Annotated in this window: 204 protein-coding genes and 4 pseudogenes (1 of these 208 running past the window's edge); 124 read left to right on the top strand and 84 right to left on the bottom strand. The window is 68.2% G+C overall.

Going from position 1 to position 226,808, the window contains the following annotated elements:
- The 3 genes from AC0KUR_RS12450 to AC0KUR_RS12440 all read right to left on the bottom strand — a co-directional run.
- A protein-coding gene (locus AC0KUR_RS12450) for a DedA family protein/thiosulfate sulfurtransferase GlpE (protein WP_059559142.1) crosses the window boundary here: on the bottom strand, positions 1–723 show its 5' portion. 270 nt of this gene lie to the left of the window's left edge; the window shows 723 of its 993 coding nt (coding positions 1–723); its start codon is at positions 721–723; its stop codon lies beyond the left edge, outside the window.
- 154 nt (positions 724–877) lie between these two features.
- Positions 878–1,147: a hypothetical protein gene (locus tag AC0KUR_RS12445; protein WP_034187650.1), complete on the bottom strand. Its 270-nt coding sequence runs from the start codon at positions 1,145–1,147 to the stop codon at positions 878–880.
- 274 nt (positions 1,148–1,421) lie between these two features.
- Positions 1,422–3,731, bottom strand: a complete 2,310-nt coding sequence (locus AC0KUR_RS12440; protein ID WP_301741364.1) for a phosphocholine-specific phospholipase C — start codon at positions 3,729–3,731, stop codon at positions 1,422–1,424.
- A gap of 581 nt (positions 3,732–4,312) precedes the next feature.
- Here AC0KUR_RS12440 and AC0KUR_RS12435 point away from each other — a divergent pair.
- Positions 4,313–4,813, top strand: coding sequence for a GNAT family N-acetyltransferase (locus AC0KUR_RS12435; protein ID WP_034187652.1), 501 nt, complete (start codon positions 4,313–4,315; stop codon positions 4,811–4,813).
- Between the two features lie 260 nt (positions 4,814–5,073).
- Positions 5,074–6,675, top strand: coding sequence for a thioredoxin family protein (locus tag AC0KUR_RS12430; protein ID WP_059559137.1), 1,602 nt, complete (start codon positions 5,074–5,076; stop codon positions 6,673–6,675).
- A 39-nt stretch (positions 6,676–6,714) separates the two neighbouring features.
- Here the strand turns inward: AC0KUR_RS12430 and AC0KUR_RS12425 are convergent, their stop codons facing one another.
- Positions 6,715–6,969: a DUF4148 domain-containing protein gene (locus tag AC0KUR_RS12425; protein ID WP_034187851.1), complete on the bottom strand. Its 255-nt coding sequence runs from the start codon at positions 6,967–6,969 to the stop codon at positions 6,715–6,717.
- A 341-nt stretch (positions 6,970–7,310) separates the two neighbouring features.
- A complete protein-coding gene (locus AC0KUR_RS12420) occupies positions 7,311–8,714 on the bottom strand; it encodes a GntP family permease (RefSeq protein WP_034187654.1) in 1,404 nt (467 codons plus the stop codon).
- Between the two features lie 316 nt (positions 8,715–9,030).
- Between AC0KUR_RS12420 and AC0KUR_RS12415 the strand changes: the two genes are divergently transcribed.
- The 5 genes from AC0KUR_RS12415 (at position 9,031) to AC0KUR_RS12395 (ending at position 14,770) form a co-directional block, all read left to right on the top strand.
- The gene (locus tag AC0KUR_RS12415) at positions 9,031–10,518 is read left to right on the top strand and encodes a sigma-54 interaction domain-containing protein (protein ID WP_034187655.1); all 1,488 of its coding nucleotides are present in this window, start codon (positions 9,031–9,033) and stop codon (positions 10,516–10,518) included.
- Between the two features lie 54 nt (positions 10,519–10,572).
- A complete protein-coding gene (locus tag AC0KUR_RS12410; RefSeq protein WP_034187656.1) occupies positions 10,573–11,100 on the top strand; it encodes a BON domain-containing protein in 528 nt (175 codons plus the stop codon).
- A 61-nt stretch (positions 11,101–11,161) separates the two neighbouring features.
- Entirely contained in the window at positions 11,162–11,434 is a 273-nt protein-coding gene (locus tag AC0KUR_RS12405) for a hypothetical protein (protein ID WP_080287802.1), read from the top strand.
- A 103-nt stretch (positions 11,435–11,537) separates the two neighbouring features.
- Positions 11,538–11,840, top strand: coding sequence for an H-NS histone family protein (locus AC0KUR_RS12400; protein ID WP_034187657.1), 303 nt, complete (start codon positions 11,538–11,540; stop codon positions 11,838–11,840).
- Between the two features lie 572 nt (positions 11,841–12,412).
- Positions 12,413–14,770, top strand: coding sequence for a bifunctional acetate--CoA ligase family protein/GNAT family N-acetyltransferase (locus AC0KUR_RS12395; RefSeq protein WP_124670405.1), 2,358 nt, complete (start codon positions 12,413–12,415; stop codon positions 14,768–14,770).
- 639 nt (positions 14,771–15,409) lie between these two features.
- On the opposite strand, the gene AC0KUR_RS12390 is transcribed toward AC0KUR_RS12395, so the two are convergent.
- Positions 15,410–15,961, bottom strand: coding sequence for a hypothetical protein (locus AC0KUR_RS12390; protein WP_034187659.1), 552 nt, complete (start codon positions 15,959–15,961; stop codon positions 15,410–15,412).
- A 192-nt stretch (positions 15,962–16,153) separates the two neighbouring features.
- Positions 16,154–16,975 carry an IclR family transcriptional regulator gene (locus tag AC0KUR_RS12385; protein WP_034187660.1) on the bottom strand — a complete coding sequence of 274 codons (822 nt, stop codon included), beginning with the start codon at positions 16,973–16,975 and terminating at the stop codon, positions 16,154–16,156.
- Between the two features lie 661 nt (positions 16,976–17,636).
- Here AC0KUR_RS12385 and AC0KUR_RS12380 point away from each other — a divergent pair.
- Positions 17,637–18,485 (top strand): ureidoglycolate lyase, encoded by an 849-nt coding sequence (locus tag AC0KUR_RS12380; protein ID WP_034187661.1) that lies wholly within the window; start codon positions 17,637–17,639, stop codon positions 18,483–18,485.
- 92 nt (positions 18,486–18,577) lie between these two features.
- Here the strand turns inward: AC0KUR_RS12380 and AC0KUR_RS12375 are convergent, their stop codons facing one another.
- Entirely contained in the window at positions 18,578–18,961 is a 384-nt protein-coding gene (locus AC0KUR_RS12375) for a VOC family protein (RefSeq protein WP_034187662.1), read from the bottom strand.
- A gap of 249 nt (positions 18,962–19,210) precedes the next feature.
- Here AC0KUR_RS12375 and AC0KUR_RS12370 point away from each other — a divergent pair, with 249 nt between their 5' ends.
- Positions 19,211–19,855 carry a CGNR zinc finger domain-containing protein gene (locus AC0KUR_RS12370; RefSeq protein ID WP_124670404.1) on the top strand — a complete coding sequence of 215 codons (645 nt, stop codon included), beginning with the start codon at positions 19,211–19,213 and terminating at the stop codon, positions 19,853–19,855.
- 21 nt (positions 19,856–19,876) lie between these two features.
- Here AC0KUR_RS12370 and prpR read toward each other — a convergent pair whose 3' ends face one another.
- Positions 19,877–21,859 (bottom strand): propionate catabolism operon regulatory protein PrpR, encoded by a 1,983-nt coding sequence (gene prpR, locus AC0KUR_RS12365; protein WP_473375962.1) that lies wholly within the window; start codon positions 21,857–21,859, stop codon positions 19,877–19,879.
- Positions 21,860–22,029: 170 nt separating this feature from the next.
- Between prpR and prpB the strand changes: the two genes are divergently transcribed.
- From prpB to AC0KUR_RS12330, 7 genes are all read left to right on the top strand, one after another.
- Entirely contained in the window at positions 22,030–22,923 is an 894-nt protein-coding gene (gene prpB / locus AC0KUR_RS12360) for a methylisocitrate lyase (protein ID WP_059559132.1), read from the top strand.
- A 49-nt stretch (positions 22,924–22,972) separates the two neighbouring features.
- Positions 22,973–24,145, top strand: coding sequence for a bifunctional 2-methylcitrate synthase/citrate synthase (gene prpC, locus AC0KUR_RS12355; RefSeq protein WP_034187666.1), 1,173 nt, complete (start codon positions 22,973–22,975; stop codon positions 24,143–24,145).
- Positions 24,146–24,227: 82 nt separating this feature from the next.
- Positions 24,228–26,822, top strand: a complete 2,595-nt coding sequence (gene acnD, locus AC0KUR_RS12350; RefSeq protein ID WP_473375961.1) for a Fe/S-dependent 2-methylisocitrate dehydratase AcnD — start codon at positions 24,228–24,230, stop codon at positions 26,820–26,822.
- A 24-nt stretch (positions 26,823–26,846) separates the two neighbouring features.
- Entirely contained in the window at positions 26,847–28,037 is a 1,191-nt protein-coding gene (gene prpF / locus AC0KUR_RS12345; RefSeq protein ID WP_034187668.1) for a 2-methylaconitate cis-trans isomerase PrpF, read from the top strand.
- Between the two features lie 159 nt (positions 28,038–28,196).
- Positions 28,197–29,255 carry a CaiB/BaiF CoA transferase family protein gene (locus tag AC0KUR_RS12340; RefSeq protein WP_367188857.1) on the top strand — a complete coding sequence of 353 codons (1,059 nt, stop codon included), beginning with the start codon at positions 28,197–28,199 and terminating at the stop codon, positions 29,253–29,255.
- A gap of 137 nt (positions 29,256–29,392) precedes the next feature.
- On the top strand, positions 29,393–29,632 hold the full coding sequence (locus tag AC0KUR_RS12335; protein WP_059559126.1) for a type II toxin-antitoxin system Phd/YefM family antitoxin: 240 nt from the start codon (positions 29,393–29,395) through the stop codon (positions 29,630–29,632).
- The gene (locus AC0KUR_RS12330; protein WP_049034618.1) at positions 29,622–29,903 is read left to right on the top strand and encodes a type II toxin-antitoxin system RelE family toxin; all 282 of its coding nucleotides are present in this window, start codon (positions 29,622–29,624) and stop codon (positions 29,901–29,903) included. The genes AC0KUR_RS12335 and AC0KUR_RS12330 overlap by 11 nt, the downstream gene beginning before the upstream one ends.
- Positions 29,904–30,023: 120 nt before the next feature.
- On the opposite strand, the gene AC0KUR_RS12325 is transcribed toward AC0KUR_RS12330, so the two are convergent.
- Entirely contained in the window at positions 30,024–30,467 is a 444-nt protein-coding gene (locus tag AC0KUR_RS12325; RefSeq protein ID WP_034187670.1) for a PaaI family thioesterase, read from the bottom strand.
- A 271-nt stretch (positions 30,468–30,738) separates the two neighbouring features.
- Here AC0KUR_RS12325 and AC0KUR_RS12320 point away from each other — a divergent pair, with 271 nt between their 5' ends.
- On the top strand, positions 30,739–32,358 hold the full coding sequence (locus AC0KUR_RS12320; protein WP_034187671.1) for a methyl-accepting chemotaxis protein: 1,620 nt from the start codon (positions 30,739–30,741) through the stop codon (positions 32,356–32,358).
- Here AC0KUR_RS12320 and AC0KUR_RS12315 read toward each other — a convergent pair.
- Positions 32,331–33,440: an AGE family epimerase/isomerase gene (locus AC0KUR_RS12315; protein ID WP_124608512.1), complete on the bottom strand. Its 1,110-nt coding sequence runs from the start codon at positions 33,438–33,440 to the stop codon at positions 32,331–32,333. The two genes, AC0KUR_RS12320 and AC0KUR_RS12315, sit on opposite strands and share 28 nt — an antisense overlap.
- A gap of 115 nt (positions 33,441–33,555) precedes the next feature.
- Here AC0KUR_RS12315 and AC0KUR_RS12310 point away from each other — a divergent pair, with 115 nt between their 5' ends.
- The 3 genes and pseudogenes from AC0KUR_RS12310 (at position 33,556) to AC0KUR_RS12300 (ending at position 36,223) form a co-directional block, all read left to right on the top strand.
- The gene (locus tag AC0KUR_RS12310) at positions 33,556–34,254 is read left to right on the top strand and encodes an MgtC/SapB family protein (RefSeq protein ID WP_034187673.1); all 699 of its coding nucleotides are present in this window, start codon (positions 33,556–33,558) and stop codon (positions 34,252–34,254) included.
- Between the two features lie 494 nt (positions 34,255–34,748).
- Positions 34,749–34,887 (top strand): annotated as a pseudogene (locus AC0KUR_RS12305) (IS5/IS1182 family transposase); the annotation flags it as partial.
- Positions 34,888–35,230: 343 nt separating this feature from the next.
- Complete coding sequence (locus AC0KUR_RS12300; RefSeq protein ID WP_473375960.1) at positions 35,231–36,223, top strand: fimbrial protein; 993 nt, start codon at positions 35,231–35,233, stop codon at positions 36,221–36,223.
- Positions 36,224–36,569: 346 nt separating this feature from the next.
- On the opposite strand, the pseudogene AC0KUR_RS12295 reads toward AC0KUR_RS12300, so the two are convergent.
- Positions 36,570–37,458: pseudogene (locus tag AC0KUR_RS12295) on the bottom strand (IS3 family transposase).
- Between the two features lie 275 nt (positions 37,459–37,733).
- Between AC0KUR_RS12295 and AC0KUR_RS12290 the strand changes: the two are divergent.
- The 3 genes from AC0KUR_RS12290 (at position 37,734) to AC0KUR_RS12280 (ending at position 40,063) form a co-directional block, all read left to right on the top strand.
- On the top strand, positions 37,734–39,095 hold the full coding sequence (locus AC0KUR_RS12290) for a flagellar hook-length control protein FliK (RefSeq protein WP_473376047.1): 1,362 nt from the start codon (positions 37,734–37,736) through the stop codon (positions 39,093–39,095).
- Between the two features lie 173 nt (positions 39,096–39,268).
- Positions 39,269–39,424, top strand: coding sequence for a hypothetical protein (locus AC0KUR_RS12285; RefSeq protein ID WP_167361908.1), 156 nt, complete (start codon positions 39,269–39,271; stop codon positions 39,422–39,424).
- 159 nt (positions 39,425–39,583) lie between these two features.
- Positions 39,584–40,063, top strand: coding sequence for a GNAT family N-acetyltransferase (locus tag AC0KUR_RS12280; protein WP_124670397.1), 480 nt, complete (start codon positions 39,584–39,586; stop codon positions 40,061–40,063).
- 121 nt (positions 40,064–40,184) lie between these two features.
- Here the strand turns inward: AC0KUR_RS12280 and AC0KUR_RS12275 are convergent, their stop codons facing one another.
- Positions 40,185–43,244: a heavy metal translocating P-type ATPase gene (locus tag AC0KUR_RS12275; protein WP_473375959.1), complete on the bottom strand. Its 3,060-nt coding sequence runs from the start codon at positions 43,242–43,244 to the stop codon at positions 40,185–40,187.
- A gap of 343 nt (positions 43,245–43,587) precedes the next feature.
- Between AC0KUR_RS12275 and AC0KUR_RS12270 the strand changes: the two genes are divergently transcribed.
- Positions 43,588–45,024, top strand: a complete 1,437-nt coding sequence (locus AC0KUR_RS12270; RefSeq protein WP_124608516.1) for a DUF1254 domain-containing protein — start codon at positions 43,588–43,590, stop codon at positions 45,022–45,024.
- A gap of 151 nt (positions 45,025–45,175) precedes the next feature.
- Positions 45,176–48,991 (top strand): DUF748 domain-containing protein, encoded by a 3,816-nt coding sequence (locus AC0KUR_RS12265; RefSeq protein ID WP_473375958.1) that lies wholly within the window; start codon positions 45,176–45,178, stop codon positions 48,989–48,991.
- A 56-nt stretch (positions 48,992–49,047) separates the two neighbouring features.
- Here the strand turns inward: AC0KUR_RS12265 and AC0KUR_RS12260 are convergent, their stop codons facing one another.
- Positions 49,048–49,269, bottom strand: coding sequence for a hypothetical protein (locus AC0KUR_RS12260; RefSeq protein ID WP_034187681.1), 222 nt, complete (start codon positions 49,267–49,269; stop codon positions 49,048–49,050).
- Between the two features lie 252 nt (positions 49,270–49,521).
- On the opposite strand from AC0KUR_RS12260, the gene AC0KUR_RS12255 reads away from it, so the two are divergent.
- Positions 49,522–51,198 carry an alkaline phosphatase family protein gene (locus AC0KUR_RS12255; RefSeq protein WP_473375957.1) on the top strand — a complete coding sequence of 559 codons (1,677 nt, stop codon included), beginning with the start codon at positions 49,522–49,524 and terminating at the stop codon, positions 51,196–51,198.
- A 97-nt stretch (positions 51,199–51,295) separates the two neighbouring features.
- Here AC0KUR_RS12255 and AC0KUR_RS12250 read toward each other — a convergent pair whose 3' ends face one another.
- The gene (locus AC0KUR_RS12250) at positions 51,296–52,192 is read right to left on the bottom strand and encodes a LysR substrate-binding domain-containing protein (RefSeq protein ID WP_124670392.1); all 897 of its coding nucleotides are present in this window, start codon (positions 52,190–52,192) and stop codon (positions 51,296–51,298) included.
- Positions 52,193–52,354: 162 nt separating this feature from the next.
- Between AC0KUR_RS12250 and AC0KUR_RS12245 the strand changes: the two genes are divergently transcribed.
- The 6 genes from AC0KUR_RS12245 (at position 52,355) to AC0KUR_RS12220 (ending at position 57,037) form a co-directional block, all read left to right on the top strand.
- On the top strand, positions 52,355–53,206 hold the full coding sequence (locus AC0KUR_RS12245; RefSeq protein ID WP_059559093.1) for an ABC transporter permease: 852 nt from the start codon (positions 52,355–52,357) through the stop codon (positions 53,204–53,206).
- Between the two features lie 7 nt (positions 53,207–53,213).
- Entirely contained in the window at positions 53,214–54,257 is a 1,044-nt protein-coding gene (locus AC0KUR_RS12240; RefSeq protein WP_034187685.1) for an ABC transporter ATP-binding protein, read from the top strand.
- A gap of 26 nt (positions 54,258–54,283) precedes the next feature.
- Complete coding sequence (locus tag AC0KUR_RS12235) at positions 54,284–55,372, top strand: extracellular solute-binding protein (protein WP_034187686.1); 1,089 nt, start codon at positions 54,284–54,286, stop codon at positions 55,370–55,372.
- A 10-nt stretch (positions 55,373–55,382) separates the two neighbouring features.
- On the top strand, positions 55,383–56,213 hold the full coding sequence (locus AC0KUR_RS12230) for an ABC transporter permease (RefSeq protein WP_034187687.1): 831 nt from the start codon (positions 55,383–55,385) through the stop codon (positions 56,211–56,213).
- 76 nt (positions 56,214–56,289) lie between these two features.
- Positions 56,290–56,745, top strand: a complete 456-nt coding sequence (locus AC0KUR_RS12225) for a TIGR00725 family protein (protein ID WP_124608557.1) — start codon at positions 56,290–56,292, stop codon at positions 56,743–56,745.
- Positions 56,746–56,842: 97 nt separating this feature from the next.
- Positions 56,843–57,037, top strand: coding sequence for a YqaE/Pmp3 family membrane protein (locus tag AC0KUR_RS12220; protein ID WP_034187689.1), 195 nt, complete (start codon positions 56,843–56,845; stop codon positions 57,035–57,037).
- An 18-nt stretch (positions 57,038–57,055) separates the two neighbouring features.
- Here AC0KUR_RS12220 and AC0KUR_RS12215 read toward each other — a convergent pair whose 3' ends face one another.
- Positions 57,056–57,961, bottom strand: a complete 906-nt coding sequence (locus AC0KUR_RS12215; RefSeq protein ID WP_473375956.1) for a LysR substrate-binding domain-containing protein — start codon at positions 57,959–57,961, stop codon at positions 57,056–57,058.
- A 98-nt stretch (positions 57,962–58,059) separates the two neighbouring features.
- Here AC0KUR_RS12215 and AC0KUR_RS12210 point away from each other — a divergent pair, with 98 nt between their 5' ends.
- Positions 58,060–58,752: a hypothetical protein gene (locus tag AC0KUR_RS12210; protein WP_473375955.1), complete on the top strand. Its 693-nt coding sequence runs from the start codon at positions 58,060–58,062 to the stop codon at positions 58,750–58,752.
- Between the two features lie 79 nt (positions 58,753–58,831).
- Here the strand turns inward: AC0KUR_RS12210 and AC0KUR_RS12205 are convergent, their stop codons facing one another.
- From AC0KUR_RS12205 to AC0KUR_RS12195, 3 genes are read right to left on the bottom strand one after another with little or no spacing between them, the layout of a single operon-like run.
- On the bottom strand, positions 58,832–59,011 hold the full coding sequence (locus AC0KUR_RS12205; protein ID WP_034187692.1) for a hypothetical protein: 180 nt from the start codon (positions 59,009–59,011) through the stop codon (positions 58,832–58,834).
- Positions 58,983–59,990: a cytochrome d ubiquinol oxidase subunit II gene (gene cydB / locus AC0KUR_RS12200; RefSeq protein ID WP_034187693.1), complete on the bottom strand. Its 1,008-nt coding sequence runs from the start codon at positions 59,988–59,990 to the stop codon at positions 58,983–58,985. The genes AC0KUR_RS12205 and cydB overlap by 29 nt, the downstream gene beginning before the upstream one ends.
- A 29-nt stretch (positions 59,991–60,019) precedes the next feature.
- The gene (locus AC0KUR_RS12195) at positions 60,020–61,432 is read right to left on the bottom strand and encodes a cytochrome ubiquinol oxidase subunit I (RefSeq protein WP_473375954.1); all 1,413 of its coding nucleotides are present in this window, start codon (positions 61,430–61,432) and stop codon (positions 60,020–60,022) included.
- Between the two features lie 503 nt (positions 61,433–61,935).
- On the opposite strand from AC0KUR_RS12195, the gene AC0KUR_RS12190 reads away from it, so the two are divergent.
- The 3 genes from AC0KUR_RS12190 (at position 61,936) to ltaE (ending at position 63,963) form a co-directional block, all read left to right on the top strand.
- Positions 61,936–62,268 carry a hypothetical protein gene (locus AC0KUR_RS12190; RefSeq protein WP_049033456.1) on the top strand — a complete coding sequence of 111 codons (333 nt, stop codon included), beginning with the start codon at positions 61,936–61,938 and terminating at the stop codon, positions 62,266–62,268.
- A gap of 13 nt (positions 62,269–62,281) precedes the next feature.
- Positions 62,282–62,833 (top strand): YMGG-like glycine zipper-containing protein, encoded by a 552-nt coding sequence (locus tag AC0KUR_RS12185; protein WP_226252480.1) that lies wholly within the window; start codon positions 62,282–62,284, stop codon positions 62,831–62,833.
- A 116-nt stretch (positions 62,834–62,949) separates the two neighbouring features.
- A complete protein-coding gene (gene ltaE / locus AC0KUR_RS12180; protein WP_034187698.1) occupies positions 62,950–63,963 on the top strand; it encodes a low-specificity L-threonine aldolase in 1,014 nt (337 codons plus the stop codon).
- Between the two features lie 40 nt (positions 63,964–64,003).
- Here the strand turns inward: ltaE and AC0KUR_RS12175 are convergent, their stop codons facing one another.
- Complete coding sequence (locus tag AC0KUR_RS12175; RefSeq protein WP_069705697.1) at positions 64,004–64,912, bottom strand: HTH-type transcriptional regulator ArgP; 909 nt, start codon at positions 64,910–64,912, stop codon at positions 64,004–64,006.
- Positions 64,913–65,214: 302 nt separating this feature from the next.
- Between AC0KUR_RS12175 and AC0KUR_RS12170 the strand changes: the two genes are divergently transcribed.
- Both AC0KUR_RS12170 and AC0KUR_RS12165 read left to right on the top strand, forming a co-directional pair.
- Positions 65,215–66,285, top strand: coding sequence for an MBL fold metallo-hydrolase (locus AC0KUR_RS12170; RefSeq protein ID WP_473375953.1), 1,071 nt, complete (start codon positions 65,215–65,217; stop codon positions 66,283–66,285).
- Between the two features lie 121 nt (positions 66,286–66,406).
- Positions 66,407–67,067, top strand: a pseudogene (locus AC0KUR_RS12165) (glutathione S-transferase family protein).
- 103 nt (positions 67,068–67,170) lie between these two features.
- On the opposite strand, the gene AC0KUR_RS12160 reads toward AC0KUR_RS12165, so the two are convergent.
- On the bottom strand, positions 67,171–67,863 hold the full coding sequence (locus AC0KUR_RS12160) for a phosphatase PAP2 family protein (protein WP_034187701.1): 693 nt from the start codon (positions 67,861–67,863) through the stop codon (positions 67,171–67,173).
- A 429-nt stretch (positions 67,864–68,292) separates the two neighbouring features.
- Positions 68,293–69,525: an MFS transporter gene (locus AC0KUR_RS12155; protein WP_059559070.1), complete on the bottom strand. Its 1,233-nt coding sequence runs from the start codon at positions 69,523–69,525 to the stop codon at positions 68,293–68,295.
- A 101-nt stretch (positions 69,526–69,626) separates the two neighbouring features.
- Here AC0KUR_RS12155 and AC0KUR_RS12150 point away from each other — a divergent pair, with 101 nt between their 5' ends.
- Positions 69,627–70,610, top strand: a complete 984-nt coding sequence (locus AC0KUR_RS12150) for a LysR family transcriptional regulator (RefSeq protein WP_473375952.1) — start codon at positions 69,627–69,629, stop codon at positions 70,608–70,610.
- Positions 70,611–70,640: 30 nt separating this feature from the next.
- Here the strand turns inward: AC0KUR_RS12150 and AC0KUR_RS12145 are convergent, their stop codons facing one another.
- Both AC0KUR_RS12145 and AC0KUR_RS12140 read right to left on the bottom strand, forming a co-directional pair.
- Positions 70,641–71,279 carry a 2-hydroxychromene-2-carboxylate isomerase gene (locus tag AC0KUR_RS12145; RefSeq protein WP_034187704.1) on the bottom strand — a complete coding sequence of 213 codons (639 nt, stop codon included), beginning with the start codon at positions 71,277–71,279 and terminating at the stop codon, positions 70,641–70,643.
- Positions 71,280–71,421: 142 nt separating this feature from the next.
- Complete coding sequence (locus tag AC0KUR_RS12140) at positions 71,422–72,240, bottom strand: IclR family transcriptional regulator (protein ID WP_473375951.1); 819 nt, start codon at positions 72,238–72,240, stop codon at positions 71,422–71,424.
- A 172-nt stretch (positions 72,241–72,412) separates the two neighbouring features.
- On the opposite strand from AC0KUR_RS12140, the gene AC0KUR_RS12135 reads away from it, so the two are divergent.
- From AC0KUR_RS12135 to AC0KUR_RS12120, 4 genes are all read left to right on the top strand, one after another.
- Entirely contained in the window at positions 72,413–73,399 is a 987-nt protein-coding gene (locus AC0KUR_RS12135; RefSeq protein WP_473375950.1) for a hydroxymethylglutaryl-CoA lyase, read from the top strand.
- Positions 73,396–74,688, top strand: a complete 1,293-nt coding sequence (locus AC0KUR_RS12130) for a CaiB/BaiF CoA transferase family protein (protein ID WP_226252482.1) — start codon at positions 73,396–73,398, stop codon at positions 74,686–74,688. The genes AC0KUR_RS12135 and AC0KUR_RS12130 overlap by 4 nt, the downstream gene beginning before the upstream one ends.
- An 83-nt stretch (positions 74,689–74,771) precedes the next feature.
- Entirely contained in the window at positions 74,772–76,079 is a 1,308-nt protein-coding gene (locus AC0KUR_RS12125) for an MFS transporter (protein ID WP_034187708.1), read from the top strand.
- 1 nt (position 76,080) lies between these two features.
- On the top strand, positions 76,081–77,202 hold the full coding sequence (locus AC0KUR_RS12120; protein WP_124608526.1) for an amidohydrolase family protein: 1,122 nt from the start codon (positions 76,081–76,083) through the stop codon (positions 77,200–77,202).
- Positions 77,203–77,217: 15 nt separating this feature from the next.
- Here AC0KUR_RS12120 and AC0KUR_RS12115 read toward each other — a convergent pair whose 3' ends face one another.
- The 3 genes from AC0KUR_RS12115 to AC0KUR_RS12105 all read right to left on the bottom strand — a co-directional run bounded on the left by AC0KUR_RS12115 (position 77,218) and on the right by AC0KUR_RS12105 (position 78,644).
- Positions 77,218–77,694 carry an SRPBCC family protein gene (locus AC0KUR_RS12115; protein ID WP_226252483.1) on the bottom strand — a complete coding sequence of 159 codons (477 nt, stop codon included), beginning with the start codon at positions 77,692–77,694 and terminating at the stop codon, positions 77,218–77,220.
- A 127-nt stretch (positions 77,695–77,821) separates the two neighbouring features.
- Positions 77,822–78,307, bottom strand: a complete 486-nt coding sequence (locus tag AC0KUR_RS12110) for an SRPBCC family protein (protein WP_059559063.1) — start codon at positions 78,305–78,307, stop codon at positions 77,822–77,824.
- The gene (locus AC0KUR_RS12105; protein WP_226252503.1) at positions 78,279–78,644 is read right to left on the bottom strand and encodes an ArsR/SmtB family transcription factor; all 366 of its coding nucleotides are present in this window, start codon (positions 78,642–78,644) and stop codon (positions 78,279–78,281) included. Before AC0KUR_RS12105 ends, AC0KUR_RS12110 begins: the two co-directional genes overlap by 29 nt.
- Positions 78,645–78,849: 205 nt before the next feature.
- Between AC0KUR_RS12105 and AC0KUR_RS12100 the strand changes: the two genes are divergently transcribed.
- The 3 genes from AC0KUR_RS12100 to AC0KUR_RS12090 all read left to right on the top strand — a co-directional run bounded on the left by AC0KUR_RS12100 (position 78,850) and on the right by AC0KUR_RS12090 (position 80,920).
- Positions 78,850–79,380, top strand: coding sequence for a GNAT family N-acetyltransferase (locus AC0KUR_RS12100; protein ID WP_473375949.1), 531 nt, complete (start codon positions 78,850–78,852; stop codon positions 79,378–79,380).
- Positions 79,381–79,391: 11 nt separating this feature from the next.
- Positions 79,392–80,177, top strand: a complete 786-nt coding sequence (locus AC0KUR_RS12095; RefSeq protein WP_473375948.1) for a YhfC family intramembrane metalloprotease — start codon at positions 79,392–79,394, stop codon at positions 80,175–80,177.
- Between the two features lie 164 nt (positions 80,178–80,341).
- Positions 80,342–80,920 carry a hypothetical protein gene (locus tag AC0KUR_RS12090; RefSeq protein WP_175029032.1) on the top strand — a complete coding sequence of 193 codons (579 nt, stop codon included), beginning with the start codon at positions 80,342–80,344 and terminating at the stop codon, positions 80,918–80,920.
- Positions 80,921–80,935: 15 nt separating this feature from the next.
- On the opposite strand, the gene AC0KUR_RS12085 is transcribed toward AC0KUR_RS12090, so the two are convergent.
- On the bottom strand, positions 80,936–81,520 hold the full coding sequence (locus tag AC0KUR_RS12085) for a TetR/AcrR family transcriptional regulator (protein WP_034187715.1): 585 nt from the start codon (positions 81,518–81,520) through the stop codon (positions 80,936–80,938).
- Between the two features lie 338 nt (positions 81,521–81,858).
- On the opposite strand from AC0KUR_RS12085, the gene AC0KUR_RS12080 reads away from it, so the two are divergent.
- Positions 81,859–82,563: an SDR family oxidoreductase gene (locus AC0KUR_RS12080; protein WP_473375947.1), complete on the top strand. Its 705-nt coding sequence runs from the start codon at positions 81,859–81,861 to the stop codon at positions 82,561–82,563.
- Positions 82,564–82,621: 58 nt separating this feature from the next.
- Here AC0KUR_RS12080 and fabV read toward each other — a convergent pair whose 3' ends face one another.
- Positions 82,622–83,824, bottom strand: a complete 1,203-nt coding sequence (gene fabV / locus AC0KUR_RS12075) for an enoyl-ACP reductase FabV (RefSeq protein ID WP_473375946.1) — start codon at positions 83,822–83,824, stop codon at positions 82,622–82,624.
- Positions 83,825–83,989: 165 nt separating this feature from the next.
- On the opposite strand from fabV, the gene AC0KUR_RS12070 reads away from it, so the two are divergent.
- From AC0KUR_RS12070 to AC0KUR_RS12045, 6 genes are all read left to right on the top strand, one after another.
- On the top strand, positions 83,990–84,523 hold the full coding sequence (locus AC0KUR_RS12070) for a GbsR/MarR family transcriptional regulator (protein WP_034187718.1): 534 nt from the start codon (positions 83,990–83,992) through the stop codon (positions 84,521–84,523).
- 88 nt (positions 84,524–84,611) lie between these two features.
- A complete protein-coding gene (locus tag AC0KUR_RS12065) occupies positions 84,612–85,934 on the top strand; it encodes an SDR family oxidoreductase (RefSeq protein WP_473375945.1) in 1,323 nt (440 codons plus the stop codon).
- The gene (locus AC0KUR_RS12060) at positions 85,931–86,401 is read left to right on the top strand and encodes a DUF2269 family protein (protein ID WP_034187719.1); all 471 of its coding nucleotides are present in this window, start codon (positions 85,931–85,933) and stop codon (positions 86,399–86,401) included. Before AC0KUR_RS12065 ends, AC0KUR_RS12060 begins: the two co-directional genes overlap by 4 nt.
- A 93-nt stretch (positions 86,402–86,494) precedes the next feature.
- The gene (locus tag AC0KUR_RS12055) at positions 86,495–87,364 is read left to right on the top strand and encodes a thiol-disulfide oxidoreductase DCC family protein (protein WP_124608530.1); all 870 of its coding nucleotides are present in this window, start codon (positions 86,495–86,497) and stop codon (positions 87,362–87,364) included.
- Positions 87,361–88,860: a TIGR01777 family oxidoreductase gene (locus AC0KUR_RS12050; RefSeq protein WP_473375944.1), complete on the top strand. Its 1,500-nt coding sequence runs from the start codon at positions 87,361–87,363 to the stop codon at positions 88,858–88,860. Before AC0KUR_RS12055 ends, AC0KUR_RS12050 begins: the two co-directional genes overlap by 4 nt.
- A gap of 72 nt (positions 88,861–88,932) precedes the next feature.
- A complete protein-coding gene (locus AC0KUR_RS12045) occupies positions 88,933–89,556 on the top strand; it encodes a glutathione S-transferase family protein (protein WP_124608532.1) in 624 nt (207 codons plus the stop codon).
- Positions 89,557–89,637: 81 nt separating this feature from the next.
- Here AC0KUR_RS12045 and AC0KUR_RS12040 read toward each other — a convergent pair whose 3' ends face one another.
- Positions 89,638–91,050, bottom strand: coding sequence for a serine hydrolase domain-containing protein (locus AC0KUR_RS12040; RefSeq protein WP_473375943.1), 1,413 nt, complete (start codon positions 91,048–91,050; stop codon positions 89,638–89,640).
- 242 nt (positions 91,051–91,292) lie between these two features.
- On the opposite strand from AC0KUR_RS12040, the gene AC0KUR_RS12035 reads away from it, so the two are divergent.
- The 5 genes from AC0KUR_RS12035 to AC0KUR_RS12015 all read left to right on the top strand — a co-directional run bounded on the left by AC0KUR_RS12035 (position 91,293) and on the right by AC0KUR_RS12015 (position 95,387).
- Complete coding sequence (locus AC0KUR_RS12035; RefSeq protein WP_473375942.1) at positions 91,293–91,712, top strand: HIT family protein; 420 nt, start codon at positions 91,293–91,295, stop codon at positions 91,710–91,712.
- Positions 91,713–91,964: 252 nt separating this feature from the next.
- A complete protein-coding gene (locus AC0KUR_RS12030) occupies positions 91,965–92,129 on the top strand; it encodes a hypothetical protein (protein WP_167361907.1) in 165 nt (54 codons plus the stop codon).
- A gap of 155 nt (positions 92,130–92,284) precedes the next feature.
- On the top strand, positions 92,285–92,944 hold the full coding sequence (locus tag AC0KUR_RS12025; protein WP_069705710.1) for a methyltransferase family protein: 660 nt from the start codon (positions 92,285–92,287) through the stop codon (positions 92,942–92,944).
- A gap of 379 nt (positions 92,945–93,323) precedes the next feature.
- Positions 93,324–93,764 carry a hypothetical protein gene (locus tag AC0KUR_RS12020; protein ID WP_034187726.1) on the top strand — a complete coding sequence of 147 codons (441 nt, stop codon included), beginning with the start codon at positions 93,324–93,326 and terminating at the stop codon, positions 93,762–93,764.
- Between the two features lie 786 nt (positions 93,765–94,550).
- Complete coding sequence (locus AC0KUR_RS12015) at positions 94,551–95,387, top strand: bifunctional allantoicase/(S)-ureidoglycine aminohydrolase (RefSeq protein ID WP_069705711.1); 837 nt, start codon at positions 94,551–94,553, stop codon at positions 95,385–95,387.
- A 114-nt stretch (positions 95,388–95,501) separates the two neighbouring features.
- Here AC0KUR_RS12015 and AC0KUR_RS12010 read toward each other — a convergent pair whose 3' ends face one another.
- Entirely contained in the window at positions 95,502–96,437 is a 936-nt protein-coding gene (locus AC0KUR_RS12010; RefSeq protein WP_034187728.1) for a LysR family transcriptional regulator, read from the bottom strand.
- 377 nt (positions 96,438–96,814) lie between these two features.
- Between AC0KUR_RS12010 and AC0KUR_RS12005 the strand changes: the two genes are divergently transcribed.
- From AC0KUR_RS12005 to AC0KUR_RS11995, 3 genes are read left to right on the top strand one after another with little or no spacing between them, the layout of a single operon-like run.
- Entirely contained in the window at positions 96,815–98,251 is a 1,437-nt protein-coding gene (locus tag AC0KUR_RS12005; RefSeq protein WP_059559038.1) for an NAD-dependent succinate-semialdehyde dehydrogenase, read from the top strand.
- A gap of 12 nt (positions 98,252–98,263) precedes the next feature.
- On the top strand, positions 98,264–98,641 hold the full coding sequence (locus AC0KUR_RS12000) for a carboxymuconolactone decarboxylase family protein (protein WP_034187730.1): 378 nt from the start codon (positions 98,264–98,266) through the stop codon (positions 98,639–98,641).
- Positions 98,638–99,633, top strand: a complete 996-nt coding sequence (locus AC0KUR_RS11995) for an NAD(P)H-quinone oxidoreductase (protein WP_473375941.1) — start codon at positions 98,638–98,640, stop codon at positions 99,631–99,633. The genes AC0KUR_RS12000 and AC0KUR_RS11995 overlap by 4 nt, the downstream gene beginning before the upstream one ends.
- Positions 99,634–99,810: 177 nt before the next feature.
- Here AC0KUR_RS11995 and AC0KUR_RS11990 read toward each other — a convergent pair whose 3' ends face one another.
- Entirely contained in the window at positions 99,811–100,611 is an 801-nt protein-coding gene (locus AC0KUR_RS11990; RefSeq protein WP_473375940.1) for an aminoglycoside phosphotransferase family protein, read from the bottom strand.
- Positions 100,612–100,855: 244 nt separating this feature from the next.
- Here AC0KUR_RS11990 and AC0KUR_RS11985 point away from each other — a divergent pair, with 244 nt between their 5' ends.
- Together AC0KUR_RS11985 and AC0KUR_RS11980 are read left to right on the top strand one after the other, a co-directional pair.
- Positions 100,856–102,976, top strand: coding sequence for a penicillin-binding protein 1A (locus tag AC0KUR_RS11985; protein ID WP_473375939.1), 2,121 nt, complete (start codon positions 100,856–100,858; stop codon positions 102,974–102,976).
- Between the two features lie 8 nt (positions 102,977–102,984).
- Entirely contained in the window at positions 102,985–103,596 is a 612-nt protein-coding gene (locus tag AC0KUR_RS11980; protein ID WP_473375938.1) for a trimeric intracellular cation channel family protein, read from the top strand.
- Positions 103,597–103,627: 31 nt separating this feature from the next.
- Here AC0KUR_RS11980 and AC0KUR_RS11975 read toward each other — a convergent pair whose 3' ends face one another.
- From AC0KUR_RS11975 to AC0KUR_RS11930, 10 genes are all read right to left on the bottom strand, one after another.
- Positions 103,628–104,011, bottom strand: a complete 384-nt coding sequence (locus AC0KUR_RS11975; protein ID WP_049030740.1) for a VOC family protein — start codon at positions 104,009–104,011, stop codon at positions 103,628–103,630.
- Between the two features lie 83 nt (positions 104,012–104,094).
- Entirely contained in the window at positions 104,095–104,916 is an 822-nt protein-coding gene (locus AC0KUR_RS11970) for a heme ABC transporter ATP-binding protein (protein WP_473375937.1), read from the bottom strand.
- Positions 104,917–104,935: 19 nt separating this feature from the next.
- On the bottom strand, positions 104,936–106,024 hold the full coding sequence (locus tag AC0KUR_RS11965; RefSeq protein ID WP_473375936.1) for a FecCD family ABC transporter permease: 1,089 nt from the start codon (positions 106,022–106,024) through the stop codon (positions 104,936–104,938).
- Positions 106,025–106,039: 15 nt separating this feature from the next.
- A complete protein-coding gene (locus tag AC0KUR_RS11960; protein ID WP_301741392.1) occupies positions 106,040–106,957 on the bottom strand; it encodes a heme/hemin ABC transporter substrate-binding protein in 918 nt (305 codons plus the stop codon).
- Entirely contained in the window at positions 106,954–108,045 is a 1,092-nt protein-coding gene (locus tag AC0KUR_RS11955) for a hemin-degrading factor (RefSeq protein ID WP_034187859.1), read from the bottom strand. Before AC0KUR_RS11955 ends, AC0KUR_RS11960 begins: the two co-directional genes overlap by 4 nt.
- A gap of 49 nt (positions 108,046–108,094) precedes the next feature.
- The gene (locus AC0KUR_RS11950; RefSeq protein WP_473375935.1) at positions 108,095–110,365 is read right to left on the bottom strand and encodes a TonB-dependent hemoglobin/transferrin/lactoferrin family receptor; all 2,271 of its coding nucleotides are present in this window, start codon (positions 110,363–110,365) and stop codon (positions 108,095–108,097) included.
- 235 nt (positions 110,366–110,600) lie between these two features.
- Positions 110,601–110,828, bottom strand: coding sequence for a hypothetical protein (locus AC0KUR_RS11945; protein WP_473375934.1), 228 nt, complete (start codon positions 110,826–110,828; stop codon positions 110,601–110,603).
- Positions 110,829–111,024: 196 nt separating this feature from the next.
- The gene (locus AC0KUR_RS11940) at positions 111,025–111,408 is read right to left on the bottom strand and encodes a DUF6232 family protein (protein ID WP_473375933.1); all 384 of its coding nucleotides are present in this window, start codon (positions 111,406–111,408) and stop codon (positions 111,025–111,027) included.
- A 124-nt stretch (positions 111,409–111,532) separates the two neighbouring features.
- The gene (locus AC0KUR_RS11935) at positions 111,533–111,793 is read right to left on the bottom strand and encodes a DUF2866 domain-containing protein (protein WP_011548992.1); all 261 of its coding nucleotides are present in this window, start codon (positions 111,791–111,793) and stop codon (positions 111,533–111,535) included.
- A 206-nt stretch (positions 111,794–111,999) separates the two neighbouring features.
- A complete protein-coding gene (locus tag AC0KUR_RS11930) occupies positions 112,000–113,157 on the bottom strand; it encodes a porin (protein WP_473375932.1) in 1,158 nt (385 codons plus the stop codon).
- Between the two features lie 308 nt (positions 113,158–113,465).
- On the opposite strand from AC0KUR_RS11930, the gene AC0KUR_RS11925 reads away from it, so the two are divergent.
- A complete protein-coding gene (locus AC0KUR_RS11925) occupies positions 113,466–114,272 on the top strand; it encodes a MetQ/NlpA family ABC transporter substrate-binding protein (RefSeq protein WP_034187742.1) in 807 nt (268 codons plus the stop codon).
- Positions 114,273–114,407: 135 nt separating this feature from the next.
- Here AC0KUR_RS11925 and AC0KUR_RS11920 read toward each other — a convergent pair whose 3' ends face one another.
- The 4 genes from AC0KUR_RS11920 to AC0KUR_RS11905 form a co-directional block, all read right to left on the bottom strand.
- The gene (locus AC0KUR_RS11920) at positions 114,408–115,523 is read right to left on the bottom strand and encodes a succinylglutamate desuccinylase/aspartoacylase family protein (RefSeq protein WP_034187743.1); all 1,116 of its coding nucleotides are present in this window, start codon (positions 115,521–115,523) and stop codon (positions 114,408–114,410) included.
- Between the two features lie 225 nt (positions 115,524–115,748).
- Positions 115,749–116,531, bottom strand: a complete 783-nt coding sequence (locus AC0KUR_RS11915) for an ABC transporter substrate-binding protein (RefSeq protein ID WP_034187744.1) — start codon at positions 116,529–116,531, stop codon at positions 115,749–115,751.
- Positions 116,532–116,757: 226 nt separating this feature from the next.
- Positions 116,758–117,678, bottom strand: coding sequence for a LysR substrate-binding domain-containing protein (locus AC0KUR_RS11910; RefSeq protein WP_034187745.1), 921 nt, complete (start codon positions 117,676–117,678; stop codon positions 116,758–116,760).
- Between the two features lie 67 nt (positions 117,679–117,745).
- A complete protein-coding gene (locus tag AC0KUR_RS11905; protein WP_226254054.1) occupies positions 117,746–118,693 on the bottom strand; it encodes a GlxA family transcriptional regulator in 948 nt (315 codons plus the stop codon).
- Positions 118,694–118,803: 110 nt separating this feature from the next.
- Between AC0KUR_RS11905 and AC0KUR_RS11900 the strand changes: the two genes are divergently transcribed.
- Complete coding sequence (locus AC0KUR_RS11900; protein WP_049032938.1) at positions 118,804–119,112, top strand: DUF3817 domain-containing protein; 309 nt, start codon at positions 118,804–118,806, stop codon at positions 119,110–119,112.
- A complete protein-coding gene (locus AC0KUR_RS11895; RefSeq protein WP_034187860.1) occupies positions 119,109–119,510 on the top strand; it encodes a CopD family protein in 402 nt (133 codons plus the stop codon). Before AC0KUR_RS11900 ends, AC0KUR_RS11895 begins: the two co-directional genes overlap by 4 nt.
- A gap of 9 nt (positions 119,511–119,519) precedes the next feature.
- Here AC0KUR_RS11895 and AC0KUR_RS11890 read toward each other — a convergent pair whose 3' ends face one another.
- From AC0KUR_RS11890 to AC0KUR_RS11880, 3 genes are all read right to left on the bottom strand, one after another.
- Positions 119,520–120,113, bottom strand: coding sequence for a hypothetical protein (locus tag AC0KUR_RS11890; RefSeq protein ID WP_069707121.1), 594 nt, complete (start codon positions 120,111–120,113; stop codon positions 119,520–119,522).
- 224 nt (positions 120,114–120,337) lie between these two features.
- Entirely contained in the window at positions 120,338–121,726 is a 1,389-nt protein-coding gene (locus AC0KUR_RS11885) for an NCS2 family permease (protein WP_473375931.1), read from the bottom strand.
- A 549-nt stretch (positions 121,727–122,275) separates the two neighbouring features.
- Positions 122,276–122,953, bottom strand: a complete 678-nt coding sequence (locus tag AC0KUR_RS11880; RefSeq protein ID WP_175029024.1) for a TetR/AcrR family transcriptional regulator — start codon at positions 122,951–122,953, stop codon at positions 122,276–122,278.
- 48 nt (positions 122,954–123,001) lie between these two features.
- Between AC0KUR_RS11880 and AC0KUR_RS11875 the strand changes: the two genes are divergently transcribed.
- Positions 123,002–123,667 (top strand): O-methyltransferase, encoded by a 666-nt coding sequence (locus AC0KUR_RS11875; protein ID WP_069707123.1) that lies wholly within the window; start codon positions 123,002–123,004, stop codon positions 123,665–123,667.
- 122 nt (positions 123,668–123,789) lie between these two features.
- Here the strand turns inward: AC0KUR_RS11875 and AC0KUR_RS11870 are convergent, their stop codons facing one another.
- From AC0KUR_RS11870 to AC0KUR_RS11845, 6 genes are all read right to left on the bottom strand, one after another.
- Positions 123,790–124,308, bottom strand: coding sequence for a DUF3455 domain-containing protein (locus tag AC0KUR_RS11870; RefSeq protein WP_059559008.1), 519 nt, complete (start codon positions 124,306–124,308; stop codon positions 123,790–123,792).
- 186 nt (positions 124,309–124,494) lie between these two features.
- On the bottom strand, positions 124,495–125,610 hold the full coding sequence (locus AC0KUR_RS11865) for an alkene reductase (RefSeq protein WP_034187753.1): 1,116 nt from the start codon (positions 125,608–125,610) through the stop codon (positions 124,495–124,497).
- A 65-nt stretch (positions 125,611–125,675) separates the two neighbouring features.
- Complete coding sequence (gene dkgB / locus AC0KUR_RS11860; RefSeq protein ID WP_059559003.1) at positions 125,676–126,482, bottom strand: 2,5-didehydrogluconate reductase DkgB; 807 nt, start codon at positions 126,480–126,482, stop codon at positions 125,676–125,678.
- 150 nt (positions 126,483–126,632) lie between these two features.
- Positions 126,633–127,583 carry an LLM class oxidoreductase gene (locus tag AC0KUR_RS11855; RefSeq protein WP_034187755.1) on the bottom strand — a complete coding sequence of 317 codons (951 nt, stop codon included), beginning with the start codon at positions 127,581–127,583 and terminating at the stop codon, positions 126,633–126,635.
- A gap of 13 nt (positions 127,584–127,596) precedes the next feature.
- Entirely contained in the window at positions 127,597–127,920 is a 324-nt protein-coding gene (locus tag AC0KUR_RS11850; protein ID WP_034187756.1) for a MoaF-related domain-containing protein, read from the bottom strand.
- Between the two features lie 29 nt (positions 127,921–127,949).
- Positions 127,950–129,152, bottom strand: a complete 1,203-nt coding sequence (locus AC0KUR_RS11845) for an MFS transporter (RefSeq protein ID WP_059559000.1) — start codon at positions 129,150–129,152, stop codon at positions 127,950–127,952.
- Positions 129,153–129,252: 100 nt separating this feature from the next.
- Here AC0KUR_RS11845 and AC0KUR_RS11840 point away from each other — a divergent pair, with 100 nt between their 5' ends.
- On the top strand, positions 129,253–130,197 hold the full coding sequence (locus AC0KUR_RS11840; RefSeq protein ID WP_059558998.1) for a LysR family transcriptional regulator: 945 nt from the start codon (positions 129,253–129,255) through the stop codon (positions 130,195–130,197).
- Between the two features lie 83 nt (positions 130,198–130,280).
- Here the strand turns inward: AC0KUR_RS11840 and zwf are convergent, their stop codons facing one another.
- Complete coding sequence (zwf, locus tag AC0KUR_RS11835; RefSeq protein WP_034187759.1) at positions 130,281–131,756, bottom strand: glucose-6-phosphate dehydrogenase; 1,476 nt, start codon at positions 131,754–131,756, stop codon at positions 130,281–130,283.
- Positions 131,757–131,943: 187 nt separating this feature from the next.
- On the opposite strand from zwf, the gene AC0KUR_RS11830 reads away from it, so the two are divergent.
- Complete coding sequence (locus tag AC0KUR_RS11830) at positions 131,944–132,522, top strand: TetR/AcrR family transcriptional regulator (RefSeq protein ID WP_034187760.1); 579 nt, start codon at positions 131,944–131,946, stop codon at positions 132,520–132,522.
- A gap of 171 nt (positions 132,523–132,693) precedes the next feature.
- A complete protein-coding gene (locus tag AC0KUR_RS11825; RefSeq protein WP_034187761.1) occupies positions 132,694–133,569 on the top strand; it encodes an SDR family NAD(P)-dependent oxidoreductase in 876 nt (291 codons plus the stop codon).
- Between the two features lie 339 nt (positions 133,570–133,908).
- Here AC0KUR_RS11825 and AC0KUR_RS11820 read toward each other — a convergent pair whose 3' ends face one another.
- Positions 133,909–134,829, bottom strand: coding sequence for a LysR family transcriptional regulator (locus AC0KUR_RS11820; RefSeq protein WP_473376046.1), 921 nt, complete (start codon positions 134,827–134,829; stop codon positions 133,909–133,911).
- 109 nt (positions 134,830–134,938) lie between these two features.
- Here AC0KUR_RS11820 and AC0KUR_RS11815 point away from each other — a divergent pair, with 109 nt between their 5' ends.
- From AC0KUR_RS11815 to AC0KUR_RS11790, 6 genes are all read left to right on the top strand, one after another.
- A complete protein-coding gene (locus AC0KUR_RS11815) occupies positions 134,939–135,676 on the top strand; it encodes an SDR family oxidoreductase (protein WP_034187762.1) in 738 nt (245 codons plus the stop codon).
- A gap of 56 nt (positions 135,677–135,732) precedes the next feature.
- On the top strand, positions 135,733–136,815 hold the full coding sequence (locus AC0KUR_RS11810; RefSeq protein ID WP_034187763.1) for an alkene reductase: 1,083 nt from the start codon (positions 135,733–135,735) through the stop codon (positions 136,813–136,815).
- A 161-nt stretch (positions 136,816–136,976) separates the two neighbouring features.
- Positions 136,977–137,813: an alpha/beta fold hydrolase gene (locus tag AC0KUR_RS11805; RefSeq protein WP_034187862.1), complete on the top strand. Its 837-nt coding sequence runs from the start codon at positions 136,977–136,979 to the stop codon at positions 137,811–137,813.
- Positions 137,814–137,889: 76 nt separating this feature from the next.
- On the top strand, positions 137,890–138,279 hold the full coding sequence (locus tag AC0KUR_RS11800) for a limonene-1,2-epoxide hydrolase family protein (RefSeq protein WP_034187764.1): 390 nt from the start codon (positions 137,890–137,892) through the stop codon (positions 138,277–138,279).
- Between the two features lie 924 nt (positions 138,280–139,203).
- A complete protein-coding gene (locus tag AC0KUR_RS11795) occupies positions 139,204–140,394 on the top strand; it encodes a M20 aminoacylase family protein (protein ID WP_034187765.1) in 1,191 nt (396 codons plus the stop codon).
- Between the two features lie 53 nt (positions 140,395–140,447).
- Positions 140,448–141,779 (top strand): MFS transporter, encoded by a 1,332-nt coding sequence (locus AC0KUR_RS11790; RefSeq protein ID WP_069246018.1) that lies wholly within the window; start codon positions 140,448–140,450, stop codon positions 141,777–141,779.
- A 34-nt stretch (positions 141,780–141,813) separates the two neighbouring features.
- Here AC0KUR_RS11790 and AC0KUR_RS11785 read toward each other — a convergent pair whose 3' ends face one another.
- Entirely contained in the window at positions 141,814–142,734 is a 921-nt protein-coding gene (locus AC0KUR_RS11785; RefSeq protein ID WP_034187767.1) for a LysR family transcriptional regulator, read from the bottom strand.
- A gap of 136 nt (positions 142,735–142,870) precedes the next feature.
- On the opposite strand from AC0KUR_RS11785, the gene AC0KUR_RS11780 reads away from it, so the two are divergent.
- Both AC0KUR_RS11780 and AC0KUR_RS11775 read left to right on the top strand, forming a co-directional pair.
- Entirely contained in the window at positions 142,871–143,644 is a 774-nt protein-coding gene (locus AC0KUR_RS11780) for a transporter substrate-binding domain-containing protein (RefSeq protein WP_473375930.1), read from the top strand.
- Between the two features lie 65 nt (positions 143,645–143,709).
- Positions 143,710–144,825 (top strand): succinylglutamate desuccinylase/aspartoacylase family protein, encoded by a 1,116-nt coding sequence (locus tag AC0KUR_RS11775; protein ID WP_264167207.1) that lies wholly within the window; start codon positions 143,710–143,712, stop codon positions 144,823–144,825.
- 76 nt (positions 144,826–144,901) lie between these two features.
- Here the strand turns inward: AC0KUR_RS11775 and AC0KUR_RS11770 are convergent, their stop codons facing one another.
- Positions 144,902–145,888, bottom strand: a complete 987-nt coding sequence (locus AC0KUR_RS11770; RefSeq protein WP_034187770.1) for a LysR family transcriptional regulator — start codon at positions 145,886–145,888, stop codon at positions 144,902–144,904.
- A gap of 151 nt (positions 145,889–146,039) precedes the next feature.
- Here AC0KUR_RS11770 and AC0KUR_RS11765 point away from each other — a divergent pair.
- Positions 146,040–147,359, top strand: a pseudogene (locus tag AC0KUR_RS11765) (MFS transporter).
- A 101-nt stretch (positions 147,360–147,460) separates the two neighbouring features.
- Positions 147,461–148,972, top strand: coding sequence for a M81 family metallopeptidase (locus AC0KUR_RS11760; protein WP_069706903.1), 1,512 nt, complete (start codon positions 147,461–147,463; stop codon positions 148,970–148,972).
- 15 nt (positions 148,973–148,987) lie between these two features.
- Here the strand turns inward: AC0KUR_RS11760 and AC0KUR_RS11755 are convergent, their stop codons facing one another.
- The gene (locus AC0KUR_RS11755; RefSeq protein ID WP_049028801.1) at positions 148,988–149,776 is read right to left on the bottom strand and encodes an IclR family transcriptional regulator; all 789 of its coding nucleotides are present in this window, start codon (positions 149,774–149,776) and stop codon (positions 148,988–148,990) included.
- A 226-nt stretch (positions 149,777–150,002) separates the two neighbouring features.
- Between AC0KUR_RS11755 and pcaF the strand changes: the two genes are divergently transcribed.
- Positions 150,003–151,205, top strand: a complete 1,203-nt coding sequence (gene pcaF, locus AC0KUR_RS11750; protein WP_034187773.1) for a 3-oxoadipyl-CoA thiolase — start codon at positions 150,003–150,005, stop codon at positions 151,203–151,205.
- Between the two features lie 99 nt (positions 151,206–151,304).
- Here the strand turns inward: pcaF and AC0KUR_RS11745 are convergent, their stop codons facing one another.
- The 3 genes from AC0KUR_RS11745 to AC0KUR_RS11735 all read right to left on the bottom strand — a co-directional run bounded on the left by AC0KUR_RS11745 (position 151,305) and on the right by AC0KUR_RS11735 (position 153,327).
- Positions 151,305–151,826 (bottom strand): 2-thiouracil desulfurase family protein, encoded by a 522-nt coding sequence (locus AC0KUR_RS11745; RefSeq protein WP_069706904.1) that lies wholly within the window; start codon positions 151,824–151,826, stop codon positions 151,305–151,307.
- Between the two features lie 86 nt (positions 151,827–151,912).
- A complete protein-coding gene (locus AC0KUR_RS11740; RefSeq protein WP_473375929.1) occupies positions 151,913–152,473 on the bottom strand; it encodes a GNAT family N-acetyltransferase in 561 nt (186 codons plus the stop codon).
- On the bottom strand, positions 152,470–153,327 hold the full coding sequence (locus tag AC0KUR_RS11735) for a class I SAM-dependent methyltransferase (protein WP_473375928.1): 858 nt from the start codon (positions 153,325–153,327) through the stop codon (positions 152,470–152,472). Before AC0KUR_RS11735 ends, AC0KUR_RS11740 begins: the two co-directional genes overlap by 4 nt.
- A gap of 311 nt (positions 153,328–153,638) precedes the next feature.
- Here AC0KUR_RS11735 and AC0KUR_RS11730 point away from each other — a divergent pair, with 311 nt between their 5' ends.
- Positions 153,639–155,183, top strand: coding sequence for a methyl-accepting chemotaxis protein (locus AC0KUR_RS11730; protein ID WP_226254033.1), 1,545 nt, complete (start codon positions 153,639–153,641; stop codon positions 155,181–155,183).
- 411 nt (positions 155,184–155,594) lie between these two features.
- Positions 155,595–157,139 carry a methyl-accepting chemotaxis protein gene (locus AC0KUR_RS11725; RefSeq protein ID WP_473375927.1) on the top strand — a complete coding sequence of 515 codons (1,545 nt, stop codon included), beginning with the start codon at positions 155,595–155,597 and terminating at the stop codon, positions 157,137–157,139.
- A 114-nt stretch (positions 157,140–157,253) separates the two neighbouring features.
- Here AC0KUR_RS11725 and gabD read toward each other — a convergent pair whose 3' ends face one another.
- Together gabD and AC0KUR_RS11715 are read right to left on the bottom strand one after the other, a co-directional pair.
- Positions 157,254–158,723 (bottom strand): NADP-dependent succinate-semialdehyde dehydrogenase, encoded by a 1,470-nt coding sequence (gene gabD, locus AC0KUR_RS11720; protein WP_124670358.1) that lies wholly within the window; start codon positions 158,721–158,723, stop codon positions 157,254–157,256.
- A gap of 100 nt (positions 158,724–158,823) precedes the next feature.
- A complete protein-coding gene (locus tag AC0KUR_RS11715; RefSeq protein ID WP_473375926.1) occupies positions 158,824–160,113 on the bottom strand; it encodes a 4-aminobutyrate--2-oxoglutarate transaminase in 1,290 nt (429 codons plus the stop codon).
- A 120-nt stretch (positions 160,114–160,233) separates the two neighbouring features.
- Between AC0KUR_RS11715 and pdxR the strand changes: the two genes are divergently transcribed.
- Complete coding sequence (gene pdxR, locus AC0KUR_RS11710; RefSeq protein WP_473375925.1) at positions 160,234–161,742, top strand: MocR-like pyridoxine biosynthesis transcription factor PdxR; 1,509 nt, start codon at positions 160,234–160,236, stop codon at positions 161,740–161,742.
- A gap of 64 nt (positions 161,743–161,806) precedes the next feature.
- Here pdxR and AC0KUR_RS11705 read toward each other — a convergent pair whose 3' ends face one another.
- The gene (locus AC0KUR_RS11705; protein ID WP_069706909.1) at positions 161,807–162,643 is read right to left on the bottom strand and encodes a DMT family transporter; all 837 of its coding nucleotides are present in this window, start codon (positions 162,641–162,643) and stop codon (positions 161,807–161,809) included.
- A gap of 115 nt (positions 162,644–162,758) precedes the next feature.
- Here AC0KUR_RS11705 and selD point away from each other — a divergent pair, with 115 nt between their 5' ends.
- The 3 genes from selD (at position 162,759) to AC0KUR_RS11690 (ending at position 165,795) form a co-directional block, all read left to right on the top strand.
- A complete protein-coding gene (selD, locus tag AC0KUR_RS11700) occupies positions 162,759–163,823 on the top strand; it encodes a selenide, water dikinase SelD (protein ID WP_063851213.1) in 1,065 nt (354 codons plus the stop codon).
- A 72-nt stretch (positions 163,824–163,895) separates the two neighbouring features.
- Positions 163,896–164,486: a LysE family translocator gene (locus AC0KUR_RS11695; RefSeq protein WP_069706910.1), complete on the top strand. Its 591-nt coding sequence runs from the start codon at positions 163,896–163,898 to the stop codon at positions 164,484–164,486.
- 229 nt (positions 164,487–164,715) lie between these two features.
- A complete protein-coding gene (locus AC0KUR_RS11690; RefSeq protein WP_034187784.1) occupies positions 164,716–165,795 on the top strand; it encodes a purine-nucleoside phosphorylase in 1,080 nt (359 codons plus the stop codon).
- Positions 165,796–166,003: 208 nt separating this feature from the next.
- Here the strand turns inward: AC0KUR_RS11690 and AC0KUR_RS11685 are convergent, their stop codons facing one another.
- Positions 166,004–166,297 carry a DUF4148 domain-containing protein gene (locus tag AC0KUR_RS11685; protein ID WP_473375924.1) on the bottom strand — a complete coding sequence of 98 codons (294 nt, stop codon included), beginning with the start codon at positions 166,295–166,297 and terminating at the stop codon, positions 166,004–166,006.
- 441 nt (positions 166,298–166,738) lie between these two features.
- On the bottom strand, positions 166,739–167,743 hold the full coding sequence (ceoR, locus tag AC0KUR_RS11680; RefSeq protein WP_034187786.1) for a putative multidrug efflux transcriptional regulator CeoR: 1,005 nt from the start codon (positions 167,741–167,743) through the stop codon (positions 166,739–166,741).
- Positions 167,744–167,917: 174 nt separating this feature from the next.
- Between ceoR and AC0KUR_RS11675 the strand changes: the two genes are divergently transcribed.
- Genes AC0KUR_RS11675 through opcM form a run of 4 tightly spaced genes read left to right on the top strand, consistent with a single transcriptional unit; the run spans position 167,918 to position 174,820 of the window.
- A complete protein-coding gene (locus tag AC0KUR_RS11675) occupies positions 167,918–168,778 on the top strand; it encodes an alpha/beta hydrolase (RefSeq protein ID WP_034187787.1) in 861 nt (286 codons plus the stop codon).
- Between the two features lie 32 nt (positions 168,779–168,810).
- Positions 168,811–170,028, top strand: a complete 1,218-nt coding sequence (ceoA, locus tag AC0KUR_RS11670) for a multidrug efflux RND transporter periplasmic adaptor subunit CeoA (protein WP_034187788.1) — start codon at positions 168,811–168,813, stop codon at positions 170,026–170,028.
- 45 nt (positions 170,029–170,073) lie between these two features.
- Entirely contained in the window at positions 170,074–173,274 is a 3,201-nt protein-coding gene (gene ceoB / locus AC0KUR_RS11665) for a multidrug efflux RND transporter permease subunit CeoB (RefSeq protein ID WP_034187789.1), read from the top strand.
- A gap of 10 nt (positions 173,275–173,284) precedes the next feature.
- Positions 173,285–174,820 (top strand): multidrug efflux transporter outer membrane subunit OpcM, encoded by a 1,536-nt coding sequence (gene opcM / locus AC0KUR_RS11660; RefSeq protein WP_034187790.1) that lies wholly within the window; start codon positions 173,285–173,287, stop codon positions 174,818–174,820.
- 93 nt (positions 174,821–174,913) lie between these two features.
- On the opposite strand, the gene AC0KUR_RS11655 is transcribed toward opcM, so the two are convergent.
- On the bottom strand, positions 174,914–175,510 hold the full coding sequence (locus AC0KUR_RS11655) for a TetR/AcrR family transcriptional regulator (protein ID WP_034187791.1): 597 nt from the start codon (positions 175,508–175,510) through the stop codon (positions 174,914–174,916).
- A gap of 198 nt (positions 175,511–175,708) precedes the next feature.
- Between AC0KUR_RS11655 and AC0KUR_RS11650 the strand changes: the two genes are divergently transcribed.
- Positions 175,709–176,071 carry a Tautomerase enzyme gene (locus AC0KUR_RS11650; RefSeq protein WP_473375923.1) on the top strand — a complete coding sequence of 121 codons (363 nt, stop codon included), beginning with the start codon at positions 175,709–175,711 and terminating at the stop codon, positions 176,069–176,071.
- Between the two features lie 65 nt (positions 176,072–176,136).
- On the opposite strand, the gene AC0KUR_RS11645 is transcribed toward AC0KUR_RS11650, so the two are convergent.
- Entirely contained in the window at positions 176,137–177,027 is an 891-nt protein-coding gene (locus AC0KUR_RS11645; RefSeq protein WP_049029246.1) for a LysR family transcriptional regulator, read from the bottom strand.
- Between the two features lie 98 nt (positions 177,028–177,125).
- On the opposite strand from AC0KUR_RS11645, the gene AC0KUR_RS11640 reads away from it, so the two are divergent.
- The gene (locus tag AC0KUR_RS11640; RefSeq protein WP_034187865.1) at positions 177,126–177,566 is read left to right on the top strand and encodes a PACE efflux transporter; all 441 of its coding nucleotides are present in this window, start codon (positions 177,126–177,128) and stop codon (positions 177,564–177,566) included.
- A 102-nt stretch (positions 177,567–177,668) separates the two neighbouring features.
- On the opposite strand, the gene AC0KUR_RS11635 is transcribed toward AC0KUR_RS11640, so the two are convergent.
- The 5 genes from AC0KUR_RS11635 to AC0KUR_RS11615 all read right to left on the bottom strand — a co-directional run bounded on the left by AC0KUR_RS11635 (position 177,669) and on the right by AC0KUR_RS11615 (position 183,834).
- Complete coding sequence (locus AC0KUR_RS11635; protein ID WP_034187794.1) at positions 177,669–178,520, bottom strand: alpha/beta fold hydrolase; 852 nt, start codon at positions 178,518–178,520, stop codon at positions 177,669–177,671.
- Positions 178,521–178,759: 239 nt separating this feature from the next.
- The gene (locus AC0KUR_RS11630) at positions 178,760–179,089 is read right to left on the bottom strand and encodes a DUF3579 domain-containing protein (RefSeq protein WP_049029252.1); all 330 of its coding nucleotides are present in this window, start codon (positions 179,087–179,089) and stop codon (positions 178,760–178,762) included.
- 25 nt (positions 179,090–179,114) lie between these two features.
- Positions 179,115–180,476 carry a sigma-54-dependent transcriptional regulator gene (locus tag AC0KUR_RS11625; protein WP_059558955.1) on the bottom strand — a complete coding sequence of 454 codons (1,362 nt, stop codon included), beginning with the start codon at positions 180,474–180,476 and terminating at the stop codon, positions 179,115–179,117.
- A complete protein-coding gene (locus AC0KUR_RS11620; RefSeq protein ID WP_473375922.1) occupies positions 180,466–182,352 on the bottom strand; it encodes a sensor histidine kinase in 1,887 nt (628 codons plus the stop codon). Before AC0KUR_RS11620 ends, AC0KUR_RS11625 begins: the two co-directional genes overlap by 11 nt.
- Before the next feature lie 117 nt (positions 182,353–182,469).
- Positions 182,470–183,834, bottom strand: coding sequence for a 2-hydroxycarboxylate transporter family protein (locus AC0KUR_RS11615; RefSeq protein ID WP_049028681.1), 1,365 nt, complete (start codon positions 183,832–183,834; stop codon positions 182,470–182,472).
- A gap of 430 nt (positions 183,835–184,264) precedes the next feature.
- Between AC0KUR_RS11615 and AC0KUR_RS11610 the strand changes: the two genes are divergently transcribed.
- From AC0KUR_RS11610 to AC0KUR_RS11560, 11 genes are all read left to right on the top strand, one after another.
- Complete coding sequence (locus AC0KUR_RS11610) at positions 184,265–185,095, top strand: MetQ/NlpA family ABC transporter substrate-binding protein (protein WP_049028682.1); 831 nt, start codon at positions 184,265–184,267, stop codon at positions 185,093–185,095.
- 11 nt (positions 185,096–185,106) lie between these two features.
- A complete protein-coding gene (locus AC0KUR_RS11605; protein WP_034187799.1) occupies positions 185,107–186,525 on the top strand; it encodes an LLM class flavin-dependent oxidoreductase in 1,419 nt (472 codons plus the stop codon).
- An 18-nt stretch (positions 186,526–186,543) separates the two neighbouring features.
- Positions 186,544–187,719: a methionine ABC transporter ATP-binding protein gene (locus AC0KUR_RS11600; RefSeq protein ID WP_034187800.1), complete on the top strand. Its 1,176-nt coding sequence runs from the start codon at positions 186,544–186,546 to the stop codon at positions 187,717–187,719.
- Entirely contained in the window at positions 187,712–188,368 is a 657-nt protein-coding gene (locus tag AC0KUR_RS11595; RefSeq protein ID WP_034187801.1) for a methionine ABC transporter permease, read from the top strand. Before AC0KUR_RS11600 ends, AC0KUR_RS11595 begins: the two co-directional genes overlap by 8 nt.
- 53 nt (positions 188,369–188,421) lie before the next feature.
- On the top strand, positions 188,422–189,264 hold the full coding sequence (locus tag AC0KUR_RS11590; RefSeq protein ID WP_034187802.1) for a hypothetical protein: 843 nt from the start codon (positions 188,422–188,424) through the stop codon (positions 189,262–189,264).
- Entirely contained in the window at positions 189,261–190,472 is a 1,212-nt protein-coding gene (locus tag AC0KUR_RS11585; protein ID WP_473375921.1) for an acyl-CoA dehydrogenase family protein, read from the top strand. Before AC0KUR_RS11590 ends, AC0KUR_RS11585 begins: the two co-directional genes overlap by 4 nt.
- A 178-nt stretch (positions 190,473–190,650) precedes the next feature.
- On the top strand, positions 190,651–191,859 hold the full coding sequence (gene zigA / locus AC0KUR_RS11580) for a zinc metallochaperone GTPase ZigA (RefSeq protein WP_195761847.1): 1,209 nt from the start codon (positions 190,651–190,653) through the stop codon (positions 191,857–191,859).
- Positions 191,860–191,919: 60 nt separating this feature from the next.
- Complete coding sequence (gene folE2, locus AC0KUR_RS11575; RefSeq protein WP_195761848.1) at positions 191,920–192,840, top strand: GTP cyclohydrolase FolE2; 921 nt, start codon at positions 191,920–191,922, stop codon at positions 192,838–192,840.
- Complete coding sequence (locus tag AC0KUR_RS11570) at positions 192,834–193,415, top strand: 6-pyruvoyl trahydropterin synthase family protein (protein WP_473375920.1); 582 nt, start codon at positions 192,834–192,836, stop codon at positions 193,413–193,415. Before folE2 ends, AC0KUR_RS11570 begins: the two co-directional genes overlap by 7 nt.
- On the top strand, positions 193,412–193,972 hold the full coding sequence (locus tag AC0KUR_RS11565) for a gamma carbonic anhydrase family protein (RefSeq protein WP_034187807.1): 561 nt from the start codon (positions 193,412–193,414) through the stop codon (positions 193,970–193,972). Before AC0KUR_RS11570 ends, AC0KUR_RS11565 begins: the two co-directional genes overlap by 4 nt.
- Before the next feature lie 3 nt (positions 193,973–193,975).
- Positions 193,976–195,346 (top strand): dihydroorotase, encoded by a 1,371-nt coding sequence (locus tag AC0KUR_RS11560; protein WP_473375919.1) that lies wholly within the window; start codon positions 193,976–193,978, stop codon positions 195,344–195,346.
- Here the strand turns inward: AC0KUR_RS11560 and AC0KUR_RS11555 are convergent.
- The gene (locus AC0KUR_RS11555; RefSeq protein WP_034187809.1) at positions 195,343–195,807 is read right to left on the bottom strand and encodes an Lrp/AsnC family transcriptional regulator; all 465 of its coding nucleotides are present in this window, start codon (positions 195,805–195,807) and stop codon (positions 195,343–195,345) included. The genes AC0KUR_RS11560 and AC0KUR_RS11555 overlap by 4 nt on opposite strands.
- Before the next feature lie 155 nt (positions 195,808–195,962).
- Here AC0KUR_RS11555 and AC0KUR_RS11550 point away from each other — a divergent pair, with 155 nt between their 5' ends.
- Positions 195,963–196,595: a LysE family translocator gene (locus AC0KUR_RS11550; RefSeq protein WP_049032008.1), complete on the top strand. Its 633-nt coding sequence runs from the start codon at positions 195,963–195,965 to the stop codon at positions 196,593–196,595.
- Between the two features lie 6 nt (positions 196,596–196,601).
- Here AC0KUR_RS11550 and AC0KUR_RS11545 read toward each other — a convergent pair whose 3' ends face one another.
- Positions 196,602–197,450, bottom strand: a complete 849-nt coding sequence (locus AC0KUR_RS11545) for a helix-turn-helix domain-containing protein (RefSeq protein ID WP_473375918.1) — start codon at positions 197,448–197,450, stop codon at positions 196,602–196,604.
- A 200-nt stretch (positions 197,451–197,650) separates the two neighbouring features.
- Here AC0KUR_RS11545 and AC0KUR_RS11540 point away from each other — a divergent pair, with 200 nt between their 5' ends.
- Both AC0KUR_RS11540 and AC0KUR_RS11535 read left to right on the top strand, forming a co-directional pair.
- Entirely contained in the window at positions 197,651–198,604 is a 954-nt protein-coding gene (locus AC0KUR_RS11540) for a DUF2167 domain-containing protein (protein WP_473375917.1), read from the top strand.
- On the top strand, positions 198,601–199,326 hold the full coding sequence (locus AC0KUR_RS11535) for a site-2 protease family protein (protein WP_034187813.1): 726 nt from the start codon (positions 198,601–198,603) through the stop codon (positions 199,324–199,326). Before AC0KUR_RS11540 ends, AC0KUR_RS11535 begins: the two co-directional genes overlap by 4 nt.
- Before the next feature lie 54 nt (positions 199,327–199,380).
- Here AC0KUR_RS11535 and AC0KUR_RS11530 read toward each other — a convergent pair whose 3' ends face one another.
- Positions 199,381–200,775 (bottom strand): MFS transporter, encoded by a 1,395-nt coding sequence (locus tag AC0KUR_RS11530; RefSeq protein WP_069706924.1) that lies wholly within the window; start codon positions 200,773–200,775, stop codon positions 199,381–199,383.
- Between the two features lie 248 nt (positions 200,776–201,023).
- Here AC0KUR_RS11530 and AC0KUR_RS11525 point away from each other — a divergent pair, with 248 nt between their 5' ends.
- Together AC0KUR_RS11525 and AC0KUR_RS11520 are read left to right on the top strand one after the other, a co-directional pair.
- On the top strand, positions 201,024–202,601 hold the full coding sequence (locus tag AC0KUR_RS11525) for an aldehyde dehydrogenase (NADP(+)) (protein ID WP_473375916.1): 1,578 nt from the start codon (positions 201,024–201,026) through the stop codon (positions 202,599–202,601).
- Positions 202,602–202,794: 193 nt separating this feature from the next.
- Positions 202,795–203,346, top strand: a complete 552-nt coding sequence (locus AC0KUR_RS11520; protein ID WP_034187816.1) for a hypothetical protein — start codon at positions 202,795–202,797, stop codon at positions 203,344–203,346.
- Between the two features lie 140 nt (positions 203,347–203,486).
- Here the strand turns inward: AC0KUR_RS11520 and kdgD are convergent, their stop codons facing one another.
- Entirely contained in the window at positions 203,487–204,401 is a 915-nt protein-coding gene (gene kdgD, locus AC0KUR_RS11515; RefSeq protein WP_473375915.1) for a 5-dehydro-4-deoxyglucarate dehydratase, read from the bottom strand.
- A gap of 230 nt (positions 204,402–204,631) precedes the next feature.
- Here kdgD and garD point away from each other — a divergent pair, with 230 nt between their 5' ends.
- From garD to AC0KUR_RS11495, 4 genes are all read left to right on the top strand, one after another.
- The gene (gene garD, locus AC0KUR_RS11510; protein WP_049028983.1) at positions 204,632–206,185 is read left to right on the top strand and encodes a galactarate dehydratase; all 1,554 of its coding nucleotides are present in this window, start codon (positions 204,632–204,634) and stop codon (positions 206,183–206,185) included.
- A 204-nt stretch (positions 206,186–206,389) separates the two neighbouring features.
- On the top strand, positions 206,390–206,782 hold the full coding sequence (locus AC0KUR_RS11505) for a nuclear transport factor 2 family protein (RefSeq protein ID WP_034187819.1): 393 nt from the start codon (positions 206,390–206,392) through the stop codon (positions 206,780–206,782).
- A 79-nt stretch (positions 206,783–206,861) separates the two neighbouring features.
- Positions 206,862–207,317, top strand: a complete 456-nt coding sequence (locus tag AC0KUR_RS11500) for an RbsD/FucU family protein (RefSeq protein ID WP_034187820.1) — start codon at positions 206,862–206,864, stop codon at positions 207,315–207,317.
- A gap of 194 nt (positions 207,318–207,511) precedes the next feature.
- Positions 207,512–207,949, top strand: coding sequence for a DoxX family protein (locus AC0KUR_RS11495; RefSeq protein ID WP_049028982.1), 438 nt, complete (start codon positions 207,512–207,514; stop codon positions 207,947–207,949).
- A 118-nt stretch (positions 207,950–208,067) separates the two neighbouring features.
- Here AC0KUR_RS11495 and AC0KUR_RS11490 read toward each other — a convergent pair whose 3' ends face one another.
- Complete coding sequence (locus AC0KUR_RS11490; RefSeq protein WP_034187822.1) at positions 208,068–209,378, bottom strand: MFS transporter; 1,311 nt, start codon at positions 209,376–209,378, stop codon at positions 208,068–208,070.
- Positions 209,379–209,699: 321 nt separating this feature from the next.
- Complete coding sequence (locus AC0KUR_RS11485; RefSeq protein ID WP_059558927.1) at positions 209,700–210,878, bottom strand: branched-chain amino acid ABC transporter substrate-binding protein; 1,179 nt, start codon at positions 210,876–210,878, stop codon at positions 209,700–209,702.
- 574 nt (positions 210,879–211,452) lie between these two features.
- Here AC0KUR_RS11485 and AC0KUR_RS11480 point away from each other — a divergent pair.
- A complete protein-coding gene (locus AC0KUR_RS11480; RefSeq protein ID WP_049028981.1) occupies positions 211,453–212,247 on the top strand; it encodes an AraC family transcriptional regulator in 795 nt (264 codons plus the stop codon).
- Positions 212,248–212,447: 200 nt separating this feature from the next.
- Here the strand turns inward: AC0KUR_RS11480 and AC0KUR_RS11475 are convergent, their stop codons facing one another.
- Positions 212,448–212,711, bottom strand: a complete 264-nt coding sequence (locus AC0KUR_RS11475) for a hypothetical protein (RefSeq protein WP_006489463.1) — start codon at positions 212,709–212,711, stop codon at positions 212,448–212,450.
- Between the two features lie 287 nt (positions 212,712–212,998).
- Entirely contained in the window at positions 212,999–214,891 is a 1,893-nt protein-coding gene (locus tag AC0KUR_RS11470; protein ID WP_034187824.1) for a bifunctional sugar phosphate isomerase/epimerase/4-hydroxyphenylpyruvate dioxygenase family protein, read from the bottom strand.
- Positions 214,892–215,147: 256 nt separating this feature from the next.
- Here AC0KUR_RS11470 and aroQ point away from each other — a divergent pair, with 256 nt between their 5' ends.
- From aroQ to AC0KUR_RS11455, 3 genes are read left to right on the top strand one after another with little or no spacing between them, the layout of a single operon-like run.
- The gene (gene aroQ, locus AC0KUR_RS11465) at positions 215,148–215,603 is read left to right on the top strand and encodes a type II 3-dehydroquinate dehydratase (protein ID WP_034187825.1); all 456 of its coding nucleotides are present in this window, start codon (positions 215,148–215,150) and stop codon (positions 215,601–215,603) included.
- Complete coding sequence (locus AC0KUR_RS11460; RefSeq protein ID WP_473375914.1) at positions 215,600–216,469, top strand: shikimate dehydrogenase; 870 nt, start codon at positions 215,600–215,602, stop codon at positions 216,467–216,469. The genes aroQ and AC0KUR_RS11460 overlap by 4 nt, the downstream gene beginning before the upstream one ends.
- A gap of 32 nt (positions 216,470–216,501) precedes the next feature.
- A complete protein-coding gene (locus tag AC0KUR_RS11455) occupies positions 216,502–217,845 on the top strand; it encodes an MFS transporter (RefSeq protein ID WP_034187827.1) in 1,344 nt (447 codons plus the stop codon).
- Positions 217,846–217,947: 102 nt separating this feature from the next.
- Here the strand turns inward: AC0KUR_RS11455 and AC0KUR_RS11450 are convergent, their stop codons facing one another.
- On the bottom strand, positions 217,948–219,057 hold the full coding sequence (locus tag AC0KUR_RS11450; RefSeq protein WP_473375913.1) for a 2-aminoethylphosphonate--pyruvate transaminase: 1,110 nt from the start codon (positions 219,055–219,057) through the stop codon (positions 217,948–217,950).
- Positions 219,058–219,315: 258 nt separating this feature from the next.
- Between AC0KUR_RS11450 and phnS the strand changes: the two genes are divergently transcribed.
- Genes phnS through AC0KUR_RS11415 form a run of 7 tightly spaced genes read left to right on the top strand, consistent with a single transcriptional unit; the run spans position 219,316 to position 226,604 of the window.
- Positions 219,316–220,407, top strand: a complete 1,092-nt coding sequence (gene phnS, locus AC0KUR_RS11445) for a 2-aminoethylphosphonate ABC transporter substrate-binding protein (RefSeq protein WP_301741413.1) — start codon at positions 219,316–219,318, stop codon at positions 220,405–220,407.
- Positions 220,408–220,441: 34 nt separating this feature from the next.
- Complete coding sequence (phnT, locus tag AC0KUR_RS11440) at positions 220,442–221,545, top strand: 2-aminoethylphosphonate ABC transport system ATP-binding subunit PhnT (protein ID WP_473375912.1); 1,104 nt, start codon at positions 220,442–220,444, stop codon at positions 221,543–221,545.
- Positions 221,523–222,443 (top strand): 2-aminoethylphosphonate ABC transporter permease subunit, encoded by a 921-nt coding sequence (phnU, locus tag AC0KUR_RS11435; protein WP_034187831.1) that lies wholly within the window; start codon positions 221,523–221,525, stop codon positions 222,441–222,443. The genes phnT and phnU overlap by 23 nt, the downstream gene beginning before the upstream one ends.
- Positions 222,433–223,293 (top strand): 2-aminoethylphosphonate ABC transport system, membrane component PhnV, encoded by an 861-nt coding sequence (phnV, locus tag AC0KUR_RS11430; RefSeq protein ID WP_034187832.1) that lies wholly within the window; start codon positions 222,433–222,435, stop codon positions 223,291–223,293. Before phnU ends, phnV begins: the two co-directional genes overlap by 11 nt.
- Positions 223,290–224,597 (top strand): phosphonoacetate hydrolase, encoded by a 1,308-nt coding sequence (gene phnA, locus AC0KUR_RS11425; protein WP_059558909.1) that lies wholly within the window; start codon positions 223,290–223,292, stop codon positions 224,595–224,597. The genes phnV and phnA overlap by 4 nt, the downstream gene beginning before the upstream one ends.
- Positions 224,594–226,048 (top strand): phosphonoacetaldehyde dehydrogenase, encoded by a 1,455-nt coding sequence (gene phnY, locus AC0KUR_RS11420; protein ID WP_473375911.1) that lies wholly within the window; start codon positions 224,594–224,596, stop codon positions 226,046–226,048. Before phnA ends, phnY begins: the two co-directional genes overlap by 4 nt.
- 4 nt (positions 226,049–226,052) lie before the next feature.
- Positions 226,053–226,604 (top strand): phosphonate degradation HD-domain oxygenase, encoded by a 552-nt coding sequence (locus AC0KUR_RS11415; protein ID WP_473375910.1) that lies wholly within the window; start codon positions 226,053–226,055, stop codon positions 226,602–226,604.
- Positions 226,605–226,808: the final 204 nt, after the last annotated feature.

The raw sequence follows: 226,808 nt of genomic DNA, 5'->3' as shown, positions 1-226,808 counted from the left end.
AATCGAGAACGGGTCGAGCTTGCGGTGCTCGGGCGAGCGCACGTCGAGCACCACCGGCGCGGTGTCGTCGCGCAGCAGGGTGTCGAGTTCGTCGACGCCGATCCGCGCATGGGCGAGCTGGCGGATCAGCGCGCGGCGGCGCATCCAGCGCACGGCCGCATAGATTGCCAGCAGCGCGACGATGACCAGCAGCACCGCGCGGCCGAGACGGCTCGCGCCGGCGAACAGCCAGTCGATCTGCCGGTAGAACACGATGCCGGCCGCCAGCCCGACGATCGTCCACAGTGCGGCGCCGAGCGCGTCGTAACCGGCGAACGTGCGATAGCGCGTGCCGAGCGCACCGGCCATCGGCACCGACACGAGCGACAGCCCGGGAATGAAGCGGGCGACCGCGAGCACGCGCACGCCGTAACGGCCGAAGAAGCGTTCGGTCTTTCTCACGCAGGTATCGCGCGACAGCGACAGCCGGCAGATCGTCTTCAGCGTCGTGCCGCCGTAACGGCGCCCCGCGACGTACCACACGGTGTCGCCGATCAGCGCACCGAGCACCGACACCGCCACCACCGTCACGAGCTGCGAGCCGATCATGTCCGGGTGCATCCCGGCCATCGCACCGAACAGCACGAGCGTCGGCATCGCGGGCACCGGCAGGCCGATGGCTGCCGCGAGCACGTTGGCGAACACGAGAAGCGGCCCGTACTGGGCGACGAGGTCACGGAGCATGACGGCTGGCCGAAAAGGAAAGGCGTGGGCAGGAAACGCAGATGGGCCGATTATCGGCCTTTTTCAAGACAACGGCGGGAATGACGGAAAGCGCCTGACGACGGCAGGGGGATGTCGGTGAGCCGGCGCGCTGCGCGTGGCTCACCGACCGGAATCAGGAGAGGGTGCGCGCGAGCGAGGCGGCGCCATGGTTTTCGCCGGGCAGCTCGGCGCCGTGCGAGCGGATCGCCGCGATCAGTTCGGCCGGCGTGATCTCGTAGCGGACCTCGCGGTGGATGCCGGGCTTGCGTTCGTCGATCTCGATCAGCAGCACGCTTTTGCCGTCGCCCGTTGCTTCCAGCCGGAGCGAGCGCAGTTCGCGGCCGTCGGCCGGATCGTGTTCGGTGAGCAGGGTCATTGCCCCGGATGAGCCGGTAGTGCGCATCGAACCTATCCTCGTATCGTGTCGTGGATGCCGTGACGGCAAAGATGTCTTTGTTGACTACAGCTTGACGCAGTTTAACGCGAACGGGCCGCAAGACGGAGCATTTTCGTGCGGTGAAATGAGGGCTACACCACCCATCCTTCTGATGTTTGAGCCATGCGGGGCGGGCGTTTCAGCCGGATCGGCCGCCGCCGCGGCCGGCGCGCGACCGGTGTTCGCGGCCGCGCCGGCGCGGGCGGCGATACGCGGTGCGATGCGTGTCGCCGCGGTGCCGTCAGAAGCGGTCGGCGAGACCCATCGCAGGGTCGCTGACCGAGTGGCGGCCGGTTTCGACGCGGCCGGCCACGCGGCGCGAGAAGCTCGCGTCGCTGTCGGCCGTGACGATGAAGTCGTACCAATGGCCGGTCGAGTCGAGCGCCCAGTGCAGCTCGGCCTGGTCGCCGGCGCGTACCGCGACGGTCCATGTGGTACCGGTGCCGTGGCCGTGGCCGTGGTCGTCGTCTCCGCCGCGGCCGGACAGCGGCCCGTAGACCTGGTTCGACTTCACCGTGAAGCGCACCGTGCCGCCACCGTGGTTGCGCAGCCGCAGGTGCAGGTTGCCGCTCGCGCCCGCGTAGCCGACGCGCACTTCCGGATGCGGTGCGCGGGCGCCCGCCAGACGGCTCAGGTCGCCGGTGAAGCGGCGGTGATAGCCGTTCGGCCCGAGTACCCACAGGTCATATTTACCGCCATCGTCGGCGCGCGCGGCCCAGTCGCCGTGCAGCGTCTTGCCCGGCTCGACGACGTAGCGCTGCGGCAGGCGGTCGAGGTGGAGCTTGTCGTAGACGTGAAACACGGCGGCGGCGCGGCCCGTGTTCGCGAACTTCAGTGTGACCGTGCCGGCGCCGGCATCGGTGCGCGCGCTCGCATGCAGTTCGTACGGCAGCGCGCGCGACGGGCGCACGCCGGTGGCCTGCGCGGGCAGCACGGGCGCGGCGGGCGGCACGATCTTCGGGGCGGCCTGCTGCGCGGCGCTCAGCGCGTCGACCCGGCTTTTCGTCGTACGGCCCGCGAGCGTCGGCAGCGGTTCGTCGTTCGGCGTGCGGAAGTTGAACGCGCTCGTCAGATCGCCGCACACCGCGCGGCGGTACGCGCTGACTTGCGGCTCGGCGACGCCGAAGCGCTGCTCGAGGAAGCGCAGCGTCGACGTATGGTCGAACACCTGCGAGTTGACCCAGCCGCCGCGGCTCCACGGCGACACGACCCACATCGGCACGCGCGGGCCCGGGCCGTACGGACGGCCGTCGGTGGCCGGCTGGCTCGACGTGGCCGGCGTGAAGTCGTGGTATTCGACGGCGATGTCGGCGTCGCGCAGCGTATGGCCGCCCGCGAGCGTGCCGTCGGGGCGGCGCGACGGCACGGCCGGCGACGGCATGTGGTCGAAGAAGCCGTCGTTCTCGTCGTAGTTGACCAGCAGCACCGTCTTGCTCCACACCTCCGGGTTCGCCGTCAGCGCGTCGAGCACGGCCTGCACGTACCAGCCGCCCTGCGCCGGGCTCGACGGCCCCGGGTGTTCGCTGTACACGGACGGCGGGATGATCCACGACACTTCCGGCAACGTGCCGTTGCGAATGTCGTCGCGCAACGTTTCGAGAAAGCCGTACGGCATCGTGTTGCCGAAACCTTTCGCGAGCGGGCTCAGCGGATCGTCGATCGCCGGGTCGTAGAACGCGCCGGCAGCCGTCACCGGTTGCGTGATGTCCGTCGACGCCACGTACGCGGGCCGGCGCGCGGCCGGCATCTGCTCGATCGCCGCGCGCCAGTGGCGGAAGCTCATCATCTCGTTGCAGCCGAAGTTGTCGATCAGGCTCTGATAGACCTTCCAGCGCACGCCGGCCTGCTGCAGCCGGTCGGCATAGGTCGTCCAGGTCCAGCCCTGGCTCGACGGGCCGATGTCGTTGCCGCCGTTGAACTGGTTGTTCAGCGCGGCGATCTTCACGCGGCTGCCGTCGGCCGGGCTGATGCCGTTCGGGCCGTTGGTGCCGCTCCAGTAGAACAGGCGGTTCGCGATCGTGCCCGTATGCATTCCGCAGTGATAGTGGTCGCACAGCGTGAACGCATCGGCGAGCGCGCGCTGGAACGGTACTTCCGCGGCGTCGTAATAGCCCATCGACAGCGGCGTCTTCGCGTCGGGCCAGCGGTTCATCCGGCCGTGATCCCAGGCGGCCTGCGCATCGGCCCACGTGTGCGGCGTGCCGCCCGCCCGCTGCGCGTTGCCCTGGCTCGCGTCGAGGTGATACGGCGTCACGGTCGCGGCGGGCGTCGCCTTCGTGTACGACTGGTAGAACACGTCGCGGCCGTTCGGCGACGGCACCGCGAAGCGGTCGCCGTAGCCGCGCACGCCCTTGAACGTGCCGAAGTAGCTGTCGAACGCGCGGTTCTCCATCATCAGCAGCACGACGTGCTTGACGTCCTTGATGGTCCCCGTTTCATGAAACGCGGGAATGGCGAGCGCGCGGCGGATGCTCGGCGGAAACGCGGACAGCGCGGCGGCGGCGAGGCCGGAAGCGGCGGTCTGTTGAAGGAATGTGCGGCGTGACGTCATGGCGTTCGGATCCTGTGAGGGTGGGAGCGTTCGTGACTTCTTCTGGCGGTGCCCGTGCGTCGTCCCGCAAGGGACGATCCGCGATGCGTGTGCGTTCGGTGCGCCGGCCGCCTGCGGCTCAGGTGCGCGCATCGCGTTCGGCAGACGGTGTCGCACCGAGGCGGCGGCCGTCGTCGCGATCCCGCGCACCGCGCGCTCGTGATGCGCGGGGCAGGGTGTCGGCACACGCCGGCCCGGTGCATGCCGGGCTGGGCGGCGCCCAGTCTAGGGAGGCGACATGACGTCGACGTGATGAAGGCGTGACATCGCGTGTCGCGTTGATGACGTTGCGTGCACAACGATTGGTGCCGGCGCGATGCGTGATCGAAAAAGGTCAGGAATTACCGGTCGCCGCATGCGCGACCGGGCGGATTTTTCCGATTTCCGGGCGAGTCGCGGGATCACGTTCGTTGCGGATGCAACCCGGCGTGAGGCGACGTGACCCCCATGTTTCAAATGCATGAAATCGGATAAGCTCGACACGTTGCTGCGCATACGCGCAGTCCGCGCCTTCAGCGCGCCTTTCCGGAACCGGCCCACCCATGACCGACATCACGATCCGGCACAGCGAGACGCACGACGTCGACGCAATCCGGCAAATCGCCGCGCATCCCGCGGTGTACACGAACACGTTGCAATACCCGTTTCCGTCGCTCGAAAAATGGCAGAAGCGGATCGAGAACGTGCACGAGCGCGGCGTGAGCCTCGTGGCCGAAATCGACGGCACGGTGGTCGGCCATCTCGGCCTGCACTTCGAGCCGAATCCGCGCCGGCGCCATGCAGCGGGGCTCGGCATGATGGTCGACGCGGCCCGTCACGGGCACGGCATCGGCGGCCGCCTGCTCGCGGCGGCGATCGACCTCGCGGAAAACTGGCTGAACATCACGCGTCTCGAGCTGACCGTGTTCACCGACAACCGCGCGGCGATCTCGCTCTACGAGAAGCACGGTTTCCGGATCGAAGGCGAATCGCCGGGCTACGCGTTGCGCGACGGCGTGCACGCGCCCGTGTACCACATGGCGCGGCTCAAGGCGCGGCAGTGATGCGCCTGCTGACACGCATGTGACCGCGCGCGCGGCCACGATCCCGCGTGTCATATTCATTCGAGAATTCGTTCGTTTTCCACTGGCTTCACGCGTCGTATCGTCGAACGATTTGCCGGTCGCTTCGGCCGGCGTTCGCTGTTCCGATTCGATGCATGCGCGGCGTTGCACGCCGGCCGGCTTCATCGTCACGGCTTCCCGGCCCTCGTTTCGTGCGCCGCCCTTTCTCGCAACCGTCTCCTTCAACGGAACCTGCTTCGATGAAAACCGCTCTCCGGAATCTGACTGCCGCCTGCCTGTTCGCCGCCGCCGCGGGTGCGGCCTTTGCCGCCGCCACGCCCAGCGGTGCCCCGGTGGCGAGCGCATCGCCCGACGGTACCCATCTGCCGCCCGGCATCGCGTGGCAGCACGGCGACGTCGATGCCGCGTTCGCGCTCGCGAAGCGCACCGGCAAGCCGCTGCTGCTGTACTGGGGCGCCGTGTGGTGCCCGTCGTGCAACCAGGTGAAGTCGACGATCTTCAGCCAGCAGGCCTTCAAGACGCGCTCGTCGTTTTTCGTGCCCGTCTATCTCGACGGCGATACCGAAAGCGCGCAGAAGCTCGGCGAGCGTTTCAAGGTGCACGGCTATCCGACGATGATCCTGTTCCGCCCGGACGGCACCGAAGTGACGCGGCTCCCGGGCGAAGCCGATCTCGACCGCTACATGCAGGCGCTGTCGCTCGGGATGACGGCGGCGCACCCGGTGCGGCAGACGCTTGCCACGGCGCTGAAGAACGGCGCGTCGCTGACGCCCGACGAATGGCGCCTGCTGGCCGACTATTCGTGGGATACCGACGGCGCGCTGCCGGTGCCGGCCGATCGCGTCGCCGAGACGCTGCAGTCGCTCGCGCAGCGCGCGCGGGCGGCCGGCGCGAAGGCCGAAGCGGCGCGCTTCGCGTTGAAGTCGGCGGTGGTTGCCGCCTCGGGCGATCCGGCGCAGGCCGGTGCGCTCGACAAGGCGGCGCTCGCCGAATCGCTGCGCGGCGTGCTGCACGATCCGGCGCTGTCGCGCGCCGATTCGGACGTGCTGGTCGCGGCGCCCGCACGCGTGGTCGCATATCTCGGCGGCGGCGACGATGCGCCGCGCGCGAAGCTGCGCGGCGCGTACGACACGGCGCTCGCGCGCCTGTCGACCGACACGACGCTGTCGTCGATCGACCGGCTGATGGCATTGCACGGCCGCGTGCTGCTCGCGCGCGGCGACGCGCGCAAGGGCGCGCCGCTCGACGCGCCGGCGCTGGCCGACACCGCACGCAAGCAGATCGCCGCGTCGGTGCAGGGCGCCGCGAACGCGTACGAGCGGCAGGCGCTCGTCAGCGAAGGCGCGGACACGCTGACCGACGCGGGGCTGTACGACGAGTCGGATGCGCTGCTGAAAGCCGAGCTGCCGCGCTCGTCCACGCCGTACTACTTCATGTCCGGGCTGGCCGCGAATGCGAAGGCGCGCGGCGACAAGGCCGCCGCGCTCGACTGGTATCGCAAGGCGTACGACGCGGCGAGCGGGCCGGCGACGAAGCTGCGCTGGGGTGCCACCTACTTTGCGAATGCGGTCGAACTGGCGCCGGACGATTCGGCCCGTATCGAGGGCATTGCCGCGAACGTGCTCGCGCAGGCCGACAAGACCCGCGACGCGTTCTACGGAGCGAACCTGCGTGCGTTGACCAAGGTTGTCACGCAACTGAACCGCTGGCGCGGCAGCGGCGCACACGATGCGTCGGTCAGGTCGGTCGTGAAGCAGTTCGACGGCGTATGCGGGAAACTGCCGGCGGGCGATCCGCAGGCAACGGCATGCGCGAAGCTGATCCAGCCCGTGAAGGCGTAACGGCGCAGGGATGCATCGCCGGGCGGGCCGGACGCCGGATTACTGGCCCGACTCCGACGACGCGCCGCGATCGCTGCCGTACCCGGCGGCGTCGTGCTGGCGGGCAATCTTCGCTTCGGCGGAAACGATGCTGGCCGGGTAGAACCAGTCGCTCGACTGGAAGCCGGCCTGCTTCAGCGCCTTGACCTCGGCGCGGACCTGCGCGCGCGTCAGCGGCTGGTTCGACTGGGCTTGCGCGGCGAGCGGGGCCGAGATGGCAAGGGCAATGGCAACGGCTTGGATCAGGCGCTTCATGATCGGGACCTCCAGGATTCCGGTGAATCGCTGCACTTCGTTCGTCGAAGCGCCGCGCGACGTTGAACCCAGTGTAGGCCGGAGCACGCGTGCGAAAAATGCGATCGCGCCCAACGCAGTGTTTTGTTGCGGGTAACAATGGGTGTGCGGCGGCGCGCCGGATGGCGCGCCTGGGGGGCGGCGCAAACGCGCGGCGGTGCGGATCGACCGCGGCCGACGAGCGGAGAAATGAAATCGGACCGGATGCGATTTCCGGAAGGCGTTCCGGTTCGCAGGCGGTCCGATCCCGATACGCGGGTCAGGCGGGAGACGGCGTGCGGAACGCCGCCTCATGCCGGCACTTACACGAGCCCCGTCGCGTAGTACACGGCGATCACGAAGAACACCGCGAGCGTCTTGATGACGGTGACCGCGAAGATGTCGCGATACGACTCGCGGTGCGTGAGGCCCGTGACCGCGAGCAGCGTGATGACGGCGCCGTTGTGCGGCAGCGTGTCCATGCCGCCGCTGGCCATTGCGACGACCCGGTGCAGCACGTCCATCGGAATGTTCGCAGCCTGCGCACCCTTGATGAACAGGTCCGACATCGCGGCGAGCGCGATGCTCATGCCGCCCGACGCGGAGCCCGTGATGCCGGCGAGCGAGCTGACCGACACCGCTGCGTTGACGAGCGGGTTCGGGATGCTCTTCAGCGCATCGCTGACGACGAGGAAACCGGGCAGCGCGGCGATCACGCCACCGAAACCGTATTCCGACGCGGTGTTCATCGCGGCGAGCAGCGCGCCGCCGACGGCGGCTTTCGAGCCGGCCGCGAAGCGCTCGCTGACGCGCTTGAACGCGGTCAGCACGACCAGCACGATACCGAGCAGCAGCGCGGCCTCGACCGACCAGATCGCGACGACGGTCTTGATCGACGTCGTGACCGGCGCATGCACGCCCGGCAGCACGTCCGGCGCGACCGTGTACGACGCGGCGCCGTACCACTGCGGGATCAGCTTCGTGAACGCGAAGTTCGATACGCCGACGAGGATCAGCGGCAGGATCGCCAGCGCGGGATTCGGCAGCGACGTCGCCTCGACGCGCTCCGGCTCGTTGACCAGCGACGTGCCGTAACCCTCGCCCTTCGCCATGGCCGAACGGCGGCGCCATTCGAGATACGTGAGGCCGACGACGATGATGAACAGCGAGCCGATCGTGCCGAGCGCGGGCGCGGCCCACGCCGTCGTCTTGAAGAACGTGGTCGGGATGATGTTCTGGATCTGCGGCGTGCCGGGCAGCGAATCCATCGTGAACGAGAACGCGCCGAGCGCGATCGCGCCGGGCATCAGCCGCTTCGGAATGTTGCTCTGGCGATAGAGTTCGGCCGCGAACGGATAGACGGCGAACACCACGACGAACAGCGAGACGCCGCCATAGGTGAGCAGCGCGCACACCGCGACGATCACCGCATTCGCGCGCGAGCGGCCGATGTAGCGGATCGCCGCATGGACGATCGACTCGGAGAATCCGGACAGTTCGATCACCTTGCCGAACACGGCGCCGAGCATGAAGACCGGGAAATACAGTTTGACGAAGCCGACCATCTTCTCCATGAAGATGCCGGAGAAGACCGGTGCGACGGCGGCGGGTTCGGTCAGGAGCACCGCGCCGAGCGCGGCGATCGGCGCGAACAGGATCACGCTGTAGCCGCGATACGCAGCGAACATCAGGAACGCCAGCGCGGCGAGGACGATCACGAAAGACAAGGGAGTCTCCTAATGGCTTTGGTTGTTGTTCGATCGCGCGACGCGCCGCGGACCGGCTCAGGTTCGTGCAGGTTTCGTGCCATCGGCCGGATTGCGCCGCCGGACATGGGTCCGCCGCAGGCAGGCGGGCCCGCGCCGGCCGATGTCTGACGATTCTACAGAAAACGTCTCCATCCGGAGACGATATGGCCGTCCGGCCAGCGCGCGAATTCGCGCAGGGCATGCCCGGGCAACGCATTGCGGCGTGTCTCCGGAGTGAGATAATCCGTCTCGTTCCGGAGACATCCGGTCGAAAATACATGGAGACGAAGACACGATGATGAACGACTGGGCCCGCCTGCCCGTCAACTACGGCGACGTGCTGCGGCGTGCCGCCGAGTCGCTGTTCCGGACCTTCGAGGATTCGAGCGCGGGCACGGTGGTCGTCGATCGCGATGCGCGCGTCGTGTGGATGAACGATCGTTACGCGGCGCGCTTCGGCTTCGCCGATCCGCAGCAGGCCGTCGGCCTCGACTGCGAAGCCGTGATTCCGAACAGCCTGATGCGCGAGGTTGTATCGACCGGGCAGCCGATCCTGCTCGACATCATGGAGACGGGCCGCGAGCCGCTCGTCGTCACGCGCCTGCCGCTGAAGAACGAGGCTGGCGAGACGGTCGGCGCGATCGGCTTCGCGCTGTTCGACCAGTTGAAGACGCTCACGCCGATCTTTTCCCGCTATGCGCAGCTTCAGCAGCAGCTGATCGCGACGCAGCGTTCGCTCGCGCAGGCGCGCCGCGCGAAATACACGTTCGCGAGTTTCGTCGGCACGAGTGCCGCGAGCCTCGAAACCAAGCGGCAGGCGCGGCGGGCCGCGCAGGTCGATTCGCCGGTGCTGCTGCTCGGCGAGACGGGCACCGGCAAGGAATTGCTCGCGCATGCGATCCACGCGGCGTCGGCGCGCGCGCTCCAGCCGCTCGTGACCGTCAACGTCGCCGCGATTCCCGATACGCTGCTCGAAACCGAATTCTTCGGCGCGGCGCCCGGCGCGTATACGGGCGCCGACCGCAAGGGGCGCGTCGGCAAGTTCGAACTGGCCGATCGCGGCACGCTGTTTCTCGACGAGATCGGCGACATGCCGCTGCCGTTGCAGGGCAAGCTGCTGCGCGTGCTGCAGGACAAGGAGTTCGAGCCGGTCGGCTCGAACCGGATCGTGCGCGCGGACGTCCGGATCATCGCCGCGACGTCGGCCGACCTGCCGGCGCTCGTCGCGGCCGGGCGTTTTCGTGCCGATCTCTATTACCGGCTGAACGTGCTGACGATCCATGCGCCGCCGTTGCGCGCGCGCGCATCCGACATCGCGGCGCTCGTCTACGCGACGCTCGAGGAGCTGGCCGCGCAGCACGGGCGCGCCGCGCACTGCGAACTGACCGACGACGCGCTGCGGATGCTGTGTGCGTATCCGTGGCCCGGCAACGTGCGCGAGTTGCGCAATACACTGGAGCGCGCGTTGATGCTGTCGGATCGTGCCGTGATCGATGCGCGCGCGCTCGCGCCGTTCCTCGGGCCGGTGCGCGTCTCGACGGACGCCGCGGCGCCCGCGCAGCGGCTTGCCGCGACGCCGGTCGAGCCGCGCGCGGGCGAAGCACCCGGCGCATCCGGGGCGCCGGTCGCCTCGTATGCGGATGCGTTGGCGGCGTGGGAGCGCCAGTTCCTGACCGATGCGCTGGCGGCCTGCGACGGGAAGGTCGTCGAGGCGGCCGCGCGCATCGGGATCGGCCGCGCGACGCTTTACAAGAAGCTTGCGGCACTGGGTATCGACCGGTAGGCCGATCGGCGATGCCGAGGCGCCCGGACGTGAAGCATCGAACAGGAGATCACGATGAAGCGGATCGGCATCGCTGGGTGGCTGGCCCTGTTGCTGGCGACTTCCTCGTTCGCGCAATCCGGCGACGCCGACGCGCCCGAGGCGCGGCGCAACTGGTACAACGATCCGTTCGTCGCGCTGTCGCGGGACGTGGCCGAATGCCCGCTGCCGCTCGGCCCGTGGATGACGCGTGCCGAGATGACGGACGATGCGCATTACCGCGCGGAACGCGGCACGACCTGCTGGCTCGCGCACCGCTGCACGAAGCCGAACTCGTATATGTATGACGCGTCGATCGCCGATGCCGCGAAGGCGCACTTCGCCGGCTCGGATCGCCTGCGCGGCACGAGCCTGTGGATCACCGTGCAGCGACGTTTCATCTACGTCGAAGGATGCGCGGATACGGCGTTCGATCGCCAGGCGCTGCAACGCGAATTCGAGGCGCTGCCGGACGTCGAGCAGGTTTTCGTTCGCATCACCGACGATCCCCGCCGGAGCTTGCCGTACAAGGCGCGCGGGCAACCGGACCGCGCGCCGAATTGACGACGGAAAGGCCGCGCATGGCATACTCGCGACATTCAAAAAAAGGTTGACGGGAAGAACAATGAAACACATGCTTGCGTCGGTCTGGCGGCGGTCTCGGGCGGCCGCATTGTTGGCTCTGGTTGCGGGGCTTGGCGGGTGTGGCGGCAGCGCGCCGCTGTTCACGTCCGACGGACGCCCGACGACACAGGTGCAATGTACCGGTCGCGACTGGAGCAATTGCACGGACAATGCCCGGGCGATGTGCAACGGGGATTTCGAAGTGATCCAGCAATCGACGGATGACGCCGTGCGAAATCTTCTCTTCGCATGCAAGAAGAAAAGCGGTTATTGATCCCGACATGACCGGCTGAGGAGACCACGATCGGGCGAAGCGCTTTTCTGTTTGCTTGGAGTTACCTATTTTTCACGAATAACACTCACGGAGTCCCATCCATATGGCGACCTACAGGCAACTGTCCGCACAGCTCGAACGGCTTCAGCAAAAGATCGACAAGGAACGCGAAAAGGCGATTGCCGAAGCGATTGCCGAAATCCGCGCGAAAATCGAGGAATACGACATTACGCCGGAGGAGCTCGGTTTTCGTCCGATAGGGTCCGCCGTCGCTGCCGCCGCGAAGCCGAAGCGGTCGTTGCCGCCGAAGTACCTGAATCCGAAGACGGGCGAGACGTGGAGCGGCCGCGGGCGGGCACCGACCTGGCTCGGCAAGAACCGCGCACGTTTCCTGATCAAGGACTGACTCCCGAAAATCCTCACCTTTCGTGTGCCGACCGACGGTGCGAATGGCCATGCGGCCGTCGCACCGTTTTGTTTTTGCGCAGTCGCCGTGCGATTTTCCCTGCCGAATGGATGCGCGATGCCGCGCAATTGACGGCCTCCGTTTTGCGAATTCACCGCGATTCGGCCGTATATCGCGGCGAATTCCCGTAAACAACCGTGCAATTACGCCGCGCATGCGCATGGGCATTCGCGATTTTCGCGGTGCAGGCGTGCCGCGGATTCTCATCACCTTTCGCGTATTTGCGCACGGCGTCGTGCTGATCCCGAAGATACTCACCATGGCTCCTGTAAACCCTCACCTTTGAGGAAGCGGCTGCAGCGTCGAGCCGGGTTGTGCGCGTTGTGCGGCGATGGGCTGCCGCGTGTGTTGCAGGTCCATGATGCGAGCGTTGATGCGCGTCGAGTAGTCAGCCGTTCGGCATATAGGCAGCCGCATGCGCTTCGCCTATGCTTGGGGTTCGCGTCGATCGGCGCACGGCCTGTCCGGCCGCATGCCGATCGTGTCGTCTTTCGTCACCGCAGGGAGTCGATGTGACCGTTCGCCATCTCGATGCGTTGTTCCAGCCCAAGTCCGTTGCCGTCGTCGGCGCGTCGTCGCGCGCGGGCAGTATCGGCGCGATGGTGTGGTCGCGTGTGCTCGACGGCGCGTTTCAGGGGCCCGTGTGGCCCGTCAATCCGAAGTACCGGGAACTGGACGGGCATGCGGTCGCGTCGGACGTCGACCGGCTGCCTGCGCCGCCGTCGGTTGCCGTGATCTGCACGCCGCCCGCGACCTGGGCCGGCATCGTGCGCAAGCTCGGCGAGCTCGGTACGCGTGTCGCGGTGATCGTCGGCGAGGCGCGCACGGACGCAGATCGTGCCGCGGTCGATCGCATGCTGAAGGCGGCGAAGCCGTTCGTGCTCCGTATCGTCGGGCCCGGCAGCCTCGGCGTGTTGTCGCCCGCGCGGCACGCGCATTTCGGTGCGCCGGCCTATACGGCGCGATCGGGCGGCGTTGCGTGGGTGTCGCAATCGAACGCGCTGACGAACGCGGTGCTCGGCTGGGCCGACGCGCGCGGCCTCGGCTTTTCGCATGTCGTCGCGCTCGGCAGCGAGTCCGACGTCGATGCAGGCGACGTACTCGATTATCTGGCGAGCGATCCCGGCACGCGCGCGATCCTGCTCGAACTCGATACCGTGCGCGCGGCGCGCAAGTTCATGTCGGCCGCGCGCGCGGCCGCCCGCAACAAGCCGGTCCTCGCGTTGCGCACCGGGCGTGCCGATCCCGGCGACGCACTCTATACGGCGGCGTTCCAGCGCGCGGGCATGGTGCGTGTCGATGCGCTCGACGATCTGCTCGACGAGATCGAGACGCTCGGCGTCGGCCGCGTCACCGCGCGCGGCGCGGCGACGCTCGTCACCAGCGACGCGGGTGTCGCGAAGCTGGCGGTCGATGCGGTCGCGGAAGTACGCGTCGCGCTGGCCGACTGGCCGCCGGCGGCAACCTCGGCCGTATCGGCCGCGCTGCCGCATCTGGCCGCGCCCGGCAATCCGCTGACGCTGGGCGACGATGCACGCCCCGAGCACTTTGCCGCGGCGATCCAGGCGCTTGCGCCGTTCCCGCAAACGGGCACGCTGTTCGTCGTCCATTCGACGTCCCACAGCGCGCCGGCCGATTCGGTTGCACGCACGCTGATCGACTCGCGGCAATACGCGCATCGCGGCATCCTCGCGTGTTTCTTCGGCGCGGTCGATGCGGCGACGCGCGATGCGCTGCACGCGAACGGTATTCCGGTCCATACGACACCGCAGCGGCTCGCGCGCGCATATGCGCGTCTCGTCGACTACAACCTCGGGCGACAATTGCTGATGCAGACGCCCGAAGGCACGCCGCCGCAGCCGGCCGAATGCGTCGCGTCGGCGCAGGCGGAAGCGCGCCGGATGGTCGAAACCGGCCAGCATGAACTGGCCGGCGATGCCGCGTTGCGCTGGCTGTCCCATTTCGGCTTGCATGGCGAGCAGGCTGACGAGCCGGCGGGCAGGAAAGTCGTCGATATCACGGTCGACATGTACGACGATTCGAACTTCGGTCCGGTGTTCCGCTATGCCGTGCCGCCCGCGGACGGTGTCTCGGCGCCATTCGTCGTCTACGGCCTGCCGCCGCTGAATACCGTGCTTGCGCGTGCGGTGATGGAGCGTTCGCCGTATGCGCGCAGTACGCCCGTCGAGCCGACGCTCGACGCGGTGACGGCGTTGTCGCAGGTCGTCTGCGACGTCCGCGAAGTTGTCGCGCTGTCGGTCACGCTGCGCGTGCTGTCCGACGGCGCGCGCGTGATCGCGCCGCGCATCACGCTGGCCACGGGGCGCAGCCGGCTCGCGATCATGCCGTATCCGCGGCACCTCGAACAGACGCTCGAGTGGCGCGGCGAGACGGTGACGATCCGCCCGATCCGTCCGGAAGACGAAGCCGCGCACAACGAACTGCTCGGCGCGATGACGCCGGACGATCTGCGGATGCGTTTCTTCGGCGCGGTGCGCAGCTTCGATCATTCGCAGGTGGCGCGCATGACGCAGATCGATTACGACCGCGAGATGGCTTTCATCGTGTCGTTCACCGACGCGTCGGGGCGCGACCACACGCTCGCGGTGGTGCGCGCGGTCGCCGACCCCGACAACGAGACGGCGGAGTTCGCGATCGCGGTACGTCCCGATCAGAAGGGCAAAGGGCTCGGCAGGCTGATGATGGCCCGCATCATCGACTACGCGCGTTCGCGCGGAACCGCCTGGATGGTTGGCGAGGCACTGCGCGAGAATTCGGCGATGATCTCGCTCGCGAAGTCGTGCGGCTTCACGGTGTCGACCACGGAGGAGCCTGGCGTCGTGGGCTTCAGGATGAAGCTGCAGCCGTAGCGGTGGCCGGCTGCGTGAAGCGAGGAGGCACCGTATGCAAGTGGACGGCTCCGGCATTCACCATGTTGCGCATTCATTCACTCAGGAATGCAAAGTATGGGCATGCGCTTTCGGAAGAAGCGCCTGAATGTACCGAGCCGTTGCCAGGTCGATGCCGGCGGCGTCTGGAGGCGCTTGCCGAGCATCGCGTTGCCTGCTCCGCATGGCCTTTACGCGAGGTATTCAAGCGTTTTGCGCACCGCATGCCGACGTCGCCAATTCGGATCGACCGTAAAGGTGAGATTTTTCGGGAGCGGCCAGTGAGCGTTTCCGTGAATGTGTGGTGAGCCGATACGGGAGCGTTCGGTGAGCCTTCCCGGGGGCGACCGGTGAGCCCTTGCGGGAGCCGCCGGTGAGCCTTTCCAGGACGTCTCGGTGAGGGCTTGCGGGAGCATCCGGTGAGGATATTCGGGAGACCTTGGTGAGCGTCTTCGGGAGCCTTCGGTGAGCGTGTTCGGGAGGTGTCGGTGAGCGCCTGCGGGAGGCTGAGGTGAGACTTTTCGGGAGCGGGTGGATGCACCGCTCCCGTGAGCGCGGCGCCGGTCAATGCGGGCGCCGCGCCGGGGTTCGGGCACGCATGAACCGTGCCCGAGGCCGCATTTACGCGGCGAGTTTCGACGCCGCGTCGTTCACCTGGTCGCGCGAAATCGCGAGTTCCTCGAGGTGCGGATCGGCATAGACGGCGCCGGTTTCGCGCTCGAGGCGGGCGATCGTCAATGCACAGCGCGCGGTGTCTTTCGGCATCGCGATGAAGCGCTTGACCGATTCGCCGGACGTGAATGCGTCGAACAGCGCGCCGCGCACGTCGTCCGGAAGCGTTTTGGTCCACTGGTACGGCTTGCCGTTGAACGTGATCGACGGCGGCAGCGTGCGTTCCTTCTTGGTCGCCGTGATGAGCCCGTAGGTGCGGGCCGCGTCGCCGATCTGCTCGGGCGAGAAGAGTTCGTCGGGTGTGATGTCGAACTGCTCGATGTAGTTTTCGATCGCCTGCATTGCGGCGGCGCGATCGTCGCGCTTCTGCTGCGCGCGCGCGACGATATCGCGCAGCTCGTCCGCTTCGTCGGGCGTGATCGTGAAGCTTGCCTGCTTCTGCTGAAGTTCGGAGAAACGCTGGAATTCTTGATCGTTCAGAAGTTTGGCCATGACATCCATCGGACACGACGGCCGCGACAACCGGCCATCGTAGTTTTTGAGAGGGCCGCTATTTTAGCGTAGCGCCGCGAGCGCACGATATGGCACCGCAAATCGTGCATCGCATATCGCGCACCGCACTGGCGTCGCGCGCAACCGGGGGGGCGGCGCCGCTGCGCCGTCCCCCGGTGTGCATCGGGAAGCATCCGCGTGTCAGCAGATCTCGATGCGTCCCATCGACAGATGGGAGGCCGTGTCGCGCAACCCTTCGACGACGAGGTCGACGGACGGGGCCGCATGCGCATCGATCCGGCGCATGTACGGGCAGGTCAGCACCGCGATCGCATGGCCGGACGGCCCGAGGATCGGCGCGCTCAGGTCGGTCACGCCATAGGCCTGGCGGCTGTCCTGGCGCAGGTAGCCATCCTGCCGGATGGACTGGCACGCGTACGCGAGTTCCTGCTCGTTCAGCGGCGCCTCGCCCTTGACCTGGCGATGCTCGGCCAGCATGTGCGCGCGTTGCTCGGGGCCCTGGAACGACAGCATCACGCGTCCCGACGCCGTATCGGCGAGCCCGATGCGCGAGCCGAGCCGGACCGACACGCCCCACGGGCCGGGCCCGTCGACCTGTGCGATCACCAGCAGGTTGCCGCGATCGTAGACCGACAGGTGGCACGACTGTTCGGCCGCATCGGCGAAGCGCTGCATCGGCGGCAGGGCTTCGGCGATCAGCCGGCTCATCGGCGGATGCCGGTGCGCGAGCGCGAACAGCTTGAGGCTGAGCGTGTAGCGATCGCCGCCGGTCGAGCGCATCACGTAGCGGCGAGCGACGAGGCGTTCGAGCATCCGGTAGATCTCGCTCGCGTTGCGGCCGAGTTCCTTCGTGATTTCGGTGCGGGTGAGTCCTTCTTTCTGCTCGGACAGGAGTTCGAGAATGTCGAGCCCCTTGTCGAGCGCGGGGGCGCGATAGCGGTCGATAGCGGCCATCGATTCCCGTGCGTCGCAGCCGGGAAGCGGGTCGTTGGTTGTCTGCATTGTCGATGTGAGGTTGGGGGATTACCGTCAGTCGGTTGGCGACGCACGCTGGCCGGTTCTGCACGCGCATAGGGTGGGCCCGCGAATGGCGATGAAAGCCATCTGTTCGAGCTTAGCAATAAACATGCAGTGTGCAATGCAGCGTCTTTTTACCGATCATTACCGAACAAGAACGGATTGGCAAACGTTCTCGATGACAGGGGCACCCCGAATATCCAGTATTCATGGTCTGATGGCAGGCGATGCCGGCCAGCCCGACCGGTCGGTCGAGGGATGCGTATCCCATGCTGCGCCGCAATGTCCGCAGGCACGCCAATAGTCGGTATCCGTTGCGCGCCATTTCACGGTGCGCGGCCGATGGTACAAAGTCGGGCGGGCCAGCGACGGCGCGGCCGCGCGTGAAGCCGGCCGGCATGGTCCGGCACGCGTCGCGGGTGCCGGGCCGTCGTCGCCGATGCGCAGACCGGCGGCCGCCCGCTCGATGCGCGCCGTACTGTTCGTACGACGCCGCGATCGCTGCGCCCGCGCGACCTTCGCGCGTCGACGGCCCGCCGGGTGCGGTGTCGACGCGCGCAATCGACGATCGACAATCCGTCCGGTGCGCGGCCACGAAGGGCCGCGTCGCCGGTATCCTGTCCCATTCGACAACAGAGGTAGCACGATGAAACTGCTTCGCTATGGCCCGTCCGGCCAGGAAAAGCCCGGTATCCTCGACGCGGCCGGCCGGATTCGCGACCTGTCCGCACACGTGCCGGATCTTGCCGGCGACGTGCTGTCCGACGCGGGTCTCGCGCGGCTGCGCGCGATCGATCCGGCCACGCTGCCGCTCGTAGCCGGCGAGCCGCGCATCGGCGCGTGCGTCGGGCACGTCCGCAAGTTCATCGGCATTGGTCTGAACTATGCCGATCACGCGGCGGAAGCCGGCATGCCGGTCCCGAAGGAGCCGGTCGTGTTCGGCAAATGGACGAGTTCGATCTGCGGTCCGAACGACGGCATCGACATTCCGAAGGGTTCGGTCAAGACCGACTGGGAAGTCGAACTCGGCGTCGTGATCGGCACGACCTGCAAGGACGTCGCCGAAGCGAACGCGCTCGATTACGTCGCGGGCTATTGCGTCGTCAACGACGTGTCCGAGCGCGAATGGCAGATCGAGCGCGGTGGCCAGTGGGACAAGGGCAAAGGTTTCGACACGTTCGGCCCGATCGGCCCGTGGCTCGTCACGCGCGACGAAGTGCCCGATCCGCAGCGTCTCGACCTGTGGCTCGAAGTCGACGGCCACCGATATCAGAACGGCAACACGCGCACGATGGTGTTCACGGTCGCACAGTTGATCGCGTATCTGTCGACCTGCATGACGCTGCAGCCGGGCGACGTGATCACGACCGGCACGCCGCCGGGCGTCGGCATGGGCATCAAGCCGTCACCGGTGTTCCTGAAGGCCGGCCAGACGGTGCGCCTCGGGATCGACGGGCTCGGCGAGCAGTTGCAGCCTGCGCGCGACGCGCGGTAACCGGCGCCGGCGTGCCAACACCCGAAAGGGCCCGATTCCGCAGGATGCGGAATCGGGCCCTTCGCATTTGTCTACGGTGAATCCACGCGGCGTCACACGATGTTGTCGAGTTCGCAATGCGCTTCCAGCCGATATCCGTCGGGATCGACGACGAACGCCGCGTAATAGCCGGGACCGTAGTGTTCGCGCTTGCCCGGCCCGCCGTTGTCCTGGCCGCCGTGCGCGAGCGCGGCGCGGTAGAACGCGTCGACCTCGACCGGCGACGCGGCCTTGAACGACAGGTGCAACCCCGAGTCGGGATCGGCGACGACGGGGCGTGCCGCGTGCTGCAACCACAGCTCCGGCTCGGTCGTGCCGTACCCGATGGAACCGTCGTCGCTATACAGCCGCTTGTAGCCGAGTGCGCCGAGCGCGTGGTCGTAGAAGGTGCGGCTGCGGCCGATGTGTGCAACGCCGAACGAAAGGTGATCGATCATCTGTGGCTCCTTGTGGACTGAAAGGGGACGTCGGTGCGGCAAACCTGCTCATAACCGCCATGCAAGCCGCTTGTAGCGGAGTGTGCCGAGCGTGCTGTCGTGGAACGTGCGGCCGTTGTGGATAACGCCATACGAAAGACGATCGATCGACTGTGGCTCCGTGGACCGAGGCGGTTGTCCGTGCAGCAGACCTATTTATAACTAGCATGCCGGTTATGTTAGAAAGTGCCCGGAGGCTTGTCAACCGGCATGGTGGTTAGATACGATCGCATCATGAGCAAAACGCAACCTTCCGTCGCGACGGACTGCCTGATTCCATCGCCGCCCGAGACGCTGGGCATCGATTTCATGAACACGCTGTACTGGCGCGGCAGCGATCCGCCGACGGAAACCTTCGGCACGCTGGACGACCTGCTGGCGTGGTGCCGCGAGCACGCCGGCGTGCCGGCCGGCGTGGCGGAAGCCTGTCGTGCACGTGGGGTGGAGGAAGGCGAGCCGGCGATGCTGGCGCGTGCGCTCGCGTTGCGCGAGGCGTTGTATCGGCTCTTTCATGCGCAGGCCGAGCAGCGCGAGCCGCACGCGGACGACCTCGCGCTGCTCGACGGTTTTCTGGCGGAAGCGTCGCCGCGCGTCGCGCTGGCGCGCATCGACGGCGGTTATGCGTGGCGGGTCGGGAGCGCGGGCGCGACGCTCGCCGGGTTGCTGAGCCCGGTGCTGTGGTCGGCGATCGACCTGCTCGGCGGCGCGCGGTTCGCGAAGGTCAAGCGCTGTGCGAACGACGCGTGCCAGTGGTTGTTCATCGACGACAGCAAGAACGGCAGCCGCCGCTGGTGCTCGATGTCGTCGTGCGGCAATCGCGCCAAGGCGTACCGCCACTATCACAAGGCCGACTGACAGACCGGCCGTCCGCCGGGCTTATTTCGCCGACAGCTTCCGCCACAGCGTCGTCTTGCTGATGCCGAGCATCGCGCACGCGCGGTCGCGGTCGCCGCCGCACGCGTCGAGCACCGCGCGGATCTCGTCGGCTTCCGCGCGACGGCGGCGCGCGTGCAAGGTCTGCGCGTCGTCGGTGTCGGCCGCGTCGGGCGCCGCCGCGAACAGTTCGGGGGCGATCGTCCGCAGCGCGTCGGGATCGAGCGTGCCGCACGCGGCCGCGGGATCGTTTTCATCGGCTTCCTCGGCGAGTTCCACCGCGATCCGCTCGATCACGTTCTGCAGCTCGCGCACATTGCCGGGCCACCGGTAGCGCGCGAGCGTCGCCCCGGTCGCGTCGAGCACGCGCGCGGCGTCGCCGGCATCGCGCAGGCGTTCGGCGAGACGCGATTCGCGCCGTGCAGCCTGCACGAGCAGCGCCGCGGCGAGCGCGGGGATGTCGGCCGCGCGCTCGCGCAGCGGCGGCAGGCCGACGTTCAGGATGTTGAGCCGGTAATAGAGATCGGCGCGGAACGTGCCGGCCTCGACGGCCGCGAGCAGCGGCCGGTGCGTCGCGGCGATCACGCGCACGTCGATGCGGATCGGCTCGGTCGAGCCGAGCCGGATCACTTCGCGCTCCTGCAGCACGCGCAGCAGCCGGCTCTGCAGCGACGGCGGCATCTCGCCGATCTCGTCGAGAAACAGCGTGCCGCGATGCGCGGCCTCGAACAGGCCGGTCTTGCCGCCGCGCCGCGCGCCGGTGAACGCGCCTTCCTCGTAACCGAACAGCTCGCTCTCGAGCAGCGCTTCTGGAAACGCGCCGCAGTTGACCGCGACGAACGGGTAGCTGCGCCGCGCGGACAGCCCGTGCAGGCTCTGCGCGATCATTTCCTTGCCGGTGCCGCTTTCGCCGAGCACGAGCACGGTCGCATCGGATTTCGCGTAGCGGCGCACGAGGTCGCGCACGCGCGTCATCGGCGCCGAGGCGCCGACCACGTCGTCGAGCGCGTAGCGCGCGGCGAACTGCTGCGTGGTCGGCTGCGAACGCAACGCGCGGTCGAGCCGTTCGACCGCGCGCGATTCCTGGAACGTCAGCATGCTGCCCGACGTCACGCCGCGATCGACGAGCGGCCCGCGATGCACGACGTAGCGCACGCCGCGTACGGTGGCGAGCGCGTCGCCGTCCTCGCCGCGCAGCGTGCGCAGCTCGGGCCGCAGGTCGACGAGCGCGCGGCCGACCGCCGCCGCGGGTTCGACCCCGAGCGCCGTCGCGAGCCGCTCGTTGATCGCCTCGACGCGGCCGTGTGCGTCGAGCGCGACCACGCCGTCGCGCAGATGCTGCAGCAGCGTGTCGAGCCGCTGGCGGCGGAACGCCTCGGCGTGCGTCGCATACGCGACCTCGAGCGCCGTTTCGACAGCCTTGCGCACGGAGGCGTGCGAATACAGGAACACCGCGCCCATGCCGGCACTCGCCGCGAGATCGGTGACGAGGCCGGGGCCGACGATCGTCTCGATGCCGCGATCGTGCAGGTCGTGCACGCAGGCTTCCGCTTCCTGCGCGGACTGATATGACGCAAACTGCACGTCGAGGCCGTACGCGGCGACGAAGCGGCGCACTTCAGGCGGGGTGTCCCCGGCGCTGACGAGCGCGATCCGCGACGCGTCGCGCCGGGCGCGCGCGAGTGCCTGCATCACGTCGAAGCCGGTCGGCGATACCACCACCACCGGCACCGGCGCACGCGTTTTCAGGAAGCCGCCGTTCGAGCCGGCCGCGACGATCACGTCGGGCCGCGCGGCACCGGCCTCGGCGATCGCGCCGAGCGCATCCTCATACGCGCGCGTCACGATGCGCACGTCGGCGCGTTCGTCGAATTCGCCGGCGATCTCGCGAAACAGGTCGCGCAGGCGGCTGATGCCCATCGCCCAGATGCGCGGGCGCACCGTGCGATCGGCCGGGCCGACGGGCTTGGTCGAGGAGAGGTCCATGACGATCGATTATGCGCGTGAGATTTCATTTTTGAAACATGAAATTGCCGAATTGAAATCGGTGGACATCGTGCCGCCCGGACCGGTTGCTTAAGAATCAGGGGGTTAGCGACGTTTCGCGCGCTGGCCCGGTCCTTGCTGTTATCAGGCATTCCATCAGGAGGCCGTTCATGAGCAATACGCATCTTCAGAGCGCCGGCGCGAAATTCCGCGCGGCAGTCGCGGCGGAACAGCCGCTGCAGGTGGTCGGCGCGATCACCGCGTACGCGGCCAAGATGGCGCAGGCCGTCGGCTTCAAGGCCGTCTACCTGTCGGGCGGCGGCGTCGCCGCGAACTCGCTCGGGATCCCCGACCTCGGCATCAGCACGATGGAAGACGTGCTGATCGACGCGAACCGGATCACCAACGCGACCGACCTGCCGCTGCTGGTCGACATCGACACGGGCTGGGGCGGCGCGTTCAACATCGCGCGCACGGTCCGCTCGTTCATCAAGGCCGGCGTCGCGGCCGTGCACCTCGAGGACCAGGTCGGCCAGAAGCGCTGCGGCCACCGCCCGGGCAAGGAAGTCGTGCCGACCGAGGAAATGGTCGATCGCGTCAAGGCCGCGGTCGATGCGCGGACCGACGACCAGTTCGTGATCATGGCGCGCACGGATGCGGCCGCCGCGGAAGGGATCGACTCGGCGATCGAGCGCGCGGTCGCGTACGTCGAAGCCGGCGCGGACATGATCTTCCCGGAAGCGATGAAGTCGCTCGACGACTACCGCCGCTTCAAGGCAGCCGTGAAGGTGCCGATCCTCGCGAACCTGACCGAGTTCGGTTCGACGCCGCTGTTCACGCTCGACGAACTGCGCGAGGCGAACGTCGACATCGCGCTGTACTGCTGCGGCGCGTATCGCGCGATGAACAAGGCCGCGCTGAATTTCTACGAAACGCTGCGCCGCGACGGCACGCAGAAGGCGGCCGTGCCGACGATGCAGACGCGCGCCGAGCTGTACGACTTCCTCGGCTATCACGAATACGAACGCAAGCTCGACGAGCTGTTCGCGCAGGGCAAGAAGTAACGCGGCCCGCCCCCCGATACAGGCATCTGGAACATTGGAGAACGGAAACATGAGCGAGACGAAAGACGCAGCAGCACCGGCCGCCGCAGGCGCATTCAAGCCGAAGAAATCGGTGGCGCTGTCGGGCGTGACGGCCGGCAACACGGCGCTGTGCACGGTCGGCAAGACCGGCAACGACCTGCACTACCGCGGCTACGACATTCTCGACGTCGCCGAATCGTGCGAATTCGAGGAAATCGCGCACCTGCTCGTGCACGGCACGCTGCCGAACCTGACCGAACTGGCTGCGTACAAGACCAAGCTGCGCGCGCTGCGCGGCCTGCCGAGCGCGCTGAAGGCGGCGCTCGAGCAGATCCCGGCGTCCGCGCACCCGATGGACGTGATGCGCACGGGCGTGTCGGTGCTGGGCACCGTGCTGCCGGAGAAGGACGACCACAACCTGCCGGGCGCGCGCGACATCGCCGACCGCCTGATGGCGTCGCTCGGCTCGATGCTGCTGTACTGGTATCACTTCTCGCACAACGGCAAGCGCATCGAGACGGAAACCGACGACGACTCGATCGGCGGCCATTTCCTGCACCTGCTGCACGGCAAGACGCCGTCGAAGTCGTGGGTCGAGGCGATGCACACGTCGCTGATCCTGTACGCGGAGCACGAATTCAACGCATCGACGTTCACGGGCCGCGTGATCGCGGGCACGGGCTCGGACATCTACTCGGCGATCACCGGTGCGATCGGCGCACTGCGCGGGCCGAAGCACGGCGGCGCGAACGAGGTCGCGTATGACATCCAGAGCCGCTACAGCTCGCCGGACGACGCCGAAGCGGACATCCGCCGCCGCGTCGAGAACAAGGAAGTCGTGATCGGCTTCGGCCACCCGGTCTACACGATCTCCGATCCGCGCAACAAGGTGATCAAGGGCGTCGCGCACAAGCTGTCGAAGGAAGCGGGCGACCTGAAGCTGTACAACATCGCCGAGCGCCTCGAGTCGGTGATGTGGGAGGCGAAGAAGATGTTCCCGAACCTCGACTGGTTCAGCGCGGTGTCGTATCACATGATGGGCGTGCCGACCGCGATGTTCACGCCGCTGTTCGTGATCTCGCGTACGTCGGGCTGGAGCGCGCACATCATCGAGCAACGCATCGACAACAAGATCATCCGCCCGAGCGCGAACTACACGGGCCCGGAAGACCTGCAGTTCGTGCCGATCGAGAAGCGCTGAAACACCTGCCGCGCGCGCCGATGCCCGTGATGCGGGCGGCCGGCGCGCGCGGAACGTCATACCCCGATTCCCGCCCCACATCATGAATACCGCCAACCGCAAACCCCTGCCCGGCACGTCGCTGGACTATTTCGACGCGCGTGCCGCGGTCGATGCGATCGCGCCCGGCGCCTACGACACGCTGCCGTACACGTCGCGCGTCCTTGCCGAAAACCTCGTGCGCCGCTGCGACCCGGCGATTCTCGCCGATTCGCTGAAGCAGATCATCGAGCGCAAGCGCGAACGCGACTTCCCGTGGTTCCCGGCGCGCGTGGTGTGCCACGACATCCTCGGGCAGACGGCGCTCGTCGATCTCGCCGGCCTGCGCGACGCGATCGCCGACGGCGGCGGCGACCCGGCGAAGGTGAACCCGGTCGTGCCCGTGCAGCTGATCGTCGACCACTCGCTCGCCGTCGAATGCGGCGGTTTCGATCCGGACGCGTTCGCGAAGAACCGCGCGATCGAGGATCGCCGCAACGAGGATCGCTTCCACTTCATCGAGTGGACGAAGAAGGCGTTCGAGAACGTCGACGTGATCCCGCCGGGCAACGGCATCATGCACCAGATCAACCTCGAGAAAATGTCGCCGGTGATCCAGGCGCACGACGGCGTCGCGTACCCGGACACCTGCGTCGGCACCGACAGCCACACGCCGCACGTCGACGCGCTCGGCGTGATCGCGATCGGCGTGGGCGGCCTCGAGGCCGAGAACGTGATGCTCGGCCGCGCGTCGTGGATGCGCCTGCCGGACATCGTCGGCGTCGAGCTGACCGGCAAGCGCCAGCCCGGCATCACCGCGACCGACATCGTGCTCGCGCTGACCGAGTTCCTGCGCAAGGAGAAGGTGGTCGGCGCGTACCTGGAATTCCGCGGCGAAGGGGCGGCGAGCCTCACGCTCGGCGACCGCGCGACGATCTCGAACATGGCGCCCGAATACGGCGCGACGGCCGCGATGTTCTTCATCGACGGCCAGACAACCGACTACCTGCGCCTCACCGGCCGCAGCGACGAGCAGGTCAGGCTCGTCGAGACCTACGCGAAGGCGGCCGGCCTGTGGGCCGACACGCTGGCCAACGCGCAGTACGAACGCACGCTGACGTTCGACCTGTCGAGCGTCGTGCGCAACATGGCCGGTCCGTCGAACCCGCACAAGCGGCTGCCGACGTCCGATCTGGCCGCGCGCGGGATCGCCGGCCAGTGGGAAGAGACGCCGGGCGAGATGCCCGACGGCGCGGTGATCATCGCCGCGATCACGAGCTGCACGAACACCAGCAACCCGCGCAACGTGATCGCCGCGGCCTTGCTCGCGCGCAACGCGAACGCGAAGGGCCTCACGCGCAAGCCGTGGGTGAAGAGCTCGCTCGCGCCGGGCTCGAAGGCGGTCGAGCTGTACCTGGAAGAAGCGAACCTGCTGCCCGAACTCGAGAAGCTCGGCTTCGGCATCGTCGCGTTCGCGTGCACGACCTGCAACGGGATGTCGGGCGCGCTCGACCCGAAGATCCAGCAGGAAATCGTCGATCGCGACCTGTACGCGACGGCCGTGCTGTCCGGCAACCGCAACTTCGACGGCCGCATCCACCCGTATGCGAAGCAGGCGTTCCTCGCGTCGCCGCCGCTCGTCGTCGCCTACGCGATCGCCGGCACGATCCGCTTCGACATCGAGAAGGACGTGCTCGGCCACGACCGGGACGGCAAGCCCGTCACGCTGAAGGACATCTGGCCGACCGACGAGGAGATCGATGCGATCGTCGCGTCGAGCGTGAAGCCCGAGCAGTTCCGCAAGGTCTACGAGCCGATGTTCGCGCGCAGCGCCGACGCCGGCGAGCGTGCGGCGCCGCTGTACGACTGGCGCGCGCGGAGCACGTACATCCGCCGCCCGCCGTACTGGGAAGGCGCGCTGGCCGGCGAGCGCACGTTGAAGGGCATGCGTCCGCTCGCGGTGCTCGGCGACAACATCACGACCGACCACCTGTCGCCGTCGAACGCGATCCTGCCGGACAGCGCGGCCGGCGAATACCTCGCGAAGATGGGCCTGCCGGAAGAAGACTTCAACTCGTACGCGACGCACCGGGGAGACCACCTGACCGCGCAGCGCGCGACCTTCGCGAATCCGACGCTGATCAACGAGATGGCGGTCGTCGACGGCGCGGTGAAGAAGGGCTCGCTCGCGCGCGTCGAGCCGGACGGCAAGGTCATGCGGATGTGGGAGGCGATCGAGACATACATGAACCGCAAGCAGCCGCTGATCGTCGTGGCCGGCGCCGACTACGGCCAGGGCTCGTCGCGCGACTGGGCCGCGAAGGGCGTGCGGCTCGCGGGCGTCGAGGCGATCGCCGCCGAAGGCTTCGAGCGGATCCACCGCACGAACCTGATCGGGATGGGCGTGCTGCCGCTCGAGTTCAAGCCGGGCACGAACCGCACGACGCTCGGCATCGACGGCACCGAGACCTTCGACGTGATCGGCGAGCGTACGCCGCGCGCCGACCTGACGCTCGTGATTCACCGCAAGAACGGCGAGCGCGTCGCGGTGCCGATGACGTGCCGGCTCGACACAGCCGAGGAAGTGTCGATCTACGAGGCGGGCGGCGTGCTGCAGCGTTTCGCGCAGGACTTCCTCGAATCGTCGCAGGCGGCCTGACGGGCGCACGGAGAGAACACAGACATGGCTCATATTCCTCAAATAAGGATTCCCGCGACCTATATCCGCGGCGGTACCAGCAAGGGCGTGTTCTTCCGGCTGCAGGACCTGCCGGACGCCGCGCAGGCGCCGGGCGCCGCGCGCGACGCACTGCTCCTGCGCGTGATCGGCAGCCCCGATCCGTACGGCAAGCAGATCGACGGGATGGGCGGCGCGACGTCGTCCACCAGCAAGACGGTGATCGTGTCGAAGAGCACGCGGCCCGGCCACGACGTCGACTACCTGTTCGGCCAGGTCGCGATCGACAAGGCGTTCGTCGACTGGACCGGCAACTGCGGCAACCTGTCGGCGGCCGTCGGCCCGTTCGCGATCAGCGGCGGGCTCGTCGATCCGGCGCGCGTGCCGCGCGACGGCGTCGCGACCGTGCGGATCTGGCAGGCGAACATCGGCAAGACGATCGTCGCGCACGTGCCGGTCACGAACGGCGCGGTGCAGGAGACGGGCGATTTCGAGCTGGACGGCGTCACGTTCCCGGCCGCCGAGGTGCAGCTCGAATTCATGGACCCCGCCGCCGAGGAAGAGGGCGCGGGCGGTTCGATGTTTCCGACCGGCAATCTCGTCGACGATCTCGCGGTGCCGGGCGTCGGCACGCTGAAGGCGACGATGATCAACGCGGGCATCCCGACGATCTTCGTCGAGGCGGAAGCGATCGGCTATACGGGCACCGAGCTGCAGGACGCGATCAACGGCGATGCGAAGGCGCTCGAGAAGTTCGAGACGATCCGCGCGCACGGCGCGCTGCGCATGGGCCTGATCGATACGCTCGACGAAATCGCGACGCGGCAGCACACGCCGAAGATCGCGTTCGTCGCGAAGCCGGCCGACTACGTCGCGTCGAGCGGCAAGCGCGTGAACGCGGGGGATGTCGACCTGCTGGTGCGCGCGATGTCGATGGGCAAGCTGCACCACGCGATGATGGGCACGGCGGCGGTCGCGATCGGCACGGCCGCGGCGATCCCCGGCACGCTCGTCAATCTGGCGGCGGGCGGCGGCGAACGCAACGCGGTGCGCTTCGGCCATCCGTCGGGCACGCTGCGCGTCGGCGCGGAGGCGCGGCTCGAGAACGGCGAGTGGACCGTCACGAAGGCGATTATGAGCCGCAGCGCGCGCGTGCTGATGGAAGGCTGGGTGCGGGTGCCGGGCGACGCGTTCTGACGCGCCTACCGGCACGCGCATGACGCGCCGCGATCCCTGCGAAGCGGAACCCGCTGCGCAGGGATTTTTCGTTTGAGGCGCGCGTGCCGGATGCAAGCCGCCGCACGAAGCACCGCGCCGGCGCAAGTGCCGACGCGCCGACCGGGACAGGAGAATCGCATGCCACTCGATACGCCGCTTTCGGGCATCCACATCGTCGAATTCGAAGGTCTCGGCCCCGGCCCGCTCGCGGGCTGGATGCTCGCCGGGATGGGCGCGCGGATCACGCTGATCGCGCGGCCGTCCGGCCGCACGAGCGCGCCGGACGCGTTGCGGGCCCGCGACGGCGATCTGCTGCGCGAAGGCAAGACGATCGTCGAACTCGACCTGAAGGCGCCGGCCGGCCGCGACGCCGCGCTCGACCTGATCGCGCGGGCCGACGCGCTGATCGAGGGGCTGCGGCCCGGCGTGATGGAGCGGCTCGGCCTCGGGCCCGACGCTTGCGCGCGCCGCAACCCGAAGCTCGTGTACGGACGGATGACCGGCTGGGGCCAGCACGGTCCGCTCGCGGCCGCGGCCGGGCACGACCTGAACTACGTCGCGCTGACGGGGCTGCTGTCGCTGTCCGCGCCGCGCGACGGCCGGCCGGGGCTGCCGCCGACCGTCGTCGGCGATGCCGGCGGCGCGCTCGGGCTCGCGTTCGGGATCGTCTGTGCGCTGCTCGACGTGCGCGGCGGCGGCGCGGGGCGCGTGGTCGACGGCGCGATCGTCGATATCGTGTCGATGCTCGGTTCGCTCGCGCTGTGGGCGCGCGCGAACGGGCAGCTCGACGGCGTGCAGCCGAGCCTCTTTCACGATGCGCCGTTTTACGACGTGTACCGCTGCGCGGACGGAGAGTGCGTGACGATCGGCGCGCTGGAGCCGCCGTTCTATGCGCTGCTGGTCGAACGGCTCGGGCTGGCCGACGTCGATCCGGCATCACAGTACGACCGCGCGCGCTGGCCGGCGCTGAAGGCGCGTTTCGCCGACGTGTTCGCTCGCCAGCCGTCCGCACACTGGCGCGCGCTGCTCGAAGGCACCGACGCGTGTTTCGCGCCGCTGCTGAGCGTGGCCGACGCGGCCGCGCATCCGCATAACGTGGCGCGCGGGATTTATCGTACCGACGAGAGCGGGAACCTGAGGGCGCGTGTGGCGCCGCGCTTTTTGCCGCTGGCGGGGGAGGCGGCGGATCCGGCGTAGCGTGCACGTCGATCTGGCCTGGTGCGTGAAAAACCGCGGTTCGGCACGGCAGCGGTGGATTTAATTGGTGCTCGTTTAGGTGCTGAATTTGGGGCCAAATAAAGCATAATCGTTGCCTGGCTGGAGAAGGAATCGACATGCCTCACACCATGCTGGCCAGCGTGACCGCGAGCGTTTCGGCGCTGAAACGGAACCCGATGGGGACGGTCGCGGCAGGAGAGGGCTTCCCGGTCGCGATTCTGAATCACAACGAGCCTGCGTTCTATTGCATTCCGGCGAAGACGTGGGGCGAACGTCTGCAAGACATTGAAGACAATGCGTTGGCCGATTCGCGCGCCAAGGAGAGGGTCGTCAAGGTCACGCTGAATGACCTTTGAACGTGCCTTTCTCGAATCTGCATTGAGGGAGTGGAAGAAGCTCGATCGCACTGGTCGCGATCAATACAAGGCCAGGCTTGCCGAGCGGATCGAGCATCCTCGCGTTCCCTCGGCCGAACTGCATGGCCACCCGGATCGTGACAGGATCAAGCTGCGCGGCGTCGGCTACCGACTCGTCTACGAAGTACGCGATTCGGAAGTTGTCGTTCTGGTCGTCGCAGTCGGCCGGCGTGAAGGCGATGCAGTCTATCTTGCCGCGATGAAACGTTAGGTCGGGACGCGCTGTACATGTGAGCGGCGTGAGCGGTCTTGCTGCGGCGCCCGGCCATCGGGTTCGAATCCACCCACGTCGTTCGGCGTGCCGACAATCGCTTTCGCCCGTTCAGGTCGGTCAGGCCGTTTCCGCCGGGCCATCCGGCATCTTGCCGTCGCCGACGCGGTTGATCGTGCCTTGCGCGATCGCGACGAGGCGTTCGTGATCGCCGTCGATGACGAACACATGACACTGGCAGGTCGCCTGATGCCGCCCTGCGTAGACGAGCTTCGCGCGTGCGACGAGCGTGCCGTTCACGGCCGGCCGCAGGTAGTTGATCTTGTATTCGGCGGTGATCACGCGCGGGCCGAGCACGAGCGCGCCGGCGAACGTCAGCGCATTGTCCGCGAGATAGCTGATGACGCCGCCGTGCACGAAACCGTGCTGCTGCCGCAGTTCGTCGCGCACGGGCAGACACAGCGACACTTCGTTGTCGCCGATATGCATCAGCTCCGTGCCCAGCAGCATGCTGAACGGTTGCGCGCGCAATGCGCCGCGCGCGTGGTCCGTGATGTCGGTCATCGAACTTCCCTCGAAATGCGTGCCCGCTTGCGCTGAACTCTAGGAAGGGGGCTGCGGATAAGCAAGGAAATTCGTTCACGTTTCGTGCAAATTACGGCGTGACGCGACGCGATTATTGCGTCGAATACCGAAGATCTCCCCTGTTTGCGGGCGATTCCGAGGGAATGCGCGGGCAACGCGAACATTGCCGCCTTCCGCTCCTAAAGTCCGACGAAGAAATGCCGCTAATGCCGGGGCATTGCCTCATCGTCCGCTTTCCAGGAATCTCCCCATGTTCGGAAAAATCAAGCTCGCGTCGGGTCTGCTCGGCGTGTTGACCGTGTTTTGTCTCTTCCTGCTCGCGATCGAAGCGCTCGGCTTCTGGGCGCTCACGTCGACGCGCAGCGGCGTCGACGATCTGTCGAACGTCGCGATCGCGCAGGTCGACGCGGCCAGCCGGGCGACCGAGCAGCTGCTCGACGCGCGCATCAACCTGTCGCGCGCCGGTACGCGGATGGTGCGCGGCGGCCCGAAGCCGGAAGACATCATCCGCCATGCCGGCGCGTCGCTCGCGGAAGCGGACAAGGCGTTCGCCGTGCTGACGGCCGCGCAGCCGGTCGACGACACGAACCGCGCGCGCGTCGCGGCGCTCGCGGAGCGCTATCGCGCGCTGCGCGGCGCGCTGGGCGAACTCGTGCAGTTCCTCGACGCGGACAACATCCAGGCGTTCCTCGACCAGCCGACGCAAGGCATCCAGGACGCCTATATCGCCGAGCTGCACCGCTTCACCGACTATGGCGGCGCATCGAGCCGCGCGGCGCTCGACACGATCGACGGCGGCATGCTGTGGTTCAAGTCGGTCGGCATCGTGCTGCTGGTGGCGATGCTCGCGGCGAGCGCCGCGATCTACGCGGCCGCGCGGCGCGCGGTCGTCGCGCCGCTGGAGGACGCCGGCCGCCATTTCGAACGGATCGCGCAGGGCCGGCTCGACGAAACCGTGCGCGCGGGCGGCGTGTTCGAGATCGACCGGATGCTGCGCGGCCTTGCCGCGATGCAGACGAGCATCGCAAGCACCGTGCGCACGGTGCGCCACGCGTCCGACGCGATCCACCTCGGCGCGGGCGAGATCGCGGGCGGCAACGCCGACCTGTCGGCGCGCACGGGCACGCAGGCTGCGTCGCTCGAGGAAACCGCCGCGAGCATGGAGGAGCTGACCGCGACCGTCCGGCAGAACACCGACAGCGCCCGCGCGGCGAGCGCGCTGGCCGACGCGGCGCTCGAGGCGACGAGCCACGGCGGCGGCGTGGTCGACAGCGTGATCGACCGGATGCGCGGCATCGCGCAAAGCTCCGGGCGGATCGCGGAGATCATTTCGGTGATCGACGGCATCGCATTCCAGACCAACATCCTCGCGCTGAACGCGGCGGTCGAGGCCGCGCGGGCCGGCGAACAGGGGCGCGGCTTCGCGGTGGTCGCGGGCGAGGTGCGCTCGCTCGCGCAGCGCAGCGCGCAATCGGCGAAGGAGATCAAGGCGCTGATCGAGGATTCGGTTGCGCAGATCAACGGCGGCGCGGAACTCGTCGAGCGCGCCGGCGACGCGATGCGGACGGTGTCGGCGTCGATCACGCGCGTCGTGCAGACGATGTCGGAGATCACGGCCGCGTCGGTCGAGCAGAGCGTCGGGATCGAGCAGGTGAACCAGGCCGTCACGCAGATGGATCAGCTTACGCAGCAGAACGCGGCGCTGGTCGAGGAAGTCGCGGCGGCGGCGGCGTCGCTGAACGACCAGACCGCGCACCTGATGCAGGCCGTGTCGGTGTTCGAACTGGGTGACGGACGCGCCGCCCGCGGCGAACGCGCGGCGCCGTCGTTCGCCGGGACGGGTTACGAGCCGGCCGGCAGCGCCGCGTAGGCGGTGGCGAGGTGGTAGGGCGTCGTCGACGGCATGTCGGCGCGCGACACCTGCCCGTCCGCCGTCTTGCACTCGAACCAGCCGCGCGGATGCAGGAACCGCGCGGCGAACCGCTCGATCTGCCGCGCCAGCGGCGCGGAGGCCGGCGTGCCGCCGTGCGTCGCGAGCGCGCGCAGGTATTCGGTCTGCGCCCAGATCCGCTGTGTGCCATCGACGCACGCGCCTTGCGCGTCGAGCGCCGCGCGGACGCCGCCCGTTTGCGGATCGACGCCGTATTGTTCCGCGAACGCGAACGCGCGCGACAGCGCGGCGGGGAGCCCGGTCTGCGCGAGCCGCGCGCCGGCCGCATCGACCAGATAGAACCACTCGAATTGATGGCCGGGCTCGAAGCGGTTGTCGGCCGCGCCCAGCGGCAGCTCGGCCACGCAGCCGGTCGCCGCGTCGACGAACGTGCGCTCGACGGCCTGCGCGGTGCGCAACAACGCATCGTCGAACGCCGCGTCGCCGAATGCATCGGCGGCCGCGAGCCATGCTTCGGTCAGGTGCATCAGCGGATTCTGCAGCGCACCGCTGCCGGATGACGAGAAATCGGCGTGGCGCGCCGCATCGAGCAGTGCGTCGCCGGGGCGCGGGGCGAAGCGATCCTGGATCAGCGCGGCCGTCTCCGCGGCCACCGTGCGCGCGTCGGCGTCGCCCGAAGCCGCATGCCATGCGGCGCACGCAAACACGACGAACGCGTGCGTATAGAGATCCTTGGTCGTATCGAGCGGCGCGCCGCGCGCATCGACGCTGTAGATCCAGCCGCCGTGGCGCGCGTCGCGAAAGCGGCGGCACAGCGCGTCGAACAGCGTGGCCGCGTGCGCGGTGTCGCCGGCCTGCGCGAACACGAACAGTTGCCGAGCGCACGCCATTGCGCGATAACGGGTGACGGGCAGCGGCGCGTGGGTGGCCGGATCGACGGCCTCGAACGGCAGCTGCAATGACGGGTCGAACCCTGAACCTCGCCAGATCGGCAAGACGACGTGCGCGAAATGGTGGCGCAGCTGGGCGGCCTGGGCGGATGCGGAGTCGGAAACGGGCATGGCGGGGTTGAGCGCTTGGATCGAAACGTGTCGGCACGGCCCGGAGGATCGGCGCGGCCGGGGCCAAGGATAAAACATTCCGCGCGGCCGGCACCAAAAAAAGGAGAGAAATCGGATGCTCAGCAACCTGGAACTCGTGATGCGGCTCGTTCTCGCGGCGGCGCTCGGCAGCGTCATCGGCTTCGAGCGCGAGCGCCTGTCGTGGGCGGCGGGCCTGCGTACGCACATGCTGGTGTGCGTCGGCTCGACGCTGATCATGATCGTGTCGGCGTTCGGTTTTGCCGATGTGCTCGGCAGCAGCGACCACATCATGCTCGACCCGTCGCGGATCGCCGCGCAGGTCGTGTCGGGCATCGGCTTCCTCGGCGCGGGCTCGATCCTGCTGCGCGGCGAGATCGTGCGCGGGCTGACGACGGCCGCGAGCCTGTGGTCGGTCGCCGCGATCGGTCTCGCGGTGGGCGGCGGGCTCTACGTCGCGTCGATTTCGGCGACGATCATCATCCTGATCATCCTGGCCGGCATCAAGCCGCTGGAGCGGCGCTACTTCACGGTGCGCCAGCGGCGCCAGCTCGCGCTGACGGTCGTGAGCGGCACGCTGACGTTCGACTCGCTGCATGCGGCGCTCGGCCCGGACAGTGCGCGCGTGAAGCAGTTCATCGTGCAGCGTGCCGACGACACGGGCGAGCACGACGAGGTGCGCATCGCGCTGGCGCGGGTGTCGGAACTCGAGTACCGGGCGATCTGCGACAAGCTGCGCGGGCTGAAGGGGGTGACGCGTTTCGAAGAAGGCAACGGATTGTCGGGCGACGAATAGGCCGAAGCGGTTGCGGGGCTGGCGACGATGGCCGATCACGGATTCCGTTCGACGACCGGTTGCGCGTCCGTAGGCCCCCAACTCCGTTCCATGACCGACGCTTCGTAACGGGCCACGCGGTTCCGATGAACTGCGGCGCGCGGAACAACGCGACGCTCGATCAATGCCGCGTGTCGCTGCCGGGATCGGACTCGCACAACGTCGACACGGTAATGTGGTCGATGGCGAGACACGCGAACGGATGGCCGGCGATGTGCGACCGCCCTTGCCCGGGCGGCCTGGATGCATGGCGGGCGTCGGACCTGCCTGTCTGGCTGGCGAGGCCCGACGCCCGCGCGCGTTCCCGTTTGGCTGAGTCTTCCGGACGACCGGCGCCGATGCTGGTCCCGACCGATGATTGAAGGCTGGCGATACGGTTCTAAGTATTAGTTAAAAATCCGGAAATAGTTTCTGTCCTATTTGTATATAGGAAGAGAACTAAAAATATTCAGCGCATCGAAGTCGCCATTGGCCACATGAAGGCCGACGGCAGGCTCTGTCGCAACCGGCTCAAGGTGCCGAGGCGAAGCAACTCATGCGGTGCCGTGTTGCGCCGGTCACGACTTGCGGATGATCCTGCGCAAGCTGCCGCTCCCTTTACCCCCCCCCCGATTCTCATCGCTTTGCTCGGCTCGAAACCGTCGGGCTATCGACGGGCCGACCTCGCTCACATGCGGAAACGAATTTTTCGGAAACTCAAATATATATAGTACGAATACTATTAAATGGAGATGAGGATTGGTACAAGTATTGTTATTGATTGCGGGTTGCGATGGCTATCATTGCAGGTCGTGACCATGCCGCATCGAATTTTGTTATCCAATATGGCCGAGGGAAATTTCATGGGCTTCCGTGCGGTAGTTGATGTATTTAAGAAATATGGCGAACGTGATAATTCGAGGCAGTGTGGGTTTCGGAAGTGGAGTTGGGGAGAGTGATGATGAAGTATCTTATTTTTATCGTTGCTATCGCTATGGGGAATGTTGCTCAGGCGACATGCACGATTCAGAGAACCGACGGTGTATATGTCGAGTCGCTTATTGTCACGCTGCCGAAGTTCAATCCTCCTCCGTTCGATCCGGATATTCCGGAGGGGGCCGTGATCTTTTCATCCGGTGGAGCATCGACTGGCTTGGGTGGATCCCTGAATTGCACGTCTCAAATCGGTGGGCTCAGATATGTTGGAACGCTGAGCGCCACTCCCGGAAAATATAGCACCTATCCTACTCCGGTCGCCGGGGTGGGCGTGCGAATCAGAGGTGGGATTAAAGATGCGGAGTGGTGGCCGGTATCGGATTATTGGTATGGCACTACGGGGCGTTTTGAGCCGGGAGCCAGCTTTACGATTGAGCTTGTAAAAACAGGTGACATTACGGCGCCAGGTACTTTGATCGGTGAAATTGGAAAAACCGAAGCGTGGCTTCATAATGCGAAAGTTCGTTCGATTGTAACGAACGGTGCGATCAATATTATCCCTCGCGTGCCGACCTGCAATCTGCTCACCTCAAAAATTGCGGTTAATTTGGGAGTAGTCTCGTTGGCTGATTTTAAAGGCCCCGGCACAAGCTCGCCGCCGAAATCCTTCGAAGTGCGCCTCAAGTGCTCCGGCGGCAATCCGGGCACGGCAACGAGAATGTTCATGACGCTGACGGACGCGGCCAATCCCGCGAATCGTTCAAACACGCTTTCTCTTGCGCCAGGCTCCAAGGCCGAAGGCTTCGGCATTCAGATAGTGCGTGGTGCGGACAATACGCTGGTCAGTTACGGTCCGGATTCGTCGGCAGTCGGCAATCCGAACCAATGGGAAGTCGGAAAGTTCGGCAACGTCGGCGTGACGATTCCGTTCAAGGCGCAGTACGTACGAACGTCCGCGCAACTGAAGGGCGGCAATGCGAATGGCTTTGCGACTTTCACGATGAGCTATCAATGATGAAGGCGTAGGTGCGTTGACGAAAGCCAGGGTGGCAACCGAAACACGCTGGCCGGACAACCTCGCCGTGCAGCGTGATGTTGAACAGTGGGCTGGCCGATCGACCGTTACCCGATCTCGACGTCGCGCGCGTTCCTTCAGCCGCCCTAGTTTCGCATGAGCCCTGGAGCACGGTCGATCCGGAACGCTCGCGCTCAAGTCGTTGCGCCGCAGTCGAGACCGAAGCGGTGCACGGGTTCGATGTGCGGCCGGTGGTCGAACTGACCTGCCCCTGCAAACAGGGCCAGCCGGAGTCTAGTAAAGTTCGTTTTCTGAACGGTCCCGGTTTTCAGTGCCAAAGGCAATGTTAGTCTTCGGCGTTCTGTTGGTCCGTCAGTGGGGCCTGCAGGCCCAACTGGCGGACGTATTCGGCAGGCGGCACTTCACCGAGAGCCCTGTGAGGCCGACTCTCGTTGTATTCGACCCGCCATCGCTCAATCTGCTCCCTGGCGTCGGCCAGCGATGTGAACCAGTGCACGTTCAGGCATTCATCGCGTAGCGTGCCGTTGGACGACTCCACGAATGCGTTATCCGTTGGCTTGCCGGGCCGGCTGAAGGCAATCTCGACCTTGTGATGGTAAGCCCACAGGTCCATCACCTGACTCGTAAATTCCGAGCCGTTGTCACAAAACAGCGTGCGGGGCGCTCCGCGTTTGCTCTTCAATTCATCCAGTGCACGCACGACATCTGAAGCGCTCAGTCGCTGGCCAACATCGATGGCTAGTGCTTCGCGCGTAAAGACGTCGATGATGGTCAGCGCGCGGAACCTCTGGCCGTTCGAAAGCTGTTCGGCGGCGAAGTCCAAACCCCACGCCTGATTTGCCGCCGTCGACTTTGCACGTGCCGGGCGGCTCATCCGTGCACGTCGCTTGCGATTTGGTCTGTAGCACAGCGACAGCCCTTCCTCACGATACAAACGGTACAGCCGATTCTTGCTGACCTGATAGCCCTCGGTCAGCATCGCCTTGTCCAACGTCAGCTCCGCGACCACCTTCTTCAGTTGGGCGTTCTCGTCTTGAAGCTGCTTGAGCTGCCGCACCTGGTCCGTCTGCAAACCGGCATATACCTTCTTCCAGCGATAGAAGGTTTGCATCCGAAATGCCCAAGTGACGAATCAGTTCCGCTACCGGCATGCCTGCTTCGGCCTGTTTCAACACCGCCACAATCCGCTCGACACTGAAGCGCTTGCGTTTCATCGTACGGCTCCTTGCATACTGAAAAAGTCCGCCGAAAACTCGCTTACATCAGGGCACTGTTTACTGGGGGCCGCTCACCGTCGAAGACGGGTTTGTCGGTTGGTTTGAGTGCTTTGGCTTGTTTGTCGGTTAGCATCGGTTTTTTGGCCCATCACGTAGCCCATCGAGGATCACTGGATAGGGCTGGAAATTGGACGAATTGATGATGCAAGCTATTGATTTGTTGGTGAATAATTGGATTTCAATGGATGTTCCTGGACGATAATTTGGCAGACATGACCGAATCCGTTTCCACGCCTCGCCCCCGTTCCCGTTCCACCCGTTCGTCGGCCCGTTCCCGCCAGCGCTCGGCCGCTGCCGCAGGCAGCACGTCCGCCCGGGCGACGGCACGATCCGGCAGTGCGCCGGCCGGCGACGTGCCGCGGGACGAACGGACGCTCGACCTGTTCGGCGATCCGGTGCTCGAGCCGGGCGAGCGCATGCCGGTTGCGGCGCGCGATGACGCGATCGGGGAAGCCGATGCGGCCGGTGCCGACGACGGGCGACAGGCCACGCTGGACGGGTTCATCGCGCCGGAGCCCGAGATTGCGGCCGGACACGCGGCAGCCGAAGGCGCGGCGCAGCCGGAAGGCGGGGGCGCGGCCGAGAGTATGTCGACACCTGAAGGCGGTTTGGCTGCGAACGTCGACGGTCCATCCGCCGATGGCGGCGCCATGAAGTCAGCCGATTTGCCTGCCGCCGACGGTGTTGCGACGACGGCCGAGGTCTTTGCGGCCGACGACGCCGAGAAGGCGGCGGCCACGCTGCAAGCGGCCGCTGGCGCTGCGGCGAAGGCAGCCGAATCGCCAGCGGCAGAGGCTGAAGTTGCGAAGCCGGCCGCTGACGCTGTGGCCGTCAAATCCCGCGAGGGGAAATTTTCCGGCGAGGCCGTGAGGGAGCGCCGCCCGTCGTCGGGCGGCAAGCGCCGGGCGGCTGCCGGTGCGAGCGAAACGGCGGCGAAACAATCCGCGCCGGCTGCGACGCGCGTCGACGCGGCGCCGGAAGCGGCTGAAGCGAACCGCTCGCCGGACATCGCCACCGCGCCTGTCGCGTCACCGATGCCGGTAGAGGCTGCCGAGCCGGCAAGCATCACGAATTCGGCGACAGCCAAGGAGGCTGCCGCGCAGCCCGACGTTCCGCAGCCGCCCGTCACGCAGCCGGTGGCCTCCGTTGCGTCCTTCGTCACGAAGCCGTCGTCGGAGCGCGCGCCCCCGGCCGCGCCGGCCTTCGATCCGGATACGCACCTGCGCCCGCTGACCGACCGGCTCGCCGTGCTGCAGTCCGACGTGGACGGCGTGACCCGCGCGGCCGATCGCGAGATGCGTCGCGTCAACCGTCTGCTGCTGGCACTGGCCGTCGTCGTGTTGGCGGGACTCGTCGCGCTGGTGATGCAGACGCGGCAGATCGCGCACCTGAAGCAGGACGCGGCCGCGAAGCAGCAGCGGATCGATCGACTCGCGGCCGACCTGTCGACGCAGCAGGCGACGCTGATGACGCTCGAGGAACACCACGAAGCGCTCCTGTCGCAAGTCGACCGGCTGCAGCGCACGGCGAACCGCGAGGCGGCGGTTGCCAAGCGAACCCGTCGAACGCGTTAATTACTCCGACCCTATCCTGCGGCCCTTACGGGGCAAGGATTACCGTTTCGCGCCGACGATCCGCTCTCGCGCGCGTGCGGCAAACTGATGCGGCCCGCTGGCAGAGTTCAGGGAAAACCCTTAGAATGGAGTCAATCTAAGGGAAAACCCTAGCCATCTGTCAGGAGTCTCAAATGAGCTTCATCTTCGCCCTGCTGCAAAAGATCGACGACCTGTTCGTGTCCCCGCACCTGCCGCTCGACGCCGAATATTCGTATGCCGCGCGTCGCGCCGAAGCCGAGCGCGTGCGTCGTGCGCACCTCGTGCCGATCGTCCTGTATCGTCGCTGATTCGCTGATTCGCTGATTCGCTGATTCGCTGATTCGCTGATTCGCTGATTCGGCGCGGCGTCCGCCGCACCTGTCCGCCCGTTTTCCACCGCCGCATCGCGCGCCGGTGCGACTGTCCCGCTACACTGGAAGTCCGATTCCGTTCACGGCGACCGGGCCATGCTGCAGATGCGGCCGATGACGGCCGGCGAATTCCACGCGTACCGCACGCGCGCCATCGACGGCTACGCGCGCGATCTCGTGTCCTCCGGACAAAATGCTGTCGAAGATGCGGCCGAGCGTGCGCGCGCCTGCTTCGATACGCTGCTGCCGGACGGCCTGCTGACCGCCGGCCAGACCCTCGTCATGCTCGTCGACGGCGCCAGCGGCGACGCGGTGGGCGACCTCTGGTACGCGATCGTCCCCGAAGGGCCGAATCGCACGCTGTTCATCTACGACCTCGACATTGTCCCGTCCCGGCGCCGCCAGGGCTGGGCCACGCGCGCGCTCGATGCGCTCGATGCCGAGGCGCGCCGGTATGGTGTCACCGAGATCGGGTTGTCGGTGTTCAATCACAATACGGCGGCGCGTGCGCTGTATCGTGCGTGCGGCTTCGCGCCGATCACCACGACGTTAATCAAGCCGGTCGTGTCGGACTGAATCCGCCGACCGGCCCGTCCCGCCGATCCGGGGCGCCGCAACCGGCATATGCCGGCTACCCTTCCGGCTGGACGATCGCCGAACGGCCATTCTGCCGTCCGGCCATCGCCCCCCGCACGCATCAGCGTGCGCGGCCTTTCCATCTCCGCAGCAGCAATGCGTTGGTCACGACGCTGACGCTGGAGAACGCCATCGCCGCGCCCGCGATCACCGGGTTCAGCCAGCCGAGCGCCGCGAGCGGCACGCCGACCAGGTTGTAGACGAACGCCCAGAACAGGTTCTGCTGGATCTTCCGGTACGTGCGTTTCGAGATGTCGATCGCGTCGGCGACGAGCGCCGGATCGCCGCGCATCAGCGTGATGCCGGCCGTGTGCATCGCGACGTCCGTGCCGGTCGCCATCGCAATGCCGACATCGGCGGCGGCGAGCGCGGGCGCATCGTTGATCCCGTCGCCGACCATCGCGACGATGCCGTCGTGCGTGCGCTTCAGCTCGGCGACGACGCGTGCCTTGTCGTCGGGCAGCACCTGCGCATGCACTTCGCCGATGCCGAGCGCCGCCGCGACGGCCGCCGCGCTGCCGCGGTTGTCGCCGGTCACGAGCACGCTCGCGACGCCGCGCGCCGACAGCGCCGCGATCGCGTCGCGGGCGCCCGGCTTCACGGTGTCGCCGAATGCGATCAGCGCGAGCAGTGCGCGCGGCGCATCGGCACGCATCAGCCACGAGATCGTGTTGCCTGCGCGTTCGAGTTCGGCCGCGCGCGCGCCGAGCTCGGGCGGCACCGCGATGCCGAGTTCGTCGCGCCAGCGCGTGCTGCCGAGCGCGAGCCGCTGCCCGCCGACGCGCGCTTCCACGCCGCGTCCGGCCACCGCGCGGGCATCGGTCGCGACGGCCGGCGGCGTCGTGTCGCCGCGCGCGGCAACGCCCGCATCGTGTGCGGCGACCACAGCACGCGCGAGCGGGTGGTCGCTCTGGCGCTGCACCGCCGCCGCGAGCGCGAGCGCTTCGTCGCGCGGCACGCCGACGGCGTCGAACGCCGTCACGGACGGCTTGCCTTCGGTCAGCGTGCCGGTCTTGTCGAAGGCGATCACGGTCGTGCGCTGCGCGAGTTCGAGCGCCTGCGCGTCCTTGATCAGCACGCCGTGCCGGGCCGCGACGCCCGTGCCGGCCATGATCGCGGCGGGCGTCGCGAGGCCGAGCGCGCACGGGCAGGCGATCACGAGCACCGCGACCGCGTTGAGGATCGCGGTTTCCGTCCCGGCGCCGGCGATCAGCCAGCCGACCAGCGTCAGCACGGCGATGCCGAGGATCGCCGGCACGAACACTTCGCTGACGCGATCGACGAGCCGCTGGATCGGCGCCTTCTCGGCCTGCGCGGATTCGACGAGGCGGATGATGCGGGCAAGCGTCGTTTCCGCGCCGATCGCGGTGGTTGCGACGACGAGCGCGCCTTCGCCGTTGATCGAGCCGGCCGTGACGGGGTCGCCGTCGTCCTTCGGCACGGGCAGGCTTTCGCCGGTGATCAGCGATTCGTCGATGTGCGAGCGGCCCGACACGATCCGGCCGTCGACGGGCACGCGCTCGCCCGGCCGGATGCTGACCTGCGTGCCGACGCGCACCTGCGCCAGCGGCACGTCGCGTTCGACGCCGTGCTCGACGACGCGCGCACGGTCGGGCCGCAGCGCGTTCAGCGCGCGGATCGCCTCGGTGGTCTGGCGCTTCGCGCGCGATTCGAGCCATTTGCCGAAGCGCACGAGCGTGACGATCACGGCCGATGCCTCGAAATACAGATGGCCGGGATGCGCGGGATCGCGCAGCAGCATCCACAGGCTCAAGCCATAGGCGGCCGACGTGCCGAGCGCGACGAGCAGGTCCATGTTGCCGGTGCGCGCCTTCACCGCGTGCCAGGCCGCGCGGTAGAAGCGCGCGCCGAAGCCGAACTGGACGATCGATGCGAGCACGAGCTGGAGCCAGCCCGGCAACATCAGATCGATGCCGAACGGCGCGACGAGCATCGGCGCGATGAGCGGCGCGCTCAGCACGGCGGACCCGATCACGAGGTTGCGTTCGCGGATGGCTTCGCGGCGCTTGCGTGCATCGGCATCCTGCGCGGGGCGGGCCGGTTGCGCGTCGGCGCCGGTCGGTGCGCCGGCCGACGGCGCGGCGACGAGCGATGCCTGGTAGCCGGCCGTGGTGACCGCCGCGATCAGCGTGGCAGCGTCGAGTGCGCCGGCGCCGTGCACCGATGCGCGCTCGGTCGCGAGATTGACGGACGCGCGTGCGACGCCCGGGACGGCGGCCAGCGCCTTTTCGACGCGGCCGGCGCACGACGCGCAGGTCATGCCGCCGATCTCGAGTTCGAGGTCGGCGGAGGCGGGCGAGGCTGCGGCCGGCGCGGCGACGGCGACCGGCGTCGCGCCATAGCCGGCCTGCTTCACGGCATCCGCCAGTTGCGATGCCGAAACGCCCGCCGCCGCGTCGACGGTGGCACGTTCGGTCGCGAGGTTGACCGACGCGCGCGTGACGCCGGGCACGTTGGCCAGCGCCTTTTCGACGCGCGACACGCACGACGCGCAGGTCATCCCGTCGATATCGAGTTCGATGCTGACAGGCGTGGCGGGGGCGGCGCTCGGAATGGCGATATCGGGCGCCGTCGGCGTCGCGCCATAACCGGCCTGCTTCACGGCATCCGCCAGTTGCGACGCGGAGACGCCCGCCGCTGCGTCGACGGTGGCACGTTCGGTCGCGAGGTTGACCGACGCGCGCGTGACGCCCGGCACGTTGGCCAGTGCCTTTTCGACGCGCGACACGCACGACGCGCAGGTCATCCCATCGATATCGAGTTCGATCGTGGCCGCCGAGGCACGCGCCGTCGCGGCCGCGGACGGCGTGTCGTCATGCAACCCGTGAGCCGCGTGCGTCGTCGCGCCGGCTTCGAGCGCCGCGTCGCGCACCGCCGCACGGTAGCCGGCCTCGCCGATTGCGTCGACGAGCCGGCCGGGCTCGACCGTGTCCTGCGCGGTCACCGTCGCCGTGTGCGTGTCGAGATCGACTACCGCATCGACGACGCCCGGCACGGCGGCCAGCGCGCGCTGCACGCGGCCCGTGCAGCCGCCGCAATGCATGCCGTCGACGCTCAGTTCGATCGTTTGCAGCGCCGCGGAGGCAAGTGGTTCAGTCATGTCGGATTCCCCAGAAACGCGGTTCGTGCCGCGAATGATTCCAGTATCAACATTCCCATGATGGCAAGGTCAAGCGTCTGCGACGGTCTCGTCCGTCATTTGAATGGGGGTTGGATCACTCCGAGCCAGCGCCGCCCGTGCCGATCGCGCTCGAACTACCGCCCGACCCGTTATTCGGCATATTGGGGGATGCCCTTAGGCGCTATGATACCGGCCTGACATCAGCGCCCACCGTTGCGAAACGTTGCAAAACGGCATCCGGGCAGGCTGGGGTGCCTTGCATTCGCCGTTCGCGAGACGAACAAGGCGTTGACTCAAAAGAACGATATTCGGCCAGTAATCGATGATTGAAAACCTGCAGGAATCAGTTTCGCTGCGGCGCGCGTGCGCGTCGCTGGCCATGGCGGTGGTGCTCGCGGGGTGCGCGTCGCAACCGGACGCGATCCAGCGGAAAACCGGCTGGATGCGCGCCGAAGTCGCCGACTCCTATGTCTATGCGTATCCGCTCGTGCTGATGGACGTCGCGAAGGAAGCGGCGACGGGCGGCGACGGCGCGCAACCGGGGCAGGCGCCGCTCAACACGCTGCGCCACGCACAGGCGCTGCCGCCCGTCGGCGCGGTCAATCCGCCGCTACCGGGCGTCGACACGCTCGATTCGACCGGCTGGCTCGACGTCGCCGCCGAACCCGTGATCGTCACGCTGCCCGATACCCGCGGCCGCTACTGGGACGCGCGCGCACTGGACATGTGGACGAACGTGTTGTGGTCGTCGTCGAGCGTCGCGGCGCGGGGTGCCCGCGGCGGCGCGCGGGCGCAAACGATTGCCTTCGCCGCGAAGGACTGGCAGGGCACGCTGCCGAAGGGCGCGCTGCGGGTCGACGTGCCGTCCGCCAACGCGTGGCTCGAAGTGCGGCTGCAGACGAGCGGCGGGCGCGACCTGACGAACGTGAAGAAACTGCAGCGCGCGATTCGCGTGGTGCCGCTGTCTGTTTACACGGGTGCCGCGCGCGGCGCGTCGGTCGCGGTCCATGCGGGCAGTGCGCCGGCCGAAGCGGTGAGCGGCGGCACGCCGGCCGAGCAGGTGGCCGCGCTCGACCCGAAGGCGTTCTTCACGCGCTTCGCGCAGGCGCTGCAGGACAACCCGGCGCCGGCCGACGACGCGCATGCGCAGGAACTCCTCGGGGACATCGGCGTGACGGCCGGCTATCCGGTGCTGTGGACGGGCGACCGCCTCACGGCCGCGACGGCCGGCGTGGCCGAGGCGCGCGCGCGGCTCGTGACGCCGCCGTCGAACCTGCTGAACGCGAACGGCTGGAGCTGGATCGGCGACACGGCCGGCAAGTACGGCCAGGACTACGCGCTGCGCGCCTATGCGGCCTACACGCAGTTCGGCACCGCGACGCGCGACGACGAGACGCTCGCGGTCGTCCGCGTCGACAGCGACGGCCATGCGCTGAACGGCGCGAACCGCTACGTGCTGCATTTCGCGCCGGGTGCGCTGCCGCCGGTGCGCGCATTCTGGACGCTCACGCCCTATACGACGAGCGGCGCGCTGCCCGACGTCGGGTCGGCGCGCCGCTCGCTCGGCGATCGCGACCGGCTGCGCCGCAACCACGACGGCTCGATCGACATCGTCGTATCGGCGTCGCCGGGCGCCGCGCATGCGGGCAACTGGCTGCCGGCGCCGCGCACCGATTTCGCGCTCGCGTTGCGCCTGTACGCACCGAAGCCGCAGGCAAGCGACGGCACGTGGATGCCGCCCGTCGTCGTCCGGAAATGAACGGTTGACCGCCGCGGTTGTCCGACCCGCGGGCGCGGCGGCCGCATCCGACCCTCGTACCGTCATCACCTGAGCCTATACTTTCGGGATAGCGTGCGCGGCCGCCCGGTTGTCCGGCGCGGCCCGGCATCCATTCCCGAGGCATTCAAGCATGGCAAGCGCAGACAAAGAAACCGTACCCTCGACCCTCCATGCCCTCGGTGGCATTGCACGCTCGCGCCGGACCCGGCGTATCGGCATCGGCGTGCTGATCTTCCTCGTATTGTTCGGACTGCTCGGGTTCTTCGCGGCGCCGCCGCTGATCCGCCACGTCGCCGAACAGCAACTGAGCAAGCAGCTCGACCGGCCGGCCACGATCCAGCGCATCGCACTGAACCCGTACACGCTGAACCTCGAGGCCGACGGCATCCACCTCGGCGAGCGCGGCGGCCAGGGCGACTTCATCGACATCGGCAAGCTCGTCGTGAGGCCGTCGTGGTCGTCGCTGTTCCGCGGCGCGCCGATCGTCAACGAAATCCGGCTCGATTCGCCGCGCTTTCACGTCGTCCGCTACGACGCGCAGCGCTTCAACTTCACCGACCTGATCGAGAAGTTCTCCTCCGGGCCGTCGCCGAAGCCCGACAGCAAGCCGACGCAGTTTTCGGTGTCGAACATCCAGGTCAACGACGGCCGGATCGACTTCGACGACCGCCTGCTGAATGAGAAGCACGTGGTCGACAACTGGACGCTCGGAATCCCGTATATCGCGACGCTGGCCTCGAAGACCGACATCTTCGTCGAGCCGAAGCTGCGCGCGCGCTTCGACGGCAGCCCGATCTCGATCGACGGCAAGACCAAGCCGTTCGCGCAGTCGCGCGAATCGGAGGTCGCGCTGAAGTTCGATCGCCTCGACGTGCCGAAGCTGATCTCGTACGTGCCGGCGAAGCTGCCGGTGGCCGTGACGAGCGGCCTGCTGAGCAGCAACCTCACGGTCAATTTCGTGATGAGCGGCGAGACGCCCGCGCTGCGCGTGTCGGGCACCGTCGACCTGAACGACGCGAAGGTGACGGACCTCGCGTCCGCGCCGCTGTTCGCCGCGCGCGGCGTCCACGTCGCGGCGGCCAGCCTCGAGCCGCTTCGCAACGCGATGCACTTCGACGAGATCAGGATCGACCAGCCGGTGGTCGACCTGTCGCGCGACAAGCAGGGTGTGCTGAACGTCGAGAAGCTCGCCGCGCAGCCGGCCGCCGCGCCGAAGGCCGAAGCCGGCAAGCCGGCCGCGTCGGGCGCTGCCGCCGCTTCCGGTGCCGCGGTCGCCGCGGCCAGCGGCGCGAAGGCCGACACCGCCGCCGCCGCCGCGAAGGAAGCGCCGCCGCTCGACCTGACGATCCGTCATTTCGCGATCGACGGCGGCACGGTCAACGTCGACGACCGCGTGCCGGCGACGCCGACCGCGATCTCGCTGACGAAGCTCGCCGCGACGCTCGACGGCTTCTCGCTGCTGGGCAAGACGCCCGCGAAATACACGGTGTCGACGTCGCTGTCGCGCGGTGGCGACCTGACGGCCGAAGGCGCGTTCAGTCTCGCGGCGAAGCAGGCCGACACGAAGCTGACGGTCGCCGCGCTCGCGCTGCCGGCGCTGCAGCCGTACCTCGGCGAGGCGACGCGCGCGCGCGTGCTCGACGGCACGCTCGGCGCGACCGTCAACGCGAAGACCGACTGGGGCAAGACGCCGCTCGCGGCGGAAGTCGCCGACAGCTCGGTCAGCCTGAAAACGCTGAAGATTGCCGCACCCGACAACAAGGCGGCCGCGATCGTGCTGCCCGACGCGAGCGCGAAGATCGCGAAGGTCGACGTTGCCGCGCGCACCGTGGAGATCGCGAGCGTCGACGCGAGCGGGCTGGCACTCGACGTGAAGCGCCTGAAGGACGGCAAGATCGACCTCGCGGCGCTGGCCGAACCCGCGCAGGCGGCCGTGCCGAAGCGCACGGTCGCGCGCAAGGCCGCAGCCGCCGCGCCGACGTGGCACTACCGGATCGACGCGCTGAACGTGAAGGATGCGTCCGCGAACTTCACCGACCTGTCGACGCCGCGCCCGGTGAAGCTGGCGATCAAGCCGCTGGAGCTGTCGGTGCAGAAGCTGAGCGACGACATGACGAAACCGCTGCCCGTGCAGCTGAAGGCGACGCTGAACCGCAAGGGTTCGCTGAACGTGACGGGCGACGTGACCGCGCAGCCGCTCAAGCTCGGCCTGAAGATCAACGGCAACCGGCTGGATGCGGCCGCGTTCGAGCCGTACTTCGGCAGCGCGCTGAACGCGACGATCGCGAGCGCGCTGCTCAACGCGCAGGGCAACCTGACGTTCGCGCAGGTGAAGGACACGCCGCGCGCGACCTATCGCGGCGACGTCGCGCTGGTCGACGTGCGGATGCTCGACAAGGCGACGTCCGACCCGTTCGCGGGCTGGCGCTCGCTCGCGCTGTCGAACCTGAAGGCGAACTACGACGAGAAGGGCACCGATGTCGACGCCGCGCGCGTGACGTTCTCGAACTTCTACGGCCGCGTGCTGCTCGATGCGCAGGGGCGGCTGAACCTGAAGGACGTGGTCGCGAAGGAGACGGGCCCGGCGCAGTCGCTCACGCGCGACGCGAGCAAGGGCGAACCGGTGCCGCTGTCGCCGGGCGTGACGCCGCCCGCCGCCGCGCAGGCCGCATCGGCTGCCGCCGCCCGGCAGGCGTCCGCGCCGGCGGCTGCGTCGGCGACGGTGGTCGTGAAGGCCGCACCGCAACCGCAGAATCCGGTGCGGATGCACTTCGGCCAGCTCGTGCTGCAGGACGGCCGCGTGACCTACACGGACAACTTCATCAAGCCGAACTACACGGCGAACCTCGTCGCGATCAAGGGCACGGTCGGCGCGTTCGGCACGGATTCGACGACGTCCGCGCCGGTCGACGTGGCCGCGAACCTCGCGGGCAACGGCCCGATCTCGATCAAGGGGTCGGTGAACCCGCTGATCGAGAAGCCGGCGCTCGACCTGACGGCCACCGCGCACGACATCGAGCTGACCAACCTGACGCCGTACTCGGCGAAATACGCCGGTTATCCGATCACGAAGGGCAAGCTCAACGTCGACCTGCATTACCAGCTCGCGAACGACCAGCTGTCGGCGAACAACCACATCTTCATCGACCAGCTGACGTTCGGCGACCGCGTCGAGAACGACACCGCGACGAAGCTGCCGGTGAAGCTCGCGATTTCGCTGCTGAAGAACACGCGCGGCCAGATCGACGTGAACCTGCCGGTGTCGGGGTCGCTGTCGAATCCGGAATTCAGCGTCGGCGGGCTGATCTGGCACGCGGTGCTGAACCTGATCGCGAAGGCCGTCACGTCGCCGTTCACGCTGCTCGCGAACGCGTTCGGCGGCGGCGGCGAGGATCTCGGTTACGTCGAGTTCGCGCCGGGTTCGTACGAGCTGACCGACGCGCAGCAGAAGAAGCTCGACACCGTCGTGAAGATGCTGACCGAGAAGTCGTCGATCCGGCTCGACCTGATCGGCCGCGTCGATCCCGCGCAGGACACGCCGGGGCTGCGCGACGCGTACGTCGAGCGTCTGGTGCGCCAGCAGAAGCTGAAGGACGTGGTCGGCCAGGGCGAGAGCATCGATCCGATGTCGGTGAAGGTCGACAAGGCCGAATACTCGAAGTACCTGACGCGCGCGTACAAGGCCGCCGACTTCAAGAAGCCGCGCAACCTGGTCGGGCTGCAGAAGACGCTGCCCGATGCGGACATGAGGCAGGCGCTGGCCGATCACGCGCCGGCCGACGACAACGCGCTGCGTGCGCTCGCGCAGCAGCGCGCGCAGGCCGTGCGCCAGTACCTCGACGGGAAGATCGACTCGAGCCGCGTGTTCGTCGTCGCGCCGAAGCTCGACGCGAAGGGCATCTCGGACAAGGGCGCGACGACCCGCGTCGACTTCGGGCTGCAGTAAGCCTTGCCGCGATCAGCCGCCGCGCCCGCACCGGTCGGGCGCGGCGGCTTTTTTTGTCAGCGCGCGGCGATCGCCGGTTCGCGCTTGTCCAGTTCCTTCCTCGCGGCCAGCGGCAGACGCGCGTCGTCCCACTGCGTCAGCCATTCGACTTCCTTCGCGGTGAACACCTGTCCGTAGTTGCGCAACGCGTACTGCAGCGCGTCGACGACGTGGTGGCGAATGATTTCGGGGGTGCGTGCATCGTCCAGCACGAACCGGAGAGCTTCCAGGGTCGACATACTCGTGCTCCGGGTCAGGGAAAACCCTTTATCACACACCAATAGTCGCGGGCCAAGCCGAAAAAAAATCCGGCCGCACGGGTCGGCGCACGCAAGGGCCGCGTATTGCGACCGATTCTTGTCATTTGCGATTGGTTACGTTTGACAGAGAACAGAAAGCCTCGCTTCATGCGACCGCCGCACGATCCGGCGATATTTTGCGCGCCGGATGGCAAGTCGTGCAGTTCAAACGTCAATCGATGAGGTGGGGTGATGATTTCCAGGTTCGTCAAGCAACGAAACATGGCGGTGATGGTGGCGGGCGCGCTGACGCTCGCAAGCGCGGGCGCGCATGCGGCGCAGCAGGACGGCGACAGCCAGGGCGAGGGCAACGGCCATGCGGGTCGCGTCGTGAAGCACGTGCTGCTGCTGAGCGTCGACGGTCTGCACGAGCAGGATCTCGCGCGCTGCATCGGCGCGAATACGTGCCCGAACATCGCGGTGCTCGCGAAGAGCGGCGTGACGTACGCGAACGCCTATACGCCGGGCCTGTCGGATTCGTTCCCGGGCCTCGCGGCGCTCGTGACGGGCGGCTCGCCGAAGACGGCCGGCCTGTTCTACGACGTGTCGTATGACCGCAACCTGTATGCGCCGAGCGATACGACATGCTCGGGTAAACAGGGCTGGAACGTCGTGTTCGACGAAACGACCGGCATCGACGCGATCGACGGCGGCAAGCTCGTGCACCTCGACGGCGGCGGCGCGTTCAACCCGCAGGCGATTCCGCACGCGCGCGTGAACGGCCGGTGCGTGCCCGTTTATCCGCACAACTACGTGAAGACCAACACGGTGTTCGAAGCCGTGAAGGCCGGCGTGCCGAACGCGCGCACCGCGTGGGCCGACAAGCACGCGTGGGGCTACGACTGGCTGAACGGCCCGTCGGGCACCGGCGTCGACGACCTGATGCGCACCGAGATCAACTCGATCGACCCGGCGACGAACACCGACTACACGGATGTCTACTCGCACACCGCGCGCTTCGACAACCTGCACGTGCAGGCGCTGGTCAACCAGATCGAAGGCCGCGACTCGACCGGCACGAAGAGCGCGCCGGTGCCGACGCTGTTCGGCGCGAACTTCCAGACGCTCAGCGTCGCGCAGAAGTCGCCGGTCGCGAAGGGCGGCGGCTATCTCGATGCCGACTTCACGCCGAACGGGCAGGTCGCGAACGCGATCACGTACGTCGACAACGCGATCGGCCGTATCGTCGCGGCGCTGAAGCAGGCCAACCTGTACGCGTCGACGGCCGTGATCGTCACGTCGAAGCACGGCCAGTCGCCTTCCGATCACACGAAGCTCGTGAAGAACGGCGACACGCTGACGAAGCTGCTCGAAACGAACAACTACCTCGACCCGAACGGCAACTTCGGCCAGAACAGCACGACGACGGGCAACCTGAACGACGGTTCCGGCCTGGTCGGCACGGGCTTCGTGCAGACCGACGACGTCGGCCTGATCTGGCTGCGCGACCGCAGCCAGCGCACGGCCGTGGTCGAGACGCTGAAGGCGAACCTGGGTTGCAACGCGCCGGGAATCTGCGCGGACGGTGCGCAGGCGTCCATCCTGTACGGCGCGGCGCTGGCCGATCGCTTCGGCGATCCGGCCAACGGCCGCTCGCCGGACATCATCGTCCAGCCGAATCCGGGCGTGATCTACACGTCGAGCACGAAGAAGGACGAGGAGCACGGCGGCAACGCGCCGGACGACAGCCACCTCGGCCTGCTCGTGTCGTATCCGGGCGTCCATCGCGCGCGCACCGTGAACGATCTCGTGGGCACGAAGCAGGTCGCGCCGACGATCCTCGCGCTGCTCGGCGCCGACCCGCGCCTGCTGCATGCGGTCGTGGCCGAGAACACACGCGTGCTGCCGGGGCTCGGTATCGGGCGTTGACGCGGCAGGCCGGATGCCGCCGCCGGGCGGCGTCCGGTGCAGCGCGCGTGGCCGGGCGGCGGCGCGCGCCGCTCGTTTTCAGGGCGACGTGGGGCGCCTACGCGCGCCCGGCTTCGTCCAGCATCCAGTCCCTGAACCGTCTCAACGCCTCGCTCGTGTCGAGGCGCTCCGGCGCGTAACACAGGTAATGCCCCTGCGCGTCGACGTCGACCGGTGCGTCGAACGGCTCGACCAGCGTGCCCGCCGCGAGATTGTCGAGAATCAGGAAACGCGGCACGAGGGCCATCCCGAGCCCGGCCTGCGCGGCCTGGATCAGCACCGAATACTGCTCGAAGCGCGGGCCGGCCAGTGCGTTCATCTGCGACGCGCGATGACGCTCCGCCCACGCGGACCACGCGATTTCGGCCTGTTCGTGCACGAGGCGCGGTGCGGCGACCGCATCGGCGGGCGTATGCAGCGCATGCCGGGCGGCGAATTCGCGCGAGCAGACGGGCACGAAGGTGCGTCCACCCAGATAGTCGCTGCGCACCCCTTCCCATCCGCCGTCGCCATAGCGGATCGCCGCGTCGAGTCCGAACGGGAACACGTCGCCGGGCGCGAGATGGCGGCGAAAGCTGAGCGTGACGCCCGGCGCGGCGGCGAGAAAGCGCGTGAGGCGCGGCAGCAGCCACTTGGTCGTGAACGTCGGCACGCTCGCGATCGTCAGCAGGTCGCTGTTCTCGCGCGCGCTCAGCAGCTCGATCGACGCGTTGCCGATTTCGCGCAACGGCCCGACGACGCGTGCGTGATACACCTGGCCCGCCCGTGTGAGCGCGAGGCCGCGCCCCTCGCGCACGAACAGCTTCACGCCGAACAGCGCTTCGAGGTTCGCGATCTGCCGGCTGACCGCGCTCGGCGTCAGGCCCAGTTCGCGGGCCGCGTAGGAGAAGTTCAGGTACTTCGCGGACGCGGCGAATGCGTGCAGCTCCGCCACGTTCGGATACAGGTGCTTCATGGCGGGCTGTTCCGTCCTTGCACAGGTCGATGCGCGCTTTTTACGTTTTTTTCATGACGATGCCATGTCGAAACCGCACACTGCGCCGGCTTCGACAACGCAAGCGGGCCTCGCCCGGCGGGCGTCGCACGAAGTTTTCCCCGATCGTCAGCGAGTGTGCTCATGCATCCGTCAACCGCCCCGGCATTGGCCGACGGTGTTCCGATTCGTCGTAACAGAACAGCGCATCCGCGTGTCGGCCGCCTGCTGCTGCAGGCGCTGCTCGCGGTGTTCGCGCTCTACCTGCTGCTGCCGATCGCGTTGCTGCTGATCGGCTCGGTGGGCGCATCGTGGACGAACACGTTGCTGCCCTCGGGTGTCACCGGGCACTGGTTTGCCGACCTGGCCGCGAACCGGAGCTTCACCCGCGCGTTCGGCGTGAGCTTCATGGTGGCGCTGGCGTGCTGCGCGCTCAACGCGGTGATCGGCCTGCCGCTCGCGTACGCACTGCATCATCGCGCGCAGGCCGGCGGCGGGTTCGCGACGCGCGTCGTGATGCTGATGCCGGTCGCCGTGCCGGCGCTGACGCTCGGTTTCGGCTACATCGCGATCTTCAGCGGCGATACGCTGCCGTGGCTCGGCACGCTGCCGCTGATGATCGCGGCGCACGCGGTGCTGACGTTGCCGTATCTGCTGCAGACGCTGCTCGGCGACCTGCGCCACCTCGGCCTCGCGCGGCTCGAGGCCTGCGCGGCGACGCTCGGCGCGCCGCCGTTGCGCCAGTTCGTCACGATCGTGCTGCCGAACCTGCGGCACAGCCTGTTTTCCGGCCTCGTGATGGTGGCGGCGCTGTCGATCGGCGAATTCCAGATCTCGAATCTGATCGCCGGCTTTCGCTACCGGAATTATCCGATCGTGCTGCTGCAGGCGTTCTACGGCGCGACCGGGATGGCATGCGCGGCCACCGTCGTGCTGCTCGTGCTCGCGGTGCTCGCGACGCTCGTGTCCGTCGGCACCGTGCAACGTCTGAAGTGAGTCATCCATGAGTCTCGAATTCGAACACGTCAGTTTCCAGTATCCGGGCGCCCGCCATGGCGTCGACGACGTCACGTTGTCCGCCGCGCAGGGCGAACTGCTCGCGGTGATGGGGCGCAGCGGCTCCGGCAAATCCACGCTGCTGAGGCTCGCGGCCGGGCTGCTCGACGGCTGGCGCGGCCGCATCGCGATCGGCGGCGCCGACGTGGCCGGCGTGCCCGTGTGGCGTCGCGAAGTGGGGATGGTGTTCCAGCATTACGCGCTGTTCCCGAACCTGTCGGTCGTCGACAACGTCGCGTACGGGCTGCGCATGCGCGGCGTGGCGGCCGACCTGCGGCGCCGGCGCGCGCTCGACATGCTCGAGCGGGTCGGGCTGGCGGCCCATGCGACGCGCGGCGTCGCGATGCTGTCCGGCGGCCAGCAGCAGCGCGTCGCGCTCGCGCGGGCGCTCGTGATCGAGCCGAAGCTGCTGCTGCTCGACGAGCCGCTGGCGGCGCTCGATGCCGGCATCCGCCACCAACTGCGCGACGAGATTCGCGCGCTGCAGCGCGCATGCGGCGCGACGACGCTCTTCGTCACGCACGACCAGGACGAAGCGCTGAGCATGGCCGACCGCGTCGCGATCGTCGACGGCGGCCGCGTGCTCCAGGCCGGCACGCCGCGCGACCTGTACGAACGCCCGGCCACCGCGCAGGTCGCGCGCTTCGTCGGGCATTCGACGCTGCTGCGCGGGCAGGTGCGCGCGCACGGCGAGATCGACGTGCGTTTCGCGACCCTGCGTGCGGAAACGGGTGCGCATCGGCCGGGCGACGCGATCGCGGTGCTCGTGCGGCCCGAGCACGTGCAGGCCGATCCGCCGGCGCACAGCACGAATCGCATCGAAGGCCGCCGCGGCGACGTGCGGTACTTCGGCGCGACGCAGCGCTACGACTTCATTCCGGACGGCTCGGCCGACGTGCTGTTGTGCGAAGGGCGCGAGCCGGCCGTGCGCAGCATCGCGCTCGACCCGCGCCATCTGCTCGTGCTGCCGGCAGCGCCGGACGCGCACTGATTCCTTTCGTTTAACGGAGATTCACGATGCTTGCAGGCTCCCCTCTTGTGAAAGCCATGCGCGCCCGCGTGCTGGCGCTGTGTGCGCTCGCGGCGCTCTCTTGCGCGGCGGCGCAGGCCGCGCCGCTGTACCCGGGCGAAGACGCGCTGTACGCGAAGGCGGCCGACGAAGGGCTCGTCGTGTCGTTCGACACCGGCCCCGAATGGGCGAACTGGAAGGCGCTGTTCGCCGAATTCCGCAAGCGCTATCCGAAGGTCGAGATCACGTACAACGACATCGGCTCGGCCGCGACCGTCGTCGCGCTCGACAAGTCGCGCCGCCGCCCGCAGGCCGACACCGCGTACTACTTCGCGGCGTCGGCGCTCGATGCGGCCGGCAAGGATGTCGTCGCGCCGTTCCGGCCGGTCAATTTCGACAAGCTGCCGGGCGTGTTCCGCGCGACCGACGGCCGCTGGTTCGCCGTGCATTCGCTGAACATCGCGTTCCTCGTCAACCGGAAGCTCGTCAAGAACGTGCCGCAGCGCTGGTCCGACCTGCTGAAGCCCGAGTACCGCAACGCGGTGGTCTATCTCGATCCGCGCTCCACGGGGCAGGGCCAGGTCGCGGTGTTCGCGGCCGCGTATGCGAACGGCGGCAGCGTCGAGAACCCGAAGCCGGGTGCGGATTTCTTCGGCAAGCTGAAGCAGGCCGGCAACGTGCTGCGCGTCGAGGGCACGACGCCGTACGCGAAGTTCGTGAAGGGCGAGATCCCGATCCTGATCGGCTACGAGAACGACGGACTCAAGGCGAAGTACGCGGACGGCATGGGCGACGCGGCCGACATCGTGATTCCGCAGGACGGCAGCGTGTCGGCGCCCTATGCGATGAGTCTCGTGAAGAACGGCCCGAACCCGTCGGCCGCGCAGCTCTGGCTCAACCTGGTGATGAGCGACGTCGGGCAGGCGCTGTTCGCGCAAGGCTACGTGCGCCCGGCCGTGCCCGGCACGCCGGTCGCACCGGAGGTCGCGGCGAAGCTGCCGAACGCGCCGCAGGTGCGCCCGCTCGATGTCGCGAAGGCGGCGGCGCGCAAGGCCGAGGTCGACCAGCTCTGGTCGCAGGCCACGCTCGGCCAGTAAGGGGCACGGAATGCCGGCCTCCTTACCCGCGCGCGGCGTGCTGCGCCGCTTCGGCGCGCTGCCCGCCGCGGCCTTGCTCGCGGTGTGCTTCGTGCTGCCGCTGGCCGCGCTGGTCGGCGCCGCGTTCGACGGCGGCGGCCGTGCGTTCGCGGCGGTGTGGCGCGATCCGCTCGTCGCCGACGCGATCGCGCGCTCGCTCGCGCTGGCGATGAGCGCCGGCACGCTGTCGGTCGGCGTCGGCGTGCCGGTCGCGTTCGCGCTGGCCGGGCAGTCGCCGGCCCGCCGCCATTGGTCGCTCGCGCTGCTCGGCGTGCCGCTCGCGTTCTCCGGGCTGGTGATCGCGTACGGCTTCATCCTCGCGTTCGGTCGCGCGGGCTTCGTGACCACGCTGCTGGCCGCGCTGGGCGCCGATCCGACCGTGGTCGGCGGCGCGATCTACACGATGCCGGGGCTCGCGTTCGCCTACGCGTACTACCTGATTCCGCGCGTCGCGCTGATGATCTACCCGGCGCTCGCGAATCTCGACCGGCGGCCGCTCGACGCCGCGCTGACGCTCGGCGCGCGGCCGTGGCGCGCGTGGCTCGACGTCGCGTGGCGCGAGCTGTGGCCGTCCGTCGCGTCCGCCTGGTGCCTCGTCACCGCGATCGCGCTCGGCACCTACGGCACGGCGATCGCGCTGGCCGGCACGCAGATCAACATCCTGCCGCTGCTGATGTACCTGAAGCTGTCGGACGGGCAAACCGATTTTTCGCAGGCAGCCGTGCTGTCGATCGTGCTGACGGCCATCTGTACCTGCGTTCTGGCACTGGGAGAAGGCCTTGTTCGCCAACGACGTCATTGAATGCGCGTGGTCCGAACCGGCGCGCGACGCGCTCGCGCGGCTGGCGCAGCGGCAACGCGGCACCAGCCGGCACCGGATGCCGGCGGGCCTGATCGGCCCGCGCGACGCGACCGACGAGCAGATGCGCGTCGCGGAACGGATCGCGCACGCGGTGGCGTCGACGGGCGTGGCGCTCGTCGGCGGCGGCAAGCAGGGCGTGATGGAGGCCGCCGCGCGCGGCGCGCATGCGGCGGGCGGCTGCGCGATCGGGCTGTTGCCCGAGGACGATGCGACGCTGGCGAATCCCTACCTGAGCGTCGCGCTGCCGACCGGGCTCGGCATCACGCGCAATGCGCTGGTCGCGCGTGCGTCGCTGTGCCTGATCGCAGTCGGCGGCGGGCTCGGCACGCTGTCCGAAATCGCGCTCGGGTTGCAGTGGGGCAAGCCGGTATTCACGATCTGCGGTGCGCCGCAGGTAGCGGGCGTCGAGTGCTTCGACGAAGCGGACGCGCTCGTCGCGCGCGTCGCGCAGTGGCTGGCGGATTCGGCGTAGCGCCGATGGGGCGCCGGGCACGGGCTTGAAATGACGGGCGCCCCCCGTCATATTGGCTGCGCATCACCCGTTCAACGACGCACCGAGAGGATCGTTCATGCGCCTTCTGCTTGCCCTGCTGCTGCCGTGGTTCCAGTTTTTCACGATCGGCCGCCCGATCGCCGGGATCATCTGCCTGGTCCTGCAAATCACGATCATCGGCTGGCTGCCGGCCGCGATCTGGTCGGTGTATGCGTTGAGCCAGTACAAGACCGACCGCAAGATCGACGCGGCGTTGCGCGAGCGGCGGTGACGCGGGCATCGCCGTCCGTTACCGCGGCGGCGGGCCGTCCAGTTCCTCGGCTCGCGCGAACAGCCAGTCGACGAACGTGCGCAGCGCCGGATCGCCGTCGTTGCGATACAGGCAATGAAACGGCGGCCCTTCCAGGTGCACTTCCGGAAACAGGGCAACCAGCCGGCCGCTCGCGAGCGCGTCGCGCACCACGGCGCGTGGCGCGAGGCACACGCCGAGCCCGCTCGCGGCCGCCTGGATCAACAGGAAGAACTCGCGATAGAACGGCCCGCGCAGCGTTTCGGTGACGTCCGTGCCGGCCTGGTGGAACCAGTATTGCCACGCTTGCGGCAGCCCGGCGTAGTGGAGCAGCGGCGCGTTGCGCAGGTCCGCCGGCACGCGCGCCCGTTCGAGCACCGGATGGCCGGGCGCACACACGGGGAGCGCGACGTTCGCGAGCAGCGGGCGCGACACGAAGCCCTTGCGGCGGAGCTCCGGCGTGTACCGGCGGATCACGATGTCGCACGTTTCGTCGATCTGGTCGCGCTCGGCATCGGCGTTCGTGACGAGTTGTACGTCGATATCGGGATGCGCGGCCTGGAACGCGGCCAGTTGCGTCAGCAACCATCCATGCGCGAACGACACCGAGGCATTGACCCGGATCGCATGGCCGCCGACGGGCTCGAACATCTGCCCGGTCGCCTGCGCGAGCCGTCCGAGGCAGCTCGCGACGTCGACGAGGTAATGCCGCGCGCGCGGCGTGAGCCGCAGCGAACGCCCGTCGCGTTCGAACAGCTTCTGTCCGAAGTACGATTCGAGCACGCGGATCTGCTGCGCGATCGCGCTCTGGGTCACGTTCAGTTCCTCGGCGGCGAGGGTGAGGCTCTGCAGGCGGCCGGCGGCTTCGAAGCTGCGCAGCGCGTTCAGGGGCGGCAATCGGCGCATCGTGAGATCGCGAAGAAAAGCTACACAGTGAGTCTGAAAATGTCGTTTGTCGCGGCTGTGGCGCGTCCCTAAGATGACGCCGACAGGAGAAAACCGCGATGACGATCATAGCGCCCCCCGATTGCCGATCAACAGGAATTCGCCGCCGCCTTCTCGACCGCCGCACGGCGCGGCGCGCGATGCGCCGCTTGGCAGTGGTGCCGCCGGTGCGCGGTCGCGGTGTGCTGGCGCTCGCCTGCGCCGGGCTGCTGGCGATGCTGGCCGGGTGCGCGGCGAAGCCGCAAAACGAACGTCAGATCGGCAGCGGCGGATCGCTGGTGCGCTACAGCGTCAGCCAGACCGAAGTCGACCTGACGGACAGCGAACAGCAGACGCTGCGCATGATGAGCGATCGTCGTTATGCGGGGGCGACGCAGGCGCGCACGCTCGACGCGGCGGCGGCCGTGCTGCGCGCGCAGGGCTATGCGCCGGTGACGGTCGATCGCGATATGGGGCTGATCGAAGGCGGCCGCAGCGACACGCTGGTTCCGAAGTGGCGGCAACTGCTGCGCGGCGCGCTGAAGGCGAGGATCGGCGGCTTGCCGGCCAAACCGGATCACGAGCGCGTGGCCGCCGTCGTCGCGGTTCGCGTGACGCCGGCGCGCGACGCGATCGTGCGCGCGCGTTTCGACCGCACGGTATGGGACAGCAACGGCGATTCGCGGATGAAGACCGTCGTCGAGCCCGATTACTACCGGGCCTTCTTCAGCGCGATGGACAAGGCGATGTGCACGACGTCGTGCGAGCGGTGACCGGCTCGAAGCCGCGACCGCCAACGACAACGAAAAAACGGCCGCCCCGACCGTCGTTCGACCGGGGCGGCCGCCTGGCTTACTTCACGGCGAACAGCGTCAGGTTCATGAAGATCTTGAACGCATAACCGAGCGTGACGGCGCCGATCACGCCGCCAGCCCACAGCACGACGAACCACATCCAGCCGCGCATCCGCGGCCGTGGCGCCTCGGGCGGGCGATCGGCGGAATCAGTGGTGGTAGTAATGCTGGTCTTCATGGCGCACCTTGCCTCGGAATACCCAGTAACCCATCGTCGTGTAGGCGATGATGATCGGGAGGATAACCGCTGCGCCGACCAGCGTGAAGGTCTGGCTCGAACGCGGCGCCGCCGCTTCCCAGATCGTCATCGTCTGAGGAATCGCATACGGGAACAGCGTGACGAGCAGGCCGACATAGCCGAGCAGCACCAGCGCCAGCGCGAGCACGAACGGCGTCATGTCGTGCCGGTCGCGTACCGCGCGGCGCATCCACACCGCGCACCCGGCGACCAGGAACGGCACCGGTAGCAGGCGCCAGAACAGCCCCGAGTCGAACCAGCGCTGCGCGATGGCCGGATCCTGCAGCGGCGTCCACAGGCTGACGACCGCGATGAAGCCGAGCAGCACGACGGTCAGCGGCCACACGACGCGATGCAGGCGGCGCTGCAGGTCGCCTTCGGTCTTCGCGACGAGCCAGCAGCAGCCGAGCAGCGCATAGGTGACGATCAGGCCGAGGCCCGTCAGCAGGCTGAACGGCGTGAGCCAGTCGAACGCGTCGCCGGCGAACACGCCGTCCTTCACGTTGATGCCCTGCAGGAACGCGCCGAGCGCGATGCCCTGGAACAGCGTCGCGCCGGCCGAGCCGCCGATGAACGCGAGATCCCACAGCTGCTTCGTGCGGCGCGCCTTCGCGCGGATCTCGAACGACACGCCGCGAAAGATCAGGCACACCAGCATGAAGATCAGCGGCAGGTACAGCGCGGACAACACGGTCGAATAGACGATCGGGAACACCGCGAACAGCCCCGCGCCGCCGAGCACGAGCCACGTCTCGTTGCCGTCCCATACGGGGGCGACCGTGTTCATCATCAGGTCGCGTTCCTTCTCGTCCGGGAAGAACGGGAAGACGATGCCGATGCCGAGGTCGAAGCCGTCGAGCACGACGTACATGAAGAGCCCCAATGCGATGATCGCGGCCCAGATTACGGTGACGTCCATAGATTTTCTCGTATGCGGATGGGGTGGGCTCAGACGGTCTCGATCAGCTCGTCGACGGCCGACATCGGGCGGCGCGCGGTGTGATCGGGGCGCGTGTCGGGCGTGTCGTCGTGCTTCACGTCGGGCAGCGCGGGGCCGGCCTTCATCAGCTTGAGCATGTAGTACACGCCGGTGCCGAACACGAGGAAGTACACGATCACGAACGTCATCATCGACAGGCTGACCTGCTGCACCGACAGCGGCGACACGGCCTGCGCGGTACGCATCACGCCGTACACGACCCACGGCTGGCGGCCCGCTTCGGTCGTCACCCAGCCCGCGAGCAGCGACACGAAACCGGTCGGGCCCATCACGAGCGCGAAGCGCTGGAACCCCTTCGATTCATACAGGCGGCCGCGGCGGCGCAGGAGCCACGCGAGCGCGGCGAGGCCGATCATCGCGAAGCCGAGGCCGACCATGATCCGGAAGCTCCAGAACACGACCGTCGAGTTCGGGCGGTCTTCCGGCGGGAATTCCTTCAGCCCGCGGATTTCGCCGTCCCAGCTGTGCGTGAGGATCAGGCTGCCGAGGTGCGGCACCTGCACCGCGTAGCGCGTCGTTTCCGCCTTCATGTCCGGGATGCCGAACAGGTTGAGCGCCGTGCCGCCCTTTTCGGTTTCCCACAGCCCTTCGATCGCGGCGATCTTCGCGGGCTGGTGCTTCAGCGTGTTGATGCCGTGCTGGTCGCCGATCACGGCCTGCAGCGGCGTGAGCACGAGCAGCAGCCACAGCGCCATCGAGAACATCTTCTTCACGCCCTTGTCGCGGCGCCCCTTCAGCAGGTGCCACGCGCCTGTCGCGGCCACCACCAGCGCCGCGACGATGAACGCGGCGATCGCCATGTGGAACAGGCGGTACGGGAACGACGGATTGAAGATGATCGCGAACCAGTCGGTCGGCACGACGCGGCCGTCGACGATCTCGAAGCCCTGCGGCGTCTGCATCCAGCTGTTCGACGCGAGGATCCAGAACGTCGAGATCAGCGTGCCGATCGCGACCATCAGCGTCGCGCCGAAGTGCGCGCGCGGGCTCACGCGGTTCCAGCCGAACAGCATGATGCCGAGGAAGCCGGCTTCCAGGAAGAACGCGGTCATGACCTCGTACATCAGCAGCGGCCCGGTGACGGCGCCGGCGAAGCTCGAGAAGCCCGACCAGTTCGTGCCGAACTGGTAGCTCATCACGACGCCGGAGACGACGCCCATCCCGAACGCGACCGCGAAGATCTTCGACCAGAACAGACAGAGGGTCTTGTAGTACTGCTTGCCGGTCTTGAGCCAGCGGTATTCGAGCACGGCGATGAAGCTGGCGAGGCCGATGCTCAGTGCCGGAAAGACGATGTGAAAGGAGACGGTGAACGCGAATTGCAGGCGGGCCAGATCGAGGGCCGAAAGTGCGGTGTCCATACCAGATGACCGAAGCTGACGATACCCGCCGGCGGGTGCCGGCGGACCCCGGCGGACAGGCGTCGGGGTTGGCTGGAGTATGCGTCGCGATGTTGCACCGCGAAATGCGCCAACTCGTCGCAGATGTCCAGCCCGCCGCGCGCGATGTCGGGATAAATCGTTGATTCGTATCAAGAAGCCTGTTCGCGGCGCGCACGACCATGGCGTGGCGGTCTGACGCACGTGCGTCAATATGGCGCGCCGCGTCATCGGAACGGTTTCGATCGTCCGGAAACGGCGCGGCGGGCAGCCCGTGCGCGGCGCGCGAGGCAGCCGATCCGTTTCGGCGCGTTAGCGCGTAATGCACGCGGCCGTGGCGGCGGGGCGGTGCCGGGAGCGGCTGTCACACGGGTAACGCCGCGCAACATTGGCGCGGCCGGCCGTAATGGATGCCGGATCGCGCGCGGCGTAGCGTTTCGGGTGTCGGGTTCGTATCGGCGAACCGGCCTGCTGGAGAACGTGACGTGAATGGATTGAAGCTCGCGCTGGGCGCGGCAGCCGCGGTGGCGCTCGCGACGGGCGGCGTCGCGCATGCCGCCCGGGTCGGGGTCTATGTCGGCCCCGGCTTCGGCTACCCGTATTACTACCCTGTCGTCCCCGCGCCTTACTACTACCCGCCGCCCGTCGTCGCGGTACCGGTCGATCCGCCGCCGCCGCCCGAATATGTCGAGAAGGGCCAGCCGCAGGACAACGGCGACGCGAACCTCTGGTATTACTGCGACGCGTCGAAGCACTACTACCCGTATGTGAAGACCTGCAAGTCGGGCTGGCGATCGGTGCCGGCGCGGCCGCAGTGACGGAGGCGCGACGATGACATCCGCATTTCGATTCTTGCGCGTGCCGGCCGCGCTGGCGCTGGCCGGCTGCCTCGGCGCATGCGCGTACCTGCCGACCGGGCCGAGCGTGATGGCGCTGCCGGGCACCGGCAAGTCGTTCGACCAGTTCCGCGCCGACGACGGCAACTGCCGCCAGTACGCGTTCGGGCAATCGGGCGGCGTGAGCGCCGGGCAGGCGTCGACCGCCAGCGCGGTCGGCAGCGCCGCCGTCGGCACCGCGCTCGGCGCGGCGGCCGGCGCCGCGTTCAACGGCGGCACCGGTGCGGCCGTGGGCGCCGGCGCGGGGCTGCTCGCGGGCAGTGTCGTCGGCGCGGGCGCCGCGCAGGGCTCGGCCTACGACGTCCAGCGCCGCTACGACTACGCGTATCTGCAATGCATGTACGCAACGGGCAATCGCGTGCCGGTGCCGGGCGGAATGAGCGGCGGCAGTGGCGGCGGGTATGGCGGCGGCGGATACGGCGGCGCGCCGCGCGCGGCGCCGCCGATGCCGCCGGCCGGCGTCCAGCCGCCGCCGCCGCGATACTGACCATGCGATTGCCGCTCGACGGGCGGCACGCGCTGCGTGAATTGCGTACACTCTGAGTCTCGTTTCGGCAGGGCCGGACGCAGCGATGCCGGCCCGCGTTTACTCAGGGCATAGCGATGATCGATTTACGCAGCGATACCGTGACACGTCCGAGCCAGGCAATGCTGGCCGCCATGACTGCCGCCGAGACCGGCGACGACGTGTGGGGCGACGACCCGACCGTGCTGCGCCTGCAGGCGGTGACGGCCGAGCGCGCGGGCAAGGAAGCCGGCCTGTTCTTCCCGAGCGGCACGCAGAGCAACCTGGCCGCGCTGATGTCGCATTGCGAGCGGGGCGACGAGTACATCGTCGGCCAGCTCGCGCACACCTACAAGTACGAAGGCGGCGGCGCGGCCGTGCTCGGCAGCATCCAGCCGCAGCCGATCGAGAATGCGCCGGACGGCACGCTGCCGCTCGCGAAGATCGCCGCGGCGATCAAGCCGCTCGACAATCACTTTGCCCGCACGCGCCTGCTCGCGCTCGAGAACACGATCGGCGGCCAGGTGTTGCCGGACGGTTATGTGCAGGAAGCCGTCGCGTTCGCGCGCAGCCGCGGGCTGTCCGCGCACCTCGACGGCGCGCGCGTGTGCAACGCGGCCGTCGCGTCGGGGCGCCCGATCGCCGAGCTGTGCGCGCCGTTCGACACCGTGTCGATCTGCTTCTCGAAAGGGCTCGGCGCGCCGGTCGGCTCGGTGCTGGTCGGCAGCCGTGCGCTGATCGAACGTGCGCAGCGCTGGCGCAAGGTGCTGGGCGGCGGGATGCGGCAGTCGGGCATTCTCGCGGCGGCGTGCCTGTATGCGCTCGACCACAACGTCGAGCGGCTCGCGGACGATCACGCGAATGCCGCGCATCTCGCGGCAGGCCTCGCGCGCATCGACGCGGTGAAGGTGCTGTCGCATGCGACGAACATGGTGTTCGCGCAATTTCCCGAAGCCGATTGCGCGCCGCTCGAGGCGTGGCTCAAGGCGCGCGGGATTCTCACGCAGATGTTGTATGCGTCGCGCTTCGTCACGCACTGCGACGTGTCGCGCGCGGATATCGATACCTTCCTCGGCGCGGTCGGCGACTACTTCTCGCAGCGGCGCGCGTAACGGCCGCGAGCCGGCTGCGTCGCCGGCTCGCCACCTCACGTCATTTCGGCAGCGGCGCGAGCAATCGGCGCGCCGCTTCGACGACGCGCGCCGACAGCGACGCCATCGTCGGCGACTGCACGGTCCACGCGTGCCAGTACAGCGTGACATCGGTCGGATGCGCGGGCGCGAGATCGACGAGCCCTTGCGCATCGAGCGGCGTCGCGCCGATCAGCGGCTCCGGCACCATCGCGTAGCCGAGCCCGTGCCGCACCGCCGCGAAGTGCGAGTGGGTGCCGGGCACGTAGTGGCACGGGTACGCGCCGTCCGGCAGCCCGAACTTTTCCTTCAGGAACGACGACTGCAGCGTGTCGCGCCGTGAATACGCGACGACGGGCGCCTTGCGCGCGCTCGTGCGGTTCAGTCCGCGCGGGAACCAGCGCACCGCGAACGCGGCGGCCGCGAGCAGCCGGTAGCGCATCGTGCCGAGCGGCGTCGCGATGCAGCCGCGCATCGGCTTCGGTTCGGTCGTCACGCAGCCGACCGCCATCCCGCTTTCGAGCAGCGCGAACGTATGGTCCTGATCCTCGACGATCAGCTCGAACAGGATGCGCTCGCCCGCGAGCACGGATGTCAGCGCGGGCAGGAACCACGTGCCGAGGCTGTCGGAATTCAGCGCGATCGTCACCGAGATCGGCGATTCGCGCTCGGTCGCGAGCGTGCTTTGCAGGTCGGCCTGCAGCAGCGCGACGCGGCGCAGATGCTGCAGCACGCGCTGGCCGGCCACCGTCGGTCGGCATGGCCGCGTGCGCAGCACGAGCGGCGTGCCGAGGCTGGCTTCCAGCGCGCGGACCCGCTGCGTGACGGCGGACGCGGTCACGTGCAGGCGCACGGCCGCCTGCTCGAAGCTGCCGGTGTCGGCGACGGCCAGCAGCGCGGCGGCCTGCTTCGGATCGATCGTCATCGACATGTCGGTGGCATTCCTGTGAACTGTGACGAAAACAGGCCGTAGTGTAAGGCAGTGCGCGCAACCATCCGGGCGTGGCGAATCGTCCCGGCGTGTGCGATTCGTCTTCGGAATCGGTCGCCGCGCACCGTACCCCGGCGGCGCATGCATTTTGATCTACGCTGTAGGGAGGGCGAAACGCAACGCGCGCGATGCCGCTCGCGCGACGGCGATGTCATCATGCCGACGCCGGTGCCGGACGACGATGTGCGGCACGCAGGCCCGCCCCCACCTCACCGAAGAACCGGCGACGGAGAACCCGAGCGATGATCTTCCGGCAACTTTTCGATCCGCAATCGTCGACTTACACGTATCTGCTCGCCGACCACGCATCGCGCGAAGCGCTGCTGATCGACCCGGTGTTCGAGCAGGTGCGCCGCGACGCGGCGCTGCTCGACGAACTCGGGCTGCGGCTCGTCGCGACCGTCGACACGCACGTGCATGCCGATCACGTGACCGGCGCGTGGCTGCTGAAACAGCGCACGGGTAGTGCGATCGCGATCTCGGCCGCGAGCGGCGCGCAGGGCGCCGACCGCTACCTGAACGACGGCGACCGCTGCGCGTTCGGCGCGCGCTACCTGACCGTGCGCGCGACGCCCGGCCACACGAGCGGCTGCATCAGCCTCGTGCTCGACGACGAATCGATGGCGTTCACCGGCGATTGCCTGCTGATCCGCGGCACCGGCCGCACCGACTTCCAGCAGGGCGACCCGCGCGCGCTGTATCGCGCGGTGCACGGCCGGCTCTTCACGCTGCCGGCCGCCTGCCTGCTCTATCCGGCGCACGACTATCGCGGGCTCACGGTGACGAGCGTCGGCGAGGAGCGGCGTTTCAATCCGCGCCTCGGCGGCGACCTCAGCGAGGACGATTTCGCGGGCTACATGCGCAACCTCGGGCTCGCGCACCCGCGCCAGATCGACGTCGCGGTGCCGGCGAACCTCCAATGCGGGGTCGCCGCGAACGCGCCCGATGCCCAGGCGGCGCCCGATTGGGCGCCCCTCGTCTATACGTTCGCCGGGTTCTGGGAAATCGATCCGCAGTGGCTCGAGGATCATCTGTCGGCCGTGCAGGTCGTCGACGTGCGCGAGCCGGACGAATTCACGGGCCCGCTCGGGCACCTGCCCGGCGCGACGCCGATTCCGCTCGGCGAGCTGGCCGCACGCGCCGGCGAGATCGCGCGCGACCGGCCGGTCGTGACCGTGTGCCGGGCCGGCGGGCGCTCCGCGCAGGCCACCGTGATCCTGCTGAAGGCCGGCTTCGACGCGGTCGCGAATCTCGGTGGCGGGATGCTGCGCTGGCGCGCCGAGGGGCGCGTCGTGATGGACGGCCGGTCGTAGCGATCCGAAGCCGAAAAAAATGCCGGACCGATGTCGAAACGGCCCGGCGCCGTTCGTCGTCCAGGTATCCGACCACGTGGCGCCGCACGACGCGGCGCCCACCACCCAGAGAGGCCGCGCGATGATGCCGACGCTTTACGCCCATCCCTTTTCGTCCTACTGCACAGAAGGTGCTGACCGCGCTGTACGAGAACGGCACGCCGTTCGAGTATCGCCTGCTCGCGCACGACGATCCGAAGCCGATGCAGGAACTGACCGCGCTGTGGCCGCTGAAGCGCTTTCCGGTGCTGGTCGAGGCGGGCCGCACGGTGATCGAGGCGTCGATCATCATCGAGTATCTCGGCCTGAACCATCCGGGCCCCGTGCGCCTCTTGCCCGACGATCCGCACGCCGCGCTCGAGGTGCGGATGATGGATCGCTTCTTCGACAACTACGTGTCGACGCCGCAGCAGAAGGTCGTGCACGACGCGTTGCGCCGGGAAGGCGAACGCGATGCACGCGGCGTCGCCGATGCGCGCGCGATGCTCGATACGTCGTATGCGTGGCTGGACCAGAAGATGGCCGATCGCGAATGGGCGGCCGGCGATCATTTCAGCCTCGCCGATTGCGGCGCGGCGCCGTTCCTGTTCTACGCGGACTGGACGCACCGGATCGATCCGCGGTTCGCGAACGTGATCGCGTACCGCAAGCGTCTGCTCGCGCGGCCGTCGTTTGCGCGGGCGGTCGACGAGGCGCGGCCGTTTCGCGCGTTCTTCCCGCTCGGCGCGCCCGATCGCGACTGACGTGCGCGGCCGGCGCGCGGCGCGCCGCTGCCGCGCAGGGCCGGCAGCGCATGCCGGGGCGACGGAACGACAGCAGCAGGGGCAGCATCGCGGCACCGGCCCGTCACATCGTCTGCGTGACCGACTGCGCGAGCGTCAGCAGTTCGTCGAACTGCGTGATCAACTCGAAGCACAGCAGGAACGCGAGCGTATAGGCCGGCGCGGGGAAGCGCCGGATCGTCTCCAGCACCTGCGGCGCGAAGCGCGACCGGATCGCGTCGCGCGTCAGCAGCCACGCGATCGCGATGCCGATCGCGGCGCCCGCGATCAGGTCGGTCGGGTAGTGGAAGCCGAGATACGCGCGCGGCAGGCAGATGAAGACGACCGAATACAGCAGCGCGACGATGCCGATGCGGCGCGCGATGATGAAGATACCGGTCGCGATCGCCATCCACAGCATCGCGTGATCGCTCGGAAACGAACTCCATGCCTGCAGCGTCGCCGCGCGCAGTCCGGCCGACGGGAAGTGCAGGTGGAGATCGGGGTTGTAGATCGGCCGCACGCGGAACGGCAGCACCTGGGCGAGCACCCGGCCGATCGCGAGCGCGACGAGCCCGCTCGCGATCGTCGCGACGACCAGCTCGCGTTGCCGGTCGCGGTTCGGGCCTGGCTGGAACCACAGCCAGCACAGCACGGGAATGAGCACGAAGCCCTTGAATGTGTACAGGCCGGCAATCACGCGAATCGCGTGATTCATCAGCGGGCCGAACGTCACGTGGGTGAGGAAGATCTGGATCGAGGTGTCGAAATCGTTCATGTTCCGGGCGACCCGGGCGGACGCGCAGCGCATGACAGGCGGCCGGCAGGATCGGAAAGCGCGCTCGCACCGGAGCGCAACGGGGGCCAGTATGTCAGCCGTTATTTCGAAGAAAATGCGAAAAAATACCGGGAATCCCCTGATAAAACGGGGTTGTGCGATGGGGTCGGATGGCAACGCGCCGCGCGGTGCGGCAGGGGCGAATCGTCCGACGTTTGCGTGCAGGCGTGCACCGCTGTTGCAAAAATTAATCGGTTGAACTGGCTAATTCGTCAGGCGGATGCGGATCTTGCACCGAATGAACGAATGCGCGCGTCGGTGCGTCCGAATCTGCCGGGCCGCGCAGCACCATGCATGCGCCGATCGAAAATAAAAGAAAAGGCGGGCAAGCCCGTGGGCCTGCCCGCCTCGTCCTCGCGACGGCGGATGTCAGTTGCGCCAGATCCGCACCGCGAGCGCGGCCAGCGACGTCGCGACGGCCAGCGCGGTCACGGCATTCCAGCCCAGTTGCGCGAGCAACAAACTGCCGATCGCGGCGCCGGCCGCCATCCCGATGAACATCCCGACGAACAGCACCGCGTTGAGGCGGCTGCGCGACGCGGGATCGATCCGGTAGACGATGGCCTGGTGCGCGATCAGCGTCGCCTGCACGCCGAGATCGAAGCCGATCGTCGCGAGCGCGAGCAGGACGAGCTGCGCATGCGGCGACATCAGCGGCGCGGCGGCCATCGATGCGAACGACAGCGTCGCGATGCCGATTCCGATGCGCGTGACGCGCTCGGGGCCGTGGTGGTCGGCCAGGCGTCCGGCGATCGGCGCGGCCAGCGCGCCGGCGGCGCCCGCGAGGCCGAATGCGCCGGCAGCCGCGCTGCCGAGATGGAACGGCGCGCCGTGCAGCATCACCGCGAGCGTCGACCAGAATGCGCTGAAGCCGATGGCAAGCAGCCCCTGCGCGAGCGCGGCGCGACGCAGAGCCGGATGATCGCGCCACAGCGCGCCGAGCGAGGCGATCAGCGCGCGGTACGGCAGCCGCGTGGTCGGCTCGAAGCGCGGCAGCCCGCGCGCGGCCACCCAGCCGATTACCGCGACGCTGACGGCCGCGAGCGCGAACATCGCGCGCCAGCCGGCCGTTTCGGCGATGAAGCCGGCCACGACGCGCGACAGCAGGATGCCGAGCAGCAGCCCCGTCATCACCGTGCCGACGATGCGGCCGCGATGCGTGTCGTGCGCGAGCGTCGCGGCGGCCGGCACGACGTCCTGCGCCATCGTCGCGGCGAGGCCGATCGCGAAACTCGCCGCGAGCAGCAGCCCGAGAGACGGCGCGATCGCCGCGAGCAGCAGCGCGACGACCAGCGCGGCAGCCTTGGTCACGATCACGCGGCGCCGGTCGAAGCGGTCGCCGAGCGGCGCGAGCAGCAGGATGCCGAGCGCATAGCCGAGTTGCGTGAGCGTCGGCACGAAGCCGATCGCGCGCGCCGATGCGCCGAGATCGGGCCCGAGCGCGCCGAGCATCGGCTGCGCGTAGTAGAGCGGGGCGACGGCGAGGCCGGCGGCGGCCGCGAGCAGCAGCACGAGCCGGCGATCGGGCATCGAATGGGCGGCCGGATGGGCCGGGGCGTGCGCCACACGGGGCGCGGCGTCGAGACGGGTCGGGGTGGACATGGTGTGCATCCTTGGTTGGATAACGGGATGGACGCGAGTGTGGCGGTACGCGGCCGGCCACGGTAGTGCCGCCTCGCGCAGATTTGTTATACGCTGCACGAATGACCGAAAAATCTTCTGCTTCTCCCGCCGCTGGCGGGTCTCAGCGCGTTCAGGCCGTGCCGGTGGACGGCGCCGGCTATCGTTTCGAGCTGATGGAAACGTTCGTGCGCATAGTCGAGGCCGGCAGCCTGTCGGCGGCCGCTGCGCAACTGCATACGACGCAGCCGACCATCAGCCGGCGGCTGCAGGCGCTCGAACGTTCGCTCGGCATGCGGCTGCTGCAACGGACGACGCATACGATGCGGCTGACCGTCGACGGCGAGCGTTGCCTCAAGCGGGCGAAGGAGCTGCTGGCGAACTGGGCGGCGTTCGAGGCCGATTTGCGCGGCGCGCAGGAGGAGCCCGACGGGCTGCTGCGCGTCGCGGTGCCGCACGCGTTCGGGCAGGAACGTTTCGTCGCGCCGCTCGCGCAGTTCCTGCGCGACTACCCGCGCGTGTCGGTCGAGTGGCTGCTGCAGGACGAGGTGCGCGATTTCGTCGGCAGCGGCATCGATTGCGCGATCCAGGTCGGCGAGCCGACCGATCCCGGCGTGGTCGCGATCCGGCTGACGAAGGTGCCGCGCTTCGTGGTCGCCGCGCCGTCGGTGCTGAACGGCGCCGATCTACCGGGCGACCCCGACGCGCTGGCCGGGCTGCCGTGGCTCGCGTTGCGCACCTACTACCGCAACGAACTCGCGCTGACGCACGCGGTCACCGGCGACACGCGACGCATCGCGATCCGGCCGCGCATCACGACCGCGAACCTGTATGCGCTGCGTAGCGCGGCGCTGCTGGGCGTCGGTGCGTGTGTCGGCTCGTCATGGATGCTGGCCGGCCATCTCGCGCGCGGCGAGCTCGTGCATCTCGCGCCCGAGTGGCAGGCCGCGCCGCTGCCCGTCTATCTGACCTATCCGCACGCGCAGTTCTATCCGTCGCGGCTCGTGCGGTTCGTCGCGATGATGCGCGAGGCCGTGCCGACGCTCGTCGAAGGGCGCGAGGCATGATCGCGCAGGCGCGCGACGGCGGCCGTGCCGTCAGCCGCGCCGGATGCCTTCCGGCAGCGCGCTGATGCGGCGCACCTCGGGCGAGTCGAGCCACGCGCGCGACGTCGCGCAGTCGACGAACATGTCGGTCGCGTCCTCGCCCCAGAACAGGTCGCCGTCGAGCGCGAAGGTCGGCACGCCGAATACGCCGTCGGCGATCGCCCGATCGGTGTTCGCGCGCAGCGCGTCCTTGACCGGCTGTGCCTCGACGGCCGTCACGCCTTCCGGAAAGCCGACGGCTTCGCATAGCGCCGCGAAGCCGTCGGGCGTCGATACGTCGTGGCCGTCGCGCCAGATGTGCCGGAAGATCCGCCGGATCGCGTCGCGCGAACTGCCCATCGCGATCGCGAGGCGCAGCGGCCTGATCGGGTTGAACGGGTGCGCGGGCGGCATCCGGAACGCGATGCCGAGCTTGTCCGCGCGATATTGCGCGTGACGATAGGTGAAGACGCGTTTGGCCGCGATCTCGGCCGGCGCTTTCTGGCCCCAGTGCGTGAGCAGCGCGCCGAGCACGATCGGGCGCGGCTCGAACGCGGCGGCCGGCGGCAACCGGTCGAACTGTTCCTGCTGCAGATAGGCGAACGGCGAAACGAAATCGAAATACCAGGCGGCGGGGCGTGCGGCGCTCATCGCGATTGTCTCCTCGTGCGGGTCCGGTTGGCGGTTATACGCCCGGTGTGCATGCGAGTGGCACACCGGGCGTGCATCGTCGGCCAGTGTCGCATGCGGCGGCCCGTCGTGCCGTCGCATCGCCGCTGTCGTGCGCAATCGCCTACGACCGTGCCGCGTCGTCGGCCGACGACGCGAGCCGGGCGAGGCTGTCGCGCACGGCGGCCGCGTCGTAGCGCGTGCCCGCGCCGCCGAGCGCGACGGTCGCCTTCTGCGCGAGCGGCAGCAGCATGGCGAGCGCCGCAGCCATCGCCGGCGCGGCGGCGAGCCGCGATTTCGGGCCCGACACCGTCAGCGCGCCGACGCATTCGCCGGCCGCGCCGAACACGGGCACGGATGCCGATGCCGTCTCGGGGTCGCGCTCGCCGTACGACGCGGCCCACAGCTGTTCGCGCACGTCGTCCCAGCGGGCGTCGTGGGTGTCGGTGAAGGCCAGCAGCACCTTCCCGGACGCGCCCTGGCGAACCGGAAATTCCTCGCCGACGCGAATCGACACGCGCACGGCGCGGGCCGGTTCGACGCGATAGAGCACCGAACGCATGTCGCCCTGGCGCACGTAGAACGAAGCCGTTTCGCCGAGTTCGCGGCTCAGCGCCTCGAGCAGCGGCTCGATCACCGGGCCGACGCGGAACGAACGCTGGTACAGCGCGGCGAGCCGCAGCGGCTCGTGCCCGATCGCGTACTGGCCGTCGTCGAGCTTGCGCATGAAGCCGCCGTGTTCGAGCGCCGCGAGCAGGCGCAGGATCGTGCTCTTGTACAGCCCGGTGCGGCGCGACAGCTCGGCGAGCGACAGCCGGTCGTCGGTCTGGCCGAACGCACGGAGGATCGCGAACGCGCGATCGAGCACGGCGACGCCGCTGGATGCTTCTTCGGCCGCCGGATCGGGCGTGTCGCCGGTGTGACCTGCTTGATGCGTGGGCACTGACTGCTTCCTTCGAATGATGGTCGGTCCACTATATCGTTCTGTCTGGCAGAACTCAAGTTCCATAAAATCGCGATTTCACGGGTATACCCCGCTTACCGCTCGTTTGCTGCCCGCCTAAAGTTCTGTCAAACAGAATGATGTTCTTTCAGATAGAACGACGAGGTGTCGAATGAGCGTTTCCGAATATCCGAAGGTGCTGGTCAGCGAGGTCGGTCCGCGCGATGGGCTGCAGAGCATCAAGGCCGTGATGCCGACGGCCGGCAAGCTGCGCTGGATCAGCGCGCTGGCCGCGGCCGGCCTGCACGAGATCGAGGTGGGGTCGTTCGTGCCGGCCCGGCTGTTGCCGCAGATGGCCGACGTGCGCGAAGTCGTCGCGCATGCGCGGGCGATTCCGGGGCTGCACGTCGCCGCGCTCGCGCCGAACCTGCGCGGTGCCGAAGGGGCATTCGACGCGGGCGTGCACAAGCTGACGCTGCCGGTCTCGGTCACGGAAGCGCATTCGCTGGCGAACATTCGCAAGACGCCCGCGCAGATGATCGACGAAGTGCGCGCGATCGTCGCGCTGCGCGATGCGCGGTATCCGTCGGTGCAGATCGAGGCCGGCGTGTCGGTCGCGTTCGGCTGCACGATCGCGGGCGCCGTCAGCGACGACGAGACGATCGCGATGGCCGCCGCGATGGCCGAATGCGGTGTCGACGAAATCGGCCTGTCCGATACCAGCGGTTATGCGAATCCGGCCCAGGTGCGCCGGCTGTTCACGCGGCTGCGGCGTGAAGTCGGCGACAAGGCGGGCGGCGCGCATTTCCACAACACGCGCGGGCAGGGGCTGGCGAACGTCGTCGCGGCGCTCGACGCGGGCGTGACGACGATCGACGCGAGCCAGGGCGGCCTCGGCGGGTGCCCGTATGCGCCCGGCGCGACCGGCAACATCGTGACCGAGGATCTCGTGTTCCTGCTCGAAGCGATGGGATACGACACGGGGGTCGACGTCGACGCGCTGCTCGCCGCGCGCGCGATCCTGCATGCGGCGTTGCCCGCCGAGGCGCTGTACGGCCACGTGCCCGATGCGGGTTTGCCGAAGGGTTTCCGCTATGCGGACGGGCGTGTCCCGTCGGCCGCGCAACCGGAAGGATGCCTGGCGGGAGTCGCGCAATGAACGAACGCCAACCGGCCTCGGCGCTGCCGTACGCAGGCGTGCGCGTGATCGAGATGACGCACATGGTGATGGGCCCGACCTGCGGGATGCTGCTCGCGGATCTCGGCGCGGAAGTGATCAAGATCGAGCCGATCGCGGGCGACGGCACGCGGGCGCTGCGCGGTTCCGGCGCGGGCTTCTTCGGGATGTTCAACCGCAACAAGAAAAGTCTCGCGGTCGACGTGAAGGATCCGCGCGGGCTGGAGATCGTGCTGCGGCTCGTTGCCACGGCGGACGTGTTCAGCGAGAACTTCAAGAGCGGCACGCTGGACCGCCTCGGCCTCGGCTATCCGTCGCTGCACGCGCTGAATCCGCGCCTCGTGTACGTGTCGCACAAGGGCTTCCTGCCGGGCCCGTACGAGCATCGCACCGCGCTCGACGAGGTCGTGCAGATGATGGGCGGTCTCGCCTACATGACGGGCCCCGAAGGGCGGCCGCTGCGCGCGGGTGCGAGCGTGAACGACATCATGGGCGGCATGTTCGGCGCGATCGGCGCGATGGCCGCGCTCGCGCAGCGCGAGCGCACGGGCCGCGGCCAGCAGGTGCAGAGCGCGCTGTTCGAGAACAACGTGTTTCTGGTCGCGCAGCACATGATGCAGTTCGCGGTGACGGGGCAGGCCGCGTCGCCGATGCCGAGCCGCATTTCCGCGTGGGCCGTCTATGACGTGTTCTCCGTCAAGGACAACGAACAGATTTTTCTCGCGGTCGTGTCGGACACGCAATGGGCGCTGTTCTGCGATGCATTCGGCCTGGCCGCGCTGAAGGACGATCCGCGCCTCGCGACCAACAACCTGCGCGTCCAGGCGCGCGAATGGCTGCTGCCCGCGTTGCGTGCGCGGCTGGCGTCGTACTCGGCCGCCGAGATCGGCGCGATCTTCGAGTCGACCGGCCTGCCGTACGCGCCGATCACGAAGCCGCAGGACCTGTTCGACGATCCGCATCTGCGCGCCACGGGCGGCCTCGAAGCCGTGACGCTGCCGGCCGACGCGAGCAGCGCCGGGCGGCCGGTGGACACGCGCACCGCGCTGCTGCCGCTCACGCTCGCGGGCGAGCGCCTGCGGCTGCGCTCGGCGCCGCCCGCGATCGGCCAGGACACGCATGCGCTGCTCGGCGAGCTCGGCTACACGCCCGACGACGCGCGTGCGCTGATCGACGCCGGCGTCGTCGCGGGCCGGGGCGGCGCGGACGACGCGGCGCACGGCGACGGGCCGGGCGCCGCGCCTTCGCCGACTGAAGTGGCGAGCGCGTAGCGCGGCCGCGATCCCCCGAACGAACACAGGCAGCCCGGCCGCGCCATGCGCGGACGAGGACCGCCGTATCCATGGAGACGAACATGACATCCGCTTCCCCGGCGCTCGCCGCCGACCGCGAGACCGACACGTCGGCCGAGCAGCGCGCCGTGCGCAAGGCCGCATGGCGCTTCATCCCGCTGCTCGCGCTCGCGTACTTCTTCAACTACCTGGATCGCACGAGCGTCGGGTTCGCGGCGCTCACGATGAACCGCGATCTCGGGCTGACCGCGACGCAGTTCGGCTGGGGAGCGGGGATCATGTTCGCGGGCTACTGCGTGTTCGAGGTGCCGAGCAATCTCGCGCTGTACCGCTTCGGCGCGCGCCGCTGGCTCGCCCGCATCATGATCACGTGGGGGCTGATGGCGGCCGCGACCGCGCTCGCGACCGGGCCGACGAGTTTCTACGCGATCCGGCTGCTGCTCGGCATCGGGGAGGCCGGCTTCTTCCCGGGCGTGATCTTCTTTCTCGCCGTGTGGTTTCCGGCGAGCTACCGCACGCGCGTGCTGGCGTGGTTCACCGTGTCGACGCCGCTGTCGTCGCTGATCGGCGGCCCGCTGTCGACGTGGCTGCTGCAGCTCGACGGCGTGCTCGGGCTCGCCGGCTGGAAATGGATGTTCATCGTCGAAGGGCTGCCGGCGTGCGCGCTCGGTTTCCTCGTCCTGAAGCTGCTGTCCGATTCGCCGGCGCATGCCGCGTGGCTGTCGGACGACGAGCGCGCGGCGCTGCAGCGCGCGTTCGAGCGCGAAGGCGCGGCGGCCGGCCGCAAGAAGGGCTTCGGCGTCGCGTTGCGCGACGTGCGCGTGTACGTGCTGGCGCTGATCTCGTTCGGCTTCACGATGGGCTCGTACGGGATCGGCATCTGGCTGCCGCAGATGCTGAAGGCGCACGGCATGTCGACGATGCAGACGGGCTGGCTGTCCGCGGTGCCGTACTGCTTCGCGACGGTCGCGCTGCTGTGGTGGGCGAAGCGGGTGGACCGTCGCGGCGGCCCGGTCGCGAACCTGGCCGTGGGGCTGTGCATCGGCGCGGTGGCGCTGGGCGTGTCGACGCATTTCCTGACGCTCGGGCCGGCGCTCGTCGGCATCACGTTCGCGTTGATCGGCACGATTGCCGGACGCACGATCTTCTACACGCTGCCGTCGCGCTTCCTGTCCGGCCAGGCGGCGGCCGGCGGGCTGGCGCTGATCAACTCGATCGGCGCGCTCGGCGGCTTCGCGGGCCCCTATCTCGTCGGCTACCTGAAGGACAGCTTCGGCACGTTCACGGCCGGCATGCTCGGCCTCGCGATCGTGCTGGCGATCACGACGCTGCTCACGCTGTCGCTGTACGCGTTCGACCGGAGCGAATGACATGGATACGATTTCGATCAAGCGACGCCGGTTGCTCGGCGCGGCCGCGGCCTCGTTCGCGCTGCCCGCATGCGCCGACACGCCGGCCCACGATGGAGCTTCCCGCATGACGACGCAAGGCAACTATCTCGCGGTCCGCCCCGACTGGCTCGCGTCGGCGCTCGAACCCGCGCTCGAGCCCGACCTGCCGATCGTCGACGCGCATCATCACTTCTACGAACGGCCGGGCTGGATTTACATGCTCGACGACTATCTGCAGGACGCGCGCTCGGGCCACCACATCCAGGCGTCCGTCTACATGCAGGCGCAGACGCGCTATCGCGATTCGGGGCCGGCCGAACTGAAGCCGGTGGGCGAGACGGCCTACGTGGCCGGCGTGACCGAGCCGCTGCAGCACGGCCCGGTGGCCGTCGCCAAAGGTATCGTCGGCCATGCGGACCTGCGGCTCGGCGCACGCGTGCGCGACGTCCTGGAAGCGCATCTCGAAGCCGGACGCGGCCGGTTCCGCGGCGTTCGGCACCTGACCACGTGGGATGCCGATCCGACGCTCGCGAATCCGCTGTCGGCGGTGCCGCGCGGGCTGCTGCTCGATCCCGCGTACCGGGCCGGCGTCGCACAGCTCGCGCCGCTCGGGCTGTCGTACGACGCGTGGCTGTTCTTTCCGCAACTCCCCGAACTGTTCGACCTCGCGAAGGCAAACCCCGACACGCGGATCGTCGTCAATCACTGCGGTGGCGTCGTGCGGATCGCCAGCTATGCGGACAAGCGGCCGGAGGTGTTCGAGCGCTGGTCGGCGTCGATGCGTGCGCTCGCGCAACTGCCGAACGTGTACGTGAAGGTCGGCGGCCTCGGGATGCGCATCAACGGGTTCGATTTCGAGAAGGGCGCGACGCCGCCGTCTTCCGTGCAGCTCGCCGACGCGTGGAAGCCGTGGATGATGACCTGCATCGACGCATTCGGCCCCGGCCGCTGCATGTTCGAGAGCAATTTCCCGGTCGACAAGGGCTCGTATTCGTTCGTCAACGGCTGGAACGCGTTCAAGCGGCTGACCGCGCAGGCCAGCCGGGACGAGCGCGACGCGCTGTTCCGCGGCACGGTCACGCGCGCCTACCGGCTCGGCTGACGCGCGTGCGCGGCGTCACCCGGCTTCCACCAGCGCGGCCAGCCGCGCCAATGCCATCTGCCAGCCCGTTTCGTTGTCGGCGGCCGGCACGCCGGGCGGCACCCCGTCGTGCACGGCATCCACGCGCGTGCCGCCGGCTTCGTCGGACAGCGTGATGGTGATCGTCATCGCGCCGCGCAGCATCGGATCGTCGGTTTCGAACACGTCGATCTCGACGATCCGCTCGTCCGGCACGAGCGTGACGAAGCGGCCGTGATAGGTATCGGTGCGCGCGGTGGTCTTGCCGGTGTCGGCCGACGGCGCGTCGTAGCTCAGCGACACCCGCAGCGCGCCGCCTTCGCGCGCATCGTACGCGTGCACGCGGCACGTCATGCCGTCGGGCACCTTCCACTGCTCGACCGCGTGCGGATCGAGCAGCGCGCGGTAGACGCGCCCGCGCGGTGCGTTCAGGTGCCGGCTGACCCGGGTGGAATGCGTGTGCGTGTGCAACATGTGGCCTCCCGCGGAACGCGCGCGACGGTGCACGCCGGCGGCCGGCGTGTCGTCATGCTTCCTTCAGGAATCCTAGGCGCGGGCGCGGCGGCATGCAATGGCTGCCCGCGCGGGCGCGTTCAGCCGTTCAACGCAGGGCGGCGGCGAAGGCATCGAGCTGCGTGATGCACGTGTTCCAGCCCTCGAAAAAGCCGAGCGCTTCGTGGCGCTCGCGCGTCGCGGCATCGGGATGCATCACGCGCGCCTCGTAGCGGCTGCCCGCGTCGTCGTCGGCCATCGTGACGATCGCCGTGAAGCCCATCCACGGCGTCTGCGGCCGCCAGCCCCCCGCGAGCATCGACGTGAACGCGATGCGCGATTCCGGCACGATCTCGAGAAAGCAGCCGGGATTGTCGCTCGTGCCGCCGTCGGGGCCGCGCATGAACGTGTGGAAGGCGCCGCCCGGGCGCAGGTCGAATGCGCGCACGTCGGTGGTCCACGGCTTCGGGCACCACCATTCCTTCAGCAATTCGGGGTCGGTCCACGCGCGCCACAGCGCACGGCGCGGCGCGTGCAGCGTGCGCGTGATGACGAGATCGTGGGCTTCAGCGGGGTCGACGGGGCTGGCTGACATCGTGCTCCTCCTGATGATGGCGTTCGACGAATTCGACGAGGCGGTCGGATCGCGCCTCCCACAGCGCGCGCTGGGCGGCGAGCCATGTCTCGGCCTCGGTCACCCGGCTGACCACCAGCGCGCAGGTGCGCGAGCGGCCGGTTTTCCGGGTCTGCACGAGGCCGCTGCGCTCGAGCACCGCGACATGCTTCATGAACGACGGCAGCGCCATGTCGAACGGCGCGGCCAGCGCGGAAACGGTTCGCTTGCCCTGGCCGAGCGCGCTGACGATCGCGCAGCGCGTCGGATCGGCGAGGGCGTGGAACACGTCGCTGATACCGGGTTGAAAGTTATCCATTCGGCTAAGTGTAGGCGACGTGACGGGTGATGCAGCGGAAGTTTTCATCGCGTACGATGATGGGGCGGTAACGCGCGCCGACCGGGCGCGGCGTTGCCGGACGCCTGCCGCCGTTTCTTGAGCCTCGACGACCGGCCGGCGTGCGTTTGGGATCCCGGCCCATGCCGAAACCGTGCGTGCGGCCTGCCTGACTACCGGAGAGGGCATGACCGAATCTGTTACCGTCCGTCGGATCGACGCACGCGACGCGATGCGTTGCGTCGACGCGCTGGCCGACCTGTTGATCGATTGCGTCGAAGGCGGCGCATCCGTCAGCTTCATGTTGCCGATCGCGCGGCCGACCGCCGCCGCGTTCTGGACGCGCGTGGCTGAGGGCGTCCAGAACGACGAGCGCATCCTGCTCGTCGCCGAGGATGCGGCGGGCCGGATCCTCGGCACGGTGCAGGTCGTGACCGCGCAGCCCGAGAACCAGCCGCATCGCGCGGATATCGCGAAGATGCTCGTCGCGCGGCACGCGCGCCGGCAGGGCATCGCCGCGCGGCTGATGGCGGCGGCCGACGCGGCCGCGCGCGACGCCGGCAAGACCGTGCTCGTGCTCGACACCGTGACGGGCGGCGACGCCGAGCGGCTGTACGAGCGGGCCGGCTGGCAGCGCGTCGGCGTCGTGCCGAACTATGCGCTGATGCCCGACGGCGCGCTCTGCGCGACGACCTATTTCCACAAGCAGCTCGCGTAACGACAGCCGTCATGCATCCCGTCGCCCCGGCGCTGCTGTGCGCCACGCTGGCGGCCGGTGTCGCGGCACTGATCGCGCCGGTGTGGCTCGCGGTCCGCTGGCGGCGCCGCACGCAGGTGCCGCTGCGCGTGTTTTGCTACGGCATGCTGACCTTCTTCGTGTTCCAGCCGCTGCTGCGCCTGTCGTGGCAGGCGCAGCTGTTCCACTGGCTCGGAACCAGTCCGCGCTGGCATCTGCCGATGCTCGTGTTCGCCGCGTTGACGGCCGGGCTCTTCGAGGAATGCGGGCGCTGGGTCGCGTTCCGGTATCTGCTGCCGAAGCGGCACGATGCGCGGACGGCCGTGATGCTCGGGCTCGGGCACGGCGGGCTGGAAGCGATGCTGCTGGTCGGCGTGGGGTTCGTCGCGCTCGGCACCGGCTACCTGCTCGCGCACGCGGGTGTCGCCGTGCCGGCCGGCATGCGCTCGCTGATCGGGTCGGAGTTCGCGGGGATGACGCTCGTGTCGCCGCTGCTCGCGCTGTTCGAGCGCGTGAGCGCGATGGCCGCGCATGTCGGGCTGTCGCTGATCGTGCTGCAGGCGTTCGTGCGCGGCGCGAAACGCTGGCTCGCGTATGCGATCGCGTTCCATTTCATGTTCGACCTTGTCGCGGTGCTGCTGACGCGGTACTGGCACGTCGAGACCGTGCTGGTCGAGGTGCTCCTGTTCGTGTGCAGCGCGGGATTGCTGTGGCTGGGCGTGCGCGTGAGCCGCCGCGGAGCGGGCGCCGGCGCGACCCGCACGGAGCATGCCGCGTGACGCGAGTGGCCGGCGTCGGTCGTACGCGGCGCCTTCGCGGCCGCGCCGGGCGCTGCCCGGCGGCCGGTTTGCCCGCGGCATGAAAAGCCGGGCCGGAAGCGCCGCCGGTCCGATACCATTCACGCCGGAAGACTTCAACGAAACGCCAGGGAACCTCCGCCTCGATGAAACGCTCACACGTCGCCTTCGCCCTCACGGGCCTGCTCGTTGCGCTGCCGATTGCCGCGTATGCGCTCGTCAAGCCGCTGCGCATCGTCGCGCCCGCGCTGCTGCCCGGCGTGTCGTGCCCGAGCGCCGACATCTGCACGGACGATGCCGCGAAGCTCGGCGACGCGCAGCGGCTGTATCGCGACGGCTATGCGCGCGCGGCGGCGGCCGTCGGCCCGTTTCACGATGCGCCGCGCGTCGTGTTCTGTTCGACGCGCGCGTGTGCCGACGCGTTCGGCCTGGGCGCGCGCGCGGCGCTGACACTCGGCAATTTCGGGGTGGCCGTCGCGCCGCGCGGCTGGACCCCCTATTTCATCGCGCACGAGCTGATCCATCATCGTCAGGCCGAAGTGCTCGGCAACCTGGCCGTCGCGACCAAGCCGCGCTGGCTGATCGAGGGGATGGCGTATTCGCTCAGCGACGATCCGCGCCATCCGCTCGCGCAGCCGTTCGAAGCGTGGCGCACGCGTTTCGATGCGTGGCATGCGGCGCTCGGCGGGCAACCGCTGTGGGATGCCGCGCGGGCGGTCGAGTAGCGCGGGAGGGCGGCGTTACGCAGGCGTGCCCGGATCGCCGCGTCCGGCGCCCAGCGTCTTGCGTCCCGCGTCGAGGATCTCGTCGGCCAGCGCGCGATCGGTGCCCGCGACCGCGCGCGACAGCACGAGCGCGCCGACCATCTGGCTGAAGACCGCCAGCGTGTCGCGACGTGTCTGCTCCGGCGTCGCGCCTTCGGCCGCCACCATCGGCGCCAGCCGGTCGAGATACGCGGCGAGACCGTGCGCGTAGCATGCGCGCGCCGCGTCGGTCAGCCGCGCCGCGTCGCCGGCGAAGCCGGACAGCGGGCACCCGGCCTCGACGTTGTCGCGATGCGCGGCCGACAGGTACGCCGCCACCTGCGCGTCGAGACTGCCGGCGTTCGGCGAATCGGCGCGGTCGTGCATCGCCTTTTCCATCACTTCGGCGACGAGCGCGTCTTTCGACTTGAAGTGGTTGTAGAAGCCGCCCTGCGTGAAGCCGGCTTCCTTCATCAGCTCCGTCAGCCCGACGGCATCGACGCCGCGCGCGCGGAACAGCCGCTCGGCGGCCGCGACGATCGCGCTCCGGTTCTCGGCGGCCTGCTGTCTTGATACGCCCATCGATCCCTCCCTGATTTTGCCGATCGCGTCGATTGGAAAACACAATGGCGATCACCATTGACATGAGGGCGTGGCGCGAACAGAATGCACCGCAAAGACAATGGTGATCGACATTGACATCGAGTGTAGTCGACTTGGCCGGCGATGCAAAGCCACGGCCGGACACGGATGGCAGTCGGTCGGCGTCTTTGGCGCCGCGGCTATCGGGCGGCGGACGGCTCGCCGCCCGCCGTCGGCGGCGCACCGGTTCGGCAAGCAATGGCAACCTCGTTTTCCACCGGATCTCATGCGCGCGGCGAGCCGGCGCGCAGGCGATTCATCATGCGAAAGGAACGATCATGAAGATCGAAGGTGCAGTCGTTTTCGTGACGGGCGCGAACCGCGGGCTCGGGCTCGAGTTCGCGAAGCAGGCGCTCGCCAGAGGCGCGCGCAAGGTCTATGCGGCGGCGCGCGATCCGGCCACCGTGACGCTGCCGGGCGTCGTGCCCGTGAAGCTCGACGTGACCGATCCGGCGGCCGTCGCCGCGGCGGCCGATGCGGCCCGCGACGTCACGCTGCTGATCAACAACGCCGGCATCGCGCGGCTCGGCAGCCTGACGGACGACGGCGCGCCCGACGCGCTGCGCGAGCACTTCGAAACCAACGTGTTCGGGATGCTGGCGATGTCGCGGGCGTTCGCGGGCACGCTCGCCAGCCACGGCGGCGGCGCGATCCTGAATATCCTGTCGGTCGCGAGCTGGGTGAACCGGCCGATCCTGTCGGGCTACGGCGTGTCGAAATCGGCCGCGTGGGCGCTGACCAACGGGCTGCGCCATTCGCTGCGCGAACAGCATACGCAGGTCGTCGGGCTGCATGCGGGGTTCATCGATACCGACCTGACGGCCGGCCTCGACGTGCCGAAGGCCACGCCGGCCGACGTCGTGCGCCAGGCCTACGAGGCAATCGAAGCAGGAGAAGAGGAGGTGTCGACCGACGAATTCACGCGGCTAGTGAAGGCCACGCTGTCGTCGGGCGTCTATCTGGAAGAGCCGGCGCCGCGTTGACGCGGCCGGCAACGCGGCCCCGCCGCCCGCTCGATGAGCGCGGCGGCGGGGCGTTTCGTCAGACCGTCGTGTCGATGATGCCCGGGATCTTCACGTCCGGGTTCACGTCCGCGTCGTAGTCGACACCGGCGATCTCGAAGCCGAACAGCCGCAGGAAGTCGGTCTTGTAGCCGGCGAAGTCGGTCATCTCGTACAGGTTCTCGTTGGTCACCTTGTCCCACATCGCGACGACCTTCTCCTGCACCTGCGGATCGAGCTCCTTGTAGTCCGCGCGCAGGCGGCCTTCCGCGTCGATGTGCGGCGTCGCGCCGTACAGGCTGTCCTTCAGGAGCCCGTACACCTGCTCGATGCAGCCTTCGTGCGTGCCGGCTTCCTTCATCACCTTGAACAGCAGCGACAGGTACAGCGGCATCATCGGGATCGCCGAGCTGGCCTGCGTGACGACGGCCTTCAGCACCGACACGCGGGCATCGCCGCCGTGCGCGGCCAGCTTGTCGCGGATCGACAGCACCTTCTTGTCGAGATCCTTCTTCGCTTCGCCGATCGAGCCGTTCCAGTAGATGTCGTGCGTGATCTGCTCGCCGAGATACGTGAACGCGGTGGTCTTCGCGCCGTCGGCCAGCACGCCGGCGTCGGCCAGCGCGTCGATCCACATCTGCCAGTCCTCGCCGCCCATCACCGCGACGGTGCCGTCGATCTCTTCCTGCGTCGCCGGTTCGAGCGCGACGTCGCGGATCACTTCCTTGTCGGTGTCGAGGCCGCGGAACGTGACGGCCTTGCCGACCGGCTTGAGCGTCGAGCTGATCGTCTCGCCCGTCTTCGGATGCGTGCGGCGCGGTGCCGCGAGGCTGTAGACGACCAGATCGACCTTGCCGAGATCCTGCTTGATGGTGTCGATCGTGACCTGCTTGACCTTGTCGGAGAATGCGTCGCCGTTGATGCTGCGCGCATAGAGCCCCTTTTCGGCGGCGAATTTCTCGAACGCGGCGCTGTTGTACCAGCCGGCCGTGCCGGGCTTCGTTTCGCTGCCGGCGCGCTCGAAGAACACGCCGAGCGTGTCCGCGCCCGAGCCGAATGCGGCCGAGATCCGGGCCGCGAGGCCATAGCCGGTCGACGCGCCGATCACGAGCACCTTTTTCGGGCCATTGGCGATCGGGCCTTGCGAAGTCACGTAGTCGATCTGTTCCTTGACGTTGGCCTCGCAGCCGACGGGATGAGTCGTCACGCAGATGAAGCCACGCACGCGCGGTTTGATGATCATGGAAAAACCTCTGTCTATCAGAAAGGCGGGGACGGCCTGAAATCGGAAAATCCCGCGCATTGTAAAGGAAGCGGCCGATCGCGGGCGGGCGCGGCCGGACGGTGTCGGATCGCCCCGGTTATTTCTCTCTTGACAGAAATAACTGAAATGAATAAATTTCCCGACATGGAACTCACACCGATTGCCGAACGATTCATTCTCCACTGGGGCGAAATGGGCTCGCGGTGGGGCGTCAACCGTACCGTCTCGCAGATTCACGCGCTGCTCTACCTGGCCGGCCGGCCGGTCGCGGCCGACGAGATCGCCGACACGCTCAACGTCGCGCGCTCCAACGTCAGCACGAGCCTGAAGGAGCTGCAGGCGTGGCGGCTCGCGAAGGTCGTGCACGTGCTGGGCGACCGCCGCGACCACTTCGAGACGTCGACCGACATCTGGGAGTTGTTCAAGCTGATCGTCGAAGGGCGGCGGCAGCGCGAGATCGAACCGACGCTCACGGTGCTGCGCGATTGCCTGACGAGTCCGGAGATCGCGAACGAAAGCCGCGAGACCGAACAGCGTATCCGCGACACGCTGCAGTTCGTCGAGACGCTCACGACCTGGTCGGACGAGATGCTGCGGCTCAAGCCCGATACGCTGATGAAGGCGCTCGGCATCGGCGCGAAGATCAGCCAGACGGTCAGGCGCAAGCCGTCGAAGTAAGCGGTAGCGGAAGTGCGGGCGGGCAGCCCGCTTTTTTTGGGGTTGATATTTCTGTCTTTACAGAAATAACTGTAAATAGAGGATGAAGATGAACGCAATCCTGCCGTCGGCCCGACAGCACGATCGCACCGGCGCGCGCAGTATCACCGTGCTCGTCTGCGGCGCGAGCGGCTTCATCGGGCGGGCGCTGTGCGCGCAGCTCGAAGCCGGCGGCCATCACGTGCTGCGCGGCGTGCGTCACGCGGCCGGCCCGCGCGACATCGCGATCGACTTCGCGCGGGACGTCGATCCGCAGGCGTGGCTGCCGCGGCTGACGGGCGTCGACGTGGTGGTCAACGCCGTCGGCATCCTGGCCGACCGACGCGGCGCGACGCTCGACGCCGTGCACCGCGCCGCGCCGTGCGCGCTCTTCACCGCATGCTGCCGCGCCGGCGTGCGGCGCGTGATCCAGATCTCGGCGCTCGGCGTCGAGCGCGGCGAGACGCGGTACTTCGCGAGCAAGCACGCGGCCGACCGGTTCCTGCGGACGCTGCCGATCGATTCCCGCATCGTGCGCCCCGCGCTCGTCTACGGCGCGGCCGGCGCGTCGGCGCGGTTGTTCCGGATGCTCGCGAGCCTGCCCGTGCATGTGCTGCCGGCGGGCGGCCGTCAGCGGCTGCGCCCCGTGCACGTCGACGATCTCGCGGAAGTCGTCGCGCGGATCGTCGTGCAACCGGACGATGCGGCGGAGGCCGGCAACCGGGTGATCGACGTGGTCGGCGGCGACGAAGTCGAATACCGCGAGATGCTGGCCTGCTACCGGGCCGCGCTGGGGTTTCCGCCGGCTGCGCGCGTGACGCTGCCGGGCCCGCTGGCCGGCGCGGCGGCCGTCCTGTCCGGCATGCTGCCGGGCGCGATGTTCACGCGCGACACGTGGCTGATGCTGCGCGGCGGGAACACCGGCGATCCGTCGGCCACCGCGGCCGTGCTCGGCCGGCCGCCGCGCGGCATCGGCCGCTTCATCGGCACGGAAAGCGCTGCCGCGCTGCGCCGCGAGGCGCTCGCGATGTGGCGGCGCCCGTTGCTGCGCGGCGCGCTCGCGATCGTGTGGATCTGGACGGCCATCGCGAGCGCGTTCATCCATCCGCTGCACGCGAGCCTCGCGCTGCTCGCGCCTGCGCACCTGACGGGGCTGCCGGCGTTGTTTGCGCTCTATGGGGCCAGCGCGCTGGACTTCGCGTTCGGCATCGCGACCGTCGCCGCGCCTTCGCGGCGCCTGTGGGCTGCGCAAGCGGCGCTGATCGTCGCGTATTCGGCCGTGATCGCGGTCACGATGCCGGGCCTGCTGGCCGAACCGTTCGGTCCGGTGCTCAAGAACGTGCCGATTCTCGCCATCCTGTTGATCCTCTTTTCAGAAGAAGAACGCGCATGAATACCTATCTCGTCATCAAGGCGCTTCACATCCTGTCCTCGGTGCTGCTGGTCGGCACGGGGTTCGGCACCGCGTTCTACCTGTTCTTCGCGAACCGCACGCGGTCGGTGCCCGCGATCGCGGCCGTGTCGCGGCTCGTGGTGCGCGCGGACGGGTGGTTCACGACGCCGGCCGTGATCTTCCAGCCGGCGTCCGGCTTGTGGCTCGCGCACACGGCCGGCTGGCCGTGGCATACGCCGTGGCTGCTCGCGTCGATCGTGCTGTACGCGGTCGCCGGTGCGTGCTGGCTGCCGGTCGTGTGGCTGCAGCTCGAACTGGCATCGATGGCGAGGCTCGCGCACGCGAACGGCGATGCCGCGCTGCCCGAGCGCTACTGGCGCTACGCGAAACGCTGGGAACTGCTCGGTTATCCGGCGTTTTTCGCGATGCTGACCGTCTACTTCCTGATGGTGGTCAAGCCGATGTAAGCGTGTCGCCGCCGTGCGGGCGCGGCGGTTCGAGGCACCGGCATGCAGTCGATCGATTCATGATGCTTTCGATAAAAAGAAGGAGTGCAAATCATGAGCGCAAGTGAACTGGAAGTTTACTTCGACGGGCGATGTCCGTTATGCGCCGCGGAAATTCGGCGTCTCGCGGCGCGCGACGCGCGACACCGGCTGACGTTCGTCGATATCGCCGAACCGGGCTTCGACCCGGCGCCGCTGGGCGTCGACCTGCCCGCGCTGAATCGCGAACTGCATGCGCGCCTGCCTGACGGACGCATGCTGACCGGCGTCGACAGCGTCGCGGCCGCCCATGCGCTGGCCGGGCGCCGCTGGCTCGCCTGGCTGCTGCGCGTGCCGGCCCTGCGCGGCGTGCTCGCACCGCTGTATCGCCGCTTCGCACGCAACCGGCAGGCCGTTTCGCGCTGGCTCGGGTATCACGCCGAAGCGCGCTGCGACGACGCGGCGTGCGGGATCGGCGAGGCCGCCGGACGCAGGGCATCAGCGCGCCCCGCACGCGACACCCGGCGCCGCGTCGTCGTGAACTGGATGGGGGCGGTCGCGATCGTGCACCTGCTGGTCGGCGCGGTCGTGCCGTGGATGGCCGGCGCGCCGTGGCTCGATGCCTATCACCGCGGCATCGAGCTGCATTTCTGGGCAGGAACGGCGCCCGACGCCGCACGTGCCCAGCAGGTCTGGTGGATGTCGCTGGCCGGCGCGACGGTACAGTGCGCGTCGGTCTGGATGTTCGCGCTCGTCCACCTCGGCAGCCGGTTGCGCAAACGGGAAGTGTGGGGCTGGCTGCTGGCCGGCCTGTCGATCTGGGCGCCGCAGGACATGCTGTTGTCGTGGCAGGCGCATGTGCGGGGCCACGTAGCGATCGACCTCGTCGCGCTCGTCGCGATGGTGCCGCCGCTCGTCTGGCTGTGGAGGAGGGATACCGTATGAACACCTTGCCTGCTTTCGACTGGGCGCTCAACCTGCTGATCGCGCAGGGCGCGATGGGCGCCTTCGATACGCTTTATCACCACGAACTCACGCAGGACCTGCCGCACAGCCCGCGCGCGCGGCTCGAACTGGCGATTCATGCGGTGCGTTCCGTGTTGTACGGCCTCGTGTTCGCATCGATCGCGAACGTTGCGTTTCACGGGGCGTGGGTGGCAGCGCTCGCGGCGGTCGTACTCGTCGAAGTGGCGCTGACGTTGTGGGACTTCGTCGTCGAGGACCAAAGCCGCAAGCTGCCGGCCACCGAGCGCGTGCTGCACACGCTGCTGGCCGTCAACGGCGGCGCGCTGTTCGGGATGATCGCGATGCAACTGGCCGTGTGGGCGCACGAGCCGACCGCGCTGCAGCCGCTCGATCCCGGCTGGCGCGGCTGGCTGCTCAGCCTGTTTGCCGTCGGCGTGACGATATCGGGTGTGCGTGACGGGATCGCCGCGTGCCGGATCGCGCGCCGTGTGCCGGCCGCCAATCCGTTCGCGGGTCAGCCGCCCGGCCACGTGCTCGTGACCGGCGGGACCGGCTTCATTGGCGAAACGCTCGTGAACCGGTTGCTCGATGCCGGGCATACCGTCACGCTGCTGGCGCGCGATCCGCTGCGCGCGGTCTACCTGTTTGACGGCCGCGTGCGCAGCGTGACGTCCGTCGAACAACTGCGGCCGCACGAGCGTGTCGACACGGTCGTCAATCTCGCGGGCGCGCCGGTGCTGGGCGCACGCTGGAGCAAGCGCCGGCAGGCGCGGCTGCTTGCGAGCCGCGTCGGCGTCACGCAGGCGCTGACGCGCTGGGTCGAGACCGCCGAGATCAAGCCGCGCACGTGGATCCAGGCATCCGCGATCGGCTACTACGGCGTGCGTCCGGCCGACGAGCGGCTCGACGAGGCCAGCAGCGCCGGCACCGGCTTCATGTCCGAACTGTGCCGGCAGTGGGAGCGTGCCGCGCAGCCGCTCGAACGCCACGGCGTGCGCACGGTGGTGCTGCGGCTGGGCATCGTGTTCGGCCCCGGCGGCGCGTTGCGCCCGATGCTGCTGCCGCATTACTTCGGGATGGGCGGGCGATTCGGCGACGGCGCGCAGGTGATGAGCTGGATTCACCGGGACGACGTGCTGCGGATCGTCGCGCGCGCGATGTCGAGCGCGGGCATGCGCGGCGTCTACAACGCGGTCGCGCCGGTGCCGCTGACCCAGCGCGCGTTCGTGCAGGTCGTGTCGAAGGTGCTGCGCCGCCCCGCGTGGCTGCACGTGCCGGCCGCGCCGCTGCGCGTCGCGATGGGCGAGATGGCCGAGCTGCTGCTGGACGGGCAGCGCGTGATGCCGGCGCGGCTGCATCGGGAAGGATTCATGTTCCGCTTCCCGACGGCCGAGCATGCGCTGCGCGACCTGACGAACCGGCCGCACACCGATTTCGCGGGGCCGGCCTGCCGTTTGCCCCGCCGTCGTGTATAAATTCGGCGTGAACGTGCGCGGGGCGTGTCCTGCGTCCCGCGCGCTCCGCATCCGACCTCACAAGGAGACTGCATGCTGCACGTCCTCGGCAAGATCCCGTCCATCAACGTCCGCAAGGTGCTGTGGCTGTGCACCGAACTGAACCTGCCGTTCGAACAGGAAGACTGGGGGGCGGGCTTCCGCACGACCCACGATCCGGCCTATCTCGCGCTGAATCCGAATGCGCTCGTGCCGGTCATCAAGGATGACGACTTCGTGCTGTGGGAATCGAACACGATCATCCGCTACCTCGCGAACCGCCATGGCGGCGACGCGCTCTATCCGGCCGAGCCTCAGGCGCGCGCACGGGTCGACCAGTGGATCGACTGGCAGGGCTCGGACCTGAACCGCTCGTGGGTCGGCGCATTCCTCGGCCTCGTGCGCAAGTCGCCCGATCACCAGGATCCGGACGGCATCGCGCAGTCGATCGCCGGCTGGACGAAGCACATGCAGGTGCTGAATGCGCAACTCGACAAGACGGGCGCGTACGTCGCCGGCAGTACGTTCACGCTCGCGGACATTCCGATCGGCCTGTCGGCGAACCGCTGGTTCGGCACGCCGTTCGCCCATCCGGAATTGCCGGCGGTGTCGCGCTATATCGAACGTCTCGCGACGCGCGAAGGCTTCAGGCAGTACGCGGGCAGCGCGAATCCGTAAAGCCGGGCAGGCCGCGTGTGAAGCAGCGGCGTTGCAAGCGCTGCCGCTTCACGCGCGCGTCATCGATTCACGCGCCCGCCGTCACGCGCCGGGCGCCGGCACCGCATCGAGCACGCGCGCGAGAAACGCCTCGTGATTCCACGCGGCCTCCGGCCGCGACAGCCCGAGCCGCACGACCACCAGCTGACGGCTCGGCACCACGCTCACGAACTGCCCTTCATGGCCGACCGCATGAAACGCGTCGGCCGGCATCGCGGGCGCGTTCGGATCGCGATCGTTGAACGGCTCCGGCACCTTGACCCACAGTTGCGCGCCGAACGTCTGCCGTGCCGACTGCGGCGTCGCGCGCGTCAGGTAACGCACCCAGCCCCGCGGCAGCAACTGCTGCCCGTTCCACCTGCCGTCCTGCAGCAGCAGTTGCCCGAAGCGCGCCCAGTCGCGCGCGTTCGCATACAGGTACGACGGCGCGACGAGCGTGCCGGATGCATCGGGCTCGAACACCGCACTGCGCATCCCGAGCGGCGCGAACAACGCGCGGCGCGGATACAAGAGATAGTCGCCGTCGCTGCCGCCGAGCGCTTCGCGCATCACACGCGCGACGATCGCGCTCGTGCCGCTCGAGTAGTACCACTGCGTGCCGGGTGTCGCGGCGAGCGGTTTCGCCGACGCGAACCGCGCCATGTCGGGCTGCGTGAACAGCATCACGGCGACGTCGGAGAGCGGGTCGTCATAGTCCTCGTTGAATTGCAGGCCGCTCGTCATCCGCAGCAGCTCGTCGAGCGTGATGGCCGCGCGCGCGTCGCCGCTGCCGCGCCATTCGGGCAGCAGCGCCGACGTATCGGGCGACAGCTTGTGCTGCGCGACGAGCGTGCCGATCAGCGCGGCCGTCACGGTCTTCGTCATCGACCAGCCGGGCAGCGGCGTATCGGCCGTGAAGCCGGGCGCGTAGCGTTCGGCGATCACCTGGCCGCGCCACATCACGACGACCGCGCGGGTGCGCCGCGGCCGCGCCGGATCGGGTTCGTCGAACGCGCGGTCGAGCGCGGTCCGCAGCTTGTGCGCGTCGATGCCGGCGGGCGGTGTGGCGGGGGCGGGCGGGGTGGCCGGCGGGTCGGGAAGCGGCGGCAACGCGGCCGGCAACGCGGTCGACGTCGCGCCGGGCGAGGGTCCGGGCGCGAGCGTGCAGCCGAGCCCTGGCCGGAAGTCGGCTTCGCGCTCGGCGAAACCGGCGAAGGTCGCCGTCGCGCGATGATGGTCGGGATCGATCGACGGGCGCACCAGCTTCAGCAGCGGATGCACGCCGGCCATGATGTCCACGTCGATCACGGACGCGGCCGGCCGGCCCGATACGAACACGCCCGAACACAGCGCCTTGGCCGCATAGCCGGTCGCGATCGGCGCGAGCCGGGACAGCATGTAGCCCGTGTAGCCGATCGCGGCAACGAGCGCGAGTGCGACACCGCGCAGCATCAGCTTCTTGAGGGGGATCGTCATGCGCGAGCGTCCTCGGTGGCGTGCCGGCCGGCAACGATCCGGCAGTGTCTCAGGTTTGGGCGATGCGTTGCAATCGCGGCCGCGTGACGTGCGATGACGACCGCATGCGTTCGCGTGGCCGTGTGTCCGGCGGTTCGCCCCGTGTTGCGCGTCGCGCAAGTTGATGTCCGGGCGGCCATCGGCCGATAATCGTCCGGCATTGGCCACCCGGCCCAACTGTCCAACCGAGATCGGAAAACGCCATGACCTACGACAACGACAACCCGTTCGCGAAAATCCTGCGCGGCGAACTGCCTTGCGTGAAAGTCGCCGAAGACGATGCGACGCTCGCGATCATGGACCTGATGCCGCAGGCCGACGGTCACGTGCTCGTGATCCCGAAGGAGCCGGCCGCGCAGATCTTCGAGCTGTCCGGCGACGCGGCCACGGCCGGTATCCGCATGACGCAGCGCGTCGCGGCGGCGGTGCGCGCGGCGCTCGAGCCGGACGGCGTGTTCATCGGCCAGTTCAACGGCGCGGCGGCCGGCCAGACGGTCCCGCACGTGCATTTCCACGTGATTCCGCGCCGGGAAGGCGTCGAGCTGCGGATGCATGCGCGCGAGATCGCGGACGCCGCGACGCTCGAGGCGCTCGCGCAGCGCATTCGTGCGCATTTCGTGTAACGGATCGATTGCATGCGGTCCGGCAAGGGCCCGGCGGCCGGCCGCCGCCCCGCACCCGACTGTTTCAGCGGTCATGCGAGGTAACACGTGTAACCGCCGGCGAAACTCGGCCGGCCAGGCCCGGCGCTAGACTCCGCGCATTGCATCATCGAGCGACACGAGAGGCGGATCGCCTCGTCGTGCCGGCCGCCGCCGTCGCGGCGGCGCGGCCTTCGCGAGATGCCATTCGTCTTTCGCGCCGGGAACCGAGCCATGTCCAGAATTCTCATCACGCTTGCCCTGATCGGCGGCCTGTCAGGCTGCTACGTCGCGCCGCCATACGGTTACGCGCCCGCGCCGGCCTACTACGGCTATGCGCCCGCGTATTACGCGCCGCCCGTCAGCGTCGGGATCGGCGGCAACTTCCGCATCCGCTGATCGCCTCCGGGCGGGCGTTCCGGCCGCAGGGGCACGGTGCGCCGCCTTTCGCCGGGCGATGCGCCCGGAGTCGCACACCGCATGACGGCGGCTCACGGCGCTTCGCGAGCGCGCTTCCTATACTTCACGGGAAAGCGCATCCCCGCGAGGCCGTCATGGCAGTGACCCCCAAGGTCGTCGTCCTGTCGAGCGTATCCACGCTCGTCTATCTCGGGCTCGCCGTTCTCGGCATCGGCGGGTTCGCCGCGTTCTTCTCGCATCCGCAGCTGACCGTCGTCGCGATCGCGACGCTCGCAATGGCCGTGGCCGCGCTGTTCACCGAAGGCAACCTGAGCAGCGGCGAGCGTGAAAATCGCGACAACCGCTGGGTGCTCGCCGCATTCGCGGTGAGCGGATTCCTGCTCGCCTACGTGCCCGCGCTGACCGACCGGCTCGATGTCTGGACCTTCGGCGGCGACACGGTGCGCTGGCTCGGTGTCGTGCTGTACCTCGCGGGCGGTGCGTTGCGTATCTGGCCCGTGTTCGTGCTCGGCAGGCGCTTCAGCGGGCTCGTCGCGATCCAGCCGGGCCATACGCTCGTGACCGACGGCATCTACCGCCATATCCGCAATCCGAGCTATCTCGGCCTGCTCGTCAATTCGGTCGGCTGGTCGCTGGTTTTCCGCTCGGGCATCGGCCTGCTGCTGGTCGGGCTGACGCTGGTGCCGCTCGTCGCGCGGATCCGCTCGGAGGAGGCGCTGCTGCGCGCGCATTTCGGCGCCGAATACGACGCGTATTGCGCGCGGACGTGGCGGTTGCTGCCCGGCGTGTACTGACCCCGTCATCCTTCCCCGTTGCCGTCGTTCGGGCGCCTGCTCACGACGCGTGCCCGATGTGTTGCCACGTGTGTCTCGAACGTGCGACGACGCGCAGGGCCGGGCTCTCTCCGCGCTGGTCGGGACCCTCGCCGGAGCCAATGCCGGCGCGGGTTTGGCGCAATTTCGGGGTGCCCGTCCGACCTTCGTTATTCGTAAACAACTTGTTACCAGAATGTCCACGGCAAGGCGGCGGGACCGGTGCTATTCTTCGCCGCAAGCTCATTGAAATGAATTGGTCCGCGGTTCGGCACAATGCCTCACCCGACGTCGATCGATTCAGATCGTCGTAGCGAGCGGACCTTCGATAACCAGATTGCGAACAAGGAAGAATACGGGAATGTGGAAGAAAATCGCCCCCGCTCTCGTCGTCGCCGCGCTGACCGGCACGACTGCACTGCCGGCGCTGGCCGGTGACATGAACAACGCGCTTGGCGGCGCGCTCGGCGGGGTAGCCGGCGCGGCAGTCGGCGGTGCGCTCGGCGGCAGCACGGGCTCGGTGATCGGCGGCGCCATCGGCGGCGGCGCGGGTGGCGCGGTGACGTCGAACCGTCGCGAGCGCACCGGCGCGATCATCGGCGGTGCACTCGGCGGCGGCGCGGGGACCGCGGCGGGCAACGCGATGGGCGGCCGCACGGGCGGCCTGCTGGGCGCGGCCGTCGGCGGCGGCGCCGGCGCGGCGCTCGGCGGCAACATGTCGCGCAGCTCGTACGAGCGCGACTACGGCGATCGCGGTTATCGCCACCGCAAGCATCGTCACCACCACCGCGACTGGGACTGATCGCCGCGGGCGCGGCACGGTGCGCGACATGCGCACCGGCGCGCCGACGGCGTCGGCACCCGACGCGAGATTCGGCCCGGCGGCCTGCCGGGCCGTCATCGCCGGCCTCACCGGCGTGTCCCTTCGGCTTCATCAGCCGCCGCCTTGCGCCCGATCGACGGGCCGGCCATCCATCTCCCCCCGTGTTTCCCCGTTGCTCGACGACCTGACCTGCCGCGCATGAACGCGTCCGGGCAGAATCGGCGTGCGCCATCGCGGATCGTTCTTCCGTCCGTTTCAGCCTGACGACCCCGTCGCAGCGATCCGCTGCCGCAAGCCCGTCGTTTCCCCCTCGATTCGCATGACCGGACATGACCTGGCCGCTGCCTGGCCGTCAGGATTTCCCTGATGGCCCGCCCGCCGCGCCATGGCCCTTCACCGCGCATCGCGGGCGCCGGCGGGTAGTGGGAAATCGAATGGATGTCATCGCAACATTTAATTGGTCGATCGCGATCGACTTCGCTATCGTCGGCGGTGCCCGCGTACGGAGTCGAACCGTGCCGCCCGCCGCGCCTCGCCGCATGACCGCGAGCGCCGCGGCCGGCCGCCGGACCCGACAACCCGGGTCGCCGCGTCCGATGAACCGGACGGACCCGACGCGAAGCCTGGCCGACCGAACGAAGGCGCACGCGCTTTCAAGCCACCCCGGCAACGATGTCCCGCCGCCGCATGCGTGCCCCACGCGCGTGCGAACCGCCCGATGCCGTTTGCGCCAGGGGCCGGACCAACCCATTGCCTGGATGCACTATGTCTAAGACAACGTATTACGCGCCGCATGGCGGCCACCCGCCGCAGACGGATCTGCTGACCGATCGCGCGATGTTCACCGAGGCGTACGCGGTGATCCCGAAGGGGGTGATGCGCGACATCGTCACGAGCTGGCTGCCGTTCTGGACGAACACGCGCCTGTGGGTGATCGCCCGCCCGCTGTCGGGTTTCGCCGAAACCTTCTCGCAGTACATCGTCGAAGTGAATCCGGGCGGCGGCAGCGACAAGCCCGAGCAGGACAAGCACGCCGAAGCCGTGCTGTTCGTCGTCGAAGGCGAGGCCGAGCTGACGCTGCAAGGCAAGCAGCACACGCTGAAGCCGGGCGGTTACGCGTTCATTCCGCCGGGCGCGGACTGGACGCTGCACAACGTCAGCGATGCCGCGGTGCGCTTCCACTGGGTGCGCAAGCACTACCAGGCCGTCGACGGCATTCCGCTGCCGGACGCATTCGTGACCAACGAGCAGGACGTCGAGCCGATCCCGATGCCGGGTACCAACGGCGCATGGGTGACGACGCGCTTCGTCGACATGAGCGACATGCGTCACGACATGCACGTGAACATCGTGACGTTCGAGCCGGGCGGCGTGATTCCGTTCGCGGAAACGCACGTGATGGAGCATGGCCTGTACGTGCTGGAAGGCAAGGCCGTCTATCGCCTGAACCAGGACTGGGTCGAGGTCGAAGCGGGCGACTTCATGTGGCTGCGCGCGTTCTGCCCGCAGGCCTGCTACTCGGGTGGCCCCGGCCGCTTCCGCTACCTGCTGTACAAGGACGTGAACCGTCACATGAACCTGTTGCTGAACCCGGCGCGCTAACGCGCCGCCACGCAGGTCGGACACGAAAGCCCGCCGGTGCAAGCCGGCGGGCTTTTCTTCATGGGTTTCCGTGAGTGTCCGGCGCGGCCCCGACCACGCCGACCGTGAAGCCGGTCATGCGACCGCGATGGCGAGTTCCTCCGCATACGCATTCAAGCGGTCACCGACCCGCACCTTCAGGACATCGATGAACCGTTTGATCTTCGCGTCGACGAACTGACGGGACGAATACACCGCATACACGTTGCGCTGGGCGGTGTGGAATTCGGGCAGGACGCGAACGAGCGATCCTTTGCGCAAATCGTCGATCGCCGAGAAGGCGGCGATCAGTCCGATCCCCGCGCCCTCCTGCAGTACCGTGGACATCGCATCCATGTCGTTGATACTGAAGTGCGATCCCGACGGACGATACACGGCCTCGCCGGCCTTGCCTTGCAGATGCCATTCGTCCGGTGCGTAATCGACCGTGCTGAGGCGCACGCACGTGTGATCGGCGAGATCTTCCACGCACTCGGGCGCCGGATGCCGCGCCAGATAATCGGGCGACGCCGCCAGAATGCAGTGGCTTGCGCCGATCTTCTGGCTCACGTACGCCGAGTCCGGCAGCGTGCGGGCAATCACGACCGCCACGTCGAGCTGCTCTTCGAGCAGATTCGGCATCCGCTGCGACAGCATGAGATCGACCGATACCTCCGGGTAGGCGCTCCGATAGGCCAGCACGGCTTGCGCAACAAGTTGGCGGCCCAATCCCGGAACCGCATGCACGCGCAATACACCACGCGGCTCCAGCAGCGCATCGCGGGCTTCCGCTTCCGCTCGTTCGATGTCCGAGAGGATCGCAACGCTGCGCTCGTAAAAACGCCGCCCCGCATCGGTCACCACGAGCCGTCGCGTCGAGCGCTGCAGCAACCGCGTGTTGAGATTGTCCTCAAGTACCGATACCGCTCGGGAAATGTTGCCGACAGTCGTATCGAGGTGGTTCGCGACCGCCGTGAAACTGCCCATCTCGACCACTTTCGCAAACACCGACATGGTGTGAACCTTGTCCATTACGCACCCTGGCTTTGAATTTTTCGTCGAATCGCCGCGTTCCGGCCCGCGCGAGCCTGTGATGATAGGGCCCGTGCCTGTTTCGTGCCGTCAGCGTGAAATCCAGTGTCGTTTTTATGCATCCTTGCAATATGCCTTCGTGCCGACGGGGCGATTTTCTCTCCACAGACAAGATTCATTCTTTCCGGCCCCTCTAAGTTGCCGCCCGCTTCACGCCTAGACTGAGTCCCGAAGTCAGGCAGTCGGAGCACCGACGTTTCGAACCCGGGCCCAGCCCGATGCGGCGGATCATCCCGACACGGCGCGGCGCGGGTTCTCCTGTCCGGCTCGCCGCGAACTTAAATTGAATCGTAATCCTAAACATAGAGGTCAATGCCATGGACATCACGTACGACGCACTTCATCTTTTCATCAACGGCGAATGGATCGACGCGGGCGAACGCGAAACGGCGCCGGTGATCAATCCCGCCACGCAAATCGAGATCGGACGCGTCCCGCTGGCGACGGCAGCCGATCTGGATCGCGCCCTGCAAGTCGCCGCCCAGGCGTTCGACGTCTGGCGCCGCACCGTGCCGGCCGAACGCGCGCGCATTCTCAAGCGCGGCGCGGAACTGATGCGCGAGCGTGCCGAGCACATCGCTACCGTCATGACGCTCGAGGAAGGCAAACCGCTGGCGGAAAGCCGCGACGAAGTCCTGCGTGCGGCCGACTACTTCGAATGGTTCGCCGAAGAGGCGCGCCGCATCGACGGCCGCGTCGTGCCGTCCAACCGCCCGGGTGTGCAACAGCTCGTGAAGAAACAGGCGATCGGGCCGGTCGCCGCATTCACGCCGTGGAATTTTCCGGCGATCACCCCGGCGCGCAAGCTCTCGGCCGCACTCGCCGCCGGATGCAGCGTCATCATCAAACCCGGCGAGGAAAGCCCCGCCACGGCGCTCGCGCTGGCGCGCGCACTGGATGACGCCGGTTTGCCGAAGGGCGTGCTTCAAGTCGTATTCGGCGTGCCCGACCAGGTGTCGAAGCACCTGATCGCGTCCCCGGTCATCCGGAAGGTGACGTTCACGGGCTCGGTGCCGATCGGCCGTCTGCTGTCGGCGCGCGCGGCCGAAGGCGTCAAGCCCATCACGCTGGAACTGGGCGGCCACGGGCCCGTCCTCGTATTCAACGATGCGGATGTGGAAAAGGCCGCGGTCGAAGGCGCGGCGAATCGCTTTCGCGGCACGGGCCAGATCTGCATCTCGTCGACGCGCTTCCTGATCCAGCGCGACGTCTACGACGCGTTCGCCGGTCACTTCGTGCGTGCGGCCAACGCGCTCAAGGTCGGGAACGGCATGGAGGCCGGCACGCAGGTCGGGCCGCTGGCGAATCCGCGCCAGCTTGCCAAGATGGAGGAACTCGTCGCCGACGCGGTGGAACGTGGCGCAACGGTTCTGGCCGGCGGAAAGCGCATCGAGGGCGAAGGGTACTTCTTCGAGCCCACGGTCCTCGCCGACGTGCCGAAGGACGCGCGCGTGATGCACGAAGAACCGTTCGGCCCGATCGCGGTGCTGATGCGCTTCGATGGCCTCGCCGACGGGCTCGCCGAAGCGAACCGGTTGCCGTACGGGCTCTCCGCCTATGCGTTCACGAGCAGTGCGCGCATGGCCATCGATGTCGCGGACGGTCTCGAGGCCGGCATGATCGGCATCAACCAGTACCGCATCGTTTCGACCGAACTGCCGTTTGGCGGCATGAAGGAAAGCGGCCACGGCTCGGAAGGCGGTGCCGAGGGCATCGAGTACTACCTCACGCACAAGTTCGTCAGCCAGGCTTGAAGGGGAATCGCCATGTCTCACGCAGATTTCGGCAGCCCGCGGGAAGCCGCCCGCGCCTTTACGCCGACGCTCTCGGCATTCGTCGACGACACGCTCTATCCGCGGATCTGGAGCGATCCGGCGCTCTCGCCGCGCGACCGCAGCCTCGTGACCGTCGCCGCGCTGATCGCGGGGGGCCACCTCGACGAGTTGCCGGCGCACCTGCGCCGCGCGTTGACGAACGGCGTAACGCGCGAAGAACTCGCCGCGGCGATCACTCACCTCGCGTTCTATGCGGGGTTCCCCGCGGCGATCTCGGCATCCGCCGCGGCGCAGGCGACGCTTGGCGCACCAACCCGGTCCGACGATTTCGCCGGCCATTCATCCACGACGCAGGAAGGTTCGAAATGAAAGCCATCACATTCAACGAATTCGGCGAGGCCGAGGTTCTCCAGCTCGCCGAGGTCCAGGCACCCGAGGTTCGTCCCGACGATCTGCTGGTACGCGTCCATGCCGCGGGCGTGAATCGCGCGGATCTGACGCATCGGCGAGGCGGATACGGCCGGCCGAACTTCGGCGATTCGACGATCATGGGGCTCGAAATCGCCGGCGAGGTGATCGAGACCGGACCTGCCGTGCAGGGTTACAAGGTCGGCGATCGTGTCATGGGCGTCGTGGGCGGCGGGGCCTATGCGGAACTGGCGCGCATCGACTGGAGAATGGCGATGCCCATTCCGGCGACGATCGACTACGTGCATGCGGCTGCCATACCGGAAGTCTTCGTCACCGCACACGAAGCGTTGTTGCATCTTGGCCGCTTGCAGCGCGGCGACTCGGTGCTCATTCATGCCGCGGCGGGCGGGGTCGGTTCCGCGGCGGTCCAGTTGGCCTATGCAACCGGTGCGACGATATTCGCGACTGCCGAAGCTTCGAAGCTGGAACGGATCGTTCAACTGGGTGTGGACCATGCGATCGACTACAAGACGCAGGATTTTTCGGAAGTCGCTGCCAGCAGGACGGACAAACGCGGTGTCGATGTCGTGATCGATTTCGTGGGCGCGCCGTATTTTTCCCGGAATGTCGCGTCATTGGCAAACGGTGGCCGGCTGGTGCAGGTCGGCATACTCGGCGGCGGCGGTGACGTGAGCGTGGGTCTCGAACAGATCCTGTACCGTCATCTGCAAATCATCGGCACGGTGATGAAGTCGCGCGACCCGCGCGAGAAACACGCGATGGTGCGGCGGTTTCGCGAACATTGGCTGGACCGCTTCGCGGGCGGGGCAGGCCTGGAGCCGGTCGTCGACAGCGTGTTTCCGCTCGCCGATGCCGCGGCCGCTCATCGACGGATGGAGTCGGCCGTGAACGTGGGCAAGATCATCCTGACGATGAACGAAAACAGCTGACGTGACGCTTGTTCACGTCGCATGCCGGCGCATGAAGCCGTCCGGCAGTTGCGTGGAGCGAAGCGGCCCCTCGGCGCAACCAGCGCGAGCGACCGCTTCCGGCCGGATACCGGTTGTCCTCGCCGCTTTCCCTTGGAAATCCGGTATGGACCCGCTCTTCACGGTCGGGGCGTATTGCTACAGACCGAGCGCGATTGCCGCGAGTTGCGCAACCTGCAGCCGCGTATCGGGCGGCAGGCCGTCTTCCATCAACCATACGGCCGACAGGCCCGACCACGCGAGAATCCATTGCAGCCGCCGCTGCCGGTCGAGTTGCGCGGCGTCGGTCACGAGCGCGACGCGCCGCTCGAAACGCGCGGGATCGACCGCGATGTCGTGCGCGGGATTGCAGAACAGGTTCGCGTAGTCGAACGTGCGCTCGCCGCGCAGCCCCTTCGGGTCGATCGCGAGCCAGCCGCGATCGCCGAAATGCAGGAGGTTGCCGTGATGGATGTCGCCGTGCAGGACGACTTCGTCGACGGTCGGGGCGGTTTCGGTCAGCAGCTGGCGTGCGACCGCGGCCGAGCGGCGCAGCACGTCGTCGCCCGCGTCACGCGACAGCCATGCATGGAACCACTCGTGCAGCGGCACGACCGGAGGCAACCGCGGCGCTCGATGCGCGTGCAGCCGCGCGACGACGTTGCAGGCGATGCGTATCGTGTCGTCGTCGTGGCCCGCTGCCGACAATGCGGCGAGCGTCGGCGCCGGCTGCGCGCGTTCGAGCAGGATCGCGTCGCCGTCGTGCAGCCACACGCGGGCGGCGCCTTGCCCGTGCCACCAGGCCATCAGCGCATTGCCGCGCCGCTCCTCGTCGCAGGTGGCGACCTTCAGCATCGCGGGCCGGCCCTGCCAGACCACCGGCAGCAGGCCGCCGCTCGCGGTCAGGATCGCGCCGCCGTCGGGAACGAGGCCCCACAGGCCAAGGTATCGATCGAACATCACACGATGGTACAAGCGAACCGGAGCGCGTGCCGCGTGCGGGCCTGCGGCGACGATACGCCGCAGGCCCGCACATGCCGCGCGGAAGGCTTCCGGCGCGCTTTCCTGAATAAAATTTAGCCTGCCAAACTTTGGCTAAAGAATGTTCCGGTTTCGGGTGATCCCTTCGACAATGCGCGCCTTCCGTGAACGGTCGGCGCTCCTCTCGCGCCGGCCGTCGCGGGCACTGAAGAAGGAGCCCGACATGACCGACCACACCGCCAACCCGCCACCGCCACCCGCCCCGCCGCCGCGCCGCAGACGCGTGTGGCGCACGCTCGCGGGCGTGCTGCTGGGCCTGACGCTTGCGTGCGCGGGCATCGGCGTTTGGACGATCAATCGCATCTGGACGCAACTGCCGTCCGTCGAGCATCTGGCCGTCTATCGTCCCGCGCTGCCGCTGCGGATTTTCTCGCGCGACGGCGACCTGCTGGCCGAATACGGCGTCGAGCGGCGCGAGTTCGTGCCGCTCGAACGCATCCCGCCGCTGATGCGGCACGCGCTGCTCGCGGCCGAGGACGCGAAGTTCTACGCGCACGGCGCGGTCGATGTCGGCGGCCTCGCGCGCGCGACGTTCGCGAACGTCGTGACGGGGCAGCCCGGGCAGGGCGGCAGCACGATCACGATGCAGGTCGCGCGCAACTTCTACCTGACGCGCGACAAGGTGCTGAGCCGCAAGCTCGCCGAGATCCTGATGGCCGCCAAGCTCGAGCGCGAGTACAGCAAGGACAAGTTGCTCGAGCTGTACATGAACGAGATCTACCTGGGCGAGCGCGCGTACGGTTTCGCGGCCGCCGCGAACGTGTATTTCGGCAAGCCGCTCGACGCGCTGAGCGCGGGCGAAGCGGCCGTGCTCGCGGGGCTGCCGAAGGCGCCCTCCGCGTTCAACCCGGTCGTCAACCCGGCGCGCGCGACCGCGCGGCGCGACTACGTGCTCGGCCGCATGCATGCGCTCGGCCAGCTCGACGACGCGACGTATCGCGCGGCCGTCGATGCGCCGATCGTGCTGGCGACCACGCCGCCGCCGGGGATCGTCGCGGCGCCGTACGTCGCCGAGCGCGCACGCCGGATGATGGTCGAGCGGTTTCACGACGACGCTTACACGCTCGGCCTCGACGTGACGACGACGATCTCGATGCGCGACCAGCGCGCGGCCGAAGCAGCGCTCGAGCGCACGCTGAACCGGCAGCCGCGCGCGAAGCGCGATGCGCGCAATGGGCTCGAGGGCGCGCTCGTGTCGCTCGATGCGGCAACCGGCGACATGCTGGCACTGGTCGGCGGCGCGAATTTCAATCGCAACGTGTTCGACCATGCGCTGCAGGCGTATCGCCAGCCGGGCTCGAGCTTCAAGCCGTTCGTCTATTCGGCGGCGTTGGAGAAGGGCTACTTCCCGGGCGTGCTGGTCGACGACACGCAGCGCACGCTCACGCGCGCGGAAACCGGCGCGCAGCCGTGGCGGCCACGCAATTTCGGCAACCGCTACGAGGGCTTCATCCCGGTGCGGCGGGGGCTCGTGCGCTCGAAGAACCTGGTCGCGGTCAGCCTGATGCAGGCCACCGACGCGCGTTACGTGCAGCAGCATGCGGTGCGTTTCGGTTTCGACGCGCAGCGCAATCCGGCGTCGCTGCCGCTCGCGCTCGGCGCGGGCGCCGTGACGCCGCTCGAACTCGCGAGCGCCTACAGCGTGTTCGCGAACGGCGGCACGAGGATGGAGCCGCGCTTGATCCTGTCGGTGAAACAGCGTCACGGCGGCGCGATGTACGAGGCGACCGCGCCGTCGGGCGAGCGCGTCGTCTCGGCGCGCAACGCGTTCGTGATGGACAGCATGCTGCGCGACGTCGTGCGCGCCGGCACCGCGCGCGGCGCGCTCGCGCTGCGCCGCGACGACGCGGCCGGCAAGACGGGCACGTCGAACGGGTCGAAGGACGTATGGTTCGCCGGCTACTCGTCGGGCATCGTCGCGGTCGCGTGGCTCGGCTACGACACGCCGCGCCCGATGGGGCGCGCGACCGGCGCGACGCTCGCGCTGCCGGTCTGGCTCGACTACATGAAGACGGCCGTCGACGGGCGCACGCCGGTCGACGCGACGCCGCCGCAGGACGTCGCGCTCGTCGATGGCGACTTCGTCTACGCCGAATACGCGCACGGCGCCTGCACGGCCGACGTGCCGGCGTATATTCGCAGCCGCTTCGCGTGCGGCGGCGCGCCGGCAACCGACAAGCCCGACGCGCCGGGCGACAGCGGCAAGCCCGACGCGCCGATGCCCGCGGCTGTCGATGCGGCCGAGCGCGAACGTGTGCTCGACCTGTTCCGGACCGACGACTGACGCGCGCCATGCATACGCTTTATCTGATTGCGATCGTCGCGGAAGCGATGTCGGGGGCGCTGATGGGCATGCGCCGCGGGATGGACCGTTTCGGGCTCGCGCTCGTCGGCGCGGTGACGGCGCTCGGCGGCGGCACCGTGCGCGACGTGCTGCTCGGCCACTATCCGCTCGGCTGGATCGCGCATCCGGAGTATCTGGTGATCACGCTGGTCGCGGCGACCGTCGCGTCGTGGGCCGCGCGGCACGTCGCGCGGATGAAGACGCTGTTCGTCACCGTCGATGCGATCGGCCTCGCGGCGTTCACGATCATCGGCTGCGACGTCGGCGCGTCGACCGGCATCGCGCCGATCATCGTCGTGCTGGCCGGCGCGATCACGGGCGTGTGCGGCGGGATGCTGCGCGACCTGCTGTGCAACGAGATGCCGCTGATCCTGCGCGAGGAGCTCTATGCAAGCGTCGCGTTCGTCACCGGTGCGCTGTACGTCGGCATGCCGCATCTCGGCATCGACGCGGATGGCGCGACGATCGTCGCGCTCGCGACCGGGTTCTCGATGCGGATGCTCGCCGTGCGGCTCGGCTGGAAGATGCGGACGTTCGGCGCGGCGGACCTGGAGCACTGAGCGCTCGCGGCCACGTCGACCGGGACGGTGTTCAGTCGGGCTGCATCATCTGAAAGACGTTTCCTTCCGGATCGATGCCGTCGACCATCCGGTACGGGAAGCCGTCGTAGCGCTTGAGATCGCGCACGGCCACGCCGTCGCGGGCGAGCCGGTCGCGATGCGCGTCGATATCGGCATCGATCCGGAAGACGAGCTTGACGTGACGGGTGCCGGCGTTCGCGTGCGCGGGCACGGCCGCGTGGCGGAACGCCGGGCCGGCCCGATGCAGCGCGAGTTCGACCGCACCGGCGTCGAGCACGACCCATTCGCCGTCGATCTCCTCGATGACGGGCAACGCGAAATACCGCTGGTAGAACGCTTTCAGCAACGCGACGTCGTGGACGTACAGGATGATGCGAGTCATCGGAACGGGCATGGGGCGCCTCGAAGGAAAGGGGCAAACGATCTCGAATGAAAGCGGCGGACGATGGCGGGCATCGAGCCGTGCGGCGCTCGGCGCTACGCGGGCACCATCACCGGCGGCGCACCGTCGCCGGTGTCCACCATCTTTACCGCGAATCCATAGCATTGCGCGATATGCGCGGGCGTCATCACGTCGCGCGGTGCGCCGTGCGCGACGATCGTGCCGTCGGCGAGCATCGCGATCGTATCCGCGTGCCGCGCGGCGAGGTTCGGATCGTGAACGATCGCGAGCACGCCGAGCTGCCATTCGCGTGCAACCGCGCGCACGGTGTCGAGCAGGCGATGCTGGTGCGCGAGATCGAGCGCGGCGGTCGGCTCGTCGAGCAGCAGGTAGCGCGGGCCGCGTTTCGCTGCGTCGTCGTCCGGCCACAGCTGCGCGAGTACGCGGGCGAACTGCACGCGTGCGAGCTCGCCGCCCGACAGCGTCGTCACGTCGCGGCCGACGAGCGCATCGGCGCCCGCGCGTTCGAGCGCAAGCCACGCGATGTCGCGATCGCGGTGGGACGTCGCGCCGCTGCGTCGCGCATGCGGATAGCGGCCGAGCAGCACGATTTCGTCGACGCTGAACGGGAACGCCGGCTGCGCGGCCTGCGGCAGCACCGCGCGCAGGCACGCGAGCCGCGGCGCGTCGATGCATTGGAGTGGCTCGCCGTTCAGCGTGACGTCGCCCGTCACGCGCACGCCGTTCGGCGCGACGCTGCCGGTCAGTTCGCCGGCGAAGGTTTTCAGCAGCGTGCTCTTGCCCGCGCCGTTGCGGCCGAGCAGCGCGGTCACGCGGCCGGGTTCGATCGACAGCGACAGGTCGCGCAGGATCGCGTGGTGCCGGCGGGCGACGTCGAGGTGGTGGGCGGTCAGCATGGTCGTCGTGAAAAAGGGATTACCCGCCGAGCGCGCCGCGGCTCTTCCACAGCAGCGCGAGGAAGAACGGTGCGCCGAGCAGCGCGGTCAGCACGCCGAGCGGAATGTCGGCCGGCGCGGCGACGGTGCGCGCGGCGAGATCGGCGGCGAGCGTCAGCAACGCGCCGAGCAGGGCGGCGCCGGGCAGCACGATGCGCTGGTCGGGGCCGCACGCGAGCCGCACGCAATGCGGCGCGACGAGCCCGATGAAGCCGATGATGCCCGCGCACGAGACGAGCGCGCCGACCGCGAGCGCGACCGCGACGAGCACACGCCGCTTCAGCCGCTGCACGGGCACGCCGAGATGCAATGCCTCGGTTTCGCCGAGCTGCAGTGCGTTCAGCGCGTCGCGTTCGCGCGCGAGCAGCACGCAGCCGATCGCGACGCATGGCGCGACGGCCGCCAGCGCGGGCCATTGCGCGCCGCCGAGGCTGCCGAGGCTCCAGAAGGTCAGCGAGCGCAACTGCGCGTCGTCGGCGACGAACGTGAGCAGGCCGATCGCCGCGCCGGCCAGCGCGTTGATCGCGATGCCGGCGAGCAGCAGCAGCGGCAGCGCGAGCCGGCCGCGCGACGCGGCGAGCCGATAAACGAGCGCGGCGACCGCGAGCGCGCCCACGAACGCGGCGACGGGCAGCGCGGCCGCGCTCACGTGCGCGGCAAAGAGCGCGGGGCCGAGCACGATCATCGTCGTCGCGCCGAGCGCGGCGCCGCTCGACACGCCGACGAGGCCCGGATCGGCGAGCGGATTGCGGAACAGCGCCTGCATCGCGGCACCGGTCGCGCCGAAGCCGCCGCCGACCAGCAGCGCGAGCGCGACGCGCGGCGCGCGGATGTCGAGCAGCACCGCGCGCGCCTGCTGCGCGGCGGCATCGCCGCTCAGGGCGGCCCAGGCCTCCGCGAGCGGAATGCGATACGCGCCGACGCACAGCGCGACGACGGACATCGCGCACACGAGCACGGCGAGCGCGGCCAGGGTGACCGGCGCCAGGCGGCGCGACGTGCCGACGCGCGCGGCGCCGGCGCGCGAGGCGGGCGACGGCGCGGAGAAGGGCGAAGCGTGAGCGGGCATCGAGATGATCCGGAATCAGGCGAGCGCATCCGACAGGCGTCGGTGCAGGGTCGTGACGGCGAGCGGCAGGCGCGGGCCGAAGCCGAGCAGCAACAGCGCGTCGAGCGACACCACGCGCCGCGCGCGGCCGGCCGGCGTCGCACCGAAACCGGGCGTTGCCAGTAGCGCGGCGCGACCGCCGACGGCGGCCAGCCCTTCGTCGGAGATCAGCACGACGTCGGGCGCGGCGGCCGCGAGTGCCTCGGTCGTCAGCGGCTTGTAGTGATCGAAGCCCTGCATCGCGTTGCGCGCGCCCGCATAGCGGATCATTGCGTCGGCGGCCGTGCGCTGGCCGGCGACGAGCGCCTGGTTGCCGGTATGGTTCAGCACGAACAGCACGCGCGGCGGTTGCACGCCGGCAGGCGCGCGCGCGGCGACCGCGTCACGCGCGGCCTGCCAGTCGCGATCGAAACGTTGCAGCAACGCGGTGCCGGCCTCGCGCACGTCGAGCGCTTGCGCGATGCCCGTGATCTTCGCGCGCACCGATTCGACGTCGTGGCGTTCGTCGAACGTCGTGATCGTGACGCCGGCGCTTTTCACCTGCGCGATCGCGGTGGGCGGGCCGGCTTCCGCCGACGCGAGCACGAGATCGGGGCGCAGCGACAGCAGCCCTTCGGCCGACAGCGCGCGCTGGTAGCCCACTTTCGGCAAACGCTTCGCGGCGTCGGGATACGTGCAGGTCGTGTCGGCGCCGACGAGCCGGTAGCGCGGCGTCTCGGCACCGCCGAGCGCGAACGCGGTTTCCGCGAGCGCGCCGCCGATCACGACCACGCGCTTCGGGGCGGCCTGCGCAGCCTGGGCGAGCACGCTGCCGGGCAGCGCGCCCGCGAGCGCGCCGGCCGCCGCGCCCGCGAGCACGGCGCGGCGGCGCGGATCGAACGGCCGCGCGCTCACCGCGCGCCCCCGCGTGCGGCCGCCGGCAGCGTCGCGACGAGCGCACGCCAGTCGTCGCGTTCGACCTTGCCCGGCTTGCGTTCGCCGAACAGCAGCGCGACGTGGTCGCCCTGCCGGTCGAACAGTTCGAGCGACGTGACGATGCCGTCGCTCGTCGGTTTCTTCACGACCCAGGCGGCGGCGATCAGGTCTTCGCGGACATGCAGGTTGAAGCCGGGGTCGAGCACGTTGATCCATGCGCCGACCTCGCGCACGTTCGCGACGGGACCCGTGTGGATCTGGATCATCCCCGCGTTGCCGACGAACACCATGATCGGCTGGCCGCTTTGTGCCGCCTGCTGAAGCACGTGGCGCAGCGCATGCGCGGTTTCGACCGGATATGCATGGTGCGGCTCGGCGAGACGCAGCGCCTGCATGCGGCTCACGCCGAAGCGCTGCGTGATGCCGAAGAACTGGTGCGTGTCGGTCATCGCTTCCCACGCGGCGCGGAAGCCCGCGACGTCGATCTCGGTGTCGGCACGCTCGGGTGTTTTCGGTGCGGCGGGCGCGACGTCGAGGCCCGGCTCCTGCGACGGCGCACGCCAGCGTTCGACGAACGCGTCGTACGCGGCGTGGTCGCTGTGCGCGCGCAGGTACACCTTGTGGATCGCATGGCCTTGCGCGTCGAAGAACTGCAGGCTCTTCAGCGGGCCGTGCGCGGTTTCGTCGCGCACCGCGAACGCCGACACCCAGTGACGATAGAAGATGCGCAGGTCGATGTCGCCGAGCGCGAGGCCGACCGGGCCGTCGTGGCTCATCTGCGCATATTCGCCGTCCTTCTCGTGGACGGCCGTGTCGTTGCGCGTGAGCGCCATCACGCGGCCGAGGCGCGGCATTTCCTCGAACATCGCCGGAAAGCGCGCGTCGAGCCGCACGACGTGCTCGCCGACGAACGCGGCAAGCGCCTCGCCTTCGCTGACGCCGAGCGCCTGGGCGACGTCGCGGTTGCGCAGCTGACGCTCGGTCTTGAGCTTGATGAATGCGTCGCGCAGCGCGGCGGCCGCACGGGCCGGGCCGGCCGATTGACCGGGAAGGGCGGATTGCATCATGTCGGACTCCTTCAAGTAGCGGTTGGGGTGGGTGCGCGGGCGATGCGCATCAGAAATCCACTTTCATGCTGACGGCGACCGTGCGGCCGGGCGACGAATACGCGTCGAGCACCTGCGAATCGGCCGCGATGCCGCGCACGTCCGACCAGTTCCAGTACTTGCGGTCGAACAGGTTGCGGATGCCGATCGTCGCGCTCACGTGCTTGCTGAAGCGGTAGCCGCCGCGCAGGTCGACGACCAACGACGACGGCGGCGTGAAGCACGCCTTGTTCGAGCAATCGGACTTGTCGACGTCCTTGTCGCGTTTCGCGGCCTGGAACAGCAGGTCGGTCTGCACGAACCAGCGCTCGCTCGGCTCATAACGCACGCCGAACACGGCGGAGAAAGGGTTGACGGTGTTCAGCGGCTGGCTGGCCGCGCCGTCGTTCTGCGTCGAGCCCTTCGTGAACGCCATCGCCGTCTTCAGCGTGATGCCGTTCGGCATCACCCATTCGGCGCGGCCTTCGAGGCCGTGGATGCGCGCGTCGGCGAAGTTCACGTACTGGAACACGAACGGGTCCGACGGCCGGCCGGCGCCGGCGATCGTCGTGCGCGAGATGAAGTTGCGGTAGCGGCCTGTGAACGCGGCCGCGCTGTAGCGCACGACGCCGTAGCCGGTGCCGGCCTTGCCGCGCAGGCCGGCTTCGAACGTGTCGCTCGTCTCGGGCTTCAGGTTCGGATTGCCGATCGACGTGTAGCCGTACACGGGGTTCGAGAAGCTGCTGTTCACCTGGTCGGGCGTCGGCGCGCGGAAGCCGTGCGCGTACTGCACGTACGGAATGACGGCCGGCGTGATCTCGTAGAGCACGGCGACGCGCGGCGACAGTTCGTTCGCACTCGTCGACACGGCCTTGCCGGTGAACAGCGGATCGTTTTCGGTCGGGCTCAGCCGGTACGTGTCGAAGCGCAGGCCCGGGGTGACGAGCAGGCGGCCGTAGCCGATCTGGTCCTGCACGAACGCGCCGAACAACGTGTAGTCGGTGTCGGGGAACGCCTTGTTCGGGAACGCTTCGCCGACGCCCGGCACCGTGCCGTCGCGCAGGTTCGTCACGCGCGACAGGCTGCCGTCGACGCCATACAGCAGCTTGTGCGCGAACGGGCCGGTCGCGAAGCCGCTTTCGGCGAACGCGGAGCCGCCGAACGTGCGTTCCCGGTACTGGTTGTCGCGCGAACGCGATTTCAGCGGCGCGCCGCGCGTCTCGAACGCGTACTGGTCCTGCTTCGCGTCCTGGTAGTAGAACTGCAGGTGCGCGGTCTGGAACCAGCGGAACGCGTCGTCGCGGAAGTCGTAGTCGACGCTGAAGCGGTTGCGCTCGAGCCGGTCGTGGGTCGTGAGGCCGAGCGTGGTCGGCGGGTTGATCGCCGACAGCACGTCGGTGCTCACGCGCCGCTGCACCGTTTCCGCGGTGAACTTGACGGTGTCGCGCGTGGTGGGCGTCAGCACGAGCTTGCCGAGCAGCGATTCCGAATAGACGTCCTGCGGGTTCGACGTCGTGCGCAGCGTGCTCGCCGAATGGTTGCTGCCGCGCGTATCGACTTCGTGGCCGCGCCGGCCGTCGGCGATGATCATCCCCTGGATGCGGTCGTTGCCGCCCGCGGCCGACACGGTCGCGCCGATGCTGCGGTCGGCCGAGTCGTAGCTTGGCCGGAACGAGAAGTAGTACGGCTTGTCGTAGATCGACAGCAGGTCGCGCGGGTCCTTCGTGATGAAGTTCACCGCGCCGGTCAGGCCGTCGCTGCCGTACAGCGCCGATGCCGGCCCGCGCAGGATCTCGATGCGCTTGAGCGTGTCGAGGTCGGCGTAGTCGCCGCGCCCCGCTTCGAGCGGGCCGAACGAGAACGCGTTCGGCAGGCGGATGCCGTCTTCCATCAGCAGCACGCGGTTGCCCTCGAGGCCGCGGATGTTGATGCTCGAATCGCCGTCGCGGCCGCCGCCGAGCGCGGCGCTGCCCGGCCGGTACGCGGTGCGGCGCACCGTGATGCCGGGCTCGTAGCGCAGTGCATCCTTGATGTTGGTGGCCTGCTGTTCCTCGAGATCCTCGTCGGTGATCACCGACACGGATGCCGCCGTGCGGCTCGCGGCGGTGGCGGTGCGGGTGGCCGTGACGGTGACGGGGTCGAGCAGCGCCGCGTCGCCGCGCGCGGACGCGGCGACGAGGACGGCGGAAGGCGGGTTGGCGCCTTGCGGCGACGAATCGGCGTGAGCCGTGGCGGCGGACAGGCCGAACGCGCCGAACAGCGCGGCACAGATCGGCCGCCGCGCCAGCGAATAACAATGCACAGGTGGTCTCCCATTGACGATAACAAGCCCGAAGGCTGGCTGGGTGACGCGTTCACCTGGCTGGCCCGTTTGCGCGCGGCAGGCGGCAAACGGCGAATTGAAAGGCAACTGACAACTTTACCAGTGTAAATGAGAATTATTATCAATACAAGGACGAAAGGCGGCGTGAGTGAGCGCTCGCGTGCGCGGCTCGCACGCGCCGCGGCAGCCCTTTCGGGAGCCGTGCGCGCGCCGGTCAGGCCAGCGCTTCGATGCGGATCAGCAGGTTGCGCGCGTGCGCGATGAACGCTTCGTGCGTCGCGCGATCGCTGTGGACGTCGAAGCCGGCCTGTTCGGCGAAGACGATCTGTTCGGTGTAGAGGTCGACGAGCGCGCGGCGTGCGTCAGGGGGTAGCGCGCGGATCATCGACACGATCAGCAATTCCTGCGCGCGAAGCGTGCCGGACAGCGAATGGACGTTCATGCTGGCCTCCTCGGACGATGCGGCGGCGCGCCGCTCCTTCCATACTAGGCGGTCGGCGCGCGCGGCGCAGGCGCGGGGCGGGCGATGACGTGCGGGAATACGGTTCGCCGAGGCAGCCGCACGTGCCGACACGTGCCGGCACGCACCGCGTGCGTCCGGCAACCGTGAATCGAAGCGTGCAGCCGCGTGAAGGGGATCAGTTGGCGGTCTTGGCGGCCTGTGCATCGCGCACGACCTGCGCGACGCGTTCGACGAACGCGGCGTCGGTGCTCGACAGCGCTTCGCGCTTGCCGTCGGGCATCTCGACCATCAGCCGGTACGTGATGTCCTGCGTGGCCCAGGCGAGGTAGCCGACGACGACGAGCATCACGCCGACGACGAGCGCGGCGCTCGATGCGCCGATGCCGCCTGCGACGGCGATGGCCGCGCCGATCAGCGAGATCAGCGACGGAACGAGGCGGTTCTTGGGAATCTTGACGACATCGACGTGACGGATGTCACGCAGTGCGAATACCTGCCCGGCGGCCGACAGGCCGTTGCGCGTGACCATGACGCCACGTTCGTTGAATGCGTTTTCCATCGTGTGTTGCGTGGACGAAAACGCGCAGCGTAGCAGGTTTCGTTGCCGCGTCAAACGAGACCGACTGCCGCACGATGCGTGCGGCGCGGCCGACAGGCGGGACGCGGGCGGCGCGGGAGCGCGGTCAGAACTGCAGCCGGCCGTCGCCGTAAAGGCGGCCCGGCACGTGCGAGGCGACGACCTCGGCGATCTCTTCGTCGGTCGATTCGGCCGGCACGATCTGGCGCCGTGCGGGGGCGTCGAGATGCATCGTCCATTCGACGAGCCGATACGGTCGGCCCCACGGGCGCTGCATTTCGACTGAGACGCGGCAACTCTGGACCGGCAGCGAGTGTTGGCACGTCAGAATCGCGTGCAGATGGCTGAAAACGGTATCTTCGATCATCATGGCCTCCGATCCTGTCTTGTGGGCAATCGATGGCGGCGCCGTCGGCATTTAAAAAAAAAGCCGCCGATGCTCAGGCGGCCAACAGGGGGGGTGAGAGCATCGTCTCAGCCCAGAATTAAGCGAAACTTAAAAGCCCATAAAAAAGCGCCCCGCGTGGAGCGGGGCGCTTCTTGCCGTCGTGATCCGCGAGTTAAGCGGACGCTTTAGAACTTGTGACGGATGCCGATGCGGGCGGCGATCTGGTTCTTCGAACCCGTGCCCGACGTGTTGAAGTAGCTCGTGCTCGAGCCGATCTGCGCTTGCACGCCCTTGCCCGAAGCCTGCTGGTACACGACCAGGCCGTACACGTCCGTCCGCTTGCTGAGTGCGTAGTCGGCGATACCGTTGACCTGGTTCCAGTGCCACGAATTGCCGTTCTGCGTCGCGTTCGTGTACGTGTAGCCGAGGCCGCCCGACAGGGCCGGCGTGAACGCGTACTTCGCGCCTGCTTCGTATGCGTTGTAGAACGTGCCGCCCGCGCCCGAAACGGTCGAGAACTGCGTACGCGTCCACAGCATCCATGCCGTTGCCGGACCCCAGACGTAGCGGCCGCCGACGCCGTACGTGCGCAGGTCGCGGACGTTGCCCGTGCTCAGGTTCGCGATCGTCGTCGAGAAGGCCGGCGACGACTGGCTCGGGTAGCGGATGTCCGTGTAGGCGGCGCCGACCGAGATCGGGCCGTTCGCGTAGTTCAGGCCGAAGCTGTATGCGCGCGACGAGCCTGCCGTCGTCGTCGTGCCCGACGTCGTGGCCGGTGCGCCCGCGAAGTCCGTCGAGTTCGAGAAGCCGTACAACGCGCCGAACGTGAAGCCCGAGTAGTTCGCGCTCTGGAACTTCACGGCGTTGTTGATGCGGCTCGACGTGAGCTGGTCGATGTCGTTCACGTGGTACGCGTAGTTGCCCGCGACCGTGTTGCCGCCCGTCGAGTAGTTCGAACCGAGGATGTCGGTCGAGAACGAGTACTGGCGGCCGAACGTGACCGTGCCGTACTGCGACTGGCTCAGGCCGACGTAAGCCTGGCGGCCGAAGATCGCGCCACCCTGGCCGATCGTGCCGTTGCCGCTGTTGAAGCCGTTTTCGAGCACGAAGATCGCCTTCAGGCCGCCACCGAGGTCTTCGGTGCCGCGCAGGCCCCAACGGCTGCCCTGGGCAACGCCGTCGTCGTACTTGAACAGCTTGCCCGTGCCGCCGTTGGCGGTCTTGCTGTGGTTCACGTAGCTGATACCGGCATCGATGACGCCGTACAGCGTCACGCTGCTTTGTGCGTGCGCCGTGCCGGCCGTTGCTGCCAGGGCGGCGATGGTCAACAGTTTCTTGTTCAAAGGATTCTCCGAGCGAATAAATGGCGTGTCCAGTTGCGGTTCCGGCGCTCTCTCTGGGCGCTTTCACGGACCGGCCGCAACTTTATCGGCGGGGCACGTAATGAATATGACAGCGACTGTCATATGAAGAATGTGTGGCGCCGATGCGACACCGAATTCTGCCCGGGTTGGCCAGCGGGGGTTATACCGATTTCGGCAGAGAATCGATCCCGATCCGGAATATGCACATGAAATAAGCTTGGTTTGTCGCGTTCGGGCCCCGTGTCACGATCCGTGCTCCAACAAACGACACGGGACAAGAGGACACCATGCGACGTTCGATCCTGACCGGCCTCGGCGCACTCGCCGCCGCGCTGGCATTCGCGGCGCCCGGCGCGCACGCCGATCCGCAAACGCTGAAGATCGGCACGATGAGCGGCCCCGACGCGCAGATCTGGACCGAAGTGACGAAGGTCGCCGCGCGCGAAGGGCTCGCGATCAAGGTCATCGAATTCAACGACTACGTGCAGCCGAACGCGGCGCTCGATTCGGGCGACCTCGACGCGAACGGCTTCCAGCACCAGCCGTTCCTCGACAGCCAGATCAAGCAGCGCGGTTACAGGATCGTGAACGTCGGGCTCACCTACACGGCGCCGATGGGCTTCTACTCGAAGAAGCTCAAGTCCCTGAAGGACTTGCCGGTGGGGGCGAAGGTCGGCATCCAGAACGACCCGTCGAACGGCAATCGCGCGCTGTTGCTGCTGCAGAAGTACGGCGTGATCAAGCTGAAGCCGGGCGTCGGCACGAACGGCGTGAACGCGACGCCGCTCGACGTCGCCGAGAACCCGAAGAAGATCAAGATCGTCGAACTCGACGCCGCGCAGTTGCCGCGCGCGCTGCCCGACGTCGATGCCGCGTCGATCAATACCGACTACGCGGTGAAGGCCGGGCTGACGCCGGTGAAGGACGCGATCGCGATCGAGGACCTGCGCGGGCCGTACGCGAACCTGATCGCGGTGCGTGCGCAGGACAAGGACAAGCCGTGGGTGAAGAAGCTCGTCGCGGCCTATGAATCGGACGACGTGCGCAAGTTTATCGACCAGAAGTTCGGCGGCGCGATCGTGCCGGCATTCTGAACGGTCTTCACGCCGAACGGCCGGCGGCCGTCGCCGGCCGCCGACGTGCCCTCCGGAAAGCGAATCGCCCGCGCAAGCGGGCGATTTCGTTGGTGCGTGCGCTGCGCGCCGTGGCCCGGCGCGCGGGCCGCGCGCTCAGGCCGACAGCAGCGAACCCGTGCGGATCGCGGTCGCGCCGGCGACGCGCGCGACTTCCATGCCGGCCGTCGCGAAGCGCACGATCTGGCGCGCGTACAGCACGCCCGATACGCTGCTCTTCAGCGTGACGACGCGATCGGTCAGCGGATCGACGATGTCGGCCACGGCCTGGCCCGCCTCGATCATCGCCCCGACCGGCGTGCGGAACACGATCACGCCCGACACCGGCGCGACAAGCGGATCGGTGCCCGCGAGCGGCGTGGCCGGATGCGCGAGCGGCGGCAGCGGCGCCGGCGTGCCGTCGACGATGCCGCGCTCGGTCAGGTACTCGACGATGGCCTGTGCGTCCTTTTCGGCGAGTTCGTACGACACGTCGCGTTCGCTGCGCAGTTCCACCGTGACGGAAATCGCGCCGTTCGGGATCGGGAAGCGGTCGCCGAAACGGCTGCGCAGATCCGACCAGCAGAAGCTGTGGATTTCGTCGAACGGGTTGCCGACCGAATTCAGCGCGAGCAGCGACGCCTGCGCGTCGAGATAGCGCGACAGCGGCTCGACGTCCGGCCACAGGTCGGGATTCGTGTAGAGGTGCATCACCGCATCGCTGTCGCAGTGCAGGTCGAGCACGATATCGGCGTCGAACGACAGCTTCTGCAGCGCGAGGCGCTGCGAGTCGAGTTCGGTGCGCGGCTTCTGCTCGTCGAGCGCTTCGCGCATCGCGGCGCGCACGGCGACGAGGTTGCGCTGCGCGTCGTTCGTGAGATGGTGTTCGACGCGCGGCAGCACCAGTGCCGCGAGATCGTAGAAATTGCGGTTGAAGTTCTGCATCGAGCCGAGCTCGAAACGGCCGAGGTGATCGCCGAACACGTGCTGCGACAGGCCGATCGGGTTCGGCACGGGCACGACCACGATTTCGCCGCGCAGCTTGCCGGCCGTCTCGAGCGCGGCGATCTTGCGGCGCAGCAGCGTGGCGACCAGCATGCCGGGCAGTTCGTCCGCATGCAGCGACGACTGGATGTAGACCTTCTTGCCGCCGCGCGGGCCGTAGTGGAAGCTCGTGATCTGGCGTTCGGTGCCGACGGCGGGGGAAATCAGCGGATGGGTCTGCGTTTGCATGATGGGGGAGTGCGGCGCAGCCGCGAAGGATCCGGTGTGCGTGGAAGGACGATTGTACGTTGCCTGCGTCGTCGCCATCAAACCGGTACCGGAACGCGCGGATTTTCCTTGTGAATCATCGGTTTGGTACGAAAAAAATAACGTCGCCCAACCCGCGCGCGCAAAAAAAACGGGCTCCTCGCGGAGCCCGTTTCATCGCGGCGCGCGGCGCGCCGGCTGGCCGTATTACTTGCCGTAGACGTCGAAATCGAAGTACTTCTTCGCGATCTTGTCGTACGTACCATCCTTGCGCATGCCGGCGATCGCGCCGTCGATCTTCGCCTTCAGGTCGGTGTCTTCCTTACGCAGGCCGATACCGGCGCCGTTGCCGAGCGTCTTCGGATCGTCGATGTCCTTGCCGGCGAAGTCGAAGTTCGCGCCGCGCGGCGTCTTCAGGAAGCCGATCTCGGCTTGCACCGCGTCTTGCAGCGCGCCGTCCAGACGGCCGGAGATCAGGTCGGCGTAGACCTGGTCCTGGTTCTGGTAAGGCACGACGTTCACGCCCTTCGACGCCCAGTACGTCTTCGCGTAGGTTTCCTGGATCGTGCCCTGCTCGACGCCGACCGACTTGCCCTTCAGCGATTCGGCCGTCGGCATCAGGCCCGTGCCCTTCTTCGTGACGAGGCGCGTCGGCGTGTTGAACAGCTTCGCCGAGAAGGCGATCTGTTCCTGACGCGCCGGCGTCATCGACATCGACGACAGCACGCCGTCGAACTTGCGGGCCTTCAGCGCCGGGATCATCCCGTCGAAGTCGTTTTCGATCCACACGCACTTCGCGTGGATGCGGCGGCAGATTTCGTTGCCGAGATCGACGTCGAAACCGACAACCTTGCCGTCGGCGCCTTTCGATTCGAAAGGCGGGTAGCTGGCGTCGACGCCGAACCGCACGGTCGACCAGTCCTTCGCGTACGCGCTGCCTGCCGATACGGCGAGCAGGGCAACGGTCACAGCCGCAAGAATCTTTTTCACTCGGTGACTCCTCGTTTTGTTCGATGGGTGCGCGGTTGTGCCGCGCCGTAAGCCTTCGGTCCGCCGCGGCTTCGCGTCGGACAGTCCGTTTCGCCCACCCGATGCGGGTGCGCGACGTGCGCAAGATTATCAAGACAAAATACCGGCAGGGCGCCTAGGACAAGCCCCGATACCGGGCCCGGCGGCGGCGCGTTGCGGGCGCCGCCGTTTCAGACACAGGAACGATTCAGCCGAGCGTTTCGTTGACCGCGCGCCGCAGGCACGTGACGAATTGCGACACGGCGGGCGTGGGCAGCAGGTCGCGCCGCGCGATGATCGACAGGTCGAAGCGCGGCATGCTTTCGTCGAGTTCGGCCGTGCGGATGCCGAGCGGCGCGACCATCGCGGCCAGCGGGCGCGTGAAGCAGCCGATCACGTCGGAGCGCGCGACGAGCCCGAGCGTCACCGCGAACGACATCGGCGAGCGCAGCAGGCGTTTCGGCAGCGGCAGCCCGTGCTTCTCGAACATCCCGACCATCACGCTGTGCGGAAACTGCTCGGCGCCGACGGTGACGATCCACTCGGCATCGAGCAGTTCCTCTAAACGGCGCGCATGCGCGAGCGGGTGGCCGTCGCGCATCACGATCGTGAATTCGGTCGACAGCAGCGGCGATTGCGTGAAATCGCGGTCGAGCGCGGGCACATGGTGCATCGCAGCGATGTCGAGCGTGCCGTTGCGCAGCTGCGCGAGCGCGTCGGGCACCGTCACTTCCTCCAGATGGAGGCTCACGTTCGGCATCGACCGGCGGAACGCCGTCACCGCGTGCGGCAGCGCGGTCAGCGCGATCGACGGCATCGTGCCGACCGCGACGCGCCCCGACATCTCGCCTTTCACCTGCTCGACGGCCTCGACCGTGCGGCGGATGTCGCCGAGCAGCTGCTCGGCGCGCGGCAGCAGCGCGTGGCCGCATGCGGTCAGCTCGACGCCGCGCACGCTGCGCGCGAGCAACTCCGCATTGAGCGCCGTTTCGAGTTCGCGGATCGTGTGCGTGATCGCGGGCTGCGTGACGCCGAGTTCGCGCGCGGCGGCGCGCAGGCTCTTGAGGTGCGCGGCGGAGACGAACGCCTGGAGCTGCGCGATGTTCAGCGGGTTGCGGATGCGGGTCATCGGTCGGGTCCGGTTGGCGCGAAAGGGGGCGACGGTTTCATGCTTCGGATGGCGGTCCTGGGGAACGTCATGCGCCGGCGCGTGCGCGGAACGTCTGGCGATAGCGTTGCGGCGACGTGCCGACGATGCGCGCGAACCGTTCGCGAAACGCGGTGACCGAACCGAACCCGGCTTCCGTCGCGACATGTTCGATCGACAGCTCCGTCAACTCCAGCAACTGCTGCGCGTGCCGGACGCGAGCGGTCTGCAGCCATTGGCGCGGCGACGTGCCCGTCTGCGCCTGGAAGCGCCGCGTCAGCGTGCGTACGCTCGTCGACGCCTTGCGGGCCATCGCATCGAGCGTGAGCGGCTTGCGCAGGTTCGCCTGCAGCCAGTCCATCAGGTCTTGCAGCCCGTCGCCGCCGGCAGGCCATTCCGGCGCGATGAACTGCGCCTGCCCGCCTTCGCGCACGCGCGGCGCCACCGCACTGCGTGCGGCGTCGACGGCCACCGCCGCGCCGTAGTCGGCCTGGATCATGTGCAGGCACAGGTCGAGGCCGGCCGCCGCGCCGGCCGACGTCAGGATCTGTCCGTTGTCGACGAACAGCACGTTCGGATCGACGTCGACGTGCGGATGGCGGCGTGCGAGTTCGGCGGCCGCGAGCCAGTGCGTCGTCGCGCGCAGGCCGTCGAGCAGCCCGGCTTCCGCGAGCACGAACGCGCCGCTGCAGATCGACGCGATCCGGCTGCCGCGCGCGGCCGCTTCGCGGAGTGCGGCGAGCACGCGGCGCGGCGTCGGCGCGAGCGGCACGGACGTGCCGGGGACCATGATCGTATCGGCGTCGGCCAGCGCGTCGAGACGAAACGGCGGGCGCAGCTCGAACAGGTCGCCGGCGACGCGCGGCTGCTCGCTGCACACGCGCACGCGGTAGGCGGGCGCGCCGTCGGGCAACCGCACGCGCGCGAACGTGTCGCACGCGATGCCCAGGTCGAACGGGACGACATCGGGCAAGGCGAGAACGGCGACCGTGTGCATGGCGTTCGCGGCCGTGGCCGGAATCCGTTGAAAGATGTCATTCTAGCCAATGGCCGGAACCCGTACCACACGCGACAATCGCGGCGGATCAACCTGGATGGAGCCGGCCGATGACACAAGACGATCGCAACGCGTTGCGGAACCTGCAGTACCTGTCGTTGCTGGAGGCGGCCACGCTCGTCGTGCTGGTGTGCGTCGCCGTGCCGCTCAAGCATCTGGCCGGTTATCCGGCCGCGGTATCGATCATGGGGCCGGTGCATGGCATCGCGTTCGCGATGTACGTGTGGGCGCTCGCCGGCACCGCCTCGAGCGGGCTGTGGAGCGGGCGCGAGGTCGCGCGGCTCGTGCTGTCGGCCGTCGTGCCGTTCGCGGGGCTGGCGAGTGCGGGATGGATCGCGCGCCGGCGGCACGCGCGATGATCTACCTGGTGCTGAAGGCCGTGCATGTGGCGGCTGTCGTCACGTTCGTCGGCGGGCTGCTGATGTTGTCCGTCGGTGTCCGGATCGCGAACCTCGCCGTGCATCGCGCGGTGCGGCGCTGGGATCGCACGGTGACGGCGCCGGCCCTCGCGATCGTCTGGGTCACGGGGATCGCGATCGCGCTGAGCGGTCACTGGTTCGGCGCGGCGTGGCTGTCGGCGAAGCTTGCCGTCGTCGTCGCGCTGTCGGCGCTGCACGGCATGCTGGCCGGCACGCTGCGGCGCATGGCGCGCGACGATCTCGCCGTCGCGCCGGCGGCGTGGCTCGGGCAGGCGGCGGGCGCGGTCGTGGCCGCGGCTGCGATCGTCGTCGGGCTGGTCGTGATCAAGCCGTTCTGACCGGCCGGCTCAGGCCAGCGCCGTCTCCACCGCCGCGAGCGTGCGGCGCCGGATCCAGCCGCTCCCCAGCCGGATCGCGAGCCAGTACGGCGTGAGCAGCCAGCGCGTGCGCTCGCTCGGGCAGTGGATGAACGTTTCCGTGCGCAGCATGTGCGCGCCCGAGGCGAGCCCGACGACCTCGAACCGGAGCACCAGCTTCGCATCGCGCGGGTCGTCGTGCCGGACGAAGGCGGCGGCATCGGCGATGGCGCGCACGTCGGGCGCGGGACGCCAGAAGCGGCCGACGAGGCCGAGCGACAGCGACGTGTCGTCACGATGCAGCGGCGTGAATGCATGGAGGCCGAAGCGTTCGCGTTCGCGTCGCGTGGTGCCGCGGCACAGCGAGGCGGCAAGCGCGGCCGGGAATTCGCGGAGGCTGAGCAGCGTATCGACGACCGGATCCGTGCGCATGTCGATCGCGGAGACCGCATTGATGATGCGCGCCGGATCGGCATCGATCGGCTTCGATTCGTGTATTTCGTAAAAGCCGAACGACGGGATGAACGGCGGCTTGCGCGCCGAGGTCCTGCTGTCCGATTCGGAGACGATGCCGAGCGCGTTCATGTCTGCTCCGGAACACAAAACGCGATCGTAGCACCGGCGGCGGATTCGCAGTGCGGCGGCAGCGCGGCGGCGATGCGGCGCTTCGCCGCGTCGCGCGCACCGGCAAAAAAAGCCTGGAAACTCGCGTTCCCAGGCCTGGAGACCATCAACGATGATGGTGGAGGAGACGTCGTCGTCCCGATGCGCGCCGCCCTTCTGCAGGCGACGTCGCGCATGTGTCGCGGTCAGATGGCCCAGCCGCCGAGATAGAAGGCGACGAGCACGGCCGCGATGAGCACGGTGCCGACGTTGAGCTTGCGGAATTCGCCGCTCGCGATGCGGCCGATCACGAGCGTCGAGAAGCCGAGCATGATGCCTGTCACGATGTTCGCGGTCAGCACGATGAACACCGCGCACACGAGGCCCGACATCGCATCGACCATGTCGTCCATGTGCAGCTTGCTCACGCTGCCGAGCATCAGCAGGCCGACGTACATCAGCGCGGGTGCGGTGGCGTACGACGGCACCAGGCCCGCGAGCGGCGAAAAGAACATCACGACGAGGAACAGCAGGCCGACCACGGCGGCTGCCAGGCCCGTCTTCGCGCCGGCGGCCACGCCGACGCTCGACTCGATGTAGGCCGCCGCCGGCGCGCCGCCGAGGAAACCGGAGAAGATCGAGCTGATCGAGTCGGCCGTCAGCGCGCGGCCGCCGTTGATGATGCGGCCGTTCTCGTCGAGCTGGCCGGCCTGCCCGGCGACCGCGCGGATCGTGCCGGTCGCGTCGAACACGGCGGTCATCACGAGTGCCAGCACGCTCGGCAGCACGGCCATCGACAGCGCGCCCTTGATGTCCATCGCGCCGATCAGCGATTCGTGCCCCGGTGCGCTCAGCGACGGCAGCGCGAAGATGCCGTGGTACTTCACGGCCGGATCGAAGATCAGGCCGAAGATCGAGATCGCGATCACGACGAGCAGGATGCCGCCCGGCACGCGGCGCTTCTCGAGGCCGAAGATCGCGGCGAGGCCGACGATCGACATGATGACCGGAAGTGCGGTGATCTGGCCGAGCGAGACCGGCAGGCCGGCGCCCGGGTTCTTGATCACGAGGCCGACGTCGTTCGACGCGATCAGCAGCAGGAACAGGCCGATGCCGATGCCCGTGCCGTGCGCGACGCCCGCGGGCAGGTTGCGCAGGATCCACGAACGCACGCCGGTGACCGAGATGCCGGTGAACACGAGGCCCATCAGGAACACCGCGCCGAGCGCGACCGTCGGATGCAGGCCCTTGCCGAGCACGAGGCCGAACGCGGTGAACGCGGTCAGCGAGATCGCGCAGCCGATCGCGATCGGCAGTTTCGCCCACAGGCCCATCAGCAGCGAGCCGAACGCGGTGGTGAGGCAGACCGCGACGAACACGGCGCTCGTGTCGAAGCCGGCCTTGCCGAACATGCCGGGCACGACGAACACGGAATAGACCATCGCGAGGAAGGTGGTGACGCCGGCAATGATCTCGCGGCGCTGCGTGCTGCCGCGCGACGAAATGCCGAAGTACCGGTCGATGACTCCCGGGGTGCCAAAGTCCGTTTTTGCCGCGCCGACGTCGACCGTCGGCTGCACCGGGGTATCACTCATGAGCTTGCTCCTTTATCAGCATGCTGAAACGGCTCGTCGCGAACCGTCGTCAGGGTGTCTCGTATCTAGTTGGGATTGTTCGGCAACGTCGTGGGGACGAATGACGCGTGATGCGTGTCGTTACGCGCGAATCGAAACGATCGCGAGGGTGTCGCGCCGGACGACGCGTGGTGAGGGCGATCCCGTCACGTGTGCTTTGCCGTAGCGAAGGTTAGGCGAGCGGCCCATCACGTCCCATCGGGGGAAGAGCATGCAGCGCATGTCGCAGCGCTTATATCGGCGTGCAACGGGGCTTCGATGCGGCGACACACGTGTATACGCCTAGTTCGAATCCGTTAAGGCGACTATTTGAATGCGGGGTCGACGGGCCCGGCGGAAGCGGGTGAGGTATCGAATATTACGAGTATCTTTCATCGGGGCTGCGCACGCGCAAGCGAACGGCGGCGGGCGGCGCGACCTGCGGCCATGCGCCAGCGGCAGCGGCAGCGGCAGCCGGATGATACCGGTGCCGCGCGCGGCTTGCGCGCACGCCTTTCGGCGCTCGTCGTGTCAGGCGCGCGCGAGATGCGCGAGGTACGCGCAGAACATGTCGGCCATCGCGGCCGAATAGGCATCGATTTCCGCCGGCGTGCGCGCGGTTTCGGAGAAGGTCTTGCCGCCCGACGTGAGCGTCGTCATGACCAGTTCGCAGGCGAGCGCATGCGTGGCGTCGGGCACGCCGGGCAGCGCTTCGCGCATGAACGCGTTGAAGACCCGGTGGCCCTCCGTCCGCACTGCCTGCGCCTCGGGGGCGTCGCGATAGAGCGGCGCGGCGTCGTCGAGTGCGATGCGCATGCCCGCCTCGTCGCATTCCGAGCGGATGAACGCATGGACGGCCGTGCGCAGCCGCTCGGGCGGCGTTTTTCGCGTGTCCTGCAGTATCCGGCACAGCATGTCGGACGTCTGCCGCCATTCGTCGTGCTGCAGCCGGAACAGCACGGACGCCTTGTTCGGGAAGTACTGGTACAGCGAGCCGACGCTCACGCCGGCGCGCTCGGCGACGCGCGCCATCGTGAAGCGCTGCGCGCCTTCGGCGGCCAAAACCTGAATAGCGGCCTGGAGAACGTCTTCGACGAGACGGGTCGAGCGCGCCTGCCGAGGCAGCCTGCGCGTGGCGATCGGGGCGTTGCGGCGGTCGGTCATGGGCGGTTGGCCAATGCGAATAGTAAAACATGAATAGTTAGTCATATTCTAGTCGGGCGCACTGACGCACTCAACCTGACACTGGAGAACCGCATGACCACCCTGATTCACGACCCGCTGGCGTCGCTGCTCGCGCGCCTGTTCGACGAAGCCGAGGCGTCGTCGCCCGCGACGAGCCCCGGCTTCGCCGGCGTGTCGCGCGACGAGCAAGCGCGGCTGATGCGCAGCAAGACGGACTACGCCGATCTGTATGCGCGCCTGAAGGACTATCCGCTGGCCGTGTCGCGCGAGACGGGCTCGCTGCTGTACATGCTCGCGCGCAGCGGCGGCGCGCGGGCGATCGTCGAATTCGGCACGTCGTTCGGCATCTCGACGCTGCATCTCGCGGCCGCATTGCGCGACAACGGCGGCGGCCGGTTGATCACAAGCGAGTTCGAGCCGTCGAAGGTCGTGCGCGCACAAGCGAACCTGGCCGCGGCCGGGCTCGCCGATCTCGTCGAGATTCGCGAGGGCGACGCGCTGCGCACGCTGGCCGTCGATCTGCCGGATGCGGTCGACCTGTTGCTGCTCGACGGCGCGAAGGCGCTGTATCCGGAAATCCTGGCGCGGGTCGAGCCGCACCTCAGAACGGGGGCGTTCGTCGTGGCCGACAACGCGGAATACAGCCCCGACTACCTCGCGTACGTGCGCGCGCCGGAAAACGGCTATCTGTCGGTGCCGTTCGGCGGCGACGTCGAGTTGTCGATGCGGATCGGCTGAGCAGCCGGAACGAAGATGCCGGCGGTTTCACGCATCCGGGCCTGAAAGATAGGAAAACTGATTAACTGGTCGCGAGGGTGAAAGGTACCGGGTGATGCCCGGTGCCCGCGCCGCCGCGCGCATCACTTCAGGAACACGTATCGCGCGAAGTACGGAAAGCGCCCGACCGCGTGCTCGGTCGGGCACGATGCGGCCGGCGGCGTGCCGCCCGCCGTGTCGAGCCGCTGCACGAAGCGCACGCCGGCAAGCGTGCCCGTGGCGGCCGGCGTCGCCGCGAGCAGCAGTTGCGGAATGCTGGCGGGGCTCGCGCTCGGCGCTTCCGCGAGTTTCTTGCCGGTGATGCGGCTGCCGTCGAGCGCCTCCCACGACGGCCCCGCGCCATGCCGCACGACGAGCGTGCCGCCGCCGTCGAACAGCGTCGCCTCCGGACGCTGGAAGGCCCACGCGAGCCGATGGTCGGCATCGTATTCGCACGAATAGATCTGCACACCGGTCGCGGTGGTCGACAGTACCGGCGCGGCCGGCGCCGGCGGCGCGAGGCCGGCAGCGTCGTCGGCCCGCACCGGTGCGGCGAAGGCCGCCAGGGAAAGACCGGCCGCCAGGGCCAGCAGCATGTCGCGTGTCGGGGAACGGCTTGGCATGGCGGAGCGTCCTTTCAGGTCGGGTGGCGGTCGTGCGGAGGGGATCCTGTCAACGTTAGACGCCGAATGCACAGGCTGCCATTCGGAAATGACAATCGCGGCGATAGCGGCCGCGATCGTCGGGGGGCGCAGGCGCGATCAGCGGATCGCGACCGGGTCGATGTCGACCTGCGTGGAGGACGGCGGTCAGGCCGCGGCTTGCGCGAGCGTCGGATAGTCGGTCAGGCCCCGGGCGCCGCCGCCGAACAGCGTGTTGCGGTCGTGCGGCGCGAGCGCGGCGCCGGTGCGCAGGCGTTCGGGCAGGTCGGGGTTCGCGACGAACGGGCGGCCGAACGCAATGAGGTCGGCCCAGCCGGCGGCGATCGCCTCGCGTGCGCGCTCGGCGGTGTACGCGCCGGCGTAGATCAGCACGCCCGGGTAGGCGGCACGCAGTTGCTGCTTGAAGGCGACCGGCATCAGCGGCGCGTCGTCCCAGTCGGCTTCCGCGACGTGCAGGTAGCCGACGCCGAGTTCGCCGAGCAGCTTCGCGGCCGCGAGATAGGTCGTTTCCGGATCGTCGTCGACGCAACCGTTCAGCGTGGTCAGCGGCGCGAGGCGGATGCCGACGCGCGCGGCGTCGCCGGTGCCGTCGATCAGCGCCTGCGTGACTTCGCGCAGGAAGCGCAGCCGGTTGTCGAGCGAGCCGCCGTATGCGTCGGTGCGCGTGTTGGCGTTCGAATCGATGAACTGGTTCACGAGGTAGCCGTTCGCGCCGTGCAGCTCGACGCCGTCGAAGCCGGCCTCGATCGCGTGGCGCGCGGCGGCGCGGTACTGGTCGACGATCTCGCGGATCTCGTCGATCGACAGCGCGCGCGGCTCGGATGCCTGCACGAAGCCCGGCGTGCTGCCGTCTTCACCGGCGATGAACACGTTCACGCCCTTCGCCTGGATCGGCGACGACGATACGGGTTGCGCGCCGCCGAGCAGGCTCGTATGGCTCAACCGGCCGACGTGCCACAGCTGCGCGAAGATGCGGCCGTGCGCGGCATGCACGGCGTCGGTCACCTTGCGCCAGCCGGCGACCTGCGACGGCGTGTGAATGCCGGGCGTCCACGCGTAGCCTTTGCCGAGCGGCGCGATATAGGTGCCTTCGCTGACGATCAGGCCCGCACTCGCGCGCTGCGCGTAGTACGCGGCCATCAGGTCGTTGGCTTCGTCGCCGGGCTGGCTCGCGCGCGAGCGCGTCATCGGCGGCATCACGATGCGGTTCGGCAGCGTCAGCGCGCCGAGTTGCAGCGGTTGAAAAAGCGGGTCCTGGGTCATGGTGGTGTCCTGTGGATGCCGCGGCCGGCTGGCCGTGGACGGGTCGATGAGGCGGGGCGGCGCGCTTAGTCCCACTGCGGCGCGAGGCCGGCCGGGTCGACTTCGCGGCCGTTGCGCTCGAGCGCGGCGATCTGCGCCATGTCTTCGTCGGTGAGGCGCAGCGTCTGCGCGAGCAGGTTGCTTGCGAGGTTTTCGCGCTTCGTCGACGACGGAATCACCGAGTAGCCGAGCCGCAGCGCCCACGCAAGCGCGACCTGGGCGGGCGTCGCGTCGTGACGGCGGGCGATCGCGCCGAGCACCGGGTCGCCGAGCACCTTGCCGTACGCGAGCGTCATGTACGACGTCACGTGGATGCCTTCGCCGTTCAGGAACTCGACGAGCTTGCGGTTCTGCAGGTACGGGCTCAGTTCGATCTGGTTCGTGGCGATCGCCTCCTTGCCGACGGCCGCGATCGCTTCCTTCGTCAGTTCGATGTTGAAGTTCGAGATGCCGATCTGGCGCGTGAGGCCTTTCGCCTTGGCGTCGGCGAGTGCGGTCATGAATGCCTGGATCGATACGCCGTTGCCCGGGGCCGGCCAGTGGATCAGCGTCAGGTCGACATGGTCGGTGCGCAGCTTGCGCAGGCTGTCTTCCAGGCTTGCGCCCAGCTTTTCCGGCGCGTAGTTGTCGACCCAGATCTTCGTGGTCAGGAACAGGTCTTCGCGGCGCACGCCCGAGGCGGCGATCGCTTCGCCGACTTCGGCTTCGTTGCCGTAGATCTGCGCGGTGTCGATCGCGCGGTAGCCGACTTCGAGGCCGTTGCGGACCGAGTCGATGACAACCTGGCCTTGCAGGCGGAAGGTACCGAGGCCGAATGCGGGAATCTTGCTCATCACGTGCTCCAGGGAGGGTGAAACGATTACGGGTCAGGCGTCATTCTGGCGTCTTGGACTGATGAAATAAACGCCTATAGAAGTCAATGATATTTGACTTAAAATCAAATATAAGTCCTGCGGCGGGCCCGCCGCAGGCCGTTGCCGGCCTTATGCGGCGCGCGTCTGCACGTTCGTCGCCGGATGAAAGACGGGCAGCACGTCCGATGCGATCTCGGCCATCGTCTCGTCGAGCGGGCGGCGGTTGCGGCGGAAATGCAGGCCGATGTGCCGCACGCCCGCGTCGCGCATCGCCGCCAGTTCTTCCGTCAGCGCGATGCGGCCCGCGCGGGCGCCGAAGCGGTGCCGCTGCAGCGGCTCGTGCGGATCGTCCGCGAGGTCGAGATGGATGAAGCTCACGTACGGCTTGTCGCCGGCCACCGCGCGCCAGTTCGCGGCGCGCTGCGCGTGGTCGGCCGGCGTGCCCGGATACGCGAGGCAGCCGTCCATGTGCTCGCCGATCCACGCGGGCGTCTGCTGCGCAAGGCCCGCGACGAGCAGCGGCACCGGCGAACGGGCGACCGGCAGCACGTCGAGGCCGGGCGGCAGGTGGCCGCGCGCGCCGTCGCGCAGCAGCGCGATCTGGTCGCGGAAATTCGCGCCGCGCGACGCGAAATCGCGGCCGAACAGCGGATATTCGACCGGCCGGTCGCCGCTCGCGACGCCGAGCATCAGGCGGCCACCGCTCAGTTCCTGGATCGTCGCGGCCGATTTCAGCGTCAGCAGCGGCTCGCGCAGCGGCAGCACGACGGCTGCCGTGCCGAGCAGGATGTCGTTCGTGATGCCGGCGAGGTAGCCGAGATACGAGAACGTTTCGAACACCTGCGCGGCGTCGCCGAACGACGGGTCGTATACCGGCACGTCGCGTACCCAGAGCGCGCGGAAGCCGAGCGTGTCGGCCAGTTGCGCGAGCTCCGCGTGGATCTCCAGGTCGGGCACGCCGGGGCGGCGGCCCTGGTGCTGGCGCTTCGCGTCGCCGGCCGGCGACCAGTCGTTGTCGAGCGGCAGTTCGATGCCGACGCTGAAGCCGCCGTCGGCGAGTTTCTCGAGTGAGGTGGACATGGTCGGGCTCCGTTCAGACCGCGCGCAAGCTGCCTGCGAGGCGGTGGAAATCGAGCGACGGCGCGGTGAAGAACGCGCGCGACGTGCCGGCGGCGAAATCGTCGATGTGCACGACCGTCGCGCGGTCGGCTTCCTGCCACGCGATCGCATAGGTCTCGCCGGCGACGGGCTGCCACGCGTATTCGACTTCCCCCTTCGCGCCCGCGTACGGGCCTTCGGTGATCTCGTAGCGCATGTGGAGGCCGTCCTCGTCGTACGCGTTGAGCGCGGTGAGGCCGTCGTAACGGACTTCGAAAGTCTTGCCGGCGAACGGCGGACGTCGGGTCGATGCGTTCATGCGGGTGGACTCCTGCAAAAAAGTGACGTTCAGTGGGCGAGTTCGACGGGTTCCGCCGTGCGTTCCGGCAGCCCGTGGCGACGGTCGAGGCGGCCGCTCAGCGCGGTGAGCGCGAATGCGCCGAGCGTGACGACCGCGGCGATCCACGGCGTGTGGCCGAGGCCGACGTTCGCGACGATCAGGCCGCCGAGCGACGAGCCGCCGGCCACGCCGAGGTTGAACGCGGCGATGTTGAAGCCCGAGGCGACGTCGGCGGCGTCCGGCGCGAAGTGGCGCGCCTGCTTGACGACGTACACCTGCAGCCCCGGCACGTTGCCGAACGCGACCGCCCCCCAGGCGAGCATCGTCAGCACCGCGAGCCATTTCACGTGGATCGTGAAGGTCAGCGCGAGCAGCACGATCGCGAGCAGCAGGAAGATCCGCTTGAGCGCCTTCACGGGGCCGACGGCATCCGCGAGCTTGCCGCCCCACACGTTGCCGAACGCGACCGACACGCCGTAGCCGACGAGCACGAGGCTGACCTGCGACGGCGTGAAGCCGGCGATCTGTTCGAGCAGCGGCGCCATGTACGTGAACGCGATCAGCGAGCCGCCGTAGCCGACGGCCGTCATCGCGAAGACGAGCAGCAGGCGCGGCTGGGCCAGCACGCGCAGCTGGCGGGCGAGCGGCGCCGGCGGCGTCCGCGGCAGCCCGCGCGGCACGAAGGCGACTGCGCCGAGGAACGCGACGAGGCCGAACAGCGCGACGATCAGGAACGTCGCGCGCCAGCCGAAGTGCTGGCCGATGAAGGTGCCGAGCGGAATGCCGGCGACGAACGCGACGGTCATCCCGCTGAACATCGTCGCGATCGCGCTCGCGGCCTTGTCCTTCGGCACGAGCGTCGTCGCGATGATCGAGCCGACCGAGAAGAACACGCCGTGCGCGAGGCCGGTGAGGACGCGCGCGACGATCAGCGATTCGTAGCCCGGTGCCTGCCAGGCGACGAGGTTGCCGACGGTGAAGAGGGCCATCAGCCCGGCGAGCAGCGTCTTGCGCGGCACGCGGCCGGTGAGCGCGGTGAGCAGCGGCGCGCCGATGGCGACGCTCAGGGCATAGAGGCTGACGAGCAGGCCGGCCGACGGCAGGCTGACGCCGAGATCGGCGCCGATCGTCGGGATCAGCCCGACGATCACGAACTCGGTCGTGCCGATGGCAAACGCGCTGATGGTCAGCGCAAGCAGGGCGAGTGGCATGGTGGATCCTGGTTCCGGTAAGGATGGATCGCAGTGTGCCGACTTTACTTTTGCGGAAAAACTGGTCTATAAACCAAATTGTTTTGATTTCAGATCAACAATGAAGATCACGCTCGACGAACTCCAGGCCTTTGCCGCCGTGGTCGACACCGGCTCGATCACCGCCGCGTCCCAGCAGCTCGACCTCACCGTGTCGGCGACGAGCCGCACGCTCGCGCGGCTCGAGGAGAAGCTGAAGACCACGCTGCTGCGCCGGACCACGCGCCGGCTCGAACTGACCGAGGAGGGGCGTGCGTTCCTGCAGGATGCGCGCGCGATCATCGAATCGGTCGAGAATGCGGAGGAGCAGATGCTCGCGCGGCGCGAGATGCCGTCCGGGCGCCTGCGCGTCGACGCCGCGACGCCGTTCATGCTGCACGTGATCGTGCCGCTCGTGCGCGGCTACCGCGCACGCTTCCCGAAGGTCGAGCTGGAGCTGAACAGCAACGAGGGCATCATCGACCTGCTGGAGCGGCGTACCGACGTCGCGATCCGGATCGGCCGGTTGAAGGATTCGACGCTGCACAGCCGGCGCATCGGCAACAGCCGGCTGCGCATTCTGGCGAGCCCCGCCTATATCGAAGCGCACGGCCAGCCGCGCAAGGTCGAGGAGCTCGCCAGGCACGCGCTGCTCGGCTTCACGCAGCCCGAGTCGTTGAACGTGTGGCCGATCCTCGGCGCCGACGGCGAAGCGTGTCGCATCGAGCCGGACGTCAGTTCGTCGAGCGGCGAGACGCTGCGGCAGCTCGCGCTGGAGGGCGCGGGCGTCGTCTGCCTGTCGGATTTCATGACCGCGCAGGATCGCGAGGCGGGGCGGCTCGTGCAGGTGCTCGCGCGTCAGACGCTCGAGGTCGAGCAGCCGATCCATGCGGTGTATTACCGCAATACCGCGATCTCGTCGCGGATTGCGTCGTTCGTCGACTACATGATCGAGGTGCTGGGCGGCAGCAACGGCGGCGGCGGGACGCCGACGCGGCGCAAGGCCGCGTGGCTGGAGCCGCAGTAGCGGCGCCTCGCGGACGGGAAGACGGCGGGCGCCGCCCCCATTGATCCGGCGTGCCGCGCGGGCGGCACGCCGTCATGCGGCCGTTACGCCTCTTCGGCCCAGGACATCCCGTCGCGCGCGAGCAGCGCCGACGAAGCGGCCGGCCCGAACGTGCCGGCCGTATAGAGGCGCGGCCGGTCGCCGAGCTGCTTCCAGCCGTCGAGGATCGGCTCGACCCACGTCCACGCGGCTTCGAGCTCGTCGCGACGCATGAAGTGCGTGAGGCGGCCGCGGATCACGTCGATCAGCAGCCGTTCGTACGCTTCCGCGCGCCGCTCCGGAATCGCCTGCTGCAGGTCGAGGTTCAGGTTGACCGGCACCATGTTCATCCCGCTGCCCGGTTCCTTCGCGAGCATCTGCAGCTGGATCGACTCTTCCGGCTGGAGCTGGATCACGAGGCGGTTGCCGTAATGGCGCGGGCCGTTCGGGATGATCGAGAACGGCATGTCGGCGAACTCGACCACGATTTCCGACTGGCGGCGCTGCAGCCGCTTGCCGGTGCGCAGGAAGAACGGCACGTTCGCCCAGCGCCAGTTGTTGATGTGCGCGCGCAGCGCGACGAAGGTTTCCGCGCGGCTGTCCGCCGGCACGTTGTCTTCCTCGAGGTAACCCTTCACCGGCTGGCCGTCGACCGCGCCGGCCGTGTACTGGCCGCGCACCGTGTCGCGCGCGACGTCCGACAGCGACATCGGCCGCAGCGAGCGCAGTACCTTCAGCTTCTCGTCGCGCACCGCGTCCGGGTCGAGCGACACGGGCGGCTCCATCGCGACGATGCACAGCAGCTGCAGCAGGTGGTTCTGCACCATGTCGCGCAGCGCGCCCGTATGGTCGTAGAAGCCCGCGCGGCTGCCGACGCCGACCGTCTCCGCCACCGTGATCTGCACGCTGCGGATGTTCGGCGCCTGCCACAGCGGCCCGAAGATCGGGTTGCCGAAGCGCAGGACCATCAGGTTCTGCACGGTTTCCTTGCCGAGATAGTGGTCGATCCGATAGATCTGCGATTCCTCGAAGTGCTTGCCGACCGCATTGTTGATCGCCTTCGCGGACGCAAGATCGTGGCCCAGCGGTTTTTCGAGGACGACGCGCGAGCGCGCGTCGACCAGGTGCGCGGCCGACAGGTTGTCGCAGATCGTCGTGAACAGCTCCGGCGACGTCGACAGGTAGAACACGCGGATCGCCTCGCCGCGCGCCGCTTCGGCGAGGCGCTGGTAGTCGTCGGGCGCGTTCACGTCGATCAGCACGTACTTGAAGAGATCGAGGAAGCGGCTCCACGCGTCGGCGTCGAACGCCTTCGCGTCGATGAACGGGCGCGACTGCTCGTCCATGAACTTGCGATAGCCGTCGATGCCCCAGTCGCGGCGGCCGACGGCGATGATGCGCGTCTCGGGCGGAAGATTGCAGTGCAGGTGCGCCATGTACAGCGCGGGCAACAGCTTGCGGGCGGCCAGATCGCCGCCGCCGCCGAAGATGATCATGTCGACGGGCCGGTCGGCCGCGGTCTGGGTAGGCTGATTCGTCATGGGAGGTTCGCGGTTTGAAGCGGTGAACGTGAAACGAACGTCGAGGGCGCCGGGCGCCGGCACGGCAAAACCCTAATAGTGCACGGTTTTGATGGATCGCGTGTGCGTTCGCCCGGATGTAACAGCGCTTGCGTTCCGGATGAAGGCTTGATTATGATTGAGTGCTCACTCATTAAAGGAATCGAACGTGGCTCGACCGCGCAGTCCCGACAAGCACGAAGCCATCCTCGCCGCCGCCGCCCGCGCGCTCGCCGAGGACGGCGCCACTGCGACCACCGCGCGCATCGCGCGGCTCGCCGGCGTGGCGGAAGGCACGGTGTTCACGTACTTCGAGACCAAGGATGCGTTGCTGAACGCGCTGTACCTGAGCCTGAAGGCCGACATGCGTGAAGCGATGATGACCGGATTTCCGGAACACGCGCCGGTCGAGCAGGCCGTGCGGCATGCGTGGAACGGCTATGTGTCGTGGGGCGTCGCGAATCCGGACGGGCGGCGCGCGCTGCAGCAGCTCGGCGTGAGCGGGCGCATCGACGACGCGCATCGCGCGGCCGGCGCCGAAGGCTTCGGCGGGATCAGTACGCTGCTGCGCGAGCAGGTTGCCGCGTCGGGCGCGCTGAACCGCGACGAAGCGCATGCGTTCTGCGCGGCATTGTTTACGTCGATCGCGGAAACGGCGATGGAGTCGATCGCGCGCGATCCGGCACGGGCGGATGCCTATCGGGAAGCCGGGTTTCGTGCGTTGTGGGCCGTGCTGCACGCGGTGTGAGTGAAGGATTGCCGTCGTGGCGGCGCGCGCGGTTGCGCGTGTCGCGGCGGCGGCCGGCGGTGCGTTTCGGGCAGGGTGATGCAGGTCCTGAAGGACCGAATCGTTGCCCTTATTAATGAGTGAGTAATCATTCATTTTTTTTGTGATTTCACCACGATCAAGGAGTGGAACATGTCGAAAGTCTGGTTGGTAACGGGGGCCGCGCGCGGCCTGGGGCGAGCGATTTCGGAAGCGGTGCTCGCGGCGGGCGACCGGCTGGTGGCCGGCGCCCGCGATCCGGCGCGGCTGGCCGATCTGGCCGAGCGGTACGGCGACCGGCTGCTGACGGTCGCACTCGACGTCACCGACGAAGCGGCGGCCGCGCAGGCCGTCGCGGCCGCACAGGCGGCGTTCGGCCGTATCGACGTGCTGGTGAACAACGCGGGTTACGGCCATACGGCGCCATTCGAGCAGATGGGCGCCGACGACTTCCGCGATCAGATCGAAACGAACCTGTTCGGCGTGATCAACCTGACGCGCGCGGTGCTGCCGACGCTGCGTGCGCAGCGTGCGGGGCACATCTTCCAGGTGTCGTCGGTCGGCGGGCGCACGTCGACGCCCGGGTTGTCCGCGTACCAGGCCGCGAAGTGGGCGGTCGGCGGGTTCAGCGACGTGCTCGCGAAGGAAGTCGCGCCGTTCGGCGTGCGCGTGTGCACGCTCGAACCGGGCGGGATGCGTACCGAATGGGCCGCGCAGGCGAAGCGCGACATCGACGAGCTGCTGCCCGATTACCAGCCGTCGGTCGGGAGGATTCTCGAGTTGCTCGGCACGTATGGCGGCCACGAGGTCGGCGACCCCGCGCGGATCGCGGCGCTGATCGTCGAGTTGTCGCGTCGCGACGATGTACCGCTGCGTCTGCTGCTCGGCGGCGATGCGCTGTACGTGTGCGAGCAGGCGGAAACGCAGCGCGCGGAAGAGGCGGCGCGGTGGCGCGATGCGACGCTGTCGACGATGTTTCCGGATGCCAGGCTGCCCGACGGGCTCGATGCGCTGAAGGCGGTCGACTGAGCGATGCCGCGGGGGGCTGCCCGGCTGTTCGCATCGTCCGGCATGGAGGTCGTGCCGGTGACGGGGGGGAAAGGAGGCTGTGCGGATATGCTAGTTGATCGTAAATCTGCTCACGAACGCCGCTGAACGGCGTTCACCGCTTAGCTCGCAGGTAGGATCGGCGAAACGTTCGCTTAAATCTTCGGCACGCTCCATTTCGCTGGCGTAGTGCAAGCTGAACTCTCGCGCTGTCGTCGGTAGCGCACTGAGCAATTCGGTCCGATCGACGAGTCTGCTCCGATCAGATGCGGCTTACCTTCGGCCGTTCCTCTCGGTAATCCGAAAACCGTCGGCTGCTCGTCATTGGTCTGCCGCATACGAAGCAAAAACCTTTTTTAGATATGCCAAGAATACTTTGACGTTCGGGCTACCACGGCGGCTCTCCGGCCAAAGAGCCGTGATAGTGGAGCGCGGTTCGACGAACTCGGTGAGGACCGGCACAAGTTCCCCACGCCGAACGTACGATGCAGCGACATACGTCGGTGAAATTCCGACGCCTCCCCCAGCCGCCATGACAGCAGCAACCGCATCGCTGGTATCAACAATGATGCCTGCATCCGGCGTGAGGCTGAGCGACCCTTTGCCCGTGGAAAAAGTCCAGCGGAGGACTTGTCCCGAACTTTGAAAACGAAAATTCACACAATCGTGATCCACGAGGTCATCGGGATGCCTGGGAACCCCGCGTTTGGCAAGGTAGTCCGGCGACGCATAGGCTCCGATGTAGTGAGGCGAAAGCTCTCGCGAGACCAAACGAGAGCCCGCAAGATCCCCAACGCGAACAGCCACGTCGAAACCTTCACCGACGAGGTCGGTGAGATGATCGCCCAAACGTAGGTCAATCGACAGCTTTGGAAAACGCTTGCGAAATGCTGGTAGGGCGGGCGCGATGAGATGAACCCCGATTGGGAGCGGCGCGGTGACCTTCAGGATGCCCGCTGGTTCGGCTCGCGCCGAGGCGGCAACCTGTTCGATCGCCTCCATTTCCGACAGCAGGCGCAGCGTGCGTTCATGCAGGTCGCGCCCCTCCTGAGTCAGTGTCAACGACCGAGTCGTGCGGTTGAACAGTTTAAGCGCGAAGTGATGCTCCAGACGCTGGATACTTTTGCTTACAGCGGAAGGCGTCACGCCAAGCGCCCGCGCCGCAGCTGAATAGCTTCCCAATGATGCAGCGCGGCTGAATGCGATAAGACCGGTGAGGCGGTCCAGGCTGATTTGTTCCATGGCGGAAATATAGAAGGGAATCGGGCGCTGATTATCAATGTCGGCTGTCAAGTATAGAGTGCTCTGCACGGCGTCGATTTGAGTTGCGCCGGCTGACAGGACCCACTTCATGAACTCTGATTTCGATTCCCATCCACTCAAGAGCAAGTCCGTTCTCATCTTCGGCGGAACGTCCGGAATCGGCCTTTCGGCGGCAAAGCAGGCTAAGGCCGCTGGTGCAAGCGTCACGGTCGTCGGGTTCAACTCGGAGGGCGCTGAACAGGTCGCCATCGAGAATGGATTTGCGGGTTGGCGGAGCGCCGACGTGACCAAGCCGGAAACCATCGTCTCGGCACTCGCCGACATTGCTCACGTCGATCATCTCGTTCTCCTCGCGGGGACCTTTGTGGCCGGCAAGGTGCTGGAGGCGGATGTCGACTATCTACGACGGGCGTTCGACGAGCGCGTTTGGTCAGCCATCCATACCTTGCGCACATTGGGTGATCGCCTGGCCGTCGATGCCTCCGTCACGTTTATTTCCGGCGTGTTGGCCGACCGACCCAATGCCTACGGCACAGCCATTCTTGCATCCGCGTCGGCCGCGATGGAGGCGCTGGCCAGAGGGTTGGTTCTGGAACTTGCGCCTCGCCGTGTCAACACCGTTTCTCCCGGCACCACCGACACGCCGTTGCTGGCGCGCACGCTCGGCGAAGGTCGCGAGGCATACGTCAACGCACTGAAAGACAAATTGCCGCTGCATCGTTTGGTAACCGCTGCAGAAGTGGGCGCTGCAGTGGTGTTCCTCATGAGCAATGGATCAATGAACGGCGAGACGATTCATGTCGACGGCGGCGGCCGCCTTGTCTGAGCCGTGTAAAGGCTCGTTGGCATTTCCACGCTGGCAAAAATCGGAAGGAGGTTGGAGTGCCTACGCTGTTTGATCCCGTTCGACTCGGTGCAATTGAAGCGCCCAGCCGTATTCTCATGGCGCCGATGACGCGTGCGCGGGGAACACGCGAACACGTACCGACCGCGATAATGGCGGACTATTACAGTCAGCGTGCATCTGCCGGGCTCATTATCTCGGAGGCGATCGGTATCTCCCGACAGGGCTTGGGATGGCCTTACGCCACCGGGCTGTGGACGGCAACGCAAATTGCCGGCTGGCGCGAAGTAACCGATGCCGTGCACAAAGCGGGCGGCCGCATCATTGCGCAGCTTTGGCATATGGGGCGAGTCGTGCATCCGAGCTTTCTGGATGGTGCGCCGCCTGTCTCGGCGTCCGAAAGTACGGCACCCGGCCATGCTCATACCTACTCGGGCAAGCAGCCCTACACGCAGGCGCGCGCACTCGAGACGGACGAAATTCCCGCGATTATCGAGCAGTTCGCCGCCGCGGCACGTCATGCGCTGAAGGCGGGCTTCGACGGCGTACAGTTGCATGCGTCGAACGGATACCTGATCGATCAATTTCTGCGAGACAGTTCCAATTTCCGCAGCGACGCGTATGGCGGATCGATCTCGAATCGGCTCCGGTTTCTCATCGAGGCAACCCGGGCCGTCGCGGATGTAGTGGGTTCCGGCCGCACCAGCGTTCGCCTGTCTCCAAACGGCGAAACGCAGGGCGTGCGAGACAGCGATCCCTTGCCGTTGTTTATCGCGGCCGCCGAGGCGCTATCTGCAATTGGGATCGGGTTCCTGGAACTGCGCGAGCCTCCACTGAACGGCAGTTTCGGCGTCGGCTATCTCGATCCGCTCGCTGCGAAAATTCGACCGGCTTTCAAAGGACCGCTGGTGCTCAACTCGGATTTCGACGCCACTCGAGCTCAGGCAGAACTCGGTGCAGGCGTTGGCGACGCGGTTACGTTCGGTCGCCCGTTCATCTCCAATCCGGACTTCCCTCGGCGTCTGGCTGAAGCGATTCCGCTCGCGCCAGACGACCCGACAACATGGTTCACGCAAGACGCGGAGGGCTACATCGATTACCCGTTCGCGGAGTCGACGTAACCATACCTTCCTGAAGCGGCTCAAGATTGGACGGCACCCGCGGACGTTCTTTGCGCCGGCCTGCCGCGTTCCGGCGACAAACCCTCGATATCGCGTTGGCCGCGACGGCGACTTCCGCTGCAACAGTTACTTCCCTGCAACCGTACGAAAGGAACACGATCATGTCATTCATTACAACGCGGGACAGCGTAGACATTTTCTACAAAGACTGGGGACCCAAGGACGCTCAGCCGATCGTGTTCCATCACGGCTGGCCGCTCTCCGCGGATGACTGGGATGCCCAAATGCTCTTCTTCCTGTCGAACGGTTATCGCGTCGTTGCCCATGATCGGCGCGGACACGGGCGCTCGTCGCAGGTCGCTGAAGGTCACGACATGGATCATTACGCGGCGGACGTGTTTGCTCTCGTCGAGACACTGGACCTCAGGAATGCAGTGCATATCGGCCATTCCACCGGCGGGGGCGAAGTTGCGCGCTATGTTGCAAGGCACGGCGAGCCGGCGGGGCGTGTCGCAAAGGCCATTCTTGTGAGCGCCGTGACGCCGCTGATGCTGAAGACGCCATCGAATCCCGAAGGCCTGCCGCTGGATGTCTTCGACGGATTACGCAAGGGACTCGCTAAAAATCGCGCACAGTTCTTCGTAGACGTGCCTGCGGGTCCGTTCTACGGGTTCAACCGTCCGGACGCGACCGTTCATCAGGGCGTGATTCAGAACTGGTGGCGCCAAGGAATGATGGGTAGCGCGAAAGCCCACTACGACGGTATCAAGGCGTTTTCGGAAACCGACCAGACCGAAGATCTCCAGTTGATCGGCGTGCCGACGCTGGTGCTTCACGGCGAGGATGACCAGATCGTCCCGTACAAAGACGCGGCGCTCAAGGCAATCAAACTGTTGAAGAAGGGCAAGTTGAAAACGTTCCCGGGCTTCTCCCATGGGATGTTGACCGTCAACGCAGGTGTTTTGAACGAAGAACTTCTGGCATTCGTTCAAGGCTAAGGCTGGCGGGACATCGCGCACCTGCTTGCGCGTCATGTCCCGCGCCTGCTTTTCACCCCTATTCTGAGGAGCCGAGATGACTACCGATGTTTTGGCCGTGGCGCTTCGATTCTTTTCGCTTTGGACCGAGAACCGCATCGACGACGCGCTGTCGATGCTCTCCGATGATGTCCTCTACGATAACGTTCCGTTCCCCGACATCGTTGGACGGGACAATGTTCGCAAATTCCACCGCGATTTCGGGATCGGTACGACGTTCAAGGTCGACTGGACAGTGACCCATATTGCCGCAGCGGGAAACGTCGTCCTCAATGAGCGGATCGACATCTTTCAACACGAATCAGGAGGAAAAATCACGCTGCCCGTGATGGGTACCCTCACCATCGTCGATGATCGAATCACGGTTTGGCGAGACTACTTTGATCCCGCGGATTTCGATCGGCAATTTAGCGCAATCAAGAAGTAGGTGCAAACTACTACAAAGATAAAAAGAGACAGCTCTTCATGTGTCGACCCTGGCACACTCATGAGAGCCGTCGCATTTTGCGTTCATGGTCGTACCATGTTTCACGATGATCATCGCATGATTTTTAATGCGCCAGAATAGTGCGCGAAATTTCATGGAGCACTCGCGGCACGATGAATACGGATTCCAGAATCCAAGCGCCACAACCAAGCGCTCATCGCACTGGTACAGCGACGCTGTGACGTCCTGTTGGCTAGCCCTTTCGGCATCTTCGGCTTGCGTCAGAATCGCGCCAAAAGTTCGAAACTGCCTACGGCATGCACATTGTCGCCAAAGGTGTTCACTCGCTGCGTTCATTGGGTCGTGAGTCCAGCCGGTCGGCGGCTCGTACAGGCGCGCGTTGCCTGCATACGAGTGTAGGTTCGGCGAAACGGCATGATTTGCCCAAAGTTGAACAAATCGGCTTTGCCATCCTGTTCTGGTATCGGCGAGACTCGAAAGCGGTTACGCCGATTTGCGGTGCTGTTCTGCTGCCAGCAGGGCGGACCGCTGCCGGTGCGGTGTCCGGAAGAGCCAGTTCGACTTCCCATTGGACCGTCTGTTGACTTGCGGGTAGAAATGCGCGGGGGCTTATCGGCCGAGGCTCAAAGCCGTTTTCGATTAGATGTGGATACGCCATGTACCGCGGGCGTACCGGGCCCGCATGGACGCCTGTATCTGCATCCAATCGCGAGTTGTATCCATATCTAATCGACAGCGACATCTCGTACAGCGCCACTCAGTATTAACCCTGATCAAAAAATCTTATCGCGGTGAAAAATTCCGCATCTTATTGAATCGATATCGGCTCGATATAGTGGCTCGCTTTCCCGCACGCGGCCCCCGCATGCGGCTGACACGCTGACATCAGCAGGAGCCCTCTTGATGACCACCGATACCCGATTCACCGAAATCGAGGATCTGATGCCCGCCGCCGGCGGGCTGCGCGAGATCCGTCACCACATCCATCACCATCCCGAACTGGCGTACGAAGAGCACGACACGGCCGCGCTCGTCGCGGACAAGCTCGAGCAATGGGGCTGGCAGGTGACGCGCGGAGTCGGCAAGACGGGGGTGGTCGGCACGCTGCGCGTGGGCGACGGGACGCGCAGCATCGGCATTCGCGCCGACATGGATGCGCTGCCGATCGTCGAGGCGACCGGCCTGCCGTATGCGAGCGGCACGCACGGCAAGATGCACGCCTGCGGCCACGACGGCCACACGACGATGCTGCTCGGCGCCGCGCAGCATCTCGCGAAGACGCGCAACTTCTCGGGCACCGTGCACCTGTATTTCCAGCCGGCGGAAGAGCACGGCGTCGACAGCGGCGCGAAGAAGATGATCGACGACGGCCTGTTCGAGCGCTTCCCGTGCGACGCCGTGTTCGGCATGCACAACCATCCGGGCGCGGCGCCCGGCGTGTTCCTCACGCGGCGCGGCCCGTTCATGTCGGCCGGCGACAAGGCGATCATCACGATCGAGGGCGTCGGCGGCCACGCGGCGCGGCCGCACCTGACGGTCGACCCGGTGGTCGTCGCGGCGAGCATCGTGATGGCGCTGCAGACGATCGTCGCGCGCAACGTCGACCCGGCGCAGCCGGCGGTCGTCACGGTCGGCTCGATGCACGCCGGCACTGCGAACAACGTGATCCCGAACGGCGCGCGCCTCGAACTCAGCGTGCGCTCGTTCAGCCCCGATGTCCGCGCGCTGCTCAAGCGCCGCATCACCGAGCTGGCCGAAACGCAGGCCGCGAGCTACGGCGCGACGGCCAATGTCGAGTACATCGAAGGCTACCCGGTCGTCGTCAATACGGATGCCGAAACGGATTTCGCCGCGCAGGTCGCGCGCGAACTGGTCGGTGACGCGCAGGTGGTCGAGCAGACCGACCTGCTGATGGGCAGCGAGGATTTCGCGTTCATGCTGCAGCGGCGGCCGGGCTCGTTCGTGCGGCTCGGCAACGGCGAAGGCGAGGACGGCTGCATGGTGCACAACCCGAAGTACGACTTCAACGACCGGAACCTGCCGATCGGTGCGGCGTACTGGACGCGTCTCGTCGAGCGTTACCTCGGGCAGTGATCGCAGCGGCGCGCGGCCGGCGCTTCCGGCCGCATTGAGAAGAGGCGACAACGATGCAGAAAGACCATCTCGCGCTGCACCCCGCATCGGCGGGGACCGCCGAAACCGGCATGCCCGGCGCGCGTGCCGTCGCGCGGCGCGGCGCGATCGCCGCGGCCGTGATCGGCAACTGGCTGGAGTTCTTCGATTTCACCGTGTACGGCTTCTTCGCGGTGCTGATCGGCAAGCTGTTCTTCCCGTCGAGCGACTCGACCACGTCGCTGCTGCTGTCGGTCGCGACGTTCGCGGCCGGCTTCTTCACGCGGCCGCTCGGCAGCATCGTGCTCGGCGTCTATGCGGACCGCAAGGGGCGCAAGGCGGCGCTGAACCTGACGATCATGCTGATGGCGCTCGGCACCGGCCTGATCGCGATCGCGCCGACCTATGCGCAGGTCGGCGTGGCCGCGCCGCTGCTCGTCGTGTTCGCGCGGCTGCTGCAGGGCTTCTCGCAGGGCGGCGAATTCGGCGCGGCGACCACGACGCTGCTCGAACACGGCGGCACGTCGCGCCGAGCGTTCCGCGCGAGCTGGCAGCTGGCGACGCAGGGCGGCGCCGCGCTGATGGGCTCGGGCTTCGCGGCGCTGCTGTCGAACACGATGACGAAGGACGCGCTGGAAAGCTGGGGCTGGCGGCTGCCGTTTCTCGTCGGCGTGCTGATCGCGCCGGTCGGCATGTACCTGCGCCGCCGGCTCGCGGACGACGCGCCCGGCGACCGTCATCACGGAATCGAGCGCGGCGTGCTGCACGCGCTGTTCTCGAAGCACGCGCGCACCGTGCTGCTGCTGATGCTCACGGTGATGGGCGGCACGGTGTCGACCTACATCCTGACGTTCTACATGCCGACCTACGCGATCCACACGCTTGGCCTGCCGATGAAGCTGTCGATGTTCGTCGGCGTCGCGTCGGGCTGCGTGATGCTGGTCACGTGCCCGCTGTTCGGCTGGCTGTCGGACCGGCTCGGCAGCCGGCGCCTGCCGATCTTCGTCGGCCGCGGCGTGCTGGTCGTGCTGCTGTTCCCGGCGTTCTGGCTGATGAACCATCACCCGACGCTGTCGGTGATCCTGCCGCTGACCGCGCTGATGCTGCTGTTCTATTCGCTTGGCTCGGCGTCGGAAATGGCCTTGATGTGCGAATCGCTGCCGCGCCACGTGCGCGCGACCGGCATCTCGATCGCGTATGCGCTCGCGGTGACGATCTTCGGCGGCACCGCGCAGCTGATCGCGACCTGGCTCGTGAAGACGACCGGCAGCAAGCTCGCGCCGGCCGGCTACGTGGCCGCGTGCGTGGTGCTGTCGCTGATCGCGGTCGCGATGCTGCGCGAGACGGCCGGGGAGTCGCTGGACTGACGCGCGACGCGGGCGGCGGGGCGGTGCCGCGCGCTTACCGCCCGCGCACCATCCTCAGGTACGACGCGAGCATCGCCGCGAGTTCCTGCGCGGCCGGCGTCAGCGGCACGGCCGCGCGCTGCAGCAGGCAGATGTCCTGCGCTTCGGCCTGCTCGCGCACGGGCACTTTCGCGAGCGCGCCGGCGAACGGCCCATGCCGCGTGATCGCTTCGGTTTCGAGCGCGAGGGAGTCGGTCTGCGTGACGATCTGCAGCGTCTCGAACATCCCTTCGACGGTGGCGAGCACCTTCGGCGGCGGCTGGCCGTGCGCGTCGAAGTACGCGAGCAGGCGGTTCACGACCGGGTCGGCGCTCAGGTTCGGCGAGCGCGTGGACACCCACGGGTAGCCGGCCAGCTCGGCGAGCGATTGCGCGTGCATCGCCGGATGCCCGCGGCGGCAGACGACCACCGGCGCCGACGCACGCAGCGGCGTCACCGCGAGATCGGTCGTGTCGGTCTGCTTCGCGACCAGCGCGATCGCGAAATCGACCGCGCTTTCCCGCAACCAGCCGACCATCATCCGCGACGTGCCGGTGCGCAGGTGCACGTCGACCTTGTCGAAGCGCGCGCGAAACGCGCTCAGCACCGGCGCGAACGCGTCGATCAGCGGCTCGGTCGCGAGCCCGAGCGTGACGGTGCCTTCGTACGCGCCGCTCAACTGGCGGATTTCCCGTTCGACCTGTTCGCATTCACCGAGGATCGCGCCGGAGCGCGCGAGCAGGCGCTGGCCGACGGCCGTCGGCACGATGCCGCGATTGGTGCGCGTGAACAGCGTCGCGCCGAGCGTGGCCTCGAGGCTCTGCAGCTGTTGCGTGACGCCGCTTTGCGCGAGATCGAGCGCGCGTGCGGCGGCGCGCAGGCTGCCGTGCTCGACGACGGCCTGGAAGATGCGGAGCTGGGACAGCGTGAACGCCATGGATGCGCGCGAGGCCGGTGATCGGAAATACCGATCATGATAAGGCAGGCGATGGTTCCGGCGGCGGCTCGTGCCGCCTACGATCGCAGGCAGTCCGGCTGATGCCGCTTGTTTCTCTTCCTGCCCTCCGTCGACCATGAAACGTTTCCTCGTCCCGCTCGTTTCCCTGTGCGTCGGCCTGGCCGCCACGTCCGCGTCCGCGCTCGACGCGCACGTCGTGCGGCTCGGCATCGATCCGACCTATCCGCCGATGGATGCGAAGGCGCCCGACGGCAGCCTGAAGGGCTTCGACGTCGATCTCGGCAACGAGATCTGCCGCCGCGCGCAGTTGCGCTGCCAGTGGGTCGAACTCGAATTCTCCGGGATGATCCCGGCGCTGCAGGCGCGCAAGATCGACGCGATCCTGTCGTCGATGGCGATCACGGCGAAGCGCGAGAAGCAGATCCTGTTCTCGTCGAAGCTGTTCCGCTTCAAGTCGCGGCTCGTCGCGCGGCCCGGCCTCGGGCTCGGCAGCACGGCCGCGTCGCTGGCGGGCAAGCGCGTCGGCGTGCAGTCGGGCACCCAGTTCGAATCGTGGGCGCTCGCGCACTGGGCGACGGCCGGCGTGAGCGTGGTGCCGTACAAGAGCCAGGACGACGTGTTCGCCGATCTCGGGAACGGCCGTCTCGACGCGGCGCTGCTCGGCACGGTGGAGGCCGACTACGGGTTCCTGCGCCAGCCGCGCGGCAAGGGCTTCGCGTTCGTCGGCGCGCCGCTCGACATGGGCGATCGCGGCGTCGGCATCGGCATGCGGCAAGCCGATACGGCGCTGAAGGCGTCGATCGACGGTGCGATCGCGTCGATGCTGAAGGACGGCACCTACGACCGGATCGCGAAGCAGTACTTCGATTTCAACCCGTACGGCGACTGAGCGCCGCGCAGGCCCGTTGCCACGATCCCTCCGATACCCCCGTTTTCATCCGTTCGAGACCATCGATGCAGATTCGCACCACGCCGCTCCTGTCGCCGTCGATCGGCACGCAGCGCACGCTGACGAGCTTTCATTTCGGGCCGGCCGACACCGGCCGCAAGATCTACCTGCAGGCCGCGCTGCACGCGGACGAGACACCCGCGATGCTCGCGGCGTTCGTGCTGAAGCAGCGCCTCGCGCGGCTCGATGCCGACGGCCGGCTCGCGGCCGAGATCGTGCTCGTGCCGGTGTCGAACCCGGTCGGCCTCAATCATCATCTGCTCGGGCAGTTCATCGGCCGGTTCGACCTGGCGAGCGGCCGCAACTTCAATCGCGGCTTCATGCCGCTCGCGGAGATCGCCGCGCAAGCGCGCGACCGCCTCGGCGACGACGGCGTGCGCAATCGCGCGATCGTGCGCGAATGCGTCGGCGCGGCGCTCGACGCCGTCGAACCGCGTACCGAATTCGACGCGTTGCAGCTTGCGCTGCTGAAGCTGTCGCACGACGCCGAGGTCGTGATCGACCTGCATTGTTCGCTCGAAGCGGTGATGCACGTGTACACGAGCGACACCGCATGGCCGGAGATCGAGCCGCTGGCGCGTTATCTCGGGGCGGAGGCGTCGCTGCTCGCCGAGGATTCGGGCGGACAGGCATTCGACGATGCGCATCACCTGCTGTGGGCGCGGTTGCGCCAGCATCTGCCGGAAGGCACGCCGATGGCGGCCGGCACGGTGGCCGTGACGGTCGAGTGCCGCGGCCAGCGCGACGTGACGTACGAATACGCGCAACGCGATGCCGACGCGCTCGTCGACTATCTCGTCTGGCGCGGCGCGGTGCACGGCGAACGCACGCCGTTGCCGCCGCTGGCCGCGCCCGCCACGCCGCTCGCGGGCAGCGAGCAGTTCTACGCGCCGGTCAGCGGGATCCTCGTGCATCGTGCGGCGATCGGCGCGACGATCCGCGCGGGCGAGCCGCTGTTCGACATCGTCGATCCGCTGACCGATGCGATCACGACGATCTCGAGCGCGACCGACGGCGTGTTCTACATGCGGCGCGCGATCCGCTTCGTGACGGCCGGCGCGCCGCTCGGCCGCGTGACGGGCACGGTGCCGGTGCGCACGGGGATGCTGCTCGGCGCGTGAGCGCGGCGCCGGACGCGCGGCGGTTCGATCGCGGCCTGCGCCGGGCCGGCCGCGAGGCGAGGGCCGTCGCGGCCGGTCACGGCTCGCCGCGATTCCCGGCGGCACGCGTGCCCGCCCGGCCGCGCGCGGTTGTCTTGCCGCTGCGCGCGCCCGCGTTCGAGAACATCTTCATCTCCTGCAGGATGCCGCGCAGCAACGTATCGGCCGCGACGCCGAGCGTCCGTCCCGCCTTGACCAGCAGCCGCGCGTTGGCCGCCTCGAGCAACGGATGCGCGACGGGCACGGCGACGAGCTCGCCTGCCGCCAGTTCCTGATACGCCGCGAAGGCGGCGAGCAGCGTGACGCCGTCGTTGCGCTTCACGAAGTGGCGCAGCACGGCGAGCGAGTTGGTGGTGAGCGTCGGGTGGAGGTGGATGTTCTCCGCGTAGGCAAGCATCTGCACGGCCTGTCCGAGACCGAACGCGGGCGGCATCAGCGCGAGCGGATACCCGGCGAGTTCGCGTACCGCGACGGGGCGGCCGCGTACGGCGAGCGGATGCCCGGGATGGACGAGCGCCACCACCGGCTGCGACGCGGTGGCGACGTACTCGATGTCCGGATGCGCCGGCGGGTTGTAGGCCAGGCCGATATGCGCGCGGCTTTCGGCGACTTCCTGCAGCAACGTGCTGACCGGCAGGAGATCGACGGTGACGTCGAGCTTCGGGTAGCGCGCGCAGAAATCGGTGAGCACCTCGTCCATCAGGCAGTCGATATAGCCTTCGCTGGCCACGATGCGGATCTGGCCGTGCTGCAGCCCGCGAAGCGCCTGCAGGCGGTCTTCGAAGAGTTCCTGCTGGGAACGGCAGCCGCGCCAGTATTCGAGCAGGTGTGCGGCGGCCTCGGTCGGCTGCACGCCGCGCGGCTGGCGCTCGAACAGCGGGGCGCCGATTTCTTCCTCGAGCAGGCGGATCTGCCGCGTGATGACGGACGGCGACGTGTTGATGCTGTCGGCCGCGCCACGGATGGAACCGTGCGTCAGGACTTCGTGGAAATAGCGCAGGCGGCGCTGGTTCAGTTCGCGCATGGTATCGGTCCGTGTGCCTTCGAAGTGTTGCTCATTGAGCAACGATAACTCGCTTAGGTTGCTATTGCGCCGCTTTTTCGTCTCCTCGACGATTCGAACAGCGTTGAACATCGTTGCGGGATTCGAAGCAATAGGCCCTAAAGGAGAGCGCATGTCCGCCATTCCATCCCCTCAAGACCCGGTCGCGCCCGGCAGCCCGGCGCATCAGGCCCTCTACCGCAAGCTGAACTGGCGCCTGCTGCCGTTCCTGCTGCTCTGCTACACCTTCGCGTATCTCGATCGCGTGAATATCGGGTTCGCGAAGCTCGCGATGCAGAGCGACCTGGGTATCTCCGATGCGGTGTACGGGCTGGGCGCGGGCATCTTCTTTCTCGGCTACGTCCTGTTCGAGATCCCGAGCAACCTGCTGCTGCCGCGGATCGGCGCCCGCAAGACCATCAGCCGGATCATGGTGCTGTGGGGCCTGACGTCGGCCGGCATGATGTTCGTCCACGACGAGACCACGTTCTACGCGATGCGCTTCCTGCTCGGCGTGTTCGAGGCCGGCTTCGCGCCGGGAATGATCTTTTACCTGACGTACTGGTATGGCCAGCGCCGGATGGCCGGCGTGATGGCGGTCGTCATGCTCGCCGGCCCGATCGGCGGCGCGTTCGGCTCGCCGCTGTCGGCGTGGCTGATGACCGGGCTGTCCGGTGCCCACGGCCTGGCAGGCTGGCAGTGGATGTTCGTCGTCGAAGGCCTGCCGTGCGTGCTGTTCGGCGTGCTCGCGCTCAAGGTGCTGTCCGACCGGCCGGCCGATGCGAAATGGCTGACCGACGACGAGAAGCGGCTGCTCGCCGCCGAGCTGCACACCACCGATGCGGGCCATCACTCGTTCGGGCAGGTGGCGCGCGATCCGCGCGTGTACCTGCTGGCGTTTGCCTACTTCACGATCATCTGCGGGATCTACGCGGTGAGTTTCTGGCTGCCGTCGATCATCAAGGCCGACGGCGTGACCGACACGATGCAGATCGGGCTGTACTAGATGATTCCGTACGTGTGCGCCGCGATCGCGATGGTCGTCATCGGCCGCCGGTCGGACCGTCGCGGCGAGCGCCGTTTCCACAGCGCGGTGCCGGCCCTGATCGGCGCGATCGCGCTGGCCGTGGCGACGACGGCCAACGGCAATCTTGCCGTCTCGCTGGTCGGCATGACGATCGCCACGTCGATGATCTGGGCCGCGTACACGGTGTTCTGGGCGATTCCGTCGCAATACCTGAAGGGCGACGCCGCGGCGGGCGGCATCGCGTTGATCAACACGATCGGCCTGATCGGCGGCTTCCTGAGCCCGACCATCATCGGTGCGATCCACTCGGCGACCGGCAGCATGGCCGCGGGACTGCTGGTCATGGTCGCACTGCTCGTCGCCGGTGCCGCGGTACTCGTGGCGAACCGGCTTCCCGCATCCCGCGACGCGCTGGCGACAGCCTGACGTCACGGGCCCGCGGGCATTCCAATATCCAGCGCGCCGTCGCCCGCCGGCCCTGACGGCGGGGTGCCGGCGCCTTGACGGCCTTTTCCGGAGACACATTTTTGAACACGCGCATCCTGATCGCCGGTTTCCAGCATGAAACCAATACGTTTGCACCATCGAAAGCCGCATACGCCAACTTTGAGCGGGGCGAAGGCTTCCCGGCCATGGTGCGCGGCGATGACGTGCTCGCGCTGCGCGACGTCAATATTCCCGCCGGCGGCTTCATCGCCGCGGCCGAACGGCGTGGCTGGACCTTGCTGCCGGTCATCTGGGCGGGCGCGAGCCCGTCGGCGCACGTGACCGAGGACGCGTTCGAGCGCATTGCCGGAGAAATCGTCGCGGCGGTTCGCCGCGGAGGCTACGACGCGGTGTACCTCGACCTGCACGGCGCGATGGTCGCCGAGCATACCGACGACGGCGAAGGCACGTTGCTCGAGCGCGTGCGTGCGGCGGTCGGCCCGGACGTGCCGGTGGTCGCGTCGCTCGACCTGCATGCCAACGTCACCGCGCGGATGCTGCGCGAGGCCGATGCGCTGGTCGCCTTTCGTACCTATCCGCACGTCGACATGGCCGAGACCGGCGCGCGCGCGGCCGCGCTGCTCGAGCGCCTGTTCGACGCGCGGGCGGGCCGCCGCCCGCTGCATCGCGCCGCGCGCCGGCTGCCGTTCCTGATTCCGATCAACGGCATGTGCACGCTGCTCGAACCTGCGCGCGGCATGTACGCGCGGCTCGCGGCGCTGGAGACCGGGGCCGTGGCGTCGCTGTCGTTCGCGCCGGGCTTTCCGGCGGCCGATTTCCCCGAATGCGGCCCGGTCATCTGGGGCTACGGCGACGACGCCGCGTCGGCCGAGGCGGCCGTGCAGGCACTCCACGACAAGATGCTGGCGGACGAAGCCGCGTGGCAGGTGCCGTTCCTGTCGCCCGACGATGCCGTGCGCGAAGCCATGCGGCTGTCCGAGGGGGCCGGCAAGCCGGTCGTCATCGCCGATACGCAGGACAATCCCGGCGCGGGCGGCGACTCGAACACGACGGGCATGCTGCGGGCGTTGCTGCGCAACGGCGCGAAAGATGCCGCGATCGGCTTGATCTGGGACCCGGCGGCCGCGGCCGCGGCCCACCGTGCCGGTGTCGGCGCGTTCATCGACGTGGCGCTCGGCGGTGTCTCCGGCGTGCCCGGCGACGCGCCGCACCACGCGCGTTTCGAGGTCGTGCACCTGTCCGACGGGGTATGCCGGTATGACGGCCCGATGATGAACGGCATGCGCGCGGATGTCGGCCCGGTCGCGTGCCTGCGGATCGACGGCGTGCTGATCGTGGTGAGCAGCGGCAAGGCGCAGATGCTCGACCGCAATCTCTATCGCGTGGGCGGGGTCGAGCCGGAATCGATGAAGATCCTCGTCAACAAGAGCTCGGTGCACTTCCGCGCCGATTTCCAGGATATCGCCGAGGCGGTGCTGGTCGCCACGGCGCCTGGCCCGATGACGGCCGATCCGGCCGAGTTGCCGTGGACCCGGCTGGCGCCGGGAATCCGCATGAAGCCGACGGGAAAGGCGTTCGCCGGCAACGGCTGACGCGCGGCCGGCCGCTCAGCCGCGCCGCGCGACCAGTTCCGATACCGTCTGCGCGGCTTGCTGCAGCGGCCCGAGAAACTCCTTCACCATCTGTTTCGCGGTGTGCCGCTGCGCGTTGCCGCTGATGTTCATCGCCGCGATGATCTGCCCGCGCCGGTTGCGGATCGGCGCGGACAGCGACATCAGGCCCACTTCGAGTTCCTGGTCGACCACGGCCCAGCCCTGCTGGCGCACCTGCGCGATCGTTGCCTTCAGTTCGCCGAGATCCGTGATCGTGCGCGGCGTATGCGCGCGGATGCTGCTCTGCGCGAGCGTTTCGTCGAGCGCCGCGTCGTCGAGCGCGGACAGCAGCACGCGGCCCATCGACGTGCAGTACGCGGGCAGCCGGCTGCCGATCGACAGGTTGATCGTCATGATCTTGTGCGTCGGCACGCGCAGCACGTAGACGATCTCGGTGCGGTCGAGCACCGCGGCCGAGCAGCTTTCGTGGATCTGCGCGGACAATTGCTCCATCACCGGATCGGCGAGATTCCAGAACGGCATCGACGTGAGGTACGCGAAGCCGAGCTCGAGGATTTTCGGCGTGAGCCGGAACAGCCGGCCGTCGGCCTCGACATAGCCGAGCGTCTGCAGCGTGAGCAGGATCCGGCGCGCGCCTGCACGCGTGAGCCCGGTGGCCGACGCGACTTCGGTGAGCGTCTGCTCGGGCCGGGCCGCGTCGAACGCGCGGATGACCGCGAGGCCGCGCGCGAACGACTGCACATAGGAGTCGCCGGGTTTCGTCTGGGTGTCTTCGGTTGTCATGAGCGCCTGGAATATCGTGCAGCCGAGAAGATAGCGCATGGGGCCTGACACGCCAACCGCGCGGCAGGCCGCGCGCTTGACAGGTCGTCCCCGCACTCCCTATGATGCGTTGAACGTTCGATACACGATCTTATGTTCGTATATAGAACATTTAAGCGCATCCCGGCGGGCAATGCAAGGGGCGCGCCCTGTTCATTTCCCAGCTTTCATGGGACCGGAGACACTGATGACCGAAGCTTTTCTGTGTGATGCGATCCGTACGCCGATCGGGCGTTACGGCGGTGCACTGTCCGGCGTGCGCGCCGACGATCTGGGCGCGGTGCCGCTCAAGGCGCTCGTCGAGCGCAACCGCGACGTCGACTGGACGGCGATCGACGACGTGATCTACGGCTGCGCGAACCAGGCCGGCGAGGACAACCGCAACGTCGCACGCATGTCCGCGCTGCTCGCGGGCCTGCCGCAGGGCGTGCCGGGTTCGACGATCAACCGCCTGTGCGGTTCCGGGATGGATGCGGTCGGCGTGGCCGCGCGCGCGATCAAGTCCGGCGAAGCCGCGCTGATGGTCGCGGGCGGCGTCGAGAGCATGACGCGCGCGCCGTTCGTGATGGGCAAGGCCGCCAGCGCGTTCGCGCGCCAGGCCGACATCTTCGATACGACGATCGGCTGGCGTTTCGTCAATCCGCTGATGAAACAGCTGTACGGCGTCGACTCGATGCCGGAAACCGCCGAGAACGTCGCGGTCGACTACCACGTCAGCCGCGCGGATCAGGACCTGTTCGCACTGCGCAGCCAGCAGAAGGCCGCGCGTGCGCAGCAGGACGGCACGCTGGCCGAGGAGATCGTGTCGGTCACGATCCCGCAGAAGAAGGGCGATCCGGTGGTCGTGTCGCGCGACGAGCATCCGCGTGAAACATCGCTCGACACGCTCGCGAAGCTGAAGGGCGTCGTGCGCCCGGACGGTTCGGTGACGGCCGGCAACGCGTCGGGCGTCAACGACGGCGCCGCCGCGCTGCTGCTCGCGAACGAGGAAACCGCGAAGCGCTTCGGCCTGACGCCGCGGGCACGCGTGCTGGGTATCGCGACGGCCGGGGTGGCGCCGCGCGTGATGGGCATCGGCCCGGCGCCGGCCACGCAGAAGCTGCTCGCGCGGCTCGGGATGACGATCGACCAGTTCGACGTGATCGAGCTGAACGAAGCCTTCGCGTCGCAGGGCCTCGCGGTGCTGCGCATGCTGGGCGTCGCCGACGACGATCCCCGCGTGAACCCGAACGGCGGCGCGATCGCGCTCGGCCACCCGCTCGGCGCGTCGGGCGCGCGTCTCGTGACGACCGCGATGTACCAGTTGCATCGCACGAACGGCCGCTTCGCGCTGTGCACGATGTGCATCGGCGTCGGCCAGGGCATCGCGATCGCGATCGAACGCGTCTGATCGGTATGACGCGGTGACGCGGCCGGCCATGCGCCGCGTCACTGTCGCTCCGCTTCGCAACGATGGACGGCACGAGGAGGCTCGTGCCGCCCATCGTCGTTAACCGCGGAGCTGTTTGAGGCGCGCGTCGAGCGCGTCGATCTCGGTGTCCGCGAACACCTCGATGCCGTGCGCGCGCAGCAACGCCGCCGTGACGCCGGCGCCCGCATGCCGCCGGTGCGCGAAATGCCCGTCGTAAATGAACGTGCTGCCGCACGACGGACTGCCGTCGGCGAGGATCGCGAAACGGCAGTCGTGCGCCTGCGCGAGTGCCAGCGCGGTGCGCGCGCCGGATACGAAGGGCGCCGTCACGTCGGCGCCGTTCACGTCGACGATGCGTGCGGTACCCGACAGAACCTGCTGCCCCGATCCGCCTTCGGCGATTTCGGCGGGCGGGCGCGGCACGCCGAGGCCGCCCGCGAGTTCCGGGCAGACCGGCACGAGACGCCCCTCACGCTGCCACCGCGCGAGCGCTTCGTGCGCGGCGGTCTTCGCCGAGCCGTTGTAGCGGACCGGATGGCCGATCACGCACAGGCTGACGAGGATCTTCGGGGCGGCTGGCGGTGGCGGGTCGTGCTTCAATGTCGCGCTCCATGGCGGTTAATGGCGGCTGTTGGTCGCTTCGGCAGGGGGGGGGGAAATTCCCTGTGCCATCGCGCGTCGGATCGTCAGGCCGCCGGTCCTTCCAGATGGAGGTCCTCGGGCTCGAGCGCGTAAAGCTCGGGGTCGGGCGACGGGCTGATCGTGAAGCCGAGCCGCAGGTAGAAGTCGATCGTGTTCCGCGACGGCGTGGCGGACACATACAGGCGGCGCGCGCCCATCGCGCGTGCCTGCCCCTGCGCCGTGCGGTAGAGCTGCTCGCCGAGCCCGCAACCGCGCCAGTCGTGGCTCACGTGCAGGAACTTCAGTTGCAGCATGTCGCGTTGCGGGCCGAGCGGCCGGCTGTCGACGATCACCGCCGCGACGAGCCGTGCACCGTCGAACCTGCCGAGGAACCAGCCGCCGCGATCGTGGCAGTCGAGCAGGATCGGCGTGTAGTGGTCGGCTTCGCCGTCGGGCCAGCCGGCGACGTCGTGGAACTCGGGCACGAGGTGCAGCGTGCCGTCGCGCAGCACGTACAGGTGCTCGATGATCTCGCGCCGGTCGATGGTCCACACGAGCGGCAAGTCGTCGCGTGCTAGGAGGCGGGCGGACAGCGCGTCGCGGTCGGCGGCGGTGCGGCGCGTCATGCGGCCACCCGGTGCGCGGCGATCGCGTACATCAGCGGCAGGCGCGGCATGCCGTCGGGCGGCACCATCCGGCGGCCAGCCCGCTCGCGCATGCCGTCGAAGCCCTTCCAGCCGTTCGCATACGGATATTCGTTCAGGCGGTCGATCGCGAGGCCGGCCGACACGAGCGCGTTCACCACGTCGCCGATGCCCCACATGAACTCGTAGCTCGGGTGCGGATTCGTGAAATCGACGATGCCCGGATGATCGTGCCGCGCGCCGAGCCCGGTGCCGGACACCGCGACGTAGTCGCCGACGCCTGCCGGCTCCTCGGTCGCGTCGCGCTGGAAGTAGTCGTAGTGCGGCTGCCAGTGTTCATCGAAAACCAGCGCGAACGGATGGAACTCGACCATCGCGAAGCGGCCGCCCGGCGCGAGCAGCGCGGCGATTCCGCGCGCCCAGACGGTGAGGTCCGACAGCCAGCAGATCGCGCCGTACGACGTGAACACGCGGTCGAAGCGCTCGCCGCGCGCGGCCGCTTCGGGCATCCAGTCGAGCACGTCGGCGCGCTCGAACCGCGCGGGCAGCCCCGCATCGGCCGACAGCTGCCGCGCGAAGCCGATCGCCTCGTCGGCGATGTCGACGCCGGTGGCATCCGCGCCTTCGCGCACGAGGCTCAATGTGTCCTGTCCCGCGTTGCATTGCAGGTGCAGGAGCCGCAGGCCGGCGAGATCGCCGAGCAGCTCTCGTTCTTCCGGAAACAGCGTCGTGCCGCCATCGCGGAAAAACGCGGCCTGATCGCCTTTATGGCTGTTATGGGCGACCGTCGCCGTATTCCAGGACAGCCGATTCAGTTCATGCAATGCCTTTTTCATCGAATTCGAATTCCGGTGGAATGGAGCAGGATAGGCCATATCGTTTCGCCGTGCGCAATGGATGCCCGCATTGGCACGCCGGGCGGTGCGTTGTGACCGGCGGACACGCGTGCGTGGCGATTATCGCCGGAATATTTGATCGAAATCATGGTAATGGCTGGATTGCATATTTTATGCGCGGCAGGATTAAGGTTTTCTGCCGAATTGCCGACAGCAAGGACGAGAACGTCGTAAAGCGATCAACCGTTTTTCGGCTACTGAGCGTGATTTCAGCGCGGCGCGGACAACCAATCCGCCTTTCGGAGCCTTGCATGCGCAACAACCAGCCCGTTACCCAACAGGAATTCGATTTTCCCGACGACGTCACGCTGATGTCGACGACCGATGCCGACAGCTACATCACGTACGCGAACACGACATTCGCGCAGGTGAGCGGCTATTCGAACGAGGAACTCGTCGGCCAGCCGCACAATGCCGTGCGCCACCCGGACATGCCGCGCGAGGCGTTCGCCGACATGTGGGCGACGCTCAAGCGCGGCGAGCCGTGGACCGCGCTCGTGAAGAACCGCCGCAAGAACGGCGATCACTACTGGGTGCGCGCGAACGCGATTCCGGTGATGCGCAACGGCCAGCCGCAGGGCTACATGTCGGTGCGCACGAAGGCGCCGAGCGACGAGACCGTGGCCGCCGACGCGCTGTATCGCGCGTTTCGCGAAGGCAAGGCCGGCCAGCGCCGCTTCCACAAGGGGCTCGTGATCCGTACCGGGCTGCTGCGCATCGCGTCGCTGCCGCAGACGATGTCGGTGCGCGCGCGCGTGCATGCGGCGCTGGGCGTGCTGGCGCCGGTCGTCGTCGGCACGGGCTGGGCCTGCGGGCTGACCGGCGGCGCGCTCGCGGCGTTCGCCGCGGTGACGGCCGGCGTGGCGGCCGCGGCCGGCTGGTGGCTCGACGCGCAGATCGTGCAACCGGTGAAGCGGTTGCACGAGCAGGCGCTGAACGTCGCGACCGGTGAAAGCCGGCGCGGCGTGCGGATGAACCGCGTCGACGAGATCGGCATGACGCTGCGCACGATCAATCAGCTCGGGCTGATGTTTCGCTGGCTCGTCGACGACGTCAGCGAGCAGGTGCACAACGTGCAGCGCGCGAGCAACGAGATCGCGCAGGGCAACAACGACCTGAGCGCGCGCACCGAGCAGGCCGCGTCGAGCGTGCAGCAGACGGCCGCATCGATGGCCGAGATGACGGCGACCGTGTCGAGCAACGCGGAGACGGCGCTGCAGGCGAACCAGTTGTCGGTGTCGGCGAGCGACGCGGCCGAGCGCGGCGGGCAGGCGGTGAGCGAGGTCGTGACGACGATGAGCGAGATCACCGACAGCTCGCGCAAGATCGCCGACATCATCGGCGTGATCGACGGCATCGCGTTCCAGACCAACATCCTCGCGCTGAACGCGGCGGTCGAGGCCGCGCGGGCCGGCGAACAGGGGCGCGGTTTCGCGGTGGTCGCGGGCGAGGTGCGTGCGCTCGCGCAGCGCAGCGCGAACGCGGCGAAGGAGATCAAGACGCTGATCGGCGCGAGCGTCGAGCGCGTGGAATCGGGCGCGCGGATCGTCGACGGCGCGGGCAAGACGATGGAAGACATCGTCACGCAGGTGAAGCGCGTGTCGGACCTGATCGCGGAGATCAGCTCGTCGACGGCCGAGCAGAGCACGGGCGTTGCGCAGGTCGACCAGGCGGTGGTGCATCTGGACAACATCACGCAGCAGAACGCGGCGCTCGTCGAGCAGAGCACGGCGGCATCGGAGAGCCTGAAGCAGCAGGCGACCCGGCTGGTGGATGCGGTGAACGTGTTCCGCTGATGGCCGCAAGCGTGCGCGACGGGCGGATTCGATCGAAGATTTCCGAATGTCGCGCACCCTGCGCATGGCTTTTTTTGCTTCAATCGAAATTCGATAAACGAGAAATATTCGTATTCCGATTTTTCCGGCGGCGCATTAAATGGAATTGGCCGAATCGAAATCAATAATCAGACGAATACCCGTTAAACCGTTGTCCGGCAAGGCTTTTGTTTCATCCATAAACAAACGATTCGGCAAAAACAAGATGATGCAAATTTAATGAATATTTTCCCGAATACACCGTAATGTTTTCGTGGAATTTGCCGAAAGCGCAGGAGCACGGCTCACGCGCATGCGAATCGACAGCAATGCGCGCGGGTCTCGAATCAATCCACAAGCGGGCGCAAGATCCGCCATCCGGAGCTCCTCACCATGCGCAACAACCAGCCCGTCACGCAACGCGAATTCGATTTCCCCGATGACGCGACGCTGATGTCGACGACCGATGCCGACAGCTACATCACGTACGCCAACGCGGCATTCATTCAGGTCAGCGGATTTTCTCCCGACGAAATCGAACGTCAGCCGCACAACGTCGTGCGCCATCCGGACATGCCGAAGGAGGCGTTCGCCGACATGTGGGCGACGCTCAAGGGCGGCGAGCCGTGGACGGCGCTCGTGAAGAATCGCCGCAAGAACGGCGATCACTACTGGGTGCGCGCGAACGCGATTCCGGTGATGCGCAACGGCCAGCCGAAAGGCTATATGTCGGTGCGCACGAAGGCGACGCGCGACGAGATCGCGGCCGCCGAAGCGCTGTATCGCGATTTCCGCGAAGGCAAGGCCGGCCAGCGCCGCTTCCACAAGGGGTTGATCGTCCGCACGGGTGTGATGCGCGTTGTTTCGCTGTTCCAGACGATGTCGGTGCGTGCGCGCGTGCATGCGGCGCTGGGCGCGCTGGCGCCGGCCGTCGTCGGCGCGGGCTGGGCCTGCGGGCTGACCGGCGGCGCGCTGGCGGCGTTTGCCGGCGCGGCGGTGGGCGTGACGGCGGTTGCCGGCTGGTGGCTCGATGCGCAGATCGTGCAGCCGCTTCGGCAATTGCGCGACGAGGCGCTGCGCGTCGCGACCGGCGAGAGCCGCAGCAGCGTGCGGATGAACCGCGTCGACGAGATCGGCATGACGCTGCGCACGATCAATCAGCTCGGGCTGATGTTCCGCTGGCTGGTCGACGACGTCAGCGAGCAGGTGCACAACGTGCAGCGCGCAAGCAACGAGATCGCGCAGGGCAACAACGACCTGAGCGCACGTACCGAACAGGCCTCGACGAGCGTGCAGCAGACGGCCGCGTCGATGGCCGAGATGACGGCGACGGTGTCGAGCAATGCGGAAACGGCGCTGCAGGCGAACCAGTTGTCGGTGTCGGCGAGCGATGCGGCCGAGCGCGGCGGGCAGGCGGTGAGCGAGGTCGTGACGACGATGAACGACATCACCGCCAGTTCGCGCAAGATCGCCGACATCATCGGCGTGATCGACGGCATCGCGTTCCAGACCAATATCCTCGCGCTGAACGCCGCGGTCGAGGCCGCGCGCGCGGGCGACCAGGGACGCGGTTTCGCGGTGGTGGCGGGCGAGGTGCGCGCACTCGCGCAGCGCAGCGCGAACGCGGCGAAGGAGATCAAGGCGCTGATCGGCGCGAGCGTCGATCGCGTGGAATCGGGCGCGCGGATCGTCGACGGCGCGGGCAAGACGATGGAGGACATCGTCACGCAGGTGAAGCGCGTGTCGGACCTGATCGCGGAGATCAGCTCGTCGACGGCCGAGCAGAGCACGGGCGTCGCGCAGGTCGACCAGGCGGTCGTGCATCTGGACAACATCACGCAGCAGAACGCGGCGCTCGTCGAGCAGAGTGCGGCGGCGTCGGAGAGCCTGAAGCAGCAGGCGGCGCGGCTCGTGGAAGCGGTGAACGTGTTTCGTTGATCGCGGCAGGGAAGGTGACGCGGGCGCGGCGGAGAGGGGCGCCGGCCCGCGTCGGACCGCCCGGTTCCGGCCGGGCGGTCAGGGCCTGTCGCCGAAGCGGCAGGCCCCGAGCCGTCAGACGGCGAGGCAGAGGTACTTGATCACGACGTAGTCGTCGATGCCGTAGTGCGAGCCTTCGCGGCCGAGGCCCGACTGCTTGACGCCGCCGAACGGCGCGACTTCGTTCGAGATCAGGCCCGTGTTCACGCCGACCATCCCGTATTCGAGCGCTTCCGCCACCTTCCACACGCGGCCGATGTCGCGGCTGTAGAAGTAGGCGGCCAGGCCGAACTCGGTATCGTTCGCGAGGCCGATCACTTCCTCGTCGCTGCTGAACTTGAACAGCGGCGCGAGCGGCCCGAACGTCTCTTCCTTCGCGACCTTCATCGCCGGCGTGACGCCCGTCAGCACGGTCGGCTCGAAGAAGCCGTGGCCGAGCGCATGGCGCTTGCCGCCCGTCACGACGGTCGCACCCTTCGCGAGCGCGTCCTCGATGTGCGCCTCGACCTTCAGCACGGCCGCTTCGTTGATCAGCGGGCCCTGCGTGACGCCCGGCTCGGTGCCGCGGCCGACCTTCAGCTGGCCGACGGCGGCCGCGAGCTTCTGCGCGAACGAGTCGTACACGGCTTCATGCACGTAGAAGCGGTTCGTGCACACGCAGGTCTGGCCGCTGTTGCGGTACTTCGATGCGATCGCGCCCTGCACGGCCGCATCGAGGTCGGCGTCGTCGAACACGATGAACGGCGCGTTGCCGCCCAGCTCCAGCGACACCTTCTTGACCGTCGCCGCGCATTGCGACATCAGCAGGCGGCCGACCGGCGTCGAGCCCGTGAACGACAGCTTGCGCACGATCGGGTTCGACGTCATTTCGCCGCCGATCGCCTTCGGGTCGCCCGTGACGACGCTGAACACGCCGGCCGGCACGCCCGCGCGTTCGGCCAGCACGGCCATCGCGAGTGCGGAGAACGGCGTGGCCTCGGCCGGCTTCACGACGATCGGGCAGCCGGCCGCGAGCGCCGGGCCGACCTTGCGCGTGATCATCGCCGCCGGGAAGTTCCACGGCGTGATCGCCGCGCACACGCCGATCGCTTCCTTCGTCACGACGATGCGCTTGTCGCTCGCCGGCGTCGGGATCGTGTCGCCGTACACGCGCTTGCCCTCTTCCGCGAACCACTCGAGGAACGACGCCGCGTAGCCGATCTCGCCCTTCGCCTCGGCCAGCGACTTGCCCTGCTCGGTCGTGAGGATCAGCGCGAGGTCGTCGGCGTTTTCGATCATCAGGTCGTGCCACTTGCGCAGGATGACCGCGCGTTCCTTCGCGGTCTTCTTGCGCCACGCCGGCCATGCGGCGTTCGCGGCGTCGATCGCGTGACGCGTCTCGGCCGTGCCCATCGCCGGCACGGTGCCGAGCAGGCCGCCCGTCGCCGGGTTGCGGACATCGAACGTCTCGCCGTTCGTTGCGCCTTGCCATTCGCCGTTGACGTACGCCTGCTGGCGGAACAGCGACGGATCTTTCAGTGCCAGGGTTTCCTGAACGGTGCTCATATGAATCGCCTGCTTTGAAAAGGACGGATAGGGACGGATGAAAACGGCCGCCGCCGTCTTCACGACGGCGGCGGCCCATTCAGTTGAAGTGGGCGGGCACTCAGGCCGGCACGCCGACCGTTTCCTTCAGCACTTCCTCGAGGATCGCGAGCGCTTCGTCGAACACGGGCTGCGTGATCGTCAGCGGGAACAGGAAACGCACGACGTTCGAGTACACGCCGCACACGAGCAGCAGCAGGCCGCGCTCGAGCGCGCGCGTCTGCACGCGCTTCGTGAATTCGGCATCCGGCTCGCCCGAGCCCGGCTTCAGGAACTCGACCGCGATCATCGCGCCCGGGCCGCGCACGTCGGCGATCTGCGGCACGTCGGCCTGCAGCGACGTCAGCTTCGCCTTCAGCACGTCGCCGAGCTGCGTCGCGCGTTCGCACAGCTTTTCCTCGTCGATGATCTCGAGCACCGCGTGCGCCGAGGCGACGGCCAGCGGGTTGCCCGCGTACGTGCCGCCGAGGCCGCCGGGCGCTGCCGCGTCCATCACGTCCGCACGGCCGACGACGCCCGACAGCGGCATGCCGCCCGCGAGGCTCTTCGCCATCGTGATCAGGTCGGCCAGCACGTCGTAGTGCTGCATCGCGAACAGCTTGCCGGTGCGTGCGAAGCCCGTCTGGACTTCGTCGGCGATCAGCAGGATGCCGTGTTCGTTACAGATCTTGCGCAGCGCGCGCACGAATTCGGCCGGCGCCGGGTTGAAGCCGCCTTCGCCCTGGACCGGTTCGAAGATGATCGCGGCGACGCGCTTCGGATCGATGTCGGCCTTGAACAGCATCTCGATCGCCTTGATCGAGTCGGCGGTCGTCACGCCGTGCAGCGCGTTCGGGTACGGCGCGTGGAACACGTCGCCCGGGAACGGGCCGAAGTTCAGCTTGTACGGGGCGACCTTGCCGGTCAGCGCCATACCCATCATCGTGCGGCCGTGGAAGCCGCCCGAGAACGCGATGACGCCCGGGCGGCTGGTCGCGGCCCGCGCGATCTTGATCGCGTTCTCGACGGCTTCGGCGCCGGTCGTGAAGAATGCGGTCTTCTTCGGGAAGTCGCCCGGCGCGCGGTCGTTGATCTTCTCGGCCAGCTCGACGTACGACGCGTACGGGACGATCTGGTAAGCGGTGTGCGTGAAGCTGTTCAGTTGATCCGAGATCGCCTTGACGATCTTCGGGTGGCGGTGGCCCGTGTTCAGCACCGCGATGCCGGCGGCGAAATCGATGAAGCGACGGCCTTCGACATCCCACAGTTCCGCGTTCTCGGCGCGGGCTGCGTAGAAATCGCACATCACGCCGACGCCGCGCGGGGTGGCGGCGTTCTTGCGGGCCTGCAGGTCGGCATTCTTCACGGTCATCTCCTTGATGTTCTTTCCGGTGAGTAGAAAATCGGGCGCCTAGGCAGCCCATGGAGGCGACTATAATCACATTTGGCTCTGGCAATCAGAGCCATTTCAATAAATATTCAGGAGCCAATCATGCGCGCGAGCGTGTTGTCGGACTGGCTGGCGCAGCGCCTCGTGCGCGGCGGCGCACAGCCGATCTACCGGCAGCTTCACCGGCTGCTGCAACAGGCGATCCTGTCGCGCGAACTGCCGGCCGGCACGCGCGTGCCGTCGTCGCGGCTGCTGGCCGCCGAGCTCGGCATCGCCCGCAACACGGTCACGCAGGTTTACGAACAGCTGGCGCTCGAAGGCTATGTGAATTCGGCGACCGGCCGAGGCACCTTCGTCGCCGACAGCGCGCCGGACGAGATCGTCGGCGTGCCGCCCGACGCGGCGGCCGGGCCCGCCGTCGTGATGCCGTCCGCGCGGCGGCTGTCCGCGCGCGGCACGCGGCTCGTCGAAGGCGCCGGCGTGTCGAAGCGCCAGGGCGGCGCGTTCATGCCGGGCGTGCCCGATGTGTCGCGATTTCCGGCGCGCGTGTGGACGCGGCTGCACAACAAGTACTGGCGGCGCCTGCGCCCCGACCTGCTGACGTACGCACCGGGCGGCGGGCTCGCGCTGCTGCGCGAGGCGCTGGCCGACTACCTGCGCACGTCGCGCTCGGTGCGCTGCACGCCCGAGCAGATCGTGATCACGACCGGCATCCACCAGTCGATCGACCTCGCGGTGCGGTTGCTGACCGATCCGGGCGACGCGATCTGGACCGAGGACCCGTGCTACTGGGGCGTGCGCAGCGTGCTGAACGTGTCGGGGCTGACCACGCGGCCGATTCCGGTCGACGACGAAGGCATCGCGCCGTCGGCCGCCGATCTCGCCGCGCCGCCGAAGCTGATGCTCGTCACGCCGTCGCACCAGTATCCGCTCGGCATGGTGATGAGCCTCGCGCGGCGGCGGATGCTGCTCGAATACGCGCGCCAGCACGGCTGCTGGATCATCGAGGACGACTACGACAGCGAATTCCGCTACGGCAGCCGGCCGCTCGCGTCGCTGCAGGGGCTCGACACGGCCGGGCAGGTGATCTACGTCGGCAGTTTCGGCAAGACGCTGTTCCCGGGGCTGCGGGTCGGGTATCTCGTCGCGCCGGAACCGCTCGCGGAAAGTTTCGCGACCGCGAGCGCCGAGCTGTATCGCGAAGGGCAACTGCTGCAGCAGGCGGTGCTCGCGGAATTCATCGCGGAAGGGCACTTCGTGTCGCATATCCGCAAGATGCGCACGCTGTACGGGCAGCGCCGCGAGGTGCTGCTCGAGGCGGTCGCGCGCCGCTACGGCCATACGCTGCAGGCACTCGGCAGCGACGCGGGGCTGCATCTGGTCACGCAACTGCCGGAAGGGGTCGACGATCGCGCGGTCGCGCAGGCCGCGCTCGAACGCAATATCGTCGTGCGGCCGCTGTCCGGTTACTACGCGGATCGCGAGCGCGCCGCGTCGGGGTTGCTGCTCGGTTATGCGTGCGTGCCGGAAGACGAGATCGCGACCGCGTTCGCGACGCTCGCCGAGGCGATCGACGAGCGGGCCTTCGGCGGGGCCGTCGCGGTGGCTTGACGGCGCGGCAGCGGCATCGTCGCGGGGCGGCGCCGGTGGTCGGTGCGAGGCCGGCGCGGGCGGCCTACAGCCGGATCAGCGCCGCGCCGGCCACCACCAGCGCGCACGCGGCGAGCCGTTGCGCGCCGGGCCGCTCGCGCATCACGAACCAGCCGATCGCGACCGCGAAGATCGAGCTCGTTTCGCGCAGCGCGGACACGGTCGCGACCGGCAGGTGCCGGTACGCGAGGATCACGATCCCGTATGCGGCGAGCGAGATCGTGCCGGCGATCGCGCCCTGCGTGAGTGCCGTGCGCGACGCGAGCACCGCGCGCGGGCCGCCGCGCAGCACGCCGACGAGCACGAGCTGCGGCACGCTCCACAGCAGGTACACCCACGCGATGTAGCCGAGCGCGCTGCCGGACAGGCGCGAGCCGATCCCGTCGCAGATCGAGTACGCGGCGATGAACACGCCCGTGAGCAGCGCATACGGCACGCCTTCGCCGGAGAACCGGAAGCCGCGCCGCAACGCGAGCGACATGATCCCGAACGACACCAGCGCGATGCCCGCGAAGCCGAACGGCGTCGGCCGCTCGTGCAGCATCGCGAGCGCCAGCACCGACACGAGCAGCGGCGAGATACCGCGCGCGATCGGATAGATCTGGCCGAATTCGCCGCTGCGGTACGCGCGCGCGAGCGTGAAGCAGTACGCGACCTCGAGCGTGGCCGACGCGACGATGTACGGCCACGCGGCGAGCGCCGGCGCCGGCAGCAGCGCGGCGCCGGCGATGCCGAACGCGAGATACGGCAGCGACATCGTGCCGAGCTGCACGAGCCGGTCTTCGCTGACGTGGAGGAACGCATTCCAGATGGCGTGCAGCAGCGCGGAGCACAGCACGAGGCCGATGAACAGGTGATCCATGAACGAAGGTGCGGGCGGCGGCGGGCGGGGGACGGCGCGGTCAATTATGTGGGTATCCGGCGCGCTCGCGCGGAATTGTCGATAATAGAACGTTGTTATTCACCGGATGCCGACGATGACCGAAGCCACCCAAGCCCAGCCTGCCGTTCCGCGCCTCACGAGCCTATCGCACGGGGGCGGCTGCGGCTGCAAGATCGCGCCGGGCGTGCTGTCCGAACTGCTGAAGCGCGCGACGCCGCCCGCGCTGTTCCCGGACCTGCTGGTCGGCACCGAGACGTCCGACGACGCGGCCGTCTACCGGCTCAACGACGAGCAGGCGATCGTCGCGACCACCGATTTCTTCATGCCGATCGTCGACGATCCGTTCGACTTCGGCCGCATCGCGGCGACCAACGCGCTGTCCGACGTGTATGCGATGGGCGGCAAGCCGATCCTCGCGCTCGCGCTGGTCGGCATGCCGATCAACGTGCTGCCGCATGAAACGATCGCGGCCGTGCTGCGCGGCGGCGAATCGGTGTGCGCGGACGCTGGCATTCCGGTCGCGGGCGGCCATTCGATCGATTCGGTCGAGCCGATCTACGGGCTCGCGGCGATCGGCGTCGTGCACCCGTCGCGCGTGAAGCGCAATGCGGCCGCGCGCGCCGGTGACGTGCTCGTGCTCGGCAAGCCGCTCGGCGTCGGCGTGCTGTCGGCCGCGCTGAAGAAGAACCAGCTCGATGCCGACGGTTACGCGCAGATGGTCGCGACGACCACCAAGCTGAACCGGCCGGGCACGGAGCTGGCCGCGCTGCCGGGCGTGCATGCGCTGACCGACGTCACGGGCTTCGGGCTGCTCGGCCATACGCTCGAGCTGGCGCGCGGCGCGCAGCTGACCGCGCGCGTGCACTATGCGTCGCTGCCGTGGCTCGCCGGCGTCGAGGCGTTCGTGGCCGACGGCGTGTTCACCGGCGCGTCGGGCCGCAACTGGGCCGCGTACGGCACCGACGTGCGGCTCGCCGACGGCCTGCCGCCGGTCGCGCAGGCGCTGCTGACCGATCCGCAGACGTCGGGCGGCCTGCTCGTCGCGTGCGCGCCCGACGCGGTCGACGACGTGCTCGCGTGCTTCCGTGCCGACGGTTTCGACCGCGCGGCCGTGATCGGCGAGATGGTGGACGGGCCCGCGCGCGTCGACGTCGCCTGACGCGGATTTTCCGCGCGGGTTCTTTATGCGGTCGCCGGAATCGATGCCTTCTCTCGAAGGCATCGACGATCGATGAACGACTTCCTGTTCGGGCTGATGATCGCGCTGTCGGTCGGGCCCGTTGCATGGATGATCGCGAACTACGGCATGCGCGCCGGCACGGCGACCGGCGTGCGCGCGGCAATCGGCGTTGCCGCGGCGGACGGCTGTCATGCAGTCGTCGCGTTCACGATCGGCGTGATGCTCGCGAGCACGCTCGCGGCGCATCTGTCGTTGTTCCGTAGCGTGGGCGCGGGCGTATTGCTCGCGATGGGCATGCGGATGCTGTGGCAGGCGCTGCGCGACCGTCGGCGCACGCTCGAAGGCGATACGCCGCCGCCGGGTGACCGCCCGTTGATGTCGATGTTCGTCGTCACGCTCGCGAACCCGCTGACGATCCTGCTGTTCTACGGCTATGCAACGGCTGCCGCCGGCGCGCATCGGCACTGGCTGACCGGTGCCGCGTGCGTGTTCGCGGGCAGCCTCGCGGGGCAGCTCGTGTTCGCGTTCGGCGGCAGCGCGATCGGCCGCTTCGTGAAGTCGCCCGGGTGGCTCGCGGCGAGCCATGTGGTCGCCGCGCTCGTCGTGCTCGGTTACGGTGTTGCGGGGCTGATGCGCGTGTAGTGCGGCGGGCAGCGGCCGGCGTCGCACGGGCGGCCAACCCGATAGCATTCCTGATGTTTGCAATACGGCGGCGAACGCGCGCATTCCGTCACGCAACACGCGTCCATGCGCACGAAACACCGTTCGCCGTTTCGTAGTCGGGTTCCGCATTGCGTACGCCCGTTCTATACTCCCTCGCGCAGTCTCCGAGAGCCGTTCTCACCCAACATCATCGAAACAAGGAACGCCGATGCTGACTCGCTCCATCCTTTCCGCTGCCGCATTCTCGCTCGCGGCCTGTGCGACCGCGCCGTCGATCGCGCAGGACAACCAGGGCAACAACGCGGGCAACCATGCATTCGCCGAGACCGGTGCACAGGGCCGCCCGGTCAAGGTCATGATCATCACGATGTTCGGTCCGGAGGGCCAGGCGTGGCTCGACCGGCTCGGCCCGTGGCGCGACATCGCCGTGCCGGGCCTGTCGCCCGACTACCCGGCCGTTCACTGCAACAAGCAGGACGTGTGCGTCGTGACGACCGGCATGGGTTATGCGAACGCGTCGGCGACGATCATGGCGCTCACGTTCTCGCAGCGCTTCGATCTGCGCCGGACGTATTTCCTGGTGTCCGGCATCGCGGGCGTCGACCCCGCGCAGGGCACGGTCGGTTCGGCCGCGTGGTCGAAATACCTCGTCGATTTCAGCCTGCAGTGGGAGCTCGACGCGCGCGAGATTCCCGCCGGCTGGAACACGGGTTTCCTCGGCATCAACACGAAGAGCCCGAACGACAAGCCGCCGCTCGACTATCGCACCGAAGTGTTCCAGCTCAACCCGCAGCTGACCGACGCCGCGTACGCGCTGTCGCGCAACGTCGTGCTCGCCGACAGCGCGCAGGCGCAGGCTGCCCGCGCGAAGTTCACGTATGCGCCGGCGAACCGGCCGCCGACGGTGATCCAGTGCGATACGTCATCGGGCAACACGTGGTTCTCCGGCACGCTGATCGGCGAGCGCGCGCGCCAATGGACGAAGATCCTGACCGACGGCAAGGGCACCTACTGCATGACCGCGCAGGAAGACAACGCGACGTATGAGGCGCTCAAGCGCGCGGCGAGCGTGAAGCGGGTCGACCTGTCACGCGTCGCGGTGCTGCGCACGGGGTCCGATTTCGACCGCCCGTATGCGGGGCAGACGAGCGCCGACAACCTGCTGAACTACGCGGACCAGGGCGGCTTCGCCCCGGCGACCGAAAACCTGTACCGCGCGGGTAATCCGCTGGTTCAGGACATCGTCACGCACTGGGGCGAATGGCGCGACGGCGTGCCGCGCCGTTGACGGCCGGACGATGACTCGGCCGGCGGTCAATGCGATCGCGGGGCCGAACGGAACGGCGTCCAGACCGGCGTGGTGTCGTCCCAGTGATCGAGCGGCGAAGGAAGGGTGTCGTTCATCATGTGCTCCTGCAAGTCACTGACTCGGCGAGTCGTCGAAAGGTGTGCCGCGACGCCGCGCACGGGCCGACCCGTTGCGCGGCGTCGCGCGTTTACCGGCCCCCGCCGGCGAGCTGGTTGCTTTCCGGCAGCGAGCGATACGGGCCCTGGGCGAGTTCGAGCCCAGGCGGATACGAATTCGCCTTGCGCAGGTACGCGAGCGTGCCGTCCTTGCGCGCTTGCACGACTTCCGCGCTCACTTCGGCACGCGTACGCGGGCCATTGTGCTGCGCGTACCACGACGTATTGCCGTAGTCGCCGGCGTGCGGCGTGCCCGAATCGGCGAAGGCCGGTGCGGACACGGCGAGCGTGAGCGCGAGGGCGGAGAGAAGATGGCGGCGGTTCATGGCATAACTCCTGTGTCGATATGAGTCAGCGCTTCAGCGCTGACTCGGATCCCATGTCGGAGCGGGCGTCCGAGCGCTGCTCCGGTCCCATCGAGCGGGATCTGTTCGATGCGCAACGAGGTGCGCGACAGGGTTTACTCTAGGTATCTGTTCGGTCGCGATAAATGCGGCAGACGCGAATTGATTTGTCGCCGCACCGGAACAATCGACATCCGCATGGACGACAGGGTTATGCGGAAATTGCCGGCAGCCCCGTGCAGCGGGGCGCACGCGGGTGCGGCGGCCACCCGCGACGGCGCGTGCGGGCGATTGCTGCTCGCGACACAAAGGTTTGCTGCGGAATCGGGAAGGATCGGATGCGCCGCGCGCATGGCGGCTTGAAGACGGCGAGGAGAGCGGACGATGCGCGGGCCGCGCGGCCCGCGCATGCAGGTCAGACGATTACGCGACCCATTCGTTGATGACCGGCGTGTCGAGCGCCGGCGCGCGTTCGGCTTCCTCGAACGTGCGCTTGCTGCACGTCGCGTCGAGGCTGCCCTTGCCGCTCAGCAGCGGGCAGCGGTCGAACACCTCGGCCACCCAGTCGACGAACACGCGCACCTTCGGCGACAGGTGGCGGCTGTGCGGATACACGACCGAGATCGGCATCGGCAGCGGCTTGACGCCGGGCAGCACTTCCTTGAGCCGGCCTTCGCGCAGCTGCGGCAGCACCATGAAGAGCGGCGGCTGGATCAGGCCGAAGCCTTCGATCCCGCAGGTGACGTACGCATCCGCGTCGTTCACCGACACGATGCTGTTCATCTTCACCTCGATTTCCTTGCCTTCGGTGAGGAACGTCCAGTCGATCGTGCGGCCGGTGCGGCTCGAGAAATAATTGACGGCCTTGTGCTGGCCGAGATCGTCGATCGTCTGCGGCTCGCCGTGGCGCTCGAGATACGCGGGCGCGGCGACCGTCACGCATTCGAACAGGCCGACGCGACGCGCGACCAGCGACGAATCCTGCAGCGCGCCGACCCGGATCACGCAGTCGACGCCTTCCTGCAGCAGGTCGACCGGCCGGTCGGACAGGCCGAGCTGCAGGTCGATGTCCGGATAGCGCGTATGAAATTCGCACAGCGACGGAATCACGAGCAGCCGCCCGATCGAGCCCGGCATGTCGATACGCAACTTTCCGTGCGGTTTCCGGTTGTTGGCCTGGAAGCTCGCTTCGGTTTCCTCGACGTCCGCGAGGATCCGCACGCATCGTTCGTAGTACGCGGCGCCGTCCGGCGTGAGCGACAGCCGGCGCGTGGTCCGGTGCATCAGCCGCACGCCGAGGAAGGCTTCGAGATTCTGGATGATCGTCGTGACGGACGCTCGCGGCAGGCCGAGCGTTTCTGCTGCCTTGGTGAAGCTGCTTGTATCGACGACGCGAGTAAACACCTGCATGGCCTGAAGCCGGTCCATCACAACCTCCGCAATCTAATTTGCCGCCGGAACAACAAGGCTGCGCTACCTCGTGGGTAAACGCAGCCTCGGATTGTTCGGGGGCGTTGAATTGTGTTGCCGGATTATAGGCATTTATCCCAATGTCTGCCGGACCCAGAATTCGTTCCATCTCGAAATGGATGCTGCATCGTCATGGACGCTTCTGAATTCAGCAAATTCCTGAAAGCCGCGTTGCCCGCGCAAGCCTTGGCGGGCGCGGCGCTGACGGTCGCCGAAGTGGAAATTCCCGGCTACGCGCAGGACATCGTGCTGCGCCTCTACCGCCGCCCGGACAAGACCGGGTTGCCGGTAGTGCTTTATTTCCACGGCGGCGGTTTCGTCCGCGGTTCGCTCGAGGACGCGGATTTCGCCGCGCGTTTTTTAGCAGAACGCTTACCAGCACTCGTAGTGTCGGTCGATTATTCGCTCGCGCCGGCCTTTCCCTTTCCGGCCGCGCCGGAGGATGCGTATCGCGCGGCCGTGTGGGTCGCGACGCGGGCCCGCGCGTTCGGCGGCAACCCGAAGAAGATCGGGGTCGCCGGCCACGACGCGGGCGGCCAGCTCGCGAATTGCCTCGCCTTCATCGCCCGCGACCGCGGTGAAGTGTCGATCGCCGCGCAGGCGCTGTTCGGACCGATGCTCGACCCGAGCATGACGCGCATCGGCGACGCCGAGCGCCTCGCGTCCGACATCACCCCGCGCGAATGCGCGGCCTGTTATCGCGCGTATCTGCCGCAGGCGGCGCAGCGCATGCATCCGTACGCGGCGCCGCTCGAGTCGGTGCGCCTCGCGGGGCTGCCGCCGACGCTCGTCGTCACCGCGCAGAACGACGTGCTGCACGTCGAAGCGGAGAAATATGCGAGCTGCCTGATCTCGTCGGGCGTGCTCACGCAGGTGATCCGCTATCCGGACATCACGCACGCCGCGCTCGCGACGCACGAAGCCGCGTTCGAGGAAGCCGTGCGCTTCTTCCAGTGCCGCTTCCAGGCGCGCCAGCCGAACCGTTCCGAATAACCAAAACCATTCCACGTTTACTGGAGATCCACATGGCCATCCTACGCACCTCCCGCTCGCGAATCGCCACCGCGGCGATCGTGACGCTCGCCGTCGTCGGCCTCGGCACGTTCGGCGCGATGCGCGTGAACGCGAACGCGCCCGAGAAAGCGGCGGCGCCGCTGCCCGAAGTCGACGTCGCGACCGTCGTGCCGCAAACCGTGACCGACTGGCAAAGTTATTCGGGCCGCCTCGAAGCGGTCGAGAAAGTCGACGTGCGTCCGCAGGTGTCGGGCACGATCGTCGCGGTGAACTTCAAGGACGGCGCGCTCGTGAAGAAGGGCGACGTGCTGTTCGTGATCGACCCGCGCCCGTACCAGGCCGAAACCGATCGCGCGGCCGCGCAGCTGGCCGCCGCGCAGGCGCGCAACGGTTATGCGCAGACGGACTGGCAGCGCGCGCAGCGGCTGATCGGCGACAACGCGATCGCGAAGCGCGACTACGACGAGAAGCAGAACGCGGCGCGCGAGGCGACGGCGAACCTGAAGGCCGCCGAAGCCGCGCTGGAAACGGCGCGCATCAACCTCGGCTATACGCGGATCACCGCCCCCGTGTCGGGCCGCGTGTCGCGCGCGGAAATCACGCTCGGCAACGTCGTGTCGGCCGGCGCGTCGGCCGCCCCGCTGACGACGCTGGTATCGGTGTCGCCGATCTACGCGTCGTTCGACGCGGACGAGCAGACCTACCTGCAATACATCAACGGCGCGCGCAACGGCCGCAAGGTGCCGGTGGAGCTCGGTCTCGCGAACGAAACGGGCTACTCGCGCAGCGGCGAGATCGATTCGGTCGACAACCGGCTCGATACGTCGTCCGGCACGATCCGCGTACGCGCGCGTTTCGACAACGCCGACGGCGCGCTCGTCCCGGGGCTCTATGCCCGCGTGAAGGTGGGCGGCAGCGCGCCGCACGAGGCATTGCTCGTCGACGACGCGGCGATCAACACCGACCAGGACAAGAAGTTCGTGTTCGTCGTCGACCAGCAGGGCCGTGTGTCGTACCGCGAAGTGCAGCAGGGAATGCAGCACGGCAACCGGCGCGTGATCGTGAGCGGGTTGTCGGCCGGCGATCGCGTGATCGTGAACGGCACGCAGCGCGTACGCCCCGGCGAGCAGGTGAAGCCGCACATGGTCCCGATGACGGGCGGCGATGCGCCGTCCGCGCCGCTCGCGAACAACGCGAAGCCGGCCGCACCGGCGAAGGCGGATTCGTAAGCGGCCCGCCGCTTCGCATCCGCGTTCAACCAGACAGAGCCACACATGAACATTTCCAAATTCTTTATCGACCGGCCGATCTTTGCAGGAGTCCTATCGGTGATCATCCTGCTCGGCGGGGTGATCGCGATGTTCCTGCTGCCGATTTCGGAATATCCGGAAGTCGTGCCGCCTTCGGTGATCGTGAAGGCGCAGTATCCGGGCGCGAACCCGAAAGTGATCGCCGAGACGGTCGCGTCGCCGCTTGAAGAGCAGATCAACGGCGTCGAGGACATGCTCTACATGCAGTCGCAGGCGAACAGCGACGGCAACATGACGATCACCGTCACGTTCAAGCTCGGCACCGATCCGGACAAGGCCACGCAGCTCGTGCAGAACCGCGTGAACCAGGCGCTGCCGCGCTTGCCGGAAGACGTGCAGCGGCTCGGCATCACGACGGTGAAGAGCTCGCCGACGCTGACGATGGTGGTCCACCTGATCTCGCCGGACAACCGCTACGACATGACCTACCTGCGCAACTACGCGCTGATCAACGTGAAGGATCGCCTGTCGCGGATCCAGGGCGTCGGCCAGGTGCAGCTGTGGGGTTCGGGCGACTACGCGATGCGCGTATGGCTCGATCCGCAGAAGGTCGCGCAGCGCGGGCTGTCGGCCGAGGACGTCGTGCAGTCGATCCGCGAGCAGAACGTGCAGGTCGCGGCCGGCGTGATCGGCGCGTCGCCGTCGCTGCCCGGCACGCCGTTGCAGCTGTCGGTGAACGCGCGCGGCCGTCTGCAGACGGAAGACGAATTCGGCGACATCGTCGTGAAGACGACGCCGGACGGCGGCGTCACGCACCTGCGCGACATCGCGCGGATCGAGCTCGACGCATCCGAATACGGGCTGCGCTCGCTGCTCGACAACAAGCCGGCCGTCGCGATGGCGATCAACCAGTCGCCGGGTGCGAACTCGCTGCAGATCTCGGACGAAGTCCGCAAGACGATGGCCGAGCTGAAGCAGGACATGCCGGCGGGCGTCGACTACAAGATCGTCTATGACCCGACGCAGTTCGTGCGCTCGTCGATCAAGGCCGTCGTGCACACGCTGCTCGAGGCGATCGCGCTGGTCGTGATCGTCGTGATCGTGTTCCTGCAGACCTGGCGCGCGTCGCTGATTCCGCTGATCGCGGTGCCGGTGTCGATCATCGGCACGTTCTCGCTGCTGCTGGCGTTCGGGTATTCGATCAACGCGTTGTCGCTGTTCGGGATGGTGCTCGCGATCGGGATCGTGGTCGACGATGCGATCGTCGTCGTCGAGAACGTCGAGCGGAACATCGAGAGCGGGATGAACGCGCGGCAGGCGACCTACAAGGCGATGCAGGAAGTGAGCGGGCCGATCATCGCGATCGCGCTGACGCTCGTCGCCGTGTTCGTGCCGCTCGCGTTCATGTCGGGCCTGACCGGCCAGTTCTACAAGCAGTTCGCGATGACCATCGCGATCTCGACGGTGATCTCGGCGTTCAACTCGCTGACGCTGTCGCCGGCGCTGTCCGCGATCCTGCTGAAGGGCCATGGCGACAAGGAGGACTGGCTCACGCGCGTGATGAACCGCGTGCTCGGCGGCTTCTTCCGCGGCTTCAACAAGGTGTTCCATCGCGGCGCGGAGAACTACGGCCGCGGCGTGCGCGGCGTGCTGTCGCGCAAGACGCTGATGCTCGGCGTGTACCTCGTGCTGGTGGGCGCGACCGTGCTCGTGTCGAAGGTCGTGCCGGGCGGCTTCGTGCCCGCGCAGGACAAGGAATACCTGATCGCGTTCGCGCAGCTGCCGAACGGTGCGTCGCTCGACCGTACCGAGAAGGTGATCCGCGACATGGGCTCGATCGCGCTGAAGCAGCCGGGCGTCGAGAGCGCGGTCGCGTTCCCGGGGCTGTCGGTGAACGGCTTCACGAACAGCTCGAGCGCGGGCATCGTGTTCGTCACGCTGAAGCCGTTCTCGGAACGGCATGGCAAGGCGCTGTCGGCCGGCGCGATCGCGGGCGCATTGAACCAGCAGTACAGCACGATGAAGGATTCGTTCGTCGCGGTGTTCCCGCCGCCGCCGGTGCTGGGGCTCGGTACGCTCGGCGGGTTCAAGATGCAGATCGAGGATCGCGGCGCGGTCGGCTACGCGAAGCTGTCGGATGCGACCAACGACTTCATCAAGCGCGCGCAGCAGGCGCCTGAACTCGGCCCGCTGTTCACGAGCTACCAGATCAACGTGCCGCAGCTCAACGTCGATCTCGATCGCGTGAAGGCGAAGCAGCTCGGCGTGCCGGTGACCGACGTGTTCAACACGATGCAGGTGTATCTCGGCTCGCTGTACGTGAACGACTTCAACCGCTTCGGGCGCGTGTACCAGGTGCGCGTGCAGGCCGATGCGCCGTTCCGCCAGCGCGCGGACGACATCCTGCAGCTGAAGACGCGCAACGACAAGGGGGAGATGGTGCCGCTGTCGTCGCTCGTCACGGTGACGCCGACGTTCGGCCCCGAAATGGTCGTGCGCTACAACGGCTACACGGCGGCCGACATCAACGGCGGCCCGGCGCCGGGTTTCTCGTCGGGCCAGGCGCAGGCCGCGATCGAGCGCATCGCGCATGAAACGCTGCCGCGCGGCGTGCGGTTCGAGTGGACCGATCTCACGTACCAGCAGATTCTTGCCGGCGATTCGGCGATGTACGTGTTCCCGATCAGCGTGCTGCTCGTGTTCCTCGTGCTCGCGGCGTTGTACGAAAGCCTGACGCTGCCGCTCGCGGTGATCCTGATCGTGCCGATGAGCATTCTGTCGGCGCTGACGGGCGTGTGGCTCACGCAGGGCGACAACAACATCTTCACGCAGATCGGCCTGATGGTGCTGGTGGGGCTGTCGGCGAAGAACGCGATCCTGATCGTCGAGTTCGCACGCGAGCTCGAACACGACGGCAGGACGCCGCTCGAGGCCGCGATCGAGGCGAGCCGGCTGCGTCTGCGCCCGATCCTGATGACGTCGATCGCCTTCATCATGGGCGTGGTGCCGCTCGTCACGTCGACGGGGGCCGGGTCGGAAATGCGCCATGCGATGGGGGTCGCGGTGTTCTTCGGGATGCTGGGCGTGACGCTGTTCGGGCTGATGCTGACGCCGGTGTTCTACGTCGTGCTGCGGACGCTCGCGGGCGGCAAGATCCACGTCGCCGGCAAGGATTCGTCGGGTTACGGCGTGCCGCCGTCGGGCGCGTCGGCTTCGGATGCTTGAGGAAAACAAGATGGACAACATGCACAACACGAACGGCCTGATGCGCTTCGCGAAGGTGGCGGCCGCGAGCACCCTGCTCGCGACGCTGCTCGCCGCGTGCGCGGTGGGCCCCGACTACCAGCGTCCGGATGCCGCGGCGCCCGCCGCATTCAAGGAAGCGCCGACGCTCGCCGCCGGCGAGCAGGCCGGCACCTGGAAGACGGCCGAGCCGTCGGACGGCGCGCATCGCGGCGAATGGTGGAAGGTATTCGGCGACCCGGTGCTCGATTCGCTCGAGACCCAGGCGCTCGCCGCGAACCAGAACCTGAAGGCCGCGGCCGCGCGTGTCGAGGAAGCGCGCGCGGCGACGCGTTCGGCGCGTTCGCAATGGTTCCCGCAGGTCGGCGCCGGTTTCGGGCCGACGCGCGAAGGGCTGTCGTCGGCGTCGCAGTTCCAGCCGCAGGGCACGGGCCCGACCAACGCGACGCTGTGGCGCGCGCAGGGCACGGTGTCGTACGAGGCCGACCTGTTCGGCCGCGTCGGCCGCAACGTCGAGGCGTCGCGTGCGGACCAGGCGCAGAGCGAAGCGCTGTTCCGTTCGGTGCAGCTCGCGCTGCAGGCCGACGTCGCGCAGAACTACTTCGAACTGCGCCAGCTCGATGCGGACCAGGACCTGTACCGCCGCACGGTGGAGCTGCGCGAGCAGGCACTGACGCTCGTGCAGCGCCGCTTCAACGAAGGCGACATCAGCGAGCTCGACGTGTCGCGCGCGAAGAACGAGCTGGCGAGCGCGCAGGCCGATGCGGTCGGCGTCGCGCGCCGGCGTGCGGCGTCCGAGCATGCGCTCGCGATCCTGCTCGGCAAGGCGCCCGCGGATTTCGGGTTCAAGGAAACGCCGATCGTGCCGGTCGCGGTGAAGATTCCGCCGGGCCTGCCGTCCGCGCTGCTCGAACGCCGTCCGGACGTGTCGGCGGCCGAGCGCGCGATGGCCGCCGCGAATGCGCGGATCGGCCTCGCGAAGTCCGCGTACTTCCCGAAGCTCGATATCACGGGCTCGTTCGGTTATGAAGCGTCGACGCTCGGCAACCTGTTCCTGTGGTCGAGCCGCACGTTCCTGCTCGGGCCGTTCGCCGGCACCGCGCTGACGTTGCCGCTGTTCGACGGCGGCCGTCGCGCGGCCGGCGTGCAGCAGGCGCGCGCGCAGTACGACGAGCAGGTCGCGAACTACCGGCAGCAGGTGCTCGTCGCGTTCCGCGAGGTCGAGGACAATCTGTCCGACCTGCGCCTGCTCGACGACCAGATCCGCGCGCAGGATGCGGCCGTCAATGCGTCGCGCCGTGCGGCGAAGCTGTCTCGGACGCAGTACCAGGAAGGCGAGGTCGCCTATCTCGACGTGATCGACAGCGAGCGCTCGGTGCTGCAGTCGCAACTGCAGGCGAACCAGTTGACCGGCGCGCAGGCCGTGTCGACCGTCAACCTGATCCGCGCGCTCGGCGGCGGCTGGGGCGCGGCGCCGACGGCGGTCGGCGATGCGGCCTCCGTGAAGGCGGAAGTCGCCGCACGTTGACGCGGCGGCCCGTCAAGGGCCGTTCAGGCAGATGGTGGAGGCCAGTACCCCGATTCGCGGCAACGCGGATCGGGGTTTTTCATTGGCCGGTCGTCAGGGCTGCCGTTCGGGCTGCACGTCTGTGCGCTCGGCGATCACGACTGCGTAGCGGCCGACCGCATCGGCGATGCGCTGCGCGAGTTCGGGATCGCGCACGGCACGCGCGAGCGTGACGCCGCCCGACAGCAGCGCGAGGAACGCGATCGCGCGGTCGTCGTCGGGGCGGTCGCCGAGCCCGGACGACACTTCGTCGACGATCTGCCGCAACGCCTGTTCGTACGCGTCGCGCGTGTCGTCGTCGGCGCGCATCACTTCGGGCGACAGGCTCGGCAGCGCGCAGCTTTCGCCGAGTGCGCAGGTGCGCCGCGGCCCGAGATAGAACGACACGAACGGGCGCCGCCAGCGCGCGCCGTGTTCGGCCTTGAGCGCCGCGACGCCTTGCCGGAGCTGGTCGAGGCCGTCGAGCACGACGGTGCGGAACGCTTCGCCTTTCGATTTGAAATGCCCGTAGAACGCGCCGTTGGTGACGCCGGCCGCTTTCGTCAGCGGACCGATGCCGGAGCCGCCGTAACCCTCCTGGCGGAACAGGCGGCTCGCGGCTTCGAGGATGCGCGTGCGGGTTTCGTGCTTGTGCTCGACGGAATAACGCATGACAGGCTCGCTTCAGAGCGATCGCTCTCTTTATGACTTGTATAGAGAGCGATCAGTGTCTAATGTATAGAGAGTGACTGATATTTATATCACGTCACGATTCCGATGACCTGACCTGGAGAAAGTGCGATGCCGATTACGCTGACAGTATCCGAAGGGGTTTTCACGCCGGACGACGAGGGGCCGGTGTTTGCCGAGTTGACCGATGCGCTGCTGGAAGTCGAGGGCTTGACCGGGAACGGGTTCCTGGCGCCGAACGTGGTGGGCACGCTCAACGTGCTGCCGCGTAACAGGACCTTCGTGCACGGCCGCGCGGCGCCCGCCGCGTTCGTCGAACTGAAACTGCCTGCCGTGGCGCTCGCGGCGCCCGACAAGCAGCGGCAATTCGTCGAACGGGCGACCGGGATCGTGCTGCATCGCGCGGGCGGGCGCCTGACGCCGGCGCAGGTATGGGTGAATGTCGTGCATGCGGCCGATGGCGGATGGGGCATTGCCGGGCGACGGTACGACAACGCAGCGCTCGTCGATTCGATTCAGGGCGCGGCGGTTGCCTCGCATTGATCGCAACTAACGGTCAGGCCGCCGGGCGTTGACCGACGGCGTGGCGGCGATGGCCGCCACGCCGGCTATTTGCCGTCGCCGGCCGCCCGTAGCGCGCGCACCAGCTCGCTCGCCGCCTTGCCGAGCTCCGTATGCTTCGGCCGCCGCAGATAAACGGGCAGCGGCAAGCCGTTGCGGATGTTCGCGAACACGAGCGGCGCGAGTTCGCCGTCGGCGACATACCGGCCGATCATGGATTCGGGCAGGTTCGCCCAGCCGTGCCCGGCCTTCACGAGCGAGATCGCGGTCGCCATGTCGGTCACTTTCCAGGTGCGGTTGCCGATCAGCGGCCGCACGTCGGTCAATGGCCGTTCGGGATCGGCGATCACGATCTGCCGGAAGCCCGACAGCCGCTCGATCCCTTCGGGATGCGCGGCTTCGGCGAGCGACGGATGATCGGGCGCCGCAACGGCTAGCAGCGTCTCGGTCCACAGCGCATGAATCTGCTCCCGCGGATGCAGGTCGAGCCCGCCGTACGCGACGCAGAGATCGACGGTGCCGCGATGCAGGGCGTCGACGATCGCGTCCTGCGGCGCGGTCACGATGCTGATCGCGAGCGCCGGGTATTTCGCGGCAACGGCGGTCAGCGCACGCGCAACGGGCGCGCCGTCGAGTTCGGCCGCGAGCCCGAGCCGCAGCGTGTCCTCGACGCCTTCGGACAAGTGCCGCGCATGCGCGCGCAGCGCGTGCAGCCGTTCGGCGATCGAGCGCGCGTCGGGCAGCAGCGCGATCATCGCGGCGGTTGGCGTCGGTTCGCGCGAGCCGCGATCGAACAGCACGAGATCGAGTTCGGCCTCGAGGTTCGCGATCGCCATGCTGACGGCCGACGGCGTGCGACCGAGCGCACGCGCGGCTGCCGAGAACGAGCCTTGGTCGATCACGGTCAGCAGCATGTCGATGTGATCGCTGGTCAGCATCGGCGGCCTCCTGTCAGCAAAATTGAAAGGACCTGACTTGGGCGGGCGGCGGCCCGCTGATAGTCTCGCCACCTTGTTCGACATGAAGGTGGATGGTCATGCAAGGGTGGAAGAGACGCATAGTTTACGTCGTGATGTTCGAGGTGCTCGGCATCCTCGTCGCGTCGTCGGTGCTCGGCATGCTGAGCGGGGCGAGTGTCGCGGCGAGCGGCCTGCTGGGCGTGATGATCTCGACGACGGGCGTCACGGTCAATTTTCTGTACAACCTCGCGTTCGAGGCATGGGAGCGGCGCAGCGCGGCGACGACGCGCACGGTCGGGCGGCGTGTGGTGCATGCGATCGGGTTCCAGGTCGCGCTGGTGACGTTCCTGATTCCGCTGATCGCGTGGTGGCTCGACGTGTCGCTGTGGCAGGCGTTCCTGTACGACGCGGTGCTGATCGTGTTCTTCCCGATCTTCACGTTCACGTACAACTGGGCGTTCGACAGCGTATTCGGATTGCCGGATGCGGTGACGCGCAAGGCCGAACCGGTCGTTTGAGGCAAAGGCAGGCGCAACGGCGCGACGCGGGGTTGGCCGCCCGCATCGTTTCGTGTCGGAGGGGAAAAGGCGTGACGGGCGGCGCGACAGCCGCCCCGGAAATCACGCGGCGACGAATTCGTGCACGTAACGGTTGAACACGGCGGGGCTCGCGGCGTTCATCCCGTGCGACGCGCCGGCGACGGTCTGCCGTTGCGCGTTGGCGATCCACTGCGACAGCGTATCGACGTTGTGGCGGAACATCTTCGGGCTGCGCTGGCCGTCGATCAGCAGCGTGCGGCATGCGATATCGCCGGCCGTGTGCTGCGAATACGCGGGCAGCGGGTCGCGCAGCTGTTTCGGCAGCGTGCTCGCGTTGTCGATCGCCATCGTGCGGAAGCGCGACGTGCTCTTTTTCCACGCGCCCGGCAGGCTCACCGAATCGACGAACATCTCGAGACCGGATTCGACGTCGCCCTGGCCGATCAGGTTCACGGCCTGCGTGCGCAGCGCGAGCGCGGCGGCCGGCAGCGCGGCTTCGCGCACGCCCGGCTGCTGCAGCGGGCCGCCCGGATCGGCGAGCACGAGCGACTCGACGAGGTGCGGATGCTGGCGCGCGACGTTGAATGCAATGCTGCCGCCACGCGAATGGCCGACCAGGTGCACGGGGCCGAGATCGAGCGCGTCGATGAATTCGGCGAGCTCGTCGACGTGGTTCTGCCAGCTGAACTCGTCCTGGATGCCCGCTTCGACGGCCGGCCAGTAGTGGCTGAGGCTCGGCGCGATGCAGCGGTAGTGGGCCGACAGCGCCGCGAGTTGCGGATCCCAGTAGCGGTAGTCGCACAGCGAGCCGTGCACGAACACCATCGGCGCACCGCTGCCCCGCTCGACATACGGCAGGCTGATGCCCGACGAAAGCGTCGCAAATTGCAGGTCGGGGTTCGCGAGCACGGACGGCTCGATTCGCATGTTCATGACTGAAAGGCTCAAAGGTGCGTCAACACGACGCAACTATGCATCACGGCGACCTGCAAGGAAAACGCATAATTTTCATCGTGACGATCAATTTTTTTGATGGCTGCGGCGGAAACCCTTGTCGCAGCGTGGTCATGTGTCGAGGCCTTCAATCATCTGACGATTCATTTCGCCGATGAAAGGGCGCGCGACGGCCCGCGCGCATGCGCCTTCGCCGCGAAAACGAGGAGGCCCGCGCGTCAGCGCACCGTCAACGCGGGCGCGGTCTGAAGCGCGACGGGAAGGTCGTTGTCGGCGGCGAACTGCATCGCGAAGGCGAATGCGTCCGCGCATACGGTGCGCAATTCGTCCGACACGAACAGGCATTTGACGTTGTCGACGACGACGGGCATCGCGAGCCGCGACAGCGCGCACGGATAGCCGGGCCGCCGTTCGCCGACGAACAGCGTGATGACGCCCGCGAGGCGCTCGGGCCAGTCGCTCGGGCGGAAGGTCTTCCGCGCGTGCGTGATGCCGCGGATCAGGTGGCCGGTGATGCGTCCGCGTTCGGTGACTTCGATGCGATCCATGGTGTCGTGCGTGCCCTCGTTCGCGTCATTCGCCACCGTCGGCCGCCGCGTCGCCGCGCGCGGGGATCCGCAGGTTGCGCAGCTTGTGATAGAGCGTCTTCTTCGGCATGCCGAGCGCGACGCTGGCATCGGCCACGTTGCCGTGGTGACGCTGCAGCATGTCCTCGATCAGCATCCGTTCGAAATACGCGAGCTGCTCCGCGAGCGTGCCGCCCACGACCGGCGCTGCGCCGGACGACAGCAGGCTGTCGCCGGTCAGCCCGAGCACGAAGCGGTCGGCCACGTTCTGCAGCTCGCGCACGTTGCCGGGCCACGCATGCGTCATCAGTTCGGACACCTGCGCGGCCGTGACGACCGGCGCCGGCTGCCCGAAGCGCCGCGCGGCCGCGAGCACGAAATGCTCGAACAGCAGCGGTACGTCCTCGCGCCGCTCGCGCAGCGGCGGCAGCTCGATCTGCGCGACGTTGAGGCGATACAGGAGGTCCGCGCGAAAGCGCCCGTCGGCCGCGAGTTCGGCGAGATCGGCCTTCGAGGCGGCCACCACGCGGCAGTCGACCGGAATCAGCTCGTTCGCGCCGAGCCGCTCGACCACGCGCTCCTGCAGCACGCGCAGCATCTTGATCTGCAGCGCAATCGGCATCGTCTCGATCTCGTCGAGGAACAGCGTGCCGCCGTCCGCCCATTCGATCTTGCCGATGCGCTTCTTGATCGCGCCCGTGAACGCGCCCGCTTCGTGGCCGAACAGTTCGCTCTCGAAGATCTGCTCGGGCAGGCCGCCGCAATTGAGCGCGACGAAATGCGCGTCGCGCCGGCCGCCGAAGTCGTGCAGGCTGCGCGCGATCAGTTCCTTGCCGGTACCCGTCTCGCCGGTGATCAGCACCGACACCGCGGTATCGGCGAGGCGCAGGATCTTCTTGCGCACGTCGGCCATCGCGGGCGACTTGCCGAGCACGAACGCCTCGATGCCCTGCCAGTTGTTCAACGCCGCGCGCAGCCCCTGCACCTCGAGCGTCAGGCGGCGCTTCTCGACCGCGCGCGCGACGCGCCCGGCGATCACGTCCGACGAAAACGGCTTCTCGATGAAGTCGTACGCGCCGACCTGCATCGCGCCGACGGCCGTCGAGATGTCCGCGTGGCCGCTGATCAGCACGACCGGGATCTGCGCATCGACGGCCATCACACGGTCGAGCAGCTGCAGCCCATCGATGCCCGGCATTCGCACGTCCGACACGATCACGACCGGCGCGCCCGGTGCGACGTGGGCGAGCGCGTCGGCGGCCGACGCGAATGCGTCCACCGGGAACCCGGCGAGCGCGACGGCCTGCTCGACGCCGATCCGGACGTTTTCATCGTCCTCGACGACCAGCACGCGAATCTTATCTTCCATGCTCTATCCTCTGTTGCGGCGTGGCCGCCGCGAATTCGATACTGAACTGCGCGCCGCCCTCGTCGCGGTTCGTCGCGGCGATCCTCGCGCCGAATGCCTCGACGAGGCGCGACGTGATCGCGAGGCCGAGCCCGAGGCCCTGGCCGCGCGGCTTGGTCGTGACGAACGGCTCGAACAGGTGCGGCAGCACGTCGGGCGCGATGCCGGCGCCGCTGTCGGCCACTGTGAAGCGCACGCGGCCCGCTTCGTCGGGCCCGGCGGCTTCGATGACGATGCGGCGCACTGGTGCGTCGTGCACCGCGTCGAGCGCGTTGCCGAGCAGGTTCACGATCACCTGCTGCAACTGGCTCGACTCGGCCGACACGGTCGTGCCGGGGGCGATGTTCACGTCGAGCCGCACGCCTTCGTCGCGAATCCGCGCGGCGTAGATCAGCCGCGCATGCGCGACGGCCTCGTTCAGCGACACCGCGACGCGTTCGACGTCGGGCTTGCGCGCGAAGGTCTTCAGCTCGCCGGTGAGCACGGCCATGCCGTCGACCAGCTTGCCGATCCGTTCGAGGTTCGCGAGCGCCGGCGCCGGCTGGCCGCGCTCGAAGAACGTGCGCGCGTTGTCGCACAGCGTGCGGATCGCGACGAGCGGCTGGTTCAGCTCGTGGGTGAGGCCGGCGGCCATCTGCCCGAGCACCGCGAGCTTGCCCGCATGCACGACTTCCTGTTGCGACGCGCGCAGCCGCTGCTCGGTGCGCTCGCGCTCGACGATCTCGCGCTGCATCCGCTCGTTCGCGGCCGTCAGCGCGGCCGTGCGCTGCGCGACGGTCAGTTCGAGCCGGTCGTTCGCGCGGCGCAGCGCGTCCTGCGCGTTCAGCCGCGCGACGATCGCCCGGCGGCGCTGGATCGCATAGCCGGCCAGCAGCGCCGCGATCAGGAACGCGCCGGTGACGAACACGAACGCCGTCTGCTGCTGGCGCCGCGCGCCCGCGATGTCGAGCAGCACCATCAGCGAATCGCCGGCCTGCGGCGCGGGGCGCGACATCACGAGATAACGCGTGGTGTGGCCGGCGCGGCGTGGATCGGGGAACGTGCCTAACCACGCGGCCGAGCTGCGGTCGCCGATGCGGCGGTACGGCAGCGCGTCGACGGTGCGGCCCGCGTATTGGCGCGACGCCTGGATGTCGCGCTGCTGCTGCGCGGTGATCGGGCGCAGCGCGGTGAATTTCCATGCGGGCTCGGTCGAGATCACGACCACGCCGTTGCTGTCGACGACCATCGCGGCGACGCCCGGCGCGCGCCAGGCCGATTCGAGCGGATCGACGCTGATCTTCACGGCGGCCACGCCGATCGGCACGCCGTCGTCGCGCACCGCGCTCGCGAAATAGACGCCCGGCACGCCCGTGTTGGTGCCGATCCCGAAGAAGCGGCCGCTGCCGCGCGCGAGCGCGTCCTTGAAGTACGGCCGGTACGACACGTTGGTGCCGACGAAGCTGATCGTCTCGTTCCAGTTGCTGGCGGCGATCACCTCGCCCTGCAGGTCGATCACGTCGACCGCGCCGCTGCCGGCGTCGCGGTTCACGGCTTCGAGGTAGGTGTTTACCGAGTGCACGAGCGCGGGCGCATCGTGCGGCGCGGCCTTCAGCATCGCGCGCACGCCGTCCTGCCGCGCGACGAGGCCCGGCAGGATCTCGAAGCGGCCGAGTTCGCTCTTCAAGCTCGATGCATACAGGTCGAGCCGGTGCGCGCCGGTTTCCTCGAGCGCGTCGATCGCGCGTTCCCACGCGAAATCGACGGCGGCGCCCGCCACGCCGACATACAGCGCGGCGGCCGACGCCCAGCCCCACCACGGGATTCCCTTGAAGCCCTTTTGCACGTTCGCCCTCATCGAAGCCCGCTACCGTTCGTCCGCCACCGGCCCTCCCTAACGACACGCGTCGCGCGCCGGCGAGGCCGGCGGCGGCGCGTGCGAAGCAGCCTGCGCGACGGTGCGCGCGGCCGCGCATCAACCGAAGTGCGCGACCAGGATCAGCGTCACCGTGACGACGATCGCGCCGCCGATCCGCGTCGCGATCTGCGCGAACGGCATCAGCTGCATCCGGTTCGCGGCGGTCAGGATCGCGACGTCGCCGGTGCCGCCTTGCCCGCTGTGGCAGGCGTTCACGATTGCGGTGTCGATAGGGTACATCTTCAGCAGGCGGCCGACCACGAAACCGGTGCCCATCAGCGTCGCGACGGTCGACACGATCGTGACCACGTTGACGATCGTGAACGCGGCGGTCAGCTTGTCCCACGGCGTCATCGCGACGCCGATCGCGAACAGCAGCGGATACGTGACGGCGGTCGAGAAGAACTTGTAGACGACGAACGCGCCTTCCTGCAGCGGCGGCGACACCGCGCGCGCGAGCTTCACGAGCACCGCGAGGAACAGCATCGCGACCGGCGCGGGCAGGCCGAACAGCTTGTGCGCCATCAGGCCGACGAGGTACAGCGTGATGGCGGTGATGCCGGCGCCCGCGATGTGCGTGACGTCGACGTGGCCGCGGATCTCTTCGCTTTCCGGCGTCATGTCGCCGCTTTCGCCGACCTGCAGCCGGCCGTTGCCGGTCAGGTGCGGCAGGCGCTTGCCGAGCATGTCGAGCGCGCCCGACAGGATGATCGCGGTCAGGCTGCCGAGCATCACCGGCGGCAGCACCATCGCGAACATCTCGCCCTGCGGCAGGTGCATCAGTTCCGAATAGCCGATCGACAGCGGAATCGCGCCTTCGCCGACGCCGCCCGCCATGATCGGCACGACGATGTACAGCAGCGTGTGGCGCGCGCCGAGGCCGAGCGCGGTGCCGACGGCCGTGCCGACGATCGCCGCGGCGACCGAACCGGCCGCGAGCGGGATGAAGATCTTCACGAAGCCCTGGATCAGCACGCGGCGATCCATGCTCAGGATGCTGCCGACGATGATCGACGCGATGAACAGGTACAGGAAGTTGGTCGACTTCGTGAATTCGACGGTCAGGTTCAGCACCGGCTTCGGCAGCACGTGGTAGTACGTGAGCGCCGACGGCACGAAGGTCGCGAAGATCGCGGCCGCGCCGATGTTGCGCAGGAGCGGCAGGCGCTTGCCGAGTTCCGCGCAGGTGAAGCCGAAGAACGCGAGCACGGCGATCGCCATCGAGATTTCGCCCGGCACCTTGCCCGTCACCGCGAAACCGACGATCAGCGCGAACAGGATCACGTAGACGGGCAGCGGGATGATGCCGATGCGGATTTCCATCAGCTTCCACCAGCCTTCCGGCCAGAAGCGTGCGCGCGTGGCGGGGCCGGCTTCGGCAATCGGCTCGGGATGGGACGGGGTATGGATAGAGGTCTGCAAGACGTGTCTCCTGATGTTGGAATGCCTGCATTGCTTCGCGGCATCGTGTGCCGTCTGTTACGCAACCCCCGTGCCAGGAATCCGGCCTGCCGGAATATTTTCAATCCATTGATTCATAAGGGATTTGTTTCGTCTGCGGAAAGGGTTGGCCGGCCGGCTGGCCGAGATTTCGGAATTCGCCGCGCGCCCAGGCCGAGATTTCGGCCCGGCACCCGGTCCGGCGTCCGGCCGGCCCTTCGGGCGCGCCCGGTCGCCCGCCATATCGCCGCGCGCGATTTTCTTCCCACAATCGCTTCGTAGACCGCCTCCGCGCCGCTCTCTATCATCGGCTGATCCTTTTCCGATGCGATGACGACCGTCCGGAGAACGCCCATGCGTTCGCCGCGGCGCCGCTCATCCGTCGATACCGTCTTTGGACAGGAGTGGTTTCATGCTGCATCCCGTTTTTTCCGCCCGCTTTTCCGCCGGCCGCACGGCTCGCCTGCTGATGGCCGCGCTGCTCGGCGTCGTGCTGCTGAACGGCGCGCGCGCCGACACCGCGCCGCTGAAGGTCGGCATCTCGACCAGCCCGCAGATCGAGGCGCTGAAGATCGCCGCGAAGGAGGCGAAAGAGCAGGGGCTCGACGTGAAGATCGTCGAGTTCACCGACTGGAATACGCCGAACGCCGCGCTCGCGAACAAGGACATCGACGTCAACTACTTCCAGCACATCCCGTTTCTCGAGAACGCGAAGAAGCAGGGCGGCTACAACTTCATCTCGATCGCGCCCGGCACGATCATGAAGATCGGCCTCTATTCGAAGAAGGTGAAGCGCTTCGACGAACTGAAGGACGGTGCGCGCGTCGCGATCGCGAACGATCCGGTCAACGGCGGGCGCGGCTTGCTGCTGCTGCAGCGCGCCGGGCTCATCACGCTGAAGCCGGGCGCCGATTACCGCGCGACCACGCACGACATCGTCGCCAACCCGAAGCATCTGAAGATCATCCCGCTCGAGGCGTCGCAGCTCGCGCGCTCGCTCGACGACGTCGATCTCGCGCAGGGCTACCCGAGCTTCATCAAGCTTGCCGGCACGACCGATCCGAACAGCGCGCTGCTGTTCGACGGCACCGAGAACAAGAACTTCGCGATCCAGTGGGTCGTGCGGCCCGAGAGCGCGAACGATCCGCGCATCCGCAAGTTCATCGCGATCTACCAGCACTCGCCGGCCGTGCGCCGTGCGCTCGACAACGCGTTCGGCTCGCTGTACGCGATCGCGTGGTGACGGAGGCAGGCATGACGACGGCGAACCGCAAGAAGATCCTGCTCAACGCGTTCAACATGAACTGCGTCGGGCACATCAACCACGGGCTGTGGACGCATCCGCGCGACCGCTCCGCGCACTACACCGATCTCGACTACTGGGCCGATCTCGCGAAGACGCTCGAACGCGGCAAGTTCGACGGGATCTTTCTCGCGGACATCGTCGGCGTGTACGACGTGTTCGGCGGCGGCCCCGAAGCGGCGCTGCGCGAATCGGTGCAGGTGCCGGTCAACGATCCGCTGCTGCTCGTGCCCGCGATGGCGCAGGTCACGCGGCATCTCGGCTTCGGCGTGACCGCGAACCTGACCTACGAGCCGCCTTATCTGTTCGCGCGCCGCATGTCGACGCTCGATCATCTGACGAAAGGCCGCGTGGGCTGGAACATCGTCACCGGCTACCTCGACAGCGCCGCGCGCGGGATGGGCCTCGCGCAGCAAATCGGCCACGACGACCGCTACGAGCGCGCGGACGACTACATGGACGTCGTCTACAAGCTGTGGGAACAGAGCTGGGACGACGACGCGGTGATCCGCGATGCGCAGGCGCGCGTGTTCGCGCAGCCGGGCAAGGTGCGGCGCGTGAAGCACGACGGGCCGTTCTATTCGGTCGACGCGATCCATCTGAGCGAGCCGTCGCTGCAGCGCACGCCGGTGCTGTACCAGGCCGGGTCGTCGGCGCGCGGCGTCGAGTTCGCGGGCCGTCACGCGGAATGCGTGTTCGTGAACGGGCAGAGCAAGGCGGCCGCGCGCGCGGCGGCGCTCGACATCCGCGCGGCCGCCGCGCGGCAGGGCCGCGATCCGGCATCGATCCGGATCTTCGCGGGCGTGAGCGTCGTGACGGCCGAGACCGAGCGGCTCGCACGCGAGAAATTCGACGAATACCGGCGCTATGCGAGCCCCGAAGCCGGCCTCGCGCATTTCGCGAGCTCGACCGGCATCGATTTCGCGCAATACGGCCTCGACGAGCCGATCTCGTACGTGAAGACCGATTCGATCCAGTCGGCCGTCGACGCGATCTCGCGCAAGAGCACGACGGGCACGTGGACCGTGCGGCGCATGCTCGAACAGATGTCGCTCGGCGGCCGTTACGCGCCGATCGTCGGCTCGCCGTCGCAGGTCGCGGACGAACTGCAGTCGTGGATCGACGAGACCGGCATCGACGGCTTCAACCTGACGCGCACCGTGATGCCCGAATCGTTCGAGGATTTCGTCGACTGGGTCGTGCCGGAACTGCAGAACCGCGGCGTCTACAAGGAAGACTACGATCCCGCGCCGACGCTGCGCGAGAAGCTGTTTGGCGCGGGCCCGCGCCTGCCCGCGTGGCACACCGGCGCGCAGCACCGGCCGGCCGCCGCGGCGCAAACCGAACCCGCGCATCCCGCGCATGCGTGAACCTGACGGAGCGAAGCGATGACGCAATTGTTCGATACGCTGGGTTTCATCGAGCCGTCGGCCGTGCGGGCCGGCGCGGGGGCCGCGGCGCGTGACGAAGCGGCCGCGCGATATGACGGCGTGGCCGTCTCGCTGGAGCAGGTCGGCAAGGTATTCGCGACGCCGCGCGGCCACGCTGCCGCGCTGCGCGACGTGACGCTCGACGTGCGGCGCGGCGAGGTGTTCGGGATCATCGGCCGCAGCGGCGCCGGCAAATCGACGCTGCTGCGGCTCGTGAACGGTCTCGAACGGCCGAGTTCGGGCCGCGTGCGCGTGCAGGGCGTCGACGTCGGCGCGCTCGACGAGGATGGGCTCGTCGCGCTGCGGCGGCGCACCGGCATGGTGTTCCAGCATTTCAACCTGCTGTCCGCGAAGACGGTGTTCGAGAACGTCGCGCTGCCGCTGAAGATCGCCGGCGTGCCGAAGGCCGAGCGCGTGCGCAAGGTCGAGGCGCTGCTCGATCTCGTCGGGCTCGCGGCCAAGCGCGACGCGTATCCGGCGAGCCTGTCGGGCGGGCAGAAGCAGCGCGTCGGCATTGCCCGCGCGCTCGTGCACGATCCCGAGGTCCTGCTGTGCGACGAGGCGACGTCGGCGCTCGATCCGGAGACGACGCAATCGATCCTCGCGCTGCTCGCCGACATCAACCGCCGCCTCGGGCTGACGATCGTGCTGATCACGCACGAGATGGAAGTGATCCGCGCGGTGTGCGATACGGTCGCGGTCATCGAACAGGGGGAAGTGGTCGAAACGGGCGCCGTGTGGCGTGTGTTCGGCGATCCGCGCCACGGCGCGACGCGCGCGCTGCTCAGTACGCTGCAGCATGACCTGCCGGCCGAGCTGGCCGCGCGTGTGCAGCCGCTGCCCGAACAGGCCGCGTTGCCCGACGGTGCGCAGGTCGTGCTCGACGTCCGCTATACGGGCGAGAGCGGCGGCGAGCCCGACGTCGGCGCGCTCGCGGCGGCGCTCGGCGGCTCGGTGCGGTTCCTGCACGGCGGCATCGAGCGTATTCAAGGCCATGCGCAGGGGCGGCTCGTGATCGCGGCCGCGCCCGGCGTGGACGACACGGGCGCGCAGCCTGCGCGCCGCGCGGTCGCCGTGCTGCTCGAACGCGCGCGGCGCCACGCGAATCACGCGGAGGTGCTCGGTTATGTTTGAGCTCTGGTGGCCCGAACTGCTCGACGCGATCCGCGACACGCTGTCGATGGTCGCGGCATCGGCCGCGATCGCCGCGCTGCTCGGCATTCCGCTCGCGGTGATCCTCGTCACTACCGCACCCGGCGGGATCTACGCGCGGCGCGGCGTGAACGCGGTGCTCGGCGCGCTCGTCAACGTGTTCCGCTCGACGCCGTTCATCATCCTGCTCGTCGCGCTGCTGCCGTTCACGCGCGTGCTGATCGGCACGACGATCGGCGTGTGGGCAGCCGTCGTGCCGCTGTCGATCGCCGCGATCCCGTTCTTCGCGCGGATCGCCGAAGTGAGCCTGCGCGAAGTCGATCGCGGGCTGATCGAGGCCGCGCTCGCGATGGGCGCGAAGCGCCGCCACATCGTGTGGCACGTGCTGCTGCCGGAGGCGCTGCCCGGCATGCTCGGCGGCTTCACGATCACCGTCGTCGCGCTGATCGGCTCGACCGCGATGGCGGGCGCCGTCGGCGCGGGCGGGCTCGGCGATCTGGCGATCCGCTACGGCTATCAACGTTTCGACACCACCGTCATGGCGACCGTGATCGTGATCCTGATCGCGCTCGTCTCGGCCGTGCAAATCACGGGCGACCGCCTGGTCCGACGCGTGACCCGGCGTACCTGAGCGGCGCCACAAGCGTCCGCTCGTTTCATTCCTGATCCTGAGAGAACCCACCCATGACCTTGCCCATCGGCGCTCCGCGCGAGTGGAACGGAGCATTCGAGGAAGCGCTGTTCCTGGACGTGGCGCGACGCCACCGTCCGGACTTTCCGGCCAAGCTCGCGACACCGCCGCGCGAGCCGCGCAACGACGACGAACTGGCCGCCGTCGCCGACTACTACACGAAGATGGCGTCGCACGACCTGTTCATCGTGCAGGTCGTCGCGAAGGCGATCGACACGCTGTTCCGCGACGATCCGCATTTCCAGCTGATCCTGTCGCGCCAGCTCGGCGACGACGGCGCGCACGCGGTGATCGGCCGCGAACGCGTCACCGAACTGACGGGGCGCGATCCGCTGCCGGAAGTCGACCGGCTCGTCGCCGCGCACTGGGCGCGCATCGGCGACATCGCGGTGCGCGACGTCGCGGGTTTTCTTGCGTTCGAATGGCATTACGAGCTGCACATCCTCGCGAAGCTGTGGATCCAGCGCAAGACCGGCCGCATCGGCGACAGCGCGATGCGCGAGCATGGCGAGAACCGGATCCGGCCGGACGAGGAGTGGCATCGCGTGCAGATCGTCCAGTGGTGGTTCGACACGCTGAAGGCGCTGCCGGCCGCCGAGCGCGACGCGCTGATCGATCGCGTGATCGCGGCCGACGAGGAAACGCAGGCACGGCTCGACGGTTATCTGCACGACGAATACGCGCACACCGCGCACGTGTTCGGCGCCGATATCGCCGAATACCGCGCGATCTACGACGACTGGCGGCGCGAGATCCTGTCGCGCCTCACCGGCCGCCGGCTCGAGGCGCTGGTGCCGCTGTCGGGCGCAACCGTCGCACAGGAAGCCCTTGCATGAACGATCCACGCGGCCCGGCGACCTTCGCGCCGGATACCGATGCACCGGCCGTCGACCGCGACGCGCTGGCGCGCGCGATCGACGCGCTGCGCGTGACCGCCGCCGAGCGCGACCGAACGGGCGGTCACGCGGCGCAGGAGAAACAGTGGCTTGCCGACGCGGGCCTGTTGACGCTCGCGGTGCCGCGCGCGTTCGGCGGGCAGGAAGCCGCATGGCCCGAGATCTACGACGCGATCCGGCAGGTCGCGCGCGCCGACAGCGCGCTCGCGCATCTCGTCGGGTTCCAGTGCCTGCAAGTGGTGAGCGTCGACGTGTGGGGCAACCCGGCGCAGCGCGAACGCTATCTGCGCGGCACGGTCGAGCAGCGCTGGTGGTGGGGCAATGCGGTCAATCCGCTCGATACGCGGCTCATCGCCACGGCGACGCCTGACGGCGGCTACCGGCTCGACGGCGTGAAGGGTTTCTGTTCGGGTACGCGCGGGTCGCAGCGTATGACGGTGTCCGCGCACGATCCGGCAACCGGCCGCACCGTGTTCGGCGTCGTGCCGACCGATCGTCCGGGGATCACGGTCAACGAGGACTGGGACCCGATCGGCCAGCGCCAGACCGACAGCGGCAGCGTGCGCTTCGACGGCGTGACGCTCGCGGCGGACGAGGTGCTGCATCGTTCCGAAGCGCCGCCGACGCCGCGCGCGACGCTGCGCACGCTCGTGTCGCAGCTCGTGCTGACGAACCTGTTCGTCGGCCTGGCGGAAGGCGCGTTGGCCGAGGCGCGCGATTACGTGCGGCAGCACGGCCGCCCGTGGATTCACGCGGACGTCGCGCAGGCGGAAGACGATCCGTACACGCTGCAGCGTGTCGGCGACATGCGCGTGCGCGCGATCGCCGCGGCGGCACTGGCCGATCGCGCGGCCGCTGCGTTGCAGCGCGCGTGGGCGCGTCAGGATGCGCTGACGGCCGACGCGCGCGCCGACGTCGCGCTTGCGGTATCGGAAGCGAAGATCGTCGCGCAGCGCGCGGCGCTCGACAACGGCGAAGCACTGTTCGACGCGTGCGGCGCGCGCGCGACGGCCGCGTCGCTCGGCCTCGACCGTTTCTGGCGGAATGCGCGCACGCATACGCTGCACGATCCGCTCGACTACCGGTTGCGCGATGTCGGCCGGTTCGCGCTGACGGGGGAATTGCCGCAGGCGTCGCTTTATACGTGACGGCAATACGGGCGCGGGGCCGCTGCGCGGCGGCTCCGCGCCGACGGTCCGGTGCGGGCGCTTGCCATTCCGGCCGGCACGTCGTTCGATCGGAGCGCTGGACGTCCGAAATGATATGTTATATCGTTGCGATACAATATATCATCTGCTCCTCGACCTCCTCTTCCGGAATCGCCCGATGCGCACCGCACCCCGTCCGTCCACGCGGCTTCCCGTGACCGTCCTGTCCGGCTTCCTCGGCGCCGGCAAGACGACGCTGCTCAACCACATCCTCAACAATCGCGAGGGCCGGCGCGTCGCGGTCATCGTCAACGACATGTCCGAGGTCAACATCGATGCGGCGCTCGTGCGCGACGGCGGCGCGGGCCTGTCGCGCACCGACGAGAAGTTGGTCGAGATGAGCAACGGCTGCATCTGCTGCACGTTGCGCGAGGATCTGCTGATCGAGGTCGACCGGCTCGCGCGCGAAGGGCGCTTCGACCAGCTCGTGATCGAATCCACCGGCATCTCGGAGCCGCTGCCGGTGGCCGAGACGTTCACGTTCGAAGGCGAGGACGGCCGCAGCCTCGGCGAAGTCGCGCGGCTCGACACGATGGTGACGGTGGTCGACGCATTCAATTTCCTGCGCGACTACGCGTCGCGCGACAGCCTGCGGTCGCGCGGCGAATCGATGGGCGACGAGGACGCGCGCACGGTCGTCGATCTGCTGGTCGACCAGATCGAGTTCTGCGACGTGATCGTGATCAACAAGATCGACCTGATCGACGCCGGCGCGCGCGAGCGGCTGGTCGCGCTGCTGCGCGGGCTGAACCCGCGCGCGCGGATCGAGATCGCCGAGTTCGGCAAGGTGCCGCTCGAGCGCGTGCTCGACACGGGCCTGTTCGACTTCGACGAGGCGTCGCGCGCGCCGGGCTGGCTGCAGGAGATGCGCGGCACGCATACGCCGGAGACCGACGCGTACGGGATCCGCAGCTTCGTCTACCGCGCGCGGCGGCCGTTCCATCCGCGGCGCTTCTTCGAGCTCGTCGAAAGCGAATGGCCGGGCGTCGTCCGCTCGAAGGGGTTCTTCTGGCTGGCCACGCATCCGACCGTCGCCGGGTCGTGGTCGCAGGCCGGGGCGGTCGCGCGGCACGGGCCGGCGGGTTACTGGTGGGCGGCCGTGCCGCCCGAGCGCTGGCCGCGGGACGCCGAGGCCGTCGCGCAGATCCGCGCGCGCTGGGACGAGCGCGTCGGCGACGCCCGCCAGGAACTCGTGCTGATCGGCATGGACATGGACGAGCCCGCGCTGCGCGCGCGCCTCGACGCGTGTCTGCTGACCGACGCCGAGATGGCCGCCGGCCCCGCACACTGGACCACGTGGGACAACCCGTTTCGCGACTGGTCCTGACCTGAACGCGCGCTGCCTGCATCGATCCGGATGGACAAGGCGCGCCACCGGAATCCGAGCATGAATGCAGCCCTTCCCGATGTTTCCCTGACCGATGCCGCGCCCGGCCGCCGTCCGCTCGAATGGGTCGGCATGCAGGGCATCGATCTGCCCGTCGCGGTGGCCGAGCCCGGCTGCCGGCGCGACGTGCATGCCCGCGTCGGCGTGCAGGTCGATCTGCCCGCACCGCACGTGAAAGGCATCCACATGTCGCGGCTGTACGGGCTGCTCGACCGGCTCGCCGACGGCGAAGCGCTGTCGCCGGCCGGCCTCGGGCGCGTGCTGCGCGCGATGGTCGACAGCCATCGCGACTGCGACACGCGCAGCGCGCGCGTGCGGCTGCGCTTCGACCTGCTGGCCCGCCGCCCCGCGCTCGTGACCGAGGGGCTGGCCGGGTGGAAGGCGTATCCGGTGCGGATCGACGCGACGCTCGCCGGCGAAGCGTTCGAGCTGCGCGCCCAGGTGACGGTCGCCTATTCGTCCACATGCCCGTGCTCGGCCGCGCTGTCGCGGCACTGGGTCGAACAGGCATTCCTAGCCGCGTTCGGCCGCGAGGATCGCGTGGCGCCGGCGGCTGTCGCCGCATGGCTGAAACGGCATGCGTCGGCCGCCACGCCGCACAGCCAGCGCAGCGAAGCCGTCGTCGGCGTGGCGCTGCCCGCCGCCGGCGCGACGCTGGGGCTGATCGACCTGATCGATCGCGTCGAGCACGCGCTCGGCACGCCGGTGCAGACGGCCGTCAAGCGCGCGGACGAACAGGCGTTCGCGGTGCTGAACGGCGGCAACCTGATGTTCGTCGAGGATGCCGCGCGCCGCGTGCAGGCCGCGCTGGACGGTCGTCACGCGAATCCGTGTGTCCAGGTGCGCCATCTGGAAAGCCTGCACCCGCACGATGCGGTGGCCTGGGCCGCGCCGATGGCGGAAGGCGCCGGCGCATGCTGATCCGCAAGCTGTTCCGGTTCGAGAATGCGCATGTCGTGCGCGGCTGCAGCACGCGGCGCTGCTCGCATTCGGTCCACGGCCATTCGTACCGCGTCGAGTTGCTGCTCGAAGCGCACGCGCTGGACCACGGGCAGATGATCTACGACTTCGGGCTGCTCAAGGGCGACGTGCGCGACCTGATCGACGCGTTCGATCATGCGGTGACGCTGTGGTCGGACGACGATCCATGCTACGTCGAAAGCGTGCGTCGTTTTTCCGAGCGCTGGGTGGTGCTGCCCGTGTCACCGAGCGCCGAACAGTTCTCGCGCGTGTTGTTTCGCCTCGTCGACGCGGCGCTGAGCGGCACGCGCATGTCGAACGGCGAAGCCGACGTGCGGCTGCATTCGGTCATCGTGCACGAGACCGAGACCGGCTACGCGCAGTGTTTTCGCGACGACGCCTTCAATCCGCGCATGGGCCCGATCGACCTCGATGCGATCGTGTTCGCACCGGCCATCGCCGCGCAGTGGCGCGATCCGGGCCTGTTCGAGCGGCTCAGGCGCGGCCCCCTCCTTTCCCGGCAGGAATCCTCATGATCCGAAAGAACCCGCGCGGCGACCTGCCGCGGATTCATCCGAACGCCTTCGTCGACCCGACCGCCATCCTGTGCGGGCACGTGATCGTCGAGGAGAACGTGTTCATCGGCCCGTACGCGGTGATCCGCGCGGACGAAACGGATGCCGACGGCCGGATCGCGCCGATCGTGATCGGCGCGCATTCGAACATCCAGGACGGCGTCGTGATCCATTCGAAGTCGGGCGCGAGCGTGACGATCGGCCGGCACACTTCGATCGCGCATCGCGCGATCGTCCACGGGCCGTGCAAGGTCGGCGACGGCGTATTCGTCGGGTTCAACAGCGTGCTGTTCAACTGCACGATCGACGACGGCTGCGTGGTGCGCTACAACGCGGTCGTCGACGGCTGCCATCTGCCGCCGGGCTTCTACGTCCGTTCGACCGAACGCATCGGGCCGGAAACCGATCTCGCCGCGTTGCCGCAGGTCACGGCCGATGCGAGCGATTTCTCCGAGGACGTCGCGCGCACGAACAATGCGCTGGTGCTCGGCTACAAGCACATCCAGAACGAGTTCTGAGTCATGGGCGAGCGGATGGGGCATGACGCAACCGACGCGCCGACGCGTCGCCACGTCGACCTGCTCGTGCAGGGCGGCACGGTGATGACGCCCAACGGCGCCGAACGGATCGACGTCGCGTGCGCGGCGGGCCGCGTGGTCGCGCTGGGCGCGTTGCAGGGCAGCTGGCGGGCCGACGTCGTGCTCGATGCGCGCGGATTGCATGTGCTGCCTGGCGTGGTCGACAGCCAGGTGCATTTCCGCGAGCCGGGGCTGACGCACAAGGAGACCTTCGAAGCCGGCACGCGCGGCGCGGTGCTCGGCGGCGTCACGACCGTCTTCGAGATGCCCAACACGCATCCGTTGACGCTGAGCGGGCAGGACCTGCAGGCGAAGCTGGACCTGGCGCGCGGTCGCGCGTGGTGCGACTACGCGTTCTATATCGGCGGCTCGGCCGTGAATGCGGAGCGGTTGCCGGCACTCGAGCGCCTGCCCGGCTGCGCGGGCGTGAAGGTATTCATGGGCAGTTCGTTCGGCGACCTGCTGGCCGACGACGCAACCGTGTTACGCCGGATCCTGCGCAACGGGCGCCGGCGCATGGCCGTGCATGCGGAGGACGAGGCGCGGCTGCGCGAACGCAAGGCGATCGTGGAAGCGAGCGGCGACGTGCGCGATCATCCGCGCTGGCGCGACGAGGACAGTGCGCTGATCGCGACGCGGCGCATCGTCGGGCTGGCGGCCGAAACGGGCCGTCGGCTGCATGTGCTGCACGTGTCCACGGCGGACGAAATGGCGTTTCTTCAACACCATCGGCGGCGCGTGACGGTCGAGGTCACGCCGCACCACCTGAGCCTCGCTGCGCCGGATTGCTACGAGCGGCTCGGCACGTTCGCGCAGATGAATCCGCCCGTGCGCGAGCGGCGTCACCGGGACGCGTTGTGGCAGGCCGTCCGCGACGGCGTGGTCGACGTGATCGGCAGCGATCACGCGCCGCATACGCGCGACGAAAAGCGGCACCCGTATCCGCAGTCGCCGAGCGGGATGACCGGCGTGCAGACGCTGCTGCCGCTGATGCTCGACCACGTGCATGCGGGCCGCTTGAGCCTCGAACGGCTGGTCGACCTGACCAGCGCCGGGCCGGCGCGCATTTTCGGCATCGAGGGGAAAGGGCGCATCGCGGCCGGCTACGACGCCGATTTCAGCATCGTCGACCTGCGGGCGCGACGGATCATCCGCGACGAATGGATCGCCAGCGTGAGCGGCTGGACACCTTACGACGGGTGCGCAGTCACGGGCTGGCCCGTGCATACGGTCGTGCGCGGGCAGGTCGTCGTGCGCGACGGCGCGCTGAACGGGCAGCCGGCCGGGGAGGCCGTCACGTTTCTGGACGCCTAGATCGGCAGGCGAACCGTCTGCTTGATGCGCTTCAGCGGAATCTCGGTTTCGACGTTGCGGACGCCTTCGATCTGCGTGAGCGTTTCCATCTGGAAGCGTTGGTAGTCGTCGAGATCGCGCGCGATCACGCGCAGCAGATAGTCGTAGCTGCCGGCCATCAGATGACATTCGAGCACTTCGGGCGCCTGCTCCATCTCGCGCGCGAAGCGCTCGACCGTCGTCTTGTCCTGGCGCTCCAGCGTGACGCGCACGAACGCGCTGAATCGCAGGTCGACGGCGGCGGGATTCAGCAGCGCGACATAAGCGTCGATCACGCCCTGTTCCTCGAGCAGATGAACGCGGCGCAGGCAGGGCGTGGCCGACAGCCCGGCCTGTTGCGCGAGTTCGGCATTCGTCTGATTCGAATTCCGTTGCAATGCGCGCAGAATGCGCCGATCGATTGCATCCAGTTTGATTGACATTTTTGACTACCATGAGCGTGATTGCTAGAGAATAGCGCCAAATCAGGCCGGTGAAGTAGCCAAATTTGCATCCAATCTCCACGGAAGGGCGTCGATAATCTGACGACCGGCCGGGCGATTCCCGTCCGTCGGCCATCCCGTTCTGGAGTGCTCCCATGTCGCATCTATCCTGGTTGCCGTTCATTGCAACGTCGCTGCTGGTCATCGTCACGCCGGGCCAGGACATGGTTCTCGTGATGTCGCGCACGCTGTCCGGCGGCACGCGCGCGGGCCTCGTGACCGCCGCGGGCGTCAGCGTCGGGTTGCTCGTGCACACGATGCTCGCGACGCTCGGGCTGGGCGCGCTTCTTCAGGCATCCGAATGGTTGTTCACGGCGCTGAAGGTGATCGGCGCGCTGTACCTGCTGTACCTCGGCATCACGTTGCTGCGTTCGTCGGGCGAACTGTCGCTCGCGAGCAGCAGCAGCGGCGGCGCGCAGGTGTCGCGGCTGCGTACGTTCGCGCAAGGCGCGCTGTCCAACGTGTCGAATCCGAAGGTCGCGCTGTTCTATCTGGCGTTCCTGCCGCAGTTCGTGCCGGCGGGCACCGCGCATCCGATGCGGTCGCTGTTCGTGCTGGGCGCGACGTTCGCCGGCCTGACGTTTCTCGTCAAGGGGCCCGTCGCGCTGTTCGCCGGCCTGCTGTCGGCATCGATCCGGCGCAACCCGCGCATCCTGACGCGCCTGCACCGCGTCAGCGGCGTGGTCCTGCTGGGGCTTGGCGTGAAGCTGGCGCTCGAGCGCCGCTGATGGCGGTCATGACGCGGGCAGGGTGTCCGCCAGCGCCCGCATTGCGTCGACCGTCTCCGGATTCGCCGGAAAGAACGCCTCGATCGCGAGTTCCGACAGCGTCACGTCGACCGGCGTGCCGAACACCGTCGTCGTACTGAAGAACGTCAGCTCGCCGGCCGCCGTGCGCAATCGCAATGGCACGGCGATATCCGCGAAATCGGCGCGTGCCGGCGGGGTGTCGGGCTGGCCGCCCGGCGCCGGATACGCGGCGAGCTCGTCGCGCAGCGCATGCAGCGTGCGGTCGCCGCTCGCGTCGATCTGCCGCTGCAGCCGATGCAGGATGTGCGCGCGCCATTCATGCCAGTTGGCGATCTGCGATGCGAGGCCGTCCGGATGCAGGCTCAGCCGCAGCACGTTGACGGGCGGCTGCAGCAGCGCCGGATCGGCCCGCGCGACCAGCGCGCCGAGCATCCGGTTCGCGGCGAGCAGCACCCAGTGGCGGTCGACCGCGAGCGCCGGGTAGGGCTCGTGGCCGCGCAGCACGGCTTCGACCGCGTGGCGCGCGGCGTCGAGTTGAGGATCCGAAAACGGCCGTTCGCGAAACAGCGGTGCGAAGCCGGCCGCGACGAGCAGCGCATTGCGTTCGCGCAGCGGCACGTCGAGGCGTTCGGCGAGGTGCAGCACCATCTCGCGGCTCGGCTGCGCGCGGCCCGATTCGACGAAGCTCAGGTGGCGCGCGGAGACTTCCGCGTCGAGCGCGAGCGCCATCTGGCTCAGGCGCCGGCGCTGGCGCCACGTGCGCAGCAGCGGGCCGACGCCGGACGCGCGGCCGGCGGACGGGGAGGGCGAATGGGCGGTGGCGGTCGGGTTCATGACGCGGATGATAGGCAATCTCGCGCACCTTGGGCATTACCTGTCAGGTAAGCATCGCGCCGCTCCCCGGGCCCTGGCGCGTCGCGGCGCTGCGTTACCATGGCGACCGTGCCACCTGAGAGGCGGCGCCGGACCCGCGAGACCAATCACGGGCCGGTGCCGCGCACATTCACGACAAGGCATTCCAGGGGAATCCAACAATGAAAAGACTTGCCGTCCGGCTCGCCTGCGTGGCGACGCTCGCACTCGCCGCGACCAGCGGCCACGCGCAGACCGAAGCTGCGCAGGTGGAAATGAGGGCCGCCGCCGCGGCCGCCAACGAAGCGGTCGTGAAAGGGCCGACCGACATCGACGTGAAACACGAAGCCGTGCTGAAGCTGAAGGCCGGCGAGTCGTTCGTGCCGGCCGCCGAGGCCGGCCGCTACCTGCGCTCGATGGGTAATTCGATCGACGAAGCCAAGCTGGTCGGCCTCGTGCTGCCCGACGACCCGGACGCCGACTGGATTTCGGTCGTGTCGTTCGAGCCGAGCGGCTATATCCGCGACGACGACGCGAAGGACTGGAAGCCCGACGAGCTGCTGAAGAGCCTGCAGGCCGGCACCGAGGAAAACAACCCGGCGCGCAAGGAGCGCGGCCTGCCCGAAACCGAGGTGGTCGGCTGGGCGAAGGCGCCCGCGTACGACGCGGCCACGCACCGGCTCGTGTGGTCCGCGATTATCCGCGACAAGGGCGCGGCGCCGAATGCCGCAAACGACGGCGTGAACTACCGGACGCTCGTGCTGGGCCGCGACGGCTACCTGTCGCTGACGATGGCGTCGACGCTTGCCGACCTGCCGAAATACAAGGCGTCGGCCGACGACCTGCTGTCGAACATCAGCTTCAACGACGGCAAGCGCTACGCCGATTTCAACCGGTCGACCGACCACGTTGCCGAGTACGGGCTGGCGGCGCTGATCGTCGGCGTCGGCGCGAAGAAGCTCGGCCTGCTCGCGCTGATCGGCGCGTTCGCGGCGAAGTTCTTCAAGATCGGCGCGGTCGCGCTGCTGGCCGGCGGCGCGGCGCTCAAGCGCTTCTTCGGGCGCAAGCCGAAGGCCGCCGCGGTGCCGGCGGTCGCCGACGCGTCCGAGGCAGCCGCCACGGAGCGCAAGGAATGACGAAGCTGCTGCTGCTGATCTTCGGCGGCCTCAAGCTCGGCAAGGTGCTCGTGTCGGCGGGCACCATGCTGGCGTCGATCGCGGTCTACGCGCTGTTCTACGGCTGGCGGTTCGCGGCCGGTTTCGTCGCGCTGCTGCTGGTGCACGAGGCCGGCCACTACGTCGCCGCGCAGCGGCGCGGGCTCGACGTCGGGCTGCCGACCTTCATCCCGTTCGTCGGCGCATGGATCCAGCTGAAGGCGATGCCGCACGACGCGGAAACCGAGGCATACGTCGGGCTTGCCGGGCCGTTCGTCGGCACGCTCGGCGCGCTGGCCTGCTACGCGGCCGCGCGGCATACCGACAGCAACCTGCTGCTCGCGCTGTCGTACACGGGCTTCTTCCTGAACCTGTTCAACATGATTCCGCTGTCGCCGTTCGACGGCGGGCGGATCACCGCGGTGTTGTCGCCGCGCATCTGGTTCGCGGGCGTGCCCGTGCTGATCGCGCTGTTCGTGTATCGCCCGAGCCCGCTGCTGATCGTGATGGCGATCCTCGCGCTGCCGCAGCTGAAGCGCGCGTGGCGCTACGATCCCGACGCGCCGGAGAACCGCGTGTACTACGCGACGTCGATCGAGACGAAAACGACGTACGCGCTCTGCTACGTCGGCCTGCTCGCGTTCCTTGCGCTGATGACGTCCGGCGTGCACGACATGCTGCGCGTCGCGCATTCCGCCGCTTGATGCGAAAACGGCGGCCGCGCGAAAGCGGCCGCCGTTTGCATGGAACGTCGGCCCTCAGGCGTCGCGATGACGCAATTCGACGCGCTTGATGTCCTTCACGATCACGAGATAGCTGAACACGGTGACGAGCGCGTTCAGCCCGACGAACACGAGCGCGCCGTTGAACGAGCCGCTCGCGCCGACGAGGTAGCCGATCGCGATCGGCGCGACGATGCCGGCCGTGTTGCCGAACATGTTGAACAGGCTGCCCGACAGGCCGATCGCCTCCTTCGGCGCGGTGTCCGCGACGACGGCCCAGCCGAGCGAGCCGATCCCCTTGCCGAAGAACGACACGGCCATCAGCACGATCACCAGCGCTTCGCTGTCGACGTAGTTGCAGCCGATGATCGCCATCGACAGCGCCATCCCGCCGACGATCGGAATCTTGCGCGCGAGCGTCAGCGACACGCCGCGACGGATCAGCGCGTCCGACAGCATTCCGCCGAGCACGCCGCCGAGGAACCCGCAGATCGCGGGCAGCGACGTCATGAAGCCGGCCTTCAGCAGCGACATGCCGCGCGCCTGCACGAGATAGATCGGGAACCACGTGAGGAAGAAGTACGTGAGCACGTTCACGCAGTACTGGCCGAGGTACACGCCGATCAGCATCCGGTTCGACAGCAGCTGGCGCACGTAGTACCAGCCGGCGACGCGGCCGCCTTCCGCGCGCGTGCCGCCGGCGTCGCGCGGCCCGGCGGGCCGGCCCGCCGATCGCACGAGCCCGCCGCCCTGTTCGATATGGTCGAGTTCCGCGCGGTTCACCGCCGGATGGTCGGCCGGGTCCTTCATGACGCGCAGCCACAGGAACGCGAGCGCGATGCCGGCCAGGCCGAGCCACAGGTACACCTGGTGCCAGCCGTACGCATGCGTGAGCCACGCCATCAGCGGCGAGAACACCACGGCCGCGAAGTACTGCGCGGCGTTGAAGATCGCCGACGCGGTGCCGCGCTCGGCGGTCGGGAACCAGCTCGCGACGACTTTCGCATTGGCCGGAAACGCGGGCGCCTCGGCGATGCCGACCGCGAAGCGCATCGCGAACAGCGCGGCGACCGCGAACGCGGCGCTGCCGCCGAGGCCGATCGTGCTCTGCAGCAGCGTGAACGCCGACCACAGGAAGATGCTCGCCGCATAGACGCGCCGTGCGCCGAAGCGGTCGAGCAGCCAGCCGCTCGGCAGTTGCGCGAGCACGTACGCCCAGCTGAACGCCGAGAAGATGTAGCCCATCGTCACCGGATCGATGCCGAACGCCTGGCGGATCGGCGTGCCGGTGATCGACAGCGTCGCACGGTCCGCATAGTTGAGCGTCGTGACGACGAACAGCATCGCCAGGATCCAGTAGCGCACGGCGGTCCGACGCGCGGTGCGCGCGAGGTCGAGCGGAAGATCGCGAGGGGAAGTCTGATGGCTCACTTTGAATGTACGTCGTCGTATGACATGACTGAAAGTTTATTGATAATGGCCGGATGCATAAACTTCGGGTTTTCCCTTTGAAGCGTGTCGCCACAGTGTGGGAAAGTCGTGAGAACCTGGCCGGACAAGGCTTACGGGTGTATCGTCGGCGCCCTCGCAAACGGCGGACAGGGGGCGATGATGTCAGCGGACATCGTATCTGTTGCGCTACAATGAGCCATTCATTCCCGAACCACGGAGCACATCCCATGCAACTGACAGGAGAGATGCTGATCGGCGCCGACGCGGTGGCCGGCTCGGCCGGAACCTTGCACGCGTTCGACCCGACGCAGGGCGCGCCGATCGACGCGCCGGCGTTCGGCGTCGCGTCGCCGGCCGATATCGACCGCGCGTGCGAACTCGCGCGCGACGCGTTCGATGCGTACCGCGCGCAGCCGCTCGCGGCCCGCGCGGCGTTTCTCGAGGCGATCGCCGATGAAATCGTCGCGCTCGGCGATGCGCTGATCGAGCGCGCGCACGCCGAAACGGGCCTGCCCGTCGCGCGGCTGCAGGGCGAGCGCGGCCGCACCGTCGGCCAGCTCCGGCTGTTCGCGCGCGTCGTGCGCGACGGGCGCTTCCTTGCCGCGTCGATCGATCCCGCCCAGCCCGCGCGCACGCCGCTGCCGCGTTCGGACCTGCGTCTGCAGAAAGTCGCGCTCGGGCCCGTCGTCGTGTTCGGCGCGAGCAATTTCCCGCTCGCGTTCTCGGTGGCCGGCGGCGATACGGCGTCGGCACTCGCGGCCGGTTGCCCGGTGATCGTCAAGGCGCACGAGGCGCATCTCGGCACGTCCGAGCTGGTCGGCCGCGCGATCCGCGCCGCCGTCGCGAAAACCGGCATGCCGGCCGGCGTGTTCTCGCTGCTGATCGGCCCCGGCCGCGCGATCGGCCCGGCGCTCGTCAGCCATCCGGCGGTCCAGGCCGTCGGCTTCACCGGCTCGCGGCAGGGCGGCATGGCGCTCGTGCAGCTCGCGAACGCGCGTGCGCAGCCGATTCCCGTCTACGCGGAAATGAGCAGCATCAACCCGGTCGTGCTGTTCCCGGCCGCGCTCGCCGCGCGCGGCGACGCGATCGCGACGGGCTTCGTCGATTCGCTGACGCTCGGCGTCGGCCAGTTCTGCACGAACCCGGGCCTCGTGCTCGCGATCGACGGCCCCGATCTCGACCGCTTCGAAACCGTCGCCGCGCAGGCGCTCGCGAAGAAGCCGGCCGGCGTGATGCTCACGCACGGCATTGCCGATGCGTACCGCAGCGGTCGCGGCAAGCTGGCCGAACTGCCGGGCGTGCGCGAAATCGGCGCGGGCGAGGCGGCGCAGACCGACTGCCAGGCCGGCGGCGCACTGTACGAAGTCGGCGCGCAGGCGTTCCTGGCCGAACCGGCGTTCAGCCACGAGGTGTTCGGGCCAGCGTCGCTGATCGTGCGCTGCCGCGATCTCGACGAAGTCGCGCGCGTGCTCGACGGGCTCGAAGGCCAGTTGACGGCCACGCTCCAGATGGACGCCGACGACAAGCCGCTCGCCCGCCGGCTGCTGCCGATCCTCGAACGCAAGGCCGGGCGCCTGCTCGTCAACGGCTACCCGACGGGCGTCGAGGTGTGCGATGCGATGGTGCACGGCGGGCCGTTCCCCGCGACGTCGAACCCGGCCGTCACGTCGGTCGGCGCGACGGCGATCGAGCGTTTCCTGCGGCCCGTGTGCTACCAGGACTTCCCGGACGACCTGCTGCCCGAAGGGTTGCAGGACGGCAATCCGCTGGCGATCCCGCGCTTGCGGGACGGGAAGGCGGAATAACGAGGGGCGGCCCGGCAATCGACGCCGGGCCGCTCCCCGGAGGGACGAAAGCGGAGGCGGCCGACGGGTCGCCTCCGCTTTTTTCGTGGTGTCTTCCGCGTTTCCCGAATTTCTCCTACAGTACCGGTGCCTCGGGCCGCCCGGCCCGCGGGCGAGCCTGAGAGACCGACAAAAGACAACGAGGGAACCCTCCATGAACATCAACAAGCGTGGCGATCACCTGTTCGCGGCCGGATTGTGGAAAGCGATCGGCGACGTCGCGAAATCCGTGCGCACCCAGATCGGCCAGTACAGCGAAGGGCGTGTGCTCGCGAACGCGCTGCAGGAATTCCAGCGCGACCTCGGCGGCAGCGAATTCGACGTGACGATCAACCAGGGGCGGCTCGTCACGGGTGCCGACGCCCATTCGCTCGTGTTCGGGCAGGCCGTTCGCCGTTTCCGGCAGGACATGGAAGCGCTGGTGTTCGCGCTCCAGTACCGGCGCAGCATCGACGAGCGCGACCCGAACCTGCGTACCGACGCGCTGATGCAGGCGAACAGCCAGCTCGCGACCGCGAAGCAGTCGGCGACGATCACGGTCGGCCGGTTCTTCGATGCGGTCGTCGACCGCGACGTGCTCGGGCAGATCCTCGGCGGCGAATCGAATGCGCGCGCCCGCGCGGGCACACCGGGGCAGATCGAGGCGACGCGGGTCAAGCTGGGGAACGTGCGCTACCGGATCGTCGGGATCATCGCGCAGATGTGACGGCGGCACGCATCGCGGTGGATGCGTGCATCGTCACGGAAAGGAAGGGCAACGAACGATCGCGGCCGGCGCGTGCCGGCCACGATGCAGGCGTGCCGGCCGCGGCGCCGATGAAGGCCCGCGCCGCCGGCGACCGCCGCTTACTGCGGGCCCGTCTTCTTGATCAGCACGTCGAGCTCGGCGGCTTCCGCCTCGGTGAGGTCGACGAGCGGCGCACGCACCGGGCCCGCGTCATGGCCGACGAGCCTTGCGCCAGCCTTCACGATGCTGACCGCATAACCGGCGCGGCGGTTGCGGATCTTCAGGTACGGCAGGAAGAATGCGTCGATCAGGCGGCCGACCGTCGCGTGGTCGTCCTTCGCGATCGCCTCGTAGAATTCCATCGCCGTCTTCGGGATGAAGTTGAACACGGCTGACGAGTACACCGGCACGCCGAGCGCCTTGTACGCGGCCGCATAGACTTCGGCCGTCGGCAGGCCGCCGAGGTACGCGAAGCGGTCGCCGAGGCGGCGGCGGATCGTGACCATGCTCTCGATCTCGCCGACGCCGTCCTTGAAGCCGATCAGGTTCGGGCAACGGTCGGCGAGGCGCTCGAGCATGTCGGCGTTCAGCTTCGAATTCGCGCGGTTGTACACCACGACGCCGATCTTCAGCGCGCGGCACACCTGCTCGACGTGGTCGGCGATCCCTTCCTGGCTCGCTTCGGTCAGGTAATGCGGCATCAGCAGCACGCCGCTCGCGCCGAGGCGCTCGGCTTCCTGCGCGTACTCGATCGCGACGCGCGTGGCGCCACCCGCGCCGGCGAGGATCGGCACCTTGCCCTTGCAGGTTTCCGTCGCGACGCGGATCACGTCCGAATACTCGCGCTGCGTGAGCGAGAAGAATTCGCCGGTGCCGCCCGCCGCGAACAGCGCGCTCGCGCCGTACGGCGCCAGCCACTCCAGGCGCTCGGCGTAGGTGGACGGACGGAAGTTGCCGCCGGCGTCGAAATCCGTCAGCGGAAACGACAGCAGGCCGTGGGAGATGATCTGTTTGAGTTCTTGCGGTGAAGTCATGATTGGGTCGTCCGTCTAGCGCGAGTGCTGGGTTCGTCGGGAAACGGCATGCGAGCCGAATTGGCGATGTCGTTGTATGTCATCGTACAACGACGGAAAAGGTGGCGCAAGCGGTTTGCTGGCCGTTCAAGGTCAGGGTCTTTCCGGATCAGGGTTTACGCAGCATCGCGGGTTGAGGTTGAATGTCGTATGATGACTAACGATATCGCCGATAGCCTTCAGGAATTGCAATGACTGCTTCCCCTCTCTACATCCGCGTGCATCCGGCCGACAACGTCGCGATCGTCGTCAACGACGGCGGCCTGCCCGAAGGCGCGACGTTCGCCGACGGGCTGACGCTGTGCGAAGGCGTGCCGCAGGGGCACAAGGTCGCGCTCGTCGATCTCGCGGCCGGCGATCCGGTCGTCCGCTACAACGTGGTGATCGGCTATGCGCTGACGGACCTGCGGCGCGGCAGCTGGGTCAACGAGCGCACGATGCGCATGCCCGAGCCGCCGGGGCTCGACGACCTGCCGCTCGCGACGCGTGCCGCGCCGCCGCTCGAGCCGCTCGAAGGCTATACGTTCGAGGGTTTCCGCAATGCCGACGGCTCGGTCGGCACGCGCAACATCCTGGCGATCACGACGACCGTGCAGTGCGTGTCGGGCGTCGTCGAGCATGCGGTGAAGCGGATCAAGGACGAACTGCTGCCGCGCTACCCGAACGTCGACGACGTGGTCGGGCTCGAACACACGTACGGCTGCGGCGTCGCGATCGACGCCCCCGACGCCGACATCCCGATCCGCACGCTGCGCAACATCAGCCTGAATCCGAATTTCGGCGGCGAAGTGATGACCGTGAGCCTCGGCTGCGAGAAGCTGCAGCCCGAGCGCCTGCTGCCGCCCGGCGCGATTCCGGTGACCGCCGACGGCACGGCCGGCAACGGCGGCGTCGTATGCCTGCAGGACGCCGCGCACGTCGGCTTCAACTCGATGATCGACTCGATCATGAAGATGGCCGAAGCGCATCTCGAGCGGTTGAACCGCCGCCGCCGCGAGACGTGCCCGGCGTCGGATCTCGTCGTCGGCGTGCAGTGCGGCGGCAGCGACGCGTTCTCGGGGCTCACCGCGAACCCGGCCGTGGGCTTCGCGGCCGACCTGCTGGTGCGCGCCGGCGCGACGATCATGTTCTCGGAAGTGACCGAAGTCCGCGACGGCGTCGCGCAGCTCACGTCGCGCGCGGCGAACGAAGCGGTGGCGCGCGAGATCATCCGCGAGATGGACTGGTACGACCGCTACCTGCAGCGCGGCCGCGTCGACCGCAGCGCGAACACGACGCCCGGCAACAAGAAGGGCGGCCTGTCGAACATCGTCGAGAAGGCGATGGGGTCGATCGTGAAGTCGGGCAGCGCGCCGATCGCCGGCGTCGTGCGTCCCGGCGATCGCGCGCGGCAGAAGGGGCTGCTGTACGCGGCGACGCCCGCGAGCGATTTCATCTGCGGCACGCTGCAGCTCGCGGCCGGGATGAACCTGCACATCTTCACGACCGGCCGCGGCACGCCGTACGGCCTCGCGCAGGTGCCGGTGATCAAGGTCGCGACGCGCAGCGATCTCGCGCGCCGCTGGCACGACCTGATGGATCTCGACGCGGGGCAGATCGCGACCGGCGCGGCGACGATCGAGGACACCGGCTGGGCGTTGTTCCGGCTGATGCTCGACGTCGCGAGCGGCAAGCGCCGCACGTGGGCCGAGCAGTGGAAGCTCGCGAATGCGCTGACGCTGTTCAATCCGGCGCCGGTGACCTGATGCGCGCGAACGTGGCGGCACGCCGACGCGGGCGCCTTCGGGCGCCCGTTTTCGTTGGGGGCCGCGCGGGCACGCCGGTCGCGGCCGGCGCGATTTCCTTACCTCCCGCGTAATCGACCGCCCGCGCGCGTCCGGCGACGATGGCGGCACGCGGACACGAAACGTTCGCGACATCGTCCCTTCATCGACACCAGGAGTCTTGCCATGAACACCGCCCGATCCGCTGCGTCCGTTCACACCGGCCTGATCGACCGCTACATCGACGCATGGAACGAACCCGACGTCGCACGCCGCCGCGCGCTGATCGATGCGACCTACGCGAGCGACGCGGCGTATCGCGATCCGCTGATGAGCGGCGACGGCCACGCGGGCATCGACACGATGATCGCGGCGGTGCAGGAACGCTTTCCCGCCTGCCGCTTCCGCCGCACGACCGACGTCGACGGCTTCGGCCGGCACCTGCGGTTCTCGTGGGCGCTCGTGTCGCCCGACGGCGCGGCGATCGTGAAGGGTTCGGACTTCGGCACCGTCGACGCGTCGGGCCGCCTCGCATCGGTCACGGGTTTCATCGACGAAATGCCGGCCGCGGCGTCGTAATGCGGGCGATGCATGCGCAGCGGCCGCCGGGATCGGGTAACGTTACGCGGTTCCTTCCCGATCCCGGAGACTAGCCGACATGCTGAAGAATCTCGACCCGCTGCTGCACGCCGACATCCTGCACACGCTGCGCGCGATGGGCCATGGTGACGAAATCGCGATCTGCGATGCGAATTTCCCGGCGGAATCCGTCGCGGAGCACACCGTGGTCGGCCGCGCGCTGCGGATCGACGGCGCCGATTCGGCGCGCGTCGTGCGCGCGGTGCTGTCGGTGCTGCCGCTCGATACGTTCGTCGACACGCCCGCGTGGCGGATGGAAGTCGTCGGCGACGCGGCCGCGGTGCCGCCCGTGCAGCGCGAAGTGCAGGCCGAGATCGACCGCGCGGAAGGGCGCGCGGTGCCGCTGACCGGCGTCGAGCGTTTCGCGTTCTACGAGCGCGCGCAGCAGACGTACGCGGTGATCGTCACCGGCGAGCTGCGCGGCTACGGCTGCTTCATCTTCAAGAAAGGCGTGCTGTTGAGCGACGCCGGCTAAACGCGTTTTTCGATGCGCCGGGCTGCCGGTGCCGCGGCCGCAGTGTAAAGATTTGCTACAACCTTTTTCTTGGACACCGCGGAAAGACCCTCTATGCTGGCCCATTTGCCGCGCGCCCCGCAGGGCCGCGCGGCGCTCCCGAGCCGCATGGGCGCGCCCGTGCGGACGGCCGAATTGCATACGAGGAGAAAGGCATGACGCGTTCCGTCGATTCCGGCGTCATTTTTTTCGCACGCCTGGCGCTGGCGGCGTTGTTTTTGTGGGGCGGCATCATGAAGCTGCTCGGCTACGGTGATTTCATCGCGTATCTGCATGCGATGAACGTGCCCTATCAACAGGTCGTCGCGCCGATCGTCGTCGCGATCGAGGGGCTGGGCGGCCTGCTGCTGATCGTCGGCTACAAGGTGCGGCCGCTCGCGCTGCTGATGGCGGTCTACACGATCGCGACCGCGATGGTCGGGCATAATTTCTGGGACGCGACGAATGCCGCCGTCCAGCACGACATGGTGATCCACTTCTGGAAGAACGTCGCGATCGCCGGCGGTTTCCTGCTGCTGTTCGTCACCGGCGCCGGCGGCGCGAGCATCGACGCGCTGCGCCGCCCGAGTTCGTCGTACGGCGTGCTGCGTTGAACTGAATCGATCCGCGGCGTCGCGCCGCACCAAGTCCGCACCAAGTCAAAAGGGCCGAATCCCGCACGTCGCGGGATTCGGCCCTTTCCGCATGAAACCGGCGCTTGCGCGCCGACGTTCAGCGCGCGTCCTTCACGTCCTTCGCATCCTTCGAGAACTGCACGGCGATCGCGCCGAGCACGCAGATCGCCGCGACGTACACGACCGGCGCGAGCGGGTTCGACTTCATCATCAGCGACACGATCACCGGCGTGAGGCCGCCGAAGATCGCGTACGCGACGTTGTACGAGAACGAGATGCCCGAGAAGCGCACGACGGCCGGGAAGCTCTTGACCATCACGAACGGCACCGCGCCGATCGTGCCGACCATGAAGCCCGCGATGCCGTAGTAGAGCGGCAGCGTCGACGTGTCGGCCGCGACCTGTGCGAACAGCAGGTAGTAGCACGCGGCCAGTCCGATGCCGCCGATCGCGAGCACGCGCTTCGCGCCGATCCAGCCCGCGAGCGACCCCGCGGTGATGCAGCCGGCCGTCAGGCACAGCGTCGCGACGCTGTTCGCGAACAGCGTCGTCGCGGGCGTCAGGTGGAACTGCTTCTGCAGCAGCGCGGGCGTCATCAGGATCACGACGACGATCGCGGCCGACAGCATCCACGTGAGCAGCATCGACACGATCACCGCGCGGCCGTGGTCGCGCAGCACGGCCTTCAGCGGAATCTCGGCCGCGAGCGCCTTTTTCGCCTTCATTTCGGCGAACACCGGCGTTTCGTGCAGCCAGCGGCGCAGGTACACGGAGAACAGCCCGAACACGCCGCCCAGCAGGAACGGAATGCGCCACGCGAACGCGGCGACTTCCGCCGTCGAGTAGCGGGTGTTGATGCCGGCCGCGACCAGCGAGCCGAGCAGGATGCCGGCCGTGAGGCCCGCGGTCAGCGTGCCGCACGCATAGCCGATGTGGCGCGACGGCACGTGCTCGGACACGAACACCCATGCGCCCGGCACTTCGCCGCCGACCGCCGCGCCCTGCAGCACGCGGAACAGCAGCAGCAACACCGGCGCGAGGATGCCGATCGTGTCGTAGGTCGGCAGCAGGCCCATCAGCAGCGTCGGCACCGACATCATCAGCACGCTCAGCGTGAACATCCGCTTGCGGCCGAACAGGTCGCCGAAGTGCGCCATGATCACGCCGCCGAGCGGGCGCGCGAGATAGCCGGCCGCGAAGATGCCGAACGTCTGCAACTGGCGCAGCCAGTCGGGAATGTCGTGCGGGAAGAAGAGCTGTCCTATCGCCGGCGCGAAGAACACGAAGATGATGAAGTCGTAGAACTCGAGGGCGCCGCCGAGTGCGGCAAGGCCAAGGGTCTTGTAGTCGCTGCGCGTGAGCGCGCGTTCGGCGGCGCGAGGCACGCCGCTCAATTCGGAAGCTTGCATGGTCAGGACGGTCGGTTTTCGAATGTTGTTGTCGGTGCTGCGTCTCCAGGGCCCGCTATCGGCATGGACTGACAAGGCGCGGCTGGCGTCGTCGAAGCGTGCCGCATGCCGGGTAAGGCACGAAACACGCACCGCCGCACCGGGATGGGGCACGGCGGAGACGAGGCGTCAAAGCGGGTGGGGGGATTCTACAGGAGCGCGAAATGCCTGCACGCGGGCGCGCGTCGAGGGCGGCTTCGGGCCGTGCGGCCGAAGCGTGCGCGGCGCGCGCGGCGGGTGAGCCGCCGCGCCGCGCGGAAGGGAGCGTGCGGGTCGGCCGCTTCAGTTGCCGGCGATCGTATCGACCGGCTTGAACGTGCCGTGCTCGACCTTGTAGATCGTGACCGGCGCGTCCTTCAGGTCGCCCTTCGCGTCGTACGCGATGCTCGGGGCCGACACGCCCTTGACCGACACCTTGCCGAGATACGGCGTGTACACCTTCGGATCGGTCGAGTTCGCGTCCTTCATCGCGGTGAGCAGCGCGATCGTGCCGTCGTACGAGTAGGGCGAGTAGGTGATCACGTCTTCGTTGAAGCGTGCCTTGTAGCGTGTCGCGTAGCCCGAGAAGCCCGGCATCTTTTCCTTCGGCAGCCCGCCCATGTAGACGATCGCGCCTTCGGCCGCGTCGCCGCCGACCTTCAGGAACGTCGGCGAGCGCGACATCTCGCCCGTCACGAAGGCCGACTTCATCCCGAGCTGACGCATCTTGCGGATCATCGGCGACGATTGCGCGTCGCCGCCGCCGTAGAAGATCGCGTCGGGATTCATCCCCTTCAGGTTGGTCAGGATCGCGGAGAAATCGAGCGCCTTGTCGTTCGTGAAGTCGCGCTTGACGATCGTGCCGCCCGCCGCTTCCACGGCCTTCGCGAATTCGTCGGCGATGCCCTGGCCGTAGGCCGTGCGGTCGTCGATGATCGCGATGCGCTTGAAGCGCAGCGTCTTCACCGCGTAGGTGCCGACGATGCGGCCGGCCTGCGCGTCGCTCGTCAGCAGCCGGTAGGTCGTCTTGTAGCCGCGCGCCGTGTATTGCGGCGACGTCGCCATCGAGATCTGCGGCAGGCCCGCGCGATCGTACAGGTCGGAGGCCGGAATGCTGGTGCCCGAGTTGAAGTGGCCGATGATCCCGCGGACGTTGTCGTCGATCAGCCGCTGCGCGACGGTCGTGCCGGTGCGCGGGTCGGCCTGGTCGTCCTGCGAGTCGAGCTGGAACGTGACGGGCTTGCCGCCGATCGTCGGATGCGTCGCGTTGAAATCGGCGATCGCAAGCTGCACGCCTTTCTGCATGTCCGTGCCGTAATTCGACTGCGGGCCGGTCAGCGGTGCGGCGAAACCGATCTTGACGACGTCGGCGGCGCCGGCGTGCGCGCCCGACAGTGCGCAGGCGGCGGCCAGCGCGACGTGCGATACCTTCAGCTTCACTTTCACTTCCCCTTGATGGCGTGGTTGGGCCGCCGCCGGCATGCGTGCCGGCGCCGGTAAACCGGGCGAGACGGTTCGGTCGGCAGGCCGATGCGAGGGCCGTGCAGGCCTGCCGCGGGCTGCCCGTGCTGTGCCGGAATCGGCGTGCGCGACGGTGGATGCGGCGGGCCGTGCGTGCCGATTGCCGCAGCGGCGGGATGTCGTCTCGTGACCGTGAAGCAAGTCTAGATAGCGAAAATGCGGGCGTCTTGCGCGTTCGATGCGTGACCGGCGACGATATCGGCATATCGTCGATAACCCTGATATATGCTGAAATCGTCATGGTGAATGCGCAAACGCGCCAAGACGCGGGCCGTCCGCATTTTTAGGATGGCGGTTCCGGGTATGCGTTGCCGCGGGTGTCGTACGGCATGCCGGCGGCACGGGAATCGTGATCGCAGCCGGTCGTGCACACCTGCCACAGTGGTTGCGTGCGCAACTTGTATCGCTGGCCGATAGCGCTCGACCGCGATGCGGCCGCCCGCCGCCAACCAGCCTGCCCCGCGCTCGGCGCGACGCGATCGAAGGGGCGCTTCTATAATCGACGCCATCTGCCACTCGCTTCGCGGTTGCCGGGATGACGACCTTGCTTGCCGTACCGCCCATGAGCCCGTCCGAAACGCTGCGCTACCAGCCCGACAACGCCGATCTCGGCGCGATGCTCGCGCACTTCCGCCTGCTCGAACCGGTGTTCGATGCGCTGCCGGACGTCGCGTTCTTCGTGAAGGACGCGAGCGGCCGTTACGCGATCGTCAATCGCACGCTGGCGATGCGCTGCGGCTACAAGGACAAGCGCGACCTGCTCGGCAAGACCGCCGACGAGGTGTTTCCGCGCCGCTTCGGCCGCAGCTATTTCGAGCAGGACATGGCGACGATCAACGCCGGCCAGCAACTGATGGACCAGCTCGAGCTGCACCTGTATCCGGGCCGCCAGCCGGGCTGGTGCCTGACCTGCAAGGAACCGCTGCGCGACGCCGCGGGCAGGGTGGTCGGCCTCGCGGGCATCTCGCGCGACCTGAAGGCGCACGAGGGATCGCACCCGGCGTACAGCCGGCTCGCCGACGTGGTCCAGCACATCCAGGATCACTACGTGCAGCCGCTGAACCTGAAGCAGCTCGCGCAGATGGCCGGGATGTCGGTCGCGCAGCTCGAACGCTACTTCCACAAGGTGTTTCACCTGACGCCGCGCCAGGTGCTGCTGAAGACGCGGCTCGATGCGGCCACCGCGCTGCTCGTCACGCACGACAAGGTCACCGACGTCGCCGCGCTATGCGGCTATACGGATCACAGCGCGTTCACGCGCCAGTTCAAGGCGACGGTCGGCGTCACGCCGACGGAATACCGGTTGATGCTGCAGGAGCGGGCGGGTTGACGCGATTCGCCGGCCGGGCCGGCGAATCGCAGGGATCGGGGTGTGGCGGGGAATGCGGGGTAAACGGAGAAACGGAGAAACGGAGAAACGGAGAAACGGAGAAACGGAGAAACGGAGAAACGGAGAAACGGAGAAACGGAGAAACGGAGAAACGGAGAAACGGAGAAACGGAGAAACGGGGAAGCCGTGAGAACGGCCGCTCAGCGGTAGCCGAGCCCTTTCAGGACGGCCGTGCCGTCTTCGGTCAGCCGGAAGCTCGGGGCCGTATCGGGGTCGAGCTTGACCATCTCGACCAGGCCGGCTTCCTGCAGCGCAGGCAGTTCGGGTTTTGCGTTCGCGCCGATCGGTGCATGCAGCAGCACGAGCAGCGTCGCGATTTCATGATGACTGAGCAGGCGGCGCAGCATCGTCTTCTTTGCAGGGGGCGCGGCCGGGCGGCCCGCGGGTGCTTCTACGGCGCTCATCGCTTTCCTCCTTTTCGAGATAACCATCGGGTACTGGTTGCGGATGGTGCCGTCGAAGACTTAAGCGATTCTTAAAACCGGGGCGGCCGGCGGAATGCTGCACTGCGGTACGCGTTACGGGATGTAACGCCAAGCGCGGCGCGGGCTCCGGCCCGATCGCGGTGAGCCGCGCGGGCGGGCTCTCGGTTCTCTGATTCACCACGATGGTGCGTGCCGGATGCCGTCCGTTGCATCCCCTGCGGACGACATCCGCGGTCCGGCCGCGAGGCCCGATTCGCTTCCTTCCCTTATTTCCTGCGCTGGGCCTGCGCGGCGAGCCGCACGGCCGCGTTCGTCGCGCCGTAGCCGTCGTACCCGCCGCGCCGCTCGACGATTTCGAGCGAGAAGCGGTTGTCGACCAGTTCCGTATACGCGTGCAGGAATTCGCCGCCGTGCTCGTCGCGGTCGTACAGCAGGTGGTGCGCGCTCAGCGTGTCGATCAGTTCGTCCGGCAGCGCATAGCGTGCGGCGAGATCGTCGTAGTAATTGGGCGGGATGCGCAGGAACGGCACGCCGTCGGCCGCGAACGCGGCGACCGTCTTCACGATGTCGTCGGTGCGGAACGCGACGTGGTTCAGTCCCGTGCCGTGGTAGCGGTCGAGCGATTCGGCGACGGCCGTATGACGGTCGACCGACGCATTCAGCGCGATCCGCACCGAGCCGTCGGCGCTGCGCACCGCGCGGCTGCGCATCAGTCCGTACGGGTCGGGGACGAGCCAGCTGCGCTCGGCCTCGAAGCCGAACGCCGTCTTGAAGAACAGGATCCACGTGTCGAGCGCGTCGGCCGGCAGCGCGAGGCACACGTGGTCGATCCCCGTCAGCGGGCCGACTTCGCTCGGGCCGTCGATGTCGGTCAGCACGAAGTCCGATTCGTACAGCGTCGGCGCGTTCGGTGCTTCGTCGACGAAATACTCGAGGCTGCCGTCGGGCGCCTGCACGCTCGGCAGCACGCGTTCGTTCGGCCCGACGCGCCCCGAGAACGGCGCGTAACCGAAGCCGGCCGCGCGTTCGAACGCCACTTTCGCGTCGTCGACGCGGAACGCCGACGCGCACAGCGACAGCCCGTGCTGCTGGAAGAACGCATCGGCGAAGGAGTCGCGCTCGGCGTTCAGCACGATCGACGCGGCGCCGTGCTGGAACAGCGTCACGTCCTTCGAGCGATGCCGGCCGGCGAGCCGGAAGCGCATCCGGCCGAGCCATTCGCCGACGATCGCCGCCGCCGGTGCGTCGACCGCGAATTCGATGAACTGGAACCCGACGTGCGCGGGCGGCGCCGGCGGCGCGAACAGCGGCTGGCCGGCGGCCGGCGCGCGGCCGTCCTGCGCGAGCCGCGTGCGCGTCAGTTCTTCCAGATAGAGCAGCGAGCGATGGCCGTCGGCGGCCGTGATCGCGGTCGGCGCCGCGCGGAAGCCGTCGTTGAAGATCTCGAGCGACAGCGGCCCCGTATAACCCGACTCGATCACCCGCGCGGTGAAGCGCGCGAGGTCGAAGTCGCCCTGGCCGGGGAACGAGCGGAAGTGGCGGCTCCATTCGAGCACGTCCATCGCGAGCTTCGGCGCGTCGGCGATCTGCACGAACGCGATCCGGTCGCCCGGGATGTCGGCGATCCCGTCCGGCGAATCGTCGAGCGACAGCGTGTGAAAGCTGTCGAGCGCGAGGCCGAGGTGCGGGCTGTTCACCGCATTCACGAGTTTCCACGCATGGCCATAGCGCTTCACGACGCGGCCCCACGCGAGCGCTTCGTACGCGGCGACCACGCCGGCCTGCCGCGCGGCCTCGGCGAGCGCGCCGAGCTGGTCGACGAGCAGCCCGTCGTCCGCGATCGTGTCGGCCGACACGCTGCTGCAGACGAGGATCCGGTCGGTGCCGAGCGCATGCATCACGTCGAACTTGCGCTTGATCCGGTCGAGGTTGCGCGCGAGCTGGGCCGCGCTGACGCCCTCGAAGTCGCGAAACGGCTGGAACAGCACGATATCGAGACCGAGATCGGCGGCCATGCGCCGGACGTCGGCCGGCGATCCGTCGAAGTAGACGAGGTCGTTTTCGAAGATTTCGACGCCGTCGAAACCCGCGGCCTGGATGGCGGCGAGTTTCTCGGCGAGCGTGCCGGACAGTGACACGGTGGCGATCGAGCGCTGCATGGCGATTCCTGCGGATGAACGGGGCATGGCGTCGGCCGAACCGGCCCTGAATGAACCAGTCGTTGAGTTCCCGATGGGCGCCATATCCCGAATTTACTGGGCTAGTGGTCCGTATTGTACAAACTAACTAGGTGGTACAAATTAGCGAAAACCCGAAAAGACAGCGCGCTTTCACGGGCGCACACTAGCGCCAAATTCCGATGTCTTCGGGGCGGTGCCGGTCGTGGTCCGTCCCTTTTTCAGGAGCAGAAATCACATGAGCAAGCCCAAGGTATTGGTGCTGAACGGCCCGAACCTGAACCTGCTGGGGACGCGCGAGCCCCATATCTACGGCGCGGAAACGCTCGCCGACGTCGAGCAGCGCTGCCGTGCGGCAGCCGAGGCGCTCGGGCTGGAGATCGAGTTCCGCCAGTCGAATGCCGAGCATCAGCTGATCGACTGGCTGCATGCCGCGCGGGTCGACACGGACGGCATCGTGATCAACCCGGCGGCCTATACGCACACGTCGGTCGCGCTGGCCGACGCGCTTTCCGCGATTGCGAAACCGGTGATCGAAGTGCATATCTCGAACGTGCATCGCCGCGAGGCGTTCCGCCACCATTCGTATGTGTCGGCCATCGCCGAAGCCGTGATCTGCGGCTGCGGCACCGAAGGCTACGTGTTCGCGCTGCAGCGCTTCGCGACGCTGTTCGCGCAGGGAGCCGCACGATGAGCCGCCCGTCGTTTCTGATCGGCCTGATCGGCCAGGGCATTGGCGGGTCGCTGTCGCCCGCGATGCATGAGGAAGAAGGCTTCCGCCAGGGCTTCGGCTACGTCTACCGGCGCATCGATCTCGACGTGCTCGGCGTGACCGCCGACGCGCTGCCGCAACTGCTCGATGCCGCGCAGCGGATGGGCTACAACGGACTGAACATCACGCACCCGTGCAAGCAGCGCGTGATCGAACACCTCGACGCGCTGTCGGACGACGCGCGCGCGCTCGGCGCGGTGAATACCGTGCTGTTCAAGGACGGCAAGCGGATCGGCCACAACACCGACTGGTCGGGCTTCGCGAAATCGTTCCGCCGCGGGCTGCCCGGCGCGAAGCTCGATCGCGTCGTCCAGCTCGGCGCGGGCGGTGCCGGTGCGGCCGTGGCGCACGCGGCGCTGCAGATGGGCGCGGCCGAACTGACGATTTTCGATGTCGACGGCACGCGCGCCGCCGCGCTCGCGGGCGAACTGCAGCAGCGCTTCCCCGGCGTGCGCGTCGTGGCGGGCGGCGCGCCGTCCGGCGACGAACTCGCGGCCGCGATGCGCGCCGCGACGGGCCTGATCCACGCCACGCCGACCGGCATGGCCAAGCATCCGGGCTTGCCGCTGCCGGCCGAGCTGCTCCACGCGGGCATGTGGGTGGCCGACATCGTGTACTTCCCGCTCGAAACCGAACTGATCCACGCCGCGCGTGCAGCTGGCTGCGCCACGCTGCCCGGCGGCGGAATGGCCGTCTACCAGGCCGTCGACGCGTTCGAGATCTTTACCGGACGCACGCCCGACGCCGAGCGAATGTTCGATCACTTTCAGTCGCTCGTCGCGCGCTGACCCCTCACAAAACGAGAAACCAGGAGACAACCATGCAGCACACCACTCACACGAGTGCCGCGCCGGCGCAGGCGGCCGGCACGGTCCGGCGTACGTCCGCGCGCTACAAGATCCTCGCGTTGCTCGCGATCGGCACGATGATCAACTATCTCGACCGTACCGTGCTGGGGGTGGCTGCGCCGCAGCTCACCAAGGAGCTCGGCATCAATGCGGCCGTGATGGGCATCATGTTCTCCGCGTTCTCGTGGACCTATGTCGCGATGCAGGTTCCCGGCGGCCTGTTCCTCGACCGCTTCGGCAGCAAGATCACCTATTACTGGTCGATGACGCTGTGGTCGCTGTGCACGCTCCTGCAGGGCTTCGTGCCGGGCGTCGCGACGCTGCTCGCCTGCCGGCTCGGTCTCGGCGTGACGGAAGCGCCGTGCTTCCCGACCAACAGCCGCGTCGTCGCGACGTGGTTCCCGCAGAACGAGCGCGCGATGGCGACGGGCACCTATACCGTCGGCGAGTACATCGGCCTCGCGTTCTTCAGCCCCGTGCTGTTCGCGCTGATGGGCGCGTTCGGCTGGCGCTCGCTGTTCTGGGTCGTCGGCGCGGTCGGCATTGCCTTCGGCCTCGTCTGGTGGAAGTTCTATCACGAGCCGCGCAACCATCCGGGCGCGAATGCGGCGGAACTGGCCTATATCGAGGCCGGCGGCGGCCTCGTGCACGGTACGCGCAAGGCCGGCGACAAGGACGGCAAGGCCGCGCAGACGAAGTTCAGCTGGTCGATGGCCGGCAAGTTGCTGAAGAAGCGCCAGCTCGCGGGCATCTGCCTCGGCCAGTTCGCCGGCAACTCGACGCTCGTGTTCTTCCTGACCTGGTTCCCGACCTACCTCGCCACCGAGCGTCACATGGGCTGGCTGAAGATCGGCTTCTTCGCGGTGATGCCGTTCATCGCCGCATCGGTCGGCGTGATGTTCGGCGGGATCTTCTCCGACTGGCTGCTGCGCCGCGGCAAGTCCGCGAACCTCGCGCGCAAGCTGCCGATCATCGCGGGCCTGCTGCTCGCGTCGACGATCATTCTCGCGAACTACGTGAAGAGCAACGAGGCCGTGATCGCGATCATGTCGGTCGCATTCTTCGCGCAGGGGATGGCCGCGCTCGGCTGGACGCTCGTGTCGGACATCGCGCCGGACGGCCTGCTCGGCGTGACGGGCGGCATCTTCAACTTCGCGGCGAACCTCGCGGGCATCATCACGCCGCTGGTCGTCGGCTTCATCGTCGCGACGACCGGCTCGTTCGTCGGCGCGCTCGTGTTCATCGGCGTGATCGCGCTGGTCGGTGCGCTGTCGTACATCTTCGTCGTCGGCGACATCAAGCGGATCGAGCTGTAAGTACCGGCTCCACGCACATCCGGTGCGTTAGCCCGGCGGCCCACCGGCCGCCGGGCTTTTTTGCGTGCGGCGCCGGCGGGCGTGCCGGCCGGCGCACTGCGCTCAGGCGCGCTGCAAGGCGATGCCGAGCGATTCGACGGCTTGCGCGATCGCCGCGACCGCGCGCCGGATATCGCCCGAGTCGATCGCGCCGATGCAGCCGACGCGGAACGTCTCGCGCTGCGTGAGCTTGCCCGGATACAGGATGAAGCCCGCGTCGCGCACTGCGTCGTAGAAGCGGCGGAAATCGTAGGCCGGATGGTCGGGGGCGTGGAACGTGACGATCACCGGCGCCTGCACGCGCGCGTCGAGGAACGGCACGAAGCCGAGCGCGTGCATCGATTCGACCAGCGTCCGGCAGTTGTCCGCGTAGCGTGCGCCGCGCGCCGGCTGGCCGCCTTCGGCGAGGTACTGGTCGAGCGCGGCGCGCAGCGCGGCAATCACGTGCGTCGGCGGCGTGAAGCGCCACTGGCCCGTCTTGCGCAGGTACGCGTACTGGTCGTGGAGGTCGAGCGCGAGCGACGGCGAGTTGCCTTCGCATGCGTCGAGCGCGTCGCGCCGCACGATCGCGAATCCCATCCCCGGCACCCCTTCGAGGCATTTGCCGCTTGCCGAGACCAGTGCGTCGATGCCGCTGTCCGCCAGCGCGATCGGCAATGCGCCGAACGAACTCATCGCATCGACGATCAGCCGCTTGCCGTGCCGCCGGCACACGGCCGCGATCGCATCGAGCGGATTCAGGATCCCGGCGCTCGTTTCCAGATGCACGAGCGCGACGTGCGTGATGCGCGGCGCGCGCGCGAACGCGGCCTCGACCGCGGCCGCGTCGACGGCCGCGTCCTCGCCGAACGGCAACGCGATCGCGTCGATGCCGAGCCGGCCGAGGATCTTCAGGATCCGCGCGCAATACGCGCCGTTGTCGGGCACGAGCACGACGCCGTCGCGCGGCACCAGCGTGCCGAGCGCGGCCTCGACCGATAACGTGCCGCTGCCCTGCATCGGCACGCACACGTACGCGTCGCCGCCTTGCGCGATCGCGACGAGGTCGGCGCAGACGCTGGCCGTCAGCCGATTGAAAGCGGCGTCCCACGAGCCCCAGTCATGTTGCATTGCGTGGCGTGTCGTGGCGGACGTGGTGAGCGGGCCGGGCGTGAGCAGAATCGGATCGGACATGGTTTTTCTCCAGCGGCAGTCGAACGAAATGCCGGGCGGCATTTCTGAATGACTTGCATGATATTGGCAAAATGTGTCATTTTTTGGAAATTGTGGCATTCGTCACGGGTTTGTCATCGAACGCTGTGATCCTTTGGTTGCCGCGCGCAACCCACCGCAGCGCGGCGGCGCGGCAGGCCGTCGGTCGGCCAGCCCGGAGATAACAGGAGAGCCGGATCGTGCCCCGGCCGTTTGGTGTTCCGCCTACGGAGAAGTGAGATGACACTGCAGAAACCCTCGCGCGCCACTGCCGGCGTGTTCCGCAAGCTCGCGCTGGCCGCCTGCGCCGCCGGTCTGCTGCAAGGCGCCGCGATGCCGGCGCAGGCGGCCAACGCGGTCGTGCTGTACACGGCGGACGGCCTCGAGAACCTCTATCGCGACGTGCTGCCGGCCTTCGAGAAGAAGGAAGGCGTCAAGGTCAACATCGTGACGGCGGGCAGCGGCGAGGTCGTGAACCGCGCGAACATCGAGAAGAATTCCCCGAAGGCCGACGTGATCGTCACGCTGCCGCCGTTCATCCAGCAGGCCGGCCAGATGGGCCTGCTGCAGGCGTACCAGAGCGTGAACTACAAGAACGTGCCGGCCATCGCGAAGGCCGAGGACGGCACGTGGGCGACGTTCGTGAACAACTACTTCTCGTTCGCGATCAACCCGGACGTCGTGAAGAACCAGCCGAAGACGTTCGCCGACCTGCTGTCGCCGGCCTACGCGGGCAAGGTCGCGTACTCGAACCCGGCCACGGCCGGCGACGGGATGGCCGTGCTGATCCTGACGACGTCGCTGATGGGCGAGGACAAGGCATTCGACTACCTCGCGAAGCTGTCGCAGAGCGTGAAGTTCCATACGAAGGGCACGGGCTATCTGAACGTGCTGCTGTCGCGCAACGAGATCAGCGTCGCGAACGGCGACCTGCAGATGGACCTCGACGACGCCGAACACGGCGCGCTGTCCGTCAAGCCGATCTTCCTGGCCGCGAAGGACGGCGACCAGCCGACCACGTTCCAGCTCCCGTACGGCATCGGCCTGATCAAGAGCGGCCCGAACCAGGATGCCGGCAAGAAGCTGATCGACTACCTGATGTCGACGGACGTGCAGTCGAAGGTGCCGGACATGTACGGCATCCCGGGCCGCACGGACGTGCCGCTGGCCGGCAAGAACGGCGAAGCGGTCAAGAAGGCGATCGCGGGCGTGAAGCTGATCCCGGTCGACTGGACCCAGGTGATGGCGAAGAAGCCGGTGTGGATCGAGCGCTGGAAGAAGGACGTGATCGGCAGCTCGGGCAAGCCGCTCGACGTCGTCAAGCCGAAGTGATCGGCGCACGCCGCCCGTATTAGCGAGCAAGAGGATGAACCCGGTGGAAACCGCCCTGACCCATCCCGGCGCATTCGGCGCCGCCGAACCGCGCGCGACGCTGCGGTCCGGCGCGCCGGGCGGCGTGCAGATCGAACACCTGAGCGTGCGCTACGGCGCACGCACGGTGCTGGAGGATCTGTCGCTGTCGATCGGTGCCGGCGAATTTCTGACCGTGCTCGGCAAGAGCGGCTGCGGCAAGACCACGCTGCTGCGCTTCATCGCCGGGTTCGTGAAGGCCGATGGCCTGACCGGCACGCTGACCGTGGCCGGACGCGATCTGACCTATGCGCCGCCGCACAAGCGCAATCTCGGTCTGCTGTTCCAGAATTACGCGCTGTTCCCGCACCTGTCGGTGTTCGAGAACGTCGCATTCGGGCTGCGCGCACGCGGCATGGCGTCGTCGGAAGTGACGCGCCGCGTTGCCGACGCGCTGAAGCTCGTGCAGCTCGGCGATGCCGGCCATCATCTGCCGGCGCAGCTGTCGGGCGGGATGCAGCAGCGCGTCGCGCTGGCGCGCGCGCTCGTGATCGAGCCGGACGTGCTGCTGCTCGACGAGCCGCTGTCGGCGCTCGACGCCAACCTGCGCGCATCGGTGCGCAGCGAACTGAAGGCGCTGCACGAGCGCCTGCCGAACCTGACCGTCGTCTGCGTGACGCACGACCGCGACGACGCGCTCGTGCTGTCCGACCGCGCGCTTCTGATGTGCGACGGCCGCATCGCGCAGCTCGGCACGCCGCAGCAGCTGTACGACGCGCCGCGGGACGGCTACGTCGCCCGCTATCTCGGCCCGGCGAACCTGCTGCCGCCGCACGTGATCTTCCCGCTCGGCGATCCGCGCCACGAAGTGCGCGGCAAGGTCGCCTGCGTGCGCCCCGAGCGCCTGACCGTGATGCCGCCCGCCGCGGGCGGCCTGCACGGCACGGTGTCGTCCGTCGAATGGCAGGGCGCGGACCTGTCGATCGCGGTCGTGATCGACGCGGCGCCCGACGAGCCCGTGCGCGTCACGATGCAACGCGGCCGCGGCGCGGCCCCCGAGCGCGGTGCGCGCGTGTCCCTGCATTGCGAGGCAGACGATGTCGTCCTTATCGAGCCCTGAAGCCGGCCTGCCGCCGCACGTGCTCGCGTCGGCCGCCGCGCATGCCGCCGCCGCGCGGCGCCGCAAGCGCAGGGGCGACCTGCACCTGGCCGCGCTCGCCATCGTCGTGCTCGGCCCGCTCGTCGTCTATCCGCTGGTGCGGCTCGTGCTGCTGAGCCTGTCGGGCGATCACGGGCTGAGTTTCGCAGCGTACCGGACCTTCTTCGGCAACCCCGATACGCGCGGCGTGCTGCTGACGACGCTCGGCGTGCTGTTCGCGAGCGCCGGCACCGCATCGGTGCTAGGCGTGCTGCTGGCCGCGCTGCTGTTCTTCAAGCCGTTCCCGGGCGCGTCGCTCGTCACGCGCTTCCTGGAGTTGTACGTCGCGTTTCCGTCGTTTCTCGTCGCGTTCACGCTGATCTTCCTGTACGGCTCGCAAGGGTCGATCAGCATCGCGCTGCAGCACCTGTTCCATCTCGAGAACCCGCCGCTCGATTTCCTGTTCGGCATCGGCGGCGTGATTCTCGCGCAGACCGTGTTCTACACGCCGTTCGTCGTACGGCCGACGCTCGCGTCGTTCGCGACGCTCGACCTGCGTCTGATCGAGGCCGCGCGCAGCCTCGGCGCGCCCGGCTGGATGCTCGCGCGTCGCGTCGTGCTGCCGATCGCGTGGCCGGGCATTGCCGCCGGCACCGTGCTGTGCTTCCTGCTGACGCTGAACGAGTTCGGCATTCTGCTCGTGCTCGGCAGCGCGCGGCTCGTCACGCTGCCGGTCGCGATCTACAGCAGCGCGACCGTCGATCTCGACCTGCCGACCGCATCGGCCGGCGCGGTCGTGATGCTGGCGTTGTCGCTGGCGCTGTACGCGGTTTATCGCCGGGTGAACCGGCGTGCGACGGGAGGGAACGATGTCCGCTGAATTTCGTATCGGGCAAGCCGTGCCGCGCCACCGGATCGGCCGGAGCGACGCGCTGCTCAAGCATGCGACGCGCGCCGCGCTCGCGCTCGCCGCGTTCGCGTGCTTCTGGCTGTTCGTGCTGCCGGTCGTCGTCGTCGCGCTGTCGAGCGTGTCGACGCAATGGTCGGGCACGATCCTGCCGGCCGGCTACAGCCTGCGCTGGTTCGAGCGGCTCGGGTCGCCGGAATACGACGCGCTGCTGACGAGCCTCGAAATCGGCTTCGGCGTGTCGGCGATCGGCACGATCCTCGGGCTGTGGCTCGCGCTTGCGCTCGAAGGGCGCGACCGGCGCGGCCTCGGCGCGGTGGTCGACGCGCTCGTGATGGTGCCGAACGGCGTGCCGAGCGTCGTGCTCGGGCTCGCGGTGCTGATCGCGTATCACCAGAAGCCGCTCGACCTGTCGAGCTCGGCGGCGATCGTCGTGCTCGTGCAGCTCGCGCTGATCTTGCCGTTCTGCTATCGCTGCGCGGCCGCCGCGCTGCGTCCGGAGTTGACCGTGCTGCGCGAAGCCGCCTCGAGCCTCGGTGCGCCGCCCGCGATGGTGCTGCGCCGCGTGCTGCTGCCGCAGCTCGTGCCGGCGCTGCGCGCGAGCCTCGCGCTCGGCTTCGCCCTGTCGCTCGGCGAGCTCGGCGCGACGCTGACGGTCTATCCGCCCGGCTTCGCGACCGTGCCGATCGTCGTGATCGGGCAGGTCGAGCGCGGTTACTACCTGCCGGCCTCGGCGCTGTCGTTGCTGATGCTCGGCGCGTCGCTCGCGGCGCTGCTGCTGATCGCGGCGCGGGTGCCGCGCGGCACGCGGGCGGCATCATGAACGCCGCGTTCGCATTGCGCCATCCCGGTGACGCTTCGGCGGCCGGTGCATCGACGGATCTCGCGGGCCGCTCGGTCGACGTCAACGGCCGGCGCTACCGGTTGCCGGTCGAGCCGACCGTCGTCGTCTGCGTCGACGGCTGCGAGTACGACTATCTCGAAAAGGCGGTGGACGCGGGCGTCGCGCCGTTCATCGGCCGGATGATCGCGGAAGGCACGGCCTGGCGCGGCGATTGCGTCGTGCCGACCTTCACCAACCCGAACAACCTGTCGATCGTCTGCGGCGTGCCGCCGTCGGTCCACGGGATCTGCGGCAACTATTTCTGGGATCCGGCCGCCGACGGCGGGCGCGGTGCCGAAGTGATGATGAACGACCCGGCCTACCTGCGGGCCGGCACACTGCTCGCGGCGGCGTCCGACGCCGGCGCGCGGGTGGCCGTCGTGACGGCGAAGGACAAGCTGCGCCGGCTGCTCGGCTGGCAGATGCACGGCATCTGCTTTTCCGCCGAGAAGGCCGCGCAGGCGAATCTCGCGGAAAACGGCATCGTCGACGTGCTCGACTGGGTCGGCCTGCCGTCGCCGGACGTCTACAGCGCGGCGTTGTCCGAATTCGTGTTCGCGGCCGGCGTGCGGCTCGCGCAGACGCGGCAGGTCGACCTGATGTACCTGTCGACCACCGACTACGTGCAGCACAAGTGCGAGCCGGGCAGCGCGGGCGCGAACGCGTTCTACGCGATGATGGACGGTTACCTCGCGCAACTCGACGCGCTCGGCTGGGCGATCGGGCTCACGGCCGATCACGGGATGAACGCGAAGCACGACCCGGCGACCGGCCGGCCGAACGTCATCTATCTTCAGGATGCGTTCGACGGCTGGTACGGCGCGCAGTCCGCACGCGTGATCCTGCCGATCACCGATCCGTACGTCGTGCATCACGGCGCGCTCGGCTCGTTCGCGACGATCTATCTCGCGCCGGATGTCGACCGCGCCGAGGCGATGTGGCGCGTCGGCGGCCTCGACGGTGTCGAGCTCGTGCTCGACAACGCGGAAGCCGCCGCACGATTCGAACTGCCGGCCGACCGGATCGGCGATCTCGTCGTGATCGGCCGCCGCGACATGACGCTCGGCACGCGCGCGCGCGAACACGACCTGTCGGGCCTCACCGTGCCGCTGCGTTCGCACGGCGGCGTGTCGGAGCAGGAAGTGCCGTTGCTGTTCAATCGGCGTATCGAGCGGGACGATCCCGCGCGTCGCCCGCGCAATTTCGACGTGTTCGATTTCGTGCTGAACCGGGTCGCGACATGATGGCGCATCCCCGACACGATCACCCGGCGTTTCGCGCGGAGGCGCTGCGCTGGTGCGGTACGCGCGCGATGCGCGAGCGTACGCTCGACGTGACGGACCCGTATACGGGCATGCGCGTCGGCACCGCGCCGCTCGCGAGCGTCGACGACGTGCGCGCGGCGTTCGATTACGCGCTGGCCTATCGGCCGAAGCTCACGCGCTACGAGCGTTCGCAGATTCTCGAACGGGCAGCCGCGCTGCTGCGCGAGCGCACCGAGGAAGCCTCCGATCTGATCACGCTCGAATCGGGGTTGTCGAAGCAGGATTCCCGCTACGAGATCGGCCGCGTTGCCGATGTGCTGAAGTTCGCCGCGGTCGAGGCCTTGCGCGACGATGCGCAGAGCTTCTCGTGCGACCTGACGCCTCACGGCAAGGCGCGGCGCGTGTTCTCGCAGCGGCAGCCGCTCGACGGCGTGATCGTCGCGATCACGCCGTTCAATCATCCGATGAACCAGGTCGCGCACAAGATCGCGCCGGCGATCGCGACCAACAACCGCGTGATCGTGAAGCCGTCGGAGAAGGTGCCGCTGTCGGCGTTCTATCTGGCCGACCTGCTGCACGAAGCCGGGTTGCCGGCGCCGATGCTGCAGGTGCTGACCGGCGACCCGGCCGAGATCGCGGACGCGCTCGTCACGCATCCGCAAGCGTCGCTGATCACGTTCACGGGCGGCGTGGCGATCGGCAAGGCGATTGCCGCGCGGGCCGGCTACCGGCGCATCGTGCTGGAGCTGGGCGGCAACGATCCGCTGATCGTGCTTGAAGACGCCGATCTCGAGCGCGCGGCGTCGCTGGCGGTGCTGGGTTCGTACCGGAATTCGGGTCAGCGCTGCACGGCCGTCAAGCGGATGCTGGTACAGCGTTCGATCGCGCCCGCGTTCACCGAATTGCTGGTCGAGAAGACGCGCGCATGGACGTACGGCGACCCGTTCGATCCCGCGAACGAAATGGGCACGGTGATCGACGAGGCGGCGGCGCGCCTGTTCGAGGCGCGCGTGGAAGAGGCGGTCGCGCAGGGCGCGCGCCTGCTGACCGGCAACGTGCGGCGCGGCGCGCTGTATGCGCCGACCGTGCTCGACAACGTCGATCCGTCGATGACGATCGTGCGCGAGGAGACCTTCGGGCCCGTATCGCCGGTGATCACGTTCGATACGATCGACGACGCGATCCGGATCAGCAACGGAACGGCGTTCGGGTTGTCGTCGGGGGTGTGTACCGACAGCACGGCGGCCGTCGTGCGGCTCGTGAACGAACTGAACGTCGGCACGGTGAATGTATGGGAGGTGCCCGGATACCGGATCGAGCTGTCGCCGTTCGGCGGCATCAAGGATTCGGGGCTCGGTTACAAGGAAGGCGTCCAGGAGGCGATGAAGAGCTTCACGAACCTGAAGACGTTTTCGCTGCCTTGGGAGTAAGCGTATGGCATTGACGGTGGAGGAGATCCACGGGCTGTATCGCGAGCATGGCCATGTGGCCTATAGCGGAGAGCCGGTCACGCAGCTCGAGCATGCGTTGCAGAGCGGCTTGCTGGCGGAAGCGGCGGGCGCCGGCGAGCCGCTGGTCGCGGCGGCGTTCCTGCACGACCTCGGGCATCTGCTGAATCGCCGGGGCGAGACGCCGAGCGCGCGCGGGATCGACGATCTGCATCAGTATTACGTGCTGCCGTTCCTGAGGCCGCTGTTTTCCGACGCGGTGCTGGAGCCGATCCGGCTGCACGTCGACGCGAAGCGCTGCCTGTGCCGCACGGACGCCGGCTACTTCGAGAGCCTGTCGCCGGACTCGGTGCGCAGTCTCGCGTTGCAGGGCGGCATCTTCAGTGAAGAGGACGCGACGGCATTCCTGCTGCGCCCGTTCGCGGAGGATGCGCTGCGTCTGCGCCGTTGGGACGATACGGCAAAGGAATCAGGCAAGGCGACACCGGATCTCGATCACTATATGGAGATCGTCGCGCGCCAGGCACGCACGGACTGACGGCGGTTCGGCCGCTTCCCTATAAGGCCCCGCACGCGGCAGCGTGCGGGGCCTTATATTTTTTGCGAAACCCCTTGCGCGATTGCCGACGGGTGCATAGAATCACGCCTCTTTCGCGCTCACGGAAACGCGGCGCGGAAGGAAGGGAAGCAGTGCGGTTGAGGCTTGGCGGGAACGGCCTCGGCGGTACGGAAGTTGAGCCCC

The organism is Burkholderia sp. YHN3-13 (assembly GCF_055810675.1).
Note: the sequence above shows the minus strand (reverse complement) of the source record. Positions and strands in the feature narration are given on the sequence as shown.

Coding starts and splice junctions, on each gene's coding strand:
- AC0KUR_RS12445 (WP_034187650.1), bottom strand. CDS start 1,147: ATGCGCACTACCGGCTCATCCGGGGCAATGACCCTGCTCACCGAACAC.
- AC0KUR_RS12440 (WP_301741364.1), bottom strand. CDS start 3,731: ATGACGTCACGCCGCACATTCCTTCAACAGACCGCCGCTTCCGGCCTC.
- AC0KUR_RS12435 (WP_034187652.1), top strand. CDS start 4,313: ATGACCGACATCACGATCCGGCACAGCGAGACGCACGACGTCGACGCA.
- AC0KUR_RS12430 (WP_059559137.1), top strand. CDS start 5,074: ATGAAAACCGCTCTCCGGAATCTGACTGCCGCCTGCCTGTTCGCCGCC.
- AC0KUR_RS12425 (WP_034187851.1), bottom strand. CDS start 6,969: ATGAAGCGCCTGATCCAAGCCGTTGCCATTGCCCTTGCCATCTCGGCC.
- AC0KUR_RS12415 (WP_034187655.1), top strand. CDS start 9,031: ATGATGAACGACTGGGCCCGCCTGCCCGTCAACTACGGCGACGTGCTG.
- AC0KUR_RS12410 (WP_034187656.1), top strand. CDS start 10,573: ATGAAGCGGATCGGCATCGCTGGGTGGCTGGCCCTGTTGCTGGCGACT.
- AC0KUR_RS12405 (WP_080287802.1), top strand. CDS start 11,162: ATGAAACACATGCTTGCGTCGGTCTGGCGGCGGTCTCGGGCGGCCGCA.
- AC0KUR_RS12400 (WP_034187657.1), top strand. CDS start 11,538: ATGGCGACCTACAGGCAACTGTCCGCACAGCTCGAACGGCTTCAGCAA.
- AC0KUR_RS12390 (WP_034187659.1), bottom strand. CDS start 15,961: ATGGATGTCATGGCCAAACTTCTGAACGATCAAGAATTCCAGCGTTTC.
- AC0KUR_RS12385 (WP_034187660.1), bottom strand. CDS start 16,975: ATGCAGACAACCAACGACCCGCTTCCCGGCTGCGACGCACGGGAATCG.
- AC0KUR_RS12380 (WP_034187661.1), top strand. CDS start 17,637: ATGAAACTGCTTCGCTATGGCCCGTCCGGCCAGGAAAAGCCCGGTATC.
- AC0KUR_RS12375 (WP_034187662.1), bottom strand. CDS start 18,961: ATGATCGATCACCTTTCGTTCGGCGTTGCACACATCGGCCGCAGCCGC.
- AC0KUR_RS12370 (WP_124670404.1), top strand. CDS start 19,211: ATGGTGGTTAGATACGATCGCATCATGAGCAAAACGCAACCTTCCGTC.
- prpR (WP_473375962.1), bottom strand. CDS start 21,859: ATGGACCTCTCCTCGACCAAGCCCGTCGGCCCGGCCGATCGCACGGTG.
- prpB (WP_059559132.1), top strand. CDS start 22,030: ATGAGCAATACGCATCTTCAGAGCGCCGGCGCGAAATTCCGCGCGGCA.
- prpC (WP_034187666.1), top strand. CDS start 22,973: ATGAGCGAGACGAAAGACGCAGCAGCACCGGCCGCCGCAGGCGCATTC.
- acnD (WP_473375961.1), top strand. CDS start 24,228: ATGAATACCGCCAACCGCAAACCCCTGCCCGGCACGTCGCTGGACTAT.
- prpF (WP_034187668.1), top strand. CDS start 26,847: ATGGCTCATATTCCTCAAATAAGGATTCCCGCGACCTATATCCGCGGC.
- AC0KUR_RS12340 (WP_367188857.1), top strand. CDS start 28,197: ATGCCACTCGATACGCCGCTTTCGGGCATCCACATCGTCGAATTCGAA.
- AC0KUR_RS12335 (WP_059559126.1), top strand. CDS start 29,393: ATGCCTCACACCATGCTGGCCAGCGTGACCGCGAGCGTTTCGGCGCTG.
- AC0KUR_RS12330 (WP_049034618.1), top strand. CDS start 29,622: ATGACCTTTGAACGTGCCTTTCTCGAATCTGCATTGAGGGAGTGGAAG.
- AC0KUR_RS12325 (WP_034187670.1), bottom strand. CDS start 30,467: ATGACCGACATCACGGACCACGCGCGCGGCGCATTGCGCGCGCAACCG.
- AC0KUR_RS12320 (WP_034187671.1), top strand. CDS start 30,739: ATGTTCGGAAAAATCAAGCTCGCGTCGGGTCTGCTCGGCGTGTTGACC.
- AC0KUR_RS12315 (WP_124608512.1), bottom strand. CDS start 33,440: ATGCCCGTTTCCGACTCCGCATCCGCCCAGGCCGCCCAGCTGCGCCAC.
- AC0KUR_RS12310 (WP_034187673.1), top strand. CDS start 33,556: ATGCTCAGCAACCTGGAACTCGTGATGCGGCTCGTTCTCGCGGCGGCG.
- AC0KUR_RS12300 (WP_473375960.1), top strand. CDS start 35,231: ATGATGAAGTATCTTATTTTTATCGTTGCTATCGCTATGGGGAATGTT.
- AC0KUR_RS12290 (WP_473376047.1), top strand. CDS start 37,734: ATGACCGAATCCGTTTCCACGCCTCGCCCCCGTTCCCGTTCCACCCGT.
- AC0KUR_RS12285 (WP_167361908.1), top strand. CDS start 39,269: ATGAGCTTCATCTTCGCCCTGCTGCAAAAGATCGACGACCTGTTCGTG.
- AC0KUR_RS12280 (WP_124670397.1), top strand. CDS start 39,584: ATGCTGCAGATGCGGCCGATGACGGCCGGCGAATTCCACGCGTACCGC.
- AC0KUR_RS12275 (WP_473375959.1), bottom strand. CDS start 43,244: ATGACTGAACCACTTGCCTCCGCGGCGCTGCAAACGATCGAACTGAGC.
- AC0KUR_RS12270 (WP_124608516.1), top strand. CDS start 43,588: ATGATTGAAAACCTGCAGGAATCAGTTTCGCTGCGGCGCGCGTGCGCG.
- AC0KUR_RS12265 (WP_473375958.1), top strand. CDS start 45,176: ATGGCAAGCGCAGACAAAGAAACCGTACCCTCGACCCTCCATGCCCTC.
- AC0KUR_RS12260 (WP_034187681.1), bottom strand. CDS start 49,269: ATGTCGACCCTGGAAGCTCTCCGGTTCGTGCTGGACGATGCACGCACC.
- AC0KUR_RS12255 (WP_473375957.1), top strand. CDS start 49,522: ATGATTTCCAGGTTCGTCAAGCAACGAAACATGGCGGTGATGGTGGCG.
- AC0KUR_RS12250 (WP_124670392.1), bottom strand. CDS start 52,192: ATGAAGCACCTGTATCCGAACGTGGCGGAGCTGCACGCATTCGCCGCG.
- AC0KUR_RS12245 (WP_059559093.1), top strand. CDS start 52,355: ATGCATCCGTCAACCGCCCCGGCATTGGCCGACGGTGTTCCGATTCGT.
- AC0KUR_RS12240 (WP_034187685.1), top strand. CDS start 53,214: ATGAGTCTCGAATTCGAACACGTCAGTTTCCAGTATCCGGGCGCCCGC.
- AC0KUR_RS12235 (WP_034187686.1), top strand. CDS start 54,284: ATGCTTGCAGGCTCCCCTCTTGTGAAAGCCATGCGCGCCCGCGTGCTG.
- AC0KUR_RS12230 (WP_034187687.1), top strand. CDS start 55,383: ATGCCGGCCTCCTTACCCGCGCGCGGCGTGCTGCGCCGCTTCGGCGCG.
- AC0KUR_RS12225 (WP_124608557.1), top strand. CDS start 56,290: ATGCCGGCGGGCCTGATCGGCCCGCGCGACGCGACCGACGAGCAGATG.
- AC0KUR_RS12220 (WP_034187689.1), top strand. CDS start 56,843: ATGCGCCTTCTGCTTGCCCTGCTGCTGCCGTGGTTCCAGTTTTTCACG.
- AC0KUR_RS12215 (WP_473375956.1), bottom strand. CDS start 57,961: ATGCGCCGATTGCCGCCCCTGAACGCGCTGCGCAGCTTCGAAGCCGCC.
- AC0KUR_RS12210 (WP_473375955.1), top strand. CDS start 58,060: ATGACGATCATAGCGCCCCCCGATTGCCGATCAACAGGAATTCGCCGC.
- AC0KUR_RS12205 (WP_034187692.1), bottom strand. CDS start 59,011: ATGAAGACCAGCATTACTACCACCACTGATTCCGCCGATCGCCCGCCC.
- cydB (WP_034187693.1), bottom strand. CDS start 59,990: ATGGACGTCACCGTAATCTGGGCCGCGATCATCGCATTGGGGCTCTTC.
- AC0KUR_RS12195 (WP_473375954.1), bottom strand. CDS start 61,432: ATGGACACCGCACTTTCGGCCCTCGATCTGGCCCGCCTGCAATTCGCG.
- AC0KUR_RS12185 (WP_226252480.1), top strand. CDS start 62,282: ATGACATCCGCATTTCGATTCTTGCGCGTGCCGGCCGCGCTGGCGCTG.
- ltaE (WP_034187698.1), top strand. CDS start 62,950: ATGATCGATTTACGCAGCGATACCGTGACACGTCCGAGCCAGGCAATG.
- AC0KUR_RS12175 (WP_069705697.1), bottom strand. CDS start 64,912: ATGTCGATGACGATCGATCCGAAGCAGGCCGCCGCGCTGCTGGCCGTC.
- AC0KUR_RS12170 (WP_473375953.1), top strand. CDS start 65,215: ATGATCTTCCGGCAACTTTTCGATCCGCAATCGTCGACTTACACGTAT.
- AC0KUR_RS12160 (WP_034187701.1), bottom strand. CDS start 67,863: ATGAACGATTTCGACACCTCGATCCAGATCTTCCTCACCCACGTGACG.
- AC0KUR_RS12155 (WP_059559070.1), bottom strand. CDS start 69,525: ATGTCCACCCCGACCCGTCTCGACGCCGCGCCCCGTGTGGCGCACGCC.
- AC0KUR_RS12150 (WP_473375952.1), top strand. CDS start 69,627: ATGACCGAAAAATCTTCTGCTTCTCCCGCCGCTGGCGGGTCTCAGCGC.
- AC0KUR_RS12145 (WP_034187704.1), bottom strand. CDS start 71,279: ATGAGCGCCGCACGCCCCGCCGCCTGGTATTTCGATTTCGTTTCGCCG.
- AC0KUR_RS12135 (WP_473375950.1), top strand. CDS start 72,413: ATGAGCGTTTCCGAATATCCGAAGGTGCTGGTCAGCGAGGTCGGTCCG.
- AC0KUR_RS12130 (WP_226252482.1), top strand. CDS start 73,396: ATGAACGAACGCCAACCGGCCTCGGCGCTGCCGTACGCAGGCGTGCGC.
- AC0KUR_RS12125 (WP_034187708.1), top strand. CDS start 74,772: ATGACATCCGCTTCCCCGGCGCTCGCCGCCGACCGCGAGACCGACACG.
- AC0KUR_RS12120 (WP_124608526.1), top strand. CDS start 76,081: ATGGATACGATTTCGATCAAGCGACGCCGGTTGCTCGGCGCGGCCGCG.
- AC0KUR_RS12115 (WP_226252483.1), bottom strand. CDS start 77,694: ATGTTGCACACGCACACGCATTCCACCCGGGTCAGCCGGCACCTGAAC.
- AC0KUR_RS12110 (WP_059559063.1), bottom strand. CDS start 78,307: ATGTCAGCCAGCCCCGTCGACCCCGCTGAAGCCCACGATCTCGTCATC.
- AC0KUR_RS12105 (WP_226252503.1), bottom strand. CDS start 78,644: ATGGATAACTTTCAACCCGGTATCAGCGACGTGTTCCACGCCCTCGCC.
- AC0KUR_RS12100 (WP_473375949.1), top strand. CDS start 78,850: ATGACCGAATCTGTTACCGTCCGTCGGATCGACGCACGCGACGCGATG.
- AC0KUR_RS12095 (WP_473375948.1), top strand. CDS start 79,392: ATGCATCCCGTCGCCCCGGCGCTGCTGTGCGCCACGCTGGCGGCCGGT.
- AC0KUR_RS12090 (WP_175029032.1), top strand. CDS start 80,342: ATGAAACGCTCACACGTCGCCTTCGCCCTCACGGGCCTGCTCGTTGCG.
- AC0KUR_RS12085 (WP_034187715.1), bottom strand. CDS start 81,520: ATGGGCGTATCAAGACAGCAGGCCGCCGAGAACCGGAGCGCGATCGTC.
- AC0KUR_RS12080 (WP_473375947.1), top strand. CDS start 81,859: ATGAAGATCGAAGGTGCAGTCGTTTTCGTGACGGGCGCGAACCGCGGG.
- fabV (WP_473375946.1), bottom strand. CDS start 83,824: ATGATCATCAAACCGCGCGTGCGTGGCTTCATCTGCGTGACGACTCAT.
- AC0KUR_RS12070 (WP_034187718.1), top strand. CDS start 83,990: ATGGAACTCACACCGATTGCCGAACGATTCATTCTCCACTGGGGCGAA.
- AC0KUR_RS12065 (WP_473375945.1), top strand. CDS start 84,612: ATGAACGCAATCCTGCCGTCGGCCCGACAGCACGATCGCACCGGCGCG.
- AC0KUR_RS12060 (WP_034187719.1), top strand. CDS start 85,931: ATGAATACCTATCTCGTCATCAAGGCGCTTCACATCCTGTCCTCGGTG.
- AC0KUR_RS12055 (WP_124608530.1), top strand. CDS start 86,495: ATGAGCGCAAGTGAACTGGAAGTTTACTTCGACGGGCGATGTCCGTTA.
- AC0KUR_RS12050 (WP_473375944.1), top strand. CDS start 87,361: ATGAACACCTTGCCTGCTTTCGACTGGGCGCTCAACCTGCTGATCGCG.
- AC0KUR_RS12045 (WP_124608532.1), top strand. CDS start 88,933: ATGCTGCACGTCCTCGGCAAGATCCCGTCCATCAACGTCCGCAAGGTG.
- AC0KUR_RS12040 (WP_473375943.1), bottom strand. CDS start 91,050: ATGACGATCCCCCTCAAGAAGCTGATGCTGCGCGGTGTCGCACTCGCG.
- AC0KUR_RS12035 (WP_473375942.1), top strand. CDS start 91,293: ATGACCTACGACAACGACAACCCGTTCGCGAAAATCCTGCGCGGCGAA.
- AC0KUR_RS12030 (WP_167361907.1), top strand. CDS start 91,965: ATGTCCAGAATTCTCATCACGCTTGCCCTGATCGGCGGCCTGTCAGGC.
- AC0KUR_RS12025 (WP_069705710.1), top strand. CDS start 92,285: ATGGCAGTGACCCCCAAGGTCGTCGTCCTGTCGAGCGTATCCACGCTC.
- AC0KUR_RS12020 (WP_034187726.1), top strand. CDS start 93,324: ATGTGGAAGAAAATCGCCCCCGCTCTCGTCGTCGCCGCGCTGACCGGC.
- AC0KUR_RS12015 (WP_069705711.1), top strand. CDS start 94,551: ATGTCTAAGACAACGTATTACGCGCCGCATGGCGGCCACCCGCCGCAG.
- AC0KUR_RS12010 (WP_034187728.1), bottom strand. CDS start 96,437: ATGGACAAGGTTCACACCATGTCGGTGTTTGCGAAAGTGGTCGAGATG.
- AC0KUR_RS12005 (WP_059559038.1), top strand. CDS start 96,815: ATGGACATCACGTACGACGCACTTCATCTTTTCATCAACGGCGAATGG.
- AC0KUR_RS12000 (WP_034187730.1), top strand. CDS start 98,264: ATGTCTCACGCAGATTTCGGCAGCCCGCGGGAAGCCGCCCGCGCCTTT.
- AC0KUR_RS11995 (WP_473375941.1), top strand. CDS start 98,638: ATGAAAGCCATCACATTCAACGAATTCGGCGAGGCCGAGGTTCTCCAG.
- AC0KUR_RS11990 (WP_473375940.1), bottom strand. CDS start 100,611: ATGTTCGATCGATACCTTGGCCTGTGGGGCCTCGTTCCCGACGGCGGC.
- AC0KUR_RS11985 (WP_473375939.1), top strand. CDS start 100,856: ATGACCGACCACACCGCCAACCCGCCACCGCCACCCGCCCCGCCGCCG.
- AC0KUR_RS11980 (WP_473375938.1), top strand. CDS start 102,985: ATGCATACGCTTTATCTGATTGCGATCGTCGCGGAAGCGATGTCGGGG.
- AC0KUR_RS11975 (WP_049030740.1), bottom strand. CDS start 104,011: ATGCCCGTTCCGATGACTCGCATCATCCTGTACGTCCACGACGTCGCG.
- AC0KUR_RS11970 (WP_473375937.1), bottom strand. CDS start 104,916: ATGCTGACCGCCCACCACCTCGACGTCGCCCGCCGGCACCACGCGATC.
- AC0KUR_RS11965 (WP_473375936.1), bottom strand. CDS start 106,024: ATGCCCGCTCACGCTTCGCCCTTCTCCGCGCCGTCGCCCGCCTCGCGC.
- AC0KUR_RS11955 (WP_034187859.1), bottom strand. CDS start 108,045: ATGATGCAATCCGCCCTTCCCGGTCAATCGGCCGGCCCGGCCCGTGCG.
- AC0KUR_RS11945 (WP_473375934.1), bottom strand. CDS start 110,828: ATGAACGTCCATTCGCTGTCCGGCACGCTTCGCGCGCAGGAATTGCTG.
- AC0KUR_RS11940 (WP_473375933.1), bottom strand. CDS start 111,408: ATGGAAAACGCATTCAACGAACGTGGCGTCATGGTCACGCGCAACGGC.
- AC0KUR_RS11935 (WP_011548992.1), bottom strand. CDS start 111,793: ATGATCGAAGATACCGTTTTCAGCCATCTGCACGCGATTCTGACGTGC.
- AC0KUR_RS11925 (WP_034187742.1), top strand. CDS start 113,466: ATGCGACGTTCGATCCTGACCGGCCTCGGCGCACTCGCCGCCGCGCTG.
- AC0KUR_RS11920 (WP_034187743.1), bottom strand. CDS start 115,523: ATGCAAACGCAGACCCATCCGCTGATTTCCCCCGCCGTCGGCACCGAA.
- AC0KUR_RS11910 (WP_034187745.1), bottom strand. CDS start 117,678: ATGACCCGCATCCGCAACCCGCTGAACATCGCGCAGCTCCAGGCGTTC.
- AC0KUR_RS11905 (WP_226254054.1), bottom strand. CDS start 118,693: ATGCACACGGTCGCCGTTCTCGCCTTGCCCGATGTCGTCCCGTTCGAC.
- AC0KUR_RS11900 (WP_049032938.1), top strand. CDS start 118,804: ATGACACAAGACGATCGCAACGCGTTGCGGAACCTGCAGTACCTGTCG.
- AC0KUR_RS11895 (WP_034187860.1), top strand. CDS start 119,109: ATGATCTACCTGGTGCTGAAGGCCGTGCATGTGGCGGCTGTCGTCACG.
- AC0KUR_RS11890 (WP_069707121.1), bottom strand. CDS start 120,113: ATGAACGCGCTCGGCATCGTCTCCGAATCGGACAGCAGGACCTCGGCG.
- AC0KUR_RS11885 (WP_473375931.1), bottom strand. CDS start 121,726: ATGAGTGATACCCCGGTGCAGCCGACGGTCGACGTCGGCGCGGCAAAA.
- AC0KUR_RS11880 (WP_175029024.1), bottom strand. CDS start 122,953: ATGACTAACTATTCATGTTTTACTATTCGCATTGGCCAACCGCCCATG.
- AC0KUR_RS11875 (WP_069707123.1), top strand. CDS start 123,002: ATGACCACCCTGATTCACGACCCGCTGGCGTCGCTGCTCGCGCGCCTG.
- AC0KUR_RS11870 (WP_059559008.1), bottom strand. CDS start 124,308: ATGCCAAGCCGTTCCCCGACACGCGACATGCTGCTGGCCCTGGCGGCC.
- AC0KUR_RS11865 (WP_034187753.1), bottom strand. CDS start 125,610: ATGACCCAGGACCCGCTTTTTCAACCGCTGCAACTCGGCGCGCTGACG.
- dkgB (WP_059559003.1), bottom strand. CDS start 126,482: ATGAGCAAGATTCCCGCATTCGGCCTCGGTACCTTCCGCCTGCAAGGC.
- AC0KUR_RS11855 (WP_034187755.1), bottom strand. CDS start 127,583: ATGTCCACCTCACTCGAGAAACTCGCCGACGGCGGCTTCAGCGTCGGC.
- AC0KUR_RS11850 (WP_034187756.1), bottom strand. CDS start 127,920: ATGAACGCATCGACCCGACGTCCGCCGTTCGCCGGCAAGACTTTCGAA.
- AC0KUR_RS11845 (WP_059559000.1), bottom strand. CDS start 129,152: ATGCCACTCGCCCTGCTTGCGCTGACCATCAGCGCGTTTGCCATCGGC.
- AC0KUR_RS11840 (WP_059558998.1), top strand. CDS start 129,253: ATGAAGATCACGCTCGACGAACTCCAGGCCTTTGCCGCCGTGGTCGAC.
- zwf (WP_034187759.1), bottom strand. CDS start 131,756: ATGACGAATCAGCCTACCCAGACCGCGGCCGACCGGCCCGTCGACATG.
- AC0KUR_RS11825 (WP_034187761.1), top strand. CDS start 132,694: ATGTCGAAAGTCTGGTTGGTAACGGGGGCCGCGCGCGGCCTGGGGCGA.
- AC0KUR_RS11820 (WP_473376046.1), bottom strand. CDS start 134,829: ATGGAACAAATCAGCCTGGACCGCCTCACCGGTCTTATCGCATTCAGC.
- AC0KUR_RS11815 (WP_034187762.1), top strand. CDS start 134,939: ATGAACTCTGATTTCGATTCCCATCCACTCAAGAGCAAGTCCGTTCTC.
- AC0KUR_RS11805 (WP_034187862.1), top strand. CDS start 136,977: ATGTCATTCATTACAACGCGGGACAGCGTAGACATTTTCTACAAAGAC.
- AC0KUR_RS11800 (WP_034187764.1), top strand. CDS start 137,890: ATGACTACCGATGTTTTGGCCGTGGCGCTTCGATTCTTTTCGCTTTGG.
- AC0KUR_RS11795 (WP_034187765.1), top strand. CDS start 139,204: ATGACCACCGATACCCGATTCACCGAAATCGAGGATCTGATGCCCGCC.
- AC0KUR_RS11790 (WP_069246018.1), top strand. CDS start 140,448: ATGCAGAAAGACCATCTCGCGCTGCACCCCGCATCGGCGGGGACCGCC.
- AC0KUR_RS11785 (WP_034187767.1), bottom strand. CDS start 142,734: ATGGCGTTCACGCTGTCCCAGCTCCGCATCTTCCAGGCCGTCGTCGAG.
- AC0KUR_RS11780 (WP_473375930.1), top strand. CDS start 142,871: ATGAAACGTTTCCTCGTCCCGCTCGTTTCCCTGTGCGTCGGCCTGGCC.
- AC0KUR_RS11775 (WP_264167207.1), top strand. CDS start 143,710: ATGCAGATTCGCACCACGCCGCTCCTGTCGCCGTCGATCGGCACGCAG.
- AC0KUR_RS11770 (WP_034187770.1), bottom strand. CDS start 145,888: ATGCGCGAACTGAACCAGCGCCGCCTGCGCTATTTCCACGAAGTCCTG.
- AC0KUR_RS11755 (WP_049028801.1), bottom strand. CDS start 149,776: ATGACAACCGAAGACACCCAGACGAAACCCGGCGACTCCTATGTGCAG.
- pcaF (WP_034187773.1), top strand. CDS start 150,003: ATGACCGAAGCTTTTCTGTGTGATGCGATCCGTACGCCGATCGGGCGT.
- AC0KUR_RS11740 (WP_473375929.1), bottom strand. CDS start 152,473: ATGACGCGCCGCACCGCCGCCGACCGCGACGCGCTGTCCGCCCGCCTC.
- AC0KUR_RS11735 (WP_473375928.1), bottom strand. CDS start 153,327: ATGAAAAAGGCATTGCATGAACTGAATCGGCTGTCCTGGAATACGGCG.
- AC0KUR_RS11730 (WP_226254033.1), top strand. CDS start 153,639: ATGCGCAACAACCAGCCCGTTACCCAACAGGAATTCGATTTTCCCGAC.
- AC0KUR_RS11725 (WP_473375927.1), top strand. CDS start 155,595: ATGCGCAACAACCAGCCCGTCACGCAACGCGAATTCGATTTCCCCGAT.
- gabD (WP_124670358.1), bottom strand. CDS start 158,723: ATGAGCACCGTTCAGGAAACCCTGGCACTGAAAGATCCGTCGCTGTTC.
- AC0KUR_RS11715 (WP_473375926.1), bottom strand. CDS start 160,113: ATGACCGTGAAGAATGCCGACCTGCAGGCCCGCAAGAACGCCGCCACC.
- pdxR (WP_473375925.1), top strand. CDS start 160,234: ATGCGCGCGAGCGTGTTGTCGGACTGGCTGGCGCAGCGCCTCGTGCGC.
- AC0KUR_RS11705 (WP_069706909.1), bottom strand. CDS start 162,643: ATGGATCACCTGTTCATCGGCCTCGTGCTGTGCTCCGCGCTGCTGCAC.
- selD (WP_063851213.1), top strand. CDS start 162,759: ATGACCGAAGCCACCCAAGCCCAGCCTGCCGTTCCGCGCCTCACGAGC.
- AC0KUR_RS11695 (WP_069706910.1), top strand. CDS start 163,896: ATGAACGACTTCCTGTTCGGGCTGATGATCGCGCTGTCGGTCGGGCCC.
- AC0KUR_RS11690 (WP_034187784.1), top strand. CDS start 164,716: ATGCTGACTCGCTCCATCCTTTCCGCTGCCGCATTCTCGCTCGCGGCC.
- AC0KUR_RS11685 (WP_473375924.1), bottom strand. CDS start 166,297: ATGAACCGCCGCCATCTTCTCTCCGCCCTCGCGCTCACGCTCGCCGTG.
- ceoR (WP_034187786.1), bottom strand. CDS start 167,743: ATGGACCGGCTTCAGGCCATGCAGGTGTTTACTCGCGTCGTCGATACA.
- AC0KUR_RS11675 (WP_034187787.1), top strand. CDS start 167,918: ATGGACGCTTCTGAATTCAGCAAATTCCTGAAAGCCGCGTTGCCCGCG.
- ceoA (WP_034187788.1), top strand. CDS start 168,811: ATGGCCATCCTACGCACCTCCCGCTCGCGAATCGCCACCGCGGCGATC.
- ceoB (WP_034187789.1), top strand. CDS start 170,074: ATGAACATTTCCAAATTCTTTATCGACCGGCCGATCTTTGCAGGAGTC.
- opcM (WP_034187790.1), top strand. CDS start 173,285: ATGGACAACATGCACAACACGAACGGCCTGATGCGCTTCGCGAAGGTG.
- AC0KUR_RS11655 (WP_034187791.1), bottom strand. CDS start 175,510: ATGCGTTATTCCGTCGAGCACAAGCACGAAACCCGCACGCGCATCCTC.
- AC0KUR_RS11645 (WP_049029246.1), bottom strand. CDS start 177,027: ATGCTGACCAGCGATCACATCGACATGCTGCTGACCGTGATCGACCAA.
- AC0KUR_RS11640 (WP_034187865.1), top strand. CDS start 177,126: ATGCAAGGGTGGAAGAGACGCATAGTTTACGTCGTGATGTTCGAGGTG.
- AC0KUR_RS11635 (WP_034187794.1), bottom strand. CDS start 178,520: ATGAACATGCGAATCGAGCCGTCCGTGCTCGCGAACCCCGACCTGCAA.
- AC0KUR_RS11630 (WP_049029252.1), bottom strand. CDS start 179,089: ATGGATCGCATCGAAGTCACCGAACGCGGACGCATCACCGGCCACCTG.
- AC0KUR_RS11625 (WP_059558955.1), bottom strand. CDS start 180,476: ATGGAAGATAAGATTCGCGTGCTGGTCGTCGAGGACGATGAAAACGTC.
- AC0KUR_RS11620 (WP_473375922.1), bottom strand. CDS start 182,352: ATGAGGGCGAACGTGCAAAAGGGCTTCAAGGGAATCCCGTGGTGGGGC.
- AC0KUR_RS11610 (WP_049028682.1), top strand. CDS start 184,265: ATGCTGCATCCCGTTTTTTCCGCCCGCTTTTCCGCCGGCCGCACGGCT.
- AC0KUR_RS11605 (WP_034187799.1), top strand. CDS start 185,107: ATGACGACGGCGAACCGCAAGAAGATCCTGCTCAACGCGTTCAACATG.
- AC0KUR_RS11600 (WP_034187800.1), top strand. CDS start 186,544: ATGACGCAATTGTTCGATACGCTGGGTTTCATCGAGCCGTCGGCCGTG.
- AC0KUR_RS11595 (WP_034187801.1), top strand. CDS start 187,712: ATGTTTGAGCTCTGGTGGCCCGAACTGCTCGACGCGATCCGCGACACG.
- AC0KUR_RS11590 (WP_034187802.1), top strand. CDS start 188,422: ATGACCTTGCCCATCGGCGCTCCGCGCGAGTGGAACGGAGCATTCGAG.
- AC0KUR_RS11585 (WP_473375921.1), top strand. CDS start 189,261: ATGAACGATCCACGCGGCCCGGCGACCTTCGCGCCGGATACCGATGCA.
- zigA (WP_195761847.1), top strand. CDS start 190,651: ATGCGCACCGCACCCCGTCCGTCCACGCGGCTTCCCGTGACCGTCCTG.
- folE2 (WP_195761848.1), top strand. CDS start 191,920: ATGAATGCAGCCCTTCCCGATGTTTCCCTGACCGATGCCGCGCCCGGC.
- AC0KUR_RS11570 (WP_473375920.1), top strand. CDS start 192,834: ATGCTGATCCGCAAGCTGTTCCGGTTCGAGAATGCGCATGTCGTGCGC.
- AC0KUR_RS11565 (WP_034187807.1), top strand. CDS start 193,412: ATGATCCGAAAGAACCCGCGCGGCGACCTGCCGCGGATTCATCCGAAC.
- AC0KUR_RS11560 (WP_473375919.1), top strand. CDS start 193,976: ATGGGCGAGCGGATGGGGCATGACGCAACCGACGCGCCGACGCGTCGC.
- AC0KUR_RS11555 (WP_034187809.1), bottom strand. CDS start 195,807: ATGTCAATCAAACTGGATGCAATCGATCGGCGCATTCTGCGCGCATTG.
- AC0KUR_RS11550 (WP_049032008.1), top strand. CDS start 195,963: ATGTCGCATCTATCCTGGTTGCCGTTCATTGCAACGTCGCTGCTGGTC.
- AC0KUR_RS11545 (WP_473375918.1), bottom strand. CDS start 197,450: ATGAACCCGACCGCCACCGCCCATTCGCCCTCCCCGTCCGCCGGCCGC.
- AC0KUR_RS11540 (WP_473375917.1), top strand. CDS start 197,651: ATGAAAAGACTTGCCGTCCGGCTCGCCTGCGTGGCGACGCTCGCACTC.
- AC0KUR_RS11535 (WP_034187813.1), top strand. CDS start 198,601: ATGACGAAGCTGCTGCTGCTGATCTTCGGCGGCCTCAAGCTCGGCAAG.
- AC0KUR_RS11525 (WP_473375916.1), top strand. CDS start 201,024: ATGCAACTGACAGGAGAGATGCTGATCGGCGCCGACGCGGTGGCCGGC.
- AC0KUR_RS11520 (WP_034187816.1), top strand. CDS start 202,795: ATGAACATCAACAAGCGTGGCGATCACCTGTTCGCGGCCGGATTGTGG.
- kdgD (WP_473375915.1), bottom strand. CDS start 204,401: ATGACTTCACCGCAAGAACTCAAACAGATCATCTCCCACGGCCTGCTG.
- garD (WP_049028983.1), top strand. CDS start 204,632: ATGACTGCTTCCCCTCTCTACATCCGCGTGCATCCGGCCGACAACGTC.
- AC0KUR_RS11505 (WP_034187819.1), top strand. CDS start 206,390: ATGAACACCGCCCGATCCGCTGCGTCCGTTCACACCGGCCTGATCGAC.
- AC0KUR_RS11500 (WP_034187820.1), top strand. CDS start 206,862: ATGCTGAAGAATCTCGACCCGCTGCTGCACGCCGACATCCTGCACACG.
- AC0KUR_RS11495 (WP_049028982.1), top strand. CDS start 207,512: ATGACGCGTTCCGTCGATTCCGGCGTCATTTTTTTCGCACGCCTGGCG.
- AC0KUR_RS11490 (WP_034187822.1), bottom strand. CDS start 209,378: ATGCAAGCTTCCGAATTGAGCGGCGTGCCTCGCGCCGCCGAACGCGCG.
- AC0KUR_RS11485 (WP_059558927.1), bottom strand. CDS start 210,878: ATGCCGGCGGCGGCCCAACCACGCCATCAAGGGGAAGTGAAAGTGAAG.
- AC0KUR_RS11480 (WP_049028981.1), top strand. CDS start 211,453: ATGACGACCTTGCTTGCCGTACCGCCCATGAGCCCGTCCGAAACGCTG.
- AC0KUR_RS11475 (WP_006489463.1), bottom strand. CDS start 212,711: ATGAGCGCCGTAGAAGCACCCGCGGGCCGCCCGGCCGCGCCCCCTGCA.
- AC0KUR_RS11470 (WP_034187824.1), bottom strand. CDS start 214,891: ATGCAGCGCTCGATCGCCACCGTGTCACTGTCCGGCACGCTCGCCGAG.
- aroQ (WP_034187825.1), top strand. CDS start 215,148: ATGAGCAAGCCCAAGGTATTGGTGCTGAACGGCCCGAACCTGAACCTG.
- AC0KUR_RS11460 (WP_473375914.1), top strand. CDS start 215,600: ATGAGCCGCCCGTCGTTTCTGATCGGCCTGATCGGCCAGGGCATTGGC.
- AC0KUR_RS11455 (WP_034187827.1), top strand. CDS start 216,502: ATGCAGCACACCACTCACACGAGTGCCGCGCCGGCGCAGGCGGCCGGC.
- AC0KUR_RS11450 (WP_473375913.1), bottom strand. CDS start 219,057: ATGTCCGATCCGATTCTGCTCACGCCCGGCCCGCTCACCACGTCCGCC.
- phnS (WP_301741413.1), top strand. CDS start 219,316: ATGACACTGCAGAAACCCTCGCGCGCCACTGCCGGCGTGTTCCGCAAG.
- phnT (WP_473375912.1), top strand. CDS start 220,442: ATGAACCCGGTGGAAACCGCCCTGACCCATCCCGGCGCATTCGGCGCC.
- phnU (WP_034187831.1), top strand. CDS start 221,523: ATGTCGTCCTTATCGAGCCCTGAAGCCGGCCTGCCGCCGCACGTGCTC.
- phnV (WP_034187832.1), top strand. CDS start 222,433: ATGTCCGCTGAATTTCGTATCGGGCAAGCCGTGCCGCGCCACCGGATC.
- phnA (WP_059558909.1), top strand. CDS start 223,290: ATGAACGCCGCGTTCGCATTGCGCCATCCCGGTGACGCTTCGGCGGCC.
- phnY (WP_473375911.1), top strand. CDS start 224,594: ATGATGGCGCATCCCCGACACGATCACCCGGCGTTTCGCGCGGAGGCG.
- AC0KUR_RS11415 (WP_473375910.1), top strand. CDS start 226,053: ATGGCATTGACGGTGGAGGAGATCCACGGGCTGTATCGCGAGCATGGC.